The 167,570-nt window shown below is 71.9% G+C and carries 144 protein-coding genes, 6 pseudogenes and 1 riboswitch (1 of these 151 only partly in view); of the genes and pseudogenes, 59 read left to right on the top strand and 91 right to left on the bottom strand.

Going from position 1 to position 167,570, the window contains the following annotated elements; translation table 11 throughout:
* The coding region (locus tag ACFVQG_RS34445) for a phosphoadenosine phosphosulfate reductase family protein (protein ID WP_383391323.1) at positions 1-372 on the top strand (372 nt) is incomplete at its 5' end.
* 2 nt (positions 373-374) lie between these two features.
* Positions 375-1,598, top strand: a complete 1,224-nt coding sequence (locus ACFVQG_RS34440; RefSeq protein ID WP_383391320.1) for a sulfate adenylyltransferase subunit 1 — start codon at positions 375-377, stop codon at positions 1,596-1,598.
* On the opposite strand, the gene ACFVQG_RS34435 is transcribed toward ACFVQG_RS34440, so the two are convergent.
* Positions 1,561-3,927 carry a bifunctional salicylyl-CoA 5-hydroxylase/oxidoreductase gene (locus tag ACFVQG_RS34435; RefSeq protein WP_383391317.1) on the bottom strand — a complete coding sequence of 789 codons (2,367 nt, stop codon included), beginning with the start codon at positions 3,925-3,927 and terminating at the stop codon, positions 1,561-1,563. The two genes, ACFVQG_RS34440 and ACFVQG_RS34435, sit on opposite strands and share 38 nt — an antisense overlap.
* 2 nt (positions 3,928-3,929) lie before the next feature.
* Complete coding sequence (locus tag ACFVQG_RS34430; RefSeq protein WP_383391314.1) at positions 3,930-4,757, bottom strand: enoyl-CoA hydratase family protein; 828 nt, start codon at positions 4,755-4,757, stop codon at positions 3,930-3,932.
* Positions 4,758-5,047: 290 nt separating this feature from the next.
* Between ACFVQG_RS34430 and ACFVQG_RS34425 the strand changes: the two genes are divergently transcribed.
* Positions 5,048-5,491, top strand: a complete 444-nt coding sequence (locus tag ACFVQG_RS34425; protein WP_383391312.1) for an ATP-binding protein — start codon at positions 5,048-5,050, stop codon at positions 5,489-5,491.
* Between the two features lie 9 nt (positions 5,492-5,500).
* On the opposite strand, the gene argF is transcribed toward ACFVQG_RS34425, so the two are convergent.
* Both argF and ACFVQG_RS34415 read right to left on the bottom strand, forming a co-directional pair.
* The gene (gene argF, locus ACFVQG_RS34420) at positions 5,501-6,508 is read right to left on the bottom strand and encodes an ornithine carbamoyltransferase (RefSeq protein WP_383391309.1); all 1,008 of its coding nucleotides are present in this window, start codon (positions 6,506-6,508) and stop codon (positions 5,501-5,503) included.
* 106 nt (positions 6,509-6,614) lie between these two features.
* On the bottom strand, positions 6,615-7,838 hold the full coding sequence (locus ACFVQG_RS34415) for an arginine deiminase (RefSeq protein ID WP_383391307.1): 1,224 nt from the start codon (positions 7,836-7,838) through the stop codon (positions 6,615-6,617).
* A gap of 254 nt (positions 7,839-8,092) precedes the next feature.
* On the opposite strand from ACFVQG_RS34415, the gene ACFVQG_RS34410 reads away from it, so the two are divergent.
* The gene (locus ACFVQG_RS34410; RefSeq protein ID WP_383391304.1) at positions 8,093-9,400 is read left to right on the top strand and encodes a cation:proton antiporter; all 1,308 of its coding nucleotides are present in this window, start codon (positions 8,093-8,095) and stop codon (positions 9,398-9,400) included.
* A 13-nt stretch (positions 9,401-9,413) separates the two neighbouring features.
* Here the strand turns inward: ACFVQG_RS34410 and ACFVQG_RS34405 are convergent, their stop codons facing one another.
* From ACFVQG_RS34405 to ACFVQG_RS34325, 17 genes are all read right to left on the bottom strand, one after another.
* Positions 9,414-11,957, bottom strand: a complete 2,544-nt coding sequence (locus ACFVQG_RS34405) for a polynucleotide kinase-phosphatase (RefSeq protein ID WP_383391301.1) — start codon at positions 11,955-11,957, stop codon at positions 9,414-9,416.
* The gene (locus ACFVQG_RS34400; RefSeq protein WP_383391298.1) at positions 11,954-13,417 is read right to left on the bottom strand and encodes a 3' terminal RNA ribose 2'-O-methyltransferase Hen1; all 1,464 of its coding nucleotides are present in this window, start codon (positions 13,415-13,417) and stop codon (positions 11,954-11,956) included. The genes ACFVQG_RS34405 and ACFVQG_RS34400 overlap by 4 nt, the downstream gene beginning before the upstream one ends.
* Positions 13,418-13,483: 66 nt before the next feature.
* Entirely contained in the window at positions 13,484-14,407 is a 924-nt protein-coding gene (locus ACFVQG_RS34395) for an LLM class F420-dependent oxidoreductase (protein WP_383391295.1), read from the bottom strand.
* A 317-nt stretch (positions 14,408-14,724) separates the two neighbouring features.
* Positions 14,725-15,969 carry a lytic murein transglycosylase gene (locus tag ACFVQG_RS34390; RefSeq protein WP_383391292.1) on the bottom strand — a complete coding sequence of 415 codons (1,245 nt, stop codon included), beginning with the start codon at positions 15,967-15,969 and terminating at the stop codon, positions 14,725-14,727.
* A gap of 39 nt (positions 15,970-16,008) precedes the next feature.
* A complete protein-coding gene (locus ACFVQG_RS34385) occupies positions 16,009-16,716 on the bottom strand; it encodes a hypothetical protein (RefSeq protein WP_383391290.1) in 708 nt (235 codons plus the stop codon).
* Between the two features lie 37 nt (positions 16,717-16,753).
* Positions 16,754-17,278, bottom strand: a complete 525-nt coding sequence (locus ACFVQG_RS34380) for a nuclear transport factor 2 family protein (RefSeq protein WP_383391288.1) — start codon at positions 17,276-17,278, stop codon at positions 16,754-16,756.
* A 32-nt stretch (positions 17,279-17,310) separates the two neighbouring features.
* Entirely contained in the window at positions 17,311-17,925 is a 615-nt protein-coding gene (locus ACFVQG_RS34375) for a hypothetical protein (RefSeq protein WP_383391286.1), read from the bottom strand.
* Positions 17,922-18,446 (bottom strand): hypothetical protein, encoded by a 525-nt coding sequence (locus tag ACFVQG_RS34370; RefSeq protein ID WP_383391284.1) that lies wholly within the window; start codon positions 18,444-18,446, stop codon positions 17,922-17,924. Before ACFVQG_RS34370 ends, ACFVQG_RS34375 begins: the two co-directional genes overlap by 4 nt.
* On the bottom strand, positions 18,443-19,696 hold the full coding sequence (locus ACFVQG_RS34365; protein ID WP_383391282.1) for an MCE family protein: 1,254 nt from the start codon (positions 19,694-19,696) through the stop codon (positions 18,443-18,445). Before ACFVQG_RS34365 ends, ACFVQG_RS34370 begins: the two co-directional genes overlap by 4 nt.
* On the bottom strand, positions 19,693-20,811 hold the full coding sequence (locus ACFVQG_RS34360) for an MCE family protein (RefSeq protein ID WP_383391279.1): 1,119 nt from the start codon (positions 20,809-20,811) through the stop codon (positions 19,693-19,695). Before ACFVQG_RS34360 ends, ACFVQG_RS34365 begins: the two co-directional genes overlap by 4 nt.
* Entirely contained in the window at positions 20,808-21,827 is a 1,020-nt protein-coding gene (locus tag ACFVQG_RS34355; protein ID WP_383391276.1) for an MCE family protein, read from the bottom strand. Before ACFVQG_RS34355 ends, ACFVQG_RS34360 begins: the two co-directional genes overlap by 4 nt.
* Entirely contained in the window at positions 21,824-22,843 is a 1,020-nt protein-coding gene (locus ACFVQG_RS34350) for an MCE family protein (protein ID WP_383391274.1), read from the bottom strand. Before ACFVQG_RS34350 ends, ACFVQG_RS34355 begins: the two co-directional genes overlap by 4 nt.
* A complete protein-coding gene (locus ACFVQG_RS34345) occupies positions 22,840-23,898 on the bottom strand; it encodes an MCE family protein (protein WP_383391271.1) in 1,059 nt (352 codons plus the stop codon). The genes ACFVQG_RS34350 and ACFVQG_RS34345 overlap by 4 nt, the downstream gene beginning before the upstream one ends.
* Positions 23,895-25,148 (bottom strand): MCE family protein, encoded by a 1,254-nt coding sequence (locus tag ACFVQG_RS34340; protein ID WP_383391269.1) that lies wholly within the window; start codon positions 25,146-25,148, stop codon positions 23,895-23,897. The genes ACFVQG_RS34345 and ACFVQG_RS34340 overlap by 4 nt, the downstream gene beginning before the upstream one ends.
* 1 nt (position 25,149) lies before the next feature.
* Positions 25,150-25,956 carry an MlaE family ABC transporter permease gene (locus ACFVQG_RS34335; RefSeq protein WP_383391266.1) on the bottom strand — a complete coding sequence of 269 codons (807 nt, stop codon included), beginning with the start codon at positions 25,954-25,956 and terminating at the stop codon, positions 25,150-25,152.
* A gap of 5 nt (positions 25,957-25,961) precedes the next feature.
* Positions 25,962-26,726, bottom strand: coding sequence for an MlaE family ABC transporter permease (locus ACFVQG_RS34330; RefSeq protein ID WP_383391264.1), 765 nt, complete (start codon positions 26,724-26,726; stop codon positions 25,962-25,964).
* Entirely contained in the window at positions 26,723-27,718 is a 996-nt protein-coding gene (locus ACFVQG_RS34325) for an ABC transporter ATP-binding protein (protein ID WP_383391262.1), read from the bottom strand. The genes ACFVQG_RS34330 and ACFVQG_RS34325 overlap by 4 nt, the downstream gene beginning before the upstream one ends.
* A gap of 680 nt (positions 27,719-28,398) precedes the next feature.
* Between ACFVQG_RS34325 and ACFVQG_RS34320 the strand changes: the two genes are divergently transcribed.
* The 4 genes from ACFVQG_RS34320 (at position 28,399) to ACFVQG_RS34305 (ending at position 33,151) form a co-directional block, all read left to right on the top strand.
* Positions 28,399-29,040, top strand: a complete 642-nt coding sequence (locus ACFVQG_RS34320; RefSeq protein WP_383391259.1) for a hypothetical protein — start codon at positions 28,399-28,401, stop codon at positions 29,038-29,040.
* 115 nt (positions 29,041-29,155) lie between these two features.
* The gene (locus ACFVQG_RS34315; RefSeq protein ID WP_383391256.1) at positions 29,156-30,718 is read left to right on the top strand and encodes a DUF6801 domain-containing protein; all 1,563 of its coding nucleotides are present in this window, start codon (positions 29,156-29,158) and stop codon (positions 30,716-30,718) included.
* Positions 30,719-30,761: 43 nt separating this feature from the next.
* On the top strand, positions 30,762-31,709 hold the full coding sequence (locus ACFVQG_RS34310; RefSeq protein ID WP_383391253.1) for a hypothetical protein: 948 nt from the start codon (positions 30,762-30,764) through the stop codon (positions 31,707-31,709).
* A 221-nt stretch (positions 31,710-31,930) separates the two neighbouring features.
* Positions 31,931-33,151: a helix-turn-helix domain-containing protein gene (locus tag ACFVQG_RS34305; protein ID WP_383391250.1), complete on the top strand. Its 1,221-nt coding sequence runs from the start codon at positions 31,931-31,933 to the stop codon at positions 33,149-33,151.
* Positions 33,152-33,171: 20 nt separating this feature from the next.
* On the opposite strand, the gene ACFVQG_RS34300 is transcribed toward ACFVQG_RS34305, so the two are convergent.
* The 4 genes from ACFVQG_RS34300 to ACFVQG_RS34285 all read right to left on the bottom strand — a co-directional run bounded on the left by ACFVQG_RS34300 (position 33,172) and on the right by ACFVQG_RS34285 (position 35,830).
* The gene (locus tag ACFVQG_RS34300; RefSeq protein WP_383391248.1) at positions 33,172-33,657 is read right to left on the bottom strand and encodes a DUF6099 family protein; all 486 of its coding nucleotides are present in this window, start codon (positions 33,655-33,657) and stop codon (positions 33,172-33,174) included.
* Positions 33,658-33,859: 202 nt separating this feature from the next.
* Positions 33,860-34,183 carry a nucleotide pyrophosphohydrolase gene (locus ACFVQG_RS34295; protein ID WP_383391245.1) on the bottom strand — a complete coding sequence of 108 codons (324 nt, stop codon included), beginning with the start codon at positions 34,181-34,183 and terminating at the stop codon, positions 33,860-33,862.
* Positions 34,180-35,343, bottom strand: a complete 1,164-nt coding sequence (locus tag ACFVQG_RS34290; protein WP_383391243.1) for an ATP-binding protein — start codon at positions 35,341-35,343, stop codon at positions 34,180-34,182. Before ACFVQG_RS34290 ends, ACFVQG_RS34295 begins: the two co-directional genes overlap by 4 nt.
* A gap of 97 nt (positions 35,344-35,440) precedes the next feature.
* Positions 35,441-35,830, bottom strand: coding sequence for a cell division protein SepF (locus ACFVQG_RS34285; protein WP_383391240.1), 390 nt, complete (start codon positions 35,828-35,830; stop codon positions 35,441-35,443).
* A 181-nt stretch (positions 35,831-36,011) separates the two neighbouring features.
* Between ACFVQG_RS34285 and ACFVQG_RS34280 the strand changes: the two genes are divergently transcribed.
* From ACFVQG_RS34280 to ACFVQG_RS34255, 6 genes are all read left to right on the top strand, one after another.
* Positions 36,012-36,275, top strand: a complete 264-nt coding sequence (locus ACFVQG_RS34280) for a hypothetical protein (RefSeq protein WP_383391237.1) — start codon at positions 36,012-36,014, stop codon at positions 36,273-36,275.
* A 70-nt stretch (positions 36,276-36,345) separates the two neighbouring features.
* Positions 36,346-36,807, top strand: coding sequence for an SRPBCC family protein (locus ACFVQG_RS34275; protein WP_383391234.1), 462 nt, complete (start codon positions 36,346-36,348; stop codon positions 36,805-36,807).
* Between the two features lie 71 nt (positions 36,808-36,878).
* Positions 36,879-37,886, top strand: a complete 1,008-nt coding sequence (locus ACFVQG_RS34270; protein ID WP_383391231.1) for an NAD-dependent epimerase/dehydratase family protein — start codon at positions 36,879-36,881, stop codon at positions 37,884-37,886.
* Entirely contained in the window at positions 37,883-38,587 is a 705-nt protein-coding gene (locus ACFVQG_RS34265) for a glycosyltransferase family 2 protein (RefSeq protein ID WP_383391228.1), read from the top strand. Before ACFVQG_RS34270 ends, ACFVQG_RS34265 begins: the two co-directional genes overlap by 4 nt.
* Positions 38,584-39,201 carry a DUF2064 domain-containing protein gene (locus ACFVQG_RS34260; protein WP_383391226.1) on the top strand — a complete coding sequence of 206 codons (618 nt, stop codon included), beginning with the start codon at positions 38,584-38,586 and terminating at the stop codon, positions 39,199-39,201. The genes ACFVQG_RS34265 and ACFVQG_RS34260 overlap by 4 nt, the downstream gene beginning before the upstream one ends.
* A complete protein-coding gene (locus ACFVQG_RS34255; RefSeq protein ID WP_383391223.1) occupies positions 39,198-39,995 on the top strand; it encodes a methyltransferase domain-containing protein in 798 nt (265 codons plus the stop codon). Before ACFVQG_RS34260 ends, ACFVQG_RS34255 begins: the two co-directional genes overlap by 4 nt.
* Positions 39,996-40,326: 331 nt before the next feature.
* Here the strand turns inward: ACFVQG_RS34255 and ACFVQG_RS34250 are convergent, their stop codons facing one another.
* Positions 40,327-41,580, bottom strand: coding sequence for a molybdopterin-dependent oxidoreductase (locus ACFVQG_RS34250; RefSeq protein WP_383391217.1), 1,254 nt, complete (start codon positions 41,578-41,580; stop codon positions 40,327-40,329).
* 182 nt (positions 41,581-41,762) lie between these two features.
* On the opposite strand from ACFVQG_RS34250, the gene ACFVQG_RS34245 reads away from it, so the two are divergent.
* The 6 genes from ACFVQG_RS34245 (at position 41,763) to ACFVQG_RS34220 (ending at position 48,456) form a co-directional block, all read left to right on the top strand.
* A complete protein-coding gene (locus ACFVQG_RS34245; protein WP_383391347.1) occupies positions 41,763-43,100 on the top strand; it encodes a hypothetical protein in 1,338 nt (445 codons plus the stop codon).
* 209 nt (positions 43,101-43,309) lie between these two features.
* Positions 43,310-43,948 carry a TetR/AcrR family transcriptional regulator gene (locus ACFVQG_RS34240; protein ID WP_383391211.1) on the top strand — a complete coding sequence of 213 codons (639 nt, stop codon included), beginning with the start codon at positions 43,310-43,312 and terminating at the stop codon, positions 43,946-43,948.
* Between the two features lie 412 nt (positions 43,949-44,360).
* Positions 44,361-45,422, top strand: a complete 1,062-nt coding sequence (locus tag ACFVQG_RS34235; RefSeq protein ID WP_383391209.1) for an alkene reductase — start codon at positions 44,361-44,363, stop codon at positions 45,420-45,422.
* A 48-nt stretch (positions 45,423-45,470) separates the two neighbouring features.
* Complete coding sequence (locus ACFVQG_RS34230) at positions 45,471-45,932, top strand: MarR family winged helix-turn-helix transcriptional regulator (RefSeq protein ID WP_383391206.1); 462 nt, start codon at positions 45,471-45,473, stop codon at positions 45,930-45,932.
* A gap of 65 nt (positions 45,933-45,997) precedes the next feature.
* A complete protein-coding gene (locus ACFVQG_RS34225) occupies positions 45,998-47,692 on the top strand; it encodes a BCCT family transporter (protein ID WP_383391204.1) in 1,695 nt (564 codons plus the stop codon).
* Positions 47,693-48,090: 398 nt separating this feature from the next.
* Complete coding sequence (locus ACFVQG_RS34220) at positions 48,091-48,456, top strand: hypothetical protein (RefSeq protein WP_383391201.1); 366 nt, start codon at positions 48,091-48,093, stop codon at positions 48,454-48,456.
* Positions 48,457-48,482: 26 nt separating this feature from the next.
* On the opposite strand, the gene aztD is transcribed toward ACFVQG_RS34220, so the two are convergent.
* From aztD to aztB, 4 genes are read right to left on the bottom strand one after another with little or no spacing between them, the layout of a single operon-like run.
* Complete coding sequence (gene aztD, locus ACFVQG_RS34215; RefSeq protein WP_383391199.1) at positions 48,483-49,670, bottom strand: zinc metallochaperone AztD; 1,188 nt, start codon at positions 49,668-49,670, stop codon at positions 48,483-48,485.
* Positions 49,671-49,712: 42 nt separating this feature from the next.
* The gene (gene aztC, locus ACFVQG_RS34210; RefSeq protein ID WP_383391194.1) at positions 49,713-50,630 is read right to left on the bottom strand and encodes a zinc ABC transporter substrate-binding protein AztC; all 918 of its coding nucleotides are present in this window, start codon (positions 50,628-50,630) and stop codon (positions 49,713-49,715) included.
* Positions 50,627-51,853 (bottom strand): hypothetical protein, encoded by a 1,227-nt coding sequence (locus ACFVQG_RS34205; protein WP_383391192.1) that lies wholly within the window; start codon positions 51,851-51,853, stop codon positions 50,627-50,629. The genes aztC and ACFVQG_RS34205 overlap by 4 nt, the downstream gene beginning before the upstream one ends.
* Before the next feature lie 21 nt (positions 51,854-51,874).
* Positions 51,875-52,708 (bottom strand): zinc ABC transporter permease AztB, encoded by an 834-nt coding sequence (gene aztB / locus ACFVQG_RS34200; protein ID WP_383391189.1) that lies wholly within the window; start codon positions 52,706-52,708, stop codon positions 51,875-51,877.
* A 15-nt stretch (positions 52,709-52,723) separates the two neighbouring features.
* On the opposite strand from aztB, the gene aztA reads away from it, so the two are divergent.
* The 4 genes from aztA to ACFVQG_RS34180 all read left to right on the top strand — a co-directional run bounded on the left by aztA (position 52,724) and on the right by ACFVQG_RS34180 (position 55,789).
* Positions 52,724-53,428, top strand: coding sequence for a zinc ABC transporter ATP-binding protein AztA (gene aztA, locus ACFVQG_RS34195; protein ID WP_383391186.1), 705 nt, complete (start codon positions 52,724-52,726; stop codon positions 53,426-53,428).
* Positions 53,429-53,578: 150 nt separating this feature from the next.
* Positions 53,579-54,559, top strand: a complete 981-nt coding sequence (locus ACFVQG_RS34190; RefSeq protein ID WP_383391183.1) for a hypothetical protein — start codon at positions 53,579-53,581, stop codon at positions 54,557-54,559.
* 5 nt (positions 54,560-54,564) lie between these two features.
* Positions 54,565-54,945: a hypothetical protein gene (locus ACFVQG_RS34185; RefSeq protein ID WP_383391180.1), complete on the top strand. Its 381-nt coding sequence runs from the start codon at positions 54,565-54,567 to the stop codon at positions 54,943-54,945.
* 151 nt (positions 54,946-55,096) lie between these two features.
* Positions 55,097-55,789: an ABC transporter ATP-binding protein gene (locus ACFVQG_RS34180; RefSeq protein WP_383391177.1), complete on the top strand. Its 693-nt coding sequence runs from the start codon at positions 55,097-55,099 to the stop codon at positions 55,787-55,789.
* A 21-nt stretch (positions 55,790-55,810) separates the two neighbouring features.
* Here the strand turns inward: ACFVQG_RS34180 and ACFVQG_RS34175 are convergent, their stop codons facing one another.
* From ACFVQG_RS34175 to ACFVQG_RS34155, 5 genes are all read right to left on the bottom strand, one after another.
* A complete protein-coding gene (locus ACFVQG_RS34175) occupies positions 55,811-56,770 on the bottom strand; it encodes an ABC transporter ATP-binding protein (protein WP_383391173.1) in 960 nt (319 codons plus the stop codon).
* 74 nt (positions 56,771-56,844) lie between these two features.
* Positions 56,845-59,691, bottom strand: coding sequence for an FtsX-like permease family protein (locus tag ACFVQG_RS34170; protein WP_383391170.1), 2,847 nt, complete (start codon positions 59,689-59,691; stop codon positions 56,845-56,847).
* Positions 59,675-62,896 carry an FtsX-like permease family protein gene (locus ACFVQG_RS34165; protein WP_383391344.1) on the bottom strand — a complete coding sequence of 1,074 codons (3,222 nt, stop codon included), beginning with the start codon at positions 62,894-62,896 and terminating at the stop codon, positions 59,675-59,677. Before ACFVQG_RS34165 ends, ACFVQG_RS34170 begins: the two co-directional genes overlap by 17 nt.
* A 165-nt stretch (positions 62,897-63,061) precedes the next feature.
* On the bottom strand, positions 63,062-63,382 hold the full coding sequence (locus ACFVQG_RS34160) for a sulfurtransferase TusA family protein (RefSeq protein ID WP_383391167.1): 321 nt from the start codon (positions 63,380-63,382) through the stop codon (positions 63,062-63,064).
* Entirely contained in the window at positions 63,379-63,834 is a 456-nt protein-coding gene (locus tag ACFVQG_RS34155; RefSeq protein WP_383391164.1) for an Lrp/AsnC family transcriptional regulator, read from the bottom strand. Before ACFVQG_RS34155 ends, ACFVQG_RS34160 begins: the two co-directional genes overlap by 4 nt.
* 81 nt (positions 63,835-63,915) lie before the next feature.
* On the opposite strand from ACFVQG_RS34155, the gene ACFVQG_RS34150 reads away from it, so the two are divergent.
* Positions 63,916-65,145 (top strand): MalY/PatB family protein, encoded by a 1,230-nt coding sequence (locus ACFVQG_RS34150; RefSeq protein WP_383391162.1) that lies wholly within the window; start codon positions 63,916-63,918, stop codon positions 65,143-65,145.
* A gap of 64 nt (positions 65,146-65,209) precedes the next feature.
* Here ACFVQG_RS34150 and ACFVQG_RS34145 read toward each other — a convergent pair whose 3' ends face one another.
* Entirely contained in the window at positions 65,210-66,631 is a 1,422-nt protein-coding gene (locus ACFVQG_RS34145; RefSeq protein WP_383391159.1) for a non-reducing end alpha-L-arabinofuranosidase family hydrolase, read from the bottom strand.
* Positions 66,632-67,252: 621 nt separating this feature from the next.
* Between ACFVQG_RS34145 and ACFVQG_RS34140 the strand changes: the two genes are divergently transcribed.
* Both ACFVQG_RS34140 and ACFVQG_RS34135 read left to right on the top strand, forming a co-directional pair.
* Positions 67,253-68,683 (top strand): endo-1,4-beta-xylanase, encoded by a 1,431-nt coding sequence (locus ACFVQG_RS34140; protein WP_383391157.1) that lies wholly within the window; start codon positions 67,253-67,255, stop codon positions 68,681-68,683.
* A gap of 100 nt (positions 68,684-68,783) precedes the next feature.
* Complete coding sequence (locus ACFVQG_RS34135) at positions 68,784-70,085, top strand: RICIN domain-containing protein (RefSeq protein WP_383391341.1); 1,302 nt, start codon at positions 68,784-68,786, stop codon at positions 70,083-70,085.
* 197 nt (positions 70,086-70,282) lie between these two features.
* Here ACFVQG_RS34135 and ACFVQG_RS34130 read toward each other — a convergent pair whose 3' ends face one another.
* Entirely contained in the window at positions 70,283-71,008 is a 726-nt protein-coding gene (locus ACFVQG_RS34130; RefSeq protein ID WP_383391154.1) for a glycoside hydrolase family 11 protein, read from the bottom strand.
* Positions 71,009-71,481: 473 nt separating this feature from the next.
* Between ACFVQG_RS34130 and ACFVQG_RS34125 the strand changes: the two genes are divergently transcribed.
* From ACFVQG_RS34125 to ACFVQG_RS34100, 6 genes are all read left to right on the top strand, one after another.
* Entirely contained in the window at positions 71,482-72,528 is a 1,047-nt protein-coding gene (locus ACFVQG_RS34125) for an amidohydrolase family protein (RefSeq protein ID WP_383391151.1), read from the top strand.
* Between the two features lie 98 nt (positions 72,529-72,626).
* On the top strand, positions 72,627-73,781 hold the full coding sequence (locus ACFVQG_RS34120) for a VOC family protein (protein WP_383391149.1): 1,155 nt from the start codon (positions 72,627-72,629) through the stop codon (positions 73,779-73,781).
* Positions 73,782-73,806: 25 nt separating this feature from the next.
* Positions 73,807-74,745 carry a fumarylacetoacetate hydrolase family protein gene (locus tag ACFVQG_RS34115; protein ID WP_383391146.1) on the top strand — a complete coding sequence of 313 codons (939 nt, stop codon included), beginning with the start codon at positions 73,807-73,809 and terminating at the stop codon, positions 74,743-74,745.
* 19 nt (positions 74,746-74,764) lie between these two features.
* Positions 74,765-76,366 carry a bifunctional 3-(3-hydroxy-phenyl)propionate/3-hydroxycinnamic acid hydroxylase gene (locus tag ACFVQG_RS34110; protein ID WP_383391142.1) on the top strand — a complete coding sequence of 534 codons (1,602 nt, stop codon included), beginning with the start codon at positions 74,765-74,767 and terminating at the stop codon, positions 76,364-76,366.
* The gene (locus tag ACFVQG_RS34105; RefSeq protein WP_383391137.1) at positions 76,363-78,333 is read left to right on the top strand and encodes an acetoacetate--CoA ligase; all 1,971 of its coding nucleotides are present in this window, start codon (positions 76,363-76,365) and stop codon (positions 78,331-78,333) included. The genes ACFVQG_RS34110 and ACFVQG_RS34105 overlap by 4 nt, the downstream gene beginning before the upstream one ends.
* Before the next feature lie 411 nt (positions 78,334-78,744).
* Positions 78,745-80,217 (top strand): sulfatase, encoded by a 1,473-nt coding sequence (locus ACFVQG_RS34100; protein WP_383391134.1) that lies wholly within the window; start codon positions 78,745-78,747, stop codon positions 80,215-80,217.
* A gap of 78 nt (positions 80,218-80,295) precedes the next feature.
* Here the strand turns inward: ACFVQG_RS34100 and ACFVQG_RS34095 are convergent, their stop codons facing one another.
* The 6 genes from ACFVQG_RS34095 to ACFVQG_RS34070 form a co-directional block, all read right to left on the bottom strand.
* On the bottom strand, positions 80,296-80,931 hold the full coding sequence (locus ACFVQG_RS34095; RefSeq protein WP_383391132.1) for a TetR/AcrR family transcriptional regulator: 636 nt from the start codon (positions 80,929-80,931) through the stop codon (positions 80,296-80,298).
* A gap of 72 nt (positions 80,932-81,003) precedes the next feature.
* Entirely contained in the window at positions 81,004-81,531 is a 528-nt protein-coding gene (locus ACFVQG_RS34090) for a hypothetical protein (RefSeq protein WP_383391129.1), read from the bottom strand.
* Between the two features lie 189 nt (positions 81,532-81,720).
* Positions 81,721-84,072 carry a hypothetical protein gene (locus ACFVQG_RS34085; RefSeq protein WP_383391126.1) on the bottom strand — a complete coding sequence of 784 codons (2,352 nt, stop codon included), beginning with the start codon at positions 84,070-84,072 and terminating at the stop codon, positions 81,721-81,723.
* 20 nt (positions 84,073-84,092) lie between these two features.
* Positions 84,093-84,518 (bottom strand): hypothetical protein, encoded by a 426-nt coding sequence (locus tag ACFVQG_RS34080; protein ID WP_383391124.1) that lies wholly within the window; start codon positions 84,516-84,518, stop codon positions 84,093-84,095.
* Between the two features lie 542 nt (positions 84,519-85,060).
* Positions 85,061-87,649 carry an FtsX-like permease family protein gene (locus ACFVQG_RS34075; RefSeq protein ID WP_383391121.1) on the bottom strand — a complete coding sequence of 863 codons (2,589 nt, stop codon included), beginning with the start codon at positions 87,647-87,649 and terminating at the stop codon, positions 85,061-85,063.
* Positions 87,649-88,431: an ABC transporter ATP-binding protein gene (locus tag ACFVQG_RS34070; protein WP_383391118.1), complete on the bottom strand. Its 783-nt coding sequence runs from the start codon at positions 88,429-88,431 to the stop codon at positions 87,649-87,651. The genes ACFVQG_RS34075 and ACFVQG_RS34070 overlap by 1 nt, the downstream gene beginning before the upstream one ends.
* A gap of 270 nt (positions 88,432-88,701) precedes the next feature.
* On the opposite strand from ACFVQG_RS34070, the gene ACFVQG_RS34065 reads away from it, so the two are divergent.
* Genes ACFVQG_RS34065 through ACFVQG_RS34055 form a run of 3 tightly spaced genes read left to right on the top strand, consistent with a single transcriptional unit; the run spans position 88,702 to position 90,976 of the window.
* Positions 88,702-89,940, top strand: coding sequence for a sensor histidine kinase (locus tag ACFVQG_RS34065; RefSeq protein ID WP_383391116.1), 1,239 nt, complete (start codon positions 88,702-88,704; stop codon positions 89,938-89,940).
* 35 nt (positions 89,941-89,975) lie between these two features.
* Complete coding sequence (locus tag ACFVQG_RS34060) at positions 89,976-90,665, top strand: response regulator (protein ID WP_383391113.1); 690 nt, start codon at positions 89,976-89,978, stop codon at positions 90,663-90,665.
* A 29-nt stretch (positions 90,666-90,694) separates the two neighbouring features.
* Positions 90,695-90,976: a hypothetical protein gene (locus tag ACFVQG_RS34055; protein ID WP_383391110.1), complete on the top strand. Its 282-nt coding sequence runs from the start codon at positions 90,695-90,697 to the stop codon at positions 90,974-90,976.
* A 134-nt stretch (positions 90,977-91,110) separates the two neighbouring features.
* Here the strand turns inward: ACFVQG_RS34055 and ACFVQG_RS34050 are convergent, their stop codons facing one another.
* Both ACFVQG_RS34050 and ACFVQG_RS34045 read right to left on the bottom strand, forming a co-directional pair.
* The gene (locus ACFVQG_RS34050; protein WP_383391108.1) at positions 91,111-91,251 is read right to left on the bottom strand and encodes a hypothetical protein; all 141 of its coding nucleotides are present in this window, start codon (positions 91,249-91,251) and stop codon (positions 91,111-91,113) included.
* Positions 91,252-91,571: 320 nt separating this feature from the next.
* Positions 91,572-91,754, bottom strand: a complete 183-nt coding sequence (locus ACFVQG_RS34045) for a hypothetical protein (RefSeq protein ID WP_383391105.1) — start codon at positions 91,752-91,754, stop codon at positions 91,572-91,574.
* Positions 91,755-92,152: 398 nt separating this feature from the next.
* On the opposite strand from ACFVQG_RS34045, the gene ACFVQG_RS34040 reads away from it, so the two are divergent.
* Both ACFVQG_RS34040 and ACFVQG_RS34035 read left to right on the top strand, forming a co-directional pair.
* Positions 92,153-92,515 carry a hypothetical protein gene (locus tag ACFVQG_RS34040; RefSeq protein ID WP_383391103.1) on the top strand — a complete coding sequence of 121 codons (363 nt, stop codon included), beginning with the start codon at positions 92,153-92,155 and terminating at the stop codon, positions 92,513-92,515.
* Positions 92,516-92,706: 191 nt separating this feature from the next.
* Positions 92,707-92,844 (top strand): annotated as a pseudogene (locus ACFVQG_RS34035) (putative T7SS-secreted protein); the annotation flags it as partial.
* A 1,212-nt stretch (positions 92,845-94,056) separates the two neighbouring features.
* On the opposite strand, the gene ACFVQG_RS34030 reads toward ACFVQG_RS34035, so the two are convergent.
* Genes ACFVQG_RS34030 through ACFVQG_RS34005 form a run of 6 tightly spaced genes read right to left on the bottom strand, consistent with a single transcriptional unit; the run spans position 94,057 to position 100,796 of the window.
* Positions 94,057-95,784, bottom strand: a complete 1,728-nt coding sequence (locus ACFVQG_RS34030; protein WP_383391097.1) for a CocE/NonD family hydrolase — start codon at positions 95,782-95,784, stop codon at positions 94,057-94,059.
* 16 nt (positions 95,785-95,800) lie between these two features.
* The gene (locus ACFVQG_RS34025; RefSeq protein WP_383391095.1) at positions 95,801-96,742 is read right to left on the bottom strand and encodes an MBL fold metallo-hydrolase; all 942 of its coding nucleotides are present in this window, start codon (positions 96,740-96,742) and stop codon (positions 95,801-95,803) included.
* A gap of 20 nt (positions 96,743-96,762) precedes the next feature.
* A complete protein-coding gene (locus tag ACFVQG_RS34020; protein ID WP_383391092.1) occupies positions 96,763-97,686 on the bottom strand; it encodes an alpha/beta hydrolase in 924 nt (307 codons plus the stop codon).
* Positions 97,687-97,690: 4 nt separating this feature from the next.
* Positions 97,691-98,803 carry an FAD-dependent oxidoreductase gene (locus ACFVQG_RS34015; RefSeq protein ID WP_383391089.1) on the bottom strand — a complete coding sequence of 371 codons (1,113 nt, stop codon included), beginning with the start codon at positions 98,801-98,803 and terminating at the stop codon, positions 97,691-97,693.
* 12 nt (positions 98,804-98,815) lie between these two features.
* Positions 98,816-99,772, bottom strand: a complete 957-nt coding sequence (locus tag ACFVQG_RS34010) for a phosphotriesterase (RefSeq protein ID WP_383391086.1) — start codon at positions 99,770-99,772, stop codon at positions 98,816-98,818.
* Between the two features lie 49 nt (positions 99,773-99,821).
* A complete protein-coding gene (locus tag ACFVQG_RS34005; RefSeq protein WP_383391085.1) occupies positions 99,822-100,796 on the bottom strand; it encodes a phosphotriesterase in 975 nt (324 codons plus the stop codon).
* A gap of 474 nt (positions 100,797-101,270) precedes the next feature.
* Here ACFVQG_RS34005 and ACFVQG_RS34000 point away from each other — a divergent pair, with 474 nt between their 5' ends.
* The 4 genes from ACFVQG_RS34000 to ACFVQG_RS33985 are packed head-to-tail and all read left to right on the top strand — an operon-like array spanning position 101,271 to position 103,971.
* Positions 101,271-101,903: a cytochrome P450 gene (locus ACFVQG_RS34000; protein WP_383391083.1), complete on the top strand. Its 633-nt coding sequence runs from the start codon at positions 101,271-101,273 to the stop codon at positions 101,901-101,903.
* A complete protein-coding gene (locus tag ACFVQG_RS33995) occupies positions 101,900-102,088 on the top strand; it encodes a ferredoxin (protein ID WP_383391081.1) in 189 nt (62 codons plus the stop codon). The genes ACFVQG_RS34000 and ACFVQG_RS33995 overlap by 4 nt, the downstream gene beginning before the upstream one ends.
* Positions 102,085-103,758, top strand: a complete 1,674-nt coding sequence (locus tag ACFVQG_RS33990) for an FAD-dependent oxidoreductase (RefSeq protein WP_383391078.1) — start codon at positions 102,085-102,087, stop codon at positions 103,756-103,758. Before ACFVQG_RS33995 ends, ACFVQG_RS33990 begins: the two co-directional genes overlap by 4 nt.
* 12 nt (positions 103,759-103,770) lie before the next feature.
* The gene (locus ACFVQG_RS33985) at positions 103,771-103,971 is read left to right on the top strand and encodes a hypothetical protein (protein WP_383391075.1); all 201 of its coding nucleotides are present in this window, start codon (positions 103,771-103,773) and stop codon (positions 103,969-103,971) included.
* A 7-nt stretch (positions 103,972-103,978) separates the two neighbouring features.
* Here ACFVQG_RS33985 and ACFVQG_RS33980 read toward each other — a convergent pair whose 3' ends face one another.
* From ACFVQG_RS33980 to ACFVQG_RS33950, 7 genes and pseudogenes are all read right to left on the bottom strand, one after another.
* Positions 103,979-104,587: a TetR/AcrR family transcriptional regulator gene (locus tag ACFVQG_RS33980; protein ID WP_383391072.1), complete on the bottom strand. Its 609-nt coding sequence runs from the start codon at positions 104,585-104,587 to the stop codon at positions 103,979-103,981.
* An 89-nt stretch (positions 104,588-104,676) separates the two neighbouring features.
* A pseudogene (locus tag ACFVQG_RS33975) lies at positions 104,677-104,948 on the bottom strand (3-oxoadipate CoA-transferase); the annotation flags it as partial.
* Positions 104,949-105,161: 213 nt separating this feature from the next.
* Positions 105,162-105,923 (bottom strand): annotated as a pseudogene (locus tag ACFVQG_RS33970) (hypothetical protein).
* Positions 105,920-107,188: an FAD-dependent monooxygenase gene (locus tag ACFVQG_RS33965; protein ID WP_383391069.1), complete on the bottom strand. Its 1,269-nt coding sequence runs from the start codon at positions 107,186-107,188 to the stop codon at positions 105,920-105,922. Before ACFVQG_RS33965 ends, ACFVQG_RS33970 begins: the two are co-directional and overlap by 4 nt.
* 13 nt (positions 107,189-107,201) lie before the next feature.
* Positions 107,202-107,837: a maleylpyruvate isomerase family mycothiol-dependent enzyme gene (locus tag ACFVQG_RS33960; RefSeq protein WP_383391067.1), complete on the bottom strand. Its 636-nt coding sequence runs from the start codon at positions 107,835-107,837 to the stop codon at positions 107,202-107,204.
* On the bottom strand, positions 107,834-108,661 hold the full coding sequence (locus ACFVQG_RS33955) for a fumarylacetoacetate hydrolase family protein (RefSeq protein ID WP_383391065.1): 828 nt from the start codon (positions 108,659-108,661) through the stop codon (positions 107,834-107,836). Before ACFVQG_RS33955 ends, ACFVQG_RS33960 begins: the two co-directional genes overlap by 4 nt.
* Positions 108,662-108,663: 2 nt before the next feature.
* Positions 108,664-109,824, bottom strand: coding sequence for a cupin domain-containing protein (locus ACFVQG_RS33950; RefSeq protein WP_383391062.1), 1,161 nt, complete (start codon positions 109,822-109,824; stop codon positions 108,664-108,666).
* Positions 109,825-109,894: 70 nt separating this feature from the next.
* Between ACFVQG_RS33950 and ACFVQG_RS33945 the strand changes: the two genes are divergently transcribed.
* The 3 genes and pseudogenes from ACFVQG_RS33945 to ACFVQG_RS33935 all read left to right on the top strand — a co-directional run bounded on the left by ACFVQG_RS33945 (position 109,895) and on the right by ACFVQG_RS33935 (position 112,400).
* Positions 109,895-110,671, top strand: coding sequence for an IclR family transcriptional regulator (locus ACFVQG_RS33945; protein WP_383391060.1), 777 nt, complete (start codon positions 109,895-109,897; stop codon positions 110,669-110,671).
* 138 nt (positions 110,672-110,809) lie between these two features.
* Positions 110,810-111,121: pseudogene (locus ACFVQG_RS33940) on the top strand (MFS transporter); the annotation flags it as partial.
* A 490-nt stretch (positions 111,122-111,611) separates the two neighbouring features.
* The gene (locus ACFVQG_RS33935; protein WP_383391058.1) at positions 111,612-112,400 is read left to right on the top strand and encodes a hypothetical protein; all 789 of its coding nucleotides are present in this window, start codon (positions 111,612-111,614) and stop codon (positions 112,398-112,400) included.
* 141 nt (positions 112,401-112,541) lie between these two features.
* Here the strand turns inward: ACFVQG_RS33935 and ACFVQG_RS33930 are convergent.
* Together ACFVQG_RS33930 and ACFVQG_RS33925 are read right to left on the bottom strand one after the other, a co-directional pair.
* Positions 112,542-112,655 (bottom strand): annotated as a pseudogene (locus ACFVQG_RS33930) (hypothetical protein); the annotation flags it as partial.
* Positions 112,651-112,887: pseudogene (locus ACFVQG_RS33925) on the bottom strand (RHS repeat domain-containing protein); the annotation flags it as partial. The pseudogenes ACFVQG_RS33925 and ACFVQG_RS33930, both read right to left, overlap by 5 nt.
* Before the next feature lie 491 nt (positions 112,888-113,378).
* On the opposite strand from ACFVQG_RS33925, the gene ACFVQG_RS33920 reads away from it, so the two are divergent.
* Complete coding sequence (locus ACFVQG_RS33920; protein ID WP_383391055.1) at positions 113,379-114,119, top strand: hypothetical protein; 741 nt, start codon at positions 113,379-113,381, stop codon at positions 114,117-114,119.
* 311 nt (positions 114,120-114,430) lie between these two features.
* Here ACFVQG_RS33920 and ACFVQG_RS33915 read toward each other — a convergent pair whose 3' ends face one another.
* Complete coding sequence (locus ACFVQG_RS33915; protein WP_383391053.1) at positions 114,431-115,783, bottom strand: class I SAM-dependent RNA methyltransferase; 1,353 nt, start codon at positions 115,781-115,783, stop codon at positions 114,431-114,433.
* A 135-nt stretch (positions 115,784-115,918) separates the two neighbouring features.
* Positions 115,919-117,967 (bottom strand): APC family permease, encoded by a 2,049-nt coding sequence (locus tag ACFVQG_RS33910; RefSeq protein ID WP_383391050.1) that lies wholly within the window; start codon positions 117,965-117,967, stop codon positions 115,919-115,921.
* A 403-nt stretch (positions 117,968-118,370) separates the two neighbouring features.
* Here ACFVQG_RS33910 and ACFVQG_RS33905 point away from each other — a divergent pair, with 403 nt between their 5' ends.
* Both ACFVQG_RS33905 and ACFVQG_RS33900 read left to right on the top strand, forming a co-directional pair.
* Positions 118,371-119,039 (top strand): potassium channel family protein, encoded by a 669-nt coding sequence (locus ACFVQG_RS33905; protein WP_383391047.1) that lies wholly within the window; start codon positions 118,371-118,373, stop codon positions 119,037-119,039.
* A complete protein-coding gene (locus tag ACFVQG_RS33900; protein ID WP_383391045.1) occupies positions 119,039-119,716 on the top strand; it encodes a potassium channel family protein in 678 nt (225 codons plus the stop codon). Before ACFVQG_RS33905 ends, ACFVQG_RS33900 begins: the two co-directional genes overlap by 1 nt.
* 344 nt (positions 119,717-120,060) lie before the next feature.
* On the opposite strand, the gene ACFVQG_RS33895 is transcribed toward ACFVQG_RS33900, so the two are convergent.
* The 7 genes from ACFVQG_RS33895 to ACFVQG_RS33865 form a co-directional block, all read right to left on the bottom strand.
* Positions 120,061-120,789, bottom strand: a complete 729-nt coding sequence (locus ACFVQG_RS33895) for a DUF3159 domain-containing protein (protein ID WP_383391042.1) — start codon at positions 120,787-120,789, stop codon at positions 120,061-120,063.
* 3 nt (positions 120,790-120,792) lie between these two features.
* Positions 120,793-121,191 (bottom strand): OB-fold nucleic acid binding domain-containing protein, encoded by a 399-nt coding sequence (locus ACFVQG_RS33890; protein ID WP_383391039.1) that lies wholly within the window; start codon positions 121,189-121,191, stop codon positions 120,793-120,795.
* Positions 121,192-121,236: 45 nt separating this feature from the next.
* Complete coding sequence (locus tag ACFVQG_RS33885; protein WP_383391036.1) at positions 121,237-121,950, bottom strand: response regulator; 714 nt, start codon at positions 121,948-121,950, stop codon at positions 121,237-121,239.
* Complete coding sequence (locus ACFVQG_RS33880; protein WP_383391034.1) at positions 121,944-124,487, bottom strand: ATP-binding protein; 2,544 nt, start codon at positions 124,485-124,487, stop codon at positions 121,944-121,946. The genes ACFVQG_RS33885 and ACFVQG_RS33880 overlap by 7 nt, the downstream gene beginning before the upstream one ends.
* 240 nt (positions 124,488-124,727) lie before the next feature.
* The gene (locus tag ACFVQG_RS33875; RefSeq protein ID WP_383391030.1) at positions 124,728-125,498 is read right to left on the bottom strand and encodes a DUF3710 domain-containing protein; all 771 of its coding nucleotides are present in this window, start codon (positions 125,496-125,498) and stop codon (positions 124,728-124,730) included.
* Between the two features lies 1 nt (position 125,499).
* Positions 125,500-126,072, bottom strand: coding sequence for a dUTP diphosphatase (gene dut / locus ACFVQG_RS33870; RefSeq protein ID WP_383391026.1), 573 nt, complete (start codon positions 126,070-126,072; stop codon positions 125,500-125,502).
* Positions 126,069-126,653, bottom strand: a complete 585-nt coding sequence (locus tag ACFVQG_RS33865) for a PaaI family thioesterase (protein WP_383391024.1) — start codon at positions 126,651-126,653, stop codon at positions 126,069-126,071. The genes dut and ACFVQG_RS33865 overlap by 4 nt, the downstream gene beginning before the upstream one ends.
* Positions 126,654-126,711: 58 nt before the next feature.
* Between ACFVQG_RS33865 and ACFVQG_RS33860 the strand changes: the two genes are divergently transcribed.
* The gene (locus ACFVQG_RS33860) at positions 126,712-127,176 is read left to right on the top strand and encodes a DUF3093 domain-containing protein (protein ID WP_383391021.1); all 465 of its coding nucleotides are present in this window, start codon (positions 126,712-126,714) and stop codon (positions 127,174-127,176) included.
* 104 nt (positions 127,177-127,280) lie between these two features.
* On the opposite strand, the gene ACFVQG_RS33855 is transcribed toward ACFVQG_RS33860, so the two are convergent.
* The 4 genes from ACFVQG_RS33855 to ACFVQG_RS33840 form a co-directional block, all read right to left on the bottom strand.
* Positions 127,281-128,231, bottom strand: coding sequence for a hypothetical protein (locus ACFVQG_RS33855; protein WP_383391019.1), 951 nt, complete (start codon positions 128,229-128,231; stop codon positions 127,281-127,283).
* A gap of 13 nt (positions 128,232-128,244) precedes the next feature.
* Positions 128,245-128,541 (bottom strand): DUF4193 domain-containing protein, encoded by a 297-nt coding sequence (locus ACFVQG_RS33850; RefSeq protein WP_210920960.1) that lies wholly within the window; start codon positions 128,539-128,541, stop codon positions 128,245-128,247.
* A gap of 404 nt (positions 128,542-128,945) precedes the next feature.
* Complete coding sequence (locus ACFVQG_RS33845; protein WP_383391016.1) at positions 128,946-130,190, bottom strand: sensor histidine kinase; 1,245 nt, start codon at positions 130,188-130,190, stop codon at positions 128,946-128,948.
* A 6-nt stretch (positions 130,191-130,196) separates the two neighbouring features.
* Positions 130,197-130,850 carry a response regulator transcription factor gene (locus ACFVQG_RS33840; RefSeq protein WP_007385219.1) on the bottom strand — a complete coding sequence of 218 codons (654 nt, stop codon included), beginning with the start codon at positions 130,848-130,850 and terminating at the stop codon, positions 130,197-130,199.
* A 447-nt stretch (positions 130,851-131,297) separates the two neighbouring features.
* Here ACFVQG_RS33840 and ACFVQG_RS33835 point away from each other — a divergent pair, with 447 nt between their 5' ends.
* Positions 131,298-131,471, top strand: coding sequence for a hypothetical protein (locus ACFVQG_RS33835; RefSeq protein ID WP_383391014.1), 174 nt, complete (start codon positions 131,298-131,300; stop codon positions 131,469-131,471).
* A 259-nt stretch (positions 131,472-131,730) separates the two neighbouring features.
* On the opposite strand, the gene ACFVQG_RS33830 is transcribed toward ACFVQG_RS33835, so the two are convergent.
* Both ACFVQG_RS33830 and ACFVQG_RS33825 read right to left on the bottom strand, forming a co-directional pair.
* Positions 131,731-132,546, bottom strand: coding sequence for an inositol monophosphatase family protein (locus ACFVQG_RS33830; RefSeq protein WP_383391011.1), 816 nt, complete (start codon positions 132,544-132,546; stop codon positions 131,731-131,733).
* 8 nt (positions 132,547-132,554) lie between these two features.
* Positions 132,555-133,682, bottom strand: coding sequence for a ferrochelatase (locus tag ACFVQG_RS33825; protein WP_383391009.1), 1,128 nt, complete (start codon positions 133,680-133,682; stop codon positions 132,555-132,557).
* Positions 133,683-133,937: 255 nt separating this feature from the next.
* Between ACFVQG_RS33825 and ACFVQG_RS33820 the strand changes: the two genes are divergently transcribed.
* The 3 genes from ACFVQG_RS33820 (at position 133,938) to sepH (ending at position 137,928) form a co-directional block, all read left to right on the top strand.
* Positions 133,938-135,185: an MFS transporter gene (locus ACFVQG_RS33820; protein ID WP_383391006.1), complete on the top strand. Its 1,248-nt coding sequence runs from the start codon at positions 133,938-133,940 to the stop codon at positions 135,183-135,185.
* Positions 135,145-136,464, top strand: coding sequence for a D-arabinono-1,4-lactone oxidase (locus ACFVQG_RS33815; RefSeq protein WP_383391005.1), 1,320 nt, complete (start codon positions 135,145-135,147; stop codon positions 136,462-136,464). Before ACFVQG_RS33820 ends, ACFVQG_RS33815 begins: the two co-directional genes overlap by 41 nt.
* A gap of 426 nt (positions 136,465-136,890) precedes the next feature.
* Complete coding sequence (gene sepH, locus ACFVQG_RS33810; RefSeq protein WP_383391002.1) at positions 136,891-137,928, top strand: septation protein SepH; 1,038 nt, start codon at positions 136,891-136,893, stop codon at positions 137,926-137,928.
* 55 nt (positions 137,929-137,983) lie between these two features.
* Here sepH and ACFVQG_RS33805 read toward each other — a convergent pair whose 3' ends face one another.
* Positions 137,984-138,835, bottom strand: coding sequence for a sulfurtransferase (locus tag ACFVQG_RS33805; protein ID WP_383390999.1), 852 nt, complete (start codon positions 138,833-138,835; stop codon positions 137,984-137,986).
* A 308-nt stretch (positions 138,836-139,143) separates the two neighbouring features.
* Between ACFVQG_RS33805 and ACFVQG_RS33800 the strand changes: the two genes are divergently transcribed.
* Complete coding sequence (locus ACFVQG_RS33800) at positions 139,144-139,947, top strand: VOC family protein (protein ID WP_383390996.1); 804 nt, start codon at positions 139,144-139,146, stop codon at positions 139,945-139,947.
* 30 nt (positions 139,948-139,977) lie between these two features.
* Here ACFVQG_RS33800 and ACFVQG_RS33795 read toward each other — a convergent pair whose 3' ends face one another.
* The 4 genes from ACFVQG_RS33795 to ACFVQG_RS33780 form a co-directional block, all read right to left on the bottom strand.
* Positions 139,978-140,625 (bottom strand): thymidine kinase, encoded by a 648-nt coding sequence (locus ACFVQG_RS33795; protein WP_383390994.1) that lies wholly within the window; start codon positions 140,623-140,625, stop codon positions 139,978-139,980.
* A 53-nt stretch (positions 140,626-140,678) separates the two neighbouring features.
* Complete coding sequence (locus ACFVQG_RS33790; RefSeq protein WP_383390992.1) at positions 140,679-141,872, bottom strand: alkaline phosphatase family protein; 1,194 nt, start codon at positions 141,870-141,872, stop codon at positions 140,679-140,681.
* Positions 141,872-142,459: a DUF5998 family protein gene (locus tag ACFVQG_RS33785; RefSeq protein ID WP_383390990.1), complete on the bottom strand. Its 588-nt coding sequence runs from the start codon at positions 142,457-142,459 to the stop codon at positions 141,872-141,874. Before ACFVQG_RS33785 ends, ACFVQG_RS33790 begins: the two co-directional genes overlap by 1 nt.
* A gap of 66 nt (positions 142,460-142,525) precedes the next feature.
* Entirely contained in the window at positions 142,526-145,399 is a 2,874-nt protein-coding gene (locus ACFVQG_RS33780; protein ID WP_383390987.1) for a GNAT family N-acetyltransferase, read from the bottom strand.
* A gap of 178 nt (positions 145,400-145,577) precedes the next feature.
* On the opposite strand from ACFVQG_RS33780, the gene ACFVQG_RS33775 reads away from it, so the two are divergent.
* Entirely contained in the window at positions 145,578-145,859 is a 282-nt protein-coding gene (locus ACFVQG_RS33775; RefSeq protein WP_030563197.1) for an HPr family phosphocarrier protein, read from the top strand.
* A gap of 216 nt (positions 145,860-146,075) precedes the next feature.
* Here the strand turns inward: ACFVQG_RS33775 and ACFVQG_RS33770 are convergent, their stop codons facing one another.
* The 4 genes from ACFVQG_RS33770 to ACFVQG_RS33755 all read right to left on the bottom strand — a co-directional run bounded on the left by ACFVQG_RS33770 (position 146,076) and on the right by ACFVQG_RS33755 (position 150,833).
* Positions 146,076-146,765 carry a GntR family transcriptional regulator gene (locus ACFVQG_RS33770; protein WP_383390984.1) on the bottom strand — a complete coding sequence of 230 codons (690 nt, stop codon included), beginning with the start codon at positions 146,763-146,765 and terminating at the stop codon, positions 146,076-146,078.
* A 190-nt stretch (positions 146,766-146,955) separates the two neighbouring features.
* Positions 146,956-147,720 carry a M23 family metallopeptidase gene (locus tag ACFVQG_RS33765; RefSeq protein WP_383390981.1) on the bottom strand — a complete coding sequence of 255 codons (765 nt, stop codon included), beginning with the start codon at positions 147,718-147,720 and terminating at the stop codon, positions 146,956-146,958.
* A gap of 12 nt (positions 147,721-147,732) precedes the next feature.
* Positions 147,733-147,901, bottom strand: a riboswitch (cyclic di-AMP (ydaO/yuaA leader).
* A gap of 188 nt (positions 147,902-148,089) precedes the next feature.
* Positions 148,090-149,478: a M16 family metallopeptidase gene (locus ACFVQG_RS33760; RefSeq protein WP_383390978.1), complete on the bottom strand. Its 1,389-nt coding sequence runs from the start codon at positions 149,476-149,478 to the stop codon at positions 148,090-148,092.
* The gene (locus tag ACFVQG_RS33755) at positions 149,475-150,833 is read right to left on the bottom strand and encodes a M16 family metallopeptidase (protein WP_383391339.1); all 1,359 of its coding nucleotides are present in this window, start codon (positions 150,831-150,833) and stop codon (positions 149,475-149,477) included. The genes ACFVQG_RS33760 and ACFVQG_RS33755 overlap by 4 nt, the downstream gene beginning before the upstream one ends.
* A 335-nt stretch (positions 150,834-151,168) precedes the next feature.
* Here ACFVQG_RS33755 and ACFVQG_RS33750 point away from each other — a divergent pair, with 335 nt between their 5' ends.
* The gene (locus ACFVQG_RS33750; protein WP_383390975.1) at positions 151,169-153,625 is read left to right on the top strand and encodes a DNA topoisomerase (ATP-hydrolyzing) subunit A; all 2,457 of its coding nucleotides are present in this window, start codon (positions 151,169-151,171) and stop codon (positions 153,623-153,625) included.
* On the opposite strand, the gene ACFVQG_RS33745 is transcribed toward ACFVQG_RS33750, so the two are convergent.
* The gene (locus ACFVQG_RS33745; RefSeq protein WP_383390973.1) at positions 153,622-154,680 is read right to left on the bottom strand and encodes a CobW family GTP-binding protein; all 1,059 of its coding nucleotides are present in this window, start codon (positions 154,678-154,680) and stop codon (positions 153,622-153,624) included. The two genes, ACFVQG_RS33750 and ACFVQG_RS33745, sit on opposite strands and share 4 nt — an antisense overlap.
* 426 nt (positions 154,681-155,106) lie before the next feature.
* Here ACFVQG_RS33745 and ACFVQG_RS33740 point away from each other — a divergent pair, with 426 nt between their 5' ends.
* From ACFVQG_RS33740 to ACFVQG_RS33730, 3 genes are all read left to right on the top strand, one after another.
* Positions 155,107-155,667 carry a DUF6082 family protein gene (locus ACFVQG_RS33740; protein WP_383390970.1) on the top strand — a complete coding sequence of 187 codons (561 nt, stop codon included), beginning with the start codon at positions 155,107-155,109 and terminating at the stop codon, positions 155,665-155,667.
* Positions 155,668-155,900: 233 nt separating this feature from the next.
* A complete protein-coding gene (locus ACFVQG_RS33735) occupies positions 155,901-156,140 on the top strand; it encodes a hypothetical protein (protein WP_383390967.1) in 240 nt (79 codons plus the stop codon).
* 150 nt (positions 156,141-156,290) lie between these two features.
* Positions 156,291-157,460 (top strand): citrate synthase, encoded by a 1,170-nt coding sequence (locus ACFVQG_RS33730; RefSeq protein WP_383390964.1) that lies wholly within the window; start codon positions 156,291-156,293, stop codon positions 157,458-157,460.
* Between the two features lie 74 nt (positions 157,461-157,534).
* Here ACFVQG_RS33730 and fxsT (ACFVQG_RS33725) read toward each other — a convergent pair whose 3' ends face one another.
* The 6 genes from fxsT (ACFVQG_RS33725) to fxsT (ACFVQG_RS33700) all read right to left on the bottom strand — a co-directional run.
* Positions 157,535-160,531 (bottom strand): FxSxx-COOH system tetratricopeptide repeat protein, encoded by a 2,997-nt coding sequence (gene fxsT, locus ACFVQG_RS33725; RefSeq protein ID WP_383391337.1) that lies wholly within the window; start codon positions 160,529-160,531, stop codon positions 157,535-157,537.
* A gap of 535 nt (positions 160,532-161,066) precedes the next feature.
* Positions 161,067-162,392, bottom strand: coding sequence for a CHAT domain-containing protein (locus ACFVQG_RS33720; RefSeq protein ID WP_383390962.1), 1,326 nt, complete (start codon positions 162,390-162,392; stop codon positions 161,067-161,069).
* Positions 162,382-164,292 carry a magnesium chelatase gene (locus tag ACFVQG_RS33715; protein WP_383390960.1) on the bottom strand — a complete coding sequence of 637 codons (1,911 nt, stop codon included), beginning with the start codon at positions 164,290-164,292 and terminating at the stop codon, positions 162,382-162,384. Before ACFVQG_RS33715 ends, ACFVQG_RS33720 begins: the two co-directional genes overlap by 11 nt.
* Positions 164,293-164,301: 9 nt before the next feature.
* On the bottom strand, positions 164,302-165,198 hold the full coding sequence (locus ACFVQG_RS33710) for an AAA family ATPase (protein WP_383390957.1): 897 nt from the start codon (positions 165,196-165,198) through the stop codon (positions 164,302-164,304).
* 44 nt (positions 165,199-165,242) lie between these two features.
* The gene (locus tag ACFVQG_RS33705) at positions 165,243-165,647 is read right to left on the bottom strand and encodes a CU044_2847 family protein (protein ID WP_383390955.1); all 405 of its coding nucleotides are present in this window, start codon (positions 165,645-165,647) and stop codon (positions 165,243-165,245) included.
* Positions 165,648-165,749: 102 nt separating this feature from the next.
* Positions 165,750-167,570: the 3' portion of an FxSxx-COOH system tetratricopeptide repeat protein gene (fxsT, locus tag ACFVQG_RS33700; RefSeq protein ID WP_383390953.1), read on the bottom strand. It continues 1,236 nt past the right edge of the window; only the last 1,821 of its 3,057 coding nucleotides appear in the window; its start codon lies beyond the right edge, outside the window — the gene reads right to left on this strand; the stop codon is at positions 165,750-165,752.

Raw genomic sequence — 167,570 nt, 5'->3', positions numbered from 1 at the left:
CACGTCCGCGTCTTCCCCCTGTCCAACTGGACCGAGCTGGACGTCTGGCAGTACATCGCCCGCGAAGGCATCGAACTGCCGGAGATCTACTACGCCCATGACCGCGAGGTCTTCCGGCGGGACGGGATGTGGCTGACGGCTGGTGAGTGGGGTGGGCCCCGCGCTTCGGAGACGGTCGAGAAGCGGCAGGTCCGGTACCGCACCGTCGGGGACATGTCCTGCACCGGCGCCGTCGACTCCGACGCCGACACCATCGAGAAGGTGATCACCGAGATCGCCGCCTCCCGCCTCACCGAGCGGGGCGCGACCCGCGCCGACGACAAGCTGTCCGAGGCCGCGATGGAAGACCGCAAGCGCGAGGGGTACTTCTGAGCATGAGCACCACCACGACCGTCGACACCCTGCGGTTCGCCACCGCCGGTTCCGTCGACGACGGCAAGTCCACCCTCGTCGGACGCCTGCTGCACGACTCCAAGTCGGTCCTCACCGACCAACTGGAGGCCGTGGAGCGTGCCTCCGCCTCCCGGGGCCAGGAGGGCCCGGACCTCGCGCTGCTGACCGACGGCCTGCGCGCCGAGCGCGAGCAGGGCATCACCATCGACGTGGCCTACCGCTACTTCGCCACCCCCAGGCGCCGCTTCATCCTCGCCGACACCCCCGGCCACGTGCAGTACACCCGCAACATGGTCACCGGCGCCTCCACCGCCGAACTGACCGTCATCCTCGTGGACGCCCGCAACGGCGTCGTCGAGCAGACCCGCCGCCACGCCGCCATCGCCGCCCTGCTGCGCGTCCCGCACGTCGTGCTCGCCGTCAACAAGATGGACCTGGTCGGCTACGAGGAGTCCGTGTTCGCCGCCATCACCGAGGAGTTCGGGCGGCTCGCGGACGAGTTGGGGCTGCCCGGCTGTACACCGATCCCCGTCTCGGCGCTGGCCGGTGACAACGTCGTCGACCGGTCCCCGCGGATGGCGTGGTACCAGGGTCCGGCCCTGCTGGAGTTCCTGGAGAGCGTGCCGGTCGGCGGCGCGCGGGCGGACGCTCCGGCCCGCTTCCCCGTCCAGTACGTGATCCGGCACGGCGAAGTCCGCCAGTACGCGGGCCAGTTGGTGTCCGGCACGCTGCGCGTCGGCGACCGGGTGACCGTGCATCCGTCCGGCGTGACCTCGGAGATCACCGGCATCGACGTGCTCGGCGAGGAGGTGCGGGCGGCGTACGCGCCGCAGTCGATCGGGGTGCGGCTGGCCGACCAGCGGGACATCGCACGCGGGGACATGCTCACCGCCGGGGTCGACGCGCCCACGCTCACCCAGGACGTCCGGGCGGCGGTGTGCCATCTGGCCGAGCGTCCGCTGCGGGTCGGCGACCGGGTGCTGCTGCGGCACACCACGCGGACCGTCAAGGCGATCGTCAAGGACCTGGGCGGCGCGGGCGAGCTGGCCGCGAACGACCTGGGCCGCGCCGTCCTGCGCACCGCCGAGCCGCTCGCCCTCGACGACTACGCCGCCTCCCGCCGCACCGGCGCGTTCATCCTCATCGACCCGTCGGACGGGGCGACCCTCACGGCGGGCATGACCGATCTCGGTTCCCGAGCGTGAGCCGGGGTTTGGGCGCGTCCGTGCGGCCCGTGCGAGGCGGGCGTCTGCCCGCGCGGTACGGGGCGGGCCAGACGACGCCGGGACCGTCGTAGCCCTGTTCGGCCGCCGCGTGCAGGGTCCAGTGCGGGTCGTAGAGGTGCGGGCGGGCGAGGGCGCACAGGTCGGTGCGTCCGGCGAGGATCAGGGAGTTGACGTCGTCCCAGGACGAGATCGCCCCGACCGCGATCACCGCGACGCCCACCTCGTGCCGGATCCGGTCCGCGTACGGCGTCTGGTACGAGCGGCCGAACTCCGGCCGCTCGTCGGCGACCACCTGCCCGGTCGAGACGTCGATGGCGTCGGCGCCGTGCGCGGTGAAGGCGCGGGCGACGGCGACGGCGTCCTCGGCGGTCGTGCCGCCCTCCGCCCAGTCGGTGGCGGAGATCCGGACCGTCATGGGCCGGTCCTCGGGCCACACCGCCCGTACGGCGTCGAAGACCTCCAGCGGGAAGCGCAGCCGTCGGTCGAGTGAGCCGCCGTAGGCGTCGGTGCGGCGGTTGGTCAGCGGGGAGAGGAAGCCGGAGAGCAGATAGCCGTGCGCGCAGTGCAGTTCGAGCAGGTCGAACCCGGCGCGGGCGGCCCTGCGGGCGGCGGCCGTGAACTCCTCGCGCACCTCGGTGAGTTGGGGCCGGGTCAGCTCGCGCGGGGTCTGGCTGTCCGGCCGGTACGGCAGTGGGGAGGCGGCGACCAGCGGCCAGTTGCCGTCGGGCAGCGGCTCGTCCATGCCCTCCCACATCAGCTTGGTCGAGCCCTTGCGGCCCGAGTGGCCGAGCTGGACGCCGATCGCGGTGCCCGGGGCACGGGTGTGCACGAAGTCGGTGATCCGCCGCCAGGCCTCGGTCTGGCGGCCGTTCCAGAGACCGGCACACCCGGGGGTGATCCGGCCCCGCTCGCTGACGCACACCATCTCCGTCATCACCAGCCCCGCGCCGCCCAGGGCGCGGGCGCCGAGATGGACCAGGTGGAAGTCGCCGGGGACGCCGTCGGTCGCCGAGTACAGGTCCATGGGGGAGACGACGACCCGGTTGCGCAGGGTCAGACCGCGCAGTCGCAGCGGGGTGAACATCGGGGGCGTGCCGGGCGGGCAGCCGAACTCGCGCTCCACGGCCGCCGTGAAGTGGGCGTCGCGCAGCCGGAGGTTGTCGTGGGTGACGCGGCGGCTGCGGGTGAGCAGGTTGAAGGCGAACTGCCGGGGCGGCTGGTCGACGTACCGGGCCAGGTCCTCGAACCACTCCAGGCTGGCGCGGGCCGCGCGCTGGGTGGAGGCGACGACGGGTTTGCGTTCGGCCTCGTAGGCGGCGAGCGCCTCGGCCGTCGTCGGCTGCTCCTCCAGGCAGGCGGCGAGGGCGAGGGCGTCCTCCACGGCCAGCTTGGTGCCGGAGCCGATGGAGAAGTGGGCGGTGTGGGCGGCGTCGCCGAGCAGGACGACGTTGCCGTGCGACCAGCGGTGGTTGACGACCGTGCGGAAGGCGGTCCACGACGAGTTGTTGGAGCGCAGGGGGTGGCCGTCGAGGGCGTCGGCGAAGATCCTGGCGCAGCGGTCGGTCGACTCGTGCCCGTCGAGGTCCGCGAAGCCCGCCGCCCGCCATACCTCCTCGCGCATCTCGATGATCACGGTGGAGGCGTCGGGGGCGTAGGGGTAGCCGTGCAGTTGCATGAGGCCGTGTGCGGTCTCGGCGATCTCGAAGCGGAAGGCGTCGAAGGGGAAGTCGGTGGCCAGCCAGACGTAGCGGCAGCGGTGGCCGGTGACGTGGGGCCTGAAGGCGTCGGCGTAGGCCTCGCGGGTGGCGCTGTGCACTCCGTCTGCGGCGATGACCAGGTCATGCGTCTCGGACAGCCAGGTCGGGTAGGGGGCCTCGGAGTGGAAGCGGAGGTCCACGCCGAGGGTGCGGCAGCGGTCCTGGAGGATGTTGAGGAGGCGGTGGCGACCGAGCGCGGCGAAGCCGTGGCCTCCGGAGGTGTGGTGTGTGCCGCGGTGGGTGAGGTGGATGTCGTCCCAGCGGGTGAAGTGGGCTCGCAGGGCGTCGTAGACGACGGGGTCGGCGTGTTCGATGCCGCCGAGGGTCTCGTCGGAGAGGACGACTCCGAAGCCGAAGGTGTCTGTGGGGGTGTTGCGTTCCCAGACGGTGATGTGGCGGTGGGGGTTGAGTCTTTTCAGGAGGGCTGCGGCGTAGAGGCCGCCGGGGCCGCCGCCGATGATCGCTATGCGGTGGGGGTGGTTGTTCGCCGTTGGCGGGTGCGGGTGCGCTGGGGCTGGTCGCGCAGTCCCCCGCGCGCCTGAGGTGGGCATCCTCACCGTCCTTGCCATTGGGGAGGGCGCTTTTCCGCGAAGGCTCGGTGGAACTCCTCGTAGTCCTCGCCGTTCATCAGGAGGGCCTGTGTCGCCGCGTCCAGTTCGATGGCCGCCGCGAGTGGCATGTCCAGTTCCGCCGTCAGAAGGGCCTTCGTCTGGGCGTACGCCAGGGCCGGGCCCTCGGCCAGGCGGTGGGCCAGGGCTCCGGCGGCCTCGTCCGCGCGGCCCTCGTCGGTCAGTTCGCTGATCAGGCCGATGCGCTCGGCCTCGGGGGCGCGGACCGGGTCGCCCAGCATGAGGAGGCGGGTGGCGTGGCCGAGGCCGACGGCTCTCGGGAGCAGGTACGCGGCGCCCATGTCACCGCCGGACAGCCCGACGCGGGTGAAGAGGAAGGCGAACCGGGCGGTGGGGTCGGCGACGCGGAAGTCCGCCGCCAGGGCGAGGACCGCGCCCGCGCCCGCGGCCACGCCGTGCACCGCGGCGACCACCGGGAACGGGCACTCCCGGATCGCCCGTACGACCTGGCCGGTCATCCGGTTGAAGTCGAGGAGCTGGGCGGTGTCCATGGAGAGGGTGGCGCCGATGATCTCGTCCACGTCGCCGCCGGAGCAGAAGCCGCGCCCCTCGCCCGCCAGCACCAGGGCGCGCACGGACCGCTCCCGGGACAGCTCGGTGAGCAGGTCGCGCAGGTCGGCGTAGGCGCCGAAGGTGAGGGCGTTGAGCCGGTCGGGGCGGGTGAGGGTGACGGTGGCGACCGAGTCGGCGTGGTCGACGCGCAGGTGCTGCCAGCGGGGGGTGCGGGTGGCGGAGCCGGTGAAGGGACTCATGACGTGCGGCCTCCTCGGGCGGGCACGGTCTCACTGCGCTCTGTGCCATGAAGTTATCACCGGTCTGTGACTGTCGTCACGAGGGCGCGATACGTGGGGGTAGCACGTTTGTCACAAGGTCACCGGACGTCAATAACGCGGTAACAGCGGGACCGGCCGGGCGAGGCCGGGCGTTCACCGGGGTAGGCCGCCGGTGCGGGTCGCCCGTCGAGCGGTGACGTCGACGGGCCCCGTACCATTCATATCGTTGAAGGTAGGACAAAACCCTGCCGCCATGATCGGACCCCACCTTGCACGAACGCCCCTCCGCCTCAGCCTCCTGGCGCATCGCGCTGCCGCACTCCACCGCGGCCGTGCCGGTCGCCCGCGCTCTGGTCCGCACCGCGCTGACCGAGCTGGAGCACGGGGCCGACCGTGACACCGCGGAGCTGCTGACGGCGGAGCTGGTGGCCAACGCCGTGGAGCACACCACCGGCGAGGCCCCGATAGAGCTGGTGGTCGAGCTGCTGCCGACCGGCTGCCAGGTCGAGGTGCACGACCCGGACCCGGTGCCGCCCCGCGACCTCACCCGTCCGCCGGACGGCCCGCCCGACCCCTGGCAGGAGCACGGACGCGGGCTGCTGCTGATCCGCAGCCTCAGCTCGTCCTGCGGCCACCGCGCCACCGGCTCCGGCAAGGCGGTGTGGTTCCGGCTGGCCGTGGTGCCGCGCCAGCGGCGGTCGCGTCCGGCCTGAGGACCGGCGTCAGGCGAGGGTGGCCACCAGGAGCGCCTTGATGGTGTGCAGCCGGTTCTCCGCCTCGTCGAAGACGACCGAGTGGGCCGACTCGAAGACCTCGTCGGTGACCTCCAGGGAGTCCAGACCGTGGGTCTCGTGGATCTCCCGGCCGACCTTGGTGCCCAGGTCGTGGAAGGCGGGCAGGCAGTGCAGGAACCTCACGTCCGGGTTGCCGGTCGCCCGCAGCACGTCCATCGTGACGGCGTACGGCGCCAGGGCGGCGATGCGCTCGTCCCAGACCTCCTTCGGCTCCCCCATGGAGACCCAGACGTCGGTGGCGACGAAGTCGGCGCCGCGCACCCCGTCGGCCACCTCCTCGGTGAGGGTGATCCGGGCGCCGCTCTCCTCGGCGATCTTCCGGGCCCGGTCGACGATCTCCTGGGCGGGCCAGTAGGACTTCGGGGCGACGATCCGTACGTCCATGCCGAGCAGGGCGCCGGTGATCAGGTAGGAGTTGCCCATGTTGAAGCGGGCGTCGCCGAGGTAGGCGAAGGCGATCCCGGGAAGCGGCTTGGCACTGTGCTCGGTCATGGTGAGCACGTCGGCGAGCATCTGGGTGGGGTGCCAGTCGTCGGTGAGGCCGTTGTAGACCGGGACGCCCGCGTGGGCCGCCAGCTCCTCCACGGCCGCCTGCTCGTCGCCCCGGTACTGGATGGCGTCGAACATCCGGCCGAGGACCCGGGCGGTGTCCTTCACGGACTCCTTGTGGCCGAGCTGTGAGCCGGAGGGGTCGAGGTAGGTCGTCGAGGCGCCCTGGTCGGCGGCGGCGACCTCGAAGGCACAGCGGGTGCGGGTCGAGGTCTTGGCGAAGATCAGCGCGATGTTCCTGCCGCGCAGGTACGGCGTCTCCGTCCCGGCCTTCTTGGCGGCCTTCAGCTCGGCGGCCAGCTCGATCAGACCGCGCAGCTCCTCCCCGGTGAAGTCCAGCTCCTTGAGGAAGTGGCGGCCGGTGAGGGCGGTCGGGACTGTCGCCATGAGGGGGCTCCAGGGGGGCGGGGACAGAGACGATGGAAGTCTATACGACCATCGGCATTTCTATACAGGAGCTGTCTCTCCACAGCCGCCAGTTGTCACTACCGGTTCATACGGCGTCCCGCTGCACCGGACAGCTCATGCAGCGCGGACCGCCCCGGCCCCGCCCCAGCTCGCTGCCGGGGATCTCTATCACCTCGATGCCCTGCTTGCGCAGATGCGTGTTGGTCGTGGAGTTCCGTTCGTAGGCGACCACGACGCCCGGCTCGACGGCGAGCACGTTGCAGCCGTCGTCCCACTGCTCGCGCTCGGCGGCGTGCACGTCCTGGGTGGCGGTCAGCACCCGGATCTCGCTCAGGCCGAGCGCGGCGGCGATCGCGCGGTGCATGTGCTCCGGCGGATGGTCGGTGACCTTCAGTTCCTTGTCCCCGGCGCCCGGCTCGATGGTGTAGGAGCGGAGCATGCCGAGCCCGGCGTACTGGGTGAAGACATCGCCGTCGACCATCGTCATCACCGTGTCCAGATGCATCAGCGCGCGCCGCTTCGGCATGTCCAGGGCCACGATGGTGCGCGCGGAGCCCGCCGCGAACAGCTTGTGCGCGAGCATCTCCACGGCCTGCGGGGTGGTCCGCTCGCTCATGCCGATGAGGACGGCGCCGTTGCCGATGACGAGGACGTCCCCGCCCTCGATGGTGGAGGGGTAGTCCGCCTGCCCCTCCGACCAGAGGTGGAAGGCCTCGTCGCGGAACAGCGGGTGGTGCCGGTAGATCGCCTCGAAGTGCACCGTCTCGCGCTGCCGGGCGGGCCAGCGCATCGCGTTGATGGAGACGCCGTCGTATATCCAGGCGGAGGTGTCCCGGGTGAAGAGGTGGTTGGGCAGCGGGCCGAGCAGGAAGTCGTCCAGCTCCATGACGTGGAAGCGCACGGACGCCGGTTCCGCGTGGTGCGCCAGGAACTCGCGCTTGGTCATCCCGCCGACCAGGGCCTCGGTCAGCTCCCGGGCGGGCAGCGCCTCGAAGGCGGCGCGCAGATGGTCGGTGGCGAGCGGCCCGTACTCCTTCTCGTCGAAGACCCGGTCCAGGACGAGGGTCCTGGCCGCCGGGATGTCCAGGGCCTCGGTGAGCAGATCACCGAAGAGGTGCACGGTGACACCGCGGTCGCGCAGGACGTCCGCGAACCCGTCGTGCTCCGCGCGCGCCCTGCGTACCCACAGCACGTCGTCGAAGAGGAGCGCGTCCTTGTTGCTGGGGGTGAGCCGCTTCAGCTCCAGGTCCGGGCGGTGCAGGATGACGCGGCGCAGCCGCCCGGCCTCGGAGTCCACATGGAATGCCATGCCTCCATCCTGACCAATCGGGCGCCCGTTCACCCCTGTATCGGGAGAGGCCCGCGCCCCTCGGGCGCATCGAGGGGCGGGGGTGCGCACACGGCGGCCCGGGGATCACGGCGGGCCCGGGGCCGTGCTTCCCGTGCCCCTGACGCAGTACGCGTACGACGGGCGGTGAGACGTCACAGCGGGGCCGCGCCGCTCCTAGGCTCGGCGGGACGGCCCGAACAGGTCCGGACGAACGGGGAGAACGGGGAGAGTGTGTGAGCCCTGACGCGTTGATCACCCACTTCGTGGGTGCCTCGGCCGTGATCCTGGTGGCCGCCCACGCGGGCGGCTGGCTGGCGCGGCGGCTGCGGCAGCCGTACATCGTGGGCCAGTTGACCGCGGGCATCGCGCTCGGCCCGACCCTGCTGGGCGCGGTGGCGCCCGAGGCGTACGACGTCCTGTTCCCCGCGGGGATCGGCCCGGCGCTGACCGGGTTCGCGCAGTTCGCGCTGGTGGTGTTCCTGTTCGGGGTGGGGTACGAACTGGACCTGCGCCTGCTCGGCGGCCGGGCGCGTACGGCGGTGACCGTGGCGCTGGCCGCGTTCGTGGTGCCGATGGTGGTGGGCGGCGGCTGTGCGCTGCTGTTCCGGGACTGGCTGCACGGCCTGGGCATGCCGCGTGATCCGTCGCCCGCGATGGTGGTGTTCGCCGGGGTCGCGCTGTCGATCACGGCGGTGCCGGTGCTGACCGCGATCGTGCGGGAGAACGGGCTGGCGCCGACCGTGCCCGGGGTGATCGCGGTGTCCGCCGCCGGGGTGCTGGACGTGCTCGGCTGGACGGTGCTCGCCGGGGCGCTGCTGGACGGAGAGGGGCACGGGCTCGGCTGGGCCTGGCGGGCCGTGCTCGCCGTCGGCTTCACCGTCGTGATGCTGCTGTGCGCCCGGCCGTTGCTGCGGCGCCTGCTGTGGCGGCCCCGGGTGGAGCCCTCGCTGCGGCTGGCGATGCTGATCGGGTTCGCGCTGGGGTCGGCGTGGGTGACGCACTCGCTGGGGCTGCATGTGATCTTCGGTGCGCTGCTCGCGGGGGTGGTGGTGCCCCGCGAGGAGGGCGGCACCCTCGACCCGGACCTGGTGCGGCCCCTGCACGAGGTGGGGCAACTGCTGCTGCCGTTCTTCTTCGTCCTCTCCGGCCAGTCCGTCGTCCTCACCGGCATCGACGGCGCCGGGTGGCTGACGCTGCTGGTGGTGACGGTGCTGGCGGTGGTCACCAAGGTGGGCAGCGGCACGGCCGCCGCCCGGCTCGGCGGTCTCGACCGGCATGACGCCCGCACCGTCGGCGTCCTGCTGAGCGCCCGCGGCCTGACCGAGCTGATCGCCCTCAACGCGGGCCTGCACGCGGGCCTGCTGAGCACCCCGCTCTACACGGTGCTGGTCTTCATGGCCCTGATCACCACGCTGCTCACGCAGCCGATGCTCCACCTGGTCGACCGCCTCGCCCGCCGCGACCACCCGCTGCCGGAGCCGCAGCCCCGTCACTCCCGCTCGCTGCCCAGTCGGCCCGCGTCCAGGACACGGGCCGACTGAACCGGAGGCTCGGTCAGAGCCGGGGGTCCACCGGCTCCGACTCCAGCGCGAGCACCCCGAACACCGCCTCGTGCACCCGCCACAGCGGTTCGCCGTCGGCCAGCCGGTCCAGGGCCTCCAGACCGAGGGCGTACTCGCGGACCGCGAGGGACCGCTTGTGGTTGAGGAACCGCTTGCGCAGGCGCTCCAGGTTGTCCGGGCGGGTGTACTCGGGGCCGTAGATGATCCGCAGGTACTCGCGGCCCCGGCACTTGATGCCGGGCTGGACGAGGCGGCCCTCCGGGCTGCGGACCAGGGCGCCGAGGGGCTTGACGACCATGCCCTCGCCGCCCCGGCCGGTCATCTCCAGCCACCAGTCGACACCGGCCGCCACCGACTCCGGGTCACCGGTGTCGACGTACAGCCGCCGGGTGGTCTGGAGCAGGCCGCTGGGGTCGTGCTCGACGAGGCGGTCCAGAAGGGCGAGCTGCTCGTCGTGCGGCAGGGCGGCCAGGCTGCGCCCCCGCACGGCGAGAATCTGGAACGGGGCCAGGCGGACGCCGTCCAGGCCGTCTGTGGTCCAGCAGTAGCGGCGGTAGGCGTCGGTGAACGCGGCGGCGGCGTCCGCCCGCTCGCGCTGCCGGGCCAGCAGTCCGCCGACCTCGACACCCCGCGCGGCGGCGCTCTCCAGCGCGGCCAGCGCACCCGGGAACGCCGCCCCGGACGCGGCGCCCACCGCGGCGTACTGCGACCGCAGCAGCCCGGACGCCTTCAGCGACCACGGCATCAGTTCGGCGTCCAGGAGCAGCCAGTCCGTCTCCAGCCTCTCCCACAGCCCGGCCTCACCGACCGCGGCGCGCAGACGGCGGAGTATCTCCTCGGTGACGGAGTCGTCGTCGAAGAAGGGGCGGCCGGTACGGGTGTAGAGGGACCCGGAGGGGCCGTCCACCCCGAACCTCTTCGCGGCTGTCGCCGCGTCCCGGCACACCAGCGCCACCGCCCGCGAGCCCATGTGCTTCTCCTCGCACACGACCCGCCCGACGCCGTCCGCCGCGTACTGCGCGAACGCCTCCGCCGGGTGCTCCAGATAGCCGTCGGCGTGCGAGGTGGCCGTGGGCGCCATGGTCGGCGGGAGGTACGGCAGCAGCCGCGGGTCGACCGCGAAGCGGCTCATCACCTCGAGCGCCGCCGCCGCGTTCTCCTCCCGGATCGCCACCCGGCCCTGGTGCCGGGTCTCCACCACCCGGCGCCCGTGCACGTCCGCCAGGTCCAGCGGCCGTCCGTCGTGCCCGCCGGGCGCCTCCGTGCGCAGCGGCTTCACCGGCTCGTACCAGACCCGCTCCGCCGGTACGTCGACCAGTTCCCGCTCCGGCCAGCGCAGCGCGGTCAGCTTGCCTCCGAAGACGGCGCCGGTGTCCAGGCAGATGGTGTTGTTGAGCCAGGTCGCCTCCGGGACGGGCGTGTGGCCGTAGACCACGGCCGCGCGGCCCCGGTACTCCTCCGCCCACGGGTAGCGCACCGGCAGCCCGAACTCGTCGGTCTCGCCGGTGGTGTCGCCGTACAGGGCGTGGCTGCGGACCCGGCCCGAGGTGCGGCCGTGGTACCGCTCGGGCAGCCCGGCGTGGCAGACCACCAGGCGCCCGCCGTCGAGGACGTAGTGGCTGACGAGCCCGTCGATGAACTCCCGTACCTCGGCCCGGAACTCCTCGCTCTCCGACTCCATCTGCCCGATGGTCTCGGCGAGTCCGTGGGTGTGCTGGACCTTGCGGCCCTTGAGGTGGCGGCCGTACTTGTTCTCGTGGTTGCCGGGCACGCACAGCGCGTTGCCCGACTTCACCATGGACATCACGCGGCGCAGCACACCCGGGCTGTCCGGGCCGCGGTCGACGAGGTCGCCGACGAAGACGGCGGTCCGGCCGTCGGGGTGGACGCCGTCGGTGTAGCCCAGCTTGCCGAGCAGCGCCTCCAGTTCGAACGCGCAGCCGTGGATGTCGCCGACGATGTCGAAGGGGCCGGTGAGGTGGGTGAGGTCGTTGAACCGCTTCTCGGTGACGACGGTGGCGTGCTCGGCCTCCGCCACCCCGCGCAGGACGTGCACCTTGCGGAAGCCCTCGCGCTCCAGGCCCCGTAGGGAGCGGCGGAGTTCGCGGATGTGGCGCTGGATGACCCGGCGCGGCATGTCGGCGCGGTCGGTGCGGGCCGCGTTGCGCTCGGCGCACACCTCCTCGGGTACGTCGAGGACGATGGCGATGGGCAGTACGTCGTACCGCTTGGCCAGGTCGACCAGCTGCCGCCGGGCGTCCTGCTGGACGCTGGTGGCGTCGACGACGGTACGGCGGCCCGCGGCGAGGCGCTTGCCCGCGATGTAGTGCAGGACGTCGAAGGCGTCCTTCGTCGCGCCCTGGTCGTTCTCGTCGTCGGAGACCAGACCGCGGCAGAAGTCCGAGGAGATCACTTCGGTGGGCTTGAAGTGCTTGCGGGCGAAGGTGGACTTGCCCGAGCCGGAGGCGCCGACGAGCACCACGAGGGAGAGGTCGGTGACGGGCAGGACCCGTTCCTGGGTTCGGTTCTCGCTCACGCGGCCTTCGCCTCCTTCACGGGCCCAAGGGTGAACACGGCCATCTGGGTGGGCGGTCCCACCTCGGGGTCGTCGGGGCCGACGGGCTGGAACCCGACGGCGTAGCCGTGCCGTTCGGCGACCGCGGTCGCCCAGGCCCGGAACTCGGCGCGGGTCCACTCGAAGCGGTGGTCGCCGTGCCGGACGTGTCCGGCCGGGAGGGACTCCCAGCGGACGTTGTACTCGACGTTCGGGGTGGTCACGAGGACCGTGCGGGGGCGGGCCGCGCCGAACACCGCGTACTCCAGGGCGGACAGCCGGGGCGGGTCGACGTGCTCGATGACCTCGCTGAGCACGGCGGCGTCATAGCCCTGGAGACGGCTGTCGGTGTAGGCGAGCGAGCCCTGCGTCAGCTTGACGCGGGCGGCCTGCCGCTCCCCCATGCGGTCCAGCTTCAGCCGCCGCGCGGCGATGGTCAGCGCCCGCACCGACACGTCCACGCCGACGATCTCGGTGTACCGCGCGTCCTTCAGCAGCGCCTGCACCAACTGCCCCTGACCGCACCCCAGATCGAGCACCCGGGCGGCACCGCGGGCGCCCAGCTCGGCGAGGATCGCGTCCCGGCGCCGGACGGCGAGCGGCGTCGGCTTCTCCTCCGCCTCGGTCTCCTCCGCCACGGCGTTGTCGATCTCCTCGACCTCACTGTCGTCAGCCTCGGCCAGCCGCACCAGCTCGAGCCGCTCCATCGCCTCCCGGGTCAGCGACCAGCGCCGGGACAGATACCGGCTGGTGATCAGCTTCTGCTCCGGGTGACCCGGCAGCCAGCCCTCGCCCGCCCGCAGCAGCTTGTCGACCTCGTCGGGGGCGACCCAGTAGTGCTTGGCGTCGTCGAGCACCGGCAGCAGCACATACAGGTGCCGCAGCGCCTCCGCGAGGGTCAGCGCCGCCGACTCCAGGGTCAGGCCCACATACCGCGAGTCCCCCCACTCCGGGAACTCGGCGTCCAGCGGCACCGGCTCGGCCGTCACCGCCCAGCCGAGCGGCTCGAAGAGACGTCGTACGAGGTCGGCGCCCCCGCGAGCGGGCAGCGCGGGCACCTCGACGCGCAGCGGCAGCGGCTCGGCGGCGCGCTCCGGGCGGGCGTTGCACACCCCGCGCATCGCGCTGGAGAAGACGGCGCTCAGCGCCACCGCGAGCAGCGAGGAGGCCGCGTACGGACGGTCGTTGACGTACTGCGCCAGCGCCGCGTCGGGAGCGCCGCCGCGCCCCTTGCCCTTGCCGCGCCTGACCAGGGCCACCGCGTCCACCTCCAGCAGCAGCGCCGCCGTGCAGCGTTCGGCGTGCGCCTCGGGGTAGAGGACGTGCGCCGTGCCGTAGGAGGTGGAGAACGCCTGCGATTTCTCGGGATGCTTGTGCAGGAGGTAGCCGAGGTCGGTCGCGGGGCGTTCGGGTGTGCCGGTCGTGGTCATGGTCAGGAACATGTGCCCGAGTGTTCCAGAGCCGACGGCTGTGACCACCTGGTTTTCCAGGTGGTCACGGCGGCTGCGCTACGACAGCTGCGCCTGCACCCGCGAGGAGATCAGCTCCAGGTGGTCCAGGTCGGACAGGTCGAGGAACTGGAGGTAGAGGCGCCGGGAGCCGATCTCGGTGTAGCGGCCGATCTTTTCGACGACCTCGGCCGGGGTGCCCGCCAGGCCGTTGGTCTTCAGCTCGTCGACCTCACGGCCGATCGCCTCGGCGCGGCGGGCCACCTCCTGGTCGTCCTTGCCGACGCAGACGACGAGGGCGTTGGAGTACACGAGGTCGTCGCCCTTGCGCCCGGCCTTCTCGGCCGCCGCCCGCACCCGGCCGAACTGGCGCTCGCTGTCCTCGATCGAGGCGAACGGCATGTTGAACTCGTCGGCGTACTGGGCGGCGAGGCGGGGCGTGCGGGTGGCGCCGTGGCCGCCGATCAGGACCGGCACCTTGCGCTGGGCGGGCTTGGGCAGCGCGGGCGAGTCGGTGAGGTCGTAGTGGGTGCCGTGGAAGTCGAAGGTCTTGCCGGGCTCGGTCGCCCACAGGCCGGTGACGATCTCCAGCTGTTCTTCCAGGCGGGCGAACTTCTCCTTCGGGAAGGGGATGCCGTACGCCTGGTGCTCCTCCTCGAACCAGCCCGCGCCGATGCCGAGTTCGACGCGCCCGCCCGACATCTGGTCGACCTGCGCGACCTGGATGGCGAGGACGCCGGGCAGCCGGAAGGTGGCGGCGGTCATCAGGGTGCCGAGCCGGATGCGCTTGGTCTCGCGGGCGAGCCCGGCGAGGGTGATCCAGGCGTCGGTCGGGCCGGGGAGGCCATCCACGGAGCCCATCTTCAGATAGTGGTCGCTGCGGAAGAAGGCGTCGAAGCCGAGGTCCTCGGTGGCCTTCGCGACGGTGAGCAGGGTGTCGTAGGTCGCCCCCTGCTGGGGCTCGGTGAAGATTCGAAGATCCATGCCTCCATCCTGCACGCTGCGGAACCCCCGGGTGAAATGCGTCAACCCCGCGCCCGGCGCCCGCCCGCGCCAGTGACCGGCCCGGTGGGTGATCGTTGGCTCGGGCGGAGCCGGACCGCCCGGCCCCCGCACCGGCCGGTCGCCGCCGGGGCGTCACGGGCCGAGGAGGCCGTCTTGTCCGAGGAAACCGTGCCGCAGCAGGGCGGGTCCGCCAACCCGCCGAAGGGCCTGTTGCAGCAGATGGAGGAGTTGATGGCGGCCCTGAACGCGGACCTCAACGCCCTGGGCGCCGATCTCCAGGCGGCGGGTGGACAGGGTCAGCCCGCCGCCGCCTCCGGCTCCGGCTCCGGTTCCGGTTCCGTCTCGGGTGGGCAGGTCGGCTCGTCCCCGCCGGGGGTCGCCGAGGGGCTCGGGGAGTCCGACGGGCAGGCCGACGGGTCGGGGGTCGGGTCGGGTGAGTCGGTCGGGTCCGGCGTGGGCGAGGTCTGATCGGTCGGGGAGCCGGTGGGGTCGGGGGACGAGCCGGACGGGGAGGGTGAGGGGCTGGAGGTCGTCGACGGGGAGGGGGTGGGGGTGGTGGGTGAGGGGGACGGGGAGGGTCGGCCCGGTCCGGAGGTTCCGGTCGGGGTGGGGTCCGGCCCGATGACGATGCCGCCGCCGCCCTTTCCGGTGCCGCCACCGCCGTCCACCGGTTCCGTCGCCGGGGTCTTTCCCCCGGCCCCCGGTGACCGCGGGATGACGCCCTTGCCGTCCGGCACCGGGTGGACGCCGTCGCGGTAGAAGTCCAGCCAGTAGCGGACGAGTTGGAGATAGGACCGCGAGTAGTTGTAGCTGAGGATCGCCCGGTCCAGGTCGGCGGCCCGGTTCAGGTTCCGGTCGCCCGCGCACAGGTAGTGTCCGGCGGCCAGGGCGGCGTCGAAGATGTTGTTCGGGTCGGAGCGGCCGTCGCCGTTGCCGTCGGCGCCCCAGCGGGCCCAGGTGGACGGCAGGAACTGCATCGGCCCCACCGCCCTGTCGTACACCGTGTCCCCGTCGTGGGCGCCGTTGTCGCTGTCCAGGATCAGCGCGAACCCGTTGCCGTCGAGCGCGGGTCCGGTGATGCGGCCCAGGGTCGTGCCGTGCCGGTCGACCGCGCCGCCGCGGGCCTGGCCCGACTCCACCTTGCCGATCGCGGCGAGCAGTTCCCAGGGCAGCGCGCAGCCCGGGTCGGTGCGGCCGACGGACCGCTCCGCGGCGCGGTAGGCACGCAGCACGGTTCCCGGGATGCCGGACTCGGCGCGGACGCGGGCCGCTTCGGCGGGGCGGGGCGGTACGTCCGGGGTGACCAGGGGCGGGAGTTCGGTGTGGTACGACGAGTCGCCGGGCGGGGCGTACGCGGTGAGCGGGAGGTCCGCGACCTGGGCGCCCGGCTCGTCGTCGGCGGCCGGGCGGCCCCGGTCCCGCTCCGGCACGCCCGGCGCCTGGGAGGCGGTGAGGGCGGCGACCGCGGCCACGGCGACGGCGGTGGTGCGCAGCCCCTGCCGGGTGCGGGCGTGCGGACGTCGTGCGCGGCGTGCGGGCATGGCTGTCACTCCCCTGTGGTGGTGAGTTCGTCGGTTCCGTCAGCGGCCGAAGGTGTCGATGCCGGAGACCAGCCAGCGGCCGTCGCGCCGTACGACGTCCACGGCGAGCATCGCTCCGGCGTACGTGCCCTGGTCGTCGGCCTTCTCGGTCTCTGCCTTCTCGGTCTCTGCCTTCTCGGTCTCTGCCTGCTTTGTCTCTCCGGCCGTGCTGACGCTGCTCTGGTCGGCGAAGACCAGCACCCGGGCCCGGTCGCCGTCGATGCGCTCGACTGCGCTGTCCGTGACCGTGGTGGTGATCACCGCCTTCTGCTGCTGGGCACGGGCGCGGACGTCGCCCAGCAGGGCGCGGTGCTGTGCGACGGCCCTGCCGGTCAGCAGTTGCTCGGCGGCCTTCTCGAAGGCGGCGGGGTCGGCGTGGTCGTAGGAGAAGAGGGCGGCGACGGCCTTGGCGGTCTGGCCCTTGATCTCGCTGGTGCGTGCGACGTCGGTGAGGGCGGTGTTGCGGGTGGCCGGGTCGTCGCGCAGGGCCTCGGCGCGGGAGTGGGCCCAGCCCGCGAAGGCGCCGAGGAGGAGGGTGAGGGCGCAGAGCAGTACCGGGAGTGAAGGGCGGGAGCGGGGGCGGGTGCGGGTGGGGGCGGGGGTGCGGGCTGGGGGTTTCGGCGTGGGGGCGGTGGGCTGGGGGCGGGTGGCCTCGCGGACCTGGCGGCGGCGTCGGCTGTTGATGTGGTGACGGGTGGTCGTCGGCATGCGTGTGTCGTCCTCTCGTACGGCTCTCGTACGCCGGTCAACCGGCCGGGGTGCCGCCGACGGGGGCCTGCCCCAGGGCGCTGAGCTTCCAGTGGTCGCCGGTGCGGGTGAGTTCGCCGAGCAGGCGGCTGTCCTTGTCGGTGCTGTCCTCGCCGGGCGCCTTCACGGTGACCCGCACGGCGACCAGGACCCGGGCGCGACCGGCGCGGTCGTCGAGTTCGGTGACGGCGCCGGACAGCACCTTGGCCGTGGTGACGGTCTTCGCCTCCTTCACCTGAGTGGCGAACTCGGCCCGCCCGCCGACCAGTTGCTGGTGCAGGTCGCCGGTCGTGGAGGACTCCCACAGGTCGAGGCCGCGGTCCAGGTCGCGGTGGTCGAGGGTGTTGAGGTTCTGGACGGCCTGCTCCCCCGCCGCCAGGGCCCGGTCGCGCTGGGCGGCGTACGACGCCGAGTCGTCGTGGGCCGCGTCGTACCAGTCCCAGCCCGTCCAGGCGGCGAAGCCGCCCGCGAGGAGCACGAAGACGAGGGCGGTGGCCGACACCGCGCGGCTGGTGCGTTGCATGGGGCTGTCTCCTCTCCCGGGCCCGGTCCCGGTCAGCGGGTGGTGATGTCGACGATCCGCCACTGGTCCCGCTCCCATCGCGCGGTCACCGTGAGCTGGGCCGCCACGGAGGTGGGATCGTCCTTGCCGCGGCGCGAGACCTGGTCGAGGAAGACCAGCAGCCGGGCGCTGTCCCCGTCGAGTTCGATCACTCCGGTGCGCACGGGCTGGGTGCTGAGGGTGACGCGCTGCGCGGCGACGTCCTCGCGGATCCGGTCGATCAGGTCGCCGTACTGCCGCGCCGCCCGCCCGTCGAGCACGGCCCGCGCCGAGCGCTCGGTCGCGGCGAGGCCGTCCGGGGTGTACGAGAAGACCCGCGCGAGGGCGTTGCCGATGTCCCCGGCGACCTTGGTGGTGGCCTGGGCGTCGGTCAGGGCCCTGTTCTCCGCGGAGGGGTCGGACTCCAGGTCGTGGGCGCCGTAGAAGAACCAGGAGCCGAGGAGGAGGAGAGCGACGCAGGCCACTGCGGTGGCGGCGCGGCGCAGACGAGCGGGGCCGGTACCCGGCGCGTCGGCGTCGGTGGGCTCGGCGGGCAGGGCGGTCCCGGTCGGCTCGTCCTCCACGGCGTGCGGCTCCCCCGGCCGCGCCCTGCGCAGCAACCCCGTCATGAGCCGTCACCCCCCTCCACGACCCGCGCGAGCGGTATCGCGCTCAGGGCCTTGATCTTCCACTCGTCCTCGGACGTGCGGGTCAGGACGGCCTCCAGGCGTTTGCGGTCGGTGGTCGGGGACTTGGCGCCGGGGGGCGTGACCTGGACGCGGACGGTCGCGATGAGTTTGGCGGTGCCCGTGTGGTCGTCGAGGGAGGTGAGGGCGGCCTCGGTGACGGTGCCCCGGGCGGAGGCGCCCGCCTTGGGCTCGGTGCGGGCCAGTTCGTCGCGGAGGGGGCCGGTGGCGGCGGCGCCCCAGGCGCGGATGCCCTGTTGAGCCGTCTGGCGGGACGAGGCGTCGAGGGTGGTGAGGACCGCGAGGCGGGCGCGCCCGTCGGCCAGCGCCTCGTCGCGGGCGTGGCCGTAGGCGAGGGAGTCGTCGGCGCGGGCCTGGGCGTAGGTCCAGGCGCCGGTGCCGCAGAAGGCGAGGGAGAGGGCGAGGGCGGCGCCGGTCAGGACGCGGGAGCCGGTCAGCTTCATCGGGCGCGCTCCTGGGGTGGGGCGAGGAGGCCCGCGACGCCGGACGGGGTGTCGTCGCCCACGTCGGGGAGGGCCAGCGCGCCGGGGAGGGACGCGCCGCCGGGCGGGAGCGTGCCGGGTCGGGCCGGTTCGGGTACGGGGCCGCCCCGGGGTGCGTGCGCGGAGCCCCGTACGTTGACGCCGCTGGACGCCGGTGCGGTGCAGGACGCGGCCGTGTTGAGGGCGGGGGTGGTGCCGAGGTCCAGGCCGTTGCGGAAGCGGGTGGCCTCGTAGCCGCTGGTGCAGGGCAGCGGGTCGAAGAAGGTGACGGCGAGGCCCAGGTTGAGTTTGCCGCCGTCGACGGCGGTGGCTCCGGCGGAGACGGCCGCGGGGTAGGTGACGAGGAGTTCCTCCAGGCCGCGCTGGCGGGTGACGGCGACCTCGGAGGTGGTGAGCAGGTTGGCGAGGACGACGCCGAGGCTGGGGTCGAGGTCGCGCAGCAGGCCGCTGATCTGGGTGGCGGCGCCGGGGGTGACGGTGAGCAGGCGGCGCAGGTCGGTGTCGGAGCCCTTCAGGGTGCGGGCGAGTTCCTCGGCGCCGTCGGCGAAGCCGCGGATGGCGTCGGCCTCCTCGGCCTGGGTGCGCAGCACCGTCTCGCCGTCGGTCAGCAGCCTGGTCGTCGACGGCAGCGCGCGGTCCGCCGCCTCGACGAAGTCGCTGCCGCTGTCGAGGAGCACCTGGAGGTCGTCGCCGTGGCCCTCGAAGGCCTTGCCCAGCTCGTCGACGACCGTGCGCAGCTCCTCCAGGGGGACGGATCTGGTCAGGTCGTTGACGCTGCTGAGGACGTCCGTGACGGGGGCGGGGACCTCGGTGTCGGGTCGTTCGATGCGGGAGCCCCCGGCCAGGTAGGGGCCGCCGTCGCTCTCCGGGCGCAGGTCGATGTACTGCTCGCCGACCGCGGAGAGGCCCGCCACCACGGCCCGGGTGTCGGCGGGGATGCGGGGCGCGGACTTCTTGATGCGCAGTTCGGCGACGACCCCGTCCGCCGTGAGGTCGATCGGGCCGACCCGGCCGACGGACACGCCCCGGTAGGTGACGTCGGAGTGGGTGAACAGGCCGCCGGTGGTGGGAAGTTCGACGTCGACGGTGTAGTAGTCCGCCACGCCCACATAGCGGCCGAGGTCCGCGTAGCGGATGCCGAGGAAGCCCAGGACCAGGACGGCGATGATCAGGAAGGCCAGGTTCTTCAGGCGGATCGCGAGGGTGATCACCGCTTCTGCCCTCCCTCGGGGGACGGGAGCGGCAGCGGTGCCGACTTCTCGGATCCGCCGCCCTGCGGCACCAGCGGTGGAATCACCTGGGTGCCGGGCGCCGCCGTCAGGTTCAGGTACACGTTGAGGTAGTCGCCCTTCACTCCGTTCAGCACCTCGTCCGTGAACGGGTACGTCAGCAGCACCTCCAGGGAGTCGGGCAGGTCGGTGCCCGCGTCCGCGAGGGCCTTCAGGGTGGGGGCGATGGCCTTGAGGTCGGCGACCATGTCGTCCTTGCTCGCGTCGACGGTGGAGACGGCGACGTCGGAGAGGGTGTCCAGGGAGCGCAGCATGGTCAGCAGCGAACCGCGCTGTTCGTGCAGGGTCTTCAGCCCGGGTGAGAGGTCGGTCAGGACGGTGCGTACGTCGTCCTCGCGTCCGGCGAGGGTCGCGGAGAGCCGGTTGACGCCGTCGAGGGCGTCGGTGATGTCGCCGCGGTGGTCGTCGAGGTCGGACACCAGTTCCTCGACCCGTCGGAGCATCGAGCGGACCTCGGGTTCCCGGCCGCCGAGGGCGGTGTTGAGTTCCCGGGTGATGGTCTTGAGCTGGTTGACGCCGCCGCCGTTGAGGAGCAGGGACAGCGCGCCGAAGACCTCCTCGACCTCGGTGTTGCGGTTGGTGCGGGACAGCGGGATGACGTTGCCGTCGCCGAGGGGACGGGCGGTGGTGACTCCGTCGGGGGCGACCAGCTGGACGTACTTCTCGCCGAGCAGGCTGGACTGTTCGAGGCGGGCCCCGGAGTCGGCGGGCAGTCGTACGTCGCCGTTGATCTGGAGGGTGACGCGGGCCGCCCAGTCGTCGCCGAGGCGGATGTCGGTGACCCGGCCCACGGCGACGTCGTTGACCTTGACCGCGGCGTGCGGGACGAGGCTGAGGGCGTCGTCGAGTTCCACGGTGACGGTGTACGGGTTCGGGCCGAGGTCGGCGCCGCCGGGCAGCGGCAGGTCCTCGATGCCGTCGAAGCGGGGCACGCCGACGGAGAAGGCGCCCAGTGCCAGGGTGAAGCCGAGGCCGAGGGCGAGCAGTCCGCCGAGTCCGGTGCCCACGGTCAGCGCGCCGCGCCTGAGGAGTCTCACCGCGTCCCCTCCCCGGAGGTCGCGCCGTCCCCGGCGACCGGCAGCGGCAGCAGGGGGCCGCCCATGCTCAGCTCGTTGAGGTTGGTGCGGCCGTTGATCCGGCCGATGTCGGTGTCGTAGGCGCCCACGAAGTTGCTCGTGGCCAGCGGGGCGACGTCCAGGGCCTCGGCGAGGGAGGTCCGCTGGGCGACCAGGGTGCGGGTGAGGGGCACCAGCCGGTCGACGTTGTCCTTCAGCTCGCCCCGGTTGTCCTCGATGAAGGTCTTCACCTGGCCGAGGGCGGTGCCGAGTTCGTCGAGGGCACCCGCGAGGTCGTCCTTGTTGTCGGCGAAGAACCCGACGACGGTGTCCAGGCGTTCCTGGGCGGTGCGGACGTCGCTGTCCTTGTCCTTGAGCATGGTGGTGAAGGACTGGAGCTGGCGGAGGGTGGTGAACAGGTCGTCGCTGGAGCCGTCGAGGGTCCTGGCGGCCTTGCCGAACTGCTCGACGCTGTCGCCGATGGCCTCGCCGTTGCCGTCGAGGTTGGCGGCGCCGGTGGTCAGCAGGTCGGACAGGGCGCCGGTGGAGTTGGCGCCGTCGGGGCCGAGCGCCTCGCTGAGGTCGATCAGGGAGGCGTAGAGCTGGTCGATCTCGACCGGGGTGCGGTTGCGGGAGGCGGGCAGCACGGCGCCGTCGGCGAGGGCGGGCCCGGACCGGTAGGCGGGGGTGAGCTGGACGAACCGGTCGGCGACGACACTGGGCGCGACCACCACGGCCCGCGCCCCCTTGGGCACCCGTACGCCGTCGTCGAGTTCGAGGCCGACCTGGACGCGCGTGCCCTGCGGCCGTACGGAGGTCACCTCGCCGACACGGACGCCGAGGATGCGCAGATCGGAGCCCGCGTAGATGCCCACGGCCCGGTCGAAGTAGGCGGTCAGGCGGGTGCCGCGGTCGTCGAGGGCGCGGGCCGCGGCCAGTCCGGCGGCGACCACGGCGAGGGCGATCGCGACGGCGAGGAGTCGTCTGCGTCCGCTCATGAGGCCCCCCTCCCCTTCGGTGGTATGCAGCCGGTCTCCGGCTGGGAGCCCTCGGGCAGGTAGTGGCGGGGGACGACCCCGCACAGATAGCTGTCGAACCAGTGGCCGTTGCCGAGGGTGTTGCCGACGAGGCGGTAGTAGGGGCCCGCCAGGGCGAGCGTCCGGTCGAGCTGCTTGGTGTTCTTCTGGAGGACCTTGGTGACCCGGCTGAGCGCCTTGAGGGTGGGCTTCAGCTGTTTGTTGTTGTCGGTCACCAGGCCGCTGAGTTCGGTGCCGAGGTCGCGGCTGCCCTCCAGCAGGGCGTTGATGGCGTCGCGGCGGTCCTGGAGTTCGCCGAGCAGGGAGCCGCCGTCCTCGATGAGGGTCTCGAAGCTGGACTTGCGGTTCTCCAGGGTCTTGGTGAACCGCGCGCTGCCCTGGAGGAGCCGGGACAGTTCGCGGTCGCGCTTGGAGACGGACTTCGACAGGTCGGACAGGCCGGTGGCGGCCTTGCGGACGTGCGGCGGGGAGTCCTCGAAGGTCTGCGAGATGGTCTCGAAGCTCTCCGCGAGCCGCTGGGTGTCGATGGCGTCGACGGTGCCGCTGAGGTCCTGGAACGCCTGGGTGACGTCGTACGGCGAGGTGGTGCGGGCCAGCGGGATGCGGCGGCCGGGGTCCTGGCGGGCGGCGCCCAGCGGGTCGAGGGCCAGGTACTTGTCGCCGAGTACGGTCTTGATGGCGATGGCCGCCGTGGTCCGGTCGCCGATCCAGGCGTCCTCGACCTCGAAGGTGACCCTCACCCGGTCGCCGTCCAGCGCCACGCCGGTCACCTGGCCGACCTTGACCCCGGCGACGCGCACCTCGTCGCCCTCGTCGAGCCCGGCGGCCTCGGTGAAGTCGGCGCTGTAGGAGGTGCCGCCGCCGAGGAACGGCAGCCGTTCGGCGCTGAACGCGGCGACGGTGAGCAGCGCCAGCAGGACCAGGCCCACGAGCGCCACGGCGACCGGGCTGCGTTCCGCCACGGGTTTCAGCCTCATGCGCCGCACCTCGCCTCGGTGACCGCGATGCCGGTCGGCGGCCGGGAGCCGTCCGAGGTGGTCACTCCGCTCACGCGGGCCTCGCAGAGGTAGAAGTTGAACCAGGAGCCGTAGGACGACAGCCGGGTGAGCGCGGACATCTTCGCGGGGGTCCTGGCGAGGAAGTCCTCGATCTGCGGGGTGGCGTCGCCGAGGTTGTCGGAGAGGCGGCCCAGTTCGCGGATGTCCCGCTTCAGGGGCTCGCGTCCGTCGTCGAGGAGGTCGGCGGTGACGGTGGTCAGGTCGCCCATGGCGGCGACGGCCCGGCCGAGGGGCTTGCGGTCCTCGTCGAAGCCGGTGACGAGTTTCTGGAGGGTGTCCACGAGGTCGTCGAAGTCGGCCTCGCGGTCGTTGAGGGTGGTCAGCACGGTGTTGAGGTTCTCCACCACCTCGCCGATGACCTCGTCCTTGGCGGCGACGGTGGTGCTGAGCGAGCCGATGTGCCGGATCAGGCTGTCGACGGTGGCGCCCTCGCCCTGGAGCACCTGCACGATGGAGCCCGCGAGGTCGTTGACCTCCTTGGGGTCGAGCCCCTCGAACAGCGGCTTGAAGCCGTTGAACAGCAGGGTCAGGTCGAGCGCGGGCGCGGTGCGCTCCAGCGGGATGGTGTCGCCGCCGCCGAGGGTGCCGGTGAGGTCGCCGCTGCCCCGGTCGAGGGAGACGTAGCGCTGGCCGACCATGTTGAGGTACTTCACGGCGGCGGTCGTGGAGCGGGGCAGGGTGCGGTCGTCGCGGACGGTGAAGGTGACCTGCGCGAGCCTGCGGTCGACCACGCGTACGTCGGTGACCTCGCCGACCTCGACGCCGGAGACGCGGACGCTGTCGCCGTCGGTGAGTCCGGTGACGTCGGTGAAGAGGGCCTTGTAGGTGACGGTGTCGTCGCCGACGCCGGTGTTCGCCACGCTCAGTCCGAGGACGGTGGTGGCGAGCGCGGTCACCAGCAGGAAGGCGAGGGACTTGAGCACCGGTCCGGTGAGCGGGCGGCGCCGGGTGTGCGGGTCGCGGCGGGGGGTCATCCGAGGGTCACCTCCGTGCCGCGCAGGGTGGGACCGGCGAGCAGGCTGCTCCAGTCGGGCAGGTGGGCGGGCTGCTTGCCGGTGGCGGGGGCGAGGAGTTCGTTGACGAGGTCGTTCTCCTGCGGGGAGTTGGCCGGTCCGAGGTCCGCCTCGGCGGAGGCGGGCACCTCGGCGGCGGGCCGGGCGGGGACGCCGAGGTAGGGCACGGGGTGACAGCGGGGGCCGCCGGTGGCGTCGTAGACGGGGGTGTCGCGGCCCGGGCGGTAGGCGCCGCGGGAGGGCACGGTGGTGAGGTCGACCCGCAGGCCGGGGCGGTCGGTGCCCTTGCCGAGCGCCTTGTCCATCTCGGGGACGAACTCGGCGAGGGTGCGCAGGGTGCAGGGGAACGACGAGGAGTACTCGGCGAGCAGTTCGAGGGTGGGGCGGGAGGCGGCGCTCAGCCGGATGATGTTGTCCTTGTTCTGGCGCAGGAAGGCGGTGGTGTCCTCGGCCGCCCGGGTGGTGGTGCCGAGGGTGGCGGCGAGGTCGTCGTCCTTCTCGGCGAGGGTGCCGGTGGTGGTGGTCGCGTCCGTGAGGGCGGTGATCACCTCGGGGGCGGCGTCGGCGTAGAGGTGGCTGACCTTCACGAGTTCTTTCAGGTCGCGGTTGAGGGTGGGCAGGTGCGGGTTGAACTTCCGCAGGTGCGCGTCGAGTCGGCCGAGGGTCTCGCCGAGGTCGTCGCCGCGGCCCTCCAGGGCCTGGGACACGGCGGAGAGGGTCGCGGAGAGCTTCTGCGGCTGTACGGCGGTGAGCATCGGCAGCACGTTGTCGAGGACCTGCTGGAGTTCCACGGCGTTCGCGGAGCGGTCCTGCGGGATGACGGCTCCGGCGCTCAGCGTCCGCCCGGAGGGGTTCGCGGGGGGTACGAGGGCCACGAACCGTTCCCCGAACAGGGTGGTCGGCAGCATCTGGGCGCGTACGTCGGCCGGGATGTCGTCGAGGGCGCCGGGGCGCAGGGCGAGGGTGAGCCGGGCGCCGGTGCCGGTGGCGCCGATGTCACGGACCTCGCCGACGACGACGCCGCGCAGTTTGACCTCGGCGCCGAGGTGCATCTCGTTGCCGACGCTGCCGGTCTCGACGGTCACGGGCGCGGAGTCGGTGAACCGCTTGTCGTAGACGGCGACGGCCAGCCCCACCAGCAGGGCGAGCACGGCCAGGAACACCAGACCCGCGAACCGGCGCCGCACCGTCGCGCCTCGGGTGCCGCCCATCTCAGCCCGCCACCTTCACGGTCGTGGTGGCGCCCCACAGGGCGAGGGAGAGGAAGAAGTCGGTGACGCTGATGAGCACGATGGCGTTGCGCACCGACCGGCCCACGGCGACCCCGACCCCGGCCGGTCCGCCGGTGGCGCGGTAGCCGTAGTAGCAGTGGGCGACGATCACCATCACGCTGAAGATCAGCACCTTCAGTACGGAGAGCAGGACGTCCGTGGGTGACAGGAACAGGTTGAAGTAGTGGTCGTAGGTCCCGGACGACTGGCCGTTGAACCAGACCGTGACATAGCGGGAGGCCAGATAGGAGGAGAGCAGCCCGATCGCGTAGAGCGGGATGATGGCGACGACCCCGGCGATGATGCGGGTGGTGACGAGGTAGGGCATGGAGCGCACGCCCATGCCTTTGAGGGCGTCGACCTCCTCGTTGATGCGCATGGCGCCGAGTTGGGCGGTGAAGCCCGCGCCGACGGTGGCGGACAGGGCGAGTCCGGCGACCAGGGGGGCGATCTCGCGGGTGTTGAAGTAGGCGGAGACGAACCCGGTGAACGCGGCGGTGCCGATCTGGTCGAGGGCCGCGTAGCCCTGGAGTCCGACGACCGTGCCGGTGAACAGGGTCATCGCGATCATCACGCCGATGGTGCCGCCGATGACGCCGAGGCCGCCGGTGCCGAAGGCGACCTCGGCGAGGAGGCGCTGCACCTCCTTGAGGTAGCGGCGCAGGGTGCGCGGGACCCAGAGCAGGGCGCGCCCGTAGAAGAGGAGTTGGTCGCCGGAGCGGTCGAGCCAGACGAGCGGGGAGGCCACCGGCCTCAGCCTCCCTTCGGCGGGACGAGTTGGAGGTAGACGCCCGTCATCACCATGTTGACGAAGAACAGCAGCAGGAAGGTGATGACGACGGACTGGTTGACGGCGTCGCCGACGCCCTTGGGGCCGCCGCGCGGGTTCAGTCCGCGGTGGGCGGCGACGATGCCCGCGATGAACCCGAAGACGAGGGCCTTGAGTTCGCTGACGTAGAGGTCGGGCAGCTGGGCGAGGGCGGAGAAGCTGGCGAGGTAGGCGCCGGGGGTGCCGTCGTGCATGAAGACGTTGAAGAAGTAGCCGCCGAGGATGCCGACGGCGGAGACCAGGCCGTTGAGCAGGACGGCGACGCCCATGGTCGCCAGCACCCGGGGCACGACCAGGCGCTGCACCGGGGAGACGCCCATGACCTCCATGGCGTCGAGTTCCTCGCGGATCTTGCGGGAGCCGAGGTCGGCGCAGATCGCGGAGCCGCCCGCCCCGGCGATCAGCAGGGCGACGATGAGCGGGCTGGCCTGCTGGACGACGGCGAGGACGCTGGCCCCGCCGGTGAACGACTGGGCGCCGAGCTGCTGGGTGAGCGAGCCGACCTGGAGGGCGATGACCGCGCCGAACGGGATGGAGACGAGGGCGGCGGGCAGGATGGTGACGCTGGCGATGAACCAGAACTGCTCGATGAACTCGCGGAACTGGAAGGGCCGCCGGAAGACGGCGCGGGTCACCTCGGCGGCGAGCGCGAAGAGGTGACCCGTCTCCCGCAGCGCCGCGGTGATCATGCGCCGCTCCCGGCCGTGGGCATCGGCAGGGTGGGAGTGGCGGCGTAGGTCTTCTCGATGGCCCGGCGGGCGGGCGACGGCAGCGTGTTGATCATGCCCATGACACGCTCACGTCGCCGGTCGACGGCGCGGCGCGGCGGCAGGCCCGGGGACGGCTCCAGCTGCGGGACGATCGGGCGCGGCCCGGCGTCGGTGGGGGTGCCCGCCTCCGCGGCGAGGGTGGCCGCGTCCTTCTCCTCCGACATCCCGATGGGCCCCTCGCGGCGGCCGTCGAGGAACTGCGCCACGACCGGCTCGTCGCTGGTGAGCAGCACCTCGCGCGGGCCGAAGGTGACCAGCTCGCGCCGGAAGAGCATGCCCATGTTGTCGGGGACCTTGGCGGCGATGTCGAGGTTGTGGGTGACGATCAGCATGGTCGCGTCGGTGCGCGCGTTCAGGTCGATCAGCAGCTGGGACAGGTAGGCGGTGCGCACCGGGTCGAGCCCGGAGTCCGGCTCGTCGCACAGGATGATCTGCGGGTCGAGCACCAGCGCCCGGGCGAGGCCCGCCCGCTTGCGCATACCGCCGCTGATCTCCCCGGGCAGCTTGCCCTCGGCGCCCAGCAGGCCGACGACCTCGATCCGCTCCATGACGATACGGCGGATCTCGGACTCCTTCTTACGGGTGTGCTCGCGCAGCGGAAAGGCGATGTTGTCGAAGACCGACATGGAACCGAAAAGGGCACCGTCCTGGAACATGAGCCCGAACATTTTCCGGGTCTCGTAAATATCGCGGGCCGGACTGTTCACCATGTCGACGCCATTGATGAGGACCCGGCCGCGCTGCGGTTTGAGCAGCCCGATGAGCGATTTGAGAAACACCGTCTTTCCGGTCCCGGAGGGACCCAGCATGACACTGACCTCACCGGGTGGCAGCGTGAGGGACACGTCCTGCCAGATCGTCTGCTTGCCGAAGGACATGGTCAGCCCCTCGACCGCCACTTCGATTCCCACATCACCTCCAAAAAAGGCCGGGACCGCGGTGCACGCGGAGCGCACGTTAAGCCGGTGCGCGGTGCACTGACAACAGGCGGGACACACGTTCCGCGCACTGCCCCGCTCTTTGTCACCACGCAGACAAACAGCGGTCCGGCACTTGTCTCCCCGTACACAGACTCGCCGTCCGTATACGAGGCAGGGCCACGCGCCTCCAGGGAGGGAGGGCCGCGCGCGGCCCTGCCGACGAATGTCCGGCCCGGAAGGAGGGCGAGGCCGGAAATCATCCGTCGCGCCTCCCCGGCACGGGGGGGCACCCACCAGGAGATCAGCGCCGTGTCCGGCACGCTACGGCTGAGTAACCTCGGCAGGCAAGAGCGGGTTCTGAGTTTTCCAACAGTTTCGGTTCGGCCATCGGCAATCTGTCAGCGCGCACCCAAAAAGGGGAACCGGTTTTGTCACCCGGCGCAAAAGCGGCGGACCCGGCGGCCGGACCTCGGGGAACGCCGGTCTTAGCACCGGCTGACTAAAGCCGACCGTGGATCGCTCACTCGAAGGACAGATGTTTCCGGGACCTCAAAGAATCATGGTCGATGGCATTGTTCGGCTAAGTTTCCCGCAAGTAACGTCGAGGTCGCGGCCGGAGATATTCCGGACCGTGGACCTCTGCCCTCAATCCCAAGGAGCGTCCCAGAATCATGAATAAGCCCATGCGAAGAATGGCCGTCGTGGCCGGCGCGGGTGCGGCCGCGTTCGGTATGGCCGTCGCCCCGGCCTCCGCGGTGCCGTCCACCGTCTGGACCGTCACCCCGTCCCCGGCCAACTACACCGCGCCGAACAGCGGCAACATCGTCATGACGGCCGGAATACCGATGACGTGTACGACGTCGACGGCGTCGGGCTCGATGCAGAGCGCCACCGGCAACCCCGCGGCGATCGCCTCCATCGCCTCCATCAACTTCGGCACCCCCACCCAGCCGTGCACCAGCGTCCTGGGCAACGTGACCACCGTGGCCACCCTGCCCTGGACCATCTACGCGACCGACTACAACGCCTCCACCGGGGGCGGCGTGACCACCGGCTACGTCGGCAACATCGTGGCCAAGGTGACCGCCGGGACCTGCTCGTTCACCGTCTCGGGCAAGGCCTCCGGCACCTACACCAACTCCACCGGCATCCTCGCGGTCAACAGCGTCTCCGGGGAGCTGTCGGTCTCCGCGCCCTCCGGTTGCGGCTCGGTCGTGACCACCGCCACCAAGCCCATCTTCAAGGGCAACTACGCCGTCAAGGTGACCGGCACCACCACCATCCCGAAGGTCGTCGGCTCCAACCCCCCGTGATCGGCGCCAGCGACGCAGCCGCCCGGCCGGTGACACCGGCCGGGCGCACGCGGGCTGTCCGCCCGCACCCGCCGCAAGCCCCCGGGGACCGACCGACGACCGACCGGAGCACTGGATGAGAGGCCCACGCACCACCCCGCGGCACCCGGCCCGTACCCGGGCCCGCAGCGCGACGACCGCCGCGTTCGTCGTGCTGGCCGCCACCCTCCCCGCCCAGGCGGTGGCCGCGGGCCCGCAGACGGTCGACACGGCACTGCCCTACGTCTGCACCCTGCCGTCGGGCCCGCAGCCCGCGAGCGTACGGATCTCGGCGACCCTCCCCGACCGGGCGGCGACCGGCGAGCCCCTCCAGCCGCAGGACGTCACCACCACCGTCGAACTGCCCGAGCAGGCCACGGCCGACCTCACCGCGCTCGGCGCGGCCGACACCCTGGCCGCGACCCGGCTCGTCGTCGGTGTCGCCCAGGGCGACAGCACCGCGGAGGCGACCTGGCGGGGCACCGCCGCACCCGTCGCCGTCCCGCCCTCCGGCCCGCTGACCCTGACCGCGACGGGCGCCGTCCCCTCGGTCACCGCGGGCGCCACGGGCGACCTGCGCTTCACCGCCGGGGACCTCACCGTCGACCTGGCCCCGACCACCGCGGACGGCGCCCCCACCGACCCCGCCTCGCTGACCGTCGAGTGCGCCCTCGCCGAGGACGCGCCGGACGGCGGGCTGCTGGCGACCGTGGCGGTGGGCGAGGACCCCGGCCCCGGTACCACCGGACCGCCGGGCACCTCACCGTCCCCGTCGCCCTCGGCCTCGCCCTCGCCCGGGGAGCGGGAACGGCAGGGCGAGCGCGCCCCGCGGATCACCGAGACCACGCCGGACGGCGCGACGCCCGCCGCGTCCGCGCCGCCCTGCAAGCACGACGAGCAGAACCCGCCGGTGCAGGGCTCGATGGCCGCGTACATCACCGGCTACTCCAATGTGCGCAAACTGGACGGGGCGTCGCTGATCCCCCTCTCGTGCACGCTGCTCGTCCAGGGCGAGCTGGGGTTGGAGTTCCTCCCGGACTTCAGCGGCGCCAACCTCACCCAGTTCTCCACCGGCAAGCTCCACGACGAGGGCCGCCAGCGCATCCCGCCCTTCCAGGCCACGTTCCTGACCTTCGGCTTCACCCCGACGAAGGCCACCATGGTGCTGGAGCAGACCGGCCCGATGACCATCAGCTCCGCCGGGTTCTACGACTTCCTCCAGAACTTCATCAGCCTGGACACCCACGTCCGGGTGCCGCTGGTGCTGCGGGTCACCGCCCTGGAGGTGAACGGGACGCCGCTGGACGTCGGTTCCGACTGCCGCACCGAGAAGCCCCTCACCTCGGCGGAACCCGACCCCGAACAGAACCCCGGCGACCACCTGGTCCTCTTCGGCCGGGGCGAACAGGTCGTCGGTGAGGTCGCCACCGGCTATCTGCTGTCCTCCGGCGGCCCGCTGACCGGCGAGTTCGCCATCCCGGCGTTCACCGGCTGCGGCACCGGCGGCGAGGACCTCGACCCGCTGCTCACCGCGTCGGTCTCCGGCCCCGGCAACTACATCAAGCAGATCCAGGGCCAGACCTGCGCCGTGCTGGTGCCGAACCCGAACGAGTGCACCGAGGACCTCCAGCCCCTGCTCATCCCCGTTCCGGAACGCTGAACCACTCCCCCGCACGCCCCGACCTCACGGAAGGCCACACCCCATGAACCGCTCCGCACTCGGCGCCAGAGTCGCCACCACCGCCACCGCGCTCGGCACCGCGCTCGCCGCCTTCGCCGCCACCGGCACGGCGACCGCCGCCGCGGCACAGCCGAACGGCGAGTGGGCGCCCTTCACCCGCTGCCCCGTGGACGCCCCGGTGATGCTGGCCGCGGACGGCCTGGCGAAGACCCCGCAGTGCGTGGTCGCCGCCTCCGCGAGCGGCTCCATCAAGCTGGGCAACACCACCGTGACGACCGGCAAGACCAACCTCCAGATGGGCGTCATCCAGAACTCCGACGGCACGAGCACGGTCGTCGCCCCGGCGGGCGGCGCGCTCCTCGCCGACTCCGCGACCGTCCCCGGCGGGCTGCTGGGGCTGATGTGCCCGAGCGACATGCCCGGGGTGACGGCCATCTGCGAGCAGCTCAGCAACAGCACCCTCAACAAGATCACCGCCACGGTGGAGTCCGTCGGGACGCCGTACGCCTTCAACCAAACCGCGGGCATCGTCACGGGCGAGCCGATCGTCGCCCTGCCGGTCCGCATCCACCTGCAGAACCCGATCCTCGGCGACAACTGCTACATCGGCAGCAGGTCCAACCCGATCGTGCTGCGCCCGGAGAACCTCACCTTCCCGGACTTCGGCATCTCCTTCTTCAACGGCGACGGCACCACCGCCGACGACGGGGAGATGAGCCGTATCAACCTCACCGGGGCCACCCAGAACGACGACGGCTTCGCGGTGCCCGGCGCGACCGGCTGTGGTCTGGGCCTCGGGCTGGTCAACGCCGCCGTCAACGCCAAGACGGGACTGCCCGCGCCCGCCGGGTCCAACAACCTGACGCTCAACAGCAGCCAGACCCATCTGGCCGGTCTGACGGCGCCCGGCACCGTCGCGCCGAACGCGGGCAAGGTGCTCTCCCAGGCCTGGCACTCCGCCGTCGACTAATGGCCGCACACCGGCGATTCTCAGCCGTCCCCTCAGTCCCCTGCCGTCCCGCCGCGTCGAAATGTGCACAAGCTGTGTACGGCGAAACGAAGTTGTTTTAACTTCATCAGCCCAGACAGGCAGCACCTGACGGCCGGCCGTGCGCCCACGCCCCCCACCCGGGGCGCGAGCGCACGGCCGCACCCCCCACCCCGGGCGCAACGGAGAGCAAGGGACGCCTCATGTCTTCCATCACGCACCCGCCGGAGGTCGGTGAACCGATCGGACCCCTCCCCAAGGAGTTCGCCGCCCTGATGAGACCCGAGTTACCCGGCCTCATCAAGGAGATACGGGCCGAGGTCACCCGGGCCTACCCGGTCTACGGCCGTCTGCTCAACGGCCCCAACGCGGGCGCCATCCGCCAGGGCGTCGAACAGGCGCTGTCCGCCTTCGTGGACCGGGTCGCCGAACCCGGCAAGAGTTCCGTGCTGCGCGACCAGTTGCTGCGCAAGTTCGGCCGGGTCGAGGCGTACGAGGGCCGTGAACTGGACACGCTGCAAGGGGCGTTCCGGCTGGGCGCCCGGGTCGCGCTGCGCCGCGCCAAGGCCGTGGGCCAGCAGTACCACCTCTCCCCCAGCCTCATCCTCGCCTTCGCCGACGCGCTGTTCGCGTATGTGGAGGAGCTGGAGTCGATCTCGCGTGAGGGCTATGTCGAGGTGCTGTCCCGGGCCTCCTCCGAGGTGTCGGCCCAGCGAAGGCGGCTGCTCCACCTGATCCTCGCCGCGCCGCCGCTGCCGCAGGAACTGCCCCGGCTGTGCGAGACGGCCGCCTGGCAACTGCCCGCCGAGGTCACCATGGTCGCCCTGCGCGCCCCGGTGCCCGAGCACCTGGAGGCGGGGCTGGCCGCGGACGTCCTCGCGGACCTGGACGCGCCGCACGCCCATCTGCTGATCCCCGGAGCGCTGACCCCGGAGCGCCTGACCATGCTCGACGCCGCGTTGTCCGGCGCGCATGCCGTGGTGGGCCTGACCGTGCCGCTGGCCCAGGCCGCCGACTCGCTCCGCTGGGCGCGGCGGGTGCTCCAGCTCATCGACGAGGGTGCCGTGGCCGACGCGCCGCTGGTGCGCTGCGAGGACCATCTGGTGACGATCTGGCTGCTGTCCGACGCGCCTCTCGTCTCCCACCTCGCGGCCCGGGAGCTGGCCCCGCTGGACGGCCTGCCCGCCAGCCGCCGCGACCGCCTCGTGGAGACCCTGCGCGTCCATGTCTCCACCCGGGCCCCCGCCGAACAGGTCGGCGAGATGCTCGGCGTGCACGCCCAGACCGTCCGCTACCGCCTCCGCAACCTGGACGCCCACCTCGGCGACCGCCTCACCGACCCGGACCACCGCTTCGCCCTGGAGGCGGCGTTACGGGCCATGCACCTGCGCCGTGCGCGACAGCCGGGGGTGACCAGCCCGTAGGCCCCGGTGAGGGCCCGCCCCTACCCCGCCTCCCGCTCCGGTAGCGACTGCTGCCGTAACACCTGCTCCCGGTCCGCCAGTTTGCTGAGCATCTCCACGACCCGGTCGCGGGACTCGTCCGCGGCGTCGATGGCTTCCATGCACTGCCAGTACGTGCCCTCGTCCGGGGCGGCGCAGGTGATGCCGACGAGGGCGATGCCGACCTCGCCGAGGAGGCCGCCGAGGCGGAGGAGGGTCTGGCGGGCGTCGCCCAGCTCGGTCAGCTGGGCCGCGCGCAGTTCGCCGGGGGCCAGCTCCGGGGTGTCCAGCACTCCGCAGCCACGGCCCGCGAGTTCGGTCAGGCCCAGTGCCTCGCCGCGCAGCTCGGGCGGGCCGGAGACGGCGAGGCGGCTGCCGATGGCCTGGGCCAGGGCCTGCGCCTGCCACACCTCCGTGAGGATGCGCGGCACCTCGCCGCTTCCCGCCAGGGCACGCCTGCTCGCCACGATGAGCCGCACCGCGTCCATGCGCTGTCCCCGTCGTCATGACGCGCGCTCCCGCGCGTCCGCCCGAACTCCCTTGTTCACTACCCAGAGTGAGGGAGCTTGAGTCCAAATATCAGAGGAAGGCGGAAAATTGTGGACAACAATTCGGATGGCAGCCCGATTTTCGATACGGAGAGTAACTGCGGAGCCTAGCGCTCCGCCACTTGTCACCTCCCGGCAACCGTCACGTGGGAAACCGCTGTTCGTTGCGGTCGATCTTGGCGTCCAGCGCCGCCAGCGGATCGACGCCGAGCGCGGCGCAGAACTGCAGCAGATACGCGAGCACGTCGGCCACCTCGTCGGTGACCCGGTGCGCGGTCCCGGGGTCGGCCATCACCCGGGCGGATTCCTCCGGGGTCAGCCACTGGAAGATCTCCAGCAGTTCGGCGGCCTCCACACTGAGGGCGGCCGCCAGGTTCTTGGGCGTGTGGTACGGCTGCCAGTCGCGGGCGGCGGCGAACTCGACCAGCCTGCGCTGGAGTTTCGCCACGTCGAGAGGTTCGGTCACGGCCCCAGGTGTACCACTGTCACCCCGGACGCCCCCGCCGCCCACCCGGGGTCGCTCACCGCGGCGACACAGCGCAGGCCCCCGTGCCCCGCCATCCGCACCGCCAGCAGCAGGAGCCCCGCCCGCTGCCGTGGGTCCAGCGCGCGGTCGAAGCGGTCGGCGAGCAGGGTGAGGTCGCGCCGACCGGACGGCACCTCACCGCGCGGGTCGAGGGCCAGCACGGCGGACCCGGAGACCAGCACCAGCGCCAGCGCCAGATACCGCAGTTCCCCGTCCCCGAGCCGGGCGAACGCCGTGCGGATGCCGTCACCCCGGTCGAGCAGGGCCCGGACGGTGCCGTCGGCCTCCGCCTCGGCCAGCACGTCCACGACCCGCCCCGCACACCCCGGGCCCACCGTCTCGACGTACCGCGCGTGCCGCTGCCCGCACTCGGCGCGGGTGCGCCACAGCACGTCGGCGAGGTTGTCGCAGCCGGTGCGCAGCCGCCCGGAGCCGAGGGCGGCGGGGGCACGCATCCGGGCGGGGCAGGGGTCGCAGGCGTACACCGAGCGCAGCGCGACGACCATCTGCTCGGCGGCGGCGAGCACCTGCCGCTGCCCGTCGGTCTTCCCGGCCACCCGCAGCGGCAGCAGCGGCGTGCCGAGGCGGTCGTCGGGCAGCGGGGCACGGGTGACCGGGGCGGCACCGGCCGTGTGCCAGGCGGCCTGCACCGTACGGCGCCCGGGGTCGCGCAACGCGGTCTCGAGGAGCACCCGCCCGCCCGCGGTCAGCCGCTCCCCCACGACCCGCAGCTCCGGCTCCGCCTGGACGGCGACGTCGAGCCGTACCGGCCCCTCGGGACCGTCGGCCGTACAGCCGATCCGGAACCCCCGGCGCCGCTGGGCGTCGGGCCGGGCCCGCTCCGGCACGCACGCCACCGGGTCCGGGAACACCTCGCCGAGCCGCGCCCCGCCCCCGAGCCGCGCCAGCGCCTGGTACGCCCGCAGCGCGCTGCTCTTGCCCGACCCGCTGGCCCCGGCGAGCAGCGTGACCGGCCCGAACGGCAGCCCGACGCCCCGGTGCCCGGCGAACGCGGACAGCCGCAGCTCGCTGACACAGGGCCGCGCGGGGCGCGCGGCGGCGGGCACACTCGGGACGACCACCTGGGATGACACCGGCATATCCGGACGGTATTCCTCCACCCGTCCGCCGAACCGTTCCGCCAACCAGACCTTCCTACGATCGGGCGACAATACGGTCCTCTCCGGAACCTCCGCCTCAGGCCCCCGGCACCCCCATGCCCTCCATCAGCCCCTGCACCTCCGTGCCCGGCGGGGTGAGGAGGAAGACATTGCGGTCCACCCGATGCATCCCGCTGGCCAGGCCGAAGACGACGCCGGTGCTGAAGTCCAGGACGCGCTTAGCCACGTCCGGCTCCGCGCCGGTGAGGTCCAGCAGGACGGGAATGCCCGACATGACGGTCTCGGCGACCTCGCGGGCGTCGGCGAAGACGTTCACGCGGAGGACGACGAAGCGGCGCCGGGCCTCGGTCTCGGCCTCCGGGTGCGCGCGGTGGTCCACCGCGGACGGCCAGGCGTCCCGGCCGCGCAGCGGAACCACCTGGGCGAGCCCCTCCCACTGTTCATCGGTGACGTCGTGACGGTGCACCGGCTCCCCCGATCTGACTCGCACTCATCTCCTGCACCAGCCAATTCTTACGCCAAGTCACCCGTTCGGCCCAACAGCGACACGGTGTGCGACCGGCCACGACCGCGCACGGTTGCCCGGAAGGGGCGCGGAGTACCCGGCATGCCGCTGCGGGACGACACCGGGAGGAAACCTCAGGGGGGTGCGCGAACCGGAGGCCGCGGCGGCGCTGCGGGGGCTGGAGAGAGCGGGCTGGCGGGTGGGGCCACCGGTGGAACCGCTGCGGATCCAGGAGTTGGCCAGCGGCGGCCAGGAGGCGGCACACCTGGCGGAACCGCCGGACGCCGGACCGCCCGCGTCGCGCCCGGCCCCGCCCGGCCGCACCGCCCAGGCCCTCGCCCTGACCGGCACCGCGCTGGCGGCCGGTGCCACCGCGGCGGCCGTGCCGCGCGGGCTGCGGAGGTGAGCGGGGGCGCGCATCCTGGACCCGCCACCGGCGCGACGGGCGCCGTGGGGACCGGGACGAGGCGGGTGCGATGGGCGGCATCGACGTGGCGGCGGAGCGGGTGCTCCCGTTCCCGCCCGAGCGGGTGGCCGGGTACGCCATGGACTGGCGGCACGACGCCGAGTGGACGCAGGGCATCCGCACGGCCGAGCTGACCCGTCCGGCGGACGGCGGCGGCTTCGGCGTGGGCGCCGAGGTCACCCGTACGGCGTACTTCCTGGGCCGCCGTATCGACTACGTCCTGCGCGTCGACGCCTACGATCCGCCCCGGCTGCTGGACATGCGGTCGATGGCGGGCCCGCTGCCGATGCACGTCACCTACACCTTCGAGCCCCACCCGCCCGGCACCCGCGCCCGGCTCCAAGTCCGCGGCGGCGAGGGCGGCTTCTACCGGCTGGCCGCGCCCCTGCTGTCCCGGCAGGTGCGCTCCTCGCTGGTGAAGGACCTGCGCGATCTGGAGGCCAGGCTCACCGAGGGGAAACCGGAAGCATGACCTCTTACGGAGTCATGACGTGCCGGGCGCGGCCCTGCGGCGCGGCCGGGTCGCGGATCTAGCGTGGCCGTATGCGTGTACTGGTCACCGGCGGTGCCGGGTTCATCGGATCCCATGTGGTGGAGGAGCTGACGGCGCGCGGGCACGAACCCGTCGTCTACGACGTGCGGGCGGACGCCCGGTCGGACGTGCGGGACGCCGACGCGGTCGCCCGGGCGCTGAACGGGGTGGACGCCGTCTGCCACCAGGCGGCCATGGTCGGCCTGGGCACCGGCTTCGGCGACGCGCCGGAGTACGTCTCCCGCAACGACCTGGGTACGGCCGTCCTGCTGGCCGCGCTGGCGGAGGCGGGCGTACGGCGGCTGGTGCTCGCCGGGTCGATGGTGGTGTACGGCGAGGGGCGGTACGACTGCCCGCGCCACGGCGTGGTGCGGCCCGGCCCGCGCGCCGTCGCCGACCTGGACGCCGGACGGTTCGAGCCGCGCTGCCCGGCGTGCGGGGCCGACCTGGTGCCGGGGCTGGTCGCGGAGGACGCGCCGGTGGACCCGCGCAACGTGTACGCCACCACCAAGCTGACGCAGGAGCACCTGGCCGCCGCGTGGGCCCGGTCGACCGGCGGCGCGGCGGTGTCGCTGCGCTACCACAACGTCTACGGGCCCCGGATGCCGCGCGACACCCCCTACGCCGGGGTCGCCTCCTTCTTCCGGTCCTCGCTGGCCCGCGGCGAGGCGCCGCGCGTGTTCGAGGACGGGCACCAGCGGCGGGACTTCGTGCACGCCCGGGACGTGGCGGCGGCCAATGTCACGGCGCTGGAGGCGGAGCTGCCGGGCGGTGCCCTGACCGCGTACAACACCGGCAGCGGCGAGCCGCACACCGTCGGGGAGATGGCGCGGACGCTGGCCGCCGCGTGCGCAGGGCCCGAGCCCGTCGTCACCGGCGAGTACCGGCTCGGCGACGTACGGCACATCACCGCGGACTCGGCGCGGCTGCGGGCCGAGCTGGGCTGGAAACCGGAGGTCGGGTTCGAGGAGGGCATGCGGGAGTTCGCGCGGGCCGGGATGGCCGGGGGGCGGCGGTGAGCGCCGGGGTCGACGTCGTCCTGCCCTGTCTGGACGAGGCCGAGGCGCTGCCCTGGGTGCTGGAGCGGATCCCCGCCGGTTGGCGGGCGCTGGTGGTGGACAACGGCTCCACCGACGGCTCCCCGGACATCGCCCGTGACCTGGGCGCGACGGTGGTGCGGGAGCCGCGCCGCGGCTTCGGCGCCGCCTGCCACGCGGGGCTGACCGCCGCCACCGCCGACATCGTCTGCTTCTGCGACTGCGACGCCTCCCTCGACCCGGGGCTGCTGGTGCCCTTCGTCGCCGAGGTGCGCGCGGGCGCCGCCGACCTGGTGCTCGGGCGGCGCCGTCCGCAGGCGCGGGGCGCCTGGCCCGCGCACGCCCGCGCCGGGAACCTGGCGCTGTCCCGGATGCTGCGCCGCCGCACCGGACTGCGCCTGCGCGACCTGGGCCCGCTGCGCGCGGCCCGCCGCGAGCCGCTGCTCGGGCTCGGGCTCACCGACCGGCGCAGCGGCTATCCGCTCCAGATGGTGGTGCGGGCCGCCGACGCGGGCTGGCGCGTCACCGAGCACGACGTGCCGTATCTGCCGCGCACCGGCGCGTCCAAGGTGACGGGCACCTGGCGGGGGACCTGGCAGGCGGTGCGCGACATGAGCCGGGTGCTGGCCGAACCGCCCGCCCCACGACCACTGACCACCTTCTCGGAAGGCACACCCCGTTGAGCACGTTGCTCGTCATCGCCAAGGAGCCGCGCCCCGGGCGGGTGAAGACCCGTCTGACCCCGCCGTTCACGCCCGGGGAGGCCGCGTCGCTCGCCGCGGCGGCCCTCGCCGACACCCTGGACGCCGTCGCCGCGACTCCCGCGTCCCGGCGCGTACTGGTGCTCGACGGGGCGCCGGGGCCCTGGCTGCCGCCCGGCTTCGACGTCGTGCCGCAGGGCCCGGGCGGGCTGGACGAGCGGCTCGCCGAGGCGTTCGCCGCGTGCACCGGCCCGGCCCTGCTGATCGGCATGGACACACCCCAGGTGACGCCCGAGCTGCTGACCGTGGACTTCGCGGACGGCGACGCGTACCTCGGGCCCGCCGAGGACGGCGGCTTCTGGGCGCTGGGCCTGGCCGACCCCGACCCCGCACTGCTGCGGGGCGTGCCCATGTCGACGCCGGTGACGGGGGCCGTCCAGCGGGCCCGGCTCACCGAGGCGGGACTGCGGGTGCGGGACCTGCCGCGGCTGCGGGACGTGGACACCGCCGCCGACGCCGAGGCGGTCGCGGTGGCCGCGCCGCACGGCCGGTTCGCCGCCGCGCTGACCCGCCTGACGGCGCCGACGGGCCGATGAGCACGGCCCGCGATCTGACGACCGTGGTTACGGCCGACCTGTGGGAGGCCCCGGCCCCCTGGGATGCCGGTGACCCCTACTCCGAGGCGCTGCGCGCCGGGCGGGGCCCGCTGTTCCTGGAGCGGGCCGACGGATGGCTGCTGCCGCTGGACGTGGAGCGGTGGTGCGCGGCGGCCGACCCGGTGGACCTGGCGGTCCTGGACCGCTGCGAGGGCGCCGTACTCGACGTGGGCTGCGGTCCGGGGCGGCTGGTGGCGGCGCTGGTCGCGCGGCGCCGCCGTGCCCTCGGCATCGACGTCAGCGAGGCCGCGGTCGCCCACACCGTCCGGCACGGCGGCCGGGCCCTGCGCCGCTCCGTCTTCGACCCGCTGCCCGGCGAGGGCCGCTGGGGCACGGCCCTGCTCATGGACGGCAACATCGGCATAGGCGGCGACCCGCTCGCCCTCCTCGACCGCCTGACCGCACTCGTCGCCCGCGACGGCCTCCTGATCGCCGAGACCGCCCCGTCCGACATCGACGAACGCGTCCACGTCCAGGTCGTCCACCTCGCCGCCGCCCACCGCACCGCGGGCACCCCGTTCCCGTGGGCCCGCGTGGGCACCCCGGCGCTGCTGCGGCACGCCCGCCGCGCGGGCTGGCGTGCCGTCGATCAGTGGTCGGCCGGGGGGCGGTGTTTCGCGGCCCTGCGCAACCGCGCCACGAACACCACCGCCGACCCCGCGAACAGCGCCGCGCTGATCAGCAGCCACCGGCCGAGGAAGCCGTCCGCCGAGAGCCCGGCGGCGGACTGGTAGCGGTCGTCGACCCGCCCGCTGATCAGGGGAAACCACACGAGCAGCAGCAGCGCGGAGAAGGCGGCGGGGACCCGGACGTACACCGTCCACCGCCGCCTCCCGCCCGCGTCGAAGGCCCGTACCACCGCCCGGTCCGCCGCCGCGTACAGCGGCAGCAGCACCAGGTCGTGCAGCAGCGCGGCCCCGACGAACCAGAGCAGCACCTGGAGCCACTCGCCCTCCAGCAGCCGCACGCCCGCGTACCCGGCGAGCGCGAAGGAGCAGGCCAGCAGCAGGATCTGCAACGGGCTGCCCACCGGCAGCCGGGGCCTCAGGAACATCGCGGGACTCCTCACAGGTCTCCGAACTCCATCCGCGTCACCCACTTGGTGTTCAGCACCCCCGGCGCCGCCGGGACGATGATCCGGGCCGGGAAGCCGTGGTCGGGGGTGAGGGGCTCGCCGTTGACGTCGAGGGCGAGCAGGGAGCGCCCGTCGCGGACCTGGTTGGCCCGCAGCGCCGCCCTCCGGAAGGCGCCCCGGCGCTGCAGCGACTCCACCAGCACGTCGGGCGCCCGGTCCGGGTCGTCGTAGCCGACGAGCGCGGCGAGGTCGCGCAGCCGTACGCCCCGCCACCACTGGTCGGACGTCGACCAGCCCTCCACGCAGGCGATGGGCAACGCGGCGCTGTGCAGGGGCAGTTCGAGCAGTTGCGCGCGGGACAGGCGGACCGTGCCGCCGGGGCCCGTGACGACCAGGCGCCACGCCTCCTCCGTGGTCTCGGCGGGGCGGATGCCCCGGGACGCGGCCGTCTTGTTGATCTGGAAGCCGCCCGGACCGCCGCCCGGTTCGGGCCCGCCGTGCGGGGTGAGCAGGGCGGTCTGCCGCAGCGGCCCGTCGAAGGAGCGCCCGGCGCTGGTGGCGAACAGCAGCAGCGAGCCCCCGCCGACGAACCACAGCGCCCCGCGCCGCGAGACGGTCGGCGGATCGGGCCGCGGGGCGATCAGCGCGGCCTCCTCCGGCTCGCGCGGGTCGTCGCGCATCGCGCGCAGGTTGCGCAGGGCGAGCGGGACCTTGAGCGTGACGTGCACGAGGAACGCGGCGAAGAACACCCACGCCCCGTAGAAGTGCAGGGGGTAGAAGGAGCCCGGGAAGACGTACTCCAGCTGGACGTTGAGTACGCCCGTCACGAACTCGAACAGCGCCCCGCCCACGAGCAGCAGCAGCGACAGCCGCTCCAGCGCGTGGGCGAGCGAGCGGGCCGGGGGCAGTGCGAACAGCCGGGGGATGACCGACCAGAGCTTGGCCAGCAGCACCGGGATGAGGGTGATCCCGAGGGTGACGTGCACGCCCTGGTTGAGCCGGTACAGCCAGACCGGGTCCGTCGGCCAGGAGAAGAGGTAGAAGCCGAGGATGCCCTTGTCGGGCGTCTTGTCGTTGACCGGCGACAGGTTCGGGTTGTACGCGGCGTACGACAGCAGCCCGGTCAGGAACAGCACGGTGATCCCGGCGAGCAGGACCACGCCGAGCACCGAGGTGAACCAGGGGCCGCGCACCGGGCTGCGCCAGAACCCGGGGGACGAAGGGGGGAAGGGAGACCGTGCCATGTCCCGACCGTAGGCCCGCCCCGGCACGCGAAGGGGTGCGCGACCGATGACGAAACGCTGACGTCCGCCGCGCGTACCAGCCGGTCAGGCCCACGGCGCCCTAGCGTTCCGGTGTGACCCGCACTTCGCTCCGCCCCGAGGACGACCGGCGCGCCCGGCCCGCCGTACGCGTCGCGCCCGATCTGCTCGCCGCCGCCGCGGCCGTGCTGCTCTTCGTGGCGGCCGTGCTGATCGGCCGCCACATCGAGGACACGGACGGCACGCTGTTCGTCGACTGGCCGCCGCTGCTGGCCTCCTGGGACCCGCACCTGGGCCCCGGCACCCCGGCCGCGCTGCTGGTGGCGGCGGCCGTGGTGGCGTACGCCCCCGCCCTGGCCGCCCGGCTGCCCTGGCGGGCGCTGCTCGCGTCCGCGTGGGCGACCGCGCTGGCGTGGACCTTCTCGCTCGCCCTGATCGACGGCTGGCACCGGGGCGTCGCCCGCCGCCTGACCACCCGCTACGAGTACCTCCAGGTCATCGACCGCTTCCATGACATTCCGGCGGCCCTGTCCACCTTCACCGACCACATCCTGATCCAGGGCGGCCCGGCAGACGACCACTGGCCCGCGCACATCGCCGGGCACCCCCCAGCGGCCACCGTCACCTTCGTGCTGCTCGACCGGATCGGACTGCGGGGCGGCGGCTGGGCCGGGGTCTGGTGCGTGGCCGTCGGCACCACGGCCGTCCTCGCGGTGCTGGTCGCGGTGCGGGCGCTGGCCGGGGAGCGGCTCGCCCGGCGGGCGGCACCGTTCCTGGTGCTGGCGCCCGGCGCGGTGTGGATGGGCACGTCGGCGGACGCGTACTTCGCCGCGGTGGCCGCCTGGTCGGTGGCGCTGCTGGCGCTGGCGGTGACCGCGCGCACGCCGGGCCGGACACGGGCGGCGCTGGGCGGCTCGGGCCTGCTGTTCGGGCTGACCTGCTATCTGTCCTACGGCCTCACCCTGGTCGCCCTGATCCTGGCGGGCGTGCTGCTGATCGCCAGGGACCGGGTGCGGGGCCTGCTGCCGGGACTGCCGTATCTGCTCGCGGGCCTGGCGGTCGTCCCCCTCGTCTTCACGCTCTACGGGTTCGACTACTGGGAGGCGTACCACCTCCTCGTCGACCGCTACAACCAGGGCGCCGGTGGCACCCGCCCCTACGCCTACTGGGTCTGGGCCAATCTCGCCTGCACGGTGCTGGTGGTGGGGCTGGCGACGGTCGCGGGCCTGCGCGGGACCGGCGCGGTCCTGATCCGCCGTGGCCCGCTGGGCTCCCCGGCCGTTCCCGAGGTCCGGCTCGCCCTGCTGGTGTGCGCCGCGCTGCTCGCCCTGCTCGTCGCCGATCTGTCCGGCATGAGCAAGGCGGAGACGGAACGCATCTGGCTGCCGTTCGCGCTGTGGCTGCTGCCCGCGTGTGCGCTGCTGCCCAGGCCTCGGGCGTGGCTCGCGGCGCAGGCGGGGGTGGCGCTGCTGGTCAACCACTTGCTGTGGACGGGGTGGTGAGGGCCGCGGCGGTACGGGGCCGGGGGTGGGGCGGGGCCAGAGATGGGACGGGGCCGGAGGATGGGAGAGGGCCCGAGGAGGAGAGAGGGCCGGAGGGTGGGAGCGGGCCAGAGGGTGGGAGCGGGCCAGAGGGTGGGAGCGGGCCAGAGGGTGGCTGATAGAAGCATCAGAACTGGAATGCCCAGGGTCACCCCGGCTAGACTCCCCGCATGACCACGTCAGCGCCGCCCAGCAACCGGTTCGAGCGCCGTCGCGCCGAGACCCGGGGGGCGCTGGTGCGCGCGGCCCGGCAGATCCTCGCCGAGACCGGGGACACCAGCGCCAGCATCCAGACCATCGCCGAGCGCGCGGACGTCGGCTTCGGCTCCTTCTACAACCACTTCGCCTCCAAGACGGAGTTGTTCGACGCGGCGGTCACGGACGCCCTGGAGGAGTTCGGCCGCGCCTTCGACGAGCGCCTGCACGGCATCGACGACCCGGCGGAACTGGTCGCCGCCGGTTTCCGGCTCAGCGCCCGGATGGCCGACTCCGACCCGGAGCTGATGCGGATCGTGTGCCACCGCGGCCTCGGTCACATCCACTCCGGCACCGGCCTGGCCCCCCGCGCCCTGCGTGACCTGGAGCACGGCACCAGCACGGGCCGCTTCACCCCCGTCGACACCACCGTCGCCCTCTCCGCGATGGGCGGTTCGCTGGTCGCCCTGGTGGAGCTGAGGTTCACCCGCCCCGACCTGGACGGCGACGAGGCCGCGTCGAACCTGGCGGAGCTGATGCTGCGCATGCTGGGCGTGCCCGCGCCCGAGGCCCACGAGGTGGCGCGCCGCCCGCTGCCGGAACCGGCCGGATAGCGGGCGGCGTTCAGCCCGCCGGGGGCAGCCCAGGTCGACGAGGCGGGTGGTGCACACGTACTCGGCGATCCTGTCACCGAGCACGAGGCCGTCCTCGGCGTCCCACGGGAAGTGCACACCGAGCCAGACCCGGAACTCTCCGCGTCGTAGATCGCGGCGTTCAGCATGGCGGTGGCGAGGGCGGCGGCGAGCGCCAGGGGCCGCCACGGACGGGGGCCGGAATGGCCGACCCCGACCAGGAACATGACCAGAAGACCGCGCGTCGGGCGCCTTCCCGGCGCATCCCGGAAACATTTACTTGGCCAGCCACGTTTCTGGTGCTACGTTTTATGTGGCTAGCCAAGCGATTCCACGGATCACCCGTGAGTCCCCGCAAGTCCCCCTGAGTGCCGCGTATGTCAAGGAGAAACCCATGCTCAACGCCCTGTGGACCCCCACCGCCCTCGGCGACATCGACCTCCCCCACCGACTGGTCATGGCCCCCATGACCCGCGACCGGTCCACCCCCGAGGGTGTGCCGACCGAGATGAACGCCGAGTACTACGCCCAGCGCGCCTCCCACGCCCTCGTCATCACCGAGGGCACCCAGCCCTCCCCGGACGGACAGGGCTATCTGCTCACCCCCGGCGTGCACTCGGCGGAGCAGATCGCCGGGTGGCGCAAGGTCACCGACGCCGTGCACGAGGCGGACGGGCGGATCGTCGTCCAGCTGATGCACGTCGGCCGGATCGCCCACCCCGACAACACCCCGCACGGGCGCCAGCCGGTCGCCCCGTCGGCGGTGCGGCCCGCGGGCACCATGTTCACCGCGTCCGGCCCACTGGAGATGCCGACGCCCCGCGCCCTCGGCACCGCCGAGGTCACCGCCACCGTCGACGACTTCCGCCGGGCCGCCGCGGGCGCCGTGGACGCCGGTGCCGACGGGGTGGAGATCCACGGCGCCAACGGCTACCTGGTCCACCAGTTCCTGTCCACCAACACCAACCAGCGCACCGACCGCTACGGCGGGTCCCTGGAGGGCCGTATCCGCTTCGCGGTGGAGGTGGCCGCCGCGGTCGCCGACGAGATCGGCGCCGGACGCACCGGCATCCGGCTCTCCCCCGGCAACACCTACAACGACATCGCGGAGAGCGACACCCACGAGCTGTACCCGGCGCTCGTCCGCGCGCTCGCCCCGCTCGGCCTGGGCTATCTGCACCTGGTCCACTTCGGCGACGAGGAACTCCTCGACACCCTGCGCGGCCTGTGGCCCGGCGCGCTGGTCCTCAACCGGGCGGGCGCCGACATCCCGGCCCGCGCGGCGGACGTCGCGGACGGGCGCGCGGACGTCGTCTCCGTCGGCGCGCTCGCCCTGGCAAACCCCGACCTGGTGGAACGGGTACGCTCCGGAGCACCGCTGAACACGCCCGACCCCGCCACCTTCTACGGCGGTGGGGCGGCCGGGTACACCGACTACCCGACCCACACCGCCTGAGGACACCCCGTCGGCCTCCGCCGCACACCGCCCGAGGAAGACACCGCGATGACCGCCGTACCCCCGACCCCGAACACGGCGCGCGACGGACGGCTCAGCTACGCCGTCTTCCTGCTCGCCCGCGCCCACCGCGGTCAGGCCGCCGCGATGCTCCGCGCGATGGACCTGCATCCGGGGCAGGAGCTGCTGCTGATGCAGCTCTACGACCGGGACGGCCAGACCCAGTCCGAACTCCTCGAGAGCGTCGGCCTGGACCACTCCACCGTCTCCAAGTCGCTGCGCCGGATGCAGGACGCGGGCCTGCTCACCCGGGAACCGGCCGAGCACGACCGACGGGTGATGGTCGTACGCCTCACCGACCGGGGCCGGGCGCTGCGGGAGCCGATCGCGGCGATGTGGCGGACCCTGGAGGAGACGTCCGTCGAGGGCCTGACGGCGGACGAGGTGGAGACGTTCATCCGCATCGCCCACACCATCACGGGGGCGATCGGCTCGCGGGCCAAGGACTGACCCTGCGCACCAAGGCGGCGTGCCACCCCCCACAACCCTCGGATTCCCCACCATAGTGGGGCGTTATGAGCACGGAACCGACCGAACAGCCCGCACCGGGCCCCCCGCCCGGCACGCCCGTAGCCGCCGGACCCGACCACGCCCTCGTGGGCATCGGGATGGCGGCGGTCACCGCGGTGGTCGTGTGGGCGTGGCTCGGCGAGGACTCCTTCGACGACGTGTCGTCCTCGAGCCTGACCTGGGTCCTGAACAACTTCGGCTGGCTGTTCGTGGTGGCGGCGGACGTGTTCCTGGTCCTCTGCCTGGTCATCGCGTTCAGCCGGTTCGGCCACATCACGCTGGGCAAGGACGGCGACGAGCCGGAGTTCGGGAACCTCGCCTGGATCGCGATGATGTTCAGCGCGGGCATGGGCATCGGCCTGATGTTCTACGGCGTCGGCGAGCCGCTCACCCACTTCCTGGCGCCGCCTCCGGCGAGCGGGGCGGAGCCGGAGTCGCCGGAGGCGGCGCGCACGGCGATGGAGTACTCGTTCTTCCACTGGACGCTCACCCCCTGGGCCATCTACGGCATCGCGGGACTCGCCCTGGCGTACGCCGGTTTCCGCAAGGGCCGCGGCAACCGTCTCAGCGCGGCGTTCGTACCGCTGATCGGTGCCCGCCGGGCGGTGTCCTGGCCGGGCCGGTTGATCGACCTGCTCGCCGTCTTCGCCACGGTCTTCGGTACGGCGACGAGTCTGGGCCTGGGTGCGCTGCAGGTGGCCGAGGGCATGGACCTGACGTTCGGCGTGGACGCCACGCGCACCACGGAGCTGGTCATCATCGCGGCGCTGTCGGCGGCGTTCGTGCTGTCCGCGTTCTCGGGCCTGCACCGGGGCATCAAGTGGCTGTCATCCCTGAACATCGTGCTGGCGGCGGCCCTGATGCTGTTCGTCTTCCTCCTGGGCCCCACGGTCTACGTCCTGGACACGGTCCCGGCGTCCGTGGGCGGCTACCTCCAGAACCTCCTCCCCATGGCCACCCGCACCGGCGCCTTCACGGACCACGACTGGCTGGGCGCCTGGACGATCTTCTACTGGGCGTGGTGGCTGTCCTGGGCGCCGTTCGTCGGCACGTTCATCGCCCGCATCTCCCACGGCCGTTCCATCCGTGAGTTCCTGATCGGCGTCCTGCTGGTGCCGAGCGGTGCGACGGTCATCTGGTTCTGTGTCATGGGCGGTACGGCGCTCCGGCTGGACTCCACCAACGAGGCGGACCTCGCGAGCGCCATCGAGGACGGCGCCGAGGCGTCGCTGTTCGCGATGCTGGACGCGCTGCCGATCGGCGCGGTCACGTCCTTCGTGGCCATGGTCCTGGTCATGACCTACTTCATCACCAGCGCCGACTCGGCCTCCCTGGTAATGGGCTCCCTGACCAGCCGGGGCGCCCTGCACCCACCCTCCTGGCTCGTGGTCACCTGGGGCGTCCTCATGGCGTCGGTGGCGGCGGTCCTCCTGGTCGTCGGCGGCCTCAACTCCCTCCAGACGGCGACGATCCTGGTCGCCCTCCCCTTCGTCGTCGTCATGCTCGTCCTCTGCTGGGCCCTTTTGCGAGAACTCCGCGAGGACCCCGGCGCGGGCCCCGCCCGCCACCACGCCCTCCACGGCCTGCGCGACGTCGTCCGCACGATGGTCGGCGACGTGGTGACGGAGCAGACACGGACCCGGCACTGGCGGTTGCGGCGGGTGGCTGAGGCTCGGCGGGAGGGGGACGGGGAGGAGTGACGGCCACTCCCCCGTGGCCACCCGCGCAGGCTGCCCGACGCCGTGCACGGACCCGCCCGAGTCGCTGGAAGAGGCCCGCGCGCCTGTGTTGCGTGAGGTTCTCGAGAATCTCCCGCAGCCACCGGGCACGGGCGGCGGGCAGCCGGACCCGGGTGTGCCGGAACGCTCCAGGGTCGGCCCGGAGCAGCCGTCATCGCGACGCGACGGCGGCCGACCGACGTGTCTTCGTGCGCCGCGTCCCGGTAGCCTCCGGGGGGCGTTCCTCGTCCGCCTCTCCGGTTCGCGGGAGCGATGAAAGGTCACCGATCATGACGCACCGGCAGCCCCCGAAGTGGCGGGAGGTCCTCGGGTGTTGTGGCCTTGAGGTCACGGGAGGGGCCGCGCGGGATGGCCCGCCCGTGCTCGCGGCCATCCACGCGGTCGCCGGGTTCGAGGTCGAGCCGACCGCCGCCGTCCCCGCGTCCAGTCCGCACGCCGCCGACGAACTGGACGCGGCCTGGCATCACCATGCCGCACGGGTCGCGCTGTACGGGGCGGACGGCGAGTTCCTCGTCCTCCCGCCCGTGCCGGGAGGGAGCGAGGTCGGCTGGGTGCGGGTGAAGGACCCGGTCGGCCGAGGCCTCCCGTCACGTGTCGCCGACGTGACGGGAGAGCCCGAGTTCATCGCCGTTTCGGTGGACGGCCGCCGTCTGTGCGCCACGTCGGTCGAGGAGGACGACTACTGGGTGGTGCTCCACGAGTTCGCGAGCGCGCGGGACGTCTGAGGTCGCCGCACGGGCCCGCCGCGGCCTCAGTGCCCGGCCACCACGCCCGACAGTTCGTTGGTGCTCTCGGGCAGCGTCACGGAGGTGACCTTCTTCCCGGTTTCCAGGTCGATCGCGTGCAGTGCCTTCTCGCCGGGTTCGGAGACGTAGGCGGTGGTGTCGCGGACGAACAGGGTGGGGCGGGGCTGCTGCCAGTCGAGGGGTTCCTGCCACTTGCCCACGGCCGGGATCCTCCGGTCGACGGTGCCGCTCTCGGGGTCGATGACATGGATGGCGCCGTCGGTGCCGAGGACGAGGGCCTCGCCCTGCGGGCCGCGGGCCAGGGAGCGGAAGGAGTAGCTGGTGCCCAGGTCGACGAGGCGGAGTTCGGCCGTCTCGGTGTCGATGAGGGAGATGCGGGTGGGGCGTTCCAGTTCGGCGTCGGGGTCGGTCTTGTAGTCGCCGAGGAGGATCGGGGAGACGTCGCTGCCCGATTGGTTGCCGATGCGGCCGTAGGCGTCGGGGGCGTCGACCTTGGTGAACTCGCCGTCCTTGTAGAGGAGCATGCCGTCCTCGCAGCCGACGGCTATGGCCTCGTTCCGGGCCGCGGCCTCGCCGTGGACGCCGGGGCAGTCCTCGTTGCGGGCGATTTCCCTGTTGTCCTTGTCCAGGACGAGCGCGCCGGTGCGCTTCTCCTCGGTTCCCAGGGTGGTGAGGAGTTCGCCGTTCTCCAGTTCGATGGCGACGCCGTGGTGCGGCTGGGCGGAGGTGTAGGTGCGGGTCTCGGGCTCGCCGTCGCCGCCGAGGTCGGCGGGGTCGAGGACGTTGACCTCGCCGGTGCCGTCCGTGAAGAGGACCGTCCTCCCGGCGTGCCGGACGACGTGGCCCGGCTTCGCGCCCTTGAACTCGACGGTGGTCAAGGTCTGTGCGGCGGCGTTGAGCACGCGGAAGCCGCTGTCCGTGGAGACGATGACGTGGTCCTCGTCCCCGGCCGGGTTGACGCGGTTGAAGCCGGGCAGCTCGATGGTGCGGCTGAGCTTGAGGGTCTCGCCGTCCAGGATGTAGAGGCCGCCGTCGAAGGTGGCGACGAGGGGTTCCTTGACCGTCGCCGCGGAAGGCGTGGTCTTCGAGGAGGAGGTGGTGGAGTCCTCGCCTCCACAGGCCGTCAGGACCGTGGCGAGCGCCAGGGCGAGTGCCGTATGGGAAGCGGCTCTCCGCCGGGTGGTCGTGTTCATTGCTGTGTACGTCCTTTCACGGGAAGTGGTCGGTACAGGAGGTCAGTCGGCGGTCAGACCGGCCGTCATGGCCGTCGTGTTGGCGCGCATCATCCGCAGGTACGTGTCGGCGCCCTCGCCCTTGGCCGTCAGCGACTCCGAGTACAGTTCGACGACCCGGACCCGGCCGCCCAGCTCCGTCCGCAGCACCTCGGCCAGCCGCGTGGGCTGCGAGGAGTCGGCGAACACGGTGCGCACGCCTGCCCTCTCCATCGCCTGGGTGAGTGAGCGCAGGTCGGAGGAGCTGGGCGAGGCCAGCGTGGTGCCGCTGGGGATGACGGCGCCGATGACCCGGAAGCCGAAGCGGTCGGCGAGGTAGCCGAAGACGTGGTGGTTGGTGACCAGGGCCCGGTCGTCCTCCGGGATACGGTCGAAGGACTCGCGCATGTGGGTGGCGAGGTCCGTCAACCTGCCGTCGTAGCGGCTGGCGTTGGCGCGGATCGTCGTCTCGTCGACCCCGTCGACGTGCTCCGTCACCCGGTCGGCGATCAGCCCGACCGCCGTCCGCATCCGCTCCGGGTCGGTCCAGAAGTGCGGGTCGGCCTCGCCGTCCACGCCCGGGCCGAAGGTGAGCGGGTCGACCGCCTTGCCGACCTCGAAGGTGGCGACCCCGGCCGCGCGGGCGGCGTCGACATGGCGCAGGACGTTCTCCTCCAGGCCGAGGCCGTTGTAGACGACCAGGTCGGCCTGTTCCAGTTCGGCCGCCTGGCGTGCCGACAGGCCGAAGGAGTGGGGGTCGGCGTTGGGTCGCATCAGGACGGTGACCTCGGCCTCGGCACCGGCTATCTCCCGGGTGACGTCGCCGAGGATGTTGGTCGTGACCACGATCCGCGGTCGGTCCCCGTCGGCGGTGCAGGCGGTGGCGGAGGTCACGGCGGTCAGGGCGAGGAGACCCAGGAGGAACCGGCGCAGCCGTCTCATCGGCCGGTCTCCGTCATCAGCGCCGGTCGGATGTCCAGCTCGAAGGAGCGGGCGACGCGGAGGTCGTCGTTGTAGTCGATCTCGAACACCTTGTTCCCGTCGGGGTCGTTGACGTAGGCGCGGCTGCGGTCGACCTCGATCGCGGCTGGCTGGTCGCCCGTCAGCAGCCGCTGCGTGCGCGCCCGTTCCTCGCCGGTCGCGATGTCGTAGCCGTGCAGGGCCCCGTCGTTCTCCAGTACGAGGAGCAGGGCGCCCTCTCCCGCGGTGTTGGCCGCGACGACGGGGCCGGTCTCGACGCGGGTCCAGGCGCGTTCGGTGACGTCCAGGACCCATACGGCGTCGTCCCCGGCCGGGGCGGTGAGGGTGTCGCTGCCGGGCCGGTACCGGAAGGCGGTGGCGCGTTCCGGCGTCGGCACGCTGTCGTCGTAGGGGATCCTCTCGGCGGCGAGTACGCCGTCCCGCTCCTCGCGGACGAGCAGGGCGCCGTCGGCGCAGGCGAAGACCACGCCGCGCCGGGTGACGGCGTCGCCGCGTGGGTCCTCGCACTCGGCGTCCGGGGCGCTGACGCGTTCGCCGTTCCGGGCGAGGACGGCGAGTTCGGTGGTGCCGCCGCGCTCGGCGAAGGCGAGCAGGTGCTCGGCGTACGGGACGACCGCGCCGGCGTAGGTGCCGGGCAGTGTCCGGTCCGCCTTGATCTGGCCCTTCTCCAGGCTGGCGCGGTCGTGGAGGACGGCTCGGCCGTCTTCGCCGGTCACGGCGGTCACGGCGGCGTCGGCGCGCACATGTGCCCGGTCGCCGCCGGGCAGTTCGCCGACGTCGCGGATCGCCGCGCGGTAGTAGTGGACGTGGTCGCCGTGGTCCACCGTCCACGTGCCGCTGTCGAGCACATGGGTCCGGTCGGGGGTGTGGAGGTAGCCGAAGCGTCCGTCCGTCGCCAGCCGGGTGGCGCCCCGCACCGGTGCCGTTTCGGTCGTCTCGCCGGTGATGAGGTCGAGGACGCGGGTGTCTCCGGTCGCCGGGTCGTTGAGGACGAGCCGGGACTGCTGTTCGGCGGACTCCCTGGCACCGGGCACGTATCCGTGTGGGGTGGTGGACGGTGAAGTCGCGGGCTTCTTCGTGTTGTTGTCGGTCGGTGTCGTGCAGGCCGTGGTCAGCAGCGCGGTGCACACCAGCGCGGCCGAGACCCATGCAGTGACGTTTCTTCGGACGGTCGCGTCGGTCACGACGGATGCCTCGGATTTCGTTCAGTCGGTTCGGGGACGCGTGCGGCGGCGGAGGCCGGACGCGACGGTGGAGAGGAAGAAGAGGCTCACCGAGAGCGCCGCGACGGTGGCTCCCGCGGCGGTGCTCAGATGCCAGGACAGGAGCAGGCCGCCGAAGGTCGCGGCGACGCCGAGCAGGGCCGCGAGCACCATGACCCCGCGCACACTGCGGACCCAGGGCAGGGCCGCCGCGGGTGGGGCGATGAGCAGTCCCAGCACCAGCAGGGTCCCCACGATGTGGAACGAGGCGACGATCGCCAGCCCCAGCAGCCCGAGCAGGACGGCGTGGGCGAGGCGTGGACGCAGCCCCAGCGTCCGGGCCTTACGGGGGTCGAAGGCCAGGGCGAGGAAGGCGCGGTGACCGAGGACCGACACCGCGAGCGCCGCCAGCAGTGCCGCCCCGAGGAGGACCAGGTCCTGCTCCCGCACCGCAAGGACGTCGCCGAAGAGGAACCCGGTGAGGTCCACCGCGAACGACTGCGAACGCGACACGATGATCACGCCCAGCGACAGCATGCCGACGAACAGCAGTCCGATGCCGGTGTCCTGCGACAGCCGTGGGGTACGGCCCAGGGCGGTCACGCCCGCCGTCATCACGGCCGCGCTCGCGACCGCGCCGACCAGCAGGTTCCCACCGAACAGCGCGGCCAGCGCGACGCCCGGCAGCAGCCCGTGCGACATGGCGTCCCCGAGGAAGGCCATCCCCCTGAGGACCACCCAGGTACCGGCCAGCGCGCAGATCGCGGACACCAGGATTCCGCCCCACAGGGCGCGCTGCACGAAGGTCACCTCGAACGGGGCCGTCAACCACTCCATACGGACGACACTACAATGAAAATCATGTTCAACAAATCCCCTCACCGAGCCGCTCGCGTCCGCGTCACCGACCTCTGCGCGGGCTACCCGGGACGTCCCGTCCTCCGCCAAGTGACCGCCGAGATACCGGCGTTGTCCGTCACCGCGCTCGTCGGTCCGAACGGCAGCGGCAAGTCCACGCTGCTCGGCGTTCTGGCGGGTGTGATCCAACCGACATCGGGCGAGGTCCGGCACGACGGCGACCGGCCGCCCGCGTTCGTGCCCCAGCGGGGTGCCGTCGGTGACACGCTCCCGCTCACCGTGCGTCAGACGGTGGAGATGGGCCGCTGGGGCGAGCGCGGCCCATGGCGCCGCCTGACCCGCCGGGACCACGCCGCGGTGGACGCGGCCCTCGACCGCCTGGGCGTCGGCGACCTCGCCGCACGCCAACTGGCGGAACTCTCGGGAGGCCAGCGCCAGCGCGCGCTGATCGCCCAGGGGCTGGCGCAACACTCCGACCTGCTCCTCCTGGACGAGCCCACGACGGGCCTCGACCCGGAGGCCCGCCAGACCATCGCGGCCCTCCTCACGGAACTCGCCGCCGACGGAGTGACCATCGTCCAGGCCACCCACGATCTGGACACCGCCCACTCCGCCGACGTCTGCCTCCGGCTCGAGGACGGCCACCTCGGCGTCCAGGGTCGTACGGGGGCGGAACCGGACGTCAACACGGCACGGTGAGGGCAACCATTCCGCCATGTCAGGGGTCTAGTCAGTGATCACGTTCGTGGTCGCACTGACGAGGAGACCATCATCACCGCGATACGTAAGACCCTGACCGCCACCGCAGTCGTCGGCGCCGTCCTGGCGGGTTCGGCCGCCTGCGGCACCGTGGAACAGCTCTCCGCCGGGCAGCAGCTGGACCAGGCCTTCGAGAAGCTCGGCCAGGAGAAGACGATCTCCTTCGAACTGGGCCTCGACACCGACAAGAAGACGCTGCTGGCGCTGGACGAGTCGTCGGACCCGGAGCCCGGCGAGGAACTGCCCGACGAGGTCGCCGACCTGCTCAGTGGCGCGAAGGTCAGTTTCACCGTGCAGTCGAAGAAGCCGATCGACGAGTCCGGCGAGAAGGACTACGTCGGCATGGCCATGAAGGTCGGCACCAAGGACGGCGACCTCGTCGAGTACCGGGTCATCGGCGACTACATCTACGTACGGTCCGACACCGCCGCCCTCGGTAAGGCGATGGGCGCTCCCGTGCCGTCGGCGGACGACCTGCCGCCGGAGGCGGGCGCGCTCAAGAAGGCGCTCGCGGGCGAGTGGGTGAAGATCGACGCCGAGGAGATGGAGAAGACCACCTCGGAGCTGGAGGGCGAGTCCGGCGCGGAGCCCGAGCCGGAGCCCACCCTCGACGCCAAGACGCAGAAGAAGCTGCTGGCTGCCGTCCGCTCCACCATCGCCCGCGAGGTCGAGTTCAAGACGTCCGACGGCGAGGACGGCTCCGAGCACATCACCGCGACCGCGCCGTTCCGTACGCTGATCTCGGAGCTGCTCGGCGAGATCCGTCCGCTCGCCAAGGACCTGCCGCCGGGCGTGGAGCTGCCCACGGCCAAGGATTTCCAGGACGCCCCCAACACCAAGGTCTCGGCCGACTTCACCCTCAACGACGGCGAGCTGACCGAGGTCTACGTCGACCTCTCCAAGCTGGCCGAGAACGCGAAGGTGAAGAAGCTGGGCCTGAAGGTGCGGCTGGGCGAGGGGGAGACGGTCACGGCCCCGTCCGGCGCCACCGAGCTGGACATCGAGGAGATGCTGGGCGGCTTCGGCGCCGCGATGATGGACGAGGAGGCCTTCGGCGACGACGTCGCGTAGGCCCGGTGACGGTTCGACCCGCGACCCCGCCGAGGGCCGCGGGTCGAACCACGCGGTGCGCCGCGGCCGTCAAGCGCCCCGACGTCCTCCTGCTGGACGAGCCCACCAGCAACCTCGATCCACCGGCCCACCACAAGCTCTACGCCGTACTGTCCGACTTCACCGCCTACGAAGAAGCCGTCCGCGGCCAACGGGAGGTCGCCGAGAAGTACGTCCGCGACACCGGGACAAGCCGGTCGGGCAGCTGTGCGCCCCTGTGGGTTCTCCTCGGGCTGGTCAAGGTCGAACTCGGGGACTTCCAGAGGCACGCGCTGCGCTGGGCGATTCCGGTGTCCGTCGCTTGCATCGGGTTCGCGTCGCTGACCGGGGCGATCAGCGTGACCTGAGGGGCGAGAGCGTGGCGTGTCACGGGCCCTGCTCGCGGCGTCGTTCCGCGAGCGGGGCCCGTGGCGTGTCGTGGGGCCGGGTGCGGGTGGGATACTGCGCGCCGCGGAATCAGGGGAACAGCGGCGGAACAACGGAGCATACGGGGGCACGATGGGCCAGGCGGTGACCGCAGCCATGCTTCAGGTGGCGGACGTACACAAGTCGTACGGCCGTGGCGCAGGCGCCGTGCACGCGCTGCGGGGCGTGTCCTTCGCGGTTCCCCGCGGTGAACTCGTCGCCCTGAAGGGCCGCTCGGGCTCGGGCAAGACGACCCTGCTCAACATCGTCGGCGGGCTGGACGAGCCGGACAGCGGACGTGTCACCGTCGACGGGCTGGACCTGCGGGAGCAGGGGGAGGACGCCCTCCTCGCGCTGCGCCGTGAGCGCATCGGCTTCGTCTTCCAGTCGTTCGGGCTCATCCCCGTCCTCACGGCCGCCGAGAACGTGGGCGTGCCGCTGCGGTTGCGCCGGGCGGACCCGCGTGAGCGGCGGGAGCGCGTCGACCTGCTGCTCTCCCTCGTGGGGCTCGCGGACCACGCCGCGCAGCGCCCGGGCGAGCTGTCCGGCGGCCAGCGCCAGCGCGTCGCCATCGCCCGCGCCCTGGCCAACAGCCCCTCGATCCTCATCGCCGACGAGCCGACCGGCCAACTGGACGCGGAGACCGGGCACTCCGTGATGGAACTGCTGCGCGCGGTCGTCCGCAGCGAACAGATCACGGCCCTCGTGGCCACGCACGACACAACGCTGCTCGACCTCGCCGACCGGGTACTGGAGCTGAAGGACGGCGAGGTCACCGAGTCCTGAAGACGGCGCGATCACCGGGCCCTAGGAGCCACCGGGCGTGTCGTCCGGGCGGACGGCGATGTGGTCGGGCTCCAGCTCCAGGGCGACCCGGTCGCGCATCCCCAGCGCCCGGGTGTACTCGGCCGGAAGCTGGAGCCGCCCCGCCCGGTCCAGCATGGCGTACTCGCGGGCGACCAGGTTCTCCTGGCCGGTGGCGGAGTCGACCTCGCTGCGGCGCAGGACCTCCGTCGACGTGCGGCCGTCCCGGATGGCGACCGTGCGGCGGACCTCACCGGCCACGGACTGGTCGTGGGTGACGATGACGATGGTGGTCCCCAGCTCCTCGTTGGCGGTGCGGAACGCGGCGAAGACCTGCTCGGCGGTGTAGGAGTCGAGTTCGCCGGTGGGCTCGTCGGCGAGCAGGACCGCGGGGCCGCCCGCGAGGGCGACCGCGAGGGCGACGCGCTGCTGCTGGCCGCCGGACATCTGCTGGGGCCGCCGGTCGCGGCACTCGGCGACGTCCAGCAGGTCGAGGAGTTCCATGGCGCGGTCGGCCCGCGCCCGGCGCCCGCCTCCCGCGCGGGCCAACTGCAGGGGCAGGGCGACGTTCTGCGCGGCGGTGAGGTACGGCAGGAGATTGCGCGAGGTCTGCTGCCAGACGAAGCCCACGGTCCTACGGCGGTAGGCGAGCCGTTCCTTGGCGGACATCGCGAACAGGTCGTGACCGGCGACGCGGGCGGCTCCTGCCGTGGGTCTGTCCAGCCCGGCCAGGATGTTCATGAGGGTGGACTTGCCGCTGCCCGAGGCGCCGACCAGGGCCATCAACTCGCCCTCGCGCACCAGGAGATCGAGGCCCTGCAGCGCCTGGACCTCCACACCGTCGGCGGAGAAGATCCGTACCAGCCGGTCGCAGGTGATCAGGGCGTCGTGTCCGTAGACGGCGGCGTCACGCGCGGCGCGCGCACGGTCGGCCAGCTCATGGAAGGTCGGGCTACTCGTCATCGGCTGCTCTTGGCGGACGGACGGGAGGGCGGAGGGACACGGGCCGGTGTCGCGGGGGTCCGGTGTGCCGTCGTCTAGTGGTCACCCAACCTCAGCTCCCGCACCGACCCCCGCCGACTGGCCCACCACGCCTGCCCCGCGGGCACCCCCACGGCCAGCAGCAGCACGGCGAGCGCCGGAACCGTCAAAGAGAGCGGATCGGTCCGCAGGGCGGCCCCGTCGAGGGCGGACGGGGAGGCCAGCGCGATGGCCGTGAGGTCGATGCCGGGTGACAGCAGGTGAATGCCGACCCAGCCGGTCAGCATGCCGCCCGCCGCGGCCAGCAGCGCCTGTGGGAGGGCCGTGAGGATCAGCAGTCGGCGGCCCTGGGCCCGGCTCATGCCCATCGTGCGCAACCGGGCGAGCAGGGCCCGGCGTTCGGGCGCCGTGCGCAGCACGGTCAGCACCAGGGCGAGGACCGCGTAGCCCGCGCCCGCGGCGACCGCGGCGCCGTAGAGGCGTTCCGTGCCGGACCGCAGCGGTGAGTCGACGTGCCGCGCGCGTTCCTCGGCACGCAGCCGGACGGCCGCCCCCGTGCCGTCCGCCGCCGAGCGCAACGCCCGCCCGTCGAGGGAGTCGCCGGTGAGCAGCAGGGTCGTCGTCGCCCGAGCCGGGCCCCGGGGAAGGGCGGCGCGGTCCACTATCAGGAAGTCGTCACGGATCACGGCCGGGGTGCGCTCCCTGACCAGGACGATCCGTACGGTGAGGGAGGTGCCGTCCGGGAGCAGGACGGGGTACGGGCCGGTGCCGTACGCCTCGGCCACGCGAGGTGAGGCCAGCGCGGGCAGGGTCCGGTCGGCGCCGCTGGCCGTCGTACCGGTGTTCCCTTGCGCTGTCGTACCGGCGTCCCCCTGCCCCTTCGTACCGGCGTCCCCCCGCCGGAGGCGACCCGCGTCGAACGCGCCCAGCCCCGTGCGCCGCGCCAGCCGCGCATAGGCGTCGGGGTCCACACCGGCCAGCGGTACCACCTGACTCCCCTGCCCCGGCTTCGCCTCGTACGTGACGCTCGCCTCCGTCATGTCCCGTACGCCGGTCAGTCCGCGGACGCGGTCCGGCAGGCCCCGGGGAAGCGCGCCGGTGGTCGTCTCCACACGGCCGTCGGCGCCGACGGCGAGGAGCGCGGCCTGGTCGCGGGCCGCCGTCACCCCCGCCAGGACCGAGCCGCCGAACGCGGCCGTGGTCAGGGCGCTGAGCAGGGCGAGCAGCGGCAGCACGGCGAAGCCGGAGGCGCGGGACGCGTGGGCCAGCGACAGCGGGATCACCAGGCCGCGCATCCGGGCGGTGACCTTGCCCAGTGCACGCAGGGGCAGGGGGTGGAGGCGTACCAGCAGCAGCGCCGCGACCGCGCCGGTCAGCACCGGGGCGGCGGCCACCAGCCCGGCGCTGCCCGCCCCTTGGCGGCGCAGGGCGACGACCGCCCCCACCGTGACCACCAGCACGGTCAGTTCCGCCACCGTGCGGCGCCGCGAGGGCCGGGCGGCGGCGAGGTCGTCGCGGCCGTCGTGCGCCCGTACCGTGCGGTGTGCCGCGAGGGCGCGCAGCGGGAGCGCGGCGCAGGCGAGCAGGGTGACGGCGAGGGCGGCGGCGACGGCGGGCGCGGTGCGCGCGCCGGGCAGGGCGAGCAGCGCGGCGGTCAGTCCGAGCGCACCGGACGGCACGGCCACCACCGCCGTCTCCGCCAGCAGCCGGACGGCCAGCCCGGTCAGTGCGGCCCCGCGGGCCCGCAGCAGGGCCAGCTCGGCGCGTCGCCGATCCGCTGCCACGCCGCCGGTCATGGCCAGCACGATCACGGCGAGGCTGCCGGTGCCGACGGCGGCGAGCAGGAGCAGCGGTTCGATCCCCGACCGCAGTGCGGCGTGGCCCGCGAGGACCTCGTCGAGGAACGTCTGGGCCTCCAGGCGCTCGTCGACGGCCGCCCGCAGGCGCTGCACGCCCGGCCCCGACTCCAGGGCGGCGACGGCGGAGGCGAGCCGGTCGAGGTCGTGGCCGCGCAGGGTGTCGAGGTCGGGGGCCAACTGCCAGTAACGGTGGGGGCGGCCGGGGGTGCCCAGGAGGACCGGGCCCGCGTCGGGGGCGAGGAGCAGGCCGCCGAGCCAGTACACCTCCGTCGGCGCGCTGCCCGGCAGGCGGCTCTGCGCGGGGGTGCGCAGCACCGGCTGTGCCGACCAGTACGCGCCCTCGGCGTCGCGCGGGGCGACGACGCCGGTGACCCGGACGGCGAGCGGGGCGCGGCCCGAACCGGGTACGTGGATCACCGAGCCCACGCGGATGCCGAGCGTGCGGGCGGTGTCCGTGGTGACGGCGGCCTCGACCCGCGCGGTCGCCGCGGTCACCGGTTCGCCGCTGGTGCGCGGCAGTCGGCCCGCGGTGAGCCGGGCGTGGGAGTCCAGGTCCTGCTGGGCGGCGAGCAGCAGTCGGGCGGGCAGCCCGGCGGGCTGGGGAAGCCAGCGGTCGGACGCCTCCAGGGCGACGGTCGTGCGCACGCCGTACGACGACTGCGCGGGGTCGGGGACCAGCGGCGCCTCGGCGGTGGCGAGCAGCTCGGCCTGCGCGGCGGCGAGCGGCCCGGTGCGCAGGGCGGCCTCCGCCTCCTCGATCGTGTCCGTCCAGGGCGGCGGGGCCTGCGTCTGCACGGTCGTCCGGTCGGGAAGCGCCTGCTCGACGGCCCGGCGCAGCCCCGCGTCCCCGTACCGGTCGACGGCCCGCGGGTACGCGGCGGCCAGCGCGGCGGTCACGGCCACGAGCAGCGCGAGGGCAAGGGACGTACCGGCGAAGGCCCGCAACCGGGTCCGCAACCCGGCGTGTCGCGCGCTCACCGCGTCACCCCGCCCCGGGGAGCGACGAACGTACCGGCAACGTGTCCGCTCACTGCCCCACCTCATCCCTCAGAGCCCCCACAGGTCTCGCCCGCCGCAACGCGAGGGCCACGGTCACCAGCGCGGGCCCCGCGGCGAGGCCCGCCAGCAGCACGGCCAGCCGGGGCAACGGCAGTTCGACCAGCACCGGCGGGAGCGGCCGGGTGGCCTCCCCGGTCAGCACGACGAGGGGCACCAGCGCATACGTCAGCACCACCCCCAGCGCGGTGCCGACCAGCAGCGCCAGCGCCACCAGCACGCCGTGCTCCACGGCGACCAGCCGGGCCAGCCGACGGCGCGGTGTCCCCAGGGCGCGCAGCACGGCGAACTCACCGTCCCGTGCCCGCAGCGCCCCCGCCGCGCTCACCGCGAAACCGAGCGAGGCGAACAGCACCGTCACCGCGGCGGCCCCGAGCAGCGCCGCCTCCGGCGCCGCCCCGAACGGGTCGTCGCGCAGCTGTGCCGCGATCTCGTCGCGCACCACCACCTGCTCCGGTTCGACGTCGGGCAGGGCGCGAACAGCCGCCGCGACCGCGCCGGGCGCGGCCGTGCGCAGCCACCACTCGGTGGGTGTGAGGCCGGTTCCGTCGCGGGCTCGCAGCACCCGGTCGACGGCCCGGAGATCGACCAGCAGGGCCCCGCCGTCCCGCGCGGTGGCCTCCGTCGTGGGCAGGGCGCTCGCGGTACGGACGATACGTACGGGCACGGAACGGCCGTCGAACCTCACCTCCACGCGCTGGCCCACCCGCGCACCCGAGGCGGTGAGGAACCGGTCGGTGGCGACCGCGACGATCTGGGGCACCGGGGGCTGGGCGACGTCCAGGCGGACCGTCAGCGGCGAGGCGGGCCAGGAGACGTCCGACGGCACATGACCGGTGCGGTAGGTCATGGTGACGGGCGCCGTCGACGTGACGCGGGGGCGGGTCGGCCGGGCGCTGTCGTCGGGGGAGGCGGCGGCCGAGTCGGCCTCGACGGCGGTCGTCCACCGCGTCGGCAGGGTCAGGCGCCGGACGTCGCCGTCGGCCGCCGTCGCCGTGAGCGCGCCGAGGGCCAGTCGGTGCCGGTGGGCACGGCCGCTCGGCTGCGACGTACGCAGTTCGAGTCCCGTCAGGGCCAACGGGCCCCGCGCGCCGCCCAGATCAGGGGTCAGCCGGTGCGGGCGGCCGTCGGCGGCCAGGCGGCCGGACGGTATCGCGTAGGAAGTCCCGTAACGGTCCCGCACGGAGAGCGTGACGTCCCCGCCGGGCCCCGGCACCGTACTGTGCAGGGCTGCGGTCAGCGTGAGCCGGACCGTACCCGCGGGCACTTCGATCCCCGTCGGCATCCCACGTGGCGCGAGCCCGGCGAGCATCGGCCCCTCGGTCAGATCGCGCCGCGCCAGCACCGCCCCGGCCGCCCCTGCGGTGTTCAGGGCCACGACGGTCGCGGTTCGGCTGCCGGAGAGCGGCATCGTGCTACGGACCGCGGGGGCGATCCCGTCGACCCCCGCAAGGCCCGCGTAGACGTCCGTACGCCCCACACCGCCACCCCCCGCGGCCAGCACCCGCACCTCCGCCCCCGCGCGGAAGTCGGCCTGGTCGTCCTGGGAGCGGTGCCAGGACGCGCCCTGCCCGATCGCCACCACGCCCAACGCGACGGAGATGACCAGGAGCAGCACGGGCCCCGCTCCGCGCATCGGCCGACGGCTGAACTGCCAGCCGACCATGGCCCCGGTCAGCCCGCGCCCCCGCACCAGAAGCCGCTCGCCGGTCCGCGCCAGCAGGGGCAGCAGCCGTAGCACCAGCACGGTTCCGGCGAGCAGCACCAGGGCGGGCGCCACCACCAGCAGCGGGTCGACACCGAGGACGCCCGCGCGGTCGGCGGTGACGGCGCCGGAGCGCTGGCCGTCGAGCAGCCAGAAGGCGACCCCGGCCACCGCGAGCAGCCCGACGTCCGCCCCGGCGCGCAGCGGCACGGGCAGCGCCCTCGCCCGCACACCGCTCGCGAAGGACGCCCGCCACGCCGGAACGGCCACCGCCACCGCACACAGCACGGCGACACCCGCCGCGACCGCCCACACCTCGGCCCGCCCGCCGACCGGCACGTCCACGCGTACCCCGGTCCGTCCCAACGCCCCCTGCCCTGCCATCAGCCGCGTCAACGGCCCGGCCACCAGCGGCGCCACGATCACCGCTGGCAGGGCGATGAGCAGTGCCTCCAGCGCGGCCAGCCCCGCCAGCCGCGCCCGGGTGGCTCCGCGCGCCCGCAACAGCCGGGTCTCGCCCGTCCGTTCTGCGCTGAGCGACCCCGCGACGAGCAGCAGCGCACAGCCCGCGAGCAGGACAAGCTGCACGGCGACGATCAGCACGCTGGACCGGGTGACGAGCAGCGAGCGCTCGATCCGGTCCAGCACCTCGGGCAACCCGGTCGCCCCGACGGTCATCCCACTGAGCGCGGGCCGCTCCCGCAACTCCGCGCTCCCGGACCGGACGGCCTCACGCAGCGCCCCGATGCGCGTCGTCGTCAGCGAGGAGTAGTCGGCCGACACCAGCCACCCCGACGCCCCGGCGCTCACCCGCCCCGACGTCGCCACGCCCTCGGCGGTGAGCAGTGGACCGTACGTCGTGAACCCGGACGCCTTCACACCCCGGCCGCCGAGGTCGTCCAACTGCCAGTAGGGCGCCCGGACGTCCACCGGCCGGTACACACCGGTGATCAGCACCCGTACCGGCGGGCCGTCCAGCCGGTCGGTGACGGTCAGCCGCTCACCGGGGCCGATCCCGAGCCGCCGGGCGGCACTCCGCGGCAGCGCGGCCTCGACGGTCCCCCCACTCACCGCCGCCTCGCGCGGCAGGCGTCCGTCGACCGCCCGCACCTGGGTGCGGTCCAGAGCGGCGAAGTACGTCAGCGCGGGGTTCCCGTCCCGCTCGGCTCCCGTCCGCAGCCCGCCTGGCAGGGCGTAGGGCCCGGACCGCGGCAGGGTGCGTACCCGGACGGGCAGCCCGTCGAAGATCTCGCGGGCCCCCGTCCGCACGGCTTCATCCGCCGCCCGTCGCTCCTCCTCCGGCACATCGGCCTTCACCACCAGCGCGGCCTCGGCCGCGGTCCGCCGCTCACCGAGTGACCGCCGCAGTGCCGCGTCACCGATCGCACCCGAGTACGCGGTCAGCGCGGCCAGCACGGCCGTGGTCAGCAGGACGGTCAGCAGCGCGGCCCCGAGCAGCGCGCGGTACCCCCACGCCCGCGACGCGATGAACCGCAGCACGCCCACGGGCACCGCTCGTTCCCCCACCCAGCCCCCCGTCTCCTCACCGCGCGGACCGGGACGCGTGGCGGCGTCGGTGCCGTGCGGGTGCAAGTGGGCATTCTAGGACCGGCTTTAGTCACATGGTGATCGGATGCCGACGGTTCTTGAGCGTCAGCGCCCTTGCTCGGGTGCTCCCCGCAGCGGGTGCCAGGGTGCGTCGGGGCGGGTGGTGAGTGCACCGGCGGCGAGCCGCAGGGCGTACACCGGCCGCTCGGAGCCGGGGACGGGCCCGAGATAGGTGTGTCCGGTCATATGGCACCAGGCGGGCAGGTCGAGCGGTGCCGCGGGGTCGGTGGCGATGACATGGACGACGGTGCCCGGCGGGACGCCGTCGATCTGCTTGCGCAGGCGGAGGAGGAGGGTGACGCAGAGCAGCCCGGTGCCGTCGACGGTCAGTGCGGGCTCCGCGGGCAGGGGCGAGGGTGTCGTCATGAGGCCCGCTCGGGCAGGGGCCGCGGGTGCACGGCCTGCTTCATCACGATGGTCGAGTTGAGACTGCGCACGCCCGGCAGGTGAATGAGTACGGATTCGTAGAGGTGCTGGTAGGACGGCAGGTCCGCGGTGACCACGCGGATCAGGTAGTCCGGCTCCCCGAACAGCCGCTGGGCCTCGACCACCTCGGGGATATCGGCGAGCGCCGCGTCGAAGTCCGTCACCGCGTCGGGACGGCTGAGCGTGGCGAAGACCAGGACCTCGAACCCGTATCCCATCGCCGCGGCGTCGACGACGGCGCGGTATCCCCGGATGACCCCGGTCGCCTCCAGCTCACGGACGCGCCGCTGACACCGGGAGACGCTGAGCCGGACCCTGTCGGCCAGATCGGTGAGCGTGATGCGGCCCTCGGCCTGAAGGATGGCAAGAATTTTGCGGTCAGTACGGTCCACTGGACAAATCATAGCGCGGAGACCCTTCACCCTGGCAAAACTCACCAACATTTTGCGCGGCATCCTGGCTAGCATCCAGCCATGGCACCCGACCCCTCCTCCCCTGTCTCCGCGGGCACCACCGGCTCGGTCTTCGACACCGTCGTCGACCGCAGGAACAGCAACTCCCTGAAGTGGGCGTACGCCCCTCAGCTGCTGACAGCCGACGAAGCGGCGGCCGACCCGCTGCCGATGTGGGTCGCCGACACCGACTTCCGGGCACCCCAGGCCGTACTCGACGCGCTCCACCGGGCCGTGGACCACGGGGTCTTCGGCTATCCCGGAGGCGCGACCGACAGCTACGTCGACGCCGTGACCGGCTGGCAGGCCCGGCGCTTCGGCTGGGAGGTCCGGCGGGAGTGGGTGATGCAGACGGCAGGCATCATCACCACCCTGAAGACGGCGGTACAGGCCTTCTCCTCGCCGGGCGACTCGGTCCTGATCCAGCCCCCGGTCTACGTCCACTTCCACGAGGACGTCCTGCTCAACGGCCGCCACCTCGCGTACGCACCGCTCCAGCGAACCGACGACGGCTACGCGTTCGACGCCCGGGCCTTCGAGGCCGCCATCCGCCCCGACACCAAGCTGTTCGTCCTCAGCCACCCCCACAACCCCACGGGCAACGTGTGGACCGAGGACGAGCTGCGCACGATGGGCGAGATCTGCGCCCGCCACGGCGTCCTTGTCATCTCCGACGAGATACACCAGGACCTCGTCGTCAACCCGGCCCGCCAGCACATCCCGTTCGCCTCGCTCGGCGAGGACTTCGCCCGCAACAGCATCACCTGCACCGCCCCCAGCAAGACCTTCAACCTCCCCGGCCTCCAGAGCGCCAACGTCTTCGTCCCCGACCCCCGGCTCCGCGCGGAACTGGCCCGCCAGTACGACCGCAATCTGTTCCCGCTGGTCAACGTACTGGGCATGGTCGCCGCCGAGGCCGCCTACACCCACGGCGAACCCTGGCTCGAGGAGCTGCTCCCCTACCTGCGCGGCAACCACGCCCACTTCGCCCGGTCGGTCAACTCCGCCACTTCCCGGGTACGGGTCCTTGCGGCCGACTCCCTCTATCTGGCCTGGATGGACTGCCGGGGCCTCGGCATGGACGCCGAGCCCCTCGACAAGTTCATGCTCACCAAGGCACGACTGTGGCTGGACAGGGGCCAGAAGTTCGGGACCGAGGGCCACGGCTACATGCGCGTGAACCTGGGCTGCCCCCGCTCGACGGTCGACGAGGCCGTCAGTCGACTGGTCACGGCCGTCGAAAGCCTGTGAGACGGAGGGAACCCCGGCCGCCGTACGGCCGGGGTTCCTCGGCGTGTCGGTCACGCGGGGGGGGTCAGCGCTGCAAGGTGAGGACGCCCGGGCGCCACGGCAGGCGGTTGTAGTCGCCGCCCGCGTTGGGGTCCTTGCCCTGGTAGAGGAACTGCAGGTTGCAGGGGTCGATGGTCATGGTCTGGTCGGGGTTGTTGCGGACCAGGTCACCGTGGCTGATGTCGTTGGTCCAGGTGGCGCCGCTGTTGGCCCTGCCCGCGAAGGGGTTGCTCTCGCTGGCGGCCTGCGGGGTCCACGTCCCGTTGAGGCTGGAGGCCGTGAAGGAGCGGAAGTAGCGCCCGTTCGCGCCCATCGCCTCGACGATCATGAGGTACTGGTTCTGGCCCTGGACCTTGTAGACCTGCACGCCCTCGAAGAGGTTGGCCTTGGTGTCGCTCATGATCGTCGTGTACGACGATCCGAAGTTGCCCGGGAAGTTCCCGATCGGCATGCTCGCCCGGTAGATCTTGCCGTTGTCACCGGCGAAGAACAGGTACATGTTCTGGCCGTCGGCGATCAGCGTCTGGTCGATCGGACCGGTGTCGGAGCCGGAGATGCTCCCGGTGAACAGCGGCTGCGGCGCGGACCAGCCGTTGGGGTTGGTGGGGTCGCTCGACGTGCGGTAGATGAAGGGCCACTGACCCCACTGGTACGCCAGCACCCAGATGTTCTTGGGCGCGAAGTAGAACAGCGTGGGTGCCACCGCGGCCTGGTTCATGCCGATCTGACCGGCCGACCCCATGTCCGACCAGTTCGTGAAGGGACTGAACATCATCGAGCCGTACGACGATCCGAAGTTCGTCGCGTAGACCAGGTGCCTGCCGTTGTGCGTCACGGTGGTGAAGTCCTTCACCGCGGCCCACCCGTTCGCAGGCTGTGCCAGCGCACCCGTCGACGTCCACCGGTAGGTCGACGGAAGGGAACACGTGCCGTCCGGCGGTGTCGACGTCAGCCCGGTCCACTTCTGGTTGCTGCCGCCGTTGCACGTCCACAGCTGCACCGCCGTACCGTTGGCCGTAGCGGCCCCCGCGGCCTCCAGGCACAGCCCGGACTGCACGCCGACCACCGTGCCGTCGGCGTTCACCCGCCACTGCTGGTTCGCGCCGCCGGAACAGCTCCAGATCTGCACCCGGGTACCGGCCGTGGTGGCGCCGCCCGGGACGTCCAGGCACTTGTTGCCGTACACGGTGAGCTGGTTGCTGTCCGTCAGCGTCCACAACTGGTTGGTCCCGCCCCAGCAGTCGTAGATCTGCAGGTTCGTGCCGTTGGTCTGGCTGGCGCCCGGCACGTCGAGACACCGGTTCGATCCGACACCGCGCAAGGCGCCGGTGGAAGCCGCCTGAGCCGGGGTGGTGGCGACGAGCATCGCCGCCAACGCGGTCAGGACCGTCACCGCGGCGGCGAGCACCGCGGACGGATGCCTGCGGCTGAAACTTCGTCTGTGCATGGAGACTTCCCCAACCTTGAGTGGGCGGTTCCGGTCGGCCTCGTCAGAGGCCGACCGGACTGTCGGTGGTGAGGGCTACGACAAGGCATTGGCGAGGTCATGACATATGCATATCGCCAGTGCCGTCCGAGATATCGAACAGGGGTCGAAGTGTCGAGCAACCTGAATGATAGGGACCCGCCGAACGGCGTCAACACCTCTCGCACATATCGCCGGGGATATCGAAACATTCGCGAGCAGGGCTCAAACGAGAGGAGTTCACGCCCTCGCCGAAGCGGAGATCGGCGAGAATCAGGGCACCGACAGGGGGCGCGACGCGCCCGCGACCAGCCCGCCCATGGCAGCCGACAGTCCACCGGTCGAGCGCTCCGAAAGTTTTGAGCGGAGAACAGAAACTTTCTCTGCGACAAGTCTTGACGATGCATCACCAACACCTCAATCATCCCTGTCTGAGGAACCGGCCGCAGATCGATATGTCGAACCACGCTGAGCCGCGATGGAGCCCCCGCACCTCCGTCGAAGACCGTCCCGCTCCATGACCGCGGTGTCCGGTGATTCCGTACTGCCTGGCGATTCCCTGCGCTTCAGTCCTTCCGTGATCTCTACCTTGGAGGCACAGTCATGGGCTCGTATGCCCTTGCCAGACCCGCTATCCGCCGAAAGATCCGCGGCACGCTGTTGGCGCTGGTCGTCGGCGTCCTCGCGGCGGTCGCCACCCTGGCCGCCCCCCCGACCGCCCACGCCGCCGAGAGCACCCTCGGCGCCGCCGCGGCGCAGAGCGGCCGCTACTTCGGCACCGCCATCGCCTCGGGCAAGCTGGGCGACTCGACGTACACGACGATCGCGAACCGTGAGTTCAACTCGGTGACGGCCGAGAACGAGATGAAGATCGACGCCACCGAACCCCAGCGTGGCCAGTTCAACTTCACGGCCGCCGACCGCGTCTACAACTGGGCGGTGCAGAACGGCAAGCAGGTACGCGGCCACACCCTGGCCTGGCACTCCCAGCAGCCCGGCTGGATGCAGAGCCTCAGCGGCAACGACCTGCGGCAGGCCATGATCGGCCACATCAACGGCGTGATGGCCCACTACCGGGGCAAGATCGCCCAGTGGGACGTCGTGAACGAGGCCTTCGCCGACGGCAGTTCGGGCGCCCGGCGCGACTCCAACCTCCAGCGCACCGGCAACGACTGGATCGAGGTCGCCTTCCGCACCGCGCGCGCCGCCGACCCGGCCGCCAAGCTCTGCTACAACGACTACAACGTCGAGAACTGGACCTGGGCCAAGACCCAGGCCATGTACAACATGGTCCGCGACTTCAAGCAGCGCGGCGTGCCGATCGACTGCGTCGGCTTCCAGGCGCACTTCAACAGCGGCAGCCCCTACAACAGCAACTTCCGCACCACCCTGCAGAACTTCGCCGCCCTCGGCGTCGACGTGGCCGTCACCGAACTCGACATCCAGGGCGCCTCGTCCACGACCTACGCCAGCGTGGTCAACGACTGCCTGGCCGTCTCGCGCTGCCTCGGCATCACCGTCTGGGGCGTGCGCGACACCGACTCCTGGCGATCGGAGCAGACGCCGCTGCTGTTCAACGGCGACGGCAGCAAGAAGCCCGCCTACACCGCCGTACTCAACGCGCTCAACGGCGGCACCACCACGCCCCCCGGGGACGGCGGACAGATCAAGGGCGTCGGCTCGGGCCGCTGCCTTGACGTGCCCAACGCCAGCACCGCCGACGGCACCCAGCTCCAGCTGTGGGACTGCCACAGCGGCACCAACCAGCAGTGGACGTCCACCGACAGCGGCGAACTCAGGGTCTACGGCAACAAGTGCCTGGACGCCGCGGGCACCGGCAACGGAGCCAGGGTCCAGATCTACAGCTGCTGGGGCGGCGACAACCAGAAGTGGCGCCTCAACTCCGACGGTTCCATCGTCGGCGTCCAGTCCGGCCTCTGCCTCGACGCCGTCGGGGCCGGAACCGCCAACGGCACCCAGATCCAGCTCTACTCCTGCACGAACGGCAGCAACCAGCGCTGGACCCGCACCTGATGAGGCCCCCCACACACGAAAGGGTGCATCGATGACGGCCCACGGTACGGCTCCTCCCGCCCCGCCGGGAGTACGCCGCTGGTGGTCCCGGGTCGCCGCCGTGGTGGCGGCGACCCTCGCCATCGGCATGCTCACCGCGGTGAATCCGACGCCCGCCGAGGCGGCGACGGTGGACACCAACGCCTGGTACGTCCTGGTCAACCGGAACAGCGGCAAGGCACTGGACGTCGCTGGCACCTCCACCGCCGACGGCGCACGGCTCAGCCAGTGGACGCGCCATGACGGGACCAACCAGCAGTGGCAGTTCGTGGACTCCGGCGACGGCTACTACCGTCTCAAGGCCCGGCACTCGGGCAAGGTCCTCGACGTGGCCGGAGCCTCGACCGCGGACGGTGCCGCCGTCCAGCAGTGGGCCGACCACAACGGGACCAACCAGCAGTTCCGTCTGGCCGACTCCGACTCAGGACACGTCCGGCTGATCAACCGCGCCAGCGCCAAGGCGGTGGAGGTGCAGGGCGCCTCCACCGCCGACGGAGGCAGCGTCGTCCAGTACACCGACTGGGGCGGCGCCAACCAGCAGTGGCAGATGGTCAAGCTGTCGTCCGGCGGCGGCGGCGCATGCGGCAACGCCCCGACCCTCACGAGCGGTACGCACACGATCCAGAGCGGCGGCAAGAGCCGCAGCTTCATCCTCCGGGTCCCCGCCAACTACGACAACAGCCATCCCTACCGGCTGATCTTCGCGTTCCACTGGCGGGGCGGCACGGCCGGTGACGTCGCCTCGGGCGGCACGAGCGGGAGCGCCTGGTCGTACTACGGCCAACAGGAACAGTCGAACAACGGCGCGATCCTCGTGGCCCCCCAGGGCCTCGGTAACGGCTGGGCCAACTCCGGCGGCGAGGACGTCACCTTCGTCGACGACATGATCCGGGTCATCGAGGGCGGCCTCTGTGTCAATCCGGCACAGCGCTTCGCCACGGGCTTCAGCTGGGGCGGCGGCATGAGCTACGCGCTCGCGTGCAGCCGGGCCACCGTCTTCCGGGCCGTCGCGGTCATCTCCGGTGCCCAGATCAGCGGGTGCACCGGCGGCACCCAGCCCATCGCCTACTTCGGGATCCACGGCATCAGCGACTCCGTGCTCAACATCTCGCAGGGACGGCCCCTGCGGGACAGGTTCGTCAGCAACAACGGCTGCACGGCCCAGAACCCGCGCGAGCCCGCGCCGGGCAGCCGAACCCACATCACCACCGTCTACTCGGGCTGCCGTACCGGCTACCCGGTCCAGTGGGCCGCGTTCGACGGAGACCACATACCCGCTCCGGTCGACGGCTCCTCCGGCGAAAGCGGCGTCGCCACCTGGACCAAAGCAGAGATCTGGAGGTTCTTCGCACAGTTCCAGTGACACGCCCGCACCCCGCGAGGGAGCAACGGGGACCCAGGCCCCCGTGGAGTCAGGTCCATCCTGGCTCCACGGGGGCCGCGTCACGCACCTGACGAGCGTCCGAGGCTGCCCGGAACCCGGTCGCCGTCCACCACCAGCACGGCTGCGGGACCCGCCAGGAGGACGGATCCCGCAGCCGGTCGTTCGCCGGGCAGATGTCAGCCGCTGACCGTGATGTTCGAGCTTCCGCTGCTCTGGAAGCCCTCGGTGGCCATGATCATGTAGTACCTGAACTGGCCGAGGTTCATGCCCGCGCGCGCCCAGGCGTCGAAGTGGTTCCCGGTGGTGATGGTGCCGGAGCCGCTGGTCACCTTCGACTGGCGGACGCTCCAGTACTGGTCGAAGGTGCGGGTGCCCTCGACGGACGGGGCGTTGTACCGCGTCGTCTTGTAGATGTCGTACGTGCCACCGTCGCTGTAGACGGTGCCCCGGTACTCACCGGTGGGCCGGTAGCTGCCCCAGTTGTCGACGATGTAGTACTCGACCAGCGGGTTCGAGGTCCAGCCGTAGAGGCAGCCGTAGCCGTTGCCCGACGGGTTGAAGTAGCCGGTGTAGCGGACCGTCCGGCGTCCGCCGGTGTTCCACCCCTTGCCCGCGACGAAGTTGCCGCAGTTGGTCCACTGGGTGCTGTAGTTGCCGCCGCCGTTGAGCGTCATGGAGACGGAGCCGCCACCGTCGGTCCAGAACGAGTAGTACATGCCGTCGTAGCCGGTCTGGTTGGTCCTGATGGTGGTGGCGGCGTGGGCGGTACCGGGCAGCAACAGCCCGGACGCCGTGGCGAGCGCGACGGTTCCGGCGCCGCCGAGGAAGCCTCGCCGACTCACGCCGCTGAAGGGGGCGGGGTTCTGCTTGATCTGGTTCTGCTGCGTGCCGTCCTGTTGCATGCGTCCTCCCGATGAAGGCTGGTGGGGGCCGGGCGGCCTCTGCTGCCCGCGGCCTTGCATGGAACACGGCGGGGGTCGCCCGTCGTCGTACCGCGACGACCGGCCGCCGACCCCGGTCCCATGACGCGAGGGGAACGACGGCCTCCTGTCGTTCGGTGGCCTCAGTTTTCGTATAACGCCATGAGCCTGTCAACACTTTCGACATCCTTTCGGAAACATTCCCTTCACGAGACAGCGTCGCGGTGGACACATCATCGCTGGTCAGCCGACTTCTTGCGCGGACTGCCACGAGGGTCGGACCTGGATGTCAAAGAGACGTAACGCAAGCGAGCGCTTATAGCTCGAAACTTTCGAACCGGACGGCGTCCAGCAGAACCCCGCAGGATCCAGCCCTGCCAACCCTTCATTCTGATGAAATCATCATCTATGGTCGCCGGGTCAGATGCCGCTTCTCCTCGACCGCGGGAGCCTCCATGCCATCCACCAGTCGTCGTCGTCTTCTGCGCATGGGGTCCGTGGCCGCCGGTGCGGTCGCCACCGGCGCGGTGAGCACGACGACCGCCGCCGCGCAGCGGCACAGAGGCGCGGGCGCCATCGATGTGCACGCCCACTACGTCACGCCCACATACCGCGCGGCGTTGATCGCGGCCGGACAGAGTCGGCCGGACGGCATGCCGGGCATCCCCGACTGGAGCGTCGAGCAGGCCCTGCGCTTCATGGACGCCAACCGCGTCGCGACCGCCATGCTGTCCGTGTCCTCGCCGGGGATCTCGCTCGGCGACACGGCCGCCAACCGTGACCTCGCGCGCACGGTGAACACGGAGGGCGCGGCCATCGTCCGCGCCCATCCCACCCGCTTCGGGCTGCTGGCGTCGGTTCCCCTGCCGGACGTCCCGGCCGCGGTGACCGAGGCCGAGTTCGCGCTGGACGACCTCGGCGCGGACGGCATCATCCTGGAGACCAACTACCAGGGCACGTACGTCGGCAGTCCCGCGTTCGCACCCCTCATGGCGGCACTGCACCGCCGCAAGGCGGTCGTCCTCCTGCACCCCACGTCGCCCGCCTGCTCGCGGTCCACCGGTCTCGGCTACCCGCGCCCCATGATCGAGTTCCTCTTCGACACCACGCGGGCCGTCACCGAACTCGTCCTGAACCGGGTGGTGGACAGGTATCCCGGCATCGAGTTCGTCATTCCGCACAGCGGAGCCACGCTGCCGGTGGTGGCCGACCGGATCTCGGCCTTCGCCCTGGCCGTCGGCGGACCCCCCACAGACGTACTGGGAACCCTTCGGCGTCTGCACTACGACGTCGCGGGCTTCCCTCTGCCGCGGGCGCTCCCCGCCCTGCTCGACCTGGTCGAGCCCGACCGCCTGCTGTACGGGAGCGACTACCCCTTCACCAACGCGGTCGTCGCCACGGCGCACGCGAAGGCCCTCGCCGAGACCCGCGTACTGAGAGCACCGGACAAGCAGGCGATGTTCCACGGCAACGCCCGCCGCCTGTTCCCCCGGCTCCAGTGAACCGCTGGACTCGCCCCCTTTCCTGAGGCCAGCTCTTGACGATCAAAGAGTCAAAGCTGATGATTTCCTCATTACGAAGATGTTGCCTGGAGGACACCATGTCCGAAACCCTTGCCAACACAGCCGCCGGAGCGGACGGCAGAACGCCCCACCAGGACCTCCACAGCGAAGAGGGCGCCCTGCGCGGCGAGCACCCGGGCCGTTCCCGCAACCCCGTGATCAAGGTGGCGGACCTGGCCTGGCTGGAGTTCGAGAAGCCCGACCTGGACCGGGCGGAGGTCTTCGCCCGGGACTTCGGCTTCGGCATCGCCGCCCGCACCCCCCACGCGCTCTGGCTGCGCGGCACTCTCGCCGGATCGCCCTGCGTGGTGATCCGGCGCGGCCGGACCTCGCGCTTCATCGGCCCGGCGTTCCGCGCGGCCGAGCGGGCCGACCTGGAACGACTCGCCCGGGCGACGGGCATGAGCGTGCGGCACGCGGACGTGCCGGGCGGCGGCCGGACGGTCGACCTGCTCGACCCCTCGGGTTTCCCCGTGCGCGTGGTGCACTGCGGTGAGGAGCTGCCCGCCCTGCCCGAACAGCGACCGCTGCTCCTCAACTTCGGCACCGATCACCGCCGTACGAACGCCACCCAGCGCCCACCGCGCGAACCCTCCCGCATCCAGCGGCTCGGCCATGTGGTCCTGGAGACCCGGGTGTTCGGCCAGGCGCTGGACTGGTACCTGGACACGCTCGGCATGATCGTGTCCGACTTCCTGTTCCTCGACGGACAGCGCGACCGCGGCCCCACGATGGCCTTCATCCGCTGCGACCAGGGCAGCCTGGCCGTGGACCACCACACGCTGGCGATGCACCTGGGCCCGGGCACCGGGTACGTCCACTCCGCCTACCAGGTGACCGACCTGGACGCGATCGCCGTCGGCGGTGAGTACCTGGCCGAACGCGGATACCAGCGCAGCTGGGGCATCGGCCGCCACATCCAGGGCAGCCAGCTGTTCGACTACTGGCGCGACCCCGACCGCTTCATGCTGGAGCACTTCGCCGACGGCGACCTCTTCTCCCGCGACATCGAGCCCGGCTGGGCCCCCATGTCGACCAGCGGCCTGGCCCAGTGGGGCCCGCCCGCCACCCGCGACTTCCTCGGCACCAGCCCCTCACCCCAGCGGGTCCACGACGTCATCCAGGCCCTGCGGGGCGACAACGAGATGGACGCGGCGCGCCTGGTGGGCCTGCTGAGGGCCATGCACTCCTGACCCCGTCTCCAGAGAAGGCCATGCCATGAGTACCCACGTCCTGCGCACCGCCGACGGCTGGTGGGTCGTCGCCGGGGACCACGCCCTCGCCATCGACACCAAGGCCGTCACCACCGCCGAACTGCTGGCCGACCGGGCCGCCGTCGACGAGGCCGCCGCCTCCCGCGCGACGGGCACACCCGTCGCCGACCTGGTCCCCCTGTCCCCGGTCACCACGCCCTGCCGGGTGGTCGCGCAAATGGTCAACTACCACAGCCACGCCCGCGACTCGGGCTTCACCGGGGACATCCCGCCCACCTTCTTCCGCAAGGCCTCCGGGTCGGTGAGCGGACCGCACGACGACATCGTCCGCCCGGCACACGTCACACTCCTCGACTACGAGGTGGAGCTGGGTCTGGTGATGGGCGCGCCGCTGCCCGTCGGCACCGTCGTCGAGGAACGCGACCTGCCCTCGTGCGTCGCCGGGCTGGTGATCACCAACGACGTCAGCGCCCGTGACATCCAGCTGCCGAAGACGCAGTTCTACGAGAGCAAGTCGTACCCCACCTTCACCCCGACCGGGCCGTACCTCGCCCTGCTGGAAGCGGACGACTTCGCCCACCTCATCGGTCTGCGGCTGCGGCTGTCGGTCAACGGCGAGCTGCGTCAGGACCGCACGCTCGCCGACATGATCGTCCGCCCCGCACGGGCACTGACCCTGCTGGCCCGCTTCCAGACCCTGGACCCCGGCGACCTGCTGCTGACCGGCACCCCCGGCGGCACCGCGCTCAAGGCCCCGCCCAAGCCGGTCGAGAAGATCGGCGCGCTGCTGCCGCCCGCGGTGAAGTGGAAGGCGTTCTTCAGGAGCCAGGCGAAGAACCCGCACTACCTGCGGCCCGGCGACGTGGTGACCGCGACCATCGCCACCCCGGACGGCCGCATCGACCTGGGCAGACAGCGCACACCCGTGGCCGCCGAGCACTGACACCCGAAGTGAGCCGCACATGACCGTCGAGCACCACTCGGCACACGTACCCGTACTGATCGTGGGAGCCGGACCCGTGGGCGTGACCGCCGCCCTCCTCCTGGCCCGCCGCGGGGTACGCACCCTCGTCCTCGAACGCCACCACGACGTCTACCCCCTGCCCCGCGCCGTCGCCACCGACGACGAGGTACGCCGCATCCTCCAAGCGGCGGGCGTACAGGAGGAGTTCGACGCCATCGCCCGTCCCGCCCGGGGCCTGCGGCTGCTGGACGCCCGGCACCGGGTGATGGCCGAGTTCCCCCGCACCGCGCGGGGAGCCCACGGCTTCCCGCAGACCAGCATGTTCGACCAGCCCGAGCTGGAGCGCATCCTGCGCCGGGCCCTGGCCCGCGCCCCGGAGTGCGACCTGCGCGGCGGCGTGGAGGTGGTCGGCGTCGAACCGGCCCACGACGACGGTCCGGTCCGTGTCACCTACCGGGACGACGCGGGGGAACACCTGGTGCTCGCGGACGCCGTCCTCGGCTGCGACGGCGCCAACAGCCTCACCCGTGACGCCATCGGCGCGGGCTGGGAGGACCTGCGCTTCGAGGAGCACTGGACGGTCGTCGACGTGCGCACCAGCCTCCCCGTCCGCTGCTGGGAGGGCGTCGACCAGGTCTGCGACCCCCGGCGGCCCGCGACGTTCATGCGGGTCGGGGACGACCGCTACCGCTGGGAATTCCGGCTGGAGGACGGCCCGGAACCGGACGCCGCACGTCTGCGGGAGCTGGTCGCCCCCTGGGTGGACCGCGCCGACCCGGCCGACTTCGAGGTGCTGCGGCAGGCCCGGTACACCTTCCGGGCGCGTATCGCCGACCGCTGGCGCCTCGGCCGGGTCTTCCTGCTGGGCGACGCCGCCCATCTCACCCCGCCGTTCATCGGGCAGGGGCTGTGCGCGGGCCTACGGGACGCCCGCAACCTCACCTGGAAACTCGCCCGCGTGCTCCGACAGGGCGGCGACGAACGGCTGTTGGACACGTACGAGAGCGAGCGCAAGCCGCACGCCCGCCATGTCATTCGGCTGGCGGTCGCCATGGGCTGGGCCATGACCGGCGGCCAGGACGGCGCCGCCGCCATCCGGCAGGGCGTCCTGAGCACCGTACTGCGCACCCCCGGACTGGGCACGGTCGCCGCCCGTGACTTCAGTCCCGCCCTCGCCGCCGGACCACTCGCCCACCGCCGGGTCCACGGCGCCGGGCGCAGGCTCGTCGGCCGCCACTGCCCCCAGCCGTGGGTGACCGCCCACGGACACCGCACCCGCCTCGACGACCTGCTCGGTGACTCCTTCACCGTCGTGACCGCCGCGCCGCCCTCCCCCGCGGTGCAGGCGATCGCCAACGCCCTCGGCGCCCGCACCCTTCACGCCACCGGCCTCGGCGACCACGGCCGACTCACCGCATGGCTCCGCGAGGGACGCGCCGACGCCGTGATACTGCGCCCGGACCGCGTGGTCATGGACGTCATCCCGTCCGGCGGACGCGACTTCACGGCGACCGCCGCCTGGGCGCCCCTGCTGCACTCCGCCCGCGGCATCCCCCGACGAACCGCCCCCGAGAGCCCGCTGAGGAGTTCCACCCCATGAAGACGCCCGACCCCTTCTTCCTGCTCGACCCGGAGGCGGTCGCCGCCAGCCGCATCGCGGACTTCGCCCGCCACGTCGGGGTGGACGGCACCGACTACGCCGCACTGCACCGCTGGTCGGTCACCGACCTGGAGGGGTTCTGGGGTGCGGTGTGGGAGTACTTCGGCGTCGAGGCGCACAGCCCGTACGAGCGCGTCCTGGCCGAGGAGAGCATGCCGGGCGCCCGCTGGTTCCCCGGAGCCACCCTCAACTACACCCACCACGCCCTGCGCCACCTCACCGACGACGGTGTGGCCGTCCTCTCCCTCGACGAGACCGGGGCCGGGTACGAGGTGACCGGGGGCGACCTGCGCTCCCAGGTCGCCTCGGTCGCCGCGACGCTGCGCGAGCTGGGCGTCGGACGGGGGGACCGGGTCGTGGGCTACCTGCCCCACACCCCCCACGCGATCGTCTCCTTCCTGGCCGCCGCGAGTCTGGGCGCCGTGTGGTCGGTGTGCGGGCAGGACTACGCTCCCCAGGCCGCGGCCGACCGGTTCGCCCAGCTCGCTCCCACGGTCCTGATCTCCGCCGACGGCTACCTCTTCAACGGCACCCGCCACGACCGCCGCGAGGCCACCCGCCAACTGGCCGCGGCACTGCCGACGCTGAAGGCGACGCTCCTGGTGGACCACCTCGGCCTGCCCGGCCTCCCCACCGCCTACCCGTCCCTCGTGGTGCCGTGGGAGGACGCCGCCACCCGCACCGAGGAACTCACCTGCGCACCGGTGCCGTTCGACCACCCCCTGTGGGTGGTGTTCTCCTCCGGCACCACCGGCCTGCCCAAGGGCATCGTCCACGGCCACGGCGGCGTTCTGCTCGAGCACCTCAAGACCCTCGGCCTGCACTCCGACCTCGGCCCCGGCGACCGCCTGTTCTGGTACACCACCACCCACTGGATGATGTGGAACCTGGCCGTCTCCACCCTGCTGACCGGCGCCGCGACCTGCACCTACGACGGCAGCCCGGCACCCCACGCCAAGCTCGACGTGCTGTGGGAGCTGGCCGCGCGCCACCGCGTCACGGTCTTCGGCACCAGCCCGCAGTACCTGCTGGGCATGGCGAAGTTCGGCATCGACCCCTCCGGGCACGACCTGTCGTCCGTCCGCGTGGTCGGCTGTACCGGCTCCGCCCTGCCCGCCTCCGCCTACCCCTGGGTCCGCGACCACGTCGGCGACCACGCCCTGCTCGCGTCCATCAGCGGCGGCACCGACGTGGTGTCCGGATTCGCGGGCGCCGCGCCCAACACCCCGGTGTGGGCGGGCGAGTTGTCCGCTCCCCATCTGGGGGTGGCGCTGGCCGCCTACGACTCCGACGGCCTGCCGGTCGTCGACCAGGTGGGCGAACTCGTCATCACCCGGCCCATGCCGTCGATGCCGCTGTACTTCTGGAACGATCCCGACGGCACCCGCTACGCCGAGGCCTACTTCACCTCGTACCCCGGTGTGTGGCGGCACGGCGACTGGATCACCCTGACCTCGCACGGCACGGTGATCGTGCACGGCCGCTCCGACAGTACGCTGAACCGCAACGGCGTCCGTCTGGGCAGCGCCGACATCCACCAGGCCGTCGAGCGCCTCCCCGGGATCGCCGAAGCCCTCGTGATCGGCGCGGAGGAACCCGACGGCGGCTACTGGATGCCCCTGTTCGTGGTCCCTGCCACGGGCGTCAGCCTGGACGACGGCCTCCGCGAGACGATCAGGGAGGCGATCCGCACCGGAGCCTCCCCCCGCCACCTCCCCGACGAGATCCTCGAGGTCCCGGCCATCCCGCACACCCGCACGGGCAAGAAGCTCGAGGTCCCCGTCAAGCGCCTCCTCCAAGGCGCACCGGCCGAGCAGGTCGTCAGCCCCGCCGCGGTCGACGACCCCGGCCTCATCGACTACTACGCGCGCCTGGGCGCCGAACGCCGCGACCGGAGGAAGCGATAGGAACGACGCGACTCCTTCTGTGTGCAACGTGATCCTGCCTTCTGCGCCCCTGCCCTCCTGCGCGCCCGTGACCCTGCCCTTCTGCGCCCCTGCCCCTCACATACTGATGAAATCATCAGTCACGGCCCTTGACTGACATGCGAATCAGAGTCGATGATTTCATCAACAACAGGCGAGTTCATCTCCGGACGGGAAGCCGGGGTGTCATCTCGCTGAGCCGCATCAGTCCTGCCCGTGAGCGGGCTCTGGAGGCCCAGCCCTTGGAGCGGGCCTCGCCAGTACACACAACGCACCTGGTACGAGCCGCGGTGCGATGAACCATGTGCGGGTCGGGCCGCGGTGCCCGCCCGCGACCCGGGAGTTCTCCGCTTCTCGCGGCCTGCCCGGGTCCCCCGGTAATGAGGAGTGGAAGTGGCGCGTTCACGCAGAGGGATCAGCCGTCGGAGCTTCACGGGTGCGGTGGGCTCCGGGGCGGCGGCTGCCGCCGTGGGTGTCGGGGTGTCGGCGTCGAGCGCTCAACCGGCGCAGGCGGCGCAGGCATCGGGTGAGCGGAAGGAGCGGGCCTTCGCAGCGGCCACCCACCGGTCGTCCAAGCGGCCGAACATCTTGTTCATCCTGGCGGATGACCTGGGGTACGCCGATCTGTCGTGCTTCGGCGCGCGTCACATCAGGACGCCGAACCTGGACCGACTCGCCGCGCAGGGGCTGCGCTTCACCGACGGGTACGCTGGCTCGTCGAGTTGTTCACCGACCCGGCTGAGCCTGTACACCGGCCGCTATCCGGGACGGATCCGGGCGGGCCTGGAGGAGCCCATCGAGGACACGGACAAGACGGGACTGGACCCCACACACCCCACGCTGGCCTCGCTGCTGCGGGACGCCGGGTACACCACCGCGATGATCGGCAAGTGGCACTGCGGGGTGCTGCCCGACTACGCGCCCACGAAGTCGGGGTGGCAGGAGTTCTTCGGCAACTTCGGCGGATCCCTGGAGTACTACTCCAAGCTCACCACGAACGGCTCCTACGACCTCTACGAGGGCGAGACGACCGTCAAGGACCTGCGCTACTACACGAACATCCTGGCCGAACGGGCCTGCGACTTCGTCCAGCGCAAGCATGACAGGCCCTGGCTGCTCAACCTCAACTTCACCGCGGCGCACTGGCCGTTCATCGCGGAGGGCGACCGGGAGGAGGCGGCCCGCCTGGAGAAGCTCGTGCGTGAACTTCCCCCCAGCAAGGCCAGGCTGACGCTGGCCCACCTCGACGGCGGATCGCTGGACACCTACCGCAAGATGGTCGAGGGCATGGACCGGGCGGTTGGCCAGGTGCTGAGGGCGCTGGACCGTTCCGGCCGGGCGAGGGACACCATGGTCGTCTTCTCCAGCGACAACGGCGGCGAGCGCTTCTCCTACAGCTGGCCCTTCGCGGGAATCAAGGGCACCCTGCAGGAAGGCGGTATCCGGGTGCCGAACATCCTGCGCTGGCCAGCCCGTATCAACAGCCACCAGGTCACCCACGTTCCCGTGTTCACGCCCGACTGGACGGCGACCCTGCTGGAGGTGGCAGGCGCACGCCCGGCCCCGGATACCCCGCTCGACGGCACAAGCCTCGTCGGCTACCTCCTGCGCGGCGACGCCGCCCCGCAGCGGGACCTGTTCTGGCGCAAGGGCACCGAACGCGCACTGCGCCGCGGCCAGTGGAAGTACCACTACTCCGTCACCCCGAAGATCCCTCTCAACAAGGGCAAGGACGTCCTGTTCGATCTGCGGGCGGACCCCAGTGAGTGCGCCGACAAGTCGGCTCAGGAACCCGCCCTGCTGGCCGACCTCAAGGCGGCCTGGGAAAGCATCGACGCCACCCTGCTGCCCTACCCGGCCCCCTAGGAACCGGGCGGAGGAGGACCCGACCCCGTCGCGGGCGGCCATGGGCGGCCATGGACGGCCATGGACGGCCGTGGCGGTTCAGACGGTGCTGGGCAGCGGGCGCCGGGCGACCTCGCTGGCCTCGTCGGGCGGCAGGCCCAGCATCCGCAGCGTCATGTCGGCCATGTCGACGGCGGCGGCGTCCCCGTCGAGGTCGGGGCGCGAGAACCGCAGTTCCACCAGGGCCAGCAGGGTGCCGCCCAGCGCCGACACCGCGACGAGGGGGTCAACGGGGGCGAAGCGTCCCGACGAGATGCCACGCACCACGTCACGCAGCGCACGCGGGGCCAGCCCCAGGTCGGAGTGCAGGTGTCCGAGTCCGCGGCGGCGCAGCACCTGCATGAGTTCGGGGTGCGAGCAGGTCATCCGGGCGCTGAGCTGGAGGCCCGCCGCGACCAGCTCGGCCGGGTCCTCCACCCCGTGCAACCGGTCGTCGATGGCCCGGCCGAACTCCTCCAGCGCGTCCGCCACGGCCGCGTCGAAGAGTTCCGCCTTCGACGCGAAGTGGTTGTAGAACGACCCGAAGCCGACGTCGGCCCGCTCCGCGATCGCCTGAATGCTCACCCCCGTGTCGCCCGTGTCGGCGAGTATCTCCCGGGCCGCACGCACAAACGCCCGCCTCGTCGCGGCACGACGCCGCTCAAAGCGGTTGCTGGGTAAGGCTGTACTCGGCATGCATCGAGCCTACCAACCGAGCTGATCCCGAAATCGACTCCGACTGGAGCCTGCCGGAGGACGACGTCGGCACTACGCGGGCTCCAGCACGGGCTTCGCGGGCAGCCCCCCGTTCTCCTCGCAACGCAGTTCCTTGGCCATGGCCAGCGAGAAGGAGTGCGCCACGGTCGCGTAGGCGTCCTTCAGTGCCTTGGCGTCACCTTCGGGCTCCTTCGGCACATCCCAGTGCTCCACGCCGATGACGACGTGGACGTCTGTCGTCAAGCCGCCGAGCTTGCCGCTCCGGCACGCGAACTGGACGTAGGCCTTGTCCACTGCCGCCAAGGTCTCCTCGCCCATCTTCAGTACGGTGAAGTTCGGGGCGGGGGCGCCCGTCGGAGGACCGTCGACCAGCCTCCAGGTGACCCGGAGTGGGAAGTCCACCTCGTCGGCGGCGGTGTAGACGCGGCAGATGTCCCCGCGCCCCGTTCCTGTGGTGGGGACCGGCCATGACGTGGCGAGGACCGTGGCGGCCTGCGCGACCGTCGACTTCGCCGCCGTCGTCCCGAAGCGCGACGTGCCCGTGATCACCTCCAGCGCCTTGGACGCCTCGGCGGACACGGCATCGCCACCACAGACTTCCGTCCCCGTCAGAACCTTGTCGGCCGTCTCCTCGCCACCGTCCCCACCACAACCGGTGCCCCCGAGACACAACAAACCGGCCAAGGCCGTGGCAAGGAGTCCCGCCCGCACTGGCCTACGACTTGTCACTTGTCCGCATCCTCACGTGTCCTCGGTCGCCCACCGGTCTCAGCCGGTCTCCGGGCGGTTGCCCTGCTGGTTCTCCCGGTCGTTGCCGACCCCGTAGCCGAGCAGCTGCGATTCACGCAGGTCCTGCGCGAACGTGCTCCGGTGGGGGTCCGTCACGTGCCGCTGCAGATACTCCTCCATCGGAGCCTCGGCAAGGGCCTCACCGGCCGAGTAGATCGCTCTCTTCTCCTCGTCGGTGAGTTCCTCCACCTTCTCCTTGTGCTCGTCCACGGCCGAGTCGGAGATGCTGCCGACCACCTGACCGATGACCTGCTCAGCCGCACCACTGGCGGTATCGGTAGCCAGCGGGATGAGCACCGCGGCCGTGCCCACGGCGGCCGTCGCGGGCAGGAAGGCGACGCCCGCCGCGATGCCCGCCGTGGCCCCGAACTCGACCCAGCCCGCCCGCTTGGCGACCGCCTTCTCGTACTCCTCGTGGGTCTTGAGGTTCGTCGCCTCCACCTGGTCGGCGCGGGACTGGTCGAGCATGCCCTGCACCTCGGCACCCACGCGCACGGTCGCCCTGGCGGCACCCTCGTCGATCTTCCCGTCCGGGCCCACGGTCCCTTCCAGGACGCTGCGGGTGTAGACCTGCTCCGCGGTCGAGAGCGTCGCGTAGGCGTCAGGGTGCTGCCCCAGGGTGCTGAGGAAGCTCCGGGCGACGCTCCGCCCGTTCATGTCCGCGGTGTCCGCGAAGTCGATGTGCCCGTCCGGGTTGCTGCCCGGCGCGAACACGCTGCCCGGAGCGTTCTTCTCCAGCGCCCAGTTGATGTCGTCGATGTAGCCCGCGCCCATGACGCCCAGGCTGTCGGCCATCGCCTCGTGGTGCTCCTTGAGCAGAGCCGGGTCAGCACCGTACTTCTCCATGACCTGCCGCATGACCGCGGCGTTGTCCGCGTCCCGCACCACGCCGGGGTCCGGGTGCCCGGCCGGGTAGCCGAGGGTCGCCGCCTCCAGGGCGCGGCCGAGCGCGTCGGGCATCTGGTCGAGCGACGCCTCCAGCTCCTTCTGGTCGAGCGAGTTGACGTCGGGGAAGAACTCCCACTCCTCATGGGTGAAGAAGTCGAGGTAGTTGTCGATCGCCTCGCCGTCCTTGTTCTTCCCGAGGTCGGCCGTGGCTCCGTGGTCGACCGTGCCGTCCTCGTTGTACGCGGTGGGGGGATCGGCGAAGAACCGCTTCGCCGCTTCCGGGCTGTTGCCGAGCGCTTGCAGCATGGCGGTGGCCGGGTCGTAGCCCGCCCCGTTCACGCCGGAGGGGTTGAACGGATTCTTGAACGGGCTGTTCACCACCTTGTTATCGGCGAACATGTACGGGTCCCTCTGGTGCAGCTGCGCCACGTGTTCGGCGATCGGGTTGAGGAACCTCGCGTCGTAGTTCCCGTACCGCATGATCCCGCCGAGCAGCTGGTATCCGAACGGCCCGCCGTAGTCGTGCTTGGCCAGCGGAATGCGCTCCGTACCCAACTTGCGTAGCTCCGGACCCCACTTCTCGGTGAACTCCCTGTCATGGGAGGCGGTGGCCAGGTTGAGGCCGAGGTTCTTCTGCAGCTCTTGGACGTCCTTGAGGCGCTGCGCGTCGACCTTGCCCAACTCATAGGTGTCCGTGGCGAGCTGGCCGAAGAAGGCGAGCGACTTCTCCGGGCCGAGTCTCTCGTAGAAGCCCTTGGAGAAGTCCACCGACGATCTGTTGTCCCTCAGCAACTCGTTGAGCTGCTGGAGTTCGGTGTGGGTGAGGTCCCGGCCCTTTGCCGCCAGGGAGGCGGCGCGGGCGGCCTCCTCCTGGTCCAGCTTCGTGTACGTCGGAGCACCGAAGTCCTTGCGGTCGGTGACGTTGGCCTCAAGGGTGTTCTTGAGGGCGAGGTCGGTGTCGTTGCAGTTGTCGACGATGAGGTCGATCCTCTTCTGCCACGACTCGATGTTCCGCCTCTCCTCCCGCAGCAGATCGCTGTAGTCGGGATCGCGCCGCGCCTCGGGGCTCTCGGACAACGGCTTCCGCGCCGTGACCCTGCCGTTGCCGTCCACGCGGATACCGGCCGCGGGTCCCTCGTGGTCCCGGATGTTGACCAGGTCGTCCCGGGCCTTCTTGATGGCCGCGTAGCCCTCTTCCAGGATCAGCTTCACGCCCTTGGCCTCGGCCGCGGCGTCGGCGAACTCCTTGGCCGTCTTGTGGATGAACGCCTTGGTGACCCCCGCGTTGACGCCCTCCCAGGACGCCTTGTCCGCCTTCGCCTTCATCCCGTCGGTGGCGTCGGTGGCGAGCTTGTCCAGCTTCCCCACCATCTCCGCCCAGTCGTCGGCGGCGGCCTTCAGCTTCGCCACCGGGGCGTCGATGATGTCCTCGTACTTCAGCATGTCGCGCGCTCCCCCGAGCCCTACTTCATGTACTCCGAGAGCACGGAGATCGTCGTCAGGTCTCCCTCGATCTTCGCCTCGTCCTTGGCGTGCTGTGCCTTGCTGAAATCGAGGTGGTTCGAGATCCGTGCGCAGGCGTCCAGCAGAGTCCTCAGATGCGTCTGCCAGTAGTCGTGCACCTTCAGCACTGCCGAGCCGCTCACGAAGTTCCCGTTGGTCAGCGCCGTCGCCGCGTCGAACGTGGAAGGACGCGCGATGTCGCCCTCCTTCGCCAACCGCCCCAGCAGGTCATACGCGTCATTGCCGATGGCGCCGAGATCGTCCCGATTGACCACCAGATCCCTTCCGCCACCACCTCCGCCGCCCTCGGCCGGAACGCTGTTGATCCGCATGGAACTCCGCTGGGCCGTCGCACGCAGTCCGGCCCATTCTTGCTCGAACGTCATGAATTCCCCCAAGCCACCGGGCACACCACTCCACCGTACTCGCCCAGCCGCCCACCTGATCACCGGTCGCTTGTTTCATCAACCGCCTGTGCAGCGCAGGGTAGTTGGCGTCGCTTGCCCCGTTCCGCGACGAGGCCAGCCCTAGTCACGACCATGGCGATGTGCGCCATGAGGGTGATGTCGGCGCTGCCGTGCCAGTGCGCCTCGCCGGGCGGCACATGACGGTCTGGTCGGCGCTGACGCGTACGACGTGGCCGTCTCGGGTGCCGCGCCGACGAGAACGATGCGGTCCGTGACGTAGAGCGTCTGGCCGTTGGCGCCGGTGAAGCGCTCGGCAGGGCCCTGGCGGTCGGGGTCCGGGGGAGGCCGCGCATCGGACGAGCAGTCCCGGACCACGGGGCCGCACGGCATCCGGACATGCGCCCAGAAGGCCCTCCGCGGCCGTTGACGGCAGGGCGTGCGGCCCGGCCGCCCACCGGTCCGCACACCCTCGGCAGTCCGCTCCCCTACTCCTTCGACTACTCCTTGAATGACTCCTTCAACTACTCCTTCAACCCGATCGCCTCCACCGCTCGCGCCCGCAGCATCAGCCGTGTGGGCAGCATCGCCCCGGCCACCGCCAGTACGGCCGTGGAGCCGAGGATGGCCAGCCAGCCCAGCACCGGAGCGGTCGGCAGCGGGGTCCCGGTCAGGGCGATCGCGACCAGGGCCAGCGGCGGCAGCGCCAGCGCCACTCCCACCACGGCGCCGACCACGACCACGGTCAGGCTCTCGCGCCGCATCATGCCCAGCACCTGCGAACGGTCCGCGCCGGTCAGCCTCAGCAGGGCGAACTCCCGCCTGCGGGCGACGGTGTTCATCACCTGGGTGTTCACGACGGTGAGGGCGGTGTAGGCGATGATCAGGCCCACCACCAGATAGTTCACCCAGGCGGTCGCCCGCTGCTCCTCGACCTGGGCATCGGCCGCCAGGGTGCCGCTGAGACTCGTGCCCGGATAGTCACGCGCCAGCGCGGAGAGCCGCCGTTCGGTGTCCGCGGAACCGGACGCCGAGCGGACCAGGACGGACCGGTCGACGGCCTCCGTGGTGTGGGACAGCAGCAGATCGTGGTCGAAGGTGAGGTCGGCGAAGCCGAGGCCACGGCCGTACACGGCGATCACCTTGCCGTCGAAGGCCGTGCCGTCCCCCAGGTACAGGTGCGCCCGGTCACCGACGTCGAGACCGAGCCACGAAGCCGCCGTGGTGCTGAGCGCCACCGTGTCCCGCGTCAGAGCGGACAGGTCGCCGTCACGTTCGTCCAGGTCGAGCGTGTCACCCAGGGCCCGGGGCTCGACGCCCTGGGCGCCCAGTGACACGGTCTCCTCCTCCCCGAGCAGCGAACCCACCCCGACGGCCTTGGAGCGCACCACACCGGTCGCGGCCGTCACGCCCGGCAACTCCGCGGCCCTGCGCGCCAGTTGCGGGGACACACCGGACGGGGCGGTCAGGACGTGGTCGGCGAGTGTGCCGGAGCGGATCTCGTCGGCGGACTCGCGCAGCTGGGTGGTCTGGGTGAACACCACGGTCGCGGCGAACGAGACGGCCAGGACGAGGGGCGTGACGGCACCGGCCGTGCGGACCGCCCCGCTGCGGCAGTTGGCCGCGGCCAGCCAGCCGGTGACGCCCGTCCGATGGAGCGCAGGCGCCAGGAGTCCGATCGCCGCGCGGGTGAGCAGTGGGCCGAGTACGGCGGCGGCGACGGCGAGCAGCAGGACCAGGGAGTTGGCCAGTCCGACAAGGGTCAGGAAGTCGGCCCGGTAGCCCAGGCCCAGGCCGAGTACCGCCGCGGCCAGGGCGAGCAGTGCACCGCCGGTGATCAGGCGCCCCCGGCCGAGGCGGGAGGGCTCGGATGCCGCCTCCCCCAGGGCTTCGGTGGGGCGGATGCGGGCCGCGCGCCGGGCCGCCACGAAGGCCGCCGCGACGGCGGTGACGACGGTCGCGACGACGGCGGCCAGGAACGGAAGCGGGCCGATCACCGGCCGGAAGTCCGGCGGGACGATGCCCCGGCCCGCGAACTGGGAGCTGAGCCAGTACACGACGCCCACCCCGAGCGGGCAGCCGAGGAGACCCGCCACCAGGCCCGCGACGGCCGACTCCGCGGCGATCATGCGGTGCAGCTGGCGCGGTGTGGTGCCGATCGCCCGCAGCAGCGCCAGCTCGCGACGGCGGTGGCGCACCGCGAGGGAGGTCGTGGCGCACAGCACGAACACGGCCACCAGCAGGACGTTTCCCCCGATGCCGGTGGCGAGTTCGACCACGGTCGCGGCGCCGACGGCGACATCGGTGAACTCGGCTCGGCCGCGGTCGGCGCCCGTGTACACGGTGACGGAGCGCTGCCCCCGCAGCGCCTGCTCGATGTCGGAGGCGATGTCGGAGGCGATGTCGGACGGCGCGGTCCCCGGACGGGGCACCACGCCGAAGGCGTACACGCCGCGTGCGGTGTCGGGGGCCAACCGGTCGAGGACGGCGTCGGCGGCGAACAGTACGGACTGGCGGGGTGCGCGGTCGCCGTCGAGCGCGACGAGACCGGCCACCTCGAAGGTGACAGGAGTGGACGTCGTCATGAGTCGTACGGCGGAGCCGACGCGCAGGCCGCTGCGGGCGGCGAGGTCGGAGTCCAGCACCACCTCGTGCGCGCCGCTCGGCTGGTGGCCCACCGCGAGCCGGAAACCGCCCAGTGCCAGGCTGTCCCAGTTGTGCAGCTGCGGGGAGGCGCCGTTGCGGCCCGTCACCGCACGGTCTTCGCGCAGCAGCCGGACCGTCGTGCCCCGGTCCGGCACCACGGAGGCGACGCCGTCGACCGCCGCGATGTCGTCGGCGAGGGCCGCGGGCAGCACGAGGCGTTCGGGCAGGGGCTGAGAGCTGCGGTAGGTGGAGCCGTCGGCGGACTGCACGTCGAGTTCCACGCTCTGCCGTCCGGCGACGATCAGCGGTGCGTTCTCGTAGCGCTCGGGCGGCAGGGCGGAGCGCAGCCCGGACTCGAGCAGCACCCCGCAGGCGCTGATCACCGCCGCGCCCATCAGCAGAGCGAGGAAGGTCGCGGCGAACGGCCCCTTGCGGGCGCGCAGCGTCGCGAGGGCGAGGCGCAGCATCAGCGGGTCCCCCGCAGCTCGGACATCACACGCTTGACCTGGTCCGCGGCGGGCCGGTCCACGCTGTGCACCACGCGTCCGGCGTCCAGGAAGACGACGCGGTCGGTGTGCTGGGCCGCCACCGGGTCGTGGGTGACCATCACCACGGTCTGGTGCAGGTCGGTCACCGCCTGCCGGAGCAGGTGCAGGATGTCCTGTGCGGTGTCGGGGTCGAGCGCACCGGTGGGCTCGTCGGCGAAGACGACCTCCGGACGGGTGATCAGGGCGCGCGCGATGGCCACGCGTTGTTGCTGCCCGCCGGACAGCTCGGCGGGCCGACGACGCAGCAGGCCGGTCAGACCGACACCGGCCGCGGCGCTGTGGACCGAGGTGCTGTCGGCGGCGGCACCGGCCAGCCGCAGGGGCAGGGTGATGTTCTGCTCCACGGTGAGTGACGGCAGCAGGTTGAAGGCCTGGAAGACGAAGCCGATACGGGTCCTGCGGTACTCGGTGAGCCTGCTCTCGCTCAGTTCGGCGAGGTCCTGCCCGCCGAGCCGCACGACGCCGGACGTGGGCCGGTCGAGTCCGGCGGCGCACTGCAGGAAGGTGCTCTTGCCGGAGCCGGACGGCCCCATGACGGCGGTGAACGTGGCGGGCCGGATTCCGATGCTCACCTCGTCGAGGGCCACGGCCGCCGACGCGCCGTCGCCGTAGCGCTTGGTCACCTGGGTCAGTCGTACCGCGCTTGCGGTGGTGGCGGGGGCGGTGGAGGCCGGTGTCTGACGGCTGCGTGCTCGGAGCATGAGTGACCTCGTCGAGTGATGCGGTGTGCGGTGCCTCCAGTCCATCCGCGACGAGCGGCCGTATCCTCCGCCCGCACGTCGAATCCGCCCCTCCGCCCGTCGGCGGAGACGGGGCGGGGGCTCCGCCGCCCGGATGAGGGGGGCCGGGGGCCGATCGGGCAGGGCGCCCGCCGCCTCCTTCCTGAGGAGGGGGCATCACGGAGGAGGAGCGGCGAGCGGCTCCACCCTGCGGGTGGCGGCACGGAGGAAGTCCGACTCTAAAGTTGAACGATGAAGGTGACAGGCTCCTGGGCAGGGCGCGGGATACCGGCCGCGTGGACGGACGCCGTGCTGGCCGTCCTGGCGGCGGCGGGCTGTCTCGCCCTGCCGACGGCGGTCCCGGCCGGTAGCCAGGACCTGCGGGCACCCGACACCTGGTGGTTCGTCCTCGTCCTGCTGGTCGCTCTGCCCATGGCGGTGCACCGCCATCTGCCGCTGGGCAGTCTGCTGGTGTCCGCGGCGGCGGCGAGCACGTTGCAGGCGCTGACGTACGTTCCCCAGCTCTCGGGCGCCGAGGGCACCTCGATCGGCCCGACGTACCTGGCCGTCGCCACGGCCGTGTACCTCACGGCGGTGCGCCGCGGTCCCTGGATCACCACCGTCGTGGCAGGGGTGTTCATCCCGCTCGACTCCCTGGTGGAGGGGCTCATCGCGCCGACGGGACACCGGATCGCCACGTTCCTGACCCAGGCCGTCCTCCTGCTGGCGGCCTGGGCTCTGGGCCGTCTCGCGAAGGCGCGTGCCGCCATCCGGGACGAGGCCGTGGAACGCGCGGCCTCCCTCGAACGCGAACAGGCCGCCAACGCCCGGACGGCGGTGATGCACGAACGGGCCCGCATCGCCCGGGAACTGCACGACATCGTCGCCCACAACGTGAGCCTCATGGTCGTGCAGACCATCGCCGCCGACCGGGTCCAGGACCGTGATCCGCAGAAGGCCCACGAGCTGCACGCGACGGTCGAGCAGACCGGTCGGGACGCCGTCACGGAGTTGCGCAGGCTCCTGGATGTGCTGCGGACCGACGAGGAGGCCGCGGCCGACCCTTCGAAGGAACCGCCCCAGCCGACCCTGGACGCCCTGCCCGCACTGATCGACTCCGTACGCGACACCGGCCTTGACGTCGACTACCAGGTGACGGGCACACCGCTCCCGCTGCCCGCCGGAACCCACCTGACGGCCTACCGCGTCGTCCAGGAGGCGCTGACCAATACGATGAAGCACGCCGGTCCGACGCGTACCCAGGTGCGGGTCATCTGGGAGGACGGACCGGAACGCCTCACCCTGCGGGTCTGTGACGACGGTCCGGCCGCGGCCGGGTCCGCGGCTCGGACCTCCGGGACACCCGCGCACGGCACCGGACACGGCCTGGTCGGCATGCGGGAACGGATCGCCGCCGTGGGCGGCACCCTGCACACGGGTGAGCGGCCCGGCGGGGGCTTCTGCGTCCATGCCGTCCTGGAACCGGCCTGACCGACGGCACCACCATGGCAAAGGAATCGAACCGTATGCGGCGCATCAGCGTTCTGCTGGCTGACGACCAGCCCATGATCCGGACCGGGTTCCGGCTCATCCTGGAGGCCGAAGGGGACATCGACGTCGTCGCGGAGGCGTCAGACGGCCGGGAGGCGGTCGCGGAGACCGAGCGGCTGGCGCCCGACGTCGTCCTGATGGACATCCGGATGCCGAACATGGACGGCGTCGAGGCCACCGAGCTGATCGCCCGTGGTGCGTCGTCCAGCCGCGTCATCATCCTCACCACCTTCGACCTGGACGCCCACGTCGTGGACGCGCTGCGGGCGGGCGCCAGCGGGTTCCTGGTGAAGGACGGTCCCGCCGACTCGCTGGTGGAGGCGATCCGGACGGTGGCCACGGGCGACGCCGTGCTCGCTCCCCGCGTCACGCGCCGACTGCTGGACCGGTTCGCCGCTATGCCGTCACCGACCGCGCCCGCCGTGCCGCCCCGGCTCGACGCCCTGACAGCCCGCGAGCTGGACGTACTGCGCGCCCTGGCGCGTGGCCTGTCGAACGCGGAGGTCGGCCGGGATCTGGGCATCGGTGAGACGACCGTGAAGAGTCATGTCGCGCACATCCTGGAGAAGTTCCAGCTGCGTGACCGCGTGCAGGCGGTGGTCCTGGCGTACGACTGCGGACTGGTGACCCCGCGCACGGGGCCCGCGAACGAACCCCGCGCCTGACCGCCACAGACCGAAGGATGGGACAGCCCGTGAGCACAGCCATGCTCGTCGTCATCGCCCTGATCGGCATCGTGACCCTCGTGACAGTGGAGAGCAGGTCGAGTCGGCTGGACCGGCGGATCCGGGCCCTTGACCGCAAGGTGGACCTGCTCCTTGAGCATCTCCAGATACGGAACGACGATCCTCAGCTGGCCGAGGTGGCGGCGCTGGCCCGCGACGGACAGGACGTCGCCGCGATCAGGAAGTACCGGGAGATCACCGGTGCGGGCCTGCTGGAGGCGAAGCAGGCGGTCGACCGGATGCCTCCGTAACAGGCGGCTCACCGGAAGCCAGGCCCCTGTTCTCCTTGCTGAAGGCGTTCCCCGCTCATCCTGTTCTCCGGCACACCGGCCTACGGCCACCTGTTGCCCCTGCTCCCCCTCGAAAGAGCGGCCCACCAGGCCGGTCACACCACCGCGTCCCTGACCCACGCCTCCCTCACGAACGTGGCCGTCGGCACGGCGGGCGCGTCCTTGGAGGACACCCTGGGCGAGTTCCAGCGGCGCACCGGGAAGAACGCCGCCGCCGACGTGAGCCCGGCCGCCACGGAGTCACCGCGCCGAACTACCCGGGTACCTCGAAGACATCATTCTGGATCTCCTCGCCAAGGCGCCCGCGCACCGTCCCGACGCCTCCGATGTGGCCCGCCGTCCACACGTGGCTGGGCAACCGACATTCGTGTCGGCCCCGTCCATCAGTCCACGGCGTGAGTCCGCCGGGCGTCGGCTGCCGTCCTGGACCCGGGGTATGACAGGCGGCCACAGGGCAGTCAGTGCCGGAGCCCCCACGCTGACACGGGACGCGTCACCTCGCCTTGCGGATCGGTGGATCGACCGCCCCATCATGCGCCTTGCGCAGAGACCCGCGTCAGACGAACCGCCCGGACCGTCGGCGGTCGCCCTCACCGCACTGGCCGGTCGGTACAACGCCGGGCTCAGCCCGGGCCGACTGGGCCGCAGCGCGGAGGCCCTCCAGCTCCACCGCGATCTGATAGACGATCGCACCCGCGTCCACGGCCCCGCCCACCCCGAAACGCTCCGCGCCCGCCATGGCGGAAGTCGACCCCCGAAAGCTGGACTACCTCTTCAACAAGGACATCAAACCGGACTCCCACAACTCGCCGAGAGCACTGCAGAACGAACTGCAACTGCACCGGATCGGCATACCGGACACCCCGGAAATGCGGCAGTACGTCACCGATCATCTCACCCAGGCCGCTCAACAGCCGTTCGAGCGGACCTTCACCAAGGAGTGGCCCGGCGGAAGCGGCGAGTTCGGCGTGACGGAGTCCGTCCTCTACGGCCCGCACGGAGCACTGGGTGTGGAGAGCACGTGGCAAGTCCTGCCGGACGGCGGACATAGACTCTCCACGGTCATCTTCCGTGGCAGTGGCCCGAACGTGAGCATCCACGGCAGCCTGGACCACTGGCCGCCGTACAGGGTGGAAAGTGAAGGCGGACGTGTACCGAGAGTTCCTCACCCCCGACGACGAAGAGGTCTACGAGGCCACCGGCGAATGGCCGGACTCGGACGAGAGCGGCGCACGCGTTCTCAACCTGCGCGACCTTTCCGGGCAATCGCTGGTTTTCTCGTATGACGCGCTGGCAAGGTCAGTCAGATTCCGCTGGACCGACCATCAGGGAACTGACATCCTGGATTGCTTCCGCGAAGGCGCGACGCGCCTTTCCTTCACCTCGGGGCCATCGTCCAAGCACATCTCGATCGAGTTCAGCATGGGCGAGTGCACGGGAACAACGGAGATCCAGCTGACCCCCGATCTGTCGGTACGTGACCGCGTTTTGTTCCAATGACGCCGGTGGCACGGCACGGCCCGGAGCGGTTTCTGGTAGCCACGCTCGGTAGCCAGCACTGGCTGTGGGACGCGCCCCGGCCCGGCCGCCAGACACCGACGACCCCACCCCGCCTTCCTCGCGGGACGGCCCGCCGGTGAACACGGGCCTGCACGTGGTCGACCCGACCACCACCGTCGCCGCCTCCAGTCCTCACGCCCCCGACCCACCGGACGGATGCGAAGGACCTCCTCAGCGAGGCCCGCCAACAGCGCAACACCGCTGCCGAGACGGCCCGGTCGGCGGTGCCCGCGGCCCGTGACAAGGTGGCCGCCTCCTGCCCGGCGTAGCCCTCACCGCCCCCACCGGGGGTGGCGGCGCCGCCGTCAAGGGCGTACGCATCGACGGCGAGGGCAACTGCCTCACCCACACCGACACGTCCGGTGGCGTCTCCTGCTTCGAATACACCCGCTTCGGCCTGCCGGTCGCCCGCACGCGGCCCAGGTGCGGCGGATGCGCACCCTCACCCCGTGCCCGGCTGCAACGCGTGGCCGTCGGCGCGGGCTACCCCGCTTCCCGGTCACCAGGACGAAGCGGGGAACCTGTACCACAGGCGGGTCCACAACCCGAAGCGTCGACGAACGGGTGCCTCACAGTGAAGTCCCACGACTTCGTCACCATCACACGAAAAGTCCTGGACTTCGATGCGGCGACAAGAGAGCGCGCAGCCGACGGCTCCCCACCGACTGCCTGGACCTGATCACCACGCCGGTGACCCACGAAGCCCTGCGCGCGCAGCACGAGGCCCGACCTCGAGCCGACGCACTGCACGCGAGCGTCGCCACACTGGTCGACGACTACCCGAACCCATGGACTGACAGGCGGAGGCGTGCAGTACACGGCGGATCACCGCGCTCACCGGACGGAATCGCATCCGGCTCCGCCTGACGCATCTCGACACGAGCAAGCCCCACGCTTCACCGGAACCAGCGTCACACGAGCGTCAGGACGGTGGCCGCACTCCCTCCGGAAGGGGTCAACGCATCCGCCCTCCCGCACGCCATCTCACGAAGTCGCAAGTCAGCGGCGCTTCCCGGCTCCGCGCCGTCCTCCGCTTGGTGCCCTTCAGGAAGCCGCGCCGGTCGTGCGCGCAGCGCCGCGCTCCGCTGTGCCGTCTCTCGCTCCAGCTGACTCGACTCCGGGCCTCACGGGCCTCACCGATCACGCGTGGGCTGCCTTCGCCTACAGCACGAACGTCGAGGTGCAGAAGGTCGGCGCGGTGGCGACCCGCGGCAACGTCGGCACACTCTGCTGGAGCCCGTCGACGCCACTGTGAAGGGTCCACCGGACTACCGTCCAGGTTGCCGATGTGGCTCAGGAGCAGCGGTTACAACGGGCAGGTGCGCGTAGGTCGTGACCTGGAAATCTACAAGGTGGACGGCACGGGCGTCAGGCAGCGGCCCTGACATCGGGCGACCGCCAACTCTTCCACGCCTGCGTACCCCTCGGCCCCATCGAGCCGCGAAGGCCCCGCTGCACCACCAGCATGAGGTGGAAGAGGCTCACTGCCGAGCCGGGGTCGTGAACGGCAGCACCAGCCGGGACGGGTGCGCGGCGTCCCGGTAGATCTTGTGGGTGACGGGACGGCCCACCGGCAGGTGGAAGGCGTCCGGCGGCAACAGCGCGTTGTGCTCGTCGGCCAACGGCTCGTCGTTGGACAGTTCCACGACCAGCCGGTGCCCCGGCAGGAAGGTTGCCGCGAACGGGTAGACCCGCAGCACGTACTCCTCGATCTTCCCCGGTTCGACCGGCACCGCTCGGACGTGCGGGTGGTGCGGGTCGCCCTCGGTGGTGCGCTCCTCGTCCAGTTCGCGGTGCGACGCCTTGAGGTAGGCGGTCGTGATGAGCTGCCGCCTGCCGCCGGGGGCCTCGTCCCACATGCGCAGGATGAAGTTGGTGTCGGGCTGGTCGATCTCGGCGAACAGGTGTGCCGCGCCCTGGCCGATCATCTCGGTGGGCTCGGTGAACGGCTCGGTGGACCAGCTGAGGATCTCCACCTTGTGGGTGACGGTCAGCGGCGCCTGGTAGAAGCCGTCGGGCACGGCGTGCTCGGCGCCCATCGCCTCGGGCTCGAAGGACAGCCTGTGCCGGGGGCGCAGATAGAGCGGGCGGTACTCGACCTCCTTCGGCGGCCACTGGGCGCCGGTGACGTACTGCCGGGAGCCCTCGACGTGCACGGTCACCGTCGGCTCGTCCATGATCCCGTTGTCGACGCCCTTCAGCCAGTACTCGTACCAGCGGAACATCTTGTCGTGCTCCTCGATGAAGGGCCGCGACTGCATGGGCGGGTAGGGGCCGATGTCGAGCTTCTTGGGGCCCTTGAGCGCGTGGAACAGCTCGATGGTGCCGTCCATCGTCCAGCCACGGCCCTGGTCGATCTGGAGCCAGACCGGGATGTCGATGCTCGGCGCGAGGGTGATCGGGTTGCGCTCCTCGTACCACTCGCCGTCGAGGTCGTTCATCACGATGTCGAACCACGCCTCGTGGTTCCTGGGGTAGTTGAGGACATGGACCAGGTTGGGCCAGGCGGCCACGTCCGGGTCCTTCAGGCGTTCGGCGACCCGCTTCCTGATCTCCGCGGGTGAATACGTCTCCAGCATGCGGGACTTGACCCCGTCGGTGAAGGCCCAGCCGGAGTCGCCGCCGCGGCCCTCGCGGGCGGCGCGGGGCATGAACCACATGACGCCGCCGTGGTACGTGGTCTCGTAGAAGTCGTAGTGGCCACCGCTGACGAAGATCGCCTTGAGGGACGGTGGGCGCTCGGCGGCGGCCAGTACCTGCATCGAGCCGAAGTAGGAGATGCCGATCATGCCGACGTTGCCGTCGCACCAGGGCTGGGCCGCGACCCACTCGATGAAGTCGTAGGCGTCCTGGCCCAACGAGACACCTCCGGCGTTGTAGTTGCCGATGTGCTCGCCCTCGGAGGCGCCGGAGCCCCGCAGGTCGCCGATGACGTGGACGTACCCCTCCTCGACGACGCGCGCGATGTCGCCGGCCTCGATGCAGCCGTCCCACATGGGGCTGGGCCGACGCTGCGGCGGGGTGGTCAGCGCGAGGGCCTGGAGCTCCTTGCCGTACGGGCTCAGGGCCACGAGCGCGGGCCGTGGGGTGTCGTCGACGCCGCTGTAGGTGTCGGCCGCGAGGGTCACGCCGTCGCGCATCGGGACACGGAGGTCCTTGCGGACGGCGATGCTCCGTGCGCCCGCGCGGATCGTCTGGGGGTCGGTCATGAGGGGTGCTCCTGAGTCACGAGTTCTGGTTGCGCAGGCGGTAGCCGTGCATCGAGGTGAAGAACGGCGACGGCTCCAGCGTGGGGTCGCCGGTGTAGCCGAGTTCCTCGGCGGCGGGGCCGAACGGCGAGTACGGGGAGTCCGTCCGCCGCAGGCCCGCGGCCAGGCATCCGCAGGCGGCCGTGGCGACCCGCTCCTCGATGTCCAGACTCTGGGTGATGGCCTCCCGGGCCTGCGTCTCGTCGAGTGCGACGCCGTACGGGGTGCCGTCGGCGCGGCGGTAGGGGTGCCCCAGGTAGAGGTGGCGCGGGCGGACCTCGTCGCGCAGGTGCTCCAGGCTTCCCCGGTAGGCCGCGGGGTCCGTGTAGCCGGGGAAGGCGTTGGCGGCGCCGTGGACCTGGACGGCGTCGCCGGTGAAGACGGAGCGCTGCCCGTCGACGACGTACCCGACGGAGCCCGGTGTGTGGCCGGGGATCGCGTGCACCGACACGGTGACGTCACCGCCGAGAGACAGCGTCTCGCCGCCCTTCACCAGCAGGGAGGGCTCCATCTCGCCGGAGATGACGGCGTTCGCGGCGGCCGTCACCCTGGCCTCGCCGTCGGGGTCGGCCAGGTACCGGCCTCGTCCGGCGAGGTACTCCTCGACGTGCGCGCGGCGCGAGCGGAGCATCGGTGCGTCGGCCTCGTGGATCACGACCCGGGCGCGGCGTCCTGTGCGCTCCCACAGGGCGTGCGCACCGCCGACGTGATCGATGTGACCGTGCGTCAGCAGGATCCACCGTACGTCCTCGATCCGGCGTCCGATCGCCTCGAGCGCCGGGGCCATGCCCTCGGCGGGCGAGGAGGCGATCCCGGTGTCGACGATCGCCGGTTCGGGCGCGTCGATGAAGAAGCTGTACAGCCCGAACCGGCCCCAGGGCGAGACCAGGGGGTGGACGGCGACCGGGTCGTGCGTCATGGTGTCCCCTCCATGCCGGTTCAGCGTCGGCCGAGGAAGGCGGCGGTCTCCTCGAAGACCCGGTGGTACTCCGGGATCCACGAGAAGTGCTGGACGAAGCCGTGGCCCGCGCCCTCGTAGCAGCTGACCGTCGCCGGGACGCCAGCGTCGCGCAGCCGGGCGCCGTACAGCTCGCCCTCGTCGCGCATCGGGTCGTGTTCGGCGGTGACGACCAGGGCCGACGGCAGGCCGGTGAGGTCGGCCCGCTTGATGGGCGACACGAGCGGGTCGGCGGGGTCGGCGCCGCTGTCGAGGTAGAACGCGTTGAACGGCTTCAGCCCGGCGGTCTCCAGGCCGTAGCCGACGGCGTTCTCCCGCAGCGACGGGTAGCGGTCGACGTCGAAGTCCAGGTCGAGCGACGGGTAGTAGAGGACCTGGTGGGTGATCCGGTCGAAGCCGTCGTCATGGGCGCGGGCGGCGACGGCCGCGGCGAAGGTACCGCCGGAGCTGTCGCCGACGACGGCCAGGGTCGTGCCGTCCCAGTCCAGGCCGTTGCCGTCCTGCGCGACCCAGCGCACGACCGCGTAGCAGTCGTCGAGGCCCGCCGGGTAGGCCGCCTCGGGTGCCAGGCGGTAGCCGACGGAGACGACCTTGAGGCCGGTCTCCTTCGCCAGCGAGCGGGCGACGTGGTCGTGGGTGTTCAGGCTGCCGAGGAAGAAGGCGCCGCCGTGGAAGTACACGAGGACGCCGTGGTGTTCGGCCTCGACGGGGGTATAGACGCGGACCGGTACGTCGCCGGCGGGCGTCGTCGCCGTCATGTCCCCGACGGCGTGCAGCGGCAGGCGCTCCTCGGGTGGTGCGACGTGCGCCTCGTCGGCGGCGCGCATCGCGACCGGGTCGAGCGGGCCCTCGGGCGGGGCCGGGAGGGTGGCGAGGAACTTGGCGATCTCGGGGTGCAGTGCCACGGGGTCACTCCTGTCCTGCGGCGGCGGGCTTCTGGCCGGGGAAGACGTCGTTGATCTCTTCCTCGGTCCAGCCCTGGCGCGAGATGCGCTGCAGTTCGTCGGTCACCGGCTTGCGGGTGGCTTGGTAGAGGGCGAGCGCCTCCTTCAGGGAGTCGGCCCGCTGCAGGGCGTCGGCGAGCGCGCCGCCGTCCTCGATGGCCGAGTTGGCGCCCTGGCCCTGGTGGTGGAGCATCGAGTGGGCGGCGTCGCCGACGAGGACGACGGAGTCCGTGTGCCAGGTGTCGACGGGGTCGATGTCGTACACCGCGCGGATGTTCACGGTGTCCATGTCGAGGTCGCGGGTGATGGCCACCAGGCGCTCGTCGAAGCCCTCGACCGTCTTGAGCAGGTCCTCCTTGGTGACCTGCGGTGCCCAGGTGCCGTCCGGGTTGAGGGCGGTGATGTCGAAGGACACCTGGCCGCGGTGGTGCAGCGGCAACAGGTAGACCTTGGTGCCGCGGCCGATGTACATGCGCAGGTTGTCGTCGACGGCCATGCCGTGGGCGGCGTCGGTGGAGATCACCGTGCGGTAGGCGTGCTCGCCGGAGAACACCGGGGGCTTCTGGCTGAACAGCTGGTGGCGGACGACCGACTTGATGCCGTCGGCGCCGACGACCAGGTCGGCCTCGGCCGTGGCGCCGCCCGCGAAGGTGAGGACGGCGCCCTTCCCCTTGTCCTCGACGCTCTCCAGCTTGCGGCCGAGGTGCACCATGCCCTCGGGGAGCACGCCCATGAGGGCGTCGATGAAGTCGCCGCGATGGATGAGGTGGGTGCGGACCTGCTCGCCGTCGGCGGGCCACGCCTCCTTCATGATCGGGTCACCGGTGGCGGTGAGGATCTCGAAGTAGTCGCTGGGCGAGGTGACGTCGGCGATCGCGTCGAAGATCCCCCATTCGCGGAAGCGGTTCATGGTGGAGGGGCGCAGGCCGATGCCCGCGCCGACCTCGCGGATCCGGCTGGCCTGCTCGTAGACGTCCACGCGGGCGCCCAGGAGGCTGAGCGCCTTGGCAGCGGCCGCGCCGCCGTACCCCGCTCCGACGACGGCGATCTTGAGGTTCTTGAGGTCCGAGAGCTGCATCGTTGGTTCTCTCTACTTCTGGAGGGCCAGGAAGGCGGCGGGGTTGTCGACGAAGATCGTCTTGATCGCCGTGTCGTCGAGGCCAGCGGAGCGGAGGTCCGGGATGAGGTCCTCGAAGATGTAGTTGACGGTGTGCCCCTTGACGCCGGGCCAGCCGAGCGGGGAGCAGTTGGCGTCGGCGGAGGCGAGGACCTGGTGGATCCGGCGGCCGCCGTCGATGAAGCGCAGGAAGTGGTCGAGGCGTTCCTTGCGGGGGCGGGCCCAGAACGGCGGGTCGGGCAGCTCGGTCTCGTAGCCGAAGGTGTCGAAGCCGACGCGGCCGCCCTGCTCGGCGATCCACACGTCGCGGGTCACGTCGGCGTTGACGCCGTCGTCGACGTGCCCGAACAGGACGCGGTGCGGGGGCAGTCCCTCCTCCTTGAAGATCGCGACGGCGTTCTCGGCGTCGATCGCGAGGTGGGTGAGGACGGGGGCTCCGGTGGCGAGGGCGGCACGGGCGGCGGCCCGGTAGATCCTCTTGTCCAGCTCGGTCATCCGGCCGCCCCGGCTCACGCCGACCTTGATGACGCCGGCGAGGCTGCCGGTGTCGCCGATGCCGACGGTGATCTCGTGGACGAACTGCCGCGTCAGATAGTCGACGTCGGCGTTCGCGAAGTGCGGCAGGGCGGTGTCGCCGCCGACGAAGCCGGTGCAGGCGACGATGTGCACGCCGGTCTTCGCGGACAGGGACTTGTAGTGGTCGACGTCACGGCCGTTGCAGATGCCGGTGGCGTCGACGAACGTGCCGCCGCCCAGTTCGTGGAACCGGCGCAGCTTGGGGACGGTTTCCTCGTACCGCTGCTCGGGCGTCTTCCACCACTTGGTGTCCAGTTCGGAGCCGGGCATGCCGTACCCGATGTGCTCGTGGACCGCGACGATGCCCAGTTCCTCGGCCGGGACGGGACCCAGGACCGTGTTCACTCTCGACACAACACTCACCTTTGAGAAAGAGACTTGATGGCCGTATCCGCCGGGGCGCTCAGCGCACCAACAGCAGGTCCCGCGGGTTGTCCACGAGAATCCGCCGTACGACGTCCTCGCCGAGGCCCTTGTCCTTGAGAAGCGGGACGAAGTCGGTCAGGACGTGGCTGTACGGCAGGTCGTTGCCCGGGTGGCCCTTGGCGACGCCGGTGGCACCGGCCGACAGCAGGACCCGGCCGGTCAGGCCAGCCTCGGCCAACTCCAGTACGAGGGCGACGCGTTCGGCGTCCGTCACGTGGGCCTCGTCCTGCGTACCGACGTGGTCGAGCGCGACGTACGCACCGCGGCGGGCGACCTCCAGGCACGCCCCGGCGGCGACGGCGTCCTTGCGGTCGAGCCCGCCGACGACGACCCGGTCGGCGGGCAGCTTCTCGTCCAGGACGACGTCCAGGTCCCGGAGGGCGTCCTTGCCGTACCGGATGGAGACGGGGACGCCGGTGGCGAGCGCCGTCCGGGCCGCACTCCGGAACAGGCTCTCGTCGGTCGCGGTCATGCCGGTGCGGGTGGCGGCGGTGGCGACCAGGCCAGCGGCGCCGCGCCGCTCGACGCGCGGGACGACCATGCCCTCGGTGACCTCCTTGGTGAAGAGGTCGGCGAACTTCTCGGCTGGCCACGGCGTCGGCGGGTTGGTCTGCGGGGTGCGGAAGTAGCCGCCCAGCATGTCCTCGGGTCCTTGGCCGGTCGAAGCGACGATGTGCACGCCCGTCGTGCGGGCGAGCGTCTCGTAGAGCCGCACGTCACGGCCGTGGAACATGCCGGTGCTGTCGACGATCGTGCCGCCGCCGTGCGCCTTGAAACCGTTCAGCTTGGCGGCGAGGGTCTGGAAGATCTCGGCGCGGTCGAGGGTGATGTCGTAGGCGTGTTCGGCACCTGGCACCACCGACAGCAGCGCCTCGTGGACCGAGACGACGCCCAGGTCCGCGGCTGGCACCGGGCCTAGGACGGTGTTGACGGTGTTGCTCTCGACGCTCATGCGCATGCCTCACATCTCCGGTGTGGGGTGCCCACGCACCCTGTGGCTGCCGTCACGGTAACCATTCGCTTTACACATCGTCAATGAAACAAACATCATGAAAAACCAACGCGCCATGGCGTGAGCGCCACGGAAGCCCTTGCGCGAGTTCGAAAGGCGTGCGACACGCACGCCGTGCATGCCAGGGCATGCCGGAGCGTGCCGGGGCATGCCGGAGCGTGCCAAGCATTCATTTGTTCGATGCGAGTCCGGACATTTCACTGTGGGGCATGAGCACCCACCCACCCTCGACGTGGACCTCTTCGCCGACGAAGTCGTCCTCGACCCGTACCCTGTCTTCGCCTAGTTGCGGGAACACGGCCCGGTCGTGCACCTGCCGCACAACGCCGTCTACGCGCTGACGCGGTACGACATCATCCGCGGGCACTCGCCGACTGGGAGTCGTTCTCCTCGACGTCGATCGCATGCAATCCGATGGCCAACGAGGCCCTGACCGGCACGTCGCTGGCGTCCGACCCGCCCGCGCACACCCGGTCGCGCGCCACCCTCACCGAGAACCTCTCCCCGCGCGCTACGCGGCCTGAAGGGCTCCATCACGGCGAAGGCCGACACCCTGGTCACCGAACTGGTGGAGAGGGGCTCCTTGAGGCAAATTTCGTCGCCCTCTTCACCCGCCACCCCGACCAGCTCGCCCTCGTCCGCGAGGATCCCTCGCTGGTGCCCGCGGCCTCCAACGAGGTGCTGTGCTTCTGGGCGCCCGTCCACGCCTGGGGCCGCCGCGTCACACAGGACGTCACGATCGAGGGGACCGAGATCCCGGCGGGCGCGCAGGTCGCGATCCTGTTCGACGCCGGAAACCGCGACCCGCGCCACTACGGAAACCCGGACGCGTTCGTCGTCGAGCGCGATCCCGTCGACCATCTGTCGTTCGGCGACGGCCCGCACGGCTGCGCGGGCCAGGGGCTCGCCCGGCTGGAGGCCCACGCCGTGATCGGGGCGCTGTCCCGCCGGGTCGGACGCCTCGTCGCCGGACCCGAGGTCCGCGTCCCCAGCAACACCACCCGGAGCATCGAGCAACTCCCCGTCCTGGAGGTGATCCCCGCATGAAGATCGTTCTCGACCGTCCCCGCCGCGAGGGCCACGGCCTGTGTGAGGAGGCCGCCCCTCAGCTGACGCACCTCGACGACGAGGGCGAACTCGTCCTGGACCGCGAGGCGTTCGACGCGGCCGACGCCGCCCTGGCCCAGGCCGCTGTGCGGGTGTGTCCCGTCGCGGCCCTGAGGATCGCGTGAGCACCGCACCCCTCGGGCGCGTGGTCGTGGTGGGCAACGGCATCGCCGGACTCACCGCGGCCCACACGCCGCGCGAGGCCGGGTTCGACGGCGAGCTGACCATCGTCGGCGACGAACGGCACCCCGCGTACAGCCGCCCCGCCCTGTCCAAGGCGCTGCTGCTCGACGGCGACGACCTGACCTCGCACGAGCTTCCGCCGCCCGGCCACGGGGCGACCGAACTGCTCGGCGTGCGGGCGACCGGCCTCGACGTGGACCGCAGGCTCGTCTCCCTCGACGACGGCACGGCCCTGCCGTACGACCGGCTGGTACTGGCCACCAGGTCCCGGGCCCGGCGGCTGTCCGCCCTGCCCGGCGAACTCACCCTGCGCGGGCTCGACGACGCGCTGGCCCTACGCCGACGAGTGGCGGCCGGACCGTCGGTCGTCGTGGTGGGCGGCGGCCCGCTCGGCATGGAGATCGCGTCCGGCTGCCTGACCTCCGGCTGCGAGGTCACCCTCGTCTCGCAGGGCACACCCCTGCGACAGCAGGTCGGCCCGTACCTGGCCGACGTCTTCGTGCGGACCGCGCGGGAGCGGGGACTCACGGTCGTGGAGACCGCCGGGGCACAGCTGGAGGGCGGCGGCGGGGTGCCGAGGGTCGTGCTTGCCGAAGGCGGAGTCCTGGAGGCCGAGGTCGTGCTCACCGCCGCGGGCGACGTCCCCGACACGGAGTGGCTCGCCGACTCCGGGCTCACCGCGCGGGGCGCCATCGAGGTCGACGCGCGCGGGCTCGTACCGCCCGACGTGGCGGCCGTCAGGGACCTCGCGGCCTTCCCCACCCCGCGGGGGCGGCGCCGCGTACCCCTGTGGAGCAGCGCGATCGAGCAGGCGACGGTCGCGGCGCGGGCCCTCGTGCACGGGGACGGTCGCGGCGCGGACCCTCGTGCACGGGGACGCGACGCCGCCGCTGCGGTTCCAGCCGTACTTCTGGACGGAACAGTTCGGGCTGAGCCTGAAGGCGGTCGGCACCCTGCCCGTGGACGGCGAGCCGGAGTACGTCGACGGGGAGCCCGGCGGCGGACCCGCTCTGATGCGCTGGCCGCACGCCGACGGCACCGCCGACGTCGTCGCCCTGGACTACCGCGTACCGATCCCCCGGCTGCGCCGGTTGACCCAGGCGGCCGCGTAGGCTGCGCCCCCATGAGCGCGGAGGATCGGGGCACCACGAACTCGGGCCTGGACCGGCTGGCGTCGGTCAACCTGAATCTCCTGGTGCCCCCTCTCGCGCTCCTGGAGGAACGGTCGGTGACGAAGGCCGCGGAGCGCGTCGGCCTCTCCCAGCCCGCGATGAGCCACGCCCTGACCCGGATGCGGCGCCTCCTCGGGGACGACCTGGTCGTCCGGCAGGGCAGCGGGGTCACACTGACGCCGCGCGCGCTGGAACTGGTGGGGCCGCTGCGCGGCGCCCTGCGGCAGACGGCGCGCATCGTGAACTTCCCGGTCTTCGACCCGGCGACGGACGGCCGGATCATCACGGTCGCCATGACGACGAGCACGGCGTTCGTCGTCGGCCCCTGGCTGACACCCGGCTCGTCCGGGAGCGCGCCCCGCACACCACTCTGCGGCTGCGCACCATCACGGTGCCGACCGAGACGACCTGCACCGATCAAGGCGGCGACGTGGTGCTGATCTCCGATCCTGGTGGCCCGCGCTGGCGGGGTCGCGCTGCTGCGGCACCAGGTCGCCGTCGCCATGCGGCGGCTGTCCGATCTGCGCATCGAGGAGTTTCCGTTCCCGCTGCCCGGGCTCGGCATCGACATGGTGTGGAACCCGAGGCTGACCGACCAGCACTTCGTGGCGTGGCTGCGGGCGCTGCTCCAGGAGGTCGCGGCGGGGCTCTGAGCGCCGGTCAGTTCAGCAGGCGCACCCAACTGTCGGCAAGCTCCTCCAGCATCTGGTCGCGGGTCAGCTTCCAGTCGGAGCCGTCCCAGTGCTGGGCCACGTAGTCGAGCTGGGACATGGCGAGCACGCCCCGGAAGTGCCGCTGGTGGGGTGCGAACCGGCCAGCCGCGGTGAGGCCGTCCTCGATGTCGCTGATGGCCTCCTCCAGCCAGCGCTCCACCAGGTCGGGCAGGTCCGGGTCGATCACCGCGGCGTCACGGCCGATGCGGATGATCGGGCGGATCACCGGCCAGCTCTCGGCGGTCCGGCGCAGCCACGCCATGATCGCCTCCGCCGACCCATCGGCGACGGTGGTCACCAGGTCCTGGGCGGTGGAGCCGTGCTCGGGCGAGCGGACGCGCTGGAGCGCCTCGTTGAGCTGCTCGTCGATGAGCGCCCGCATCAACGCACTGCGGGTGGGGAAGTACGCGTAGAAGGTGACGCGTGTGGTGCCCGCGGCGGTGGCGATGTCGTCCACCGTGGTGGCGGCGTACCCCTTCGCCTTGAAGAGCTGCAGTCCCGACTCCAGCAGCAGACGGCGCGTCATCTGCTTCTGTGCCTCACGAAGGTTCGCCATGCCGGAGATCCTAGCCCTGCCCCGGCACGGCGCACTCTCAGCTTACGCACAGTCCGCGGGGACGACATCGTGTAAAGCCCTGCCGCCTCTCAGCAGGTCAGCTCGACGTCCAGGCGCTCCCGCAGTGCGGCCACGGAGATGCCGTACGTCTCCAGCACCCGGACGCCGTCCGGGCCGACGGCGAAGACGCCGTGGTCGGTGGAGACGCGGTCGACGCAGCCGGGCCCGGTGAGCGGGTACGTGCACGCGGGCACCAGCTTGGCGCGCCGTCCCGGGTGAACAGCTTCAACATCACCAGCCCGTGCCGGGCCCCCACGGCGAGGTCCATGGCGCCGCCGACGGCGGGGATCGCCTCGGGGTCGCGGGATGGCGCGGGTGATGCGCGCGGCGAGTTCGTCGGTGGTGAGCGGGGCGCGGTCGGCCTGCTCCAGCACGGAGGACGTCATCAGCGGGCCCCTTCCACAGTGAGCCGACGGGCCTCGGCCCGTACGAGTCGGTCGACGAAGACGCCGGGCGTCACCACGGTTTCCGGGTCGATCCCCCCGGCTGGCACTGGTCCCGGCGATGGTCGTGATCATCCATGGCCCACCTCACCTGTCACGTTCTCCAGGACGACCGCGAGGGCCTGTCCCACGCCGATGCAGATGGCCGCGACGCCCCAGCGCTCGCGCCGCTCCCGCAGCACCTCGGCAGGGGTGCCGAGGAGACGGCCGCCGGAGGCGCCCAGCGGGTGCCCGAGGGCGATGGCCCCGCCACGGGTGATGACGATCTCCGGGTCCACGTCCCAGGCGTCCCCGCAGGCCAGCGACTGCATGGCGAACGCCTCGTTCAGCTCGACGGCGCCGACATCGCCCCAGCCGATGTGTCGGCCCGGCGCAGTCCGTCCGTCGGCACGACCAGGCCGTCGTAGGAGCCCTCGTCCCAGGCGGCGGCCGCGAGGCGGTGCGAGCGGGCCGCGAAGGCGTCCTGGCGTTCCCGGGAGATGCCGAACTTCTGCTGGAGCAGTTCGTTGCGCTCGCCCAGCGAGACCGTCCACTCCTTCGGCAACGCGGGGCTGACCAGCCGCCAGCCGAGGGTGGTGGAGACGCCCGTGACGTCGCGGGCGGGAAAGGCCCGGTCCGGCTTGGGCAGCACCCAGGGGGCGCGGATCATGGACTCCACGCCGCCCGCGACGACGACGTCGGCGTCGCACGACTCCAGGGCGCGGGACCGGGGTCCTGTCGAGCAGGCCGGTCAGCGCGGTCGCGGCGCGGTCGTCGGGGCGCACCCCGGCGAGTGCGCCGCCGAACCGGCCGAACGGGGTGCGGGCCGCCGCGTACAGATGGGCGTCGCTCATGCCGCGCCCCCCGCGAGGGCCGCCTCGCCGACCGGCGCCGAGGACAGCGGGATCGGCGTGAACATCTCCGGCTCCTGGTCCGGCGTCAGGGCGGTCGGACCGTACAGCCAGTCGGTGAAGGAGTAGTCGTAGGTGTCGCGGGCGCGCAGCAGGGCGTTGCGCTGCTCGCGGGCGAGGCCGTCGAGGTGCCACAGCTCGCCCCAGGCGCGGGAGGTGGTCAGCACGCGTCGGCAGTGCTCGGGCCGGACGGCCTCGTAGGCGGCGAGCGCGGCGCTCCAGTCGACCGTGCCGCCCTCGGCGCGGTGGCGGGCGACGTGCTCGCCCAGCACCCAGCCGTCCTCGATGGCCATGATCGCGCCCTGTGCAAGGTACTGCAGCGGCGGGTGCGCGGAGTCGCCGAGCAGCGCGATCCGGCCGTGCACCCACTGCATGATCGGGTTGCGGTCGTACATCCGCCACCACTTGTCCCGCCACATGAAGGGCAGGCCATCGCGGACGAAGTCGCAGGTGTCGGCGAAGGCGGCGTCGAGTTCGTCGGGGGTGCCCCAGTCGTCCCGGCTGGCCAGGGCCTTGGGCGACTCGAACACGGCGACCTGGTTGAGCAGTTTGCCGCCGCGCAGGCCGTAATGGACGAAGTGGCAGCGGGGGCCGACGTACACCACGACCTCGCCGGGGTCGACGGACGTCACGCGCGGCTGCCCGGCGGGGACGGTGCCGCGGTAGGCGACGTACGCCGAGGAGACGGGCTCGTCGTGGACGAGCAGCCTGCGGGCGACGGAGTGCAGGCCGTCCGCCGCGATCACAGCACCGGCCTCGGGGGTCTCGCCGGAGGCGAGGGTCACGCGGGCACCGGCCCCGGTGTTCTCGTACGAGGTCACCTGCGCGTCGTTGGTCAGCTCGACACCGGCGCGTTCGCACGCGCGCAGCAGCAGGCCGTGCAGGTCGCTGCGGTGGATGACCAGGTACGGGTAGCCGTAGCGCTGCTCCAGGTGCCGCAGGTCGAGCCGGGTCAGCTCGTCGCCGTCGACGGCGTCGCGCATGACCATCGCATCCGGGACCACGCCGAGGCTCTTGGCCTCCTCCAGGAGGCCGTAGTCGTCGAGGATGCGGGTGCAGTTGGGGGCGAGCTGGATGCCAGCGCCGACCTCGCCGAAGGCGGGGGCGCTCTCCAGCAGGCGGACGTTCAGGCCCTGGCGGGTGAGCGAGAAGGCGGCGCCGAGGCCGCCGATACCGCCGCCGACGACGATCACATCACGGTGGGACATGGGATGCACTCCTCTACAACCAGGGACCGAGCGCGGGGGCGCCGGGGAGCGAGTGGGGCCGACCTGCCAGCCAGGCGGCGGCCTCCGGCAGCGGGCCGTCGGGCAGCTCGGCCAGTCCGCGCTTCGCCCGGATCTCGGCGACGAGCGCGGTCAGGAAGCCCTTCGGCAGGTCGGCGAAGGTGACGACGCCGGTGCCGAGGTCGACGGCGTGGACACACACCTCGCGGGCGCGCATCCACGGCAGCTCGGTGGCGGGGACGGTACGGCCCTGGGCGGTGACGACCTCGCGCCCCCACTGCTCGTCGGTGAGCCCCTCCAGTCCCGCCGCCAGCTTGTGCGCGGAGGCCGCCAGCCAGGAGCGGAGTTCGTCGGCGGAGAGAGTGGGGCCCTTGGCGATGCCCGTGGCGCGTTCCTCGGGGGAGGCGTACATCGGCCGTTCCTCGCCGGTGGCAGCCCAGTGCACCAGGTTGCCCAGGGCGTCGGCGTTGGCGGCGACATGCGCCACCAGGTGCTTGCGCGTCCAGTCCGGCAGCAGGCTGGGCGCCGAGAAGGCATCCTCGTCCAGTCCCGCAACGGCGTCGAGCAGCAGCTCGGTGCCGGTACGGGCCCAGGCGCGCGCGTCGTCGCGGGTGCGCGGGGCGCAGGTCATCCCTCGACCACCTTGTTGGAGCAGGCGCCCAGGCCAGCGATCTCGGTGACCACGGTCTGACCAGGCAGCAGGAACGCCTTCGGGTCGCGGGCGTTGCCGACGCCGGCCGGAGTGCCGGTGGCGATGATGTCGCCCGGGCGCAGAGTGATGACGGTGGAGATGTACCGCACCAGGAAGACCGGGTCGAACAGCAGCGTGCCGGTGTTGTCCTGCTGCATGACCTCGCCGTCGACGACCGTCTTCACCTCGAGCGCGGGGCGTACGCCGCCGACCTCGTCGGGGGTGACGACCCAGGGGCCGACCGGGGTGGTGGCCTCCCAGATCTTGCCCTGGGTCCACTCGATGGTGCGGAACTGCCAGTCGCGCAGCGAGATGTCATTCATGACGGTGAAGCCAGCGATGGCGTCGGCGGCCTGCTGCTCGTCGGCGCGCCGGACCCGCTTCCCGATGACGACGGCCAGTTCGACCTCCCAGTCGAGGGTGTCGGTCTCGGCCGGCTTGGCGATGTCGTCGTTCGCGCCGATCAGGGTGTCGGCGAACTTCGGGAACAGGGTCGGGTGGCTGGGCAGCTCCCGTCCCATCTCCTTGATGTGGTTGGTGTAGTTGTGGCCGACGCAGACCACCTTGGAAGGGTTCGGGACGACCGGCGCGAAGTCGGCGCCCTCGACCGGGTAGGCCGTGCCGGACGCGGCTGCGGCCTTGCCCTGCCAGTCGTCCTCGGCGAACAGCTCGCCCAGGTCGGCGTACCCGAGGTCGACGAGCGTGTCACCGTCGAGGCGGACCGCCCGGGTCCCGTCGGCGGTGCGGAGGGTGGCGAGCTTCATGGTCAGGCGTCCTTCTGGGTGCGGTCGAGCTTCAGCGCTTCGAAGACAGGCGCGTCGGAGAAACGGAACAGGTCGAGGGAGCCGGAGTCGGAGTCGGTCGCGCCCGCCTCGGACCTCGCGGAGAACGGCTCCCAGGACGGGACGACGAACAGGTCGCCGCGGGTGACCGTCCAGGACCTGTCGCCGACGGTGACCACGCCGGAGCCGTCGAAGACCTGGTAGACGGAGGAGCCGGTCTCGCGCAGCGGCGCGGTCTCGGCGCCGCGGGCGACGCGGTGGAACTCGGCGCGGATCGTCGGCAGGACGTCGGAGCCGTCGTGCGGGTTGGAGTACCGCACGGCGGCGTGGCCGGGCTCGACGGTGCCGCCGAAGCCCTTTTTCTCCAGCAGCAGTTGGTCGGCGAGGGCGGCGTTCGTGTACTCCCACTTGTACGACAGCAGGGGGCTGCCGGGCGTGGCGGGCGTGGCCGACAGGGGGCGCAGGCCGGGGTGGCCCCACAGCCGCTCGGAGCGGGAGCGCTCGGGGGTGGTCCGCTCGGCGTCGCTGATCTCGTCGCGGCCGGTCTCGAAGAACTGCGCCTCGGTGACGTACTGGAAGGGGATGTCCAGGCCGTCGATCCAGGCCATCGGCTCGGAGGTGGCGTTGTGGTGGGCGTGCCAGTTCCAGCCGGCCTGCGGCAGGAAGTCGCCGCGGTTCATCGGCACGGGGTCGCCGCCGACGACCGTCCACACGCCCGAGCCCTCGACGACGAAGCGGAAGGCGTGCTGGGTGTGGCGGTGCTCGGGGGCGTCCTCGCCGGGCATGAGGTACTGGATGGCGGCCCACAGCGTCGACGTGGCGAAGGGCCTGCCGCCGAGGGACGGGTTGGCCAGCGCGATCGCACGACGCTCCCCGCCCCGCCCGACCGGCACGATGTCACCGGCCTGTGCGGCCAGCTCGCGCAGCCGCTCCCAGCGCCACAGGTACGGCACGGCGCGCGAGCGCGGGTGGACCGGCATCAGGTCACCGATCTCGGTCCACAGCGGGATGAGCAGTTCCTGCTCGAAGCCCCGGTACAGCTCCTCGAGCGCCGGGGTGACCTCGGGCTGCCCCTCCGCGGCGACGGCCTGGAGCCGCACCGGGGAGCCCGTGGCGATGTCTTGGGTGAGGGAGGTGTCAGTCACGGAGCCAGCGTGCATGGCGTCTGCTGGTGGAACATATGGATTCTGTACAGCAGAATGCGAGAGGTCACCGATGGACAAGCCACTGAAGACGCCGCCGCCCTACCCCATCGCCAGCGTGGACCACGCGCTGCGGGCGGCGACCATCCTGCAGATGGAGGGCGGCGCGACCGTGGCGCAGCTCGCGGAGCGCCTGGGCGTCGCCCGGTCGACGGCCCACCGCATCCTGGCGATGCTCGTCTACCGGGACTTCGCCGTGCGCGGCGAGGACCGCGTCTACCGCGCGGGCCCGGTGCTGGAGCTGGCCGCCCACTCCCAGTCGCTCGTGTCACGGCTGCGCACGGTGGCCCTCCCCCACCTGCACCGGGTCGTCGATCTCCTCGACGAGACGACGAACCTGATCGTGCGTACAGGGGATACGGCGCGGTTCATCGCCAGCGTCGAATGTCGGCAGGCCCTTCGGGTCGGGTCCCGGGAGGGGATGGTCTTCCCCGCCCACCGGACCACGGCGGGACTCCTCCTGCTGGCCGACCTGGCCGACGAGGAACTGGAGAAGGTCTACGCCCCCGGGCGCTACCGCGACCGCCCGGCCGACCGCCCCGACCTCGCCCGGCTGCGGACGGAGCTCAGGCGCCTGCGTCGCGGCGGTTTCGCCGTCAACCGGGAGCGGTCCGAACGCGGTCTCGTCGCCGTCGGCGTCCTGGTGCGCGGCCGGGACGGCACCGCGCTGGCCGGCGTCTCCGTCTCGATGCCCAGCGTGCGCTACGACCCGCGGCGCCTGCGCTCCCTGGTCGCCACGCTGGAGGCCGCGGCGCACTCCCTTGAAGAGGACTTGACCGACCAGCCGTGAAGCCCGGCTCGTCAGCCTCACAGCTGCACGCGAAGAACAGAATCAACGGGACGACGACGTCCCCGGGCCCAACCGCGGGGACCGCCCGGACACCGGGCTACGCGGGAACACTGTCCTCGCCGCCTGCGGCGCGTCTTCGTGGCCCAGGTCGCGAACGCGCTGCCAGCCTCGCTGAACGGGCTCTTTCAGCGGGACCTGAACACCCACGGATCCCAGCTCACCTGGATCACCGCCGCGTTCATGATCGCCGTGGTCTGCTTCGAATTCACCTTCGGCGTCCTCGGTGACCTCTTCGGGCGGCGCAGGCCCGTCGTGGCCGACACGGCCCTGGTCGTCGCGGGCAGCACCGTGGCCGCGCTCGCGCCCACAGTCCAGGTGCTGTGGGTCGGCGCCGCCCTCAACGGACTGGGCGTCGGCGCCATGTTCCCCGGCTCGCTCACCGCGCTCACCGCCGTCACCCGCGGCATGCGGGACCGCGCGCACGCGGTGGCGCTCTGGAGCGGCTTTCTTCGCCTCCCCGGACCCACTCGGACTCGGTCCCGCGCCCAACCCCGTAGCCTACGTCGACAATCCACATTCCTGGACGGACCCGCTAGGACTCGCCCCGTGCCCTCGCGGTGCGTGGGCGGACAAGGCCGACTTCACCAGCCAGAAGGTGATGAGCAAGAAGTTCCACGCTCACGCGGGTGACTTCCTCGACAGTCCCGAAAACCTGAACAAGACCAACCTGCAACGGTTCGAAAGAAGCGATGCGTGAGTACATGACAGCGGACGGGACGAAAATCTACCGGTTCGACTACAGAAACCAGGGACCGGCTGTCGGGTTCATCGATCCAACGTCCCAGAAAATGGTCATGTTGCACGCCGATGGTAGGTTCTGGTCGGCGTGGAAACTGGGTGACAAACAGTTCCAAGGCATCATCGACAAAGGGTTTCCGTGGTGACCAGTCCAGAACTCGGAGACTCATCGGACCTGCGGAAGGTGCTCGATCCGGACAGCACCTTCACATCGTTCTGGCTGCGGGAGAACGCGGTGGCCCCGGTACCCGTAGGCGCTCGCATCGACGCGGCGCTGGCGCGCAGGATCACCGCTGGCTGTCGCGCGGTGGGAGCCTCGAACCTTCTCGCCACGAACCTCGCGGATGCTCCCGCCACGACATCCCGGCTTCCCGCCGACGCGGACTGCACGGGCATCCGTCCACCGGTCGTCCTGCGCACGCCCGACCTGCAGGGAGTCGTCCTCTTTCCCGAGGAGGGCTACGCACTGATCGCGGGAAATACCGCTTTCATGGCCTCGGCCGTCAGCGAGGGCACGGAGACGGCACGCGCACGCTTCGGCCGTTACGCACGCGCTCTCCTCGAACGCCACCCCTCACTGGCGTCCGTCACCGCCTCCCACCCACCCGGCCACCGCGCCTGGTCCCGGCCCGACGACGTCGACCCCGCCAGCGCGACAGCACAGCAGCTTGCGCTGTTGGAGGCGTTCACCGAGGGGACGTGCGCCGCACCGGACTTCGCACATGGCTGGTGGGACGCCCGCCGGACCTCCCAGACGAACGGGGAGCGGGTCCAAGGCCCCCTCGGCGGACTCCTGGACGACATCTTCATGATCCTCGAGGACTACTCGGTCGACCCTGACCTCGCGGAACCCGGCGATCTCGACGACGCCGGACTCCAGACCGCCGTACGCGCGGCCTGGCAGGACTTCCGCCGCCACAAGCCGGGCTGAAGCCGACAGCCACGGGGCGGTAGGTCGGCATGTGGCCGTCGATGTCCTCGCGGACCACCTGGCAAGCTGGCCGCCCTCGAACGAGATGTTCCCGCCGAGCGCGTCGACGCGGGCGGCGAGCCGACCTGCGGCGTCCACCAGGTAGGTGAGGGTACGGCCGTCGAAGTCGGTCTCGGAGGCGACGTTGACCGCGGCGTCGTACGCGTAGGGCGACCGGCAGGTCGAAGTGGGTGTACCCGAAGCGGGAGACGCCACCGGACGCGTCGGTGTGGGCGGGGCAGCTGCCCTGGCCGTCGTAGGTCCACGACTGAGTGGCGCCGTCAGGGCCGGTGCGTCGGGCGAGTTGCCAGTCAGTGCCACGGAAGCTGGTGACGCCGCCCACCGGGTCGGTGATGCCTATCGGCCTGCCGAGGCCGTCTCGCTCCGTGCGGGTGACGGCACCGCCGGGACCGGTGACCTCCACGGGCCGTCCTGCCGCGTCGCACACCACGCGTGTCGTGGCCCGTGTGAGGCCCAGCAGGCCAGGGAAAAGGGCCGTCCAGACCGTGGACAAGGTAGTCGAGAGAGCCCAGGGCGACCGGATGAGAAAGGCCGGGAACTACCACGCCGATTCCATGCACGGATTCAGCGACGAACGGGCCCGGGAAGATTCTCAGGAGCCCTGACCCGGTGTACCACTCAACGGCGGGCAGCGGAAGGCTGATCCTCCGGCAGAGGGAGGACATCGTGGTGGCGGAGGGCTGCGGCGCCGGGGCAGGCAATGTGTCATCACGGCGTACGGCCCGTCCGGCATCAGGGGCGACTCCGGCGTGCGAGCGCTTGGCGGCCTCCCCACCGATCCCGGTGGGCCGGATACCCACGCGGACGTGGTGAAAGGCAGGATTCCAGCCAAGAACGGCTACATGGCTCCCGGAGTGCAGATTCGATGAGGCGGCATTCACCATAAGACTCACCCTCGACGGCGACTGGAATGCGACGGTGACGGGCGATCCACTGCGCACCACCCCGCGATTCGACTTCCCGGGCCAATGTGTGCGCATCGCGGAGTTCGCGGACGTGGAGGAATGGCAACGGTCCCTCGCGGACACTTTCGGCAGCCAGGAATGGCTGTGGGACGATCCCGACGAGCTCCGGTTCGCCCCGGGCAGCCGGGAACTGGTCAGCGCCGGGCTGCGGTTGCCCTATGAGTCCGCTTCCGCCGAAGACTGTGCCCGCGTTCCCGTCACGCCGACGGTACGCCCGGGCGGGCTGCGGCCGGACGAGACCCGGGACTTCCGCCTGGAGGCGACCACAGAACTCTGCCGCGCCCCCGGGGACGCCGTGCTGACCTGCCTGCGCGACCCCGACGTCCTGGACGAGCCGCTGGAGGCCCGCATCGGCATCGCCCCCGACGTGGCGGTCCTCGTCCAGCACAGCACCGTCGTCGGCTGGAGCCTGACCGACCCGGTCCGGTACCTGACCACGGGGTTCGCCGCCCCCGACCCCCGCCCGCCCTCCCCCGCCACCCGTCGGCTGCTCACCGAAAGCCTGGACCTGATCACCGCACCACTGCTCTACGAAGTCAGGGACCGGAACCCGGCCACCCTGACCCGCCTCCTGGCACTGGACGAGGCCCTGCGCGACCAGCGCGAAGACCGCCACCGAGCCGACTCCCTGCTCGCGCTCATCAGCAACCTTGCCGAGGACCACGCCGACCGGCCAATCGGGCAGAAGCCCTGAACCACCAGCCTGCCCCACCCCTGGCAACGACGCGGACACCGGACGGGACAACGCCGTCCGGATCCGGTGAGGGGTACGCGCATCTACTCCCGCTTCCCGGTCACCAGGACGAAGCGGGGAACCTGTACCACAGGCAGGTCCACAACCGGAACTGAAGACAAACGGTCACCGATCGCTTAGGTTCCTACACACTCGCCCAAGCAGCGGCGCTGGCGACACTCCTGGCGGCGGCTGCCGTCCTCCACTTGGCGCACTTCAGCAAACAAAGTCGCGCCCCTGGCCACGGCCGAGCAACGCAGGAAAACCGCAGGTCACCGACCCTTCGCGGCAGGCTCCAAAATCGCCACGCACTCCACATGCGAAGTCATCGGAAACAGATCAAACACCCGCAACATCCGCACCCGATAACCCCCCTCCCGGAAATACCCCAGATCCCGAGCCAACGCCGCCGGATCGCAAGCGACATACGCGACCCGTCGCGCCCCCAGCGAAGCCAGATGCTCCACCGTCTTGCGCCCGGCCCCCGCCCGCGGTGGGTCCAGGACGATCAGGTCGACCTCGGTGATCCCGGTGCGCGGCAGGACCGACTCGACCTTGCCCTGCTCCACCCGTACCCGCGGGAAGTCCGCGAGGTTGTGCCGGGCGTCCTCGACCGCACGCTTGCCGGACTCGATGCCGAGGACCGCGCCCGCCTCGCCGACGCGGTCGGCCAGGGCGCCCGCGAAGAGGCCGACGCCGCAGTACAGGTCGAGGGCCATGTCGCCCTTGCGGGGCAGCAGGCCCTGCATGACGGCGGTGACGAGGGTGTCGGCGGCCTTGGGATGGACCTGCCAGAAGCCGCCGCTGCCCACGCGGTAGGTGCGGCCGTCGGCGCGTTCGCGGACGAAGGGGCGGCCGTGGACGCGGTGGACGCCGCCGTCCTTCTCGCCGACCCGCATGACGGAGACCGGCCGGTCCAGGGAGACGATCGGCAGGCGTGCCCCCGGCTCCGGGGTGAGGATCACCTGTCGGTCCTGGGAGCCCGTCGCCGCGATCGCCTCGACCGACTCCATGCCGGTCCAGTCCCGCTTCTCGATGCCCAGCTCGCTGACGCCCTCCGCGGCGATCATGCAGTGGTCGATCGGCTCGACCTCATGCGAGCGGTGGCGGCGCAGACCCGCGCGGCCCGCCCCGTCCACGGCGTACTGGACGCGCGTACGCCACTGCGGCACCTGCCCGGCGGGCAGCTTGTCGCCCTCGGCGGGCATCACCGTGCCGTCCCACCCGGCCTCCTCGGGCGTGAGCCCGGCGAGCCGCTTCAGCTGCTCGGCGACGACCTCCCCCTTGAGGCGGCGCTGGGCGCCCGGCTTGGCGTGCTGCCAGTCGCAGCCGCCGCAGCGGCCGGGACCGGCGTACGGGCACGGCGCCTCGACGCGGTCCTTGGACGCCGACGACACCGAGACCGCGTCCGCGCGCAGGAAGCGGGCGCCCTCCTCGCCCTCGGTGACCCGGGCCACCACCCGCTCACCGGGCAGCGCGTGCCGGACGAACAGCACCTGGCCGGAGTCCGTCCGGGCGACGCAGTGGCCGCCGTGCGCGACGGGGCCGACCTCGACCTCGTACTCGACTCCGACCAAGGACCCTTCCGGAGCCCCCGCCTGCGTCTTCTTCGGTTCTGCCTGCATGGCGGGGTGACTCCAGAGGAAAGAGAGGGTACGGCCGGACAACAGCCCACCAGTCTACGTCCTCCGCGCAGGCCCACAGACGCCCCGGACGCACACACCCCACGGACGCCACAGACACCACAGACACCATGAGCCTCAGCGCCCGCCGCCGTCCTTCGGGGGCGGCGGCCCCGCAGGCCCCCGCCGCACCGACCCCGGCGCGTTCCAGTCCTGCCGCTTGCGGGCGCGCTTCTTCGCTGCCTCCGAGGACGCCAGCTGGTACGGCACCGAGGTCACCATCACCCCCGGCGTGAACAGCAGCCGCCCCTTGAGCCGCAGGGCGCTCTGGTTGTGCAGCAGATGCTCGTACCAGTGCCCGACGACGTACTCGGGGATGATCACGGAGACGGCGTCGCGCGGCGACTCACGGCGGATGTTGCGGACGTACTCGATGACCGGGCGGGTGATCTCCCGGTAGGGCGAGTCCAGGACCTTCAGCGGTACGTCGATGCCGCGCCGCTCCCACTCCTCGCGCAGCGCCTTGGTCTCGGCCGGGTCCACGTTGACGCTGAGCGCCTCCAGGGTGTCCGAGCGCATCAGCTTGGCGTAGGCCAGGGCGCGCAGCGCCGGGCGGTGGATCTTGGAGATCAGGACGACCGAGTGGACGCGCGAGGGGCGGGCGCTGTCGTCGCTGGGGCCCTCGGGGGCGGCGAGTTCGCTGGAGACGTGGTCGTAGTGGCGGCGGATCGCGGACATGGTGACGTAGAAGATCACCATGCCGAGCAGGGCCACCCAGGCGCCGTGCGAGAACTTCGTGACGAGTACGACGACCAGGACCAGGCCGGTGAAGAAGGCGCCGAAGGCGTTGATAGCGCGGGAGCGGTACATGTGGCGGCGCTTGGCCGGGTCGCGCTCGGTGGTCAGATGACGGTTCCAGTGCCGGACCATGCCGGTCTGGCTCAGCGTGAAGGAGACGAAGACGCCGACGATGTAGAGCTGGATGAGCCGGGTGGAGTCGGCGCCGTACACCCACACCAGCAGTCCCGCCGCACCGGCCAGCAGCACGATGCCGTTGGAGAAGGCGAGCCGGTCGCCGCGGGTGTGCAGCTGGCGCGGCAGGTAGCGGTCCTGGGCGAGGATCGAGCCGAGCACCGGGAAGCCGTTGTAGGCGGTGTTCGCGGCGAGGAACAGCACCAGCGCGGTGGCCGCCGCGAGCAGCACGAAGAAGAAGCTGCCCTTGCCGAAGACGGCCTCGGCGACCTGGGTGATCACCGGGTTCTGGACGTAGTCACCGCCGACCGGGACACCGCCGCGGAGCAGGTCGTGGGCGGGGTTCTCGGCCATCCGGACGTCGGTGGCCAGGGCCAGGCCGATGATGCCGCAGAACATGGTGACCGCGAACAGGCCCATCAGGGCCAGCGTGTTCGCGGCGTTCTTCGACTTGGGCTTGCGGAAGGCGGGGACGCCGTTGGAGATGGCCTCGACACCGGTGAGCGCGGCACAGCCGGAGGAGAAGGCGCGCAGCAGGAGGAAGACCAACGCGAAGCCCGCGAGGCCCTGGTGCTCGGGTTTGATCTCCAGGTCCGCCGTCGGTGCCTTCATGGTGTCGCCGAGCACCAGGCCCCGGAACGCGCCCCAGGCGATCAGCAGGAAGACCCCGCTGACGAAGACGTACGTCGGGATGGCGAACAGCTTGCCCGACTCCTTGACGCCGCGCAGGTTCATCAGGGTCAGCAGCACGATCACCACCAGCGCCGAGAGCACCTTGTGCTCGACGATGAAGGGGACCGCGGAGCCTAGGTTCTCGATGCCGGAGGAGATGGAGACGGCGACGGTCAGGACGTAGTCGACGAGCAGGGCGCTGGCGACAGTGAGGCCCGCCTTGGGCCCGAGGTTGGTGTTGGCCACCTCGTAGTCGCCGCCGCCGCTCGGATAGGCGTGCACGTTCTGCCGGTACGACGTCACCACCGTGAACATCAGCACGACGACCGCGGCGGCGATCCAGGGGCTGAAGTGGTAGGCCGACACGCCCGCGATGGAGAGGACCAGCAGCACCTCTCCTGGCGCGTACGCCACGGAGGACAGCGGGTCGGAAGCGAAGACGGGGAGTGCGATGCGCTTCGGCAGGAGCGTTTCGCCCAGCCGGTCACTGCGCAGTGCGCGCCCGATGAGGATCCGTTTGGGCACGTCGGTCAGTTTGGACACAACAGAGGATCGTAAGCCTTCGAACTGGCTGCCGCCCACCGCCCCGCCCTCATCTGCCTCACGAGTGAAATCACCTCCGGTCACGGCTGCGGATTCCACGCATACGACACCACCCGTGCCTATATGACAAAACGCTCACCGCCTCGCCCCCTCGGAGGTCCCATGCCCGCCCCCGCAGAGCTGATCGGCGCCACCGCCTCCCTCGTCGGCCTCGGCATCCTGACGCTGCTCAGCGTGCTGAGCATCAGCCGCCGCTGAGCACGCCGACCGTGCACGGGGGTGCCCGCGACGGACCGCGCGTGTGTAGCTTGGTCGGCGGTCTGAGACCCTGTTGCAAGGTCCTGGGCGCCCTGTCGCGAGGCCTTGGACCAGCTCAACAACTTCTGACACCGGAAGGACGGTCGTGCACATCGTCATCATGGGCTGCGGCAGAGTGGGTTCCGCTCTCGCCCAGACCCTGGAGCAACAGGGGCACACGGTCGCCGTGATCGACCAGGACCCCACCGCCTTCCGACGACTGGGTTCCGCCTTCGGCGGCCGTCGCGTCACCGGTGTCGGCTTCGACCAGGACACCCTGCGCGAGGCGGGCATCGAGGAGGCGGGCGCCTTCGCCGCCGTCTCCAGCGGTGACAACTCCAACATCATCGCGGCCCGGGTGGCCCGCGAGATGTTCGGCGTCGAGAACGTCGCGGCCCGCATCTACGACCCCCGCCGCGCGGAGGTCTACCAGCGCCTCGGCATCCCCACCGTGGCGACCGTCCGCTGGACGGCCGACCAGATGCTGCGCCGACTGCTCCCCTCCGGGTCGGAGCCGCTGTGGCGCGACCCCACCGGCGGGGTGCAGCTGGCCGAGGTGCACGCCTCGGCCGCCTGGGTCGGTCACAAGATCAGCACGTTGCAGGAGGAGACGGGCGTCCGGGTGGCGTTCCTCACCCGCCTCGGTGAGGCGGTCCTGCCCACCTCGCAGACGGTGTTGCAGGAGGGGGACCTGGTGCACGTGATGATGCGCTCGGACGAGGTCGAGAAGGTCGAGGCGGCCTTCGCCGAGGGCCCGAAGGAGGGCGGTCGCTGATGCGTGTCGCCATTGCCGGGGCCGGCGCGGTCGGCCGCTCCATCGCCGGTGAGCTGCTGGAGAACGGCCACGAGGTCCTCCTCGTCGACAAGGCGCCCACCGCCATCTCGGTGGAGCGCGTCCCGCAGGCGGAGTGGCTGCTCGCCGACGCCTGCGAGATCACCTCCCTGGACGAGGCCGCGCTCCAGCGCTGCAACGTCGTGATCGCGGCGACCGGCGACGACAAGGTGAACCTGGTCGTCTCGCTGCTCGCCAAGACGGAGTACGGCGTCCCGCGCGTCGTCGCCCGCGTCAACAACCCCAAGAACGAGTGGCTGTTCAACGAGGCCTGGGGCGTCGACGTCGCCGTCTCCACCCCGCGCCTGATGTCGGCCCTGGTCGAGGAGGCCGTCAGCGTCGGCGACCTGGTCCGCCTGCTCCGCTTCAGCCACGGCGACGCCAACCTGGTCGAGCTGACCCTCCCGGAGGAGTCCGCCCTGGCCGGTACCCGCGTCGGCGACGTGGAGTGGCCCGAGGACACCTCCCTGGTCACCATCATTCGCGGCACCCGCGTCCTCACCCCGTCCACGGAGGACTCCCTGGAAGCGGGCGACGAGCTGCTGTTCGTGGCCGCACAGGCCCGGGAGGAGCAGCTGGAGGACCTGCTGTCCGTCCGCAGGGCGGACGCCCCGAGCTGAGCGACAGGCAACGCCGGGCGGGCCACCCCGTCCGGCGTTTTCCAAGCGCGCGGGCCAGGCCAGCCAACCTGGGCCCGTCCGGCGTCTTTCAGCCCGGGGCCCGGGCGAGCCAACCCAGCCCGTCCGGCGTTTGAGGACAAGGCCCGTCCAGGGCCGAAGCGGGGGTCTGGGGGCGGCAGCCCCCAGCACCGAGGGCCAGCCCCACCCAGCCGACCTCGCGACAGTTCCCTGCACCCGGGCAGGCGGCCCCACCCAGCCGACCTCGCGACAGCCCCCGGCACCCGGGCAGGCGGGGCCTCACCCAGCCCGCTTCGCGACAGCCCCCGGCACCGAGGCAGGCGGCCCTACTCGGCCGACCGCCCCGCAGCCTCCCGCGCCTTCTCCTCCGCCTCCATCTCCGCGAACACATCAATCGGCGCGGGCGCCTTCGCCAGGAACACCCACGTCAACCACACCGCAAGCAGGAACGGCGGAATCTTCAGCGCGACCAGCACCCACCCGAGCTGAGTCGTGTCGGCCCACCAGTACAGCGGGAAGAGAATCGCGCACTTGGCGAGCAGGATCAGCCCCCACGCGTAACTGGCCTTGGCGTACGCCTTCTTACGGCCGGGGTTACGGGTCCGCCAGGACAGGTTCTCCTTGAAGACCGGCCCGAGGATCAGTCCGATCAGCGGCACCCCGCACAGGGTGGTGATGATGTACGCCAGCCCGAGGCCCAGCGTGTAGAGCATGCCGGGCAGGTAGAAGTCCTTGGCGTTGCCGGTCATCATCGCGAAGACGACACCGAAGGCCACGCCGAAGACACCGCTGAAGGCGTGCTTGACGGTGTCCTTCATGGCAAGCCGGACCACGACGAGCAGCAGGGACACCGCCAGCGCGGCGATCGCCGACAGATGCAGGTCCTTGTTGATCGTATAGATGGTCACGAAGAGGAGACCCGGCAGCACGGTCTCCACCATGCCCCGGAGCCCGCCGAACGCCTCGAACAGGGCGGCCTCGGTCACCGCCCTGGCGTCATGCTCACGTTTCGCGGCGTCTTCGGTGGCTTCGGTCGGCTTGTCCAGCGACGTCACCGGCTACTCCCGTCCGAGGGGTCGGAGTTCGTACTTGGGATTGAACAGCACCCGGCGGCCCCGGCTCATCGAGATCCGGCCGGACGCGATCAGCTTGCGCCCCGGTTCTATCCCGGTGATGGAGCGTCTGCCGAGCCAGACCACGTCCAGTGCGGCGGAGCCGTCGAACAGCTCGGCCTCCAGCGCCGGGACACCCGCGCGCGGGCGCAGGGTGACCGTGCGCAAGGTACCAGTAACGGTGACGATCTGCCGGTCATGGCAGTCGCCTATGCGCGTACAGCCCGCCGTGTCGGCGTCCTCCCGCAGCTCCTCCGACTCCAGGTCCTCCTGGGAGGAGGAGAGCCGGTCAAGCATGCGCCGGAACCGGCCCACCGGCTTGTCGGAACGAGGAACAGCACTCATGTCTGAAGCCTACCGGGGTGTACCGACAGGGACGTACCCCCCGGACTACCGTTCGAATCGATATCCCATCCCCGGCTCCGTGATGAAGTGCTTGGGGTGCGACGGATCGGCCTCCAGCTTGCGCCGCAGCTGCGCCATGTAGACCCGCAGGTAGTTCGTCTCCGTCCCGTACGACGGCCCCCACACCTCCTGGAGCAACTGCTTCTGGCTGACCAGTCGGCCCGTGTGCCGCACCAGCACCTCCAGCAGATGCCACTCCGTCGGGGTCAGCCGTACGTCCCTCCCGTCGCGGTTGACCTTCTTGGCGGCCAGGTCGACGGTGAACGCCTCGGTCGCCACCAGCACCTCGTCGTCGGCGCCGGTCGGCTCGGCGCGGCGGACGGCGGCGCGCAGCCGGGCCAGCAGTTCGTCCATGCCGAACGGCTTGGTGACGTAGTCGTCGGCCCCGGCGTCGAGCGCCTGCACCTTCTCGTCGGAGGAGTGCCGGGCGGACAGCACGATCACCGGCACCCGGGTCCAGCCGCGCAGCCCCCGGATCACCTCGACGCCGTCCATGTCCGGCAGTCCGAGGTCGAGGACGACCACGTCGGGGTGGCGGGCGGCGGCGAGCCGGAGGGCGGTGGCCCCGTCGTGGGCGGCGTCGGCCTCGTACCCGCGCGCCTTGAGGTTGATCACGAGCGCCCGGACGATCTGCGGCTCGTCGTCGACCACGAGGACCCTCGTCGGGGTCTGCCCGGTCCCCTCGGATGAGGTCACCATGAGGCCTGCCTTTCTGGCTGTGCGTGCTGGGGCTCGGGGCGGGGTCCCGCCGCGCGGAGCGTGAGGACCATGGTCAGTCCGCCGCCCGGGGTGTCCTCGGCGTTGAGGGTGCCGCCCATGGCCTCGGCGAAGCCGCGGGCGACCGCGAGGCCGAGGCCGACGCCGTTGCCGCGCGGGACGTCGCCGTAGCGCTGGAAGGGTTCGAAGATGCGGTCCCTGGCCTCCTCCGGGACGCCGGGGCCGCGGTCCACCACCCGTAGCTCGACCCGGTCGGCGATGGCGCTGGCCAAGACCAGGACGGACGTACCGTCGGGGCTGTACTTGACCGCGTTCTCCACGACGTTGGCGACCGACCGCTCCAGCAGCCCGGGGTCCACCTCGACCATCGGCAGCGTCTCGGGGATGTCGAGGCGCACGCTGTCCTCGGGCACGCCGCCCAGCGCCATCGGCACCACCTCGTCGAGGTCGACGCAGCGGATGAGCGGCGCGACCGTGCCGGTCTGGAGCCGGGACATGTCGAGCAGGTTGCCCACCAGGTGGTCGAGGCGGTCGGCGCCCTCCTCGATGCCCGCGAGCAGTTCGGCGCTGTCCTCCTCGGACCAGGCCACGTCGGGTGAGCGCAGACTGGACACGGCCGCCTTGATCCCGGCCAGCGGGGTCCGCAGATCATGGCTCACGGCGGCCAGCAGCGCCGTACGGATCCGGTTGCCCTCGGCCAGCGCGCGGGCCTGGTCGGCCTCCGCCTTGAGCCTCCTGCGGTCCAGGACGACGGCGGCCTGCGCGGCGAACGCGGCCAGCACCCGCCGGTCCTCGGCGGGCAGCACCCGGCCGGTCAGCGCGAGCGCCATGTGACCGCCGACCGGCATGTCCACGTCCGCGTCCTCGGGCCGTTCCAGCGGGGGCCCGTCCCCGGCCCGGCCCACGCAGGTCCACGGCTGGAGGTCGTCGGCGCGTTCCAGGAGCGCGGCCGACTCCATGGCGAAGGTCTCGCGGACCCGCTCGAGGACCGCCTCCAGACTGGTCTCGCCGCGCAGCACGTTGCCCGCGAGGAAGGAGAGGATCTCCGACTCGGCGCGCAGCCGGGCCGCCTGGTGGGTGCGCCGGGCGGCGAGGTCGACCACGGAAGCGACGGACACCGCGACCCCCACGAAGATCACGATGGCGACGATGTTCCTGGGGTCGGCGATGATGAACCGGTGCTGGGGGTAGGTGAAGAAGAAGTTCAGCAGCAGGGACCCCAGCGCCGCCGAGGCCAGCGCCGGGAGCAGCCCGCCGAGCAGCGCCGACGCCACCACCACGGTGAGGTACAGCAGCACGTTGTTGGCGAAGCCCAGGTCGACGGCGTTCAGCAGCACGGTGAGGACGGCCGGGCCCGCCAGCCCGACCAGCCAGCCCCACAGGGTCCGGTCCCGGCCGAGCCGCGCGCCCCGCGCGACGGGCAGTCCGCGGCCCCGGGCGGCCTCCTCGTGGGTGACGATGTGCACGTCCAGGTCGGGGCCGGAGTCGCGGGCCACGGTGGCTCCGACGCCGGGGCCGAAGACGTACTGCCAGCTCTTGCGGCGCGAGGAGCCCAGCACGACCTGGGTGGCGTTCACCCCGCGCGCGAACTCCAGCAGCGCGGCGGGTATGTCGTCGCCGACGACGTGGTGGAAGGTGCCGCCGAGGTCCTCCACCAGCGTGCGCTGTACGGCCAGTTCCTTCGGTGAGGCGCTGGTCAGGCCGTCGCTGCGGGCTATGTAGACGGCAAGCACCTCGCCGCCCGCGCCCTTCTCGGCCAGCCGGGCGGCGCGTCGTATCAGGGTGCGGCCCTCCGGACCGCCGGTCAGCCCGACCACGATCCGCTCCCGCGAGCCCCAGATCCGGGAGACGTGGTGGTCCTCGCGGTACTGCTTCAGGTACTCGTCGACGCGGTCGGCCACCCACAGCAGCGCCAGTTCGCGCAGGGCGGTCAGGTTGCCGGGCCGGAAGTAGTTGGAGAGGGCGGCGTCGATCTTGTCGGGCTGGTAGACGTTGCCGTGTGCCATACGGCGGCGCAGGGCCTGTGGCGACATGTCGACCAGCTCTATCTGATCGGCCCGGCGCACGATCTCATCGGGCACCGTCTCGCGCTGCCGCACTCCCGTGATCGACTCCACCACGTCACCGAGCGACTCCAGGTGCTGGATGTTCACCGTGGAGATCACGTCGATCCCGGCGGCCAACAGCTCCTGCACGTCCTGCCAGCGCTTGGCGTTGCGCGAGCCGGGCACATTGGTGTGCGCCAGTTCGTCCACCAGCGCCACCCGGGGCCGCCGGGCGAGGACCGCGTCCACGTCCATCTCCTCGAACAGCGCGTCGCGGTGGGTCAGCTCCCGGCGCGGGACCTGTTCCAGGCCGTGCAGCATCACCTCGGTGCGGGAGCGCCCGTGGTGCTCGACGAACGCCACCACGCAGTCCGTGCCCCGCTCCACCCGCCGGTGGGCCTCGGACAGCATCGCGTAGGTCTTGCCCACGCCCGGTGCCGCACCGAGGTAGATCCGTAGCCTGCCGCGTGCCATGTCCTCATTGTCCGCATCTCGTTCACCGCTGCTTGCGCAGCATCGAGATTACGACCAATGTTCGGGACATATCGGATGGATGGTGGGGTGGTGGCCGACTTTGACGCGCCTCTGACGCGAGCCCCGCGCGGCACGACAGGGGCCGCACCCCGGTGGGTACGGCCCCTGCGCGACGTATGTACGCACTCAGACGTAGGTACGTACTCCTACGTATCGACGTACTCCTACGTATCGACGTACTCAGCGGACCTCGGTGATCTCCGGGCCGCGCTGGAGCTGGCCCATGCCGCCCGAGAAGCGGGAGGAGGCCTGGTCCTCCTGCTGGACGCCCTCGGGGACCATCTGGGCGTCGTTCGGCAGCTTCAGGACGATCGGGTCACGGGGGGCCATCGGGCCGTCGCCGCGGACCACGACCGTGTCACGGAAGATCTGCTCCAGCAGCCCGGCCGCCTGCGGCTGCACCGCGCCCTGACCGGAGATCACCCCGCGCAGGAACCAGCGGGGACCGTCGACGCCGACGAACCGCACGACCTGGAAGCCGCCCGTGCCGTCCGGCAGCTGCACCGGCACCTGGGCCCGCAGCTCCCAGCCCAGCGGGCCCTCGGCCTCGTCGATGATGCCGCCCTGCTGGGTGATCCCGGAGGCGATCTCCTCGCGGACCTCGCCCCAGATGCCCTCACGCTTGGGAGCGGCGAAGGCCTGGAGCTGGATGGCGCTGTCACGCAGCACCACGGTCGCCGCGACGATCGCGTCACCGGCGACCTCGACCCGCAGTTCCATGCCGTCGACACCCGGCACGAACAGCCCCCCCAGGTCCACCCGGCCCTCGCCGGGATCGCGGACCTCGGTGCTGTCCCAGGGTCCGTCGGGCCGGGGCTCCGGCTCCAGCCGTACCCGCTCGCGCTCGCCTTCGCCCGCCTCAGTGCCGACACCGTCGACGACCTGCTCGGCCTCGCCCGCCGCGTCCGCCGCGCCGTCAGCGGAGCCCTTCTTCTTGCGACGTCCGAACACGTCACTGTCCTTCCCGGTCGGATACGACCGAAGCGTATCGATACCCACCCGCCTGGCCGCCCTCGGCGGCCCGACCGTTTGCCCTGCTCTTACCGGTGGTCTCACCGGTCTTACCGGTCACGGCGGCATGGCCGCCGGTGGACCCGAAGCCCCCCTCGGCCCGCGCCGAATCGGGAAGCTCCGCCACCTCCTGGAAGCGGACCCTCTCGACCTGCTGGACGACGAGTTGGGCAATCCGGTCGAAGCGCTCGAACCGCACGGACTCGCGCGGGTCGAGATTCACCACGATCACCTTGATCTCCCCACGGTACCCGGCATCAACCGTCCCTGGGGCATTCACCAGAGCCACACCACAGCGGGCCGCGAGACCCGACCGCGGGTGCACGAAGGCCGCGTACCCCTCCGGGAGCGCCACAGACACCCCGGTCGGCAGTACGGCCCGTTCCCCGGGCGCCAGTTCGCGCGCCTCGGTGGTGCGCAGATCGGCACCCGCGTCACCCGGGTGCGCGTACGACGGCAGCGGTACGTCGGGGTCGACGCGGCGGATCAGCACCGGTACGGCGTCCCGGCTCACGGGTTCACCTCGAAGGCGCGGGCCCGGCGGACCTGGTCCGGGTCGTCCATGGCGGCCTGGATCTCCTCCTTGCGGCCATGGTCGATGAAGTGGTCCACCTTGACCTCGACGAAGAGGGCGTCGGCCCGCACGGCCACCGGCCCGTCGGGGCCGCCGACGCGTCCGGTGGCGGTCGAGTAGATCTTCCGTCCCGCCACCGCGGTCACCTCGGCCGACAGGTGCAGGGTGGTGCCGACGGGCACCGGCCGCACGAAGTCCGTCTCCAGCCGTCCGGTCACGGCGATCGTGCGCAGCAGCCAGTTCAGCGAGCCGAGGGTCTCGTCGAGGGCGCTGGCGAGGACACCGCCGTGCGCCAGGCCGGGGGCGCCCTGGTGGGCGGGCTTCACGGTGAACTCGGCGGTGATCGACACGCCTTCACCGGCCCGTGCCGCCAGGTGCAGCCCGTGCGGCTGGTCGGCGCCGCAGCCGAAGCACTGGCCGTAGTGCGCGCCGAGCAGTTCGCCGGGGGCGGGCGCGTCGGGGTGCCGTACCGGCGCGACGGCGTCGGCCGGGGGCTGAAGGGATGCGGAAGTACCACTCACAGGCGCAGACCTTACCCGCGCGTCGGCCGATCCCGGACACCGTGCCAAGCTAGGCCGTATGCAGCTCTCCGCCACCCCGTACGAAGAACGTCTCACCGCGCCCCGCTCCTGGTGGCTGCTCAGCCTCCTGGTGGGGATCTCGCTGGCGCTGATCGTGCTCCCCTTCGGCACCCTGCCGATGCTCGCGGGCCTCGCGGGCGGTACGGCGGCGGCGGCGACCGTGGCCAGCGCGTACGGCTCGGTCCGCATCCGCGTGGTGGGTGACTCCCTGATCGCGGGCGACGCGAAGATCCCGGTGGCGGCGCTCGGCGAGGCGGAGGTCCTGGACCCCGAGGAGGCGCGCGCCTGGCGCACCCACAAGGCCGACACCCGCGCCTTCCTCCTCCTGCGCGCCTACGTCCCCACGGCCCTCCGCGTCGAGGTGACCGACCCGGACGACCCGACGCCGTACCTGTATCTGTCGACCCGGGAGCCGGAGCGGTTGGCGGCGGCGCTGGTGGCGGCGAGGACTGCGGGGGCGTAAGGCTCGGGGGCCGCCGGGGCCGTCAGGGGGTTCGGGCCCGCCCGCGCATTCCAGCGGCTCGGCAGCGGCGGCGTAAGTCCCGGGGAGTTCCGCCAGGCCGAGGCTCAGCGCCGCGGTGACTCAGGGTCGTCAGGGGCCTCGGGCGTGCCCGAGATCTCCAGGGGCTCGGTGGGGCGCTCCAGCGGCGGCAGGGGCGGCAGCGCGTCCCATGGCACCTGCATCCCGCGCAGATCCTTCCGGATCCGGTCGGCGAGCTTTCTGGTGTCCCGGCGGTTCATCGCCGCGCCGACCGCGGCGCCCACCAGGAAGGGCATCAGGTTCGGCATGTTGCGGACCATGCGCTTCATGATCTGCTGTCTCAGTTCCCGCCTCATCTGGACGCCGAGGGCGCTGTTCACGGAGGCCGGTTTCAGTACGTCGATCCCGCGCTCACCGGACCAGGACCGGAGGTAGGCGGTGCTGCGGTCCTTCAGGTTGCCGGGCGGCCTCAGGCCGTAGACCTCGTGCAGTTCGGCGATCAGCTTCAGCTCGACCGCGGCCACGCCGGTGACCTCCGCGGCCAGCTCGGTTGGCATCGCCGGCGGCACGGGCAGCATGGCCGCCGCGCCGACTCCCGCGCCGACCGTCGCCGACGCGTTCACCGCGCCCGCCACGAGCTTGTCGGCGAGTTCCTCAGGGCCGAGCCCGGGGAACTGCCTGCGCAGGGTCGCGAGGTCCCGTACGGGGACCCGTGGGGCGTTCTCGATGATCCGGTCGGTGAGGTGGGCCAGGCCCGCCCTCGCGCGGTCAGAGCCCCTGCGGACGCCTTCCTGGGCCAGTTCCCTGGCCCTGCCCCTGATCGCCTTCCTACGGGCGACAGGCGCGGGGTGGGAGGCCGGTACCGGGGCGTCGGCCCGATCTCCGGCCGGTTCGAGCGAGGCTGATCCCGCGGGTGAGGTGCCCGCCGTGGATGAGCCCCGCTCGTCGTCACGCACGCCGTGAGGGCCGTCGGACGGCCCCGGGTCCGCTCCCCGCGCGGGGGAACGGCGCTTCCAAGGTGGGGTCGAGCCAGTCACGGCCGACCCCGCCTCAGTCGCAGTCGCGGCAGATCGGCTGACCGTTCTTCTCCCTGGCCAGCTGGCTGCGGTGGTGCACCAGGAAGCAGCTCATGCACGTGAACTCGTCCTGCTGCTTCGGCAGCACCCGGACAGCCAACTCCTCGTTCGAGAGGTCGGCGCCGGGCAGTTCCATGCCCTCCGCTGCTTCGAATTCGTCGACGTCGACAGTCGAGGCCGACTTGTCGTTCCGCCTGGCCTTCAGCTCTTCGAGGCTGTCCGAGTCGACGTCGTCGTCGGTCTTGCGTGGAGTGTCGTAATCGGTTGCCATGTCGCTCTCCCCCTCCGGGTGTCTGCGGTGTCTCCAGCGCACGTAACGCGTGAGAGGCCGGACTTGTGCCCGACCCGAGGCGGAGATTTTGCCTCACATCAAGGTCTGTTACTCAATCGACACCCAACCGGACTCCTCATGAGTGATCGGCTTGGATGGCGATCGGGACCGTACACGGTCCAAAGGTCGCACTTCAAAGGGGTCCCACCGTGTACTTCCCGTGATCAAGCCACAGGAAAACCCGGATTTTCCCGGCTTTCCACCTCCTCACATGATCACGGAGAGTAGATGGCCGGAAAATCGCCCTTGTGATCGATCACACACCACGTAGCAGACCGAGTGCCCAGAAAATTCCGCGCAAAGCGAACATCCTCGGTGTGTCCCGGGTGTGCGGCGAAAGGATCTCAGACCGGCAGGGTCACCCGCATCTCGAGCCCACCTCCCTCACGCGGCCGGGCGTAGATGTGCCCACCGTGCGCCCGCGCCACCGACCGCACGATGGACAGCCCCAGCCCCACGCCCTTGTCACTGCCGGTGCGCTCGGTGCGCAGCCGCCGGAAGGGCTCGAAGAGATTGTCGATCTCGTACGCGGGCACCACCGGCCCGGTGTTGGACACCACGAGCACCGCCTGACCGCCCTGGACGTCCGTGGTGACCTCGACCCAGCCGCCTTCGGGGATGTTGTACCGCACGGCGTTCTGTACGAGGTTCAGCGCGATCCGCTCCAGCAGCACGCCGTTGCCCTGGACCACCGCGGGCTTCTGCTCGCCCTGGATCCGCACCCCCTTGGCCTCCGCCTCCCCGCGCACCTGGTCGAGGGCCTGCCCCGCCACCTCCGCGAGGTCCACCGGCCCGCGCTCCACGATCTGGTTGTCACTGCGGGCGAGCAGCAGCAGCCCCTCGACGAGCTGCTCACTGCGCTCGTTGGTGGCGAGCAGGGTCTTGCCGAGCTGCTGGAGTTCCACCGGCGCGTTCGGATCCGACAGATGCACTTCCAGGAGCGTGCGGTTGATCGCGAGCGGGGTGCGCAGCTCGTGCGAGGCGTTGCCGACGAAGCGCTGCTGCGCCGTGAACGCCCGCTGGAGCCGCTCCAGCATGTCGTCGAAGGTGTCGGCCAGCTCCTTCAGCTCGTCGTCCGGACCGTCCAGCTCGATCCGCCGGGACAGGTCCGACCCGGCGACCGCGCGGGCGGTGCGGGTGATCCTGCCGAGGGGGGACAGCACCCTTCCGGCCATCGCGTACCCGAAGGCGAACGCGATCACCGCGAGGCCGAGCAGGGCCAGCAGGGAGCGGCTGAGCAGGTTGTCCAGGGCGACCTGGCGCTGGTGGTCCATGCACCCGCTGATCGCCTCGTTGAAGGCGGCCAGCGAGAGGCTGGCGTTGTTGATCGCCGGGCAGTCGTCACTGGTGACCTTGATAGCCGTACCGTCGACGATCTTGAACGGGGGTTCGTTGCCCGTGTTGATGGCCTGGGCCGCGAGCAGGTAGATGATCGACAGCAGCAGGATCCCGGCGATCAGGAACATGCCGCCGTACAGCAGCGTGAGCCTTATCCGGATGGTCGGGCGCAGCCACGGCGGCTGGACCGGCCGCCTGGGGTCCCAGGTGGGCTTCGGGGGCGCCTGGGGAGGCGCGGGGGTGGCGGCCACGGGGCATCAGATCCGGTAGCCGGAGCCGGGCACCGTGACGATCACCGGCGGCTCGCCCAGCTTGCGGCGCAGGGTCATCACGGTCACCCGGACGACGTTGGTGAACGGGTCGGTGTTCTCGTCCCAGGCCTTCTCCAGGAGCTGCTCGGCCGAGACGACCGCGCCCTCGCTGCGCATCAGGACCTCCAGGACGGCGAACTCCTTCGGCGCGAGCTGCACCTCCTTGCCGTCCCGGAAGACCTCGCGGCGGTTCGGGTCCAGCTTGATCCCGGCCCGCTCCAGCACCGGCGGCAGCGGCACGCTCGTACGGCGGCCCAGGGCACGCACGCGTGCCGTCAGCTCGCTGAACGCGAAGGGCTTGGGCAGATAGTCGTCGGCGCCGATCTCCAGACCCTCGACCCGGTCGCTGACGTCGCCCGACGCCGTCAGCATCAGCACGCGCGTGGGCATGCCCAGCTCGACGATCTTGCGGCAGACGTCGTCGCCGTGCACCAGGGGGAGGTCGCGGTCCAGGACGACCACGTCGTAGTCGTTGACGCCGATGCGCTCCAGGGCGGCCGCACCGTCGTACACGACGTCGACGGCCATGGCCTCCCGGCGCAGTCCGGTGGCCACCGCATCGGCGAGCAGCTGCTCGTCCTCGACGACGAGTACGCGCACGTCGCTGGTCCTTCCTCGTGTCCACCCGCGTAGCACAAGGGTGCGCGCGGGCAGGGCTTCATGGGGCGTGTTGCCTCCATCCTGCCCTTTTCGGCCATAAGTCGGCTGTAAGGCGGGGAGACGGGGCTTTGGCGGGAGGCCCGGGGAGGGTGCCAGGAGGGTGCGCTGGGGACCGAGGGGGGCGCGCGGGAATGCCAGATTTTCTCCCTCGGTTGAGGTTTCCGCGGGAGGGACTGGGGGGAGGACGCTTTACACCCCGCGATCACGCTCTGCTCGTACCGCAACACCATGCGGTACACCGCGGCCGCTTCGCAGAGTGGGCGTGGGTGTCCGGCACCGTCGCCGCCCGGCTGGGCAGCGCTGGGCACCTACGGGAGACGTGATCGCCCCTTCCGAACGGCACACCCCCGTGCCAACGACCCACGACCCAGGACGAGGGGGCGCAGCATGGACGCATTCACTGCAGGGCTTCTGCAGCGCATAAGGGCGACCGAGTCCGACCTGACGCGGGCTCAGGACGAAGGCGACGACTTCCTCGCCGAGGTGGAACAGGGCGAGCTGGACGACCTCCGGCGCCTGGCTGCCGAGCATGGTGTGGAGGTCGGCGTCTTCAACGCCTGACCTGCGTTTAGGCGCGAGTGGTACGGCCCCCGGCGAATCCAGCGCCGGGGGTCGGGTTTTTTGCTCGGGCTTTCGCTCGGGTTTTTCGCTCGGTCGCCTGCGGGGCGCCCCAGCCGGTGTGGAGGGGCCGAACGTGCTCAGCCCTTCGGACCTCCGCGCGTTCAACGGCCCCTCCCCACCGGCGCGCCCCTTCGGCTCCCTCGGGCCGACGCGTCGGCACAGTGAAGGTGGGTGGGCTCTCGCCGTCCCGGCCGTGCCGTCAGTCGTGCCAGGCCCCCAACCCCTCCAGGAGCTGTTGGAGCGGCTCGAAGACGCCCGGTGTCGCCGCGACCGTCAGGTCCCAGGAGGGGCGGGCTCCGGGACGGCCGCCGGTCAGGGCGCCTGCCTCGCGGGCGATGAGGTCGCCCGCTGCCAGGTCCCAGGGGTGCAGGCCACGCTCGTAGTAGCCGTCCAGACGGCCCGCGGCCAGGTCGCAGAGGTCGGCCGCGGCCGAGCCGCCGCGGCGGATGTCGCGGAGTCGCGGGATGAGCTGGCGGGCGACCTCGGCCTGGTGGTCGCGGACCTGGGTGACGTAGTTGAAGCCGGTGGAGACGAGGGCCTGGTCCAGGGGCGGTGCCGGGCGGCACGTCAGTCGGCGTTCGCCGGACCAGGCGCCGGTGGCCCGGGCGCCGCCGCCGAGGACGGCGTGGAAGGTCTCGCCGCGCATGGGGAGCGCCACGACGCCGACGACCGTCTCGCCCCGGTGTTCGGCCGCGATGGAGACGGACCAGGTCGGCAGGCCGTAGAGGTAGTTCACGGTGCCGTCGAGCGGGTCGATCACCCAGCGGACGCCGGAGGTGCCCTCGGAGGCGGCGCCCTCCTCCCCGAGGAAGCCGTCGTCGGGGCGGTGGGTGGAGATCAGGTCGGTGATCAGCTTTTCGGCGGCGATGTCCATCTCGGTCACGACGTCGATCGGGCTGGACTTGGTGGCGGCGACCGCGAGGTCGGCCGGGCGGCCGTCCCGCAGCAGCTCGCCCGCGCGGCGGGCCGCCTCGTGGGCGAGCCCCAGCAGTTCCGTGTGCAGGGCGTCGGTCACGGGGCTCCTCATGCGTAGGGGCTGTCGGCGCCCGCGGCGGCGGGCCGGGGGGCGCGGGCCGGGCAGCAGCCGACCGGGCAGACGTCGTGGCTGGCGCCGAGCGCGCCCAGGGCGCACGGGGTGACCCGCTGGCCGCGCTCGGTGGTGGCGCGCTCCAGGATCAGGTCACGGATGGCGGCGGCGAACCTGGGGTCGGCGCCGACCGTGGCGGCGCGGCGGACCGGCAGGCCCAGCTCCTCGGCCTTGGCCTTGGCCTCCGTGTCGAGGTCGTAGAGGACCTCCATGTGGTCGGAGACGAAGCCGATGGGGGCCATGACGACGGCCGGGACACCGGCCGCGTGCCGTTCCTCGAGGTGGTCGCAGATGTCGGGCTCCAGCCACGGGATGTGCGGGGCACCGGAGCGGGACTGGTAGACGAGCTGCCAGGGGTGGTCGACGCCGGTGCGCTCGCGGACGGCGTCGGCGATGAGGCGGGCAACGTCCAGGTGCTGACGGACGTAGGCGCCGCCGTCGCCGTGGCCTTCGACGGGGCCGGAGGTGTCGGCGGCCGTGTCCGGGATGGAGTGGGTCGTGAAGGCGAGGTGGGCGCCGGACCGGACCTCTTCGGGGAGGTCGGACAGCGACTTCAGGACGCCCTCGATCATGGGCTCCACGAAGCCGGGGTGGTTGAAGTAGTGCCGCAGCTTGTCGATCTTCGGCAGGTCGAGGCCCTCGGACTCGAGCTGGGCGAGGGAGTCGGCCAGGTTCTCGCGGTACTGGCGGCAGCCGGAGTAGGAGGCGTAGGCGCTGGTGGCGAGGACGAGGACGCGGCGGCGGCCGTCGCGGACCATCTCGCGCAGGGTGTCGGTCAGATACGGGGCCCAGTTGCGGTTGCCCCAGTAGACCGGCAGGTCCAGGCCGTGGTCGGCGAAGTCCTTGCGGAGGGCTTCCAGCAGGGCGCGGTTCTGGTCGTTGATCGGGCTGACCCCGCCGAACTGGAAGTAGTGCTGGCCGACTTCCTTGAGTCGTTCCTTGGGGATGCCCCGCCCCCGTGTCACGTTCTCCAGAAACGGGACCACGTCGTCGGGTCCTTCCGGGCCGCCGAACGAGAGCAGGAGGAGGGCGTCGTAGGGGGTGGCGTCGAGCACGTCTGGCATGACACCGATCCTGCCACTCGCCTCTGACAGCGGGACAACGGCGGGGTGGCCGAGGCGGTGGCCACTGCTCCGAACGGGTGCATTAGGGTTGCCTAACTCGTAAGCTGTATCGGCCGCGGTCACGCCTTACCGGCGGCGTCCATCCCGCCGCGTGGCGGGGCGGTCGTCCGGAAGGCGCCGACCGCTCGACCGAGCCCCCCTTCACCGCCGTACCGCCGACTCCTCGGCCGCGGCGCGGACCCACCGGAGACCTCCGTGCCCAGCCCCTATCGCGCCCTGTTCGCCGCCCCTGGCTCCAAGGCGTTCTCCGCCGCCGGGTTCCTGGGGCGGATGCCGCTGTCGATGATGGGCATCGGCGTGGTGACGATGGTCTCCCAGCTAACCGGGCAGTACGGGCTGGCGGGCGCGCTGTCGGCCACCATCGCGCTGTCGGCGGCGGTGGCGGGTCCCCAGGTCTCACGGCTGGTGGACCAGTACGGGCAGCGGCGGGTGCTGCGCCCGGCCACCCTGTTCTCGCTGACGGCGGCGGCCGTGCTGCTGTTCGCCGCGCACTACGAGTGGCCGGAGTGGGTGCTGTTCGTCGCGTGCGTGGGCATCGGCTGTGTGCCGAGCGTCGGGGCGATGATCCGGGCCCGCTGGGCGGCGCTGTACCGGGGGACGCCGAAGCTGCACACCGCGTACTCCTTCGAGTCCGTGGTGGACGAGGTCTGCTTCATCTTCGGGCCGATCATCTCCATCGGACTGTCGACCGCCTGGTTCCCGGAGGCCGGGCCGCTGCTGGCGGCCTGCTTCCTGGCGGCCGGTGTCTTCTGGCTGACCTCGCAGCGCGCCACCGAGCCGGAACCGCACCCGCGCGAGCGGCACGGCGGCGAGGGCGGCGGCAGCGCGCTGCGCTCCCGGGGCCTCCAGGTGCTGGTGACGACGTTCGTGGCGACCGGGGCGATCTTCGGTGCCGTCGACGTGGTGACCGTCGCCTTCGCCGAGGAGCAGGGGCACAAGGGCGCCGCCAGTGTCGTCCTCGCGGTGTACGCGGCGGGCTCCTGTGCCGCGGGCGCCGTTTTCGGGCTGCAGCACTTCACGGGGGCGCCGGAACGCCGGTGGCTGCTGGGTGTCTGTGCGATGGGCGTGAGTATGATCCCCCTCCTACTGGTCGGAAACTTGCCGTTTCTGGCCGTGGCGCTCTTCGTCGCGGGCCTGGCCATCGCTCCCACGATGATCACGACGATGTCCCTCATCGAAGAGCACGTACCACGCGCGCAACTGACCGAGGGCATGACCTGGGTGAGCACCGGGCTCGCGGTGGGGGTCGCGGTCGGCTCCTCCGTGGCCGGCTGGGTGATCGACGCCGCCGGTGCGCGCGCCGGTTACGGGGTTCCGGCGGTGTCCGGGGCTGTCGCGGTCGCGGTCGGTTTCCTCGGGTACCGCCGGCTCCGCAGGCCGGCTCAGGGTCGGGGAGGCACCGTTGAGCAGCACAGCGAGCGGGAAGATCGGCACGTGGCGTAACTGGGGCGGCAACGTCAGCGCGCGGCCCGCGCGGGAGGTCACGCCCGCCTCCGTCGACGAGCTGGCGGACGCGGTGCGCCGGGCCGCCGGGGACGGGCTCACGGTGAAGGCAGTCGGAACCGGGCACTCCTTCACGTCCATAGCCGCGACCGACGGCGTGTTGATACGCCCTCAACTGTTGACCGGCATCCGCGACATCGACCGTACGGCCATGACGGTCACCGTTGAGGCCGGTACACCGCTCAAGAGACTCAACACCGCCCTGGCCCGCGAGGGCCTGTCGCTGGCCAACATGGGCGACATCATGGAGCAGACGGTCTCCGGCGCCGTCAGCACGGGCACGCACGGCACCGGCCGCGACTCGGGCTCGATCGCCGCCCAGATCACCGCCCTTGAGCTGGTCACCGCGGACGGCTCGGTGCTCACGTGTTCCCGGAAGGAGAACCCCGAGGTCTTCGCCGCCGCGCGGATCGGGCTCGGCGCCCTCGGGATCGTCACCGCGATCACCTTCGCCGTCGAGCCGATCTTCCTGCTCACCGCGCGCGAGGAGCCGATGCCGTTCGCGCGGGTGCTCTCCGAGTTCGACGAACTGTGGACCGAGAACGAGCACTTCGAGTTCTACTGGTTCCCGCACACGGACCGCTGCAGCACCAAGCGCAACAACCGCAGCGCCGGACCCGAGCGGCCGGTCGGCCGGTTGAGCGGCTGGTTCGAGGAGGAGTTCCTCTCCAACGGCGTGTGGCAGGTGGCCAACCTGGTGGGCCGTGGCGTGCCCGCCGTCATCCCCGGCATCGCGCAGGTGGCCAGCCGCGCGTGGTCCGCGCGGACGTACACCGACATCCCTTACAAGGTCTTCACCTCACCGCGCCGGGTGCGTTTCGTGGAGATGGAGTACGCCGTCCCGCGCGAGGCGGTGGCGGACGCCCTGCGCGAGCTGAAGTCCATGATCGACCGGTCCCGGCTGCGGGTCAGCTTCCCGGTGGAGGTGCGCACGGCGCCCGCCGACGACATCACCCTGTCCACCGCCTCCGGCCGCGACAGCGCCTACATTGCCGTGCATCTGTTCAAGGGGACGCCCTATCAGGCCTATTTCACCGCCGCCGAACGCATCTTCACGGCGTACGAGGGGCGGCCGCACTGGGGGAAGGTGCACACGCGGGACGCGGAGTACTTCTCCCGGGTCTATCCGCGGTTCGGTGAGTTCACCGCGCTGCGGGACCGGCTGGATCCTCAGCGGCGGTTCCAGAACGCCTACTTGCGGCGGGTTCTCGGCGCCTAGTCCGGTGGTTCCGGACCCGGACGGGAAAGGCGGGGAACGTCCCGGGATCGCGTGAAGTACGCCACTTCCTTGATCGGGAAAAGCGGTGAACACCGGCCAAGTACCGGCCCTCGCCAGAAGTTGGGCGGCGCGCCAATCCACGCACGTGGCCCAAATGGAGTACTGTTGCGAGCCCTGGGTCCGGTCTCCCGCCAGGCTGTCCGGATCCTTCAAGGACCGCCAGGAGGGGGCTTGTTGCACAGGGTGACGTAGTTGGTCACTTAGCGTTGCGAATAGGTAACCGTGCCATAACGGCGATCCAGGGCCCGCGCCCGACACGCCGGGCAACTCGGCAAGGTTGTGGCAGGCTGCACCCGGGCAGGCCACACTCGACTAGCGGAAGCAGCGACGCACGTGACGTCGGCAGGCACCACCCGGGAGGTCCCCATGCCCGAACTGCGTGTCGTGGCCGTCTCCAATGACGGCACACGGCTGGTGCTGAAGGCTGCGGACTCAACGGAGTACACGCTTCCGATTGACGAACGGCTCCGCGCCGCCGTGCGCGGCGACCGTCCCCGCCTCGGCCAGATCGAGATCGAGGTGGAGAGCCATCTCCGCCCCCGAGACATCCAGGCGCGTATACGCGCGGGTGCGACCGCGGAAGAGGTCGCCCAGATGGCGGGCATCCCCGTCGACCGCGTACGCCGCTTCGAGGGCCCCGTGCTCGCCGAGCGCGCCTTCATGGCCGAGCGGGCCCGCAAGACGCCCGTCCGCCGCCCCGGTGAGAACTCCGGCCCGTTGCTCGGCGAGGCCGTCCAGGAGCGGCTGCTGCTGCGCGGCGCCGAGAAGGACACCGTCCAGTGGGACTCCTGGCGCCGTGACGACGGCACCTGGGAGGTGCTGCTGGTCTACCGCGTCGCGGGCGAGCCGCACTCGGCGAGCTGGACGTACGACCCGCCCCGGCGGCTCGTACAGGCGGTCGACGACGAGGCGCGTGCGCTGATCGGCGAGTCCGACGACCTCGGCACGCCGGAGCCCAGCTTTCCGTTCGTGCCGCGTATCGCCCGGCTCCCGCGCGAGCGGCCGCTGGACCGTTCCGCCGACCGCGAGCGGCCGAGCCTGCCCGCGCCGCCCGAGCCCGGCGAGGAGAGCGCCGGTGAGCGGGACTCGCTGACCAGCCTGCTGGAGGCGGTGCCGAGCTTCCGGGGCGACCTGGTGGTTCCCGAGCGTCCGGCGGTGGAGCCCCCGGAGGAGCCCGAGGAGCAGCCCGCCGCGGAGGAGCCTCCGGCGCCCGCGGCCTCGGCCGGTGCCGGTTCCGCCTACGCGGACGTCCTCATGCCCCGTTCCGTCGGCAGCCACCGTGACCGGCTCATCGGCTCCACCGACCGTCAGGCCGAGGCGGACGGCGTCCGTCCGGGCCGCCGGGCGGCGGTGCCGAGCTGGGACGAGATCGTCTTCGGCACCCGGCGCAAGAAGCAGGAGTAGCAGGCGTAGACGACACGGCGGGCCCGCGTCCCCCGGGGCGCGGGCCCGCCGTCGGTTACTGCGGATCCGCGCCCACGGCCACCGGCCGCGACGGATCCGAGGACCACTGCGACCACGAGCCGACGTACAGCTCCGCCGGAATGCCCGCCACCGCCAGTGCCAGCGCCTCGTGGGCGGCGGAGACGCCCGAGCCGCAGTACACGCCGACCTGGGCGCCGTCGGCGGCGCCGAGGGCCTTGAAGCGGGCCCGCAGCTCCTCCTCGGGCAGGAAGCGGCCGTCGGGGCCGACGTTCTCGGTGGTGGGCGCCGAGACCGCGCCCGGGATGTGTCCGCCGACCCGGTCGATGGGCTCCACGTCACCCCGGTACCGCTCCGCCGCCCTCGCGTCCAGCAGCACCCCGGAGCGGGCCAGCGCGGCGGCCGCGTCCGCGTCGAGGAGTCCGGTGGCCGCCGGAACGGGCTCGAAGTCGCCCTCGGGCGGCGTGGTCTCCCCCGTCGACAGCTCACCCCGCCAGGCAGACAACCCGCCGTCGAGGACCCGCACGTCCGGGTGACCCGTCCACCGCAGCAGCCACCAGGCGCGGGCCGCCGCCCAGCCCTGTCCGCCGTCGTAGACGACGACCGGCCGCCCGGCCGTCACGCCCGCCCGGCGCATCGCCGCGCCGAACTCCGCGAGGTCGGGCAGCGGATGACGGCCCGCCGCCCCGGGCGCCCCGGCCAGTTCCCGGTCCAGGTCGACGAAGACGGCGCCCGGGATGTGCCCGGCCGCGTACTCGGCACGGCCGTCGAAGGACGGCGCACCGGCCGCCGCGGCCAGGGTCAGTTGCCAGCGGACGTCGAGCAGCACTGGCGGGTTCTCGCCCGTCAGTTCGCTCGCGAGTTCGGGTGCGGAGATGATGGCGTTCATGCCCACCATCCTTGCGCACGGGGTGGCCGCGGCGTCCGTGTCCGGCTACTCTGCCCGCCGGGCAGGTCCGATCACCGGGCGTACGGGATCGGGCACATGCTGTACAACAGGCTGACATCCGCAATCCCAGGGAAAGCCGGGCAAACACGGAGAAGCCGCAGACCGGGCACGGTGCGGGGCACGGAGACCGGGACGGGCCACGGCGGCGCGCCCGGAGCGCGTGGCACCACGTGGGGTGCGAGCATCGGCACGGGGGTCGAAGGGCGGAAGCGACGCGGCCACCGCGAGGGGCCGACAGGAGAGTGACGATGACCGAGGCACGGGGGCCGGCCGGCCGAAGCGGCGGGACGCACGCCCAGTACGCGCCCGGCACACCCTGCTGGGTGAGCCTGATGGTGCACGGGATGGCCACCACCCAGGAGTTCTACGGCGCCCTGTTCGGCTGGGAGTTCCAGCCGGGCCCCCAGCAACTCGGCCCCTATGCGCGGGCCATGCTCCACGGCCGCGAGGTGGCGGGCATCGGGCAGTTGCCGCCCGACCGGCATCTGCCGCTCGCGTGGACGCCCTACCTCGCCACGGACGACGCCGACCAGACCGCCCACACGGTGCGGCTGTGCGGCGGCACGATCGGGGTGGGTCCGCTGGACGCGGCCGAGGCCGGGCGGATGGCGATCGGGTCCGACCCGTCCGGCGCCGTCTTCGGCGTCTGGCAGGCGGCGGCGCACCGCGGCACGGCCGTCACCGGGGTGCCGGGCACGCCCGTCTGGAACGAGTTGCTGACCTTCGAGACGGTCGGCGTCGCCAAGTTCTACGAGTCGGTGTTCGGCTACGAGGAGGAGGCGGTGGTCTCCGCCGACTTCGACTACGTCACCCTCCTCATCGACGGCCGTCCGGTCGCCGGTATCCACGGCGTGGGCAACACCCTGCCGCGCGACCGGGGGCCGCACTGGGTGACGTACTTCGAGGTGGACGACACGGACGAGGCGCTCACGCGGGTCGTCGACCTGGGCGGCCAGGTGGTCACGCAGGCCCGCGACGGCGAGCACGGCCGGGTGGCCACGGTGGCCGACCCGGAGGGGGCCCACTTCTCCCTGCTGCGGCCGTCGCGCTGAGCCCCGGCGGGCGGGCACCCGACGACGGGTCTACGCGGGCGGCACCGGCAGGACGTCCGGGGAGAGGGTGGCCGCGCGGGCGGTGGCGGCGGTCATCCGGCGGCGGTGATGGCGACGGCACAGCACCTCGTAGCCGACTGCCTCGGACGGGTTGACGTCGCCGACGACCACCTGGGCGCCCTCCACGACCATCTCGCCGCCTATCGTGCGGGCGTTGTGCGTGGCCCGCGCGCCGCACCAGCACAGGGCCTCGACCTGGAGCACCTCGACCCGGTCGGCCAGCTCCACCAGCCGCTGCGAGCCGGGGAAGAGCTTGCTGCGGAAGTCGGTCGTGATACCGAAGGCGTACACGTCGAGACCGAGGTCGTCGACCACCCGCGCGAGCTGGTCGATCTGCTCCGGCGCCAGGAACTGCGCCTCGTCGGCGATCGCGTAGTCCGCGCGCCCGCCCTGCGAGAGGTGGTCGACGAGGTAGGCGTACAGGTCCATGCCGTCCTCGACCTCCACCGCGTCGGTGACCAGGCCGAGCCGCGAGGACAGCTTGCCCTCGCCCGCGCGGTCGTCGCGGGTGAAGATGATGCCCGCCAGGCCCCGCGCGGAGCGGTTGTGCTCTATCTGGAGAGCCAGCGTCGACTTCCCGCAGTCCATGGTTCCGGAGAAGAAGACCAGCTCGGGCATGGGGGCTTGAGCACCTTTCGGCTTTCGGCTTCGGGGAGAGGGGGCGGAGGGCGTCAGGAGCGTACTTCGAGCAGCGGGACCAACTGCTCGGCGGGGGTCATCGAGCCGTGGTTGCCGACCATGGCCGACTCCTTGGGCTCCCGCTCCGAGGCGATGATCAGCACGTCGTCGCGGGCGGCGGCGACGACGTCACCGATGCGCGCGTACACGCGTTCGTCGATGTGCGGGCCGAACCAGCCCGCCGCGATCGCCTCGTCCCGCGAGGCCACCCAGAACTGCTCGCCGAGCACCTCGCGCCAGCAGGTCAGTACGTCGTTCTGGGCGCCCGGCACGGCGTACACGTGCCGCGCCCGGCCCTCGCCGCCGAGCAGGGCGACCCCGGCGCGCAGCTCCCAGTCCGGGTCGAAGTCGATGCGGTGCTCCTCGTCGAACGGGACGTCGATCATGCCGTGGTCGGCGGTGACGTAGAGCGCGGTACGCGGCGGGAGCTGCTCGGCCAGCCGCTGGACGAGCCGGTCGACGTACATGAGCTGGCCCCGCCAGGTGTCGGAGTCGACGCCGAAGCGGTGCCCCGCGCCGTCCACCTCGGCGTAGTACGTGTAGACGAGGGCGCGGTCCCCCGCGGCCAGTTGCTCCGCCGCGAGGTCCATGCGGTCCTCGCCGGACAGCCGCCCGTGGAACGTTCCGCCGCTGAGCGCGACCTTGGTCAGCGGGGTGTTCTGGAAGGCGGGCGAGGAGACCTGCGCCGCGTGCACCCCGGCGTCGTGGGCGAGCTGGAACACGGTCGGATACGGCTGCCAGGCGCCCGGCGCGGTCCACGGCTGCCAGCGGAGCTGGTTCATCAGCTCGCCGGTGTCGGGATTGCGCACGGTGTAGCCGGGCAGGCCGTGCGCGCCCGGCGGCAGGCCGGTGCCGACGGAGGCGAGGGAGGTCGCGGTGGTCGCGGGGTAGCCGGTGGTCAGGGGGCGGCCGGTGCCGCCGCGTGAGCTGCCGAGCAGGGCGGTCATGAAGGGCGCTTCCTGCGGGTGCGCCTTCAGCTGCTCCCAGCCGAGGCCGTCGATCAGGAAGACACAGGCCCGGTCGGCGGGCTCCAGCTCCGCTATGGCCGCCCTCGCGCCGGGTACGCCCATGCCCGCGGCCAGGGTGGGGAGCAGATCGGCGAGCGAGCCGCCGCCGTACTCGGGGCGGGGGGCGGAGTCGACGGAGAGGGGCTCGGGGTGCTGCTCCCAGGCGGTGGGATGTGCCATCAGCGGGTGATGTCCGCGGTCGCCTCGGAGATGGCCTGCGCGAAGACGAGCGCCTGCCGCACGGTCTCCGGGCCGTCCCCGGCCTCGCTGACGCGCAGGCTGAGGTCGTCGGCCGTCGAGCTGCCCGTGTAGCCGTGGTCCGCCTCGCAGTTGGGGTCGCCGCAGGCGGCGGGCTCCAGGTCGATGCGGGAGACGGCGCCCCAGCCGATGGTGAGCACGACCTCGCGCGGGAGCGTGCCCGGCTTGTACGACTCGGGGTTGGCGACGACCCGGCTGACCACGACCGACGAGATCCGGCCGAGCTTCACCGACTCCGTGGAGGTGGTGGCGTACGGCGTCGGGGAGGTGCCGTCGGCGGCCTGCTCGTCGGTGTGGCTGACGATGAAGCGGTTGGCGGTGAGGACCAGCACGGTCACATGCCGCCGCACCTCGTTCTGGTCGAACGTCGTCTCCTGGTGGACCAGGTACGACCGCATGGGCTCACCACCCACGGCGGCCTCCACCGCCTCGGCCACGAGGGCCGGGTAGTAGCCACTGCGCTCGATCGCCGCGCGCAGCCCCTGGGTCGTCGTACTGGTCTTGGCCATGCCGTCCATCCTACGGGGGCCCACTGACTGCGAGGGACCGGTCACGCGCTTGGATCGACGCCCCTGTCAGTACGTCGGGAGGGTACGCGGGCCGAGGTCGTCGCGGGCGGGTGGCGGGGCGAGGCGGACCGAGGCGCCGAGGACGCTCAGGCCGCCCGGGGAGACGACGACGGGTTCGAGGGTGACCGCCACCACCTCCGGGTGATCGTCGACCAGCCGGGACACCCGCAGCAGCAGCTCCTCCAGCGCGGCGGCGTCCACGGGGGCCGTGCCGCGCCAGCCGAACAGCAGCGGTGACGTCCTGATCGACCTGATCAGCGAGGTCGCCTCGCGGTCGGTGACCGGGATCAGCCGGTGCGCCATGTCGCCGAGCAGCTGGGAGGCCACTCCGGCCAGCCCGAACGACAGTACGGCCCCGGCCGCCGGGTCGATCACGGCCCGCACGACGGTGTCGACCCCGCGCGGGGCCATCCGCTGCACCACCGGGCGCAGCTCCTCCGCCTTCCCGAACAGCCCGGTCAACTCGGCGTACGCGCGGCGCAGTTGCTCCTCGTCCGCGAGGTCGAGGCGTACGCCGCCCAGGTCGGCGCGGTGGCGCAGGTGCGGGGCGGTGGCCTTGAGGGCGACGGGGTAGCCGACGGTGTGCGCGGCGGCGACGGCCTCGTCGGGGGTGGCGGCGGGGAGCGCCGGGTGCACGCCGACGCCGTAGGTGGCGAGCAGTTCGCGCGTCTCCTCCGGGCCGAGCGTCAGCCCCTGCCCGCGCGCGAGCAGGCCTCCGATCAGTCCGGCGGCGCCCTTCTCGTCGATGTCCTCGTACTCGGGCACCTTCCCGGGCAGGGCGGCCTCGCGCCGCCACTGGGCGTACTTCACGGCTTCGGCGAGGGCGCGGACGGCGCGTTCGGCGGCGGGGTAGGCGGGGATGAGGCGGGAGTCCGCTTCCGTGGTGGGCCGTCGTTCAGCGGGGCGGACCGGCTGGGTGCCGGGTGCCTTGGTACCGGCGTTGTCGCTGCGCGGTCCCGTGCTCGTCGCCGCCGACAACGCCTCCGCCAGCCCGCCCAGCTCCACGTGCACCACCAGCACCGGCTTCGACGGCACCGCCGCCGCGGCCGACCCCAGCGCCTCCGCCAGGGCCGCGTCCTCCGCGGAGGTCTCCCCGATCGCCGGGATCGCCGTCACGACGACGGCGTCACAGGTGTCGTCGGCCAGCGCCCGCGACAGCGCCGCCCCGAAGTCCTCCGGCTCCGCCGCGGTGGTCAGGTCCAGCGGCGGCTGGGGCCGCAGGCCCTCGGCGAGGCAGGCGTCGTAGGTGAGCAGCCCCAGCGACTCCGAGTTGCCGAGGATCGCCACCCGGGGCCCGGCGGGAAGCGGCTGGCGGGCGAGCAGCAGTCCCGCGTCCACCAGCTCGGTGATCGTGTCGACCCGGATCACCCCGGCCTGCCTGAGCAGCGCGGACACCGTGGCGTGCGGCAGCCGCGTGGCCCGTACGGCATGCCCCTGGGGGGCGGCGCCGCGATGGCGGGCGCCCTGCACCACGACCAGCGGCTTCGCCACCGCCGTACGCCTGGCGAGGCGGGTGAACTTGCGGGGGTTGCCGATGGACTCCAGGTACATCAGGCCGACGTCGGTCTCCGGGTCGTCGTACCAGTACTGGAGGACGTCGTTGCCGGAGACGTCGGCGCGGTTGCCGGAGGAGATGAAGGTGGAGACGCCGGTGACACCGGTCACGCCGCCGCCGCGCCGGTGCAGCCGGGACAGCAGGGCGACGCCGATGGCCCCGGACTGGGCGAACAGCCCGATGCGGCCGGGGCGGGGCATCTCGGGGGCGAGGGAGGCGTTGAGCCGGACGTCCGACGCCGTGTTGACGATGCCGAAGGCGTTGGGCCCGATGATCCGCATGCCGTACGCGCGCGCGTGGCGGACGAGTTCGCGCTGGCGCTCGCGTCCGTCGGGGCCGCTCTCGGCGTATCCGGCGGAGACCACGACGAGCCCCTGCACGCCGTGCTCGCCGCACTCGGTGACGACCTCGGGGACGTGCGCGGCGGGCACGGCGACGACCGCGAGGTCGACGTGGTCCGGGATGTCCCGCACGGAGCGGTGCGCCGGTACCCCGTCGACGTCCCTCTGGTTCTCGTCGAAGGCCCTGTTCACGGCGTACAGGCGGCCGGTGAACCCGGCGTCCTTGATGTTGCGCAGGACGCTGCGGCCCACTCCCCCGGGGGTGCGTCCGGCGCCGATGACGGCGACGGAGCCGGGTACCAGCAGCCGCCGTACGGACCGCGCCTCGGCCCGCTGCTCGCGCGCGTACTGCACGGCGAGCGAGCGGTCGGTGGGTTCGAGGTCGAATTCCAGGCGGACGACGCCGTCCTCGAAGCTGCGCTTCTGGGTGTACCCGGCGTCCGTGAACACCTTGATCATCTTGGTGTTGGCGGGGAGCACCTCGGCGGCGAAGCGGCGGATGCCGCGCTCCCGCGCGACGGCGGCGATGTGCTCGAGGAGGGCGGAGGCGACGCCCCGGCCCTGGTGCGCGTCCTGCACCAGGAAGGCGACCTCGGCCGTTTCAGGAGGTGCGGGCGCGGAGCGCCCTCCGGCAAGGGCGGTGGTGGGTGACGGGTGGGCGGGCGCGGAGGCGGGTGTTCCGTTGGGGCCGATCCGGTCGTAGCGTACGGTGGCGATGAACTCGCCGCCGATCGTGGCCGCGAGTCCCACCCTGTCCACAAAGTCGTGGTGCGTGAAGCGGTGGACGTCCTTGGCGGACAGACGCGGGTAGGGCGCGAAGAAGCGGTAGTACTTCGACTCGTCCGAGACCTGCTCGTAGAAGCTGACCAGGCGCTCGGCGTCATCAACGGTGATGGGCCGCACGCGCGCGGTGCCGCCGTCGCGCAGCACCACGTCGGCCTCCCAGTGAGCGGGGTACTCCTGCCGGTCCGCCGAGTTCTGCATGGGCCCCAGCGTACGGCTCGCGTACGACAACGGCGCGAGGCAGTCTGTGGGGGACGTCAGCCGGACCGAGGCCGCGGTCCGGCGTCATCCGAAGGGACGGGCGCGAGCCCGCTCCGGGCATGCTTCACGTTATGGGACACTGGTCTAGACAACCCTGAACACCGAAGGGCAGCATCACATGGCTGAGCGCCGCGTCAACGTCGGCTGGGCCGAGGGCCTCCACGCCCGCCCCGCCTCCATCTTCGTCCGAGCCGCCACGGCCGCAGGCGTCCCGGTGACGATCGCCAAGGCCGGGGGCAACCCCGTCAACGCGGCCTCCATGCTGGCCGTCCTGGGTCTGGGCGCCCAGGGCGGCGAGGAGATCGTCCTCGCCTCCGACGCCGAGGGCGCGGATGCCGCTCTCGACCGCCTGGCCAAGCTGGTCGCCGAGGGCCTGGAGGAGCTGCCCGAGACCGTCTGACCGGCGCGCGCAGCACGCGGCGGAGCCGCGTCGCCCTTTCCGGGCGGCGCGGCTCCGCCGTTTTTCGTGCGCGTCCGTGTTTCGGTGCGCGCATTCAGGTGCGGGTCCACGTACGGGGTTCACATATGGGCGATAATTCACGCTTGTGTTCGCGACCGAAAAAGGGCAGCAAAAATAACCCCCACCGAATATCCCTCTTTGTATACGGCGCCTTTGTTAATGCCGCAGGCTCGGCATGTTTACGGGATGTTGCGAAGTCCTCACACGCTCCGGGCCGCCCAGGGTGAAGCGCAGCCGGTGCGCGGCGGTCGCGCGCTCGGTGTGCAGCGCGGTGAGCGCTCGCGCGCGTTCGGCGTCGCCGCGCGCGACCGCGTCCACGATCGCGCCGTGCTCCGCCCAGGACTCCACGGCCCCGGCGGGCGCCTCCACGGTGTACATCCAGGCGATCTTGTGCCGCAGCTGGGTCAGCATCGCGATCAGGGCGGGGCTGCCGGAGGCCTGGGCCAGCGTCTCGTGGAACCAGCCCCCGAGCGAGCGCAGATCGTCGCTGTGACCCCGTCTGGCCCGCTCCTGGCCCAGCCGCACCAGTCCGCGCAGCACCTTCAGATGGGCCTCGGTGCGCCGCTGGGCGGCCCGGGAGGCGCCCAGCGGCTCCAGGAGCATCCGCATCTCCAGCAGGTCGGAGGCCTCCTGCTCGGTCGGCTCGGCGACGCACGCGCCCGCGTGCCGCCGGGTCACGACGAAGCCCTCGGCCTCCAGGGTGCGCAGGGCCTCCCGGACGGGGACGCGTGAGACGCCGTAGCGGCGGGCGAGCAGTTCCTCGGTGAGCCGGCTGCCGCGCTCGTAGACACCCGAGACGATGTCATCCCGGATCGCCGTGCACACCGAGTGCGCCGGAATACGCATGACCGACCTCCGCCTTAATCCCCGTGAAACGTCGACGATTGACGTGTGTTCCGTGACTCTATTGCAATGAGCCGGAATTTCCGATGGCGGCCTGGAAACCATGGATATTTTTTGGACATACGGACCCCCGAAACACCGAAAGCCCCGGCTCGTGAGCCGGGGCGGGGGTGCGCGGGGTGCGGTGGTCGTCCTACAGGCTCACGCCGTGCGAGCGGAGGTAGGCGAGGGGGTCGATGTCCGTGCCGTACTCGGCGGACGTCCGCGCCTCGAAGTGCAGATGCGCTCCGGTGACGTTGCCGGTGGCCCCGGAGAGGGCGATCTGCTGCCCCGGGGTGACCGTCTGGCCCACCGAGACCGCGATGGACGACAGATGGCCGTACTGGGTGTACGTACCATCAATCATCTGGATCACGACTTGATTGCCGTACGCCCCGGCCCAGCCCGCCTCCACGACGGTGCCGGAGCCGACCGCGTGCACGGAGGTCCCGCTGGCGGCGTGGAAGTCGATGCCGGTGTGGCTGCCGGAGGACCACAGGGCGCCGCCGGAGCGGTAGGAGGTGGAGACGTACGAGCCCGAGATGGGCGTCACATAGGTGTTCAGGCGCTTGCGCTCGGCCTCGCGGGCGGCGCGCTCCTTGGCCGCTCGCGCCTTCTCGGCCGCCTCGGCCGCCTGCTTGCGGGCGGCCTCCTGGGCCTGCTGCCTGGCCTGGGTCAGCTCCGCGGCCTCCATCTGCGCGTCGGCCTGGGCGTCCACCCGGTCGGCCACGGCGTCGTCGATGCTGACGACCGGGGTGAGCCCGGTCTGCTCCGCGGTGGGCTCGGCGGCGAGCGCGGGGGCGGCCAGGGTGCCGACCACGCCGCCGGTGGTGAGGGCCGCGACGCCCGCCACGTGGGCGGTGGTGCGCTTGGTGCGGCCGGTACGGCGGTGCTTCCCGGCAGGGCGGGTGAACGCCATAGGGTGGCTCGTCCTTTCCTTCCCTCTCGCCTACCGGGTTAGCTGACGGGTTCGGAGCAGGAAGGTCTCCTACGGACCCCCTCGCGGCACGCGCGGGCGTCCGATTCACCCCAGGGACTACGCAGTTGGGTCCCCGGCTCCCCCTGGCTCGCGCCGTACGGGGACTCGGCGATGGCTGTCCGGTGCCGCGGGTGCGGCGCACTGCCTGACGGACAGCCCGGATGACGCTAAGCGGGCGCGCTTTCAATTCCCAAACAGAACCCGGTTTTTGTAGCGCATCCCACAGGGCAGACGGGCTATCTCCCTATCAAATCGGGCATAGAGGGGCCCTGGTGACGGAACCGCCACCAGGGCCCCACGCGCGTGCCGCTACTCGGCCGGTACGACGGTGACCGCGCCGATGCCGAGCGCCTCCACGGGCTCCCTGATCTGCGCCGCGTCGCCCACCAGGACCGTCACCAGGCGGTCCATCGGGAAGGCGTTCACGACCGCGGCCGTGGCCTCCACGGTGCCCGTCGCGGCGAGCTGGCGGTACAGCGTCGCCTGGAAGTCGTCGGGCAGGTGCTGCTCGACCTGGTCGGCCAGGGTGCTCGCCACGGCCGCCGCGGTCTCGTACTTCAGCGGCGCCACACCGACCAGGTTCTGCACGGCCACGTCCCGCTCGGCGTCGGTCAGCCCGGACCCGGCGAGGGTGCGCAGCACCGTCCACAGGTCGGCCAGCGCGGGACCGGTGTTCGGCGTGTCCACGGAGCCGCTGATGGCGAGCATCGCCGCGCCGGTGCCGTCGGGGGCGGAGCGCAGCACCTGGCTGAACGCCCGTACGCCGTAGGTGTAGCCCTTCTCCTCGCGCAGGACGCGGTCCAGGCGGGAGGTCAGGGTGCCGCCGAGGCAGTAGGTGCCGAGCACCTGGGCGGGCCACACGCGGTCGTGCCGGTCGGGGCCGACGCGGCCGATCAGCAGCTGCGTCTGCACGGCCCCGGGGCGGTCCACGATGACGACCCGGCCGGTGTCGTCGGCGGTCACCGGGGGCACCGGACGGGGCTGGGCCGTGGAGCCGGTCCAGGCGCCCAGGGTGTCGCCGAGCAGCGCGTCCAGGTCGATGCCGGTGAGGTCGCCGACGACGACCGCGGTGGCGGTGGCGGGGCGGACGTGCCGCTCGTAGAAGGCGCGTACGGCCGCGGAGTCGATGGCCTCGACGGTCTCCTGGGTGCCCTGGCGCGGGCGCGACATGCGCGAGTCGGCCGGGAACAGCTCCCTGGACAGCTCCTTGGCGGCGCGCCGGGAGGGGTTGGCCAGCTCGTGCGGGATCTCGTCGAGGCGGTTGCGCACCAGCCGCTCCACCTCGCTGTCGGCGAACGCGGGCGCCCTGAGCGCGTCGGCGATCAGCCCGAGGCCCTTGGCCAGGCGGGAGGCCGGGACCTCCAGGCTGAGGCGGACGCCGGGGTGGTCGGCGTGCGCGTCGAGGGTGGCGCCGCAGCGCTCCAGCTCGGCGGCGAACTCCTCGGCGGAGTGCTTGTCGGTGCCCTCCGAGAAGGCCCGCGCCATGATCGTGGCGACGCCGTCGAGACCGGCGGGCTCGGCGTCCAGCGGCGCGTGCAGCAGCACCTCGACGGCGACGACCTGCTGGCCGGGGCGGTGGCAGCGCAGCACGGTCAGGCCGTTGCCGAGGGTCCCGCGCGTGGGCGCCGGGAACGCCCAGGGCTTGGGCTCGCCCGCCTGCGGCTGGGGGTGGAACTCCATCGTGGTCAGCTCGGTCACTTGGCCGCCTCCTCGGTCTCGTCGGCTTCGGTGTCGTCGGCTTCCGTCTCGTCGGCCCCGGCGATCGGCTCGTAGACGAGCACCGCGCGGTTGTCGGGCCGCAGGCGGGCCTTGGCGACCTCCTGGACCTCCTCGGCCGTCACGTCGAGGACGCGCTGCACGGCGGTCAGGGCGAGCTGCGGGTCGCCGAACAGCACGGCGTACCGGCACAGTTCGTCGGCGCGGCCCGCGACCGTGCCGAGCCGGTCCAGCCACTCGCGCTCCAGCTGGGCCTGGGCGCGCTCCATCTCCTCGGCCGTGGGGCCCTCGGCGGCGAACCGCGCGAGTTCCTCGTCGATGGCGGCCTCGATGACCGGCACCTCGACGTCGCCGGAGGTCTTCACGTCCAGCCAGCCCAGGGAGGGCGCCCCGGCCAGCCGCAGCAGGCCGAACCCGGCCGCGACAGCGGTACGGTCCCGGCGCACGAGGCGGTTGTAGAGCCGGGAGGACTCACCGCCGCCGAGGACGGTCAGGGCCAGGTCGGCGGCGTCGCACGCGCGCGTGCCGTCGTGCGGCAGCCGGTAGGCGGCCATCAGGGCGCGGGCCGGGACCTCCTCCTCGACGACCTCGCGCAGCTGTTCACCGATGATCTCGGGCAGCACGCCGTCGCGCGGGGCGGGCTTGCCGTCGTGGGCGGGGATGGAGCCGAAGTACTTCTCGATCCACGCGAGCGTGCGCTCGGGGTCGATGTCGCCGACGACCGACAGCACCGCGTTGTTCGGCGCGTAGTACGTGCGGAAGAACGCGCGCGCGTCCTCCAGCGTCGCCGCGTCCAGGTCGGCCATCGAGCCGATCGGGGTGTGGTGGTAGGGGTGGCCCTCCGGGTAGGCGAGGGCGGTCAGCTTCTCGAACGCGGTGCCGTAGGGCACGTTGTCGTAGCGCTGGCGGCGTTCGTTCTTGACCACGTCGCGCTGGTTCTCCATGGACTCGTCGTCCAGGGCGGCGAGCAGCGAGCCCATGCGGTCGGCCTCCAGCCAGAGGGCGAGTTCCAGCTGGTGGGCGGGCATGGTCTCGAAGTAGTTGGTGCGCTCGAAGCTGGTGGTGCCGTTCAGCGAGCCGCCCGCGCCCTGCACCAGTTCGAAGTGGCCGTTGCCCTTGACCTGGGCGGAGCCCTGGAACATCAGGTGCTCGAAAAGGTGAGCCAGACCGGTACGCTCCTTGACCTCGTGGCGGGAGCCGACGTCGTACCAGAGGCACACCGCCGCAACCGGGGTCAGGTGGTCCTCGGAGAGCACCACGCGCAGACCGTTGGCCAGGCGGTGCTCGGTCGCTGTCAGGCCGCCGGAGCCTGCCTCGGCTGTGGCCGTGTGACCCATGGGCATGTACGTCCCTTCGATCGCGGATGCGGTCCTCGGACCGCGGATGTCCTGCCGTCCTGCCACTGTATGCAAGCGCGCGGACCAGCGGTGAAGTTCCCGGGGGACGTACGCCGACAGCGAGATCCCGTAGCCTCTCGGGATAGCCGCGGCGGTACGCAGGCCGCCAGGCCGCCCGCGCCGGGCGGCATGATCGGCCTCCCCGTCCGGTGTTGTCAGTGCCGCGGTCCACAATGGTCCGCGTCAGATCCGTCACGCTTCAGCACGAGCGAGCCGACGGGGAGCGACCCCGGCGCCCCGCAGGCGAGCGACCAGAAAAGAGGAGCCAGGCAGCGATGGCCCGCCGCAGCACGAAGACCCCGCCGCCCGACGACCCGTACGAGGAGAAGATCCTCGACATCGACGTCGTCGACGAGATGCAGGGCTCCTTCCTCGAGTACGCGTACTCGGTCATCTACTCCCGAGCCCTGCCCGACGCCCGTGACGGCCTCAAGCCGGTGCACCGGCGCATCGTCTACCAGATGAACGAGATGGGCCTGCGTCCCGACCGCGGCTACGTCAAGTGCGCCCGCGTCGTCGGCGAGGTCATGGGCAAGCTGCACCCGCACGGCGACTCCTCGATCTACGACGCCCTGGTGCGCATGGCGCAGCCCTTCTCCATGCGCGTCCCCCTGGTCGACGGCCACGGCAACTTCGGCTCCCTGGGCAACGACGACCCACCGGCCGCCATGCGGTACACCGAGTGCCGGATGACCGAGGCCACCGGCCTGATGACGGAGTCGATCGACGAGGACACCGTCGACTTCGCCCCGAACTACGACGGCCAGGAGCAGGAACCGGCAGCGCTCCCCGCCGCGTTCCCGAACCTCCTGGTCAACGGCGCCTCCGGGATCGCGGTCGGCATGGCCACCAACATGCCGCCGCACAACCTGCGCGAGGTCATCGCCGCCGCCCGCCATCTGATCCGGTATCCGAACGCCGATCTCGACGCCCTGATGCGGCACATCCCGGGCCCGGACCTGCCCACCGGCGGCCGTATCGTCGGCCTGCCGGGCATCAGGGACGCCTACGAGACCGGCCGCGGCACGTTCAAGATCCGCGCGACGGTCTCCGTGGAGGACGTCACCGCACGCCGCAAGGGCCTGGTCATCACCGAGTTGCCGTTCACGGTCGGCCCGGAGAAGGTGATCGCCAAGATCAAGGACCTGGTCGGCTCGAAGAAGCTCCAGGGCATCGCCGACGTCAAGGACCTCACCGACCGGGCGCACGGCCTGCGGCTGGTCATCGAGATCAAGAACGGCTTCGTGCCCGAGGCCGTCCTGGAGCAGCTGTACAAGCTGACGCCGATGGAGGAGTCCTTCGGCATCAACAACGTCGCGCTCGTCGACGGGCAGCCGCTCACGCTGGGCCTGAAGGAGCTGCTGGAGGTCTATCTCGACCACCGCTTCGAGGTCGTGCGCCGCCGCTCGGAGTTCCGCCGCGGCAAGCGGCGCGACCGTCTCCACCTGGTCGAGGGCCTGCTGACGGCCCTGGTGGACATCGACGAGGTCATCCGGCTGATCCGCTCCAGCGACAACAGCGCGCAGGCCAAGGAGCGCCTGATGGGGCGCTTCGGCCTGAGCGACGTCCAGACGCAGTACATCCTGGACACGCCGCTGCGCCGCCTCACCAAGTACGACCGGATCGAGCTGGAGGCGGAGAAGGAGCGGCTCACCACGGAGATCGAGGAGCTGACCCGCATCCTCGAGTCCGACACCGAGCTGCGCAAGCTGGTCTCCAACGAACTGGCCACGGTCGCGAAGAAGTTCGGCACCGACCGGCGTACGGTCCTGCTGGAGTCCGGGGCCGTCCCGGTGGCCGCCGTGCCGCTGCAGGTGGCGGACGACCCGTGCCGGGTGCTGCTGTCGTCGACGGGCCTGCTGGCCCGCACGGCGAACGGCGAGCCCTTCGCGGAGGACGCCAAGGCCAAGCGCGTCAAGCACGACGTGATCGTCTCGGCGGTCCCGGCGACGGCGCGCGGCGAGATCGGCGCGGTCACGTCGACGGGCCGTCTGCTCCGCCTGAACGTGATCGACCTCCCCCAGCTGCCGGAGACCCCCTCCGCCCCGAACCTCGCGGGCGGCGCGCCGCTGGCGGAGTTCGTCTCCCTGGAGGACGACGAGACGGTGGTCTGCCTGACCACGCTCGACGAGTCCTCCCCCGGTCTCGCGATCGGCACCGAGCAGGGCGTCGTCAAGCGGGTCGTCCCGGACTACCCGGCCAACAAGGAGGAGCTGGAGGTCATCGCCCTCAGGGAGGGCGACCGGATCGTCGGCGCGGTGGAGCTGCGCACCGGCGAGGAGGACCTGGTCTTCATCACGGACGACGCCCAACTGCTGCGCTACCAGGCCTCGCAGGTCCGCCCGCAGGGCCGCCCGGCCGGTGGCATGGCGGGCGTCAAGCTCGCGGAGGGCGCCCGGGTCATCTCGTTCACGGCGGTGGACCCGGCCGTCGAGGCCGTGGTGTTCACGGTCGCGGGCTCGCGCGGCACGCTGGACGACTCCGTCCAGACGACCGCCAAGCTGACCCCGTTCGACCAGTACCCCCGCAAGGGCCGCGCCACCGGCGGGGTGCGCTGCCAGCGCTTCCTGAAGGGCGAGGACTGCCTGGCCCTGGCCTGGGCGGGCCCGACCCCGGCCCTCGCCGCCCAGAAGAACGGCACCCCGGCCAGCCTCCCGGAGATCGACCCGCGCCGGGACGGCTCGGGGGTGTCCCTGCCGAAGACGGTGTCGGTGGTGGCGGGGCCGGTCTAGGACGGGTCCTCGGCGTCCTCGGCGGGTTCGGGTACGTAGCGCAGGACGCCCCACATGCCGTGCTCGTCGGCGGTGTGCGGGGCGTCGGCCTCGCACGCCCGGAGTTCCTTGCCGAGGGCGTCGGCGTCGATGCCCGTCCCGATGAGGACGAGCTGCGTCAGCCGCGCCTCACCGGCGCTCCAGCTCTCCGGGTAGAACCGCAGGAACCTCCCCACGGCGTGCACGGCGTACCGGTTGTGCGCGTCATGGGCGCCGAAGTCGACGTACCCCTTGATCCGGTACAGCCCCTCGGCCCGGCCGTCGAGGAGGGTCATCAACCGGCGCGGATCGAGGGGCACTTCGGACACGAAGGACACGCTGTCGTAGGCGGCGTGCAGATGCCCGTCGTGCGCGGTCTCCGCCCCGTGGTGCAGATCGTCGAAGGACAGCTGCCCGATCCGCTCCCCGCTCGGTCGGCAGTCGAAGAGGAACTCCGGGTCGATACGGCCGTAGGAGGCCGGGACGACGGCGGCTCCGTCGGCGAGCGAGCGCACGAGACCGAGCACCCGGTCGCCCCCGCCCACCCGGTCGGTCTTGTTGACCACGACGAGGTCGGCGAGGGCCAGATGCCGGTCGATCTCGGGATGCCGCGCGCGGGTGTCGTCGAACTCCGCCGCGTCGACGACCTCGACCAGCCCGCCGTAGACGACCCGGGGATTGTCGCTGGCCAGCACCATCCGCACCAGTTCCTGTGGTTCGGCGAGCCCGCTGGCCTCGATCACCACGACGTCGATGCCCAGCCCGGGCCGGGTCAGCCGCTCCAGGTAGACGTCCAGCTCGCTGGTGTCGACGGCGCAGCACAGGCACCCGTTGCCGAGGGAGACGGTCGAGTCCCCGAGCGCACCGGCCACCGCCATGGCGTCGATCTCGATCGCCCCGAAGTCGTTCACGAGGGCGCCGATCCGGCTGCCGCCGCTGCGGTGGAGCAGATGGTTCAGCAACGTCGTCTTCCCGGAGCCGAGGAATCCGGCGAGGACGACGACCGGAATCTGCTGCGGGCTCGGCTCGTGCGCCACCGTGCGACCTTTCTTGCGCCCACGCGCGCACCGGATCGCGGCCGTGCGCACGTACGAGGATGGAATGCCGCCCCAGGATACGAGCCAGGAGAAACGCGCGGCAGTGAACGATTGTTAGCACCCCCGGCGGGGCAAAGGTCTCCGCAAGGCGCCGGGGTGTGCGACCCTCGCTTCCCTCCGTGCGCCTCCTCTCCGCCTCCCTGCCGATCAGAGCCGCTCGGCACCCTGGGAGACGGCTAGGGATGTCCTTCGCATCGGACCGGCGTCGAGCACCACCGCCCGGCAAGGCCGAGCGGGACCACCCGGGGTCCGCACCCCAACCGTTCCCGCAGGACGCTCTCTAGCGCCACCCATCGTCCGCCGGTCCCCTCCAGTCGACCCGCACCCGAGCCCGGCGGACGGTCGCTTGATTCGGGGGTAGTTGACATGGCCACACGGAGGACGGGCGTACACGGCCTGGGCGTCGCCGTAGTGGCGGGCTTCGGCCTGCTGGCAGGAGCCGCCGCCGCGTGGGCCGCGGATCGTCGCTCGCTGCACTCCCTGCGCGTCCGCATGGATCGCCTGGAGGAACAAGTCGCCCACTCGCACCACCACGCCAACCTGGCGAACCAGCAGCATCTGCACTGGGAGCTGCTCAGCAAGGCGATCGACAGCCCGGAACTCGCGGAGGTCCTGGACATCTTCGAGGCCCCGGCCTCGGCGCAGGAACGGCGCCAGTACCTGTTCGCCAACGCCCTGTACACGAACTTGCTCTTCTACTACCGCATCGGCAATCTGAGCCGCGAGGAGTTCTTCGGCAGGGTCCGGGGCCTGTTGCAGAATCCCGTGGTGCGGAACTACTGGTCCGCCACCCGGGGCCAGCGCGCCACGCTCCCCGAGGACTCGGACGAGGCCGAGCTGGGGCGCATGGTGGACGACCTGCTCCGCCAGCTGGACGAGGCCGACTCCGAGGAATGGTGGGTCGTCGGAGAGCCACCGGTCGAGTGACGGCGCACGCCCGAAGAAATCACACGCCCGGGGCATAACGAACAGGTCAAGTCGTCAGTTGTCCCTCACGCCACTGGGGTTGACTCGCGCTGATCGCGTGGAGCGGCCCCACAAGCGTCACTCACGCCGCCGGATACGAGTGCACCCCACGAGGTGTGCCCTTCGCGCCCCGCAGTCGTCGTGCACCACTTCTTCAGTCGTGTTCTTCAGTCGTGAACCAGAGGGAATCAACAGTGAGTCAGATCATCCGTCGGATCGGTGTTCCTCCGAGCGAGCGGGGGAGCACCGGTGGGGGCAATTGCCCCGACATCTTCGAACTGGCCGATGGCAACTTCGCGGTCATCGGTACGGACGCAACGGACTCACTCGACCCGGACCTTCCCTCCGACGCCTCGCGCGCCGACTACGAGCGTATCGTCGTCGTCTCCCGCGAGACCCTGATCCGCGCCAAGGCCGACATCCCGGACGCCTGAGCACTCCGTTCACGGCCCGGCACCCCGACTCGGGGAGCCGGGCCGTTGCCATGCCGGGTGGACACCGGGTCCGCCGTACATTGATTCAATCAATATTGACACCGTCGGAGTCAATCATGGACAGTCGAATCAAGTTGAAGGAGGAAAAGCATGCCCACCCATCACGCCGCATCCACCCCTGTCCATGTACCGCGGGGCCTCGCGGGCGTCGTCGTCACCGAGACCGCCCTGGGCGACGTCAGAGGGCTGGAGGGCTTCTACCACTACCGCCAGTACTCCGCCGTCGACCTCGCGCGGACCCGCAGCTTCGAGGACGTGTGGCACCTGATGGTCCACGGCGAGCTGCCCGACGCCGCGGAGCGGGCCGCGTTCGCCGTCCACACGGCTCGGCTGCGCCGACTGCCCGACGAGGTTCGCGCCGCGCTGCCCGCCGTCGCCGCGGCCAGCGGCCCGTCCGGCCCGATGGCCGGTCTGCGCGGTGCGCTGTCGTTGCTCGGAGCGGTGCGGGGGTTCCGGCCGGTGTACGACATCGACGCCGAGCAGCGCCGCGCGGACACGGTGGCGGCCGCGGCAGCCGTGCCCACCCTGCTGACGGCCCTGTACCGGCTGGGGCGGGGCCTGGAGCCGGTCGAGCCGCGCGAGGACCTGTCGTACGCGGCGAACTACCTCTACATGCTGACCGGTGTGGAGCCGGACGCGCGGCGGGCCAGGGCGATCGAGCGGTACCTGATCTCCACCGTCGACCACGGCTTCAACGCCTCCACCTTCACCGCGCGAGTGATCGCCTCCACGGGCGCGGACGTCGCAGCCGCCCTGGTCGGCGCGGTGGGAGCCCTGTCCGGCCCACTGCACGGCGGCGCCCCCAGCCGCGCGCTGGACACGCTGGACGCGATCGGCAGCCGCGACCGCATCGACGCGTGGATCCGCGGCCATGTGCTCGCCGGAGAGCGCATCATGGGCTTCGGCCACCCCGTCTACCGCACCGAGGACCCCCGCTCCCGCATGCTGCGCGACATCGCCCAGCACATCGGCGGCCCGCTGGTCGAGTTCGCCATGGAGGTCGAGCAGCGCGTGGAGGCGATCCTCGCCGAACTGAAACCCGGGCGCGAACTCCATACGAATGTCGAGTTCTACGCGGGCGTGGTCATGGAACTGTGCGGCCTGCCCCGGGAGATGTTCACCCCCACCTTCGCGGCGGGGCGAGTCGTCGGCTGGAGCGCCAACATCCTGGAGCAGGCGGAGGATTCGAAGATCATCCGCCCGGCGGCACGGTACGTCGGACCGCACGCCCCCGTGGCGGTACCCGCCGTCGCCGCCTGAGGCAGTACACGTACGTCAACGGCGACGCCCGCGCGCGGGGATGCGGGAAGCGCTGCTGGGAACCCGGCTCTCGGTCAGGTGGTCTGCGGTTCGAAGTCCCAGGAAGGGCGGCTGCGGGAGCGGGCCGAGACCGTGTGGAAGTGCTCCGGGCCCAGCGTCCGCGACAGACCGCTCAGAGCGCTCTCCTCCACCCGGTCCGCCTCGTCGTCCTCACCGGTCGAACGCAGGTCAGCCGCCATCGCGACCTGGGCCGAGAGTGTCAGCGGATGGGTGGGCCCCAACGCCTCACGGGCACGGGAGAAGGTCTCCCCGCTGAGGGAGAGAGCCGAGTCGACGTCTCCGACGAGGCTGCGCAGTCCCGAGGCGTTGACGGCGCAGCCCAGGGTCCAGGGATGTCCGCCCCCCAGCCCGCGCGTCATCGTCGCCAGGGCCTCCTCGGCGAGTACCTGCGCCTGCTGCCACTCGCCGACGTCCCGCAGGATGAGGGCGTGGTTGGCGCGGGCACCGGCGGTGTAGGGGTGCTCGGGTCCGAGCAGCCGTTCGTAGTGTCTGCCGACGGACTCGCCGGTCTCGCGCGCCTGGTCGATGTCGCCGTACGCGCGGGCGAAGCAGCTGTTGCCGACGGCGAGCACCAGGGTCAGGGGATCCGTCTCCCCCAGAACACGCTCGCAGCGTTCCAGCGCTCGGGCGAAGAGCACCCCCGCCTCGTCCCTGTCGCCGTTGCGGTAGCGGCACAGCGCCAGGTTGTGCTCCGCGCGCAGGGTCTGCGGATGGTCGGCTCCGATGTGCCGGACGTGATCCCGGGCATTGCGTTCCTGGAGGGCCGCGGCTTCCCGGTAACAGCCGAGCAGCCGCAGGTCGGTGGCCCAGTAGATGCCCGAGAAGAGGGTCCACACGTCGTCCGGGCCCAGGAGTCGCTTCCGGTCGTCCGACGTCTGCCGGTCGATGTCCAGGGCCTCCCGGTAGCGGCCGAGCAGCCGCAGGGAGACGGCCACGTTGTTCCGTGCGGAGAGCAGTTGCTGCGGATCCGCGTCGCCGAGGCGTTCGTAGCCGCGGGCGACCTGTTCGGAGAGGTCCAGCGCCTCGTCGTAGCGGCCGAGGGCCCGCAGATCCGCGGCGAGACTGCCGAGGGCGCGCAGGAACTTCCGCCCGGCAACGGTGCCCGCCGCCGGACGGTATCCCTCGACTGCCGCGCGGCTCACGGCCTCGCTGCGCCGGTACTCGCCGCGCGCCCGCAGCAGGTTGGCGTAGTGGTGATCGAGTGTCCGCAGCGTTTCCCGGGGCACCGCGGCACAGTCCTGCCAGGCGGACCGCGTCTGTTCGGCCAGGCGTGCCCCGGTGCCGTGCTCTCCGGACAGGTAGAGGTAGCGCAGGCAGTTCAGGACCAGCTCATGGCCGATCGGGTCCTCGCCGTCCAGGCTGTCCGCGTGCTCCAGATGCGGGACGATCTCGGCGTAGACCGGCCACAGATCCGTCTCGGCGGGCCGACGGGGATCGGCTTCGGCGAGTGCCCGGCGGGCCACGGCCGCGAACGTCCGCCGGTCCTCGGCGCTCATCTCGCCGCGTACGTTCTGGTGCACCATGCGGTGCACGTACAGGTACACCCTGTCGGGGTCGTCGCGGTCGTACTCCTGACGCACCACCGAGTACTGGCGCAGGTGCTCGATCGCCCCGTTCCACGTCATGGGGTCCGTCAGCAGTCCGGCGATGTGCGGGGGAACCCCGTCCACGGTCACGGTCCTGAGGAGGTGGACGGGCACGGTGCCGGGGGCGAAGAAGGTGCACAGCCGCAACAGGTCCACGGACTCGGGGAAGCTCTCGCGGAGCTTGGCCAGCAGGATCGACCAGGCCGTGCGGAAGGTGAGCGGGAAGTCGGCGGACACCGTGACGGAATCCGCCGTCAGGCCCGTGTTGAGGCGTTCCAGGTACTCCTCGATCGTGAGGTCGGAGTCGCTCAGCCAGCCCGCCGTCTGGTCCAGCAGGAGGGGCAGGTCCCCCAGCGCCTCCGCGAGTTGCCCGGCCTCTCCCTCCGTCAACCGCGGGGCGCGGCTCAGGACGAACGCCACCGACTCGTCCCGGTTGTAGACCGGAACCTCCAGAAGCACGCTGTTGTGTTCGCCCCACGCGGGATTGCGGGAGGTGATCAGAACGTGCCCCGACCCCGACGGCACCAGGTCCGCCACCTGATCGGGTTCGTCGGCGCCGTCCAGGACCAGCAGCCAGCGGGCGAACGGCTTGCCCTTGCTCAGCGCGCCCCGCACCGCGCGCAGCCGCTCGCCGTACTCGGCCCCCGTGGACAGTCCCAGCCGGGGGGCCAGTTCGGCCAGGCTCTGCCGGAAGGTGGACCGTCTGTCGGCGTTGACCCACCAGACCACGTCGTACTCGGAGGCGAACCGGTGCGCGTACTCGGCGGCCAGTTGGGTCTTGCCGACGCCCGGCATGCCGTACAGGGTGACCATGCTGGTACGCAGCATCTGCCCGTAGGCGTCGCTGAGCAGTTGCTCCCGGCCCGTGAACCGGGTGTTCTGCCGCGGCACGCCACGCCACACCTGGGGGACGTCGCCCGGGAAGCGCGGACCGGGTAGCCGGTCCGCGGCGTCGTCCGGCCCCTCGGGCCCGCCGCCCGCCAGACCGAGGCGGGCCAGAAGCAGCCGCTGTGCCTCCTCGGCCCCCACCGCTGTGAGGTCCGGCGCCGAGAACCCCGCCAGGGCGCCGGGCAGGGCGGAGGAGGTGACGCACACGGCGGCGAACCGGTCCTCATGGGGAAGGACCACCTCGCGGACCGCGAGGTCCCACTCCTCGTGGTCGCGCGGCCCCAGTTGGAGGTAGGAGTCGCTGATGACCAGCAGGACCTGCCCGGGTGCGAGCAGGAGGTCGTGCAGGGCGTCGTCGATCCTGATGCCGAGCGACGGGTTCCACCGCTGGTACGCGACCCGATGGCCCTCCCGCTCCAGTCGGCTTCCGATCCAGGTCGCCCAGGCTCCGTTGAATCCCGCGAAGCTGATGGTGACGGTCTGCCGTCCGGACCGGGTCCGGGGCTCCGGTGTCCGGTCGTCGGGCCCGTCTCCCAGGGGCGCGCCCCGGGGCACCGGTCCCGGCTCCGGCTGCCATGGTCCCGTACGCCTTCCGCGGGGTTCCGCCACACCGGGGAGCGGCGGCCGGTGCCCCGTGGACGCGCGTTCTCGCGCCACTGACGCCGGCCTCGCCGCCGGAGCCTGCCCGGCGTCCCGTTCATGGATCTCCGAACGAAGTTCCACCTTGCGGACGGGAACCCCCCACTGGTTGCTGACGGTCAGCCAGACCGAAGCCGTGCCCGTCTCCCGGCCGGTGGACAGCCGAAACCGGGCCGCTCCGTACGTACCGCCGAAGCGGTGCAGGACGACGCTCGGCTCGTCGAGCGCGGTGCAGACGAAGAACGGCGCGCCGTCGAGGACGACGTTGAAGGTGAATTCCTCTTCCGGGTAGGGCCAGGGGGCGGGCGTGCCGTCCTGGGCGGGGAGAGGACCGTGCAGGTCGACGGTGACCAGGTAGTCGCACTCGGTCTCCGCGTGCCGAGGCCATGCCACCACGGGCTCGATCACGAGGGAGTGGTCCGGGAGGGACTCGTCACCGCTCACCGCCCGCTCCCTTCCCGGTGCGGGGACCGCCGTCCGTGACGAGGTGCAGCACGGTCTCCGGGTGTCCGTAGTAGTGGAACATGAAGGCGTACAGAAGCCGCAGAACCCGTTTCTGGCCCACCTGGTCGATCTGACCGTCATCATTGCGGACCGTGGGGATGGCCGCCAGCGAACCGAACTCCCGTACGGCACTGGCACGGAAGAACCTCAGGGTCTCCGGGACGGAGTGCCTGGGGTGGGCCGCCATTTCATGGACGAGCCGCCGCACGAGGACGCGGGACTCCGGATCCCCGACGCCGCCCGCGGTGGCGACGCAGCCGCCCGCGCCCTTGCGCAGGAACAGTTCGGCGAAGCCGCGCAGGGCGTGCTCCCCCTGGGCCCGGTTGTCGACGAAGCGCCCGGAGTGACAGGCGTTCAGACAGACCAAGGCCCCGTCCGTGCGCAGCACCCGCATGTCCTCCCCGTTGAACTCCGCCCAGGTGCGGTCGCCGAGCGACAGGCGCGAGACGGTGGTGCCGTACGTACCGTGGCAGCCCAGGTAGACGAGACCGGTCCGGCGCTCGGACGGGGTGTCGAGCGCTCGCAGGAACGGGGTCATCTCCTGGTGGAGCTGGGACTCGTAAGCGGTGAAGACATGGCGGTCGTCCGCCATGTCCTTGTGGAGGTAGCCCAGGACACGACCGTGGCAGTCCGCCGTCCGGCGCGGCAGGTCGTAGTCCGCGAGGCCCACGTTCAGCCACCGGGCCATGACGAGCAGGGCACCCAGGGGGCCGCCGTCCAGGCCGTGGCGGGCGTCGCCCGGGACCCAGAACAGTTCCCAGGGGAGTTCGTACCCGGTGTCGTCCCACACGAGCAGGCTCAGTTCCCTGCCGTGCCGGGCGCGGATCAGGTTGATCCAGCGTCCGAGTTCAGCCTGGTTGTCGGACCACCACTGGATGGCACGCAGGGTCTCGGACGGGTACTCGCCCTCCCGTCTGACGTTCGAGAGGCTGACCGCGGGGGCCACGAGGCGGGTGGGTCCGGGCACGCAGGTGACGGTGAGATCGCCGCACCAGCCGTCCAGCCGGTACGCCTTCTCGCCCTCCTTCCCGACGGCGCGGACGACGCGCAGCACGGCGAGGCCGTTCTCCAGCCTCGCGTAAGGGGAGGCGGCACCGCTGCCGGTACCGGAGGGCGGCTCGTGCGGGCGGCGCAGGGGCACGACCTCGGCCGGATCGCGGCGGTTCGCCGTCCTCAGGGCGGGCAGGGCCGCCCGCCGAACCATGGAACCGGCCCCCGACAGCCAGCGGGCCCCGCGCTGCGGCTCACCGCTCACTCACCGCTCCCTTCCCCGTCCCGGTCACCGGCTGCGGCGCCGTGCGTCCCTCGATCACGGTGCCGCCCAGCGCGCCAGCCAGGGCGAACGGCAGATCACCGTAGGGTTCGCGGGCCGCGTCGACGACCGCGACGTGCAGCCTCGTCCGGTCCATGGCGCTGATGCGGCCTGCCGCACGGTAGGCGTCCTCCACTCCTTCCGCTCCGACCGGACCACGCAGTCGGCCGGTGTGGCTGGCTCGCAACGGGACGTTCCCCCGGCCATCGGTGACGACGACCAGCCACGCCTCTTCCAGCCCGTTCCCGTGCTGGCGGAAGGCCCGGCGCAGCGCCTGTGCCGCCTGCTCGATACCGTGCGCGAGCGGGGTGGCACGACCGGGCGGCCGGTACAGCGCGGCAAGGACACGGGGGTCCAGGACACTGCGGACGGCGAGGGACTGGGCCCTGAGTTCGTCCGCCGACTCGGCGCTGCCCACCTCGACCAGCTGCACGGCCGCCCTGCCCGTGTACGCCCACTGCAGGAACGGCCGCAGGGCGTCCTGCCAGTCCCAGTCGCCCCGGCAGGTGTGGTCCAGGAGCAGCGCGAGCATGCGTTCGGGCGCGCTGGCCCGGACGTAGCTGTGCAGATCGGCGGGCACGACCGTGAACCGTTCGGCGCGGCGGCGGCGCTGGTACATCGCGGCTTCCCGCACCGTGCGTACGAAGGCGAGATCGGACAGATCCCTGCTGCGGCGCGCTCCGACGGCGACACCTCGCCCCGAGACGGGGCCCGCCGTCCGCTGCCAGGGACTGCGCAGGGGCGCGAAGTCACGCAGCCCGTCCGCCTCGTCCTCGGGATACGGCGTGGCGAGCACGGCCGGGGCACCCCCGGGAGCACGGCCCACTCCCTCGGCGGGCTCGGTCTCCAGGAGCGCGTCGACCGACTCGGGGCTCTGCTGCTGGTGGTGGTCCCTCTTGCGCTGCTCCCGTGTGGTCTCACGCGGTGCCGGGGACGGCGTGGAAAGCCCGGCACTCGCGGGGGCGGCTTCGGGCGCCGAGGGTGACGGCGGGTCCCCGACGGTGAGGCCGATCAGCCGGGCGGCCTCTTCGCTGTGCCGGGCGGTGGCGGCTCCGGCTCCGTCCAGCACGGCCAGGGTGCGCGCGAGCCTGGCCAGCGCGAGTGCCCGGCGTACGCTCGTCTCCGCGTCGAGGAGTTCCCCCACACGGGTGACTGCCTCGTCGGTGACCACGGCCGTGGCGACGTCCTCGTCCCCGGCGGCCCTGGCGGCGGTGGCGAGCCAGCCGGGCGGCAGCGACCCCAGGAGGTCGTGCGCCGTCGGCAGCCGCAGACCGGCGACGGGCAGCCGCAGGGCGAACCGGTCGGTGAGATGGGCGCTGAGCCGTCCGGCGTCCGCGGACCGGCACACGGCCAGCCAGCGCGCCCGTGGCCGGGCCTCGTGGCGCAGCCCGGTGTGCTCGACCACGGCCACGTCGGCACCGAGGAGTTGGACGGCCGCGCGCATCCCCGCGACGCTGAGCCGCGGCAGGTCCGGGACCACCACCAGGGGCGGTGGTCCCGAGCGGGCGTCCGCGCCGATGAGCGGGCCGGGCTCCAGCCGGAAGGAGATGCCGTCCGGTTCCTGGGTGAGGACGGGACGCGACCACAGGTCCTCGTCACGGGTGGTGGCCCCGAGCATGAACGGGGCGCGGGCGGGCTGTGCCGTTCCCGCCAGTACTCCGGCGAAGAGTCGCGCCACGGGGTCGATCAGGCGTGGCTCCAGGTCGAAAAGCAGGACGCCGCAGAGCGCGGGGTCGACGGCGGCGCAGACCAGCACGCGGGCCAGCCGCAGTGCGAGACCGTCGGGTCCGCCGGGTACGGCGTCATCGGGGGTGTCGGCGTCGGTCGGCGCCTCGGTCGGCATGACGGCGGCTCAGGCGGTTTCGAAGAGGTCCTTGATGCGAGCCAGGTCGTCCGGCCCCCATTCGAAGGTCCCTCCGTGGGCGGTCTCCGGCCTGCGATGGCCGAGGGCCATCGGCAGCACCCGCAGCAGATGGCCGGGCCGCACCTCGTCCTCGCCGTCGAGGGCCGCGAGTGCGCGGGCCGCCAGCGTGGCCACGATCTCACCCCGCTGCCCAACGGCGTCGACCCGCTCGGCGGCCTCGGCGCACAACCGGACGACACCCTCCGGGACCCGGGTCCGGGCGATCCTGTCCCGGGCGGCGTCCAGACGGTCCCGGACGGCCTGGTCGTCCCGCTCCGCCTCGGCCAGCCAGGCCGACTCCGGTCGGCCCACCTCCTCCTCGAAGTCCAGCACGGTGCGGATCATGCGACGGCGGGCGTCGATGCCCAGCGGCACGGCGGTCGCCATGAGACCGAAGCGGTCCAGCAACTGCGGCCGCAGGCCGCCCTCTTCGGGATTCATGGTGCCCACCAGGCCGAAGGACAGATGCTTGGCGGTGGCGAGTCCTTCCCGCTGCACGGACAGCACGCCCGTCGAGACGACGTCCAGGATGATGTTGACGAGGTGGTCGTCCAGGAGGTTGACCTCGTCGATGTAGAGCAGCCCCTTCGCGTCCGCCTCCTCCAGCAGCCCGGGCTGGGGCAGCGCCTCCCCGCGCAGCAGCGCGTCCAGCTCCCAGCCGCCGATGACCCGGTCGTCCGTGGCGTTGATGGGGAGGGTGACGGGGAGTTCCGCGTGGGCCATGAGGGTGAAGGCCCGCACCAGGGTGGACTTGGCGGTCCCGCGTGCCCCGGCCATCAGGACGCCCCCGATCCGGGGGGCGACGTGGTTGAGTTCCAACGCCAGCTTCAGGTCGTCCTGTTCCACGACACGGCTGTAGGGAAGGATGTGCACAGCCCCCGTTGCGCGCATCACGAGGCGGATCCCTCCTCGCCTCTTCCTGACGGCGCGCCGGACGTGTGCCAGCGGAAGGTGATCTGCAACTGCGCCTCGGCCCCGCTCTTGACCAGCGCCGCCATCCCCGCGTCGACCTTGATGGACAGCTGCATCTCGATCTCGTCCGGCCGTGTGTCGTGCCCGAGTTCCCCGAACCTCCGCACCGCCTGCACGGCGCACCGGCGGGCCAGGTCCAGCCCGTCGGTGTAGGCGTCGCGAGCGACCTGGACGACGCGCCGCGCCGCGCCGTCCCTGATCTCCTCGTCGTCGTAGATCAGGTCCAGGCCCTCGAGGGCCGTGGCCGGGTGAGGCTCCGTCTCGACTTCGATGGGTATGGGGCCATCCGCTCCCGTCGGGACGGGCCCCACTAAGATCACCACACGCTCCCCCTTATTCGGAATTTTCCTGTCTGTACGGCAGGTTGCGGAGAGGGGTCCTTCCCTGGCGGACTGCGCCTTATGCGCAAGGGCTCATGCGGGTCGTCACGCGATCTGCGGCTCGAAGTCCCAGAAGGGCCGAACCCGCGAGCGGGCGGACACCGTGTGCACATGTTGCTCACCCAGTGTCGCGGCCAGGTCGGACAGCGCCTCCTCCTCGACTTTCTCCGCCTGCCGCCGGTCCCCCGCATCCCTGAGGTCCGCCGCCAGGGCCACACGGGCCGACAGGGTCAGGGGATGGGTTCGCCCAAGTGCCTCGGTGGCCCCCGCGACGGTGTTCCGGCTGAGTTCTACGGCTGCCTCCAGCTGGCCGAGAAGGTTGCGCAGGGCCGAGGCGTCGACGGCGCAGCCGAGCGTCCACGGATGGTGCTCACCCACGGCACTGGTCATGTCGGCCACGGCCTGCTCCAAGAGGGCGTGGGCCTGCTCCCGTTCGCCGACCCCGCGCAGGATCAACGCGTGGTTGGCCCGGGACCCGGCGATCAAGGGGTGGCAGGGGTGACCGTCGGTGTGCGCCATCTCGTAGCGGGCGACGACGGACTCGCTGAGTGCACGCGCCCTGTCCATGTCACCGTGAGCACGGGTGAGGAAACCCAGGCTGGTGGTGAAGATCAACGTCCACGGCTCCGTCTCGCCGAGTACCCGTTCGGCGCGCTCCACTACGCTGGCCAGCAGCGGCCCGGCCTGGCCCCGTTCTCCGCTGCGATACAGGCACAGGGCCAGGTTGTGCTCGGCGAGGAGCGTGTACGGCGCGTCGGGCCCCATGACGGCACGCAGCTCGCGCACGTTCTTGGTCTGGAGGGACAACGCGTCCGGATAGCGGCCCATGAGGCGCAGGTCGGTCGCGCACTGGATCTCCGAGAAGAGCGTCCAAGGATGACGTCCGCGTCCCCCCGCCGCTGTCAGCAGAGCGTCACGCGCCTCCATCGTCCGCCAGTTGTAGTCCAGGGCCTTCTCGTAGCGGCCGAGCAACCGCAGCGAAGCGGCCACGTTGTTCTGCGCGTTGAGGGTGCGCGCGTCCCTGTCTCCGAGAACGTCCCGGTAGGCGGCCAGGGTCCACAGGGAGACGAGGAGTGCCTCGTCATAGCGTGCGAGGCCCCGCAGGTCCGCGCCCAGGCCGCTGGCCGCGCGCAGGTGATCGAGATCGAGGGGACCGCGCTCCTCCCGCAGGTGATCGACCGCGGCCCGGTCAAGGGCTTCCGTACGGACGTAGTCACCGACCGCGCGCGTCAGGTTGGTGTAGTGGTGCGTCAGCTCCCAGATCCGTGGATGGGTGTCGCCGTACCAGTCCCGCCACGCCTTCATGGCACGCTCGCCGAGGGTGATCCCTGCCTCGTACTCACCCGAGAGGTACATGTAGCGCAGGCAGTTGAAGACCAGACGGTGAACCGCCGGGTCCTGACTGTCCAGGACCTCCGCGTACTTCAGGTGAGGAACGATCTCGGCGAAGGCCGGCCACTGGGCGGGGTCGGTCGGTCGGCGTGGGGCGGCGCCCGCCAGGGCACGGCGGACCACGTCGGCGAATTCACGGCGGTCCTGGTCCGGCATGTCGTTCTGGACGATCTGGTGCACCATGCGGTGCAGGTAGAAGGACTCGCCGGAGGATTCCGCGTCGTCGCCGACCGTATCGTGGGACTCGTCACGGATCACGGAGTACTGGCGCAGTTGGTTGACCGCCCGGTTCCATCGCAACGGGTCGTTGAGCAGCCCGGCCACCTGCTCGGGAATGTCCCTCGACAGTTCGTCCAGCGGCATCTCCCTGAGGAGGTGCACAGGGATGAGACCGGGCGCGAAGAACGTGCACAGACGCAGGAGGTCGACGGACTCCGGGACCGTGTCGCGCAGTTTGTTGAGCAGTATGGACCA

Source organism: Streptomyces sp. NPDC057877 (genome assembly GCF_042796855.1).
Classification (GTDB): Bacteria; Actinomycetota; Actinomycetes; order Streptomycetales; family Streptomycetaceae; genus Streptomyces.
Note: the sequence above shows the minus strand (reverse complement) of the source record. Positions and strands in the feature narration are given on the sequence as shown.

Excerpts from the sequence above, each read along its gene's own strand:
- ACFVQG_RS33995 (WP_383391081.1), top strand. The coding sequence starts at position 101,900 with ATGAAGATCGTTCTCGACCGTCCCCGCCGCGAGGGCCACGGCCTGTGT.
- ACFVQG_RS34300 (WP_383391248.1), bottom strand. The coding sequence starts at position 33,657 with ATGGACGCGGTGCGGCTCATCGTGGCGAGCAGGCGTGCCCTGGCGGGA.
- ACFVQG_RS34140 (WP_383391157.1), top strand. The coding sequence starts at position 67,253 with ATGGGCTCGTATGCCCTTGCCAGACCCGCTATCCGCCGAAAGATCCGC.
- ACFVQG_RS33740 (WP_383390970.1), top strand. The coding sequence starts at position 155,107 with ATGGCCACACGGAGGACGGGCGTACACGGCCTGGGCGTCGCCGTAGTG.
- ACFVQG_RS34125 (WP_383391151.1), top strand. The coding sequence starts at position 71,482 with ATGCCATCCACCAGTCGTCGTCGTCTTCTGCGCATGGGGTCCGTGGCC.
- ACFVQG_RS33890 (WP_383391039.1), bottom strand. The coding sequence starts at position 121,191 with ATGAGTGCTGTTCCTCGTTCCGACAAGCCGGTGGGCCGGTTCCGGCGC.
- ACFVQG_RS34370 (WP_383391284.1), bottom strand. The coding sequence starts at position 18,446 with ATGAAGCTGACCGGCTCCCGCGTCCTGACCGGCGCCGCCCTCGCCCTC.
- ACFVQG_RS33790 (WP_383390992.1), bottom strand. The coding sequence starts at position 141,872 with ATGGCACATCCCACCGCCTGGGAGCAGCACCCCGAGCCCCTCTCCGTC.
- ACFVQG_RS33825 (WP_383391009.1), bottom strand. The coding sequence starts at position 133,682 with ATGCCAGACGTGCTCGACGCCACCCCCTACGACGCCCTCCTCCTGCTC.
- ACFVQG_RS34045 (WP_383391105.1), bottom strand. The coding sequence starts at position 91,754 with ATGGCGGGCGCGGAGCGTTTCGGGGTGGGCGGGGCCGTGGACGCGGGT.
- ACFVQG_RS34385 (WP_383391290.1), bottom strand. The coding sequence starts at position 16,716 with ATGCCGACGACCACCCGTCACCACATCAACAGCCGACGCCGCCGCCAG.
- ACFVQG_RS33980 (WP_383391072.1), bottom strand. The coding sequence starts at position 104,587 with ATGGCGAACCTTCGTGAGGCACAGAAGCAGATGACGCGCCGTCTGCTG.
- ACFVQG_RS33860 (WP_383391021.1), top strand. The coding sequence starts at position 126,712 with ATGCAGCTCTCCGCCACCCCGTACGAAGAACGTCTCACCGCGCCCCGC.
- ACFVQG_RS33945 (WP_383391060.1), top strand. The coding sequence starts at position 109,895 with ATGGACAAGCCACTGAAGACGCCGCCGCCCTACCCCATCGCCAGCGTG.
- ACFVQG_RS33850 (WP_210920960.1), bottom strand. The coding sequence starts at position 128,541 with ATGGCAACCGATTACGACACTCCACGCAAGACCGACGACGACGTCGAC.
- ACFVQG_RS33900 (WP_383391045.1), top strand. The coding sequence starts at position 119,039 with ATGCGTGTCGCCATTGCCGGGGCCGGCGCGGTCGGCCGCTCCATCGCC.
- ACFVQG_RS34275 (WP_383391234.1), top strand. The coding sequence starts at position 36,346 with ATGGGCGGCATCGACGTGGCGGCGGAGCGGGTGCTCCCGTTCCCGCCC.
- aztB (WP_383391189.1), bottom strand. The coding sequence starts at position 52,708 with ATGGAGTGGTTGACGGCCCCGTTCGAGGTGACCTTCGTGCAGCGCGCC.
- ACFVQG_RS34060 (WP_383391113.1), top strand. The coding sequence starts at position 89,976 with ATGCGGCGCATCAGCGTTCTGCTGGCTGACGACCAGCCCATGATCCGG.
- ACFVQG_RS34230 (WP_383391206.1), top strand. The coding sequence starts at position 45,471 with ATGACCGCCGTACCCCCGACCCCGAACACGGCGCGCGACGGACGGCTC.
- ACFVQG_RS33960 (WP_383391067.1), bottom strand. The coding sequence starts at position 107,837 with ATGACCTGCGCCCCGCGCACCCGCGACGACGCGCGCGCCTGGGCCCGT.
- ACFVQG_RS34070 (WP_383391118.1), bottom strand. The coding sequence starts at position 88,431 with ATGCTCCGAGCACGCAGCCGTCAGACACCGGCCTCCACCGCCCCCGCC.
- ACFVQG_RS33755 (WP_383391339.1), bottom strand. The coding sequence starts at position 150,833 with ATGGGTCACACGGCCACAGCCGAGGCAGGCTCCGGCGGCCTGACAGCG.
- aztC (WP_383391194.1), bottom strand. The coding sequence starts at position 50,630 with ATGAGACGGCTGCGCCGGTTCCTCCTGGGTCTCCTCGCCCTGACCGCC.
- ACFVQG_RS33750 (WP_383390975.1), top strand. The coding sequence starts at position 151,169 with ATGGCCCGCCGCAGCACGAAGACCCCGCCGCCCGACGACCCGTACGAG.
- aztA (WP_383391186.1), top strand. The coding sequence starts at position 52,724 with ATGAAAATCATGTTCAACAAATCCCCTCACCGAGCCGCTCGCGTCCGC.
- ACFVQG_RS34240 (WP_383391211.1), top strand. The coding sequence starts at position 43,310 with ATGACCACGTCAGCGCCGCCCAGCAACCGGTTCGAGCGCCGTCGCGCC.
- ACFVQG_RS34095 (WP_383391132.1), bottom strand. The coding sequence starts at position 80,931 with ATGCCGAGTACAGCCTTACCCAGCAACCGCTTTGAGCGGCGTCGTGCC.
- ACFVQG_RS34170 (WP_383391170.1), bottom strand. The coding sequence starts at position 59,691 with ATGAGGTGGGGCAGTGAGCGGACACGTTGCCGGTACGTTCGTCGCTCC.
- ACFVQG_RS34085 (WP_383391126.1), bottom strand. The coding sequence starts at position 84,072 with ATGCTGAAGTACGAGGACATCATCGACGCCCCGGTGGCGAAGCTGAAG.
- ACFVQG_RS33915 (WP_383391053.1), bottom strand. The coding sequence starts at position 115,783 with ATGCAGGCAGAACCGAAGAAGACGCAGGCGGGGGCTCCGGAAGGGTCC.
- sepH (WP_383391002.1), top strand. The coding sequence starts at position 136,891 with ATGCCCGAACTGCGTGTCGTGGCCGTCTCCAATGACGGCACACGGCTG.
- ACFVQG_RS34015 (WP_383391089.1), bottom strand. The coding sequence starts at position 98,803 with ATGCAGCTCTCGGACCTCAAGAACCTCAAGATCGCCGTCGTCGGAGCG.
- ACFVQG_RS34075 (WP_383391121.1), bottom strand. The coding sequence starts at position 87,649 with ATGCTGCGCCTCGCCCTCGCGACGCTGCGCGCCCGCAAGGGGCCGTTC.
- ACFVQG_RS33835 (WP_383391014.1), top strand. The coding sequence starts at position 131,298 with ATGGACGCATTCACTGCAGGGCTTCTGCAGCGCATAAGGGCGACCGAG.
- ACFVQG_RS34270 (WP_383391231.1), top strand. The coding sequence starts at position 36,879 with ATGCGTGTACTGGTCACCGGCGGTGCCGGGTTCATCGGATCCCATGTG.
- ACFVQG_RS34235 (WP_383391209.1), top strand. The coding sequence starts at position 44,361 with ATGCTCAACGCCCTGTGGACCCCCACCGCCCTCGGCGACATCGACCTC.
- ACFVQG_RS34105 (WP_383391137.1), top strand. The coding sequence starts at position 76,363 with ATGAAGACGCCCGACCCCTTCTTCCTGCTCGACCCGGAGGCGGTCGCC.
- ACFVQG_RS34355 (WP_383391276.1), bottom strand. The coding sequence starts at position 21,827 with ATGAGCGGACGCAGACGACTCCTCGCCGTCGCGATCGCCCTCGCCGTG.
- ACFVQG_RS34130 (WP_383391154.1), bottom strand. The coding sequence starts at position 71,008 with ATGCAACAGGACGGCACGCAGCAGAACCAGATCAAGCAGAACCCCGCC.
- ACFVQG_RS33805 (WP_383390999.1), bottom strand. The coding sequence starts at position 138,835 with ATGAACGCCATCATCTCCGCACCCGAACTCGCGAGCGAACTGACGGGC.
- ACFVQG_RS34000 (WP_383391083.1), top strand. The coding sequence starts at position 101,271 with ATGGCCAACGAGGCCCTGACCGGCACGTCGCTGGCGTCCGACCCGCCC.
- ACFVQG_RS34180 (WP_383391177.1), top strand. The coding sequence starts at position 55,097 with ATGGGCCAGGCGGTGACCGCAGCCATGCTTCAGGTGGCGGACGTACAC.
- ACFVQG_RS34025 (WP_383391095.1), bottom strand. The coding sequence starts at position 96,742 with ATGACGCACGACCCGGTCGCCGTCCACCCCCTGGTCTCGCCCTGGGGC.
- ACFVQG_RS34030 (WP_383391097.1), bottom strand. The coding sequence starts at position 95,784 with ATGACCGACCCCCAGACGATCCGCGCGGGCGCACGGAGCATCGCCGTC.
- ACFVQG_RS33800 (WP_383390996.1), top strand. The coding sequence starts at position 139,144 with ATGACCGAGGCACGGGGGCCGGCCGGCCGAAGCGGCGGGACGCACGCC.
- ACFVQG_RS33795 (WP_383390994.1), bottom strand. The coding sequence starts at position 140,625 with ATGCCCGAGCTGGTCTTCTTCTCCGGAACCATGGACTGCGGGAAGTCG.
- ACFVQG_RS34290 (WP_383391243.1), bottom strand. The coding sequence starts at position 35,343 with ATGCCGGTGTCATCCCAGGTGGTCGTCCCGAGTGTGCCCGCCGCCGCG.
- ACFVQG_RS34415 (WP_383391307.1), bottom strand. The coding sequence starts at position 7,838 with ATGGCATTCCATGTGGACTCCGAGGCCGGGCGGCTGCGCCGCGTCATC.
- ACFVQG_RS34080 (WP_383391124.1), bottom strand. The coding sequence starts at position 84,518 with ATGACGTTCGAGCAAGAATGGGCCGGACTGCGTGCGACGGCCCAGCGG.
- ACFVQG_RS33965 (WP_383391069.1), bottom strand. The coding sequence starts at position 107,188 with ATGTCCCACCGTGATGTGATCGTCGTCGGCGGCGGTATCGGCGGCCTC.
- ACFVQG_RS34310 (WP_383391253.1), top strand. The coding sequence starts at position 30,762 with ATGAACCGCTCCGCACTCGGCGCCAGAGTCGCCACCACCGCCACCGCG.
- ACFVQG_RS34390 (WP_383391292.1), bottom strand. The coding sequence starts at position 15,969 with ATGCCCGCACGCCGCGCACGACGTCCGCACGCCCGCACCCGGCAGGGG.
- aztD (WP_383391199.1), bottom strand. The coding sequence starts at position 49,670 with ATGAACACGACCACCCGGCGGAGAGCCGCTTCCCATACGGCACTCGCC.
- ACFVQG_RS34320 (WP_383391259.1), top strand. The coding sequence starts at position 28,399 with ATGAATAAGCCCATGCGAAGAATGGCCGTCGTGGCCGGCGCGGGTGCG.
- ACFVQG_RS34250 (WP_383391217.1), bottom strand. The coding sequence starts at position 41,580 with ATGGCACGGTCTCCCTTCCCCCCTTCGTCCCCCGGGTTCTGGCGCAGC.
- ACFVQG_RS34395 (WP_383391295.1), bottom strand. The coding sequence starts at position 14,407 with ATGGATCTTCGAATCTTCACCGAGCCCCAGCAGGGGGCGACCTACGAC.
- ACFVQG_RS34160 (WP_383391167.1), bottom strand. The coding sequence starts at position 63,382 with ATGACGACACCCTCGCCCCTGCCCGCGGAGCCCGCACTGACCGTCGAC.
- ACFVQG_RS34225 (WP_383391204.1), top strand. The coding sequence starts at position 45,998 with ATGAGCACGGAACCGACCGAACAGCCCGCACCGGGCCCCCCGCCCGGC.
- ACFVQG_RS33880 (WP_383391034.1), bottom strand. The coding sequence starts at position 124,487 with ATGGCACGCGGCAGGCTACGGATCTACCTCGGTGCGGCACCGGGCGTG.
- ACFVQG_RS34175 (WP_383391173.1), bottom strand. The coding sequence starts at position 56,770 with ATGACGAGTAGCCCGACCTTCCATGAGCTGGCCGACCGTGCGCGCGCC.
- ACFVQG_RS34120 (WP_383391149.1), top strand. The coding sequence starts at position 72,627 with ATGTCCGAAACCCTTGCCAACACAGCCGCCGGAGCGGACGGCAGAACG.
- ACFVQG_RS34315 (WP_383391256.1), top strand. The coding sequence starts at position 29,156 with ATGAGAGGCCCACGCACCACCCCGCGGCACCCGGCCCGTACCCGGGCC.
- ACFVQG_RS33730 (WP_383390964.1), top strand. The coding sequence starts at position 156,291 with ATGCCCACCCATCACGCCGCATCCACCCCTGTCCATGTACCGCGGGGC.
- ACFVQG_RS34330 (WP_383391264.1), bottom strand. The coding sequence starts at position 26,726 with ATGATCACCGCGGCGCTGCGGGAGACGGGTCACCTCTTCGCGCTCGCC.
- ACFVQG_RS34065 (WP_383391116.1), top strand. The coding sequence starts at position 88,702 with ATGAAGGTGACAGGCTCCTGGGCAGGGCGCGGGATACCGGCCGCGTGG.
- ACFVQG_RS34440 (WP_383391320.1), top strand. The coding sequence starts at position 375 with ATGAGCACCACCACGACCGTCGACACCCTGCGGTTCGCCACCGCCGGT.
- ACFVQG_RS34400 (WP_383391298.1), bottom strand. The coding sequence starts at position 13,417 with ATGTTCCTGACCATGACCACGACCGGCACACCCGAACGCCCCGCGACC.
- ACFVQG_RS33885 (WP_383391036.1), bottom strand. The coding sequence starts at position 121,950 with ATGGTGACCTCATCCGAGGGGACCGGGCAGACCCCGACGAGGGTCCTC.
- ACFVQG_RS33780 (WP_383390987.1), bottom strand. The coding sequence starts at position 145,399 with ATGCAGAACTCGGCGGACCGGCAGGAGTACCCCGCTCACTGGGAGGCC.
- ACFVQG_RS33775 (WP_030563197.1), top strand. The coding sequence starts at position 145,578 with ATGGCTGAGCGCCGCGTCAACGTCGGCTGGGCCGAGGGCCTCCACGCC.
- ACFVQG_RS34340 (WP_383391269.1), bottom strand. The coding sequence starts at position 25,148 with ATGGGCGGCACCCGAGGCGCGACGGTGCGGCGCCGGTTCGCGGGTCTG.
- ACFVQG_RS34150 (WP_383391162.1), top strand. The coding sequence starts at position 63,916 with ATGGCACCCGACCCCTCCTCCCCTGTCTCCGCGGGCACCACCGGCTCG.
- ACFVQG_RS34380 (WP_383391288.1), bottom strand. The coding sequence starts at position 17,278 with ATGCAACGCACCAGCCGCGCGGTGTCGGCCACCGCCCTCGTCTTCGTG.
- ACFVQG_RS34345 (WP_383391271.1), bottom strand. The coding sequence starts at position 23,898 with ATGACCCCCCGCCGCGACCCGCACACCCGGCGCCGCCCGCTCACCGGA.
- ACFVQG_RS33770 (WP_383390984.1), bottom strand. The coding sequence starts at position 146,765 with ATGCGTATTCCGGCGCACTCGGTGTGCACGGCGATCCGGGATGACATC.
- ACFVQG_RS33715 (WP_383390960.1), bottom strand. The coding sequence starts at position 164,292 with ATGCCGACCGAGGCGCCGACCGACGCCGACACCCCCGATGACGCCGTA.
- ACFVQG_RS34145 (WP_383391159.1), bottom strand. The coding sequence starts at position 66,631 with ATGCACAGACGAAGTTTCAGCCGCAGGCATCCGTCCGCGGTGCTCGCC.
- ACFVQG_RS34005 (WP_383391085.1), bottom strand. The coding sequence starts at position 100,796 with ATGAGCGTCGAGAGCAACACCGTCAACACCGTCCTAGGCCCGGTGCCA.
- ACFVQG_RS34435 (WP_383391317.1), bottom strand. The coding sequence starts at position 3,927 with ATGCCCACCTCAGGCGCGCGGGGGACTGCGCGACCAGCCCCAGCGCAC.
- argF (WP_383391309.1), bottom strand. The coding sequence starts at position 6,508 with ATGGCGACAGTCCCGACCGCCCTCACCGGCCGCCACTTCCTCAAGGAG.
- ACFVQG_RS33785 (WP_383390990.1), bottom strand. The coding sequence starts at position 142,459 with ATGGCCAAGACCAGTACGACGACCCAGGGGCTGCGCGCGGCGATCGAG.
- ACFVQG_RS34375 (WP_383391286.1), bottom strand. The coding sequence starts at position 17,925 with ATGACGGGGTTGCTGCGCAGGGCGCGGCCGGGGGAGCCGCACGCCGTG.
- ACFVQG_RS34255 (WP_383391223.1), top strand. The coding sequence starts at position 39,198 with ATGAGCACGGCCCGCGATCTGACGACCGTGGTTACGGCCGACCTGTGG.
- ACFVQG_RS33955 (WP_383391065.1), bottom strand. The coding sequence starts at position 108,661 with ATGAAGCTCGCCACCCTCCGCACCGCCGACGGGACCCGGGCGGTCCGC.
- ACFVQG_RS33765 (WP_383390981.1), bottom strand. The coding sequence starts at position 147,720 with ATGGCGTTCACCCGCCCTGCCGGGAAGCACCGCCGTACCGGCCGCACC.
- ACFVQG_RS34305 (WP_383391250.1), top strand. The coding sequence starts at position 31,931 with ATGTCTTCCATCACGCACCCGCCGGAGGTCGGTGAACCGATCGGACCC.
- ACFVQG_RS34350 (WP_383391274.1), bottom strand. The coding sequence starts at position 22,843 with ATGAGGCTGAAACCCGTGGCGGAACGCAGCCCGGTCGCCGTGGCGCTC.
- ACFVQG_RS34430 (WP_383391314.1), bottom strand. The coding sequence starts at position 4,757 with ATGAGTCCCTTCACCGGCTCCGCCACCCGCACCCCCCGCTGGCAGCAC.
- ACFVQG_RS34110 (WP_383391142.1), top strand. The coding sequence starts at position 74,765 with ATGACCGTCGAGCACCACTCGGCACACGTACCCGTACTGATCGTGGGA.
- ACFVQG_RS34115 (WP_383391146.1), top strand. The coding sequence starts at position 73,807 with ATGAGTACCCACGTCCTGCGCACCGCCGACGGCTGGTGGGTCGTCGCC.